Source organism: Acinetobacter sp. ANC 4910, assembly GCF_004331035.1.
Lineage (GTDB): Bacteria > Pseudomonadota > Gammaproteobacteria > Pseudomonadales > Moraxellaceae > Acinetobacter.
In genome coordinates this window covers 1-230,686 of the sequence record NZ_SJNT01000005.1, presented here as the reverse complement: position 1 = coordinate 230,686, position 230,686 = coordinate 1, and the positions used below count along the sequence as shown (strand labels likewise).

214 protein-coding genes, 7 tRNA genes, 1 pseudogene and 1 riboswitch (1 of these 223 cut by a window edge) are annotated in these 230,686 nt (G+C 41.7%); of the genes and pseudogenes, 114 read left to right on the top strand and 108 right to left on the bottom strand.

What is annotated here, in order from left to right:
- The 5 genes from E0H82_RS07535 to E0H82_RS07515 form a co-directional block, all read right to left on the bottom strand.
- Positions 1-39 carry the 5' portion of a DnaJ C-terminal domain-containing protein gene (locus E0H82_RS07535; protein WP_131264072.1) on the bottom strand. Its footprint begins 918 nt before the window's first position, so the window shows 39 of its 957 coding nt (coding positions 1-39); it begins with the start codon at positions 37-39; its stop codon lies beyond the left edge, outside the window.
- A gap of 153 nt (positions 40-192) precedes the next feature.
- The gene (locus E0H82_RS07530) at positions 193-657 is read right to left on the bottom strand and encodes a DUF2147 domain-containing protein (protein WP_131264071.1); all 465 of its coding nucleotides are present in this window, start codon (positions 655-657) and stop codon (positions 193-195) included.
- A gap of 302 nt (positions 658-959) precedes the next feature.
- The gene (hslO, locus tag E0H82_RS07525) at positions 960-1,835 is read right to left on the bottom strand and encodes an Hsp33 family molecular chaperone HslO (protein ID WP_131264070.1); all 876 of its coding nucleotides are present in this window, start codon (positions 1,833-1,835) and stop codon (positions 960-962) included.
- A gap of 50 nt (positions 1,836-1,885) precedes the next feature.
- Complete coding sequence (locus E0H82_RS07520) at positions 1,886-3,727, bottom strand: monovalent cation:proton antiporter-2 (CPA2) family protein (protein WP_131264069.1); 1,842 nt, start codon at positions 3,725-3,727, stop codon at positions 1,886-1,888.
- A gap of 55 nt (positions 3,728-3,782) precedes the next feature.
- Positions 3,783-6,005 (bottom strand): primosomal protein N', encoded by a 2,223-nt coding sequence (locus tag E0H82_RS07515; protein WP_131264068.1) that lies wholly within the window; start codon positions 6,003-6,005, stop codon positions 3,783-3,785.
- A gap of 152 nt (positions 6,006-6,157) precedes the next feature.
- Here E0H82_RS07515 and gspF point away from each other — a divergent pair, with 152 nt between their 5' ends.
- The 3 genes from gspF (at position 6,158) to E0H82_RS07500 (ending at position 8,454) form a co-directional block, all read left to right on the top strand.
- Positions 6,158-7,363, top strand: a complete 1,206-nt coding sequence (gene gspF, locus E0H82_RS07510; protein WP_131264067.1) for a type II secretion system inner membrane protein GspF — start codon at positions 6,158-6,160, stop codon at positions 7,361-7,363.
- Positions 7,364-7,394: 31 nt separating this feature from the next.
- Entirely contained in the window at positions 7,395-7,832 is a 438-nt protein-coding gene (gene gspG / locus E0H82_RS07505) for a type II secretion system major pseudopilin GspG (protein ID WP_116758739.1), read from the top strand.
- A 277-nt stretch (positions 7,833-8,109) separates the two neighbouring features.
- The gene (locus E0H82_RS07500; RefSeq protein ID WP_131264066.1) at positions 8,110-8,454 is read left to right on the top strand and encodes a hypothetical protein; all 345 of its coding nucleotides are present in this window, start codon (positions 8,110-8,112) and stop codon (positions 8,452-8,454) included.
- A 72-nt stretch (positions 8,455-8,526) separates the two neighbouring features.
- Here E0H82_RS07500 and lnt read toward each other — a convergent pair whose 3' ends face one another.
- Entirely contained in the window at positions 8,527-10,086 is a 1,560-nt protein-coding gene (lnt, locus tag E0H82_RS07495; RefSeq protein ID WP_131264065.1) for an apolipoprotein N-acyltransferase, read from the bottom strand.
- Entirely contained in the window at positions 10,083-10,922 is an 840-nt protein-coding gene (locus E0H82_RS07490) for an HlyC/CorC family transporter (RefSeq protein WP_131264064.1), read from the bottom strand. Before E0H82_RS07490 ends, lnt begins: the two co-directional genes overlap by 4 nt.
- Before the next feature lie 245 nt (positions 10,923-11,167).
- Here E0H82_RS07490 and tusA point away from each other — a divergent pair, with 245 nt between their 5' ends.
- A complete protein-coding gene (tusA, locus tag E0H82_RS07485) occupies positions 11,168-11,425 on the top strand; it encodes a sulfurtransferase TusA (protein ID WP_016168359.1) in 258 nt (85 codons plus the stop codon).
- An 81-nt stretch (positions 11,426-11,506) separates the two neighbouring features.
- Positions 11,507-12,034: a hypothetical protein gene (locus E0H82_RS07480; RefSeq protein WP_131264063.1), complete on the top strand. Its 528-nt coding sequence runs from the start codon at positions 11,507-11,509 to the stop codon at positions 12,032-12,034.
- A 45-nt stretch (positions 12,035-12,079) separates the two neighbouring features.
- On the opposite strand, the gene E0H82_RS07475 is transcribed toward E0H82_RS07480, so the two are convergent.
- Positions 12,080-13,792 carry an electron transfer flavoprotein-ubiquinone oxidoreductase gene (locus E0H82_RS07475; protein WP_131264062.1) on the bottom strand — a complete coding sequence of 571 codons (1,713 nt, stop codon included), beginning with the start codon at positions 13,790-13,792 and terminating at the stop codon, positions 12,080-12,082.
- A gap of 188 nt (positions 13,793-13,980) precedes the next feature.
- Between E0H82_RS07475 and E0H82_RS07470 the strand changes: the two genes are divergently transcribed.
- From E0H82_RS07470 to E0H82_RS07450, 5 genes are all read left to right on the top strand, one after another.
- Positions 13,981-14,592 carry a DUF1285 domain-containing protein gene (locus E0H82_RS07470; RefSeq protein WP_131264061.1) on the top strand — a complete coding sequence of 204 codons (612 nt, stop codon included), beginning with the start codon at positions 13,981-13,983 and terminating at the stop codon, positions 14,590-14,592.
- Between the two features lie 46 nt (positions 14,593-14,638).
- Positions 14,639-15,514: a glutamate racemase gene (murI, locus tag E0H82_RS07465; RefSeq protein ID WP_131264060.1), complete on the top strand. Its 876-nt coding sequence runs from the start codon at positions 14,639-14,641 to the stop codon at positions 15,512-15,514.
- Positions 15,515-15,623: 109 nt separating this feature from the next.
- On the top strand, positions 15,624-16,637 hold the full coding sequence (locus tag E0H82_RS07460; protein WP_131264059.1) for a DUF4062 domain-containing protein: 1,014 nt from the start codon (positions 15,624-15,626) through the stop codon (positions 16,635-16,637).
- Positions 16,638-16,718: 81 nt separating this feature from the next.
- Positions 16,719-17,732 carry a ferrochelatase gene (gene hemH / locus E0H82_RS07455; RefSeq protein ID WP_131264058.1) on the top strand — a complete coding sequence of 338 codons (1,014 nt, stop codon included), beginning with the start codon at positions 16,719-16,721 and terminating at the stop codon, positions 17,730-17,732.
- 15 nt (positions 17,733-17,747) lie between these two features.
- Complete coding sequence (locus E0H82_RS07450; protein WP_131264140.1) at positions 17,748-18,392, top strand: MBL fold metallo-hydrolase; 645 nt, start codon at positions 17,748-17,750, stop codon at positions 18,390-18,392.
- Positions 18,393-18,540: 148 nt separating this feature from the next.
- On the opposite strand, the gene E0H82_RS07445 is transcribed toward E0H82_RS07450, so the two are convergent.
- From E0H82_RS07445 to E0H82_RS07435, 3 genes are all read right to left on the bottom strand, one after another.
- A complete protein-coding gene (locus E0H82_RS07445) occupies positions 18,541-18,723 on the bottom strand; it encodes a hypothetical protein (protein WP_131264057.1) in 183 nt (60 codons plus the stop codon).
- 352 nt (positions 18,724-19,075) lie between these two features.
- Positions 19,076-19,258 (bottom strand): hypothetical protein, encoded by a 183-nt coding sequence (locus tag E0H82_RS07440; RefSeq protein WP_131264056.1) that lies wholly within the window; start codon positions 19,256-19,258, stop codon positions 19,076-19,078.
- Between the two features lie 162 nt (positions 19,259-19,420).
- Complete coding sequence (locus E0H82_RS07435; RefSeq protein WP_131264055.1) at positions 19,421-19,594, bottom strand: DNA gyrase inhibitor YacG; 174 nt, start codon at positions 19,592-19,594, stop codon at positions 19,421-19,423.
- An 83-nt stretch (positions 19,595-19,677) separates the two neighbouring features.
- On the opposite strand from E0H82_RS07435, the gene E0H82_RS07430 reads away from it, so the two are divergent.
- From E0H82_RS07430 to E0H82_RS07420, 3 genes are all read left to right on the top strand, one after another.
- Positions 19,678-20,346, top strand: a complete 669-nt coding sequence (locus E0H82_RS07430) for an SAM-dependent methyltransferase (RefSeq protein WP_171458271.1) — start codon at positions 19,678-19,680, stop codon at positions 20,344-20,346.
- A gap of 3 nt (positions 20,347-20,349) precedes the next feature.
- Complete coding sequence (locus tag E0H82_RS07425) at positions 20,350-21,537, top strand: TIGR03862 family flavoprotein (protein ID WP_131264053.1); 1,188 nt, start codon at positions 20,350-20,352, stop codon at positions 21,535-21,537.
- Positions 21,538-21,602: 65 nt separating this feature from the next.
- Entirely contained in the window at positions 21,603-22,010 is a 408-nt protein-coding gene (locus E0H82_RS07420) for a GFA family protein (RefSeq protein WP_131264052.1), read from the top strand.
- 94 nt (positions 22,011-22,104) lie between these two features.
- On the opposite strand, the gene E0H82_RS07415 is transcribed toward E0H82_RS07420, so the two are convergent.
- Entirely contained in the window at positions 22,105-22,656 is a 552-nt protein-coding gene (locus tag E0H82_RS07415) for a hypothetical protein (RefSeq protein ID WP_131264051.1), read from the bottom strand.
- Positions 22,657-22,677: 21 nt separating this feature from the next.
- The gene (locus E0H82_RS07410) at positions 22,678-23,454 is read right to left on the bottom strand and encodes a class I SAM-dependent methyltransferase (RefSeq protein WP_131264050.1); all 777 of its coding nucleotides are present in this window, start codon (positions 23,452-23,454) and stop codon (positions 22,678-22,680) included.
- Positions 23,455-23,731: 277 nt separating this feature from the next.
- On the opposite strand from E0H82_RS07410, the gene E0H82_RS07405 reads away from it, so the two are divergent.
- The 3 genes from E0H82_RS07405 (at position 23,732) to E0H82_RS07395 (ending at position 26,389) form a co-directional block, all read left to right on the top strand.
- Complete coding sequence (locus tag E0H82_RS07405) at positions 23,732-25,021, top strand: hypothetical protein (RefSeq protein ID WP_131264049.1); 1,290 nt, start codon at positions 23,732-23,734, stop codon at positions 25,019-25,021.
- A gap of 118 nt (positions 25,022-25,139) precedes the next feature.
- Positions 25,140-25,337: a hypothetical protein gene (locus E0H82_RS07400; protein WP_131264048.1), complete on the top strand. Its 198-nt coding sequence runs from the start codon at positions 25,140-25,142 to the stop codon at positions 25,335-25,337.
- Between the two features lie 98 nt (positions 25,338-25,435).
- On the top strand, positions 25,436-26,389 hold the full coding sequence (locus E0H82_RS07395; RefSeq protein WP_131264047.1) for a 2-hydroxyacid dehydrogenase: 954 nt from the start codon (positions 25,436-25,438) through the stop codon (positions 26,387-26,389).
- Between the two features lie 63 nt (positions 26,390-26,452).
- Here E0H82_RS07395 and E0H82_RS07390 read toward each other — a convergent pair whose 3' ends face one another.
- The 7 genes from E0H82_RS07390 to glyQ form a co-directional block, all read right to left on the bottom strand.
- Positions 26,453-26,881: a hypothetical protein gene (locus E0H82_RS07390; protein ID WP_131264046.1), complete on the bottom strand. Its 429-nt coding sequence runs from the start codon at positions 26,879-26,881 to the stop codon at positions 26,453-26,455.
- Between the two features lie 186 nt (positions 26,882-27,067).
- Positions 27,068-27,676, bottom strand: coding sequence for a hypothetical protein (locus E0H82_RS07385; RefSeq protein ID WP_131264045.1), 609 nt, complete (start codon positions 27,674-27,676; stop codon positions 27,068-27,070).
- 313 nt (positions 27,677-27,989) lie between these two features.
- The gene (locus E0H82_RS07380) at positions 27,990-28,379 is read right to left on the bottom strand and encodes a hypothetical protein (protein ID WP_131264044.1); all 390 of its coding nucleotides are present in this window, start codon (positions 28,377-28,379) and stop codon (positions 27,990-27,992) included.
- A gap of 155 nt (positions 28,380-28,534) precedes the next feature.
- Entirely contained in the window at positions 28,535-29,449 is a 915-nt protein-coding gene (locus E0H82_RS07375) for a hypothetical protein (RefSeq protein WP_131264043.1), read from the bottom strand.
- Positions 29,430-29,978, bottom strand: coding sequence for a DUF6932 family protein (locus E0H82_RS07370; protein ID WP_228258634.1), 549 nt, complete (start codon positions 29,976-29,978; stop codon positions 29,430-29,432). The genes E0H82_RS07375 and E0H82_RS07370 overlap by 20 nt, the downstream gene beginning before the upstream one ends.
- 91 nt (positions 29,979-30,069) lie before the next feature.
- A complete protein-coding gene (glyS, locus tag E0H82_RS07365) occupies positions 30,070-32,139 on the bottom strand; it encodes a glycine--tRNA ligase subunit beta (RefSeq protein WP_131264042.1) in 2,070 nt (689 codons plus the stop codon).
- The gene (gene glyQ / locus E0H82_RS07360) at positions 32,139-33,128 is read right to left on the bottom strand and encodes a glycine--tRNA ligase subunit alpha (RefSeq protein WP_116758712.1); all 990 of its coding nucleotides are present in this window, start codon (positions 33,126-33,128) and stop codon (positions 32,139-32,141) included. Before glyQ ends, glyS begins: the two co-directional genes overlap by 1 nt.
- A 263-nt stretch (positions 33,129-33,391) precedes the next feature.
- Between glyQ and E0H82_RS07355 the strand changes: the two genes are divergently transcribed.
- Both E0H82_RS07355 and E0H82_RS07350 read left to right on the top strand, forming a co-directional pair.
- Positions 33,392-33,802 carry a lysozyme inhibitor LprI family protein gene (locus E0H82_RS07355; RefSeq protein ID WP_131264041.1) on the top strand — a complete coding sequence of 137 codons (411 nt, stop codon included), beginning with the start codon at positions 33,392-33,394 and terminating at the stop codon, positions 33,800-33,802.
- Positions 33,803-33,924: 122 nt separating this feature from the next.
- Positions 33,925-35,025, top strand: coding sequence for an HPP family protein (locus tag E0H82_RS07350; protein ID WP_416224492.1), 1,101 nt, complete (start codon positions 33,925-33,927; stop codon positions 35,023-35,025).
- Positions 35,026-35,110: 85 nt separating this feature from the next.
- Here E0H82_RS07350 and E0H82_RS07345 read toward each other — a convergent pair whose 3' ends face one another.
- Complete coding sequence (locus E0H82_RS07345) at positions 35,111-35,377, bottom strand: PspC domain-containing protein (RefSeq protein ID WP_131264039.1); 267 nt, start codon at positions 35,375-35,377, stop codon at positions 35,111-35,113.
- A gap of 295 nt (positions 35,378-35,672) precedes the next feature.
- On the opposite strand from E0H82_RS07345, the gene E0H82_RS07340 reads away from it, so the two are divergent.
- Positions 35,673-36,326 (top strand): hypothetical protein, encoded by a 654-nt coding sequence (locus E0H82_RS07340; RefSeq protein ID WP_165492932.1) that lies wholly within the window; start codon positions 35,673-35,675, stop codon positions 36,324-36,326.
- 98 nt (positions 36,327-36,424) lie between these two features.
- On the opposite strand, the gene E0H82_RS07335 is transcribed toward E0H82_RS07340, so the two are convergent.
- The 5 genes from E0H82_RS07335 to E0H82_RS07315 all read right to left on the bottom strand — a co-directional run bounded on the left by E0H82_RS07335 (position 36,425) and on the right by E0H82_RS07315 (position 42,223).
- A tRNA-Lys gene (locus tag E0H82_RS07335) sits at positions 36,425-36,500 on the bottom strand.
- Between the two features lie 48 nt (positions 36,501-36,548).
- Positions 36,549-36,624: transfer RNA gene (locus tag E0H82_RS07330), tRNA-Lys, on the bottom strand.
- A gap of 18 nt (positions 36,625-36,642) precedes the next feature.
- Positions 36,643-36,718 (bottom strand) — tRNA-Lys (locus tag E0H82_RS07325).
- A 133-nt stretch (positions 36,719-36,851) separates the two neighbouring features.
- Positions 36,852-38,693: a long-chain-acyl-CoA synthetase gene (locus E0H82_RS07320; protein WP_131264037.1), complete on the bottom strand. Its 1,842-nt coding sequence runs from the start codon at positions 38,691-38,693 to the stop codon at positions 36,852-36,854.
- 188 nt (positions 38,694-38,881) lie between these two features.
- On the bottom strand, positions 38,882-42,223 hold the full coding sequence (locus E0H82_RS07315; protein ID WP_131264036.1) for an Rne/Rng family ribonuclease: 3,342 nt from the start codon (positions 42,221-42,223) through the stop codon (positions 38,882-38,884).
- Between the two features lie 755 nt (positions 42,224-42,978).
- Here E0H82_RS07315 and E0H82_RS07305 point away from each other — a divergent pair.
- The 9 genes from E0H82_RS07305 (at position 42,979) to E0H82_RS07265 (ending at position 52,697) form a co-directional block, all read left to right on the top strand.
- Positions 42,979-43,917 carry an RluA family pseudouridine synthase gene (locus E0H82_RS07305; protein ID WP_131264035.1) on the top strand — a complete coding sequence of 313 codons (939 nt, stop codon included), beginning with the start codon at positions 42,979-42,981 and terminating at the stop codon, positions 43,915-43,917.
- Positions 43,918-44,228: 311 nt separating this feature from the next.
- A complete protein-coding gene (locus tag E0H82_RS07300) occupies positions 44,229-44,897 on the top strand; it encodes an HAD-IA family hydrolase (protein WP_131264034.1) in 669 nt (222 codons plus the stop codon).
- A gap of 74 nt (positions 44,898-44,971) precedes the next feature.
- On the top strand, positions 44,972-45,655 hold the full coding sequence (locus tag E0H82_RS07295) for a helix-turn-helix transcriptional regulator (protein WP_131264033.1): 684 nt from the start codon (positions 44,972-44,974) through the stop codon (positions 45,653-45,655).
- Positions 45,656-45,734: 79 nt separating this feature from the next.
- Positions 45,735-46,340 carry a glutathione S-transferase family protein gene (locus E0H82_RS07290; RefSeq protein WP_131264032.1) on the top strand — a complete coding sequence of 202 codons (606 nt, stop codon included), beginning with the start codon at positions 45,735-45,737 and terminating at the stop codon, positions 46,338-46,340.
- Positions 46,341-46,895: 555 nt separating this feature from the next.
- Entirely contained in the window at positions 46,896-47,693 is a 798-nt protein-coding gene (locus E0H82_RS07285) for a 2-keto-4-pentenoate hydratase (RefSeq protein ID WP_131264031.1), read from the top strand.
- Positions 47,694-47,718: 25 nt separating this feature from the next.
- Complete coding sequence (locus E0H82_RS07280; RefSeq protein ID WP_131264030.1) at positions 47,719-48,615, top strand: acetaldehyde dehydrogenase (acetylating); 897 nt, start codon at positions 47,719-47,721, stop codon at positions 48,613-48,615.
- A gap of 10 nt (positions 48,616-48,625) precedes the next feature.
- Positions 48,626-49,645 carry a 4-hydroxy-2-oxovalerate aldolase gene (gene dmpG, locus E0H82_RS07275; RefSeq protein ID WP_068909697.1) on the top strand — a complete coding sequence of 340 codons (1,020 nt, stop codon included), beginning with the start codon at positions 48,626-48,628 and terminating at the stop codon, positions 49,643-49,645.
- Positions 49,646-50,316: 671 nt separating this feature from the next.
- Positions 50,317-51,555 (top strand): OprD family outer membrane porin, encoded by a 1,239-nt coding sequence (locus tag E0H82_RS07270; protein WP_131264029.1) that lies wholly within the window; start codon positions 50,317-50,319, stop codon positions 51,553-51,555.
- 281 nt (positions 51,556-51,836) lie between these two features.
- Positions 51,837-52,697 carry an alpha/beta fold hydrolase gene (locus E0H82_RS07265; RefSeq protein WP_131264028.1) on the top strand — a complete coding sequence of 287 codons (861 nt, stop codon included), beginning with the start codon at positions 51,837-51,839 and terminating at the stop codon, positions 52,695-52,697.
- A gap of 73 nt (positions 52,698-52,770) precedes the next feature.
- Here the strand turns inward: E0H82_RS07265 and E0H82_RS07260 are convergent, their stop codons facing one another.
- A complete protein-coding gene (locus E0H82_RS07260) occupies positions 52,771-53,448 on the bottom strand; it encodes a DUF1345 domain-containing protein (RefSeq protein ID WP_131264027.1) in 678 nt (225 codons plus the stop codon).
- Positions 53,449-53,754: 306 nt separating this feature from the next.
- Positions 53,755-54,654, bottom strand: a complete 900-nt coding sequence (hcaR, locus tag E0H82_RS07255) for a DNA-binding transcriptional regulator HcaR (protein WP_131264026.1) — start codon at positions 54,652-54,654, stop codon at positions 53,755-53,757.
- A 282-nt stretch (positions 54,655-54,936) separates the two neighbouring features.
- Here hcaR and hcaE point away from each other — a divergent pair, with 282 nt between their 5' ends.
- The 7 genes from hcaE (at position 54,937) to E0H82_RS07220 (ending at position 61,774) form a co-directional block, all read left to right on the top strand.
- Positions 54,937-56,304 (top strand): 3-phenylpropionate/cinnamic acid dioxygenase subunit alpha, encoded by a 1,368-nt coding sequence (gene hcaE, locus E0H82_RS07250; RefSeq protein ID WP_131264025.1) that lies wholly within the window; start codon positions 54,937-54,939, stop codon positions 56,302-56,304.
- Complete coding sequence (hcaF, locus tag E0H82_RS07245; protein ID WP_131264024.1) at positions 56,301-56,819, top strand: 3-phenylpropionate/cinnamic acid dioxygenase subunit beta; 519 nt, start codon at positions 56,301-56,303, stop codon at positions 56,817-56,819. The genes hcaE and hcaF overlap by 4 nt, the downstream gene beginning before the upstream one ends.
- Positions 56,819-57,145 carry a 3-phenylpropionate/cinnamic acid dioxygenase ferredoxin subunit gene (hcaC, locus tag E0H82_RS07240; protein ID WP_131264023.1) on the top strand — a complete coding sequence of 109 codons (327 nt, stop codon included), beginning with the start codon at positions 56,819-56,821 and terminating at the stop codon, positions 57,143-57,145. The genes hcaF and hcaC overlap by 1 nt, the downstream gene beginning before the upstream one ends.
- Before the next feature lie 2 nt (positions 57,146-57,147).
- Entirely contained in the window at positions 57,148-57,963 is an 816-nt protein-coding gene (gene hcaB, locus E0H82_RS07235) for a 3-phenylpropionate-dihydrodiol/cinnamic acid-dihydrodiol dehydrogenase (protein ID WP_131264022.1), read from the top strand.
- A gap of 324 nt (positions 57,964-58,287) precedes the next feature.
- On the top strand, positions 58,288-59,253 hold the full coding sequence (locus tag E0H82_RS07230; protein WP_131264021.1) for a 3-carboxyethylcatechol 2,3-dioxygenase: 966 nt from the start codon (positions 58,288-58,290) through the stop codon (positions 59,251-59,253).
- A 4-nt stretch (positions 59,254-59,257) separates the two neighbouring features.
- Complete coding sequence (gene hcaD, locus E0H82_RS07225) at positions 59,258-60,484, top strand: 3-phenylpropionate/cinnamic acid dioxygenase ferredoxin--NAD(+) reductase subunit (protein WP_131264020.1); 1,227 nt, start codon at positions 59,258-59,260, stop codon at positions 60,482-60,484.
- A 240-nt stretch (positions 60,485-60,724) separates the two neighbouring features.
- Positions 60,725-61,774 (top strand): MBL fold metallo-hydrolase, encoded by a 1,050-nt coding sequence (locus E0H82_RS07220; protein ID WP_131264019.1) that lies wholly within the window; start codon positions 60,725-60,727, stop codon positions 61,772-61,774.
- Between the two features lie 22 nt (positions 61,775-61,796).
- Here the strand turns inward: E0H82_RS07220 and E0H82_RS07215 are convergent, their stop codons facing one another.
- Together E0H82_RS07215 and E0H82_RS07210 are read right to left on the bottom strand one after the other, a co-directional pair.
- Positions 61,797-62,198, bottom strand: a complete 402-nt coding sequence (locus tag E0H82_RS07215) for a DoxX-like family protein (RefSeq protein WP_228258633.1) — start codon at positions 62,196-62,198, stop codon at positions 61,797-61,799.
- The gene (locus E0H82_RS07210) at positions 62,176-62,631 is read right to left on the bottom strand and encodes a thiol-disulfide oxidoreductase DCC family protein (protein ID WP_131264018.1); all 456 of its coding nucleotides are present in this window, start codon (positions 62,629-62,631) and stop codon (positions 62,176-62,178) included. The genes E0H82_RS07215 and E0H82_RS07210 overlap by 23 nt, the downstream gene beginning before the upstream one ends.
- A gap of 313 nt (positions 62,632-62,944) precedes the next feature.
- Here E0H82_RS07210 and katG point away from each other — a divergent pair, with 313 nt between their 5' ends.
- Together katG and E0H82_RS07200 are read left to right on the top strand one after the other, a co-directional pair.
- Positions 62,945-65,134: a catalase/peroxidase HPI gene (gene katG, locus E0H82_RS07205; protein ID WP_131264017.1), complete on the top strand. Its 2,190-nt coding sequence runs from the start codon at positions 62,945-62,947 to the stop codon at positions 65,132-65,134.
- 111 nt (positions 65,135-65,245) lie between these two features.
- Positions 65,246-66,049, top strand: a complete 804-nt coding sequence (locus E0H82_RS07200) for a DUF5677 domain-containing protein (RefSeq protein ID WP_131264016.1) — start codon at positions 65,246-65,248, stop codon at positions 66,047-66,049.
- On the opposite strand, the gene E0H82_RS07195 is transcribed toward E0H82_RS07200, so the two are convergent.
- Complete coding sequence (locus E0H82_RS07195; RefSeq protein ID WP_131264015.1) at positions 66,050-66,655, bottom strand: TetR/AcrR family transcriptional regulator; 606 nt, start codon at positions 66,653-66,655, stop codon at positions 66,050-66,052.
- A gap of 79 nt (positions 66,656-66,734) precedes the next feature.
- Here E0H82_RS07195 and E0H82_RS07190 point away from each other — a divergent pair, with 79 nt between their 5' ends.
- Positions 66,735-68,387, top strand: coding sequence for an acyl-CoA dehydrogenase family protein (locus E0H82_RS07190; RefSeq protein ID WP_131264014.1), 1,653 nt, complete (start codon positions 66,735-66,737; stop codon positions 68,385-68,387).
- 327 nt (positions 68,388-68,714) lie between these two features.
- On the opposite strand, the gene E0H82_RS07185 is transcribed toward E0H82_RS07190, so the two are convergent.
- Positions 68,715-69,701, bottom strand: coding sequence for an MDR family NADP-dependent oxidoreductase (locus E0H82_RS07185; RefSeq protein WP_131264013.1), 987 nt, complete (start codon positions 69,699-69,701; stop codon positions 68,715-68,717).
- A gap of 369 nt (positions 69,702-70,070) precedes the next feature.
- The gene (locus E0H82_RS07180; RefSeq protein WP_131264012.1) at positions 70,071-70,511 is read right to left on the bottom strand and encodes a MarR family winged helix-turn-helix transcriptional regulator; all 441 of its coding nucleotides are present in this window, start codon (positions 70,509-70,511) and stop codon (positions 70,071-70,073) included.
- Positions 70,512-70,761: 250 nt separating this feature from the next.
- On the opposite strand from E0H82_RS07180, the gene E0H82_RS07175 reads away from it, so the two are divergent.
- Positions 70,762-70,950, top strand: a complete 189-nt coding sequence (locus E0H82_RS07175; protein WP_131264011.1) for a hypothetical protein — start codon at positions 70,762-70,764, stop codon at positions 70,948-70,950.
- 8 nt (positions 70,951-70,958) lie between these two features.
- On the opposite strand, the gene ptsP is transcribed toward E0H82_RS07175, so the two are convergent.
- Together ptsP and E0H82_RS07165 are read right to left on the bottom strand one after the other, a co-directional pair.
- Positions 70,959-73,256 carry a phosphoenolpyruvate--protein phosphotransferase gene (gene ptsP / locus E0H82_RS07170; RefSeq protein ID WP_131264010.1) on the bottom strand — a complete coding sequence of 766 codons (2,298 nt, stop codon included), beginning with the start codon at positions 73,254-73,256 and terminating at the stop codon, positions 70,959-70,961.
- An 81-nt stretch (positions 73,257-73,337) separates the two neighbouring features.
- The gene (locus E0H82_RS07165; protein WP_116758677.1) at positions 73,338-73,820 is read right to left on the bottom strand and encodes an RNA pyrophosphohydrolase; all 483 of its coding nucleotides are present in this window, start codon (positions 73,818-73,820) and stop codon (positions 73,338-73,340) included.
- 182 nt (positions 73,821-74,002) lie between these two features.
- On the opposite strand from E0H82_RS07165, the gene E0H82_RS07160 reads away from it, so the two are divergent.
- The 3 genes from E0H82_RS07160 (at position 74,003) to E0H82_RS07150 (ending at position 75,632) form a co-directional block, all read left to right on the top strand.
- Entirely contained in the window at positions 74,003-74,656 is a 654-nt protein-coding gene (locus tag E0H82_RS07160) for an HAD family hydrolase (RefSeq protein WP_131264009.1), read from the top strand.
- A 150-nt stretch (positions 74,657-74,806) separates the two neighbouring features.
- The gene (locus E0H82_RS07155; RefSeq protein WP_131264008.1) at positions 74,807-75,055 is read left to right on the top strand and encodes a DUF2789 family protein; all 249 of its coding nucleotides are present in this window, start codon (positions 74,807-74,809) and stop codon (positions 75,053-75,055) included.
- 70 nt (positions 75,056-75,125) lie between these two features.
- Entirely contained in the window at positions 75,126-75,632 is a 507-nt protein-coding gene (locus E0H82_RS07150; RefSeq protein WP_131264007.1) for a DUF2628 domain-containing protein, read from the top strand.
- 56 nt (positions 75,633-75,688) lie between these two features.
- Here the strand turns inward: E0H82_RS07150 and E0H82_RS07145 are convergent, their stop codons facing one another.
- Positions 75,689-76,546 (bottom strand): LysR family transcriptional regulator, encoded by an 858-nt coding sequence (locus E0H82_RS07145; protein WP_116758674.1) that lies wholly within the window; start codon positions 76,544-76,546, stop codon positions 75,689-75,691.
- A gap of 122 nt (positions 76,547-76,668) precedes the next feature.
- Positions 76,669-76,907 (bottom strand): annotated as a pseudogene (locus E0H82_RS07140) (DUF2061 domain-containing protein).
- A 226-nt stretch (positions 76,908-77,133) separates the two neighbouring features.
- Between E0H82_RS07140 and leuC the strand changes: the two are divergent.
- The 5 genes from leuC to E0H82_RS07115 all read left to right on the top strand — a co-directional run bounded on the left by leuC (position 77,134) and on the right by E0H82_RS07115 (position 81,692).
- Positions 77,134-78,552: a 3-isopropylmalate dehydratase large subunit gene (gene leuC / locus E0H82_RS07135; RefSeq protein WP_131264006.1), complete on the top strand. Its 1,419-nt coding sequence runs from the start codon at positions 77,134-77,136 to the stop codon at positions 78,550-78,552.
- A 21-nt stretch (positions 78,553-78,573) separates the two neighbouring features.
- Complete coding sequence (leuD, locus tag E0H82_RS07130) at positions 78,574-79,224, top strand: 3-isopropylmalate dehydratase small subunit (protein WP_116758671.1); 651 nt, start codon at positions 78,574-78,576, stop codon at positions 79,222-79,224.
- Positions 79,225-79,325: 101 nt separating this feature from the next.
- Positions 79,326-79,889 carry a hypothetical protein gene (locus E0H82_RS07125; RefSeq protein ID WP_131264005.1) on the top strand — a complete coding sequence of 188 codons (564 nt, stop codon included), beginning with the start codon at positions 79,326-79,328 and terminating at the stop codon, positions 79,887-79,889.
- A gap of 42 nt (positions 79,890-79,931) precedes the next feature.
- The gene (gene leuB / locus E0H82_RS07120) at positions 79,932-81,011 is read left to right on the top strand and encodes a 3-isopropylmalate dehydrogenase (protein ID WP_131264004.1); all 1,080 of its coding nucleotides are present in this window, start codon (positions 79,932-79,934) and stop codon (positions 81,009-81,011) included.
- A gap of 309 nt (positions 81,012-81,320) precedes the next feature.
- Positions 81,321-81,692: a lysozyme inhibitor LprI family protein gene (locus tag E0H82_RS07115; RefSeq protein WP_131264003.1), complete on the top strand. Its 372-nt coding sequence runs from the start codon at positions 81,321-81,323 to the stop codon at positions 81,690-81,692.
- A gap of 66 nt (positions 81,693-81,758) precedes the next feature.
- Here the strand turns inward: E0H82_RS07115 and infA are convergent, their stop codons facing one another.
- On the bottom strand, positions 81,759-81,980 hold the full coding sequence (gene infA / locus E0H82_RS07110; RefSeq protein ID WP_001284370.1) for a translation initiation factor IF-1: 222 nt from the start codon (positions 81,978-81,980) through the stop codon (positions 81,759-81,761).
- Between the two features lie 229 nt (positions 81,981-82,209).
- On the opposite strand from infA, the gene E0H82_RS07105 reads away from it, so the two are divergent.
- The gene (locus E0H82_RS07105) at positions 82,210-83,217 is read left to right on the top strand and encodes an AraC family transcriptional regulator (RefSeq protein WP_131264002.1); all 1,008 of its coding nucleotides are present in this window, start codon (positions 82,210-82,212) and stop codon (positions 83,215-83,217) included.
- A 52-nt stretch (positions 83,218-83,269) separates the two neighbouring features.
- On the opposite strand, the gene truA is transcribed toward E0H82_RS07105, so the two are convergent.
- The 5 genes from truA to asd all read right to left on the bottom strand — a co-directional run bounded on the left by truA (position 83,270) and on the right by asd (position 89,193).
- A complete protein-coding gene (truA, locus tag E0H82_RS07100) occupies positions 83,270-84,067 on the bottom strand; it encodes a tRNA pseudouridine(38-40) synthase TruA (protein ID WP_131264001.1) in 798 nt (265 codons plus the stop codon).
- A gap of 18 nt (positions 84,068-84,085) precedes the next feature.
- On the bottom strand, positions 84,086-85,057 hold the full coding sequence (locus E0H82_RS07095) for an asparaginase (protein ID WP_131264137.1): 972 nt from the start codon (positions 85,055-85,057) through the stop codon (positions 84,086-84,088).
- 46 nt (positions 85,058-85,103) lie between these two features.
- A complete protein-coding gene (locus E0H82_RS07090) occupies positions 85,104-86,411 on the bottom strand; it encodes a hypothetical protein (RefSeq protein WP_131264000.1) in 1,308 nt (435 codons plus the stop codon).
- A gap of 67 nt (positions 86,412-86,478) precedes the next feature.
- A complete protein-coding gene (locus tag E0H82_RS07085; RefSeq protein ID WP_131263999.1) occupies positions 86,479-87,933 on the bottom strand; it encodes a hypothetical protein in 1,455 nt (484 codons plus the stop codon).
- Between the two features lie 141 nt (positions 87,934-88,074).
- Positions 88,075-89,193 (bottom strand): aspartate-semialdehyde dehydrogenase, encoded by a 1,119-nt coding sequence (gene asd, locus E0H82_RS07080; protein WP_131263998.1) that lies wholly within the window; start codon positions 89,191-89,193, stop codon positions 88,075-88,077.
- Between the two features lie 189 nt (positions 89,194-89,382).
- Here asd and E0H82_RS07075 point away from each other — a divergent pair, with 189 nt between their 5' ends.
- On the top strand, positions 89,383-90,504 hold the full coding sequence (locus E0H82_RS07075; protein WP_131263997.1) for an endonuclease/exonuclease/phosphatase family protein: 1,122 nt from the start codon (positions 89,383-89,385) through the stop codon (positions 90,502-90,504).
- Between the two features lie 295 nt (positions 90,505-90,799).
- Here the strand turns inward: E0H82_RS07075 and E0H82_RS07065 are convergent, their stop codons facing one another.
- The 3 genes from E0H82_RS07065 to E0H82_RS07055 all read right to left on the bottom strand — a co-directional run bounded on the left by E0H82_RS07065 (position 90,800) and on the right by E0H82_RS07055 (position 93,702).
- Positions 90,800-91,906 (bottom strand): glycosyltransferase family 4 protein, encoded by a 1,107-nt coding sequence (locus E0H82_RS07065; protein WP_131263996.1) that lies wholly within the window; start codon positions 91,904-91,906, stop codon positions 90,800-90,802.
- A 93-nt stretch (positions 91,907-91,999) separates the two neighbouring features.
- Positions 92,000-92,935, bottom strand: coding sequence for an LpxL/LpxP family Kdo(2)-lipid IV(A) lauroyl/palmitoleoyl acyltransferase (gene lpxL / locus E0H82_RS07060; protein ID WP_131263995.1), 936 nt, complete (start codon positions 92,933-92,935; stop codon positions 92,000-92,002).
- Positions 92,936-93,069: 134 nt separating this feature from the next.
- Entirely contained in the window at positions 93,070-93,702 is a 633-nt protein-coding gene (locus tag E0H82_RS07055) for a LysE family translocator (RefSeq protein WP_131263994.1), read from the bottom strand.
- Positions 93,703-94,054: 352 nt separating this feature from the next.
- On the opposite strand from E0H82_RS07055, the gene E0H82_RS07050 reads away from it, so the two are divergent.
- Positions 94,055-95,026, top strand: a complete 972-nt coding sequence (locus E0H82_RS07050) for an acyltransferase family protein (protein ID WP_131263993.1) — start codon at positions 94,055-94,057, stop codon at positions 95,024-95,026.
- A gap of 112 nt (positions 95,027-95,138) precedes the next feature.
- On the opposite strand, the gene E0H82_RS07045 is transcribed toward E0H82_RS07050, so the two are convergent.
- Entirely contained in the window at positions 95,139-97,049 is a 1,911-nt protein-coding gene (locus E0H82_RS07045) for an ATP-binding cassette domain-containing protein (protein ID WP_131263992.1), read from the bottom strand.
- 33 nt (positions 97,050-97,082) lie between these two features.
- Between E0H82_RS07045 and E0H82_RS07040 the strand changes: the two genes are divergently transcribed.
- From E0H82_RS07040 to E0H82_RS06985, 12 genes are all read left to right on the top strand, one after another.
- Complete coding sequence (locus tag E0H82_RS07040) at positions 97,083-97,328, top strand: SlyX family protein (protein ID WP_131263991.1); 246 nt, start codon at positions 97,083-97,085, stop codon at positions 97,326-97,328.
- 134 nt (positions 97,329-97,462) lie between these two features.
- Positions 97,463-98,455, top strand: coding sequence for a hypothetical protein (locus E0H82_RS07035; protein WP_131263990.1), 993 nt, complete (start codon positions 97,463-97,465; stop codon positions 98,453-98,455).
- Positions 98,456-98,525: 70 nt separating this feature from the next.
- A complete protein-coding gene (locus E0H82_RS07030) occupies positions 98,526-98,975 on the top strand; it encodes an ammonium transporter (protein WP_131263989.1) in 450 nt (149 codons plus the stop codon).
- A gap of 36 nt (positions 98,976-99,011) precedes the next feature.
- Entirely contained in the window at positions 99,012-101,657 is a 2,646-nt protein-coding gene (topA, locus tag E0H82_RS07025; RefSeq protein WP_131263988.1) for a type I DNA topoisomerase, read from the top strand.
- Positions 101,658-101,747: 90 nt separating this feature from the next.
- Positions 101,748-102,194, top strand: a complete 447-nt coding sequence (locus tag E0H82_RS07020) for an NUDIX hydrolase (RefSeq protein ID WP_131263987.1) — start codon at positions 101,748-101,750, stop codon at positions 102,192-102,194.
- A gap of 50 nt (positions 102,195-102,244) precedes the next feature.
- The gene (locus tag E0H82_RS07015; RefSeq protein WP_131263986.1) at positions 102,245-103,003 is read left to right on the top strand and encodes a hypothetical protein; all 759 of its coding nucleotides are present in this window, start codon (positions 102,245-102,247) and stop codon (positions 103,001-103,003) included.
- A 134-nt stretch (positions 103,004-103,137) separates the two neighbouring features.
- Entirely contained in the window at positions 103,138-103,710 is a 573-nt protein-coding gene (locus E0H82_RS07010; protein ID WP_131263985.1) for an HdeD family acid-resistance protein, read from the top strand.
- Positions 103,711-103,801: 91 nt separating this feature from the next.
- Positions 103,802-104,944 (top strand): glycerate kinase, encoded by a 1,143-nt coding sequence (locus E0H82_RS07005; protein WP_131263984.1) that lies wholly within the window; start codon positions 103,802-103,804, stop codon positions 104,942-104,944.
- 411 nt (positions 104,945-105,355) lie between these two features.
- Positions 105,356-107,344, top strand: a complete 1,989-nt coding sequence (locus E0H82_RS07000) for an ATP-dependent helicase (protein WP_131263983.1) — start codon at positions 105,356-105,358, stop codon at positions 107,342-107,344.
- A gap of 98 nt (positions 107,345-107,442) precedes the next feature.
- The gene (locus E0H82_RS06995; RefSeq protein ID WP_131263982.1) at positions 107,443-107,703 is read left to right on the top strand and encodes an RNA recognition motif domain-containing protein; all 261 of its coding nucleotides are present in this window, start codon (positions 107,443-107,445) and stop codon (positions 107,701-107,703) included.
- Positions 107,704-107,858: 155 nt separating this feature from the next.
- Entirely contained in the window at positions 107,859-108,362 is a 504-nt protein-coding gene (locus E0H82_RS06990; protein WP_131263981.1) for a DUF6586 family protein, read from the top strand.
- A 109-nt stretch (positions 108,363-108,471) separates the two neighbouring features.
- Positions 108,472-108,750 (top strand): hypothetical protein, encoded by a 279-nt coding sequence (locus E0H82_RS06985; protein ID WP_016168262.1) that lies wholly within the window; start codon positions 108,472-108,474, stop codon positions 108,748-108,750.
- Positions 108,751-108,815: 65 nt separating this feature from the next.
- On the opposite strand, the gene E0H82_RS06980 is transcribed toward E0H82_RS06985, so the two are convergent.
- The 4 genes from E0H82_RS06980 to E0H82_RS06965 form a co-directional block, all read right to left on the bottom strand.
- On the bottom strand, positions 108,816-110,534 hold the full coding sequence (locus E0H82_RS06980) for a cation:proton antiporter (RefSeq protein WP_131263980.1): 1,719 nt from the start codon (positions 110,532-110,534) through the stop codon (positions 108,816-108,818).
- A 144-nt stretch (positions 110,535-110,678) separates the two neighbouring features.
- Positions 110,679-110,834 (bottom strand): 50S ribosomal protein L33, encoded by a 156-nt coding sequence (gene rpmG / locus E0H82_RS06975; protein ID WP_003654787.1) that lies wholly within the window; start codon positions 110,832-110,834, stop codon positions 110,679-110,681.
- A gap of 12 nt (positions 110,835-110,846) precedes the next feature.
- Complete coding sequence (rpmB, locus tag E0H82_RS06970) at positions 110,847-111,083, bottom strand: 50S ribosomal protein L28 (RefSeq protein WP_000048256.1); 237 nt, start codon at positions 111,081-111,083, stop codon at positions 110,847-110,849.
- A 161-nt stretch (positions 111,084-111,244) separates the two neighbouring features.
- Positions 111,245-112,693 (bottom strand): coniferyl aldehyde dehydrogenase, encoded by a 1,449-nt coding sequence (locus tag E0H82_RS06965; protein ID WP_131263979.1) that lies wholly within the window; start codon positions 112,691-112,693, stop codon positions 111,245-111,247.
- Between the two features lie 116 nt (positions 112,694-112,809).
- On the opposite strand from E0H82_RS06965, the gene E0H82_RS06960 reads away from it, so the two are divergent.
- The 5 genes from E0H82_RS06960 (at position 112,810) to E0H82_RS06940 (ending at position 116,486) form a co-directional block, all read left to right on the top strand.
- Positions 112,810-113,502, top strand: coding sequence for a TetR/AcrR family transcriptional regulator (locus tag E0H82_RS06960; protein WP_131263978.1), 693 nt, complete (start codon positions 112,810-112,812; stop codon positions 113,500-113,502).
- A gap of 80 nt (positions 113,503-113,582) precedes the next feature.
- Entirely contained in the window at positions 113,583-114,449 is an 867-nt protein-coding gene (gene purU / locus E0H82_RS06955; protein ID WP_026440903.1) for a formyltetrahydrofolate deformylase, read from the top strand.
- Between the two features lie 216 nt (positions 114,450-114,665).
- Positions 114,666-115,439 carry an energy transducer TonB family protein gene (locus tag E0H82_RS06950; RefSeq protein ID WP_131263977.1) on the top strand — a complete coding sequence of 258 codons (774 nt, stop codon included), beginning with the start codon at positions 114,666-114,668 and terminating at the stop codon, positions 115,437-115,439.
- A 19-nt stretch (positions 115,440-115,458) separates the two neighbouring features.
- Positions 115,459-116,082: a MotA/TolQ/ExbB proton channel family protein gene (locus E0H82_RS06945; RefSeq protein WP_131263976.1), complete on the top strand. Its 624-nt coding sequence runs from the start codon at positions 115,459-115,461 to the stop codon at positions 116,080-116,082.
- The gene (locus tag E0H82_RS06940; RefSeq protein WP_131263975.1) at positions 116,082-116,486 is read left to right on the top strand and encodes an ExbD/TolR family protein; all 405 of its coding nucleotides are present in this window, start codon (positions 116,082-116,084) and stop codon (positions 116,484-116,486) included. Before E0H82_RS06945 ends, E0H82_RS06940 begins: the two co-directional genes overlap by 1 nt.
- A 52-nt stretch (positions 116,487-116,538) precedes the next feature.
- Here the strand turns inward: E0H82_RS06940 and msrA are convergent, their stop codons facing one another.
- The 5 genes from msrA to thyA form a co-directional block, all read right to left on the bottom strand.
- Positions 116,539-117,063 carry a peptide-methionine (S)-S-oxide reductase MsrA gene (msrA, locus tag E0H82_RS06935; protein ID WP_131263974.1) on the bottom strand — a complete coding sequence of 175 codons (525 nt, stop codon included), beginning with the start codon at positions 117,061-117,063 and terminating at the stop codon, positions 116,539-116,541.
- 116 nt (positions 117,064-117,179) lie between these two features.
- A complete protein-coding gene (locus tag E0H82_RS06930; protein WP_131263973.1) occupies positions 117,180-117,635 on the bottom strand; it encodes an META domain-containing protein in 456 nt (151 codons plus the stop codon).
- A 110-nt stretch (positions 117,636-117,745) separates the two neighbouring features.
- On the bottom strand, positions 117,746-118,783 hold the full coding sequence (locus tag E0H82_RS06925; RefSeq protein WP_131263972.1) for a DUF4105 domain-containing protein: 1,038 nt from the start codon (positions 118,781-118,783) through the stop codon (positions 117,746-117,748).
- A 23-nt stretch (positions 118,784-118,806) separates the two neighbouring features.
- The gene (locus E0H82_RS06920) at positions 118,807-119,319 is read right to left on the bottom strand and encodes a dihydrofolate reductase (protein ID WP_131263971.1); all 513 of its coding nucleotides are present in this window, start codon (positions 119,317-119,319) and stop codon (positions 118,807-118,809) included.
- A gap of 72 nt (positions 119,320-119,391) precedes the next feature.
- Positions 119,392-120,234 carry a thymidylate synthase gene (gene thyA / locus E0H82_RS06915; RefSeq protein ID WP_131263970.1) on the bottom strand — a complete coding sequence of 281 codons (843 nt, stop codon included), beginning with the start codon at positions 120,232-120,234 and terminating at the stop codon, positions 119,392-119,394.
- A 339-nt stretch (positions 120,235-120,573) separates the two neighbouring features.
- Between thyA and E0H82_RS06910 the strand changes: the two genes are divergently transcribed.
- Positions 120,574-121,083, top strand: a complete 510-nt coding sequence (locus E0H82_RS06910; RefSeq protein WP_131263969.1) for a CHAP domain-containing protein — start codon at positions 120,574-120,576, stop codon at positions 121,081-121,083.
- 97 nt (positions 121,084-121,180) lie between these two features.
- Here the strand turns inward: E0H82_RS06910 and E0H82_RS06905 are convergent, their stop codons facing one another.
- The 3 genes from E0H82_RS06905 to lgt form a co-directional block, all read right to left on the bottom strand.
- Positions 121,181-121,552: a hypothetical protein gene (locus E0H82_RS06905; protein WP_131263968.1), complete on the bottom strand. Its 372-nt coding sequence runs from the start codon at positions 121,550-121,552 to the stop codon at positions 121,181-121,183.
- A gap of 8 nt (positions 121,553-121,560) precedes the next feature.
- A complete protein-coding gene (locus E0H82_RS06900; RefSeq protein WP_131263967.1) occupies positions 121,561-121,935 on the bottom strand; it encodes a hypothetical protein in 375 nt (124 codons plus the stop codon).
- Positions 121,936-122,028: 93 nt separating this feature from the next.
- The gene (gene lgt, locus E0H82_RS06895) at positions 122,029-122,841 is read right to left on the bottom strand and encodes a prolipoprotein diacylglyceryl transferase (RefSeq protein ID WP_131263966.1); all 813 of its coding nucleotides are present in this window, start codon (positions 122,839-122,841) and stop codon (positions 122,029-122,031) included.
- Positions 122,842-122,934: 93 nt separating this feature from the next.
- Here lgt and E0H82_RS06890 point away from each other — a divergent pair, with 93 nt between their 5' ends.
- Complete coding sequence (locus E0H82_RS06890; RefSeq protein ID WP_131263965.1) at positions 122,935-123,729, top strand: NRDE family protein; 795 nt, start codon at positions 122,935-122,937, stop codon at positions 123,727-123,729.
- 39 nt (positions 123,730-123,768) lie between these two features.
- On the opposite strand, the gene E0H82_RS06885 is transcribed toward E0H82_RS06890, so the two are convergent.
- The 4 genes from E0H82_RS06885 to tatA form a co-directional block, all read right to left on the bottom strand.
- Positions 123,769-125,943, bottom strand: coding sequence for a PhoX family protein (locus E0H82_RS06885; protein ID WP_131263964.1), 2,175 nt, complete (start codon positions 125,941-125,943; stop codon positions 123,769-123,771).
- Between the two features lie 157 nt (positions 125,944-126,100).
- A complete protein-coding gene (gene tatC, locus E0H82_RS06880; protein WP_131263963.1) occupies positions 126,101-126,877 on the bottom strand; it encodes a twin-arginine translocase subunit TatC in 777 nt (258 codons plus the stop codon).
- Positions 126,874-127,338 (bottom strand): Sec-independent protein translocase protein TatB, encoded by a 465-nt coding sequence (gene tatB / locus E0H82_RS06875; RefSeq protein ID WP_131263962.1) that lies wholly within the window; start codon positions 127,336-127,338, stop codon positions 126,874-126,876. Before tatB ends, tatC begins: the two co-directional genes overlap by 4 nt.
- Positions 127,339-127,356: 18 nt before the next feature.
- On the bottom strand, positions 127,357-127,575 hold the full coding sequence (gene tatA / locus E0H82_RS06870; protein WP_131263961.1) for a Sec-independent protein translocase subunit TatA: 219 nt from the start codon (positions 127,573-127,575) through the stop codon (positions 127,357-127,359).
- 150 nt (positions 127,576-127,725) lie between these two features.
- On the opposite strand from tatA, the gene E0H82_RS06865 reads away from it, so the two are divergent.
- A complete protein-coding gene (locus tag E0H82_RS06865) occupies positions 127,726-128,604 on the top strand; it encodes a permease (protein ID WP_131263960.1) in 879 nt (292 codons plus the stop codon).
- Between the two features lie 42 nt (positions 128,605-128,646).
- On the opposite strand, the gene rdgB is transcribed toward E0H82_RS06865, so the two are convergent.
- Positions 128,647-129,273: an RdgB/HAM1 family non-canonical purine NTP pyrophosphatase gene (gene rdgB / locus E0H82_RS06860; protein ID WP_131263959.1), complete on the bottom strand. Its 627-nt coding sequence runs from the start codon at positions 129,271-129,273 to the stop codon at positions 128,647-128,649.
- A gap of 122 nt (positions 129,274-129,395) precedes the next feature.
- Here rdgB and E0H82_RS06855 point away from each other — a divergent pair, with 122 nt between their 5' ends.
- The gene (locus E0H82_RS06855) at positions 129,396-129,836 is read left to right on the top strand and encodes a GNAT family N-acetyltransferase (protein ID WP_323052912.1); all 441 of its coding nucleotides are present in this window, start codon (positions 129,396-129,398) and stop codon (positions 129,834-129,836) included.
- Between the two features lie 43 nt (positions 129,837-129,879).
- On the opposite strand, the gene E0H82_RS06850 is transcribed toward E0H82_RS06855, so the two are convergent.
- From E0H82_RS06850 to E0H82_RS16535, 8 genes are all read right to left on the bottom strand, one after another.
- Complete coding sequence (locus E0H82_RS06850) at positions 129,880-130,467, bottom strand: tetratricopeptide repeat protein (protein WP_131263958.1); 588 nt, start codon at positions 130,465-130,467, stop codon at positions 129,880-129,882.
- A complete protein-coding gene (gene metW / locus E0H82_RS06845) occupies positions 130,464-131,057 on the bottom strand; it encodes a methionine biosynthesis protein MetW (RefSeq protein WP_116758625.1) in 594 nt (197 codons plus the stop codon). Before metW ends, E0H82_RS06850 begins: the two co-directional genes overlap by 4 nt.
- Positions 131,057-132,217 (bottom strand): homoserine O-succinyltransferase MetX, encoded by a 1,161-nt coding sequence (gene metX, locus E0H82_RS06840; RefSeq protein ID WP_131263957.1) that lies wholly within the window; start codon positions 132,215-132,217, stop codon positions 131,057-131,059. Before metX ends, metW begins: the two co-directional genes overlap by 1 nt.
- A 101-nt stretch (positions 132,218-132,318) precedes the next feature.
- Entirely contained in the window at positions 132,319-134,016 is a 1,698-nt protein-coding gene (gene leuA / locus E0H82_RS06835) for a 2-isopropylmalate synthase (RefSeq protein WP_131263956.1), read from the bottom strand.
- Positions 134,017-134,456: 440 nt separating this feature from the next.
- Positions 134,457-135,140: a Fe2+-dependent dioxygenase gene (locus E0H82_RS06830; RefSeq protein WP_131263955.1), complete on the bottom strand. Its 684-nt coding sequence runs from the start codon at positions 135,138-135,140 to the stop codon at positions 134,457-134,459.
- A 102-nt stretch (positions 135,141-135,242) separates the two neighbouring features.
- The gene (locus E0H82_RS06825) at positions 135,243-137,543 is read right to left on the bottom strand and encodes a TonB-dependent receptor (protein WP_131263954.1); all 2,301 of its coding nucleotides are present in this window, start codon (positions 137,541-137,543) and stop codon (positions 135,243-135,245) included.
- Positions 137,544-138,218: 675 nt separating this feature from the next.
- Positions 138,219-138,569, bottom strand: a complete 351-nt coding sequence (locus tag E0H82_RS06820) for a TonB-dependent receptor domain-containing protein (RefSeq protein ID WP_265937191.1) — start codon at positions 138,567-138,569, stop codon at positions 138,219-138,221.
- A gap of 287 nt (positions 138,570-138,856) precedes the next feature.
- Positions 138,857-139,015: a hypothetical protein gene (locus tag E0H82_RS16535; protein WP_165492931.1), complete on the bottom strand. Its 159-nt coding sequence runs from the start codon at positions 139,013-139,015 to the stop codon at positions 138,857-138,859.
- 255 nt (positions 139,016-139,270) lie between these two features.
- On the opposite strand from E0H82_RS16535, the gene tig reads away from it, so the two are divergent.
- The 4 genes from tig (at position 139,271) to E0H82_RS06800 (ending at position 143,618) form a co-directional block, all read left to right on the top strand.
- A complete protein-coding gene (tig, locus tag E0H82_RS06815; RefSeq protein WP_131263952.1) occupies positions 139,271-140,602 on the top strand; it encodes a trigger factor in 1,332 nt (443 codons plus the stop codon).
- Between the two features lie 190 nt (positions 140,603-140,792).
- Positions 140,793-141,398 (top strand): ATP-dependent Clp endopeptidase proteolytic subunit ClpP, encoded by a 606-nt coding sequence (gene clpP, locus E0H82_RS06810; protein WP_016168229.1) that lies wholly within the window; start codon positions 140,793-140,795, stop codon positions 141,396-141,398.
- A 28-nt stretch (positions 141,399-141,426) separates the two neighbouring features.
- Positions 141,427-142,737: an ATP-dependent protease ATP-binding subunit ClpX gene (gene clpX, locus E0H82_RS06805; protein ID WP_131263951.1), complete on the top strand. Its 1,311-nt coding sequence runs from the start codon at positions 141,427-141,429 to the stop codon at positions 142,735-142,737.
- Positions 142,738-142,904: 167 nt separating this feature from the next.
- Complete coding sequence (locus E0H82_RS06800) at positions 142,905-143,618, top strand: DUF2846 domain-containing protein (RefSeq protein WP_131263950.1); 714 nt, start codon at positions 142,905-142,907, stop codon at positions 143,616-143,618.
- Between the two features lie 5 nt (positions 143,619-143,623).
- Here E0H82_RS06800 and E0H82_RS06795 read toward each other — a convergent pair whose 3' ends face one another.
- From E0H82_RS06795 to E0H82_RS06785, 3 genes are all read right to left on the bottom strand, one after another.
- Positions 143,624-144,172: a DUF2059 domain-containing protein gene (locus tag E0H82_RS06795; RefSeq protein ID WP_131263949.1), complete on the bottom strand. Its 549-nt coding sequence runs from the start codon at positions 144,170-144,172 to the stop codon at positions 143,624-143,626.
- Between the two features lie 107 nt (positions 144,173-144,279).
- Positions 144,280-145,806, bottom strand: coding sequence for a fumarate hydratase (locus E0H82_RS06790; protein WP_131263948.1), 1,527 nt, complete (start codon positions 145,804-145,806; stop codon positions 144,280-144,282).
- Between the two features lie 621 nt (positions 145,807-146,427).
- Positions 146,428-147,318 (bottom strand): helix-turn-helix transcriptional regulator, encoded by an 891-nt coding sequence (locus tag E0H82_RS06785; protein ID WP_131263947.1) that lies wholly within the window; start codon positions 147,316-147,318, stop codon positions 146,428-146,430.
- Between the two features lie 180 nt (positions 147,319-147,498).
- Here E0H82_RS06785 and E0H82_RS06780 point away from each other — a divergent pair, with 180 nt between their 5' ends.
- Positions 147,499-148,404: a DMT family transporter gene (locus tag E0H82_RS06780; protein ID WP_131264135.1), complete on the top strand. Its 906-nt coding sequence runs from the start codon at positions 147,499-147,501 to the stop codon at positions 148,402-148,404.
- 57 nt (positions 148,405-148,461) lie between these two features.
- Entirely contained in the window at positions 148,462-149,079 is a 618-nt protein-coding gene (locus tag E0H82_RS06775; RefSeq protein WP_131263946.1) for a class I SAM-dependent methyltransferase, read from the top strand.
- 89 nt (positions 149,080-149,168) lie between these two features.
- On the opposite strand, the gene pta is transcribed toward E0H82_RS06775, so the two are convergent.
- From pta to E0H82_RS06755, 4 genes are all read right to left on the bottom strand, one after another.
- A complete protein-coding gene (gene pta, locus E0H82_RS06770; RefSeq protein WP_131263945.1) occupies positions 149,169-151,328 on the bottom strand; it encodes a phosphate acetyltransferase in 2,160 nt (719 codons plus the stop codon).
- A gap of 50 nt (positions 151,329-151,378) precedes the next feature.
- A complete protein-coding gene (locus tag E0H82_RS06765; RefSeq protein WP_131263944.1) occupies positions 151,379-152,602 on the bottom strand; it encodes an acetate/propionate family kinase in 1,224 nt (407 codons plus the stop codon).
- A 303-nt stretch (positions 152,603-152,905) separates the two neighbouring features.
- Positions 152,906-153,307 (bottom strand): hypothetical protein, encoded by a 402-nt coding sequence (locus tag E0H82_RS06760; protein WP_131263943.1) that lies wholly within the window; start codon positions 153,305-153,307, stop codon positions 152,906-152,908.
- 128 nt (positions 153,308-153,435) lie between these two features.
- Positions 153,436-154,701 carry a glutamate-5-semialdehyde dehydrogenase gene (locus E0H82_RS06755; RefSeq protein ID WP_131264134.1) on the bottom strand — a complete coding sequence of 422 codons (1,266 nt, stop codon included), beginning with the start codon at positions 154,699-154,701 and terminating at the stop codon, positions 153,436-153,438.
- Between the two features lie 307 nt (positions 154,702-155,008).
- Between E0H82_RS06755 and E0H82_RS06750 the strand changes: the two genes are divergently transcribed.
- Positions 155,009-156,334, top strand: coding sequence for an alpha/beta fold hydrolase (locus E0H82_RS06750; RefSeq protein WP_131263942.1), 1,326 nt, complete (start codon positions 155,009-155,011; stop codon positions 156,332-156,334).
- 74 nt (positions 156,335-156,408) lie between these two features.
- On the opposite strand, the gene E0H82_RS06745 is transcribed toward E0H82_RS06750, so the two are convergent.
- A complete protein-coding gene (locus E0H82_RS06745; RefSeq protein WP_131263941.1) occupies positions 156,409-157,281 on the bottom strand; it encodes a class I SAM-dependent methyltransferase in 873 nt (290 codons plus the stop codon).
- A gap of 108 nt (positions 157,282-157,389) precedes the next feature.
- Positions 157,390-158,409 carry a beta-N-acetylhexosaminidase gene (gene nagZ, locus E0H82_RS06740; RefSeq protein ID WP_131263940.1) on the bottom strand — a complete coding sequence of 340 codons (1,020 nt, stop codon included), beginning with the start codon at positions 158,407-158,409 and terminating at the stop codon, positions 157,390-157,392.
- 225 nt (positions 158,410-158,634) lie between these two features.
- Between nagZ and E0H82_RS06735 the strand changes: the two genes are divergently transcribed.
- Entirely contained in the window at positions 158,635-160,824 is a 2,190-nt protein-coding gene (locus tag E0H82_RS06735) for a carboxy terminal-processing peptidase (protein WP_131263939.1), read from the top strand.
- 275 nt (positions 160,825-161,099) lie between these two features.
- On the top strand, positions 161,100-163,148 hold the full coding sequence (locus E0H82_RS06730) for an EAL domain-containing protein (RefSeq protein WP_131263938.1): 2,049 nt from the start codon (positions 161,100-161,102) through the stop codon (positions 163,146-163,148).
- Positions 163,149-163,247: 99 nt separating this feature from the next.
- On the opposite strand, the gene E0H82_RS06725 is transcribed toward E0H82_RS06730, so the two are convergent.
- Positions 163,248-164,822, bottom strand: coding sequence for a sensor domain-containing diguanylate cyclase (locus E0H82_RS06725; RefSeq protein WP_131263937.1), 1,575 nt, complete (start codon positions 164,820-164,822; stop codon positions 163,248-163,250).
- Between the two features lie 323 nt (positions 164,823-165,145).
- Between E0H82_RS06725 and E0H82_RS06720 the strand changes: the two genes are divergently transcribed.
- The 11 genes from E0H82_RS06720 (at position 165,146) to rfbC (ending at position 177,762) form a co-directional block, all read left to right on the top strand.
- On the top strand, positions 165,146-166,408 hold the full coding sequence (locus E0H82_RS06720) for a sensor histidine kinase (RefSeq protein ID WP_131263936.1): 1,263 nt from the start codon (positions 165,146-165,148) through the stop codon (positions 166,406-166,408).
- A gap of 316 nt (positions 166,409-166,724) precedes the next feature.
- Positions 166,725-169,475, top strand: coding sequence for a bifunctional [glutamate--ammonia ligase]-adenylyl-L-tyrosine phosphorylase/[glutamate--ammonia-ligase] adenylyltransferase (gene glnE / locus E0H82_RS06715; protein ID WP_131263935.1), 2,751 nt, complete (start codon positions 166,725-166,727; stop codon positions 169,473-169,475).
- Between the two features lie 28 nt (positions 169,476-169,503).
- Positions 169,504-170,430 carry a branched-chain amino acid transaminase gene (locus tag E0H82_RS06710; RefSeq protein ID WP_131263934.1) on the top strand — a complete coding sequence of 309 codons (927 nt, stop codon included), beginning with the start codon at positions 169,504-169,506 and terminating at the stop codon, positions 170,428-170,430.
- Between the two features lie 74 nt (positions 170,431-170,504).
- A complete protein-coding gene (locus tag E0H82_RS06705; protein WP_131263933.1) occupies positions 170,505-171,395 on the top strand; it encodes an ELM1/GtrOC1 family putative glycosyltransferase in 891 nt (296 codons plus the stop codon).
- Between the two features lie 43 nt (positions 171,396-171,438).
- Complete coding sequence (locus E0H82_RS06700) at positions 171,439-172,218, top strand: polysaccharide deacetylase family protein (RefSeq protein ID WP_416224491.1); 780 nt, start codon at positions 171,439-171,441, stop codon at positions 172,216-172,218.
- Between the two features lie 2 nt (positions 172,219-172,220).
- Positions 172,221-173,213: a glycosyltransferase gene (locus E0H82_RS06695; RefSeq protein ID WP_131263931.1), complete on the top strand. Its 993-nt coding sequence runs from the start codon at positions 172,221-172,223 to the stop codon at positions 173,211-173,213.
- Positions 173,203-174,243, top strand: a complete 1,041-nt coding sequence (locus E0H82_RS06690) for an ELM1/GtrOC1 family putative glycosyltransferase (RefSeq protein WP_131263930.1) — start codon at positions 173,203-173,205, stop codon at positions 174,241-174,243. Before E0H82_RS06695 ends, E0H82_RS06690 begins: the two co-directional genes overlap by 11 nt.
- 133 nt (positions 174,244-174,376) lie before the next feature.
- Positions 174,377-175,444, top strand: coding sequence for a dTDP-glucose 4,6-dehydratase (rfbB, locus tag E0H82_RS06685; protein ID WP_131263929.1), 1,068 nt, complete (start codon positions 174,377-174,379; stop codon positions 175,442-175,444).
- Positions 175,445-175,446: 2 nt separating this feature from the next.
- On the top strand, positions 175,447-176,340 hold the full coding sequence (rfbD, locus tag E0H82_RS06680; protein WP_265937190.1) for a dTDP-4-dehydrorhamnose reductase: 894 nt from the start codon (positions 175,447-175,449) through the stop codon (positions 176,338-176,340).
- A complete protein-coding gene (gene rfbA, locus E0H82_RS06675; protein WP_131263927.1) occupies positions 176,337-177,227 on the top strand; it encodes a glucose-1-phosphate thymidylyltransferase RfbA in 891 nt (296 codons plus the stop codon). The genes rfbD and rfbA overlap by 4 nt, the downstream gene beginning before the upstream one ends.
- Positions 177,217-177,762, top strand: coding sequence for a dTDP-4-dehydrorhamnose 3,5-epimerase (gene rfbC / locus E0H82_RS06670; protein WP_131263926.1), 546 nt, complete (start codon positions 177,217-177,219; stop codon positions 177,760-177,762). The genes rfbA and rfbC overlap by 11 nt, the downstream gene beginning before the upstream one ends.
- Positions 177,763-177,791: 29 nt before the next feature.
- On the opposite strand, the gene E0H82_RS06665 is transcribed toward rfbC, so the two are convergent.
- The 6 genes from E0H82_RS06665 to E0H82_RS06640 all read right to left on the bottom strand — a co-directional run bounded on the left by E0H82_RS06665 (position 177,792) and on the right by E0H82_RS06640 (position 184,050).
- Positions 177,792-178,811: a glycosyltransferase gene (locus E0H82_RS06665; RefSeq protein ID WP_131263925.1), complete on the bottom strand. Its 1,020-nt coding sequence runs from the start codon at positions 178,809-178,811 to the stop codon at positions 177,792-177,794.
- Positions 178,812-178,850: 39 nt separating this feature from the next.
- Positions 178,851-179,786 carry a CgeB family protein gene (locus tag E0H82_RS06660; RefSeq protein WP_131263924.1) on the bottom strand — a complete coding sequence of 312 codons (936 nt, stop codon included), beginning with the start codon at positions 179,784-179,786 and terminating at the stop codon, positions 178,851-178,853.
- On the bottom strand, positions 179,786-180,004 hold the full coding sequence (locus E0H82_RS06655) for a hypothetical protein (protein WP_044738714.1): 219 nt from the start codon (positions 180,002-180,004) through the stop codon (positions 179,786-179,788). Before E0H82_RS06655 ends, E0H82_RS06660 begins: the two co-directional genes overlap by 1 nt.
- Positions 180,005-180,144: 140 nt before the next feature.
- On the bottom strand, positions 180,145-181,029 hold the full coding sequence (locus E0H82_RS06650; RefSeq protein ID WP_131263923.1) for a lysophospholipid acyltransferase family protein: 885 nt from the start codon (positions 181,027-181,029) through the stop codon (positions 180,145-180,147).
- A 307-nt stretch (positions 181,030-181,336) separates the two neighbouring features.
- On the bottom strand, positions 181,337-183,124 hold the full coding sequence (aspS, locus tag E0H82_RS06645; RefSeq protein WP_131263922.1) for an aspartate--tRNA ligase: 1,788 nt from the start codon (positions 183,122-183,124) through the stop codon (positions 181,337-181,339).
- Positions 183,125-183,285: 161 nt separating this feature from the next.
- Positions 183,286-184,050, bottom strand: coding sequence for a DUF4184 family protein (locus E0H82_RS06640; RefSeq protein WP_131263921.1), 765 nt, complete (start codon positions 184,048-184,050; stop codon positions 183,286-183,288).
- A 159-nt stretch (positions 184,051-184,209) separates the two neighbouring features.
- Here E0H82_RS06640 and znuD point away from each other — a divergent pair, with 159 nt between their 5' ends.
- Both znuD and E0H82_RS06630 read left to right on the top strand, forming a co-directional pair.
- Positions 184,210-186,273 (top strand): zinc piracy TonB-dependent receptor ZnuD, encoded by a 2,064-nt coding sequence (gene znuD / locus E0H82_RS06635; RefSeq protein WP_131263920.1) that lies wholly within the window; start codon positions 184,210-184,212, stop codon positions 186,271-186,273.
- 105 nt (positions 186,274-186,378) lie between these two features.
- Positions 186,379-187,842, top strand: coding sequence for a phospholipase D family protein (locus tag E0H82_RS06630; protein ID WP_131263919.1), 1,464 nt, complete (start codon positions 186,379-186,381; stop codon positions 187,840-187,842).
- Between the two features lie 80 nt (positions 187,843-187,922).
- Here the strand turns inward: E0H82_RS06630 and E0H82_RS06625 are convergent, their stop codons facing one another.
- Positions 187,923-188,375 carry a hypothetical protein gene (locus E0H82_RS06625; RefSeq protein WP_131263918.1) on the bottom strand — a complete coding sequence of 151 codons (453 nt, stop codon included), beginning with the start codon at positions 188,373-188,375 and terminating at the stop codon, positions 187,923-187,925.
- A 174-nt stretch (positions 188,376-188,549) separates the two neighbouring features.
- On the opposite strand from E0H82_RS06625, the gene E0H82_RS06620 reads away from it, so the two are divergent.
- A complete protein-coding gene (locus E0H82_RS06620; RefSeq protein ID WP_131263917.1) occupies positions 188,550-188,954 on the top strand; it encodes an RcnB family protein in 405 nt (134 codons plus the stop codon).
- Positions 188,955-189,036: 82 nt separating this feature from the next.
- On the opposite strand, the gene E0H82_RS06615 is transcribed toward E0H82_RS06620, so the two are convergent.
- From E0H82_RS06615 to E0H82_RS06600, 4 genes are all read right to left on the bottom strand, one after another.
- Entirely contained in the window at positions 189,037-189,534 is a 498-nt protein-coding gene (locus E0H82_RS06615; protein ID WP_116761587.1) for a phosphate-starvation-inducible protein PsiE, read from the bottom strand.
- 116 nt (positions 189,535-189,650) lie between these two features.
- Positions 189,651-191,432, bottom strand: a complete 1,782-nt coding sequence (locus E0H82_RS06610; RefSeq protein ID WP_131263916.1) for an acyl-CoA dehydrogenase C-terminal domain-containing protein — start codon at positions 191,430-191,432, stop codon at positions 189,651-189,653.
- A 168-nt stretch (positions 191,433-191,600) separates the two neighbouring features.
- On the bottom strand, positions 191,601-193,403 hold the full coding sequence (locus tag E0H82_RS06605) for an acyl-CoA dehydrogenase C-terminal domain-containing protein (protein WP_131263915.1): 1,803 nt from the start codon (positions 193,401-193,403) through the stop codon (positions 191,601-191,603).
- Positions 193,404-193,715: 312 nt separating this feature from the next.
- Entirely contained in the window at positions 193,716-194,336 is a 621-nt protein-coding gene (locus E0H82_RS06600; RefSeq protein WP_131263914.1) for a hypothetical protein, read from the bottom strand.
- Positions 194,337-194,468: 132 nt separating this feature from the next.
- On the opposite strand from E0H82_RS06600, the gene baeS reads away from it, so the two are divergent.
- The 3 genes from baeS to E0H82_RS06585 all read left to right on the top strand — a co-directional run bounded on the left by baeS (position 194,469) and on the right by E0H82_RS06585 (position 198,396).
- Positions 194,469-196,118 (top strand): sensor histidine kinase efflux regulator BaeS, encoded by a 1,650-nt coding sequence (baeS, locus tag E0H82_RS06595; RefSeq protein WP_131263913.1) that lies wholly within the window; start codon positions 194,469-194,471, stop codon positions 196,116-196,118.
- Between the two features lie 23 nt (positions 196,119-196,141).
- Complete coding sequence (locus tag E0H82_RS06590) at positions 196,142-196,828, top strand: response regulator (protein WP_116761579.1); 687 nt, start codon at positions 196,142-196,144, stop codon at positions 196,826-196,828.
- A gap of 212 nt (positions 196,829-197,040) precedes the next feature.
- Entirely contained in the window at positions 197,041-198,396 is a 1,356-nt protein-coding gene (locus tag E0H82_RS06585; RefSeq protein WP_131263912.1) for an amino acid permease, read from the top strand.
- 976 nt (positions 198,397-199,372) lie between these two features.
- On the opposite strand, the gene E0H82_RS06580 is transcribed toward E0H82_RS06585, so the two are convergent.
- The 7 genes from E0H82_RS06580 to E0H82_RS06550 all read right to left on the bottom strand — a co-directional run bounded on the left by E0H82_RS06580 (position 199,373) and on the right by E0H82_RS06550 (position 206,675).
- Positions 199,373-199,744 carry an MmcQ/YjbR family DNA-binding protein gene (locus tag E0H82_RS06580; protein ID WP_131263911.1) on the bottom strand — a complete coding sequence of 124 codons (372 nt, stop codon included), beginning with the start codon at positions 199,742-199,744 and terminating at the stop codon, positions 199,373-199,375.
- 70 nt (positions 199,745-199,814) lie between these two features.
- The gene (locus tag E0H82_RS06575) at positions 199,815-201,260 is read right to left on the bottom strand and encodes a protein adenylyltransferase SelO (RefSeq protein WP_131263910.1); all 1,446 of its coding nucleotides are present in this window, start codon (positions 201,258-201,260) and stop codon (positions 199,815-199,817) included.
- A gap of 78 nt (positions 201,261-201,338) precedes the next feature.
- Entirely contained in the window at positions 201,339-201,668 is a 330-nt protein-coding gene (locus E0H82_RS06570; protein WP_131263909.1) for a DHCW motif cupin fold protein, read from the bottom strand.
- Positions 201,669-201,753: 85 nt separating this feature from the next.
- The gene (locus E0H82_RS06565) at positions 201,754-202,920 is read right to left on the bottom strand and encodes an acyl-CoA desaturase (RefSeq protein WP_131263908.1); all 1,167 of its coding nucleotides are present in this window, start codon (positions 202,918-202,920) and stop codon (positions 201,754-201,756) included.
- 292 nt (positions 202,921-203,212) lie between these two features.
- Positions 203,213-203,932 carry a glycerophosphodiester phosphodiesterase gene (locus tag E0H82_RS06560; RefSeq protein WP_131263907.1) on the bottom strand — a complete coding sequence of 240 codons (720 nt, stop codon included), beginning with the start codon at positions 203,930-203,932 and terminating at the stop codon, positions 203,213-203,215.
- Between the two features lie 221 nt (positions 203,933-204,153).
- Entirely contained in the window at positions 204,154-204,732 is a 579-nt protein-coding gene (locus E0H82_RS06555) for a cob(I)yrinic acid a,c-diamide adenosyltransferase (RefSeq protein ID WP_131263906.1), read from the bottom strand.
- A 98-nt stretch (positions 204,733-204,830) separates the two neighbouring features.
- The gene (locus tag E0H82_RS06550; protein ID WP_131263905.1) at positions 204,831-206,675 is read right to left on the bottom strand and encodes a TonB-dependent receptor plug domain-containing protein; all 1,845 of its coding nucleotides are present in this window, start codon (positions 206,673-206,675) and stop codon (positions 204,831-204,833) included.
- Positions 206,676-206,709: 34 nt separating this feature from the next.
- A riboswitch (cobalamin riboswitch) is annotated at positions 206,710-206,915 on the bottom strand.
- A gap of 143 nt (positions 206,916-207,058) precedes the next feature.
- On the opposite strand from E0H82_RS06550, the gene E0H82_RS06545 reads away from it, so the two are divergent.
- From E0H82_RS06545 to E0H82_RS06530, 4 genes are all read left to right on the top strand, one after another.
- A complete protein-coding gene (locus E0H82_RS06545) occupies positions 207,059-207,700 on the top strand; it encodes a phosphoribosylanthranilate isomerase (protein WP_131263904.1) in 642 nt (213 codons plus the stop codon).
- Positions 207,684-208,913 (top strand): tryptophan synthase subunit beta, encoded by a 1,230-nt coding sequence (trpB, locus tag E0H82_RS06540; RefSeq protein ID WP_131263903.1) that lies wholly within the window; start codon positions 207,684-207,686, stop codon positions 208,911-208,913. The genes E0H82_RS06545 and trpB overlap by 17 nt, the downstream gene beginning before the upstream one ends.
- Before the next feature lie 482 nt (positions 208,914-209,395).
- Entirely contained in the window at positions 209,396-209,911 is a 516-nt protein-coding gene (locus E0H82_RS06535; RefSeq protein ID WP_131263902.1) for a DUF1543 domain-containing protein, read from the top strand.
- 166 nt (positions 209,912-210,077) lie between these two features.
- Positions 210,078-211,070: a DUF2804 domain-containing protein gene (locus E0H82_RS06530; protein ID WP_131263901.1), complete on the top strand. Its 993-nt coding sequence runs from the start codon at positions 210,078-210,080 to the stop codon at positions 211,068-211,070.
- 68 nt (positions 211,071-211,138) lie between these two features.
- Here the strand turns inward: E0H82_RS06530 and E0H82_RS06525 are convergent, their stop codons facing one another.
- Entirely contained in the window at positions 211,139-212,023 is an 885-nt protein-coding gene (locus tag E0H82_RS06525) for a metal-dependent hydrolase (RefSeq protein ID WP_131263900.1), read from the bottom strand.
- 134 nt (positions 212,024-212,157) lie between these two features.
- Here E0H82_RS06525 and E0H82_RS06520 point away from each other — a divergent pair, with 134 nt between their 5' ends.
- Positions 212,158-213,192: an AraC family transcriptional regulator gene (locus tag E0H82_RS06520; protein WP_131263899.1), complete on the top strand. Its 1,035-nt coding sequence runs from the start codon at positions 212,158-212,160 to the stop codon at positions 213,190-213,192.
- Positions 213,193-213,240: 48 nt separating this feature from the next.
- Here E0H82_RS06520 and E0H82_RS06515 read toward each other — a convergent pair whose 3' ends face one another.
- Positions 213,241-214,578: a Na+/H+ antiporter NhaC family protein gene (locus tag E0H82_RS06515; RefSeq protein WP_131263898.1), complete on the bottom strand. Its 1,338-nt coding sequence runs from the start codon at positions 214,576-214,578 to the stop codon at positions 213,241-213,243.
- Between the two features lie 362 nt (positions 214,579-214,940).
- Between E0H82_RS06515 and trpA the strand changes: the two genes are divergently transcribed.
- From trpA to E0H82_RS06495, 4 genes are read left to right on the top strand one after another with little or no spacing between them, the layout of a single operon-like run.
- Positions 214,941-215,744, top strand: a complete 804-nt coding sequence (gene trpA, locus E0H82_RS06510) for a tryptophan synthase subunit alpha (protein WP_131263897.1) — start codon at positions 214,941-214,943, stop codon at positions 215,742-215,744.
- Positions 215,741-216,637: an acetyl-CoA carboxylase, carboxyltransferase subunit beta gene (gene accD, locus E0H82_RS06505; RefSeq protein ID WP_116761552.1), complete on the top strand. Its 897-nt coding sequence runs from the start codon at positions 215,741-215,743 to the stop codon at positions 216,635-216,637. Before trpA ends, accD begins: the two co-directional genes overlap by 4 nt.
- Positions 216,634-217,920: a bifunctional tetrahydrofolate synthase/dihydrofolate synthase gene (gene folC / locus E0H82_RS06500; protein WP_131263896.1), complete on the top strand. Its 1,287-nt coding sequence runs from the start codon at positions 216,634-216,636 to the stop codon at positions 217,918-217,920. Before accD ends, folC begins: the two co-directional genes overlap by 4 nt.
- Positions 217,911-218,939, top strand: coding sequence for an SPOR domain-containing protein (locus tag E0H82_RS06495; protein WP_171458266.1), 1,029 nt, complete (start codon positions 217,911-217,913; stop codon positions 218,937-218,939). Before folC ends, E0H82_RS06495 begins: the two co-directional genes overlap by 10 nt.
- A 17-nt stretch (positions 218,940-218,956) precedes the next feature.
- Here the strand turns inward: E0H82_RS06495 and E0H82_RS06490 are convergent, their stop codons facing one another.
- From E0H82_RS06490 to E0H82_RS06480, 3 genes are all read right to left on the bottom strand, one after another.
- Complete coding sequence (locus E0H82_RS06490) at positions 218,957-219,547, bottom strand: dual specificity protein phosphatase family protein (RefSeq protein ID WP_131263894.1); 591 nt, start codon at positions 219,545-219,547, stop codon at positions 218,957-218,959.
- The gene (locus tag E0H82_RS06485) at positions 219,544-220,356 is read right to left on the bottom strand and encodes an MBL fold metallo-hydrolase (RefSeq protein WP_131263893.1); all 813 of its coding nucleotides are present in this window, start codon (positions 220,354-220,356) and stop codon (positions 219,544-219,546) included. The genes E0H82_RS06490 and E0H82_RS06485 overlap by 4 nt, the downstream gene beginning before the upstream one ends.
- Positions 220,357-220,494: 138 nt before the next feature.
- Positions 220,495-221,136, bottom strand: coding sequence for a peroxiredoxin (locus tag E0H82_RS06480; protein ID WP_131263892.1), 642 nt, complete (start codon positions 221,134-221,136; stop codon positions 220,495-220,497).
- 335 nt (positions 221,137-221,471) lie between these two features.
- Between E0H82_RS06480 and secA the strand changes: the two genes are divergently transcribed.
- From secA to E0H82_RS06440, 8 genes are all read left to right on the top strand, one after another.
- Positions 221,472-224,204: a preprotein translocase subunit SecA gene (gene secA / locus E0H82_RS06475; protein ID WP_131263891.1), complete on the top strand. Its 2,733-nt coding sequence runs from the start codon at positions 221,472-221,474 to the stop codon at positions 224,202-224,204.
- Positions 224,205-224,380: 176 nt separating this feature from the next.
- Complete coding sequence (locus E0H82_RS06470) at positions 224,381-224,737, top strand: hypothetical protein (protein ID WP_131263890.1); 357 nt, start codon at positions 224,381-224,383, stop codon at positions 224,735-224,737.
- A gap of 219 nt (positions 224,738-224,956) precedes the next feature.
- The gene (gene argJ / locus E0H82_RS06465) at positions 224,957-226,177 is read left to right on the top strand and encodes a bifunctional glutamate N-acetyltransferase/amino-acid acetyltransferase ArgJ (protein ID WP_131263889.1); all 1,221 of its coding nucleotides are present in this window, start codon (positions 224,957-224,959) and stop codon (positions 226,175-226,177) included.
- A gap of 148 nt (positions 226,178-226,325) precedes the next feature.
- The gene (gene nadA / locus E0H82_RS06460) at positions 226,326-227,393 is read left to right on the top strand and encodes a quinolinate synthase NadA (RefSeq protein WP_131263888.1); all 1,068 of its coding nucleotides are present in this window, start codon (positions 226,326-226,328) and stop codon (positions 227,391-227,393) included.
- A 154-nt stretch (positions 227,394-227,547) separates the two neighbouring features.
- Positions 227,548-227,624, top strand: a tRNA-Pro gene (locus E0H82_RS06455).
- A 45-nt stretch (positions 227,625-227,669) separates the two neighbouring features.
- Positions 227,670-227,746: transfer RNA gene (locus E0H82_RS06450), tRNA-Arg, on the top strand.
- Positions 227,747-227,779: 33 nt separating this feature from the next.
- Positions 227,780-227,855, top strand: a tRNA-His gene (locus E0H82_RS06445).
- A gap of 4 nt (positions 227,856-227,859) precedes the next feature.
- A tRNA-Pro gene (locus tag E0H82_RS06440) sits at positions 227,860-227,936 on the top strand.
- Positions 227,937-228,186: 250 nt separating this feature from the next.
- Here E0H82_RS06440 and E0H82_RS06435 read toward each other — a convergent pair.
- From E0H82_RS06435 to E0H82_RS06425, 3 genes are read right to left on the bottom strand one after another with little or no spacing between them, the layout of a single operon-like run.
- Positions 228,187-228,672 (bottom strand): OmpA family protein, encoded by a 486-nt coding sequence (locus E0H82_RS06435; protein ID WP_131263887.1) that lies wholly within the window; start codon positions 228,670-228,672, stop codon positions 228,187-228,189.
- A 10-nt stretch (positions 228,673-228,682) separates the two neighbouring features.
- Complete coding sequence (locus tag E0H82_RS06430; RefSeq protein ID WP_131263886.1) at positions 228,683-229,894, bottom strand: sensor domain-containing diguanylate cyclase; 1,212 nt, start codon at positions 229,892-229,894, stop codon at positions 228,683-228,685.
- 2 nt (positions 229,895-229,896) lie between these two features.
- Positions 229,897-230,349 (bottom strand): YfiR family protein, encoded by a 453-nt coding sequence (locus E0H82_RS06425; protein WP_228258632.1) that lies wholly within the window; start codon positions 230,347-230,349, stop codon positions 229,897-229,899.
- Positions 230,350-230,686: the final 337 nt, after the last annotated feature.

Below are 230,686 nucleotides of genomic sequence, written 5' to 3'. Positions count from 1 at the left end.
GCGTGGTACTCCCAGAATTTCATAATAATTTTTAGACATACGTGTTTAATAAAATCGATGATAATTTAATCAATATTATTATGTCTTTCTGAAAGTGGGAAGTAGTGTAGAACTGTTCGTATTTGTTTCAAATCATGACAATCAAAAAAAGCCCATAGAGGGCTTTTTTGTTGGAATAACAGGGTTGGAATTTTACTGGACTTTAACCCATGTCATCTGGCGGACATTCGAGGAACCTGCCTCTTGAGCGCGAACTTGTAGATACTTGGCTTCCTGAACTAAATGTGCTTCCGAAACATAGTGCTGTCCTGAAAGTGGATCAAGAAATTTGCCTTCAATATATTCGTTGTGTTTTTCAGGATTTTTCTTTAACCCCGATAAAATAGTTAAGCCGATCATCGGTTGATTTTTTAAATGGCCTGTACATTTTTGACAAGTGGTCAGTTTCTCTTTGCCAGATAATGGTCGTATTTCAACCACTTGTGCACTGTAGACATTATGCTGGTTTTTACTGATGATGACATCTGCCAGTGAGTGACCTGTACGATCATCCATGGTTTTCCATTTGCCAATCAGGGGATCAGTGGCTGCCAAGCTGTAGGTGCTGCACAGCAAAGTTGTAATGAAAACCGTACGGGAAAGAAAGCGAGTTCCCATGAAATATTACCTCAGTGTATATCCGTTAAATTAGAATGAATCACATATTAAAATGATGATTTTTTTATCATGAAGAGATGTAGTTCAACAAAAAATTTGTTATCTTCGCCACGCGATTTTATCGTTTTTTTGATACTTTGAATATATATAACCCTGCTCCAAACCCACAGAAATCCGTGCTGTGGTGTAGCAAGTGGACATAGAATGTTCTGAGAGGCTATTTAATATTTAGCAGAGGATAAACTGCCTGTTGACTGGCAATGAAATGCATAACAACAGGCAGATAGACGGTTGATGAGTGCTTAACTTAAATGTTCGCCAAATAAACCCAAAGCTTCTTCTGCCGTGAACTGATACTGGGTATTACAGAATTGGCAATCCATAGCAATCGGATTTTGATGTTCTAGTGTTTCACGTACAGCTTCTACGCCAATTTGTTGTAAAGCATTGGCACAACGTTCTTTAGAACAAGTACAGCCAAACTTTAAGTGTTCAATTTCAGGTAGGCGAACGTCTTCTTCATTGTATAAACGATACAGAATTTCATTGGCATCTAATTCTGTCAGCTCATCGATTTTTAGTGTTTCAGTCAGCATGGTTAGACGTGGCCATAAATCTTCATCGATACGTTGCTGTTCTTCTTCACTGATGCGCGGTAACAACTGAATGAGTAAACCACCCGAACGTTGCGCTGTACTGGCCAATACAATACGGGTAGGAATTTGCGCTGAAAGATCATAATACTGCATTAAGCAGCCTGCTAAGGTAGGTTGATCTAAAGGCACAATCCCTTGATAACGCTCACCAAATTCAGGTTCAATGTTAATAAAAAGAATTGGATTACTGAGCGCTTTCAGCACCGTACTGCTGTCAGTCGCGGCGTGGAAACGCAAATCTTCTTCATAGTCGGCTAAGGCACGAACTTCACCTAAATGGTTGCATTCCGCCATGGCCCATTTAAATGTTCCAGAGGCTTGAATTTGTAAGCTGATACGCCCTTTAATTTTCAGCGTGCTGGCAAGCAAGGCGGTCGCACTGAGCATTTCACCCAGTAAAATTTGTACAGCTTGTGCATAGTCACGTTGGGCAAGAATCGTTTGTAAGGTTTCTTCCAAATGAACGACTTCACCACGAACAGGGCAATCTTCAATATAAAAGCGTTGACGTATATCAGACATAATTTTCTCCAAAACCCTGCTTTAATGGTGGCGATATTGTAAAACACAAGTCAATTTGCTTCATCTCGTGTCACATCTATTCGGGTAGAATCTAAACTACGTTGTAAATTTACGCCTGTTTCGACCGTTCGAATTTCTGTATCACGTTCAAACAAATGTTCCAGCTCAGCAAGGGCGTTGCGGTGCGATTCATATACCTTTTGTTCGTCGGTATAAACGCGTTGTTGCTGTGCCAAGAGCTGTTCATCATAATCGCGAAATAACTCAATACTTTTTTTGGCATCGGTTTCGCTAATGCCTAATTCACACAAGGCTTTATACGCCATGCCGAGTGAAGATAAATAGGTTTCTCGCCAAATGTGCTGGACACCCAAGTCACGTAATAAGTGTACATGATGTCGATCACGGGCTCTGACTAATAACTGTAACGCTGGGTAATTCAGGCGGATATGCCGTGCCACATTCATTGAATCTTCAATATCATCAATCGCCAGAATAAATATTTTGGCCTGTTCAATACCTGCGGCTCTTAAAATATCAGGATGGGTGGCATCGCCATAATATAAGTGTCCACCGTAGTTGCGAACAAAATCGACCTTTTCTAAATTACTGTCGATGGCGGTAAACTTCTGATGCTGTAAATGTGCAACACGGGCAATGATTTGCCCAAACCGACCAAAGCCCGCAATAATCATGCTCGGCTGCTGTTCAGGAATGTCATCATATTCAGGGACTGTGACAGGTGTAAGGCGCGGCACAATGCCTTTACGAACAATCCAATATACAATTGGCGTCAGCATCATGGAGATAATCACGATGAGGGTGATGGGTGCAATAATGGCTTCAGCGATCAGCCCTTCGTTTTGCGCCACGCTGAACACCACAAAGGCAAATTCTCCGCCCTGTGCCAAACAACTGGCAAGCAGCAAGCTGTTGGGCCAAGAGACCTGATAATAACGGGCAATCGCCGTGAGCGTCGTAAACTTAACCAGCAAGAGCAGTACTGCACCCGCCAGAATAAATACAGGTTGTTGCCATAAAATATGAATGGGGGTCAGCATGCCCACAGTCATAAAGAACAGCCCCAGTAACAGTCCTTTAAACGGTGCAATACTGGCTTCCAGTTCATGTCGGAACTCAGAATCTGCCAATAATACTCCCGTTAAGAATGCACCCAGCGTAGTGCTGATATTGAGTAGATCCATCAGCATCACTACAGCTAAAACAATAAATAGCCCAACCGCAGTAATTAGTTCATGTGCGCCCGTTTTGGCTACAAAGCGGAAAAAAGGACGAATCAGATAGCGACTGAATAAAAACAGTCCCGTAAATGCCGCCACAATGGCAGCAAAATAAGCAATGCCATAATGCGTTGATTCTACGCCTGCAAGCAGCGGAATCACGGCAATCAAAGGAATCGCTGCGATGTCTTGAAACAGTAAAATCGAGAAAGATTGCTGCCCATAACTGGTATTCAGTTGCTGCTTTTCTGTGAGCAGTTGTAATACGAAGGCGGTGGATGACAGCGCGAGTGCACTGCCAATCACCAAACTGGCAGCAATGCCTTGCTGTAATACCAATAAAAGTATGCATCCAATGACTAGCGCCGTGATGCCGACTTGGGCGCTGCCCATGACAAAGATGGATTGGCGTAAATTCCAGAGTCGTTGTGGTCTTAGTTCTAAACCAATTAAAAACATCAAAAGAATGACGCCAAATTCAGCGAGTTGTTGAATAGCTTCGGGATCATTGGCAATATTCAGGACGTGAGGCCCCAAGAGAATCCCAGTGATTAAATACCCCAAGACTGTAGCAATGCCGAATCGTTTTAGTAGTGGCACCACCATCAGCGCTGCACCTAAAAAAAGCGTGATTTGCAACAATAACGACATGCCTCTGTCCTGAAATTAAAAAGTTGTGATGAATTGCTAAAGTGCTGGCTTAGACTCAACTCAATTCCTGTGGGTCTATATCCAGACTGAGTTTCATGTTGGCCGGTTTGTGCTGCAACATGTTTTGCCACCATGCTCTCAAATAATAATGTAAACGTGCCCGATCTTGAGACAATAGCACCATATGCGCTTGATAACGACCCGCTTTACGTTCCATTGGTGCAGGAATAGGTCCCCAAATATCGATGTTGAGTTCGGAAATCTGACGGAGTTGTTGTGCGTGTTCGGTAAGATACTGCTGATTTTGTTCCTGACTTTTCGACTCACAGCGAATCAGCGCAGCATAACGATACGGTGGAAACAATGCTTGTTGTCGTTCTTTCAACGTTTGGCGAGCAAACTGTCGATAATCACCATCCACTAAAGTGTGCAATAACGGGTGTTCTGGGCGCAAGGTCTGTAAATAGACATCGCCTTTTTTCTCACCACGACCTGCACGCCCCGCTACCTGTACAATGAGTTGGGCGGTTCGTTCTGGCGCACGAAAGTCGACACTGAGTAAGCCTGAATCAATGTCTAAAATTGCCACCAAAGACACGTAGGGAAAATGATGTCCTTTGGCGAGCATTTGCGTGCCAAGTAAAATAATCGGCTCACTTTTTTGAATGCGATCATAAATTTTTTGCCAGCTACCGACACGGCTGGTGGAATCTCGATCAACCCGAATGACCTCAAACTCTGGAAATAGTTCTTTTAAACTTTCTTCAACTTTGGCAGTCCCCATACCAATCGGTTTGAGTTCAGTATGATGACATTGCGGGCAATGATCTGGCATGCGATGAATGGTGCCACAATGATGACAATGCAAATGCTGATAAGGTTGAGTATGTAAGGTAAAATTGGCGTCACAATGCGGACATTTCGCTTGCCAAGCACAACTTTCACAAATCAATACAGGGGCATAGCCTCGTCGATTGAGAAAAATCAGTACTTGTTCTTTGCGCGCCAGACGCTTATGCATTTCATCCAACAGAAACTGACTAAAACCATGCTGTTTGCGCCCGACTTTTAAATCCAAGATGTGCAACTTAGGCAACAGTGCCGTGCCTGCACGTTCATTTAATTCCAGTCGGGTCAGTTTGCCTTGATCGGCCAGTGCATAGCTTTCCATGCTCGGCGTTGCTGAACCCAAAATAATTGGACAGTTTTCCAAATGCGCCCGATACAGAGCTACATCACGGGCATGATAGCGAAAACCTTCTTGCTGTTTAAAAGACAGATCATGCTCTTCATCTAAAATGATCAAACCTAAATTGTGCAATGGGGTATAAATGGCAGAGCGTGTGCCTAAAATAATCGAGGCTTTGCCCATTTGTGCACTTTGCCATGCTTGCAAGCGTTTAGCATCCGTCAGTCCCGAATGCAGCAGGGCAATATGACAGTGGAAGCGCGATTGAAAGCGACTAATCGTTTGGGGGGTCAAACCAATTTCAGGTACCAACACCAACACTTGTTTGCCTTGCTTCAGGACTTCGTACATGATTTGCAAGTAAACTTCAGTTTTACCGCTACCCGTTAAGCCATCTAGTAAATAGGCATGATAAGACGAGAGCGATTTCAGTACCTGCTGAATGGCATGCTTTTGATCGGGATTGGCGGTCAGTGGCATTTGCGCCAAACTCAGGGCTTGTGGGCTAAAATCTTTTTGTTCTAAATAAGCTTCACAAATTCCCTTTTTTTCTAGTGCTTTTAAAGTTGCGGTTTCAATGCCCGCCAAATTCAGAATATTTTCTGCCGTGCCTGCGGGATGGAGTTTTAAAATTTTATAAGCATGTTGTTGTTTTTCAGAGCGTTTAACTTTTTCATCTGCATGTTGGTCAAGCAGCCGCCACATGTGCGCCAACAGATCATATGGTTTGCCTTGACGTAATAAGCTTGGCAAGGCGCTTTGCACCACTTCACCAATTGGAAATTGATAATATTGCGCTGCCCATGTCAATAAAGTTAAAACTTTACTGTCTAGAATGGCATCGTCATCTAGCAAAGCTTGAATGGGTTTTAACTTAAACTTGGGATTCTCTGGAGTGTCTGCTGTGAGTTTTTGCATAATCACCCCAATTAAATTGCGTGATCCAAACGGAACAGCAACACGCGCTCCAACCTTCGCCTGCTCATAATCCTCTGCGGAAATTTGATAGTCGAAACAGTCATAGACATGGGCTGGAACGGCTACGCGAATCCGATAAGGCGCTAAAGTGGGCGATACTGTATTTGGCATAAAAAGGTCAAAGGTTCCAGCTGAATGATCGTCGTGTGAAGTCTTGAGTTATGTTAGAGTGTGCAAATAAAATTTATATTGAAGAATATGAATGATTTTAGGGGTCAGACGCAACAGCGCTGAAGGAAATTTCGGAAAATTAGAGCATTACAATGCCTGCATATCAATTTACCGCCATTGATGCTTTAGGGAAGCAGCAGAAAGGCGTGCTAGAAGGTGATTCGGCACGACAAATCCGCCAGCAATTACGTGAGAAATCGCTCATCCCGATTAGTGTAGATCCTGTAGAACATAAAGCCAAACAGCAAGGATCACGCTGGTTTCAAAAAAATATTACTGCCTATGATTTAGCCCTTTTAACCCGCCAATTGTCGGTGTTGGTGGCTGCGGCGATTCCGCTGGAAGAAGCTTTACGAGCGGTTGCCAAACAAAGTGAAAAAGTCCATGTGCAACAACTGATTCTGTCCGTTCGCTCCAAAGTTTTGGAGGGGCACTCCTTAGCCAATGCCTTACAGCAATCTGGACGCTTTCCTGAACTGTACCGTGCGACGATTGCAGCAGGCGAGCGTTCAGGTCATCTGGATTTGATTTTGGAACAATTGGCAGATTACACCGAGAATCGCTTTGCTATGCAAAAGAAAATTCAAGGTGCCATGATCTACCCAATCATTTTAATGCTGATGTCTTTTGCGATTGTGATGGGGCTGATGACCTACGTGGTTCCCGATATTGTCAAAACTTTCGATCAAAATAAAGATGCCTTGCCTTGGATTACAGTTGCGCTGATGAAAGCCAGTGCTTTTATTCGCGTGGCTTGGCCATTTTTAATCATTGTAACGGTATTGGGGATCGTGTTCCTTTTACGGTTCTTAAAGAGCACCGCAGGGCATTATGCTTTTGATCGTTTAACGCTCAAATTGCCATTATTTGGTAAATTATCACGTGGTATTAATGCAGCACGGTTTGCCAGTACCTTGTCTATTCTAACCAAGTCAGGTGTGCCTCTGGTGGATGCATTACGCATTGGTGCTGCGGTCAGCAATAACTGGGTGATTCGGGATTCGGTCGATTTGGCGGCTGAAAAAGTCACAGAAGGGGGCAACTTGGCCACCCAACTGGAGCGCAGTGGTTATTTCCCCCCGATGATGGTACAAATGATCAAAAGTGGCGAAGCCTCAGGTGAATTAGATCGCATGTTGGAGCGTGCTGCGACCATGCAAGATCGAGAAGTCACGACCCTAATTTCGACTTTATTGGCATTACTTGAACCGCTAATGTTGGTGCTCATGGCCAGTATTGTATTGGTGATTGTGATTGCAGTGATGCTGCCGATCGTTAATATGAACAATATGATTTAAAGAATATAAAGATTGAAGAGTGAGTGGTTGAATGCAAGTGAATAAATATCAAACCAAACAATCGGGTTTTACTTTAATTGAAGTGATGGTGGTGATTGTTATTTTAGGGGTATTGGCTGCGCTGATTGTACCGAATGTCATGGGACGTGGTGAAAAAGCCAAAGTCGATACCACGGTGATCACCTTAAAGGGTGTTGCAGGTGCGCTGGATCAATATAAATTAGATAACGGTAAATACCCATCAATGCAAGATGGCGGTCTGGATGCCTTAGTGAACCAACCCGCATCGGCAAAAAATTGGATGCAGGGTGGTTATGTTAAAGGTGGCTATCCAAAAGACAGTTGGGAAAATGATATTCAATACATTAACCCGGGTGCTGAAGGTCGTGCTTTCGATTTATATTCGTTTGGTGCCGACGGTAAAGAAGGTGGCGAAGGGACTGATGCCGATATTTATTATCAACCTTAATCCATAGAGCTGGAATTAATCGATGTAAATTATCACTTTATTTTATTGAGTGATTCAATTATAAATAAAGTGATAATCTTTCTTATTTATCAATATTAATATAAGTATTTGAATTTAAATAAATAAAAATAATAAATAGTTTTTGAGAGTTATAATAAGAATTATTCCTAGCCGTAATGTTTACAAAAATTGTCAAGTATATGGATAAATAGACTTTTTATTTAAAAAAAACCTAGCATAATAAATTTAAGAACAAAAATGTGATGGGGAGAATAGAATGAAAGCATTCGTTTTATCAGATGAAATCACCCAATTTCATTGGGCGATGCTGAAATCTGTTCTATTGATTTTAACGGTATTGCCGATGATGAATGGGGCCGTGACTTTATGGCAACATACCGAAGGCAGTAGTCAGATTATGATTGGCTTTTTGACCTTGAGTGTCATAAGTGCATGGGTCATGGTGTGTTTTATGAGTGCGCTCAAAGCAACTGTCTGGCAGTCGCAAAGTCTGAATTCTGTCATTGAGCAAAAAATCTTTGCTGCCTATCGTTATGTACCGATGCTGTTTTTATCTGGTTTAGTCGCTTATTTTGCGAGTCAGTTTGCTTCAATGTTTTAATTGATTCTAGATTTCTCAAGTTTGATGAAACATCAGAATAAAAAAGGGAGATTTCAAAATCTCCCTTTTTTATTAGCGTCTGCTTTTAAATGAAATATCAACTTTTCGTGGGCGGAAGAACCAACCCATAATCAAAAGTAGCGCTGAAAATCCGAGGATTGGCCAGTCACTTAGACGATTGTAGAGTGTTTGACCTTGCATTGCAGGTAAGTCCCCGCGCAGTACCACACGTTGATCAATAGGTGCTTGACGCACAATATGTCCTTGATGATCAATAAAAGCCGTGATGCCTGTATTGGTGGCACGAATAAACCAACGCCCATTTTCTTTGGCGCGCATTTGCACCATTTGTAAATGTTGCCAAGGACCTGCGGTACCCGTAAACCACGCATCATTTGAAACGGTCACGAGGAAGTCGCTGTTGCTGGCATTCCGTCGTGTTAGATTCGGATAAGCCACTTCATAGCAAATTGCAGCAGCTAAATTATGCTGTTTGATATGTAAGGGTTGTTGATCGGATGCCCCACGTGAAAAACCACTCATAGCAGGGTCATTCTGTAAGGCGGGTAATACCCAACTGAGCATACCTGACAGGGGAATATATTCGCCAAATGGCACCAAGCGTTGCTTTTTATACAGTCCGTCAGACTGACTACCCAATGCCATGATGCTGTTGTAGAACATCGGGCTACCTTGTTGCTGAGATGCTTTTAAATCCCAATAAGGAATCCCTGTGACCCATCCAGTACCTGTTTTTTGGGCTTGAACTTTCATGGCATCCAAAAATGGTTGAATGTCAGTTTGGAACATTGGAATGGATGATTCTGGCCAAACGATTAAATCACGTCCCCATTCACTACGACTGAGTCCTGCATAGATCATTAAGGTTTGGGTCTGGTATTCGGTCAGCCATTTTAGGTCTTGTGGAATATTGCCCTGAATTAGAGAAACCGAAAGAGGTTTTTCATTTTTGGGTTGAACAAACTGAAGTTGTGCAGCCCCCCAAGCCCCGAGCAGTAAAATCAGAGAAGGAACTAACCAGAATAAGCGTCTATTTAAGATCTCGACTAGCGCGCAGGCCAAAATGATAACGACGAAAGAGACCCCGAATACCCCAAACAGCGGGGCATAGCCATCGAGGAAGCGTTCGGTAAACGCATAGCCGACAAACAGCCAAGGAAAACCAGTGAAGACCCATGTTTTCGCCCACTCAAAGAACACCCAAAGCGGAGCAAAGGTAAGTGGTGTTTCAGGGAAAAATCTGCGATATATCCAAGTTTGTAGTGCAGTGAAGAGACCCATGACCAGTGCCATGATGGCAATCATGAGTACACTGAGCACGGCACTGGTATCGCCGTAGACATGAATGGAGGTGTAGAGCCAAAAAGCACCAATAAACCACAGCCCAAAGCCATAACTCCAGCCAATGAAGAATGCGTGTTTGGCTGAACGCTGGCGCAAGCAGGCATAGAGTAAGGCAGGGGAAAGTAGGGCAATCCACCAGTAATAGTAAGGTGCCAATGCAAAACTCAACATGGCACCCGAACAAAGGGAAATAATCAAAGGGAAAATCATGGGGAGCTGTTTTTGTTGTTGTGAAGACGTTAACAGCGCATGAAAGTATGTTCTCATTTAAGGACAGCTCGAATCAGATGAATAGTACGTGCATCTGCTTCTACAATGGTAAATTCCCAATCGCCAATTTCAATCACTTGACCTTGTAAATCGCTCACTAAACCAATTTCTTGAAGCAACAAACCGCCCATAGTTTCTACTTCATCATCAGGAAAATCAGCATCTAAAAGATTGTTAAAGTGTTCGATTGGTGTAAGTGCCTGCACCAACCAAGTATTGGCCGTTTTAGGATCATCATCAGGCACAATATAGGAAGCTTCTTCATCGACCATGTCGTGTTCATCTTCAATTTCACCGACAATCTCTTCCAGAATATCTTCAAGCGTGACCAAACCCGATGTGGTGCCATATTCATCAATCACCACAGCAATATGCGTCTGAGTGTTTTTTAGCATACGTAACACTTGGTCAGAGCGTGCACTTTCAGGGACAAACAATGGCTGACGCATGAGCACCCGAATATCGACTTTGCTGGCTTTTTCGGTCAAGAAAGGCAATAAATCTTTCGCCAGCAAAATGCCGACCACATTATCGGGTTGATCGGACGAAAACACGGGAAAACGTGAGTGCGCTGATTCAATCAAGACATGCAAAATATCGAGTAATTCATCATCTTCTTGTAGGCTGATCATGGCTGTGCGCGGCGTCATGACTTCGCGGATTTTAGTCGCAGGAAGATCGAATACACCTTCAAGCATCGCAACCGTATCAGGCTCTAAAAAACGACGTGAATCTTGTACGAGTTTGAGCAATTCGTCGCGAGTTTCTGGTGCAGTTCCTAACCACTTTCTTAAGCCACGCATGCCCCACGACGGGCTGGATTCATCGTGCATGATCTTTCCTAAAGACTCTAGATATGAAAAAAATTATTTTCATCATACCTTAGAAAATGCAGATGTCTATGCAAAAAGTACTGCAAAATATGAATGTTATCGTCATCTTTCAATGAACTAAATGGGTTTAAACTTTAAACTTCGAGTTTATGGTTTGCTTGCTAAACAGATAAGCGGGGGAGGTGTTGCTGTGTCATTTCGAGTTTATGTTAGAATAGCGCTGAAAATTTATGAAGCGTGTCTAGATGTCTGAATCCTCTGTTACCCCGACCTTGCAATTAAATACCCGTGGATTACGTTGCCCTGAACCTGTGATGATGTTGCATCAAGCCATTCGTAAATCTAAATCTGGGGATGTGGTTGAGGTCTTCGCAACAGACAATTCGACCTCGTGGGATATTCCTAAATTTTGTATGCATTTGGGACATGAGCTGTTGTTGCAAGAAGAACGCTTAGATGAAAATGGCAATAAAGAATTTCATTATTTGGTGAAAAAAGGCTAAGGCTTAAGCGTTAAAATCTTGGGATTGAGCCCAATAATATGAGTTTAAAACAATAAATACAGCTCATTTTAGGACATAAAAATGGAAAGTATATTTCGATGCTTAGGGTTTGCTATTTTTGCCTTATCGGGCTCAATCGTGTGGGCAAAACCCTGTGAAATTCCTGTACAAAGCATGAATGTTGCAGGTTTAAAAGTTGGGCAAAGTATCCGAGAGTTTCAAAAGCTTCATCCTACCGTGAAACCTGTGGTTTTAGGGGGGAATAATTACCAATTAGCGTTTGCCGATGGGACTGACGCTCAGATTAAAAAAACTGGCGTGAGTTCGGTTCAACATATTCGTTATGATCCAGATACTGAAGTGATCACTTCATTCAGTTTAAGTTTTCTGGATGGTCCTATGGCCAGTTATGAGACGGATTTGGATCTTTTTAAAAGTAGAATTCTCAAAAAATTTAAAGTTGCCCAAAAAGGCTGGGTGCAAAAAAAGAATACATATATCTATCAATGTGATGATTATCGAATTGAGATTCATCAGGACTATGGTGCTGAACATACAGCCATTGGACCAACCGTCATGGTATTGAGTCAAAAAACGGATATGTTTTAATAAAAAATCCCCTCACAGGAAGGGGATTTTTTTATGGATTAGAGATTACATGTTAGGATAATTTGGACCACCACCGCCTTCTGGCGTTACCCAAGTGATGTTCTGTGATGGATCTTTAATGTCACAGGTCTTACAGTGTACACAGTTCGCTGCGTTAATTTGGAAACGTTTTGAACCATCATCATTTTCCATAATTTCATACACACCCGCAGGGCAGTAGCGCTGAGCAGGCTCATCCCATTTGGGTAAGTTCACGTTCACAGGAATTGAAGCATCAGTCAGTTTCAAATGTGCAGGTTGGTTTTCTTCATGCACGGTGTTCGAAACGAAGACTGAAGACAAACGGTCAAAGGTTAATTTGCCATCTGGTTTTGGATAATTCGGCTTAAAGGTTGCTGCATCTACCGTTTTTAGTGCACTGAAATCAGGCGCTAAGTCATGTAGTGTAAACGGTACTTTAAATACATTTTGGTCGACGAAGTTGAATGCACCACCCATCCATTGACCAAATTTGTGCATCGCAGGACCAAAGTTACGCGCGTTGTATAGCTCTTCTTTTAACCAGCTGTTGTTGAATTTTTCAGTATAGGCTGTGAGTTCTTTTGCAAAGAAGTCTTCACCTTCGGTTACACGGGCAATCGCCAGATCACCACCTTTTTCTACACCGGCAGCAATCGCTTCAAATACAGCTTCACCACATAACATGCCAGATTTCATGGCAGTATGAGAGCCTTTGATTTTAGCAAAGTTCAAGAAGCCTGCATCATCACCAATTAAAGAGCCACCCGGGAAGGTAAACTTCGGCAATGAGTTGAAACCGCCTTTCACTACAGCACGTGCGCCATAAGAAATGCGTTTGCCACCTTCCAAATACTGTTTAATTAGTGGGTGGGTTTTCCAGCGTTGCATTTCTGCAAACGGGTACATGTGTGGATTTTCGTAAGATAAATCCACGATCATCCCCAAAGTAACTTGGTTGTTTTCTGCATGGTATAACCACCAACCGCCAGAAGAACCTGTTTCAGCAAGAGGCCAACCAGCACCGTGCATCACCAAACCTGGTTTGTGTTTTGCAGGATCGATTTCCCACAGTTCTTTAATGCCGATACCGTAGTGCTGAGGATCAGCATCTTTATCGAGGTTGTATTTTGCAATCAGGCGCTTACCTAAATGACCACGACAGCCTTCAGCAAAAATCGTGTATTTGGCATGCAATTCATAGCCTGGGGTAAAGTTATGCGTCGGTTCGCCATCTTTACCAATTCCCATATCACCAGTTTGAATACCTTTAACTGTACCATCTGCATGGTAAAGAATTTCAGACGCAGCAAAACCAGGGAAAATCGAAACTTCTAATTCTTCGGCTTTTTGACCTAACCAGCGGACTACGTTACCTAAAGAGATTACGTAGTTGCCGTCATTGTGCATGGTTTTAGGCACCATCCAATGCGGCGCTTCTTGTGCTTTTTCAGGCGACATTAAGAAATAGGTTTTATCTTCCGTTACAGGAACATTTAAAGGCGCACCTTCTTCTTTCCAGTTTGGGAATAATTCGTTAATCGCACGTGGTTCTAGTACAGCACCCGAAAGAATATGCGCACCGACTTCGGAGCCCTTTTCTACCACACAAACGGATAAATCAGATAAGTTGTTTTCAATCGCAAGTTGACGAATTTTGATCGCAGCAGAAAGACCTGCGGGGCCTGCGCCTACGATAACGACGTCAAACTCCATCGATTCACGTTCGATGTGTTCCATGTAGGACTCCTCATATTACTTAAAGGTGGCAACTGTATGACTCTTTACAGTGCTGCCATGAGTGTTCTTAAATAGTCGGCACAACTGGATTATCGTGCCTTTATATATTGTGGGCTAGTATAGTTTTAAACCGTGGTCTAGCCAATTGGCTGAATCATAATATTTTTACGTCATGTAGGCATTAATTCATGGTAAATCAAACTAATTCCAACAATCCGACGAATAATACAGCGAAAAATGATGATAAAAACTTAATGAGTATTGCACAATACTTAAAAAGTGCACAGGGCGGTCACAAAAGGTCAATCCCTCCTTTAGCGCAATGGCAGCCAAAGCATTGTGGCCAAATGGATTTGAAGGTTTTGGCCAACGGAGAATGGTGGCACGAAGGTCAATTGATTAAGCGCCAGTCCTTATTAGACCTGTTTTCAAGTGTGCTTTGGAAAGAACAGGGTCGGTTTTATTTGAAGACACCTGTAGAGCAAATTGAAATCGAGGTCGAAGATGAACCTTTGTTCGTCAATCAAGTTGACTCTACGGTCATTGCAGGCAAAACATATATTCAATTCACTACAACCAATGCCGATCTGATTATTGTGGATGCCGAACATCCTATTTTTATGCGTGAATTTTCGGGCGAGTTGCGTCCATATGTGCATGTGCGCTTTGGGATAAATGCCTTAATTCAGCGTTCAGCCTTTTTTCATCTTATTGAAATGGGGGCGCTGCTTGAAAATGAGCAAGGCGATACCATTTTAAGCCTACAAAGTGGCGATTTTCACTTGCAATTGGGCACCTGAGGTTTAAGCTTTGTTTATTCTGGTCTTTCTTTGTAAATAGTGTGTTATGACAGCCATTCATCCGATTTACCCCTTAGTTGATCCTATGCCAAAAGCGCAATCGGATGCACCCATTGGAATTTTTGATTCAGGTATTGGCGGGTTATCGGTAGCGCAGGAAATTGCACGCTATTTGCCGAATGAACGCATCGTTTATTTTGCGGATACAGCGAACGTACCTTATGGTCCACGTGAGGATCAGGAAATTCGTGAACTGACGGCCCGCGCCATTGAGTGGTTATATCGACAAGGCTGTAAAGTTGCTGTAGTCGCGTGTAATACCGCTTCGGCTTTTAGCCTGGATTATTTACGTGAACATTACGGAGAAAATTTCCCGATTATTGGCTTAGTGCCTGCGTTAAAGCCAGCCGTACTGCAAAGTCAAAGCAAAACCGTTGCTGTGTTGGCAACACCAGCGACATTCCGCGGCAAATTGATTAATGAAGTGGTACAACGTTTTGCTATTCCTTCTCAGGTGAATGTTTTAGCAGTGACCTGCTTGGAATTGGTGCCTTTTGTTGAAAGTGGTCAGCAAATGAGTACGACCTGCCTAGATACCTTAAAACGTATTTTACAGCCCGTTGTCGATCAGGGAGCGGACTATTTAGTACTGGGATGCACCCATTATCCGTTCTTGAAACCTGCAATTGAGTCAATTTTTGGGCAAAAAATGACATTAATTGACTCTGGTTATGCCGTTGCACGTCAAACTTCCCGTATTTTGTTAAAAAATGAGTTATTATTTGAGCAGAGACGGAAGGATGGTTTACCGCGCATAGCATGTTATGTCAGTGGAAATAACGCCAAGCATTTAGAATCGATTGTGCAACATCTCATTTCACCTGATTTGAGTTGGAGTATTGCCAATATTGTCATGAAATAAATGCAGAACAATAATCCATCTTAAAACTTGAGTATCAATATTAGAAATTGGGGTTGTCATACTGTAAGGCTTTGATTGCGGTATGCAGAAGAAAAGGTGAGGATAACCAATGATCGATAAGCGTTATCAGGTATTTATTTCGACTTCTGGGGCAGATATGCAGCCAGAGCGCATGATTTTGTCACAAACCTTAGTGGGCATGGGTTTTTTTTCTTGGGGACTGGAACAAAGAACACCATTAAGCACCGCTTTTGCACGCCGTCAAATTGATGATTGTGATTATGTGATTATGCTTTTGGGCAGCCAATATGGTGAACAGTCGGTTTCTGGTGTGGGCTATATGCATCTGGAATACATCTATGCCATGTCCAAGCAGAAGCCAGTTATTGTGTTTATGCACGAAGAACCTGCTTCGCGTGATCCTGCCTTACACGACCAGAAACCAGAGCTGAAAGAAAAATTTAGAGAGTTTCGTAAACTGTTACAGCAAGAAGTTGATCAGGTGTTTACCTACCGAACCTTGCGCGATTTAGAAATGGCAGTGCGGTTGAATATGACGCAAATGTTGGAGCGTTATCCAACTACAGGGTGGGTGCGACCACAAAATGCACAAAAGTTACATGATGAAATTGATCGCCTGAAAGCCAAAATTAGTCAGTTAGAACGAGATTTAGGTACACGTGAAGTCGACCCATTTTTAACCTTGCCGAAAGTGGCAATGAATGAAGCCTTTAGTTTTGAATATCGTGTGCATGCTTATCAGGATGGTAATTTTAAAGAACTTAAGATTCAGAAAACCTTAACATGGGCGGAACTTTTAGCGGTATTGGGCAGTACTTTTTTAAATCCAACACCTGAAGAATATTTTTCTAAACGTATGAATGAATATTTAAATGAAATTGGATTGACCGATGCACGAATTGAAATGCCTCGTGCACATGCGGTTGCCCGCTCACAGATCAACATTCGTGCATTACATAATATTAAAACACAGATGCGTCAAAACGAATGGATTAGTCCAGCTGGGCGAGATGACCGACAACGCATGTTATGGAAATTAACTCAGAAAGGGCATCATTTACTCGAAAGTCATTTACTTTCGGATAATCGTGTTTCTCTATAGAAATAATTGTATTTATTCGTATTTCATTTCATGGAAAAGTTGTTAAAGTGGGTGGGTTGAATTGGAAATGAAGGTCAACTCATGCTTGCGGAAAAAGCAAAAATCACCGTTATTTTAGCCAATTTGGGTACTCCTGATGCACCCACTGCACCTGCGGTCAGAAAGTTTTTAAAACAGTTTCTTTCTGATCAACGTGTGATTGAAATTCCAAAGCCGTTATGGCAAATCATTTTACGGTTATTTATTTTACCGTTTCGTCCGAAACGTGTTGCACATGCCTATGCCAGTATTTGGTCTGTAGACTCACCCATGCGTGAAATTTTATTGGCGCAGGTGGCGCAAGTGCGAGCAATTTTAACTGAAAAATATCCAGAATTTGAGTTAAACGTGGTTCCAGCCATGAGCTATGGTCAACCTGGAATGACAACGGTGCTTGAGCAAATAACCCAAAATCCGCAAGACCATATTATTTTATTGCCACTTTTCCCACAATATTCAGCGACTTCAACTGCGCCTTTATATGATTTATTGGCTCAGTGGATGCAAAAGCAGCGTAATTTGCCTGGACTTTCGATTGTCCGTGATTATTATCAGCACCCTTTATATATCCAGTCTTTAGCCCAAAGTGTTAAAGACTACTGGGCAGAACATGGTCGCGCGGAAAAACTGCTGATGTCTTTCCATGGCATCCCACAGCCTTATGCCGACAAGGGAGATCCTTATGCCGACCGTTGCCGTAAAACAGCTCAATTGCTGGCTCAGGCTCTGGATTTAAGCGATGCACAATGGGCCATTAGCTTCCAGTCACGTTTTGGTAAGCAAGAGTGGGTTAAGCCTTATACGGATCAGTTATTGCAAGATTGGGCAGCTCAAGGAGTCAAGTCGGTGCAGATTATGAGCCCTGCATTTTCTGCCGATTGTCTAGAAACTTTAGAAGAACTCGCCATTCAGAATGCTGAATTATTTTTATCATTGGGTGGTGAGCACTATGCGTATATTCCTGCCTTGAATGCACGTGAAGACCATCTGCAATTGCTCTTGCGCTTATTGCAAGCTAATCTTGATGGTTTAAAACAAACATTAGCATCTGCCTAAGAGAGACCTGTGACTATGCTTCAAGTGAAAATTGTACCTGTAACTGCATTTCAGCAGAACTGTTCTATTCTTTGGGATTCTGAAAGCAAAGAAGCAGTACTAATTGATGCAGGGGGGGAACCTGAGAAATTACAGGCAGAAGTTGAAGCATTGGGTTTGACAGTAAAAGCCCTCTGGTTGACGCATGGGCATTTAGACCATGCAGGTGCAGTGGGTACTTTAAGCCGTATTTGGAATATCCCTGTGATTGGGCCACACAAGGAAGATCAATTTTGGTTGGATATGCTGCAAGAAGTCTCCGAACGGTATGGTTTTCCCATTCCAGAAAAAGTTCAAGTGACCCAGTGGCTTGAAGGTGGGGAAACGTTGCACTTGGGTGAACAAAACTTTGAAGTCCGTTTCGCACCAGGTCATACGCCTGGGCATGTCATGTTCTATAACGCAGAATATGGTTTGTTGTGGACAGGGGATGTGTTGTTTAAGGGTTCGATTGGGCGTACTGATTTCCCGCGTGGGAATCATCAACAGTTAATCGACTCGATTCAGCGTGAATGTTTTAGTCTACCCGATGAAACACAGTTTATTTCTGGGCATGGACCACTTAGCACAATTGGGTTTGAAAAACAGCATAATCCTTTTGTGGCAGGTAAAGCGGGGTAGTTCCTTTATAGGGAATGAGCGGCTCACCACAGAGAGAACAAGCGTAAAATGCAATATTATTGAAGAGGGATAGATTCAATGGTATTGATAAAAAAAATGGGAGGTGTTCACTCCCATTTTTTTTATGTGGCAATCAACTTGAAGAGCATTAGCTTCTAAAAGGATCGGTTTTGTGTTGTTTTTTCTCGAGACCAAGTAGAAGAGTCGCAATTGCCAATAGAATACCTACGCCCATAATCATCATGTCATGCGTGAATAGGCTCAACGTCACTGCACATAAAGTTAAAACGATAAGGAGATAGAAAAAAAACTTTAAAGCTAATTCTTTCATGGGGGAGATTCCACAATTTTCTAAAAATGCAACAAACTTAACAAATTGTTACTTTAAGCGTAAAATTTTATGAATTATAGGGGGATTTTTGGGAAAATCTAGACAAATCTTAAAAATATGATAACTGTTTTGCATTTGTGTGGATAATTTTGAGATGGTAGGATAAATTCTTCAACTTAGCATGGTCTTTGCTGAATTAAGTGACTCAATCAATCAAATGGAAGAATTATCCTGTTGAGATGAAAAAGATTTAGTTAAATCTATAAAATGAGATATACAGCCTAAATTTTTGATTGGACACTAGGCTGTAATCGTGAATAAAACCATCAGTGAGTCATTAACTGGGCAGTGGCTATTTACGGAAAGGGTTGGCAGAAAATTGCTTGCTCTCTAAACCCAACAAAACGGCTGCAATTGCCAGTAAAAAACCAATCCCCACAAACATAAGATCTTGTGCATAAATTGCGAGAATAAAGCTACACAATGTAAAGACAACAGAAAGATAGAAGAATATTTTTAAAGCCAATTCTTTCATGGGAAATTCTCAAAATAAAACACAGCACAATACAAAAGCAAAGAATAGAATGATTCTCATTCTTTATATTATGGTGCCAAAAAGGCACCTGTGCAAATAATAATCATGTATAAAATAATTAATGATTTGTATGTCGTTATGATGAATTGTAAAAATAAAAGGCTATTCTTCTGAGTTTTCTGCCTGAGGTGCATCTTCGGTGGGTAATTTATAGTCATCATTTGCCCAAGCACCTAAATCAATCAGCTTGCAACGCTCAGAGCAAAATGGTCGATAAGGATTGTCTTGCCAAGTTGAAAGTTTACCACAACGCGGGCAAGCAAAGGTCTTCGGCATAATAGACTCCAGTGAAATAGATGGGAAGATTTGGTCAAAACTTTGTGCAGTGTTAGACTGGCGCAGATTTTCTTTAGTTTGATCTGATTATGCCGATTCGTCAATTTCAAGCACAGTATATGCATGCTCCGCGTGATTTTATTATGATTGATTCAGCGCCGATTTGTGTGGAAATTGGTGCGGGTAAAGGTAAGCATGCTTTGTTGTTTACTCGTGAGCATCCAGACAGCAAGCTGATTGCAATAGAACGAACCCGCGAGAAGTTCGTGGCGATGCAAAAACAGCATCAAGCAGAAGGGCAGACAAATTTACAGACGGTGCATGCCGATGCCTTACCTTGGGTTGTGCATGCCTTAGCTCCACAACAAGTTCAGCAATTCTTTATTTTATACCCGAATCCAGAGCCGCATAACCCCGCGCAGCGCTGGCTGAATATGCCATTTTTCGAATTTATATTGTCTCGACTACAAGTGGACGGTCAGATTACTTTGGCCAGTAATATTCCAGAATATATTGCAGAAGCGGAGCAGCAGCTACAAGAGGTTTGGAAGCTACCTTATGTAAAAGAGGTGATTGCTTCAGATTCAGCACGGACCCATTTTGAGATTAAGTATCTGGAACGTGGAGAATTATGTCAGCAATTACTGATTCAAAAGCCCGAGCATTACAGCACGCGTTTTGATGATTTTCAGGCTTTGGCGGGTGTAAATATGCCAAAGCCAACTTCTGCCGATACGCAAAGTGATGCCTAAGTGATGAAGCAGCGGATTGCGATTATCGGAGCGGGTCCTGCGGGTTTAATGGCCGCAGAAGTCTTAAGCCAATGGAACTATGATGTGCATGTGTATGAACAGAAACCATCTGCGGCACGTAAGTTTTTGATGGCAGGAAAAACGGGACTGAACATTTCACATGCGGAGCCGCTTGAGCAATTTATTCAGCGTTATGATCAGGTCGAATGGCTTGAAAACTGGATCCGCCGTTGGGATGCAAGTTGGATTCAAAACTGGATGCAGGATTTAGGAGTCGCATCCTATATCGGATCTTCAGGGCGTATTTTCCCGACGGAAATGAAAGCCGCGCCCTTACTCCGAGCTTGGCTCAAACGTTTAACCGAGCAGGGTGTGCAATTTCATTACCGACATTCGTGCTTAGGGATTCAGTCCAATACGTTAAAAATTAAAGATTTAGTTCAGCAACGCGAATTTAGTGAAGACTTTGATGCCATTGTACTGGCGTGTGGCGCAGTCTCCTGGCCGCAATTGGGCAGTGATGGTCAGTGGCAACAATGGCTCGTGCCAGAACAATTAAATCCATTTCAAGCCAGTAATGCTGGGGTTGAACGAGAATGGTCTGCCTTTATGCAAACGCTGTTTGGGCAGCCATTAAAGCGAGTTGTGGCTTGGGTTGATGCAAAGCAAAAGAGTCAGGGTGATATTGTCATCACTCATTATGGCTTGGAAAGTGGCTTGATTTATAAACAGGGCAGAGCTTTAAGACAGCAATCAGAAATGCAGTTAATGCTCGATTTGTTGCCTGAGCTGAGCCATGTGCAATTGGTACAAAAATTACAACCGAGCAAGAAACAGTCTTTAAGCAATGTCTGGCGTAAAGCTGGTTTAGATACAGCAAAAGCCAGTTTAGTTCGTGAGTTAGTGCCAAAAGCAGATTGGCATGACCCTGAAAAATTGGCACAGCAGATTAAGCAGTTGCCGATTCCTTTAACAGGTTTTCGTCCACTTGAAGAAGCCATTAGCTGTGCAGGTGGCGTGAAACGCGAAGCTTTAACGGCGCATTTGCAGTTGCAGCAACAGCCACAGATTTTTTGTTGTGGTGAAATGCTGGATTGGGATGCACCCACAGGGGGCTATCTCTTAACCGCCTGTTTTGCAACAGGACGTGCCGCAGGTGAAGGAGTGCATGAATATTTGACTTCACATTAAAAAGCGATGTAAAGCCAGAGATAGACATGCTAGTTTAAAACTCTTTCATTTGTAGGGCTGAACTGATGTCACAACATTGTTATGCTGGAAGCTGTTTATGCGGTGCAATTCGTTATGAAGTACGTGGTGCAATTGGCGATATTGTGCAGTGTCACTGCCAACGCTGCCGTAAAGCCAATGGGACAGCCTTTGCCACCAATGCACCGATTAAGAAAACAGATTTTAAAATTGTGCAAGGTGAACAATTCCTGAAAGCTTACCAGTCCACTGAAACCACGCAGCGTTGCTTTTGCAGTGAGTGTGGTTCCCCAATTATGAGCATTAAAACTGATACACCAGAGTATTACCGGTTACGCCTTGGGACTTTAGATACTGCATTAACGCAAAAACCGACCATGCATATTTTTGTCGATTCTAAGGCAGAGTGGGACAGCATTCAGGATGAATTGCCACAATACAGCGAACGTCCTTAAATTTATTGCATTGCAATAAAAAAACCAGATGACAACATCGTTGCATCTGTTTTTTTTATTAGAATTGGTGAACTTACTGCACAGTAAATCTTAATTATGATTTACTTTTCTCCGCAGGTTCATATTGTACTTCCCAATGATCTAGCTGTTCTTGTGCATGTAAGAACTCACCCAAGCCTTTAATATTATCTGGTGTTGAGTTGGGAATATCTTGTGGAGCCTTACTGTTTTGATTTAATAACTTGGCTTGGTTTTCCCAATATTGTGCCATTAACCCTTGAATATATCGCCCTTGTTCGGTTTTTAAATCCAGATCTTTGAGCATGGTCAAAGCAGATTGAATATTGTCGTGTTTACGACTACGGGCAAATTCATCGGTGAGGCTGCCGTTGTCGCGCATTTTAATGAGCTCATCTTCCATTTCATCACTCATTTCACTAAAACGACGGTCATAGTCGACCAGAAGTTTAATGTCATGTTGATCATTCGCAGTTTTAGGAAACTCCTTAATGGGCGAAGATTCCAGTTCCTGCATCATCCGATCTTCTGAAGGATCAGGTACATCATTTTCATTGTTTTTGCTGCATGCGGTGAATAGCAGGGTGCTACAGAGCAGTGGGAGCAAATAAGCTTTAAAGTGCTTCATTTCAGTTATCCTAAAGAATATTTATGTTGTTTTCTTAAAATTATACGCGTAGGTCACATAAGGGAATACAATTTCATCCTGTGCTGCTTTGCCTGTGTAGTCGGCAACAATCTGTTCAAACTGCATTTTTAACTGCTGTTGTTGCTTAGTTGGCATTGCGGCAATAAAACTGGTCGAGAGCAAGCGCTTGGACACCACTTCATCGACACGCCCGATATGCACATGTGTAAAGGTTTTGATCTGATCCAGTTCAAATAAAAATTGCTGTTCAAAGGCTTGTTGCCATTGTCCGCTATGAAATCGTGGGGTATCACCTTCGAGTGGTTCGAGCACATCTGCCAATGCTTTGACCCAATCCACCTGAATATCGCGTTGATTCCAGACCAAACCCAGTTGCCCATTCGGTTTTAAGATTTGATGGATTTCATTCAGGCTATCCATATTGGCGAACCAGTGGAAAGATTGGGCACAAATGACGGCATCGATACTTCCCGATGCAATAGATAACTGATCACTGCTGGCTTGTAGGGTAGAAATCTGTGGATAGGCTTGCTGTAATTGTGCCAGCATTTCCGCAATGGGTTCAACCGCAATAATATGGGATGTTACTTGTTGCAGATAAGGGAGGAATTTTCCTGTACCCGAACCCAAGTCGACCACCTCTGACTGCGCTGTCAAGTGGAGTTGTTGTTTTAACCACGTCACAATTTCTTGTGGATAATTTGGACGGACTTGTTGATAAAGTTCAGCGGCAGAACTGAAACCTTGCTGTGCGGCAGGATGAAGTGATTGTGTCATATTTTGCGCTTTTTTATCTGCTGTGCATCTATAAAATAACATAGTCCTCTCCGAATGATCTTAGCAAGCGTTGGCGGGACTTGTTTTTCTAATACATACATCTGTTGCAGCATACGTTAAAATGTTGCCACGGATTTGTGACGCCGTAGATTTATTTTGTTGTTGATTGTGATGCAGATGAGATCGACACATTCTCCTACATAGACAGTGTAATAAGTAGCTGGTCTATGAATTTTATTGATACAAAAAATTAGGGCCGATTTGTTTCGGTGTGGACATGGATAAACACATTATTTTTGAAGACGAACAAATTCGCGCTATTTTTTTAAAAGGTTCGTCTGACGAGTTAGTTTTTTCTTTTGGTGACTTAATTACTCGCGCCAAAGGACTTGCAATCAATGCGGAAAAATCATTAGCCAAATTTGAGTTTAATGTGATTGGCATTATGCCCAAAGAAAAATCATGGTTTCCTGCGGAGTCCATGCACAACTTGTTCAAAGCCATTGAAGACGTGATTGCACCCTTTCAAAAACGCATTGGTTATGGCGGTTCAATGGGCGGCTATGCCGCGATTAAATATTCAAAGCTGTTGGGTTTAACTCGTGTGGTGTCTTTGGTTCCACAGTTTTCGATTGACCCAGAAGTGGTTGAAGATAACCGCTATAACATGTTTTACCATGCAGAACTCAATGCGAATATGCAGGTGCAAACGCAGGATATTGCTGCGGACTGTGAATATATTGTGGTCTATGACCCTTACTGTGCCGAAGACCGCGTGCATTTTGTTGAATTGGAACAGGTTATTCCAGAAATCAAAGTCCTGAACCTACCCTTTACAGGACATGATGCCATTGCAGTCTTAGCCAGTTCTGAGCTGCTTAAAGACTTTTTAACGCGCGAATTTGACAGTGTTTATTTCTATCAAAAAATTCGTCAGGTGAAAAAAGGCAGTAAGTTTTATTATCGTAAAGTGATTGAAACCTTATTGCCGCATCATCGTCGTTCACTGGGTAAAATTCTCAGAAACAATGACATGCAGTTGGATAGCCAGTTTTTTGATGCCAAACTGAAACAAAGCATTATCCGTCAGTTACTCAGTAACCGTCAGGTCAGTGAGCAGGATTTGTTGAAACTAGGCATTCAAGTCAATTTGCCACAGGAAAGTAATAGTCAGTTGCTCGACAGTTTTGGGCATGGTCTGGTGTTTAATATGATTAGCCAGAAAATTGAAAGTTATGTGCAAAATGCGATTAACCTGAACCATAAGTTCCTGATTCCAATTTTTGCCAAAGGCACAGATTTGGTTCAGATTAGCCTGAATGATGAACGCTATGTGATTGCCATGAATGACCGCCATGTAATGAAACTGTTCAAAGAGCAGGACGAATTGTCTGCTGGTATGCATCCGTTGGTGTTAAAAAAATATAGCGATTATTATTTGTTGAGCTACAAGCAGTTTAACCTCAGCAGTGATGAATATGGCGGCAATGATTTTGTGGAAGATACGCCTGAAACCGCCAAGTTCATGACACAACCCGAAGAATCGGAAGAAGTAGAACAAGCCTAAAAATTAGATGAATCTTATTCGATTTGGATGGCTTGATTTTTAACTGAATTGGTTTAAGATCGAAAGAGTGGATAAAAAATATCCACTCTTTTTTATTTTTCACTTAAGGTCAGGTTGTATGAATAGGATATTTATACCTGCTGTACTTTTGTCTATCACACTGATTTTCAGTTTGATTTATCTAATTCATCAAGGCTTTGATTTGGCAGCCATCATTTTTGCGAGTGGCGTACTGGTGGTGTTGATGCTCGCGAGTTATGTTTATCAGCAAATTCGATTTTCTGTACGTGAGTGTATAAAAGATTCCAAAAAATAGTGGATTTTTCTTTTTACGGTGTATGTCTTGAACCGAAACCTGCTTTGGCTTTTAATAAGCTCTACATGAGTCATGGAAAATAACAGCAGGAGCAGGAGATGAGGGCAGTATTTTTAGATGTGGAATCTTTAGATCAGCATGATTTGGATCTGAGACCCTTAACTGCCGCTTTTGATGAGCTGATTTTATATCCTGCAACATCAACCGATCAGGTATTACAACGCGTGCAAGATGCACAGGTCATTATCACCAATAAAGTACAGATTTCTGCACAAGTGATGCAGCAATGCCCGCAGTTAAAACTGATTTTAATCTCCGCCACCGGCACCAATAATGTCGACTTAGCTCAGGCCAAAGCACAAGGCATTGTGGTGTGTAACTGTCAGGGGTATGGCACTTCGGCGGTGGCACAACACACTTTGGCTCTGATGTTGGCATTGGCAACTTCACTGCTGAAATATGACCACGCGGTGAAGCAAGGTATATGGAATAGCTCAAAACAGTTTTGTTTACTGGACTTTCCGATTGTGGAACTTGCGGGTAAAACCTTGGGCATTGTGGGGTATGGTGAGCTAGGGCAGGCAGTGGCAAAACTGGCACAAGCCTTTGATATGCGCGTCTTGATTGCTACTTTACCTGATCGCCCGCAACGTGAAGGTCGCTTACCTTTGTCTGAATTATTACCACAGGTGGATTTTCTCACGCTGCATTGCCCGCTGACCGAGTCTACCCGTAACTTAATCAGTACGGATGAATTTGAATTGATGAAAGCCAGCGCCTTTCTGATTAATTGCGCGCGCGGGGGTATTGTCGATGAAGCCGCTTTGGCACAAGCTTTGCGTGAAGGCCGTATTGCAGGTGCTGCGACCGATGTATTAACGGTCGAACCACCGAAAGATGGCAATGTGCTATTGGCAGCAGATATTCCAAATTTAATTATAACACCGCACAGTGCGTGGGGCAGTGTTGATGCACGACAGCGTATTGTGCAGCAGATGGTGGAAAATGTGACTGCCTTTCAGCAAGGACAACCAATTCGGCAAGTTGCCTAACTAAAAATGAAAAAAGCGCAGTCTGTCGGCTGTGCTTTTTTATTGTTTTAAAAATGGCGTGATTTAGTTAAGTTGTCCATTCTGAGCAGGAGTCGAGCTAGATTGACTCAATGGGTGCGATTCAATAGGTGCTGGCGGGCTATTTGGATCACCTAAAACACTGGCTTTGGCTTCATGCCATTTTCTATTGACCGTGGCTGCGGCTTTTTGTGAGTTTTCTTTGGCGATTTCAGTCTGTTCTTCGCTATAGATTTTGGTTTCTTGCCAAGTTCCAGCGACTTTAGGTTTGACTTTGGCAATCCCTTTTTGTGCTGTCCGATCCACAGCATTGGCAGCATCTTGGGCGGTATCTAAGGTTTTTTGCCCCAGAACTTCAAAAATATTAGGGTTGTCCCCATAGGATTTTTTCTTGCTACTTTCTGTGGCATGGGCAGGGAGCGCCATGACCACGAACACCGTACTGGAAATTAAGGCGGCTTTTATCAACTGCATGCACTTTGTCCTCTATTGCTCTGCACTATGTTGTAAAACATGCTGTAGGCTGGCATGTTTTACATAGTGTCATGACCGAATGGATACCCCATATTCTGCTGTATCCCATCGGACGTCAAGAATTTTCATTGCGTGCTAAAGCACAGCCCAGTTTAAAAATGTGTCCATTCAAACGAATTGGTCGCATTATTTTGCTGAGTTGACTGTCGTTTGCGATGTAACCCCAACTTGCGTTTTAGCAATAGGAGTGTGCACGCCGACTTGAGCGTTTACATTTGCTTGCGTAGGTGTGGTTAATGCAGTTTTGGTTTTATTCCAAGTGCGTTCAGTTGAGGCTTTGCCTTGCTTCATTTTTTGTCCCAAATAATTTTGGGTTCTTTCAGTCTTTTCAGCACTGTAGTCTTTAGCTTTGGTTGCAGTTTGATTTACATTTTGCGCCTGTTCTGTGCTGAACTGTTTAGTGTTGTTCCATACTGCTTTACTTGTAGATTGGGTGTGTTCAGCACCTTTTTCAATGCCTTGACCGACGTGCTCGGATGCTGTGCTAAGTCCCTTTCCAACTTGGGTAGAAGTATGTTGAATGCCATGCCCGACATTTTCTGCGGCAGTGCTTAAACCATTGCCGACTTTTTGGGCAGAAGTCGTCACGCCTTCATGAATATTGTGTAATACGCCGTGAGTATTGCCTTGTGCTTCGGCAGAGGCATTGACCTGTCCATTGACTGCGACATTGGCAAAGACTGAAGCAGAGGCAAAAAATGCGGTACTCATTAGCGCTGTTTTTATCATGTTCATATTAGATATTCCTTTGTGACTACACCCTGTGTAATAAGGGATGAATGTGAGCCATCATAAACAGATTCAAAATGAGTTTTCGCTTTTGAGATGAAACTTACACAGTTCCGCACAGCAGTTTAACAATATGCACAAGATTGTAGAGAGACAAGCCGACTTGAGGGTATTGATGTATCTATGTGCTGTCCTTTGTTCACATCAGCAAAGTTATGTAGGTGTAAGCAAGTCGTGAAGTATGAAATGAGTCGATTATTCTGAATTTTAAGTATTTTTATAGGCTTTACACCATTTAGATGTAAAGCCTGCATAGCACTTAGTTACATTGTGCAACGGCATCTTTGGCGAAGTTTTTACGTAATTTAATGAAATTTTGTTGTACTTGGGCATTGTTTAGATCGAAATTGCTGGCTTGACTGGTGCCATCTTTCGCGAATGTTGCTGTACTACCCGTAATGAGGGTATTTCCTCTAAATGACCATTGTTCGACAACTTTGTTGCCGTCTAAGTTGCCTGTAAATTCGATGATGCATTTGTCTACAAATTTGGTCAGTTTGGCTTTATTATCTGTTGTGTTTGGATATACATCTAAGTTCTGAACTTCTTGCAGTACACCTGTTTCCAGTTGCGGAATTTTAGGAGATGAAGTACATGCTGTGAGTGCTACGCAAGTTAAGCCCGTAAGTAAAAGTGTTTTTAATTTCATATTAACGTTCTTTCTTGTTGAGTGTTGTTAGTTTGAGTATAGGGAATTGTGAAAAGGAAGACCATAGTATTCTGCTTTTGGAATTTTGGGCTTAGCTTTCTATACTCTAATATTGATATTAAAGCTATTTCTAAGAGCAGATTGGAAGTTTGATTTTAGATAATATTAATGAAATCATAGTTTTCTATAACTTTATCAAATGTTGGGTGAGTGCTAATATTTTTAATTACTTTTAATGTTACAAACTGGTTGATACGTAACTTTTCTATTTCAGATAAAACTGATTTTTCTAATCTTATTCGATAGATTTTTTTATCCTCATTTACAAGAGTAATTTTTCCTGATCTATCAAGATTTTGTATTATCCCAGAAATCTCGCATTCAACTGGTTCTTGAATTACTAGCTCATTTAAAAAGTTTAAAGCTTTATCAATTTTATTAGTGTTGCCCATCCAATAATGTTTTTGATTTTGATGTGAATCCCAATTAATTTCAAAGTCTAAATTATTGCTTTTCAAAGCTGAAAGCATAGATTTAATGCTAGCAATACCTTTGTTACCCATAATTGAGAAGATTTCTTGATTTATCTCAGGATTATCTAAGGATTGAAAAAATGAGAACCAATGGGAAAGGGTATTTTGCGACAAACTCCATCCAAATAAGTCTGGCTGAATTTCTAAACTGATGATGAATTTTGTTGAACCTGAAACAATATTTGCTAAACGTAGATCTAAGTCAGATTGGTTAACAAAGTCAGCATGTTTTTTAGGAGTTCTTACTTTTGTAGAAAGTGTAATTAGGCTCTCAGCTAAACCTTTTGACAAAGTTGCATGTAGCATCAAAGGTAGAGAGCCATTGTGAGCTTTGTCACCTATGAAGCGAACTTCTAGAATTTCTTTTTCTCTACGGAGTTGTAGATCGCGGAGCTGCTTTCTGAGGTTATTTAGATGTTCCTTAAAGGAGTTAAACGAAGCTATTTTGAAGCGATCATTTTTATCTAAGGTCTGACTATCCTTATTCAAAATCTCTTCAGCTAAATGTATTTGTTCTTCAAGAGTAGAGATGTTCATGAGAGTTTACTCGAAGTTGAATGAAACCTTTAGCTTCAGATAGTTGATTGTAACTGAAAAGACTACGCCAATAGTGATAGCGATCTACTTCGCTCATAGTGTTAAAAAACAAGTCACACCCATATCGGGCGCGAATTGTATTACGATTTTCTAGAAATGAAAGTAACTCATTATATTTTTCGGATAAAAGTTTATTCAGGTCTCCTTCATTGAGAAATAAAACTATATCAATATCACTAGGATGAGGTTTCTTTGAACAAAATGATCCGTCTAACCAGATTATCATCTCAACTTGATAAGCCTCTAATTCCTGAATTAAGGCTCTTAGGCGATTGCATAAATTAGCCCGTGTTCTTTTATCTTGAAATGGATTGAGAACTGTTTTTTCCAAATTTTCCAAAGATATCTTATGAATACCAGGATCTAGTAAACACGGATAAATTACCTTACCTTCAGATAATCGTTGGGGGTCTTTCTCTATGTTTTCTGTAAAATTATTGTCTATCATATGGATATTTTTTGTTATCATTTTGATTTTATATCATAAATATTAAATTCTAAGAATAAAAAACCCCACTAATTTATAGCGGGGTTCTCATTAATTTACAACTAATTAAGGCTTAATGCTGCAACACTGAAATATCCGCAACACTGGTAAACAAGTTACGCAACTGCGCCAGTAAACGTAAACGGTTGGCTTTTAAGTCAGCATCATCAGCCATGACCATCACGCCATCAAAGAACGCATCCACTGGCGCACGAAGTGCAGCAAGTGCAGACAATGCAGCAGTGTAATCTTTGGCAGCAAACAATGGCTCAACTACAGGCGTGATTTTCGCAAGTTCAGCGAATAATGCTTTTTCAGCATCTTCAACCAGGTTCGCTTCAACAACGCTTCCTTCAGGAGTTGCTTCTTTCGCAAGAATGTTAGCAACACGTTTGTTCGCCGCAGCCAAAGCAGCAGCTTCAGGCAAGTTACGGAAGTGGTTGACTGCATTCACACGCTTGTCAAAATCAAGAGGAGATTTTGGCGACAACGCTTGAACGGCTTGAATCACATCAACAGCAACACCTTGGTCTTCATATTTCGCACGGTAACGACCTTCTAGGAATGCAACTGCATCCGCCAAAGTCTTGTCGTGATCTTTCAATACATCGCCATAAGCCGCCAAAGCCAACTTGATCAATTCTTCAATCGAAACATCAAGGTTGTTTTCAGTCACTAAACGCAAAATACCAATCGCAGAACGACGTAATGCAAACGGGTCTTTAGAACCTGTCGGTGCTTGACCAATACCAAAAATACCTGTCAAAGTGTCCAAACGGTCAGCAAGCGCAATCGTTGTACCTGTCTTTGTTTTCGGTAAAACATCACCCGCAAATTTCGGAAGATATTGCTCACCTAAAGCTTCCGCTACTTCGTCATTTTCGCCTTCAAGACGTGCGTAGTAAGTCCCCGCAATCCCTTGAAGTTCAGGGAATTCACCCACAAGCTCAGAGGTTAAGTCACATTTTGCAAGAAGTGCTGCTTTTTCAGCATCGGCAACTGTTGCACCAGTGATTGGCGCAAGGGCTACCGCCAATTTGGCAATACGTTCAGATTTGTTCCAAAGCGTACCCAATTGCGCTTGGAATACCATGTTCGCCAGTTTTTCTTTACGCGATGCAAGCGGTTGCTTTTGATCTTGTAAGAAGAAGAATTCAGCATCAGACAAACGCGGACGAACAACTTTTTCATTACCTTCAATAATTTGTGTTGGGTCTTTCGACTCAATGTTTGAAACGGTAATGAAGTAAGGCTGTAACTTATTGTCAGCATTGACCAAACAGAAATACTTCTGATTGTCCTGCATCGTGGTAATTAACGCTTCTTGAGGTACAGCAAGGAAGCGTTCTTCAAAGCTGGCACGAAGTGCAACTGGCCATTCAACCAATGCCGTCACTTCATCACGAAGGTCGCTTGGTACAATCGCAATCGCATTGACTTCATCCGCAAGTGCTTTCACTTGTTGGTCAATGATTGCTTGGCGTTCTTCAAAATTCGCCACAACTTTCGCTGCACGAAGTGCGTCTAAATAGGCATCTGCATTGGTTAACGTAATCGCTTCAGGCGCATGGAAACGATGACCATAAGTCACATTGCCGGCTTGGTGATCCTGAATGGTTGCATCAACCACATCGTTGTCTTTAAGCAACACAACCCATTTTACAGGACGGACAAATTCAGTACGGCTTGCCGCAGAACGCATACGTTTTGCAATTGGTAAGTTGTCCAAAGCCGTTTGTAAAATTTGTGGCAGTAATGCTTCAAGGCTTTGACCTTTAACATCTTTCAAGAAGCAGACTTTTTCAACTTTACCTGCTTGGAAAGTTGAAACTTGATCCGCGGTAATGCCTTGACCACGCATAAAGCCTTCAAGTGCTTTGGTCGGCTTGCCTTCAGCATCATAAGCAGCTTGAACCGCAGGGCCATCAAAACGTTTTTGCGTATCTGCTTGCGCTGCATCTACATTGATAATTTTCAATGCCAAACGACGTGGCGCAGCATAGGCTTCAATTGCATCGAATGCTAAGCCAGCATCTTTTAAGCCTTTAATCGTTTCAGCTTGTAAGGCATCACGTAAAGTTTTTAAGCTTTTTGGAGGGAGTTCTTCACAGCCAAGTTCAAATAAAACGGTATGTTTAGACATTATTTGTTCTCCGCTGATTTTTCTGCTTGAGCCGCTTCCGCTTCAACCTGAGCTTTGAGTTGAGCTAAAACTTCATCACGTAAATGTGGTTCTGCCATTGGGAAACCAAGTTTGGCACGAGCAGCCACATAACTTTGTGCAATTGAGCGTGCCAAAGTACGTACACGTAAAATATAACGTTGACGCTCAGTCACAGAAATCGCGCCACGTGCATCGAGCAAGTTAAAGCTGTGTGATGCTTTAATCACTTGTTCGTAGGCAGGAAGTGGAAGTTCAGCTTCCATTAAGCGCGTTGCTTCCGCTTCATAGAAATCGAACAATTCAAACATTTTTTCAACGTTGGCATATTCAAAGTTATACGTCGATTGTTCCACTTCATTTTGATGGAATACATCGCCATAGGTGACTGTACCAAACTGACCTTTGGTCCAAACAAGATCGTAAACAGAATCTACACCTTGTAGGTACATGGCCAAACGTTCAAGACCATAAGTGATTTCACCTGTCACTGGGTAGCATTCAACTCCACCGACTTGTTGGAAGTAAGTAAACTGAGTTACTTCCATACCGTTGAGCCAAACTTCCCAACCTAAGCCCCAAGCACCCAGTGTTGGAGATTCCCAGTTGTCTTCGACAAAACGAATATCGTGAACCAGTGGGTCAATTCCGATGGCTTTAAGCGAGTCAAGGTAAAGCTGTTGGATGTTGTCTGGGTTTGGTTTTAACACCACTTGGAATTGGTAGTAGTGCTGTAAACGGTTTGGGTTTTCGCCATAACGCCCATCTTTTGGACGACGTGAAGGTTGTACATAAGCCGCGTTCCAAGTTTCTGGCCCTAAAGCGCGAAGGAAGGTTGCTGTGTGGAAAGTCCCAGCACCCATTTCCATGTCGTAAGGTTGTAAGATCACACAACCTTGTTCAGCCCAGTAGTTTTGTAAGGCAAGAATTAAGCCTTGGAAAGTATCAATATGCGATATGGCGCGACTCATGGTGCATCCATTAAAAATTAGAGAAAAATTGGCTCTAAGTATAAGGATTTTGCAGGGGAGTGGCAAAGGGTTCAGCTTGAATCATCAATTTAAAATTTGTGTATTCATTTGCCGCTATTTGAACGTTGTAAGATAAGCTGAGTTGCTGAAACTCGTATCTTCAAATTCGAGTTTTAAAGCTTGAAGATCAATTGCGTAGATTGGGTGATCATCAAGCATTTTGGTATAGTGATGACAATTCATAACAACAAAAGTGACAAGTCATGCTGAAATTTATTTTATCCACCAGTGTATTGGTTCTTGGCTCTATTGGATTGGTATGTGCCCAACAACCGACGACTGAATCGGATCCGTATAGCGAATGTGTTGAGCAAACTATTCAAGAGCAGCAACTGGCAGGGATTAACAATAGCGTGGTACAAATTTGCGCGGATCAAGCCAAACAAGGCTACGAAAAGCAAATTGTGGCATTACTCGATCAAATTCGTACACAAAGCGAAGAATACAAACAGCCAGAACGTTACCAAGATATTTTAAAATCACAGCGTTTGTGGAAAGCCTATGTCGATCAAGAGTGTGATAATGCTGGACAGTATATTGGTTCGCCCATGTATGCATATTGTCCAATGCAGCAGTATGCTGAACGGGTTGCACAGTTGCAGCAATATATTTAACAGGTTGTTCAACAGAATTACTCATAAAAATAAGATGTAAAATAGATGCATCTTATTGCTAAGACCACGTATAATTTTGCACCAGTTAAGTGCGAAAAATTAGAAGGGCGGCTGTGTTTCATATGCAACTTGAATGGTTAAATACCTTAAAACCTAATTTTAAAGTGTTACCGCTAAAGGAAAGAATGCTCTGTGGTTTAGGTGCATTATTGGGCTTAGCACTTTCCTCGCTCATTAGCTGGTGGGTGTTGGGTGATATTAATGCATGGTACATTGCCCCAATGGGCGCCTCTTCGGTATTGCTGTTTGCTGTACCTGCCAGTCCTTTGGCGCAGCCATGGAATATGATTATTGGTAATACTTTGGCGGGCTTTATCGGCGTTACGTGCGCGCTATATATGCCGAATTTAACCGAAGCATTCAGTATTGCGGTGGCGCTGTCGATCTTTTTGATGATGACCACCGATTCTTTACATCCGCCCAGTGGTGCAGTCGCCATTACTGCGGTGTTGGGTGGTAAAAGTGTGCATGAGCTAGGTTATGCCTTTATTGCCTATCCTGTGTTATTGAACTCATTGTTGCTCTTGGTCATCGCCATTATTTTTAACCGAATGTTGGGACGCAAATATCCGCAAACAGCACAGCTAAACTCACGTTCCACCGATCCGACACCCACTCAAAAAGTCACCATTCAGCCGCAAGATATCCACAATGTGTTGGAACATCAGCCACAGTTGCTCGACATCAGTGAATATGATTTACAAAAGATTATTCTCAAGGCGCAGGAAATTGCCAACGCACGTACAGTGAATGAACTGACTTGCCAAGACTTAATGTCTAAAGATGTACTGATGCTGAATGAGCAAGATGATATTCATCTGGCTTTAGATAAATTCAAACAGATTAATTTAATGAGCTTGCCTGTGGTCAATAATGCACGGCAGTTGGTGGGAACTTTAGCACTGTATGAAGTCGTGGAATGGTTTAAACGTGCTGCCGACCCTAAAGCCAGTTGGGAACATCAGGTGAAACAGATTATGAATCGACAAGTGGTGACGGTACAGCCGAGCCAGCCAATTCAGGATTTAGTGCCGTATTTTGTAGAGCGTTCGTTTAACTACATTCCTGTGGTTGAGCAACAACAATTGGTGGGAATGATTAGTCGTGCAGATATGATTGCGGCATTGAATCAGCAACTGATTCAATTGAAAAATCAGAAATAAGCGAAGCTGAAATAAAAAAGCTACGACTCTTTGGGGAAAAAGTCATAGCGACCAAAACGGTAGGTCAAATGATGTTGTTTAAAACCTATAATGGCGTCTTGTTGTTATTCACTGTACGCATTGGGCGCTGGTAATTCGAAGAATCTGAATAACTGGCGTCCTGACGTTTAGGAATCACTAACCATAAAACCAAATACACGAGAATGCCTGGAAAAGCGGCGCTCATGATGGAAACTAAAAAGAAAATAATTCTTAATAAATTTGCGTTCCAACCAAAACGTTCAGCAATACCGCCCATAACACCTGCAATTATATTTTGGCGATTCGAACGATATAAACCAACATTGGCCATTCAGGTCTCCTTAAAAATTGAATGAGGGATATCTTGCAAACCCATAATTAATAAATGGTGATGCAATTCAATTTTTAAAGCAAAGCCAGCACGAAAATAGTTAAGTTATGTAAATAAACATAGGCGCTCAGCCGTGCGCTACATAAAATGTGATCAAATTTACAGATGCCTTTATTTTTGATAAGTAAATACAGGCGCTTGCAATGCTGTTGCCGAATTTAAGGATAAATGACGCGATAACATTTTTTACCCTTTGGGTGCTCGGTCAAATGAATGTGGGTTGTGTATTAACGTGATGAAATGGAAAAGTGTAAGACTTCATCCGAAGTTAGGTGGGGCATTACTGGGATGTTTGTATCTCAGTCTAATTTTGGCAGCATGTAGTCCAACACCGCCTAATGCTGATCAAACAACGCTATCTGCAGATGAAGGACAGCCTGCATCTGCTGCTCGTCAGCCACAGTCTGGCAAAAAATTAACGGAACTGGCGGGTCAGGCGAGTATGCCCAACGAAGCGGCGTCAACAGTGCAACAAGATTTAGCCGATGAGCAAGCCCTTTATGTCGGGCGCTATCATGTCAAGATTTCCTGTAAAGATGACTTTGTACAATGTTCCGAAGGTTCGGCAGAATATATTTTGACTTTGGCTGCCGATGGTTCTGCCTATCGGAGTATTGTTTACACAGGAAAGTTGTTTAGTGAAAAATTGGCTGAAGACAGCAATATTCGAACCTATCGACGTGATACATGGTCCGTGAACCCAGAAGATTCTGAATTGGTGGTGCATTTAGAAGAGGGGGCAGAATTTTATTATCGGGTCGATAAACAACAGAATCTTATTCTGGATTTGGATCGAACTTTAGATCTAGATAATCAAATTAATCAGCATTTATTTGCAGCGGGTTATCCGATGCCGACACAAACGTATCGTTTAATTAAAGATCAATAATGTGCAATGAAATTAGAAGCGATAAAGATGCTATGAAAATATAGTAGCGATGCGGAGAGCGGTGCTCTAGGAAATGTTTTAAGATGTTTTGCAATAAATGGTGGGTCGTCCGCGACTCGAACGCGGGACCAACGGATTAAAAGTCCGCTGCTCTACCAACTGAGCTAACGACCCATTTAGAATGCTTTCACATTATGACAGCTTTTTGGTAAAGCTTAAAGATGGTGGGTCGTCCGCGACTCGAACGCGGGACCAACGGATTAAAAGTCCGCTGCTCTACCAACTGAGCTAACGACCCATCAGGAATCAAAATAAGTGGTGGGTCGTCCGCGACTCGAACGCGGGACCAACGGATTAAAAGTCCGCTGCTCTACCAACTGAGCTAACGACCCATCTCGTTTTGATGGAGCGTATTGTAGCAAGATCTCGAACGAGCGCAAGAGAAAAATCGCAAAGTTGTTGATGTTTGATTATAAATACAACAACTTTGCCTGATTTTATGCAAAAAATTACCAAAATTTCAGTTTAGAAGCGATATTGGTACTGTTGGATATTGCTGTAAATTTCAGTACTCATATCACAATAGGCATTGCTGTTTGGCAGCAAGACTAAAATTTGTTCATTGGTTTTTTCTGGATTGAAGGCTTGCTCTTTCAGCTTGTTTTTCTGATATTTAAAGGTCCCTGTGGTTTCCACCTGTTTTTGCACACGTAAGAACACAGGGATGGCGTAGGTAGGTAAGCTTTTTTTGAAGCAACTGAGCATAGCTTGCAGGTCTTGTTCATTCAGTTGAGCTTGTTCTGCTAGGGTAATGGCAGCCATACCTGCACGTCCGTTGGTGTGTGGAATTTCCACACCGTACACTACCGCTTCGACAATCTTTGGATATTCACACAACATATTCTCAACTTCGGTGGTTGAGACATTTTCACCTTTCCAGCGGAAGGTATCGCCAAGGCGATCGACAAACTGTGCATGGCGGAAGCCAATATCGCGCACCAAATCACCTGTGTTAAAGTAGGCATCGCCTTGTTTAAACACGTTGGGCATAATCACAGACTTGTTTTTTTCAGGGTCGGTATAGCCATCAAAAGGGGAGCGACGGGTAATTTTACCGATCAACAGACCGACTTCACCTTTACTTACTTTTTGACACCAGCCGTGTGCATCGCGGATAGGTTCATTCTTTTCTTTGTCGAATTGAACAATGGCATAAGGCGTAGGTGAAAATCCGACAGTATTGTCGAAATTAAACACATTGCTAAAGCCAACATTTCCTTCGCTCGATGCATAGAGTTCGAGGACTTCTTCGATGCCAAAACGTTGTTTAAATTTATCCCAAATATTTGGACGCATGCCATTGCCAATCATTTTTTTGACACGATGGGCGTGGTCTAATTCTGATGCTGGTGCATCCATTAAATAACGGCACAACTCTCCCACATAGCCAATTGCCGACGCATTAAATTTTTGCACATCTTTCCAGAACGCAGAGGTCGAATATTTACGTCGCAATGCCAAAGTCGCACTACTTGCAATCACCCCACACCAGCACACCACAATGCCTGTCGCGTGGTAGAGCGGTAGAGTAACGTACATGACATCGTCACTGTTTAAATCCAGTACGTGTCCATAAGTGCCATAGGCAAGCGTCCAGCGGCTATGGGTGAAAATCACCGCTTTCGGTAAGCCTGTGGTGCCTGAAGTATAGATGTAAAACAAGCCATCTTTGCCTTTCACACTGTGCGTGGTTGGCGTGTTAAAGGTCGGAAAGGTGATGATTTCATTAGCTAAATTTAGATAGTGTGCAGGTGCTGTTCCTGCATCTTGACGTGTTTCTTGGTCGGCAAACCAATGAAAACGCTGCTCGATCAAGTGAAGCTCTTGGCGAATTTCATCTACAGCGGCACGGCATTCTTCTCCAACAATAAGTGCGATAGGATTGACTAAATTAATACTATGCGCCAAAACTTTGCCGACTTGTGAAGTGTTCACTAAAGCTGCTGTGACCCCGATTTTTGCCAAAGCTAAAACACTGGCAACCAGTTCTGGGCGGTTTTCAATCATTACCGCAATGACATCACCTTTTTGTGCACCAATCGATAAATAATAATGCCCAATTTGGTTTGCCCAATCATTGAGTTGTTGGTAGGTATATTTCTGCTCTTCAAATAATAACGCATAGCCATGTGGATTGCGTTTTACGGCTTTTTCAAAGGCAATACCTAAGCCCGCTGGTGAGTTTGGGGTGCGTAAGTATGCTTGTTTTAATCCTGTAATTAGATGCGGAAGTTTTCCAATAAATTGTGGGATTTTTGCAGCGACGTCTGTAATTCCAATAAGATCGCTCTGTGTGGTTTGGCTCATAAGAATCCTATTTATTTTTCGTGTCCAATACGATGTCTTTGTCTACAGGTTGAACGTAGTAATCTGTACAGTTGTCCTTTTAATCGTTTCTTTCTAGTGCAATCAACCTAATCTATTCAAAATAACAAAAAAAACCTAGCCATCGAAATGACTAGGTTTTAATTATTTCACAGCAATTGGGTAAATACTTACTCTGCTGTAGGTGTTACTTTTTTCGGTGGACGGCCGCGTGGACGACGAGGACGAGCTTTTTCTTTCTCTTCCTTTTCGCTCAACGTTTCAGTTGTTTCTTCTGCGGCAACATCAACGCTCAGTTCAGTTTGTACTGGCTCTGCTTTGGCTTTGGTTTTCGCAGGCGCTTTAGTTTCAGCCACTGCTTCTACAACAGGGGTTTCAGCCACCACTGCTTCAGTGACTGCAACTTCGGCAGCAGCAGCCTCTACAGGCTCCACTACAACTGCAATCTTTTCAACCACTGGAGCAACAACTGGCTCAGCAACAATAGGTGCTTCTTCCACATGTGCTTGTTTAACTTGCGCTAGGGCTTGCTCAGCAGCCTGTTTTGCTAAACGACGACGCTCACGTGGGTCATTGGCAACACGCTTTTCTGACTCAGGCTTTGGAGGTGTTAAGTCCAACACAGGTGCAGGTTCAGCTTCAGGAGTAGCTTTCGCAACTTCGACATCACGTGTGACAGGTTTTTTCTCCGCTTCAACAACCACAGTGCTTGTGTTGAGGCTTGCTGCATATTCTGCAGTAAACTTCTGTAAGGCACGGTTGAAGGTTGGGATTAAGCCAAATTGCTCAATCAGCACAGCACAGTCTTCACCATAAACATGGCGAATTAAGCTACCTACTGTGTATTGCGCTAAAGTCGGTACTTGTGACGGGTTAAGCTTTGGCGCTTGCACTCGTTTAGCTTGAGCATCACGTTGTTGGCGACGACGCATACGCGGGTCATTGCTTGCACGTTTGCCGTCAGAACGAGGCTTTTGCGCTTCCACTTCAACTTGTGGCGCTGGTGCTTCAGCCTGAACTTCAACTTTTGCTTCAGTCACAACCGTGGTAGGAACAGCTTCAACCACTTCTGGAGTTTCAGTCACAGCAGGAACAGCCACAGCTTCCACAGCCTTTACGGTTGCAGGCTTGTTGATGGCGATGATTTCACTTTGCGCTTGATCTACATTGACCACGAGAGCTGTTGGCATGATGTCTTGACGCGGAGCATCAATGACTTCTACCTTGACTTGTTGCTCATCGACTACGACTGGAGCAGGTGCGGCTACAGCAGCTTGTTGCTCATTGAATACGCTTTGGTCGCGGTGGCGATTTGGGCGATTCGGGCGCTGTTGGTTGTTACGGTCACGACGTGGAACAGCTTGTTCAACATGCGGTTCGCTTTGTTGCTCTTGCTGTGGTTGACGTTGTTGCTGACGTTGACGCTTTTGCTCACGCTGTTCTTGGCGTTGCTCTTGGCGCGACATTTGTACAACTTCTTCAACCACTTGATTTTGTTCTTGTGGTTGCTCACGTTGTTCGCGTTGCTTGTTGTTATTGTTGCGCTTTTTGTTGTGACGTTGCGATTTTTCTTCTTTCTCAGAATTTTTTTCTGCAAAGTCACGTTGCTCTGATTTTTGTGGAGCAGGTGTAGCCGACAAGTACACATTGTTGTTTGCAACAGGTGTTGCGGCAACAGCAGGAGGTGTTGCTGTTACTTGACCAAATTGACCGCGGCTGACTGCGCCACCATTGACCATTTGCTCAATTGCCGCAGCTGCATTATTTGCTGTACGCGCTTGATCTACAGTTGCCGCTTGCTTTTGAACAAATAGATTTTCTAACCATGCACATGGACTGCTTGACGCAGTTGCTACAGCAGCAGGGCTAGGGGCTTGCGTACTTTGTTGAGCAGCTTGCTGTGGCTTTTTCTTGCCATGTTTGTCAGCAATAGGTGCAGCACTTGGTTGTTGATCCGCATCTTCTAAATGCCAATCTGAAGCTTCATAACCCAATTCTTTTTCGCTAGAACGTGTTGCTTCGGTACGTTCATAGCTAGTTGGCGCGAAGCCTTCAGGGTTATAAGAAATTTCGTAATGTGGTGTTTCTAAGTGAGGGTGTGGTAATACCGTCACACGAACACCCGAGGTTTGCTCTAAGTAAACGAGGCTGTGACGCTTTTCATTCAATAAGAATGCAGCAATTTCTACAGGCACTTCAACTTGAACTTCACCATGACGTTCACGTAGAGCAATTTCTTCCACTTTACGCATAATTGAAAGTGAAAGTGAGCGTAAGTCACGCACCATACCTGTACCATGACAGCGGGGGCAAACATAACCAGTGGCTTCTTCTAAAGATGGACGTAAGCGTTGACGGCTCATTTCCATTAAACCAAAGCGCGACAATTGACCAAATTGAATACGTGCACGGTCGCTTTGCGTTGCTTCACGTAATTTTGCTTCTACCATGCGTTGGTTGCGGTCTTTGGTCATATCGATGAAGTCGATGACTACCAAACCACCAATGTCACGTAAGCGCAATTGACGTGCAATTTCTTCTGCGGCTTCTAGGTTGGTATTGAGTGCAGTTTCTTCTACATCATGACCACGAGTCGATTTTGCAGAGTTAATATCAATCGAAACCAAAGCTTCTGTTTGGTCAATCACGATTGAACCACCAGAAGGTAATTTTACTTCACGCTCATAAGCGGTTTGAATTTGGCTTTCGATACCAAAATGAGCAAATAATGGCTCGTTTAAGGTGTAGGTTTTTAACTTGTCAATTTGACGAGGCATGACTGCTTTTACGAAATTATAAGCTTCGTTATAGGCTTGCTCAGAGTCAATTAAAATTTCTGCCACATCATCACGTAAGTAATCACGGATGGCACGTGTCACTACACCTGCTTCTTGGTGTACCAACATTGGTGATGGACCAGAACTCGCTGTATTTTGGATTTGTGCCCAAAGATCGAGAAGGTGTTGTAGATCGAGTTGTAATTCTTCTTGAGAACGACCAATACCCGCAGTACGTACAATCACGCTCATGCCACGAGGGACATTGAGTGATGCCAACATTTCTTTTAATTCTTCACGAACTGAACCCGAAATTTGACGGCTGATGCCACCACCTTTGGGATTATTTGGCATGAGGACTAAATAGCGACCTGCCAAAGAAATAAAGGTAGAAAGTGCAGCGCCTTTGTTGCCACGTTCTTCTTTTTCCACTTGGACTAAAAGCTCAGTGCCTTCAGTAATCAGTTCACGGATATTCGAAGTCTGGCGAGGGTCAGCTTTGTAGTATGAATTTGCGATTTCGCGCATAGACAGGAAGCCTTGACGACCTGCACCATATTCTACAAATACAGCTTCTAGAGAAGGCTCGACGCGAGTCACATGACCTTTATAGATATTCGATTTTTTTTGTTCACGAGTACGATTTTCTAAATCAAAATCGTAAAGACGCTGACCAGTAACAAGTGCAACGCGGACTTCCTCAGCATGTGTTGCATTAATCAACATACGTTTCATGGGTGTAACACCTTATAGTGATACACAGCAAAAAATCGCTATTCACGTAGCGAGCATCAAACATCATGGATCAAACTCAGATCTCAAATAAACCAATTGTGGTCTGAGGGTTTTCACTGGCCTTTTTTAAGGTGGGCTCCAGTTTTGATTCACGTATTGATGATGGCAATACGGCTTCAATCTTTCAACGATTAAAGACACCTGTACACTTCACTGGCGAACGAGCGGTGCATTGGATGTGAGTAACTTTCACTGTCACATTGCTCGAAGAGCATCCCTACATAAGAGTGTCTTGATACGGAATTATCGTCGTATCTTTACAAATTGTGCAGATCCAATGCATCAGACGCTGTAGCCTGAATGTGGTTTCAGGGTGCGACTAATCTGATGTGTATCAGTTTACGTTTAAAAACCAACTTGAGGTTGGCGACATATTTTTTCAGGCAAACTGATTTATGTACCTGAGGTACAATTAAACGCAACAGTTTGCAGTTTTGCCGATATAATAAGCCTTCGGCGTCGGCATAATTCTTTTGGGACCTTTTCGAGTTTATAATCAAAATGTCAGTCACATTTCAACTTAACTTCAATTGAAATGCGTTGATGATGATTCACTTACGATGGTTTCCGTGCGCTGACTATAGCAAACCTTGCATCATCTGCCTATGGGCTAAGCTAACGTTTCTAGTGAAAAGTATAGCCTAAATGATCAGTTTTTAATCAATTTTAGTATTTTTTTAGGTCACAGTATCTGTATGAATTCTACGCAAGAATGGCAAAGTGTCACTTGGTTTGAAGTGGATGAGCATCAAGCGGGTCAACGCATCGATAATTTTTTATTTAGCCGACTCAAAGGTGTGCCGAAAAGTCGCATTTATCGTTTAATTCGTGAAGGTCAGGTGCGCGTGAATAAAAAGCGCATTAAAGCGGAAACCAAATTGGCAATTGGTGATCAGATTCGTGTGGCGCCAATTCGTTATGAACAAAAAGATGAAACGGCTGCCCCTGTTTCAGACAAAGTCGCACAAAGTTTACTCAGTCGTGTAGTCTATGAAGATGAAGGCTTAATGGTGGTGAATAAACCATCGGGAATTGCGGTGCATGGCGGCAGTGGCGTGGCTTATGGTTTGATTGAGGGCTTAAGGGCTGCGACGGGCAAAAAATATTTAGAACTGATTCATCGAATTGACCGTGATACATCCGGTTTGGTGATGATTTCTAAGAAACGTAGCGTGTTAAAAACTTTGCAAGATATGCTGCGTGAACACAAAATTAAGAAGACTTATGCTGCTGTGGTCAAAGGTGTCGTCAGCCTCGATAAGCAGTTGATTGATGCGCCTTTACACCGTTACGAATTGTCGAATGGCGAACGTCGTGTACGCGTATCTAAAGAAGGGAAAGATTCGAAAACTCAGTGGAATGTCGCTGAGCGTTTTATGCATGCGACTTTGGTGTATGCTTCGCCACTTTCGGGTCGTACCCATCAAATTCGTGTGCATGGTTTGAGTATTGGTCATCCACTGGTTGGCGATGATAAATATGGTCATGAAACGGAATATAAGGGGCCAAAACCACGCCGTTTATGTTTACACGCCATGCGTTTGGATATTCCTGGTTATCCACCAATAGAAGCACCTTTACCTGAAGATATGCAGAGTATTGTGGCGCAGTTAAGAGCACAGAAGAAGGATTAAGTCTGAATTCAAAAAAGTATTCTGAGCGAACTGAGAAATTTGTTCATTAGGGTATACATGTTTGGATTTAACCTTCGGTTTTACCTACTTTTGTTTTGGCAAAATGAGAAGCGAAGCTTCGCAAGAAAACCAACTTGCGGCGCAACGCGCCTCACTGCAAAACTCGTTCAGTAGCAACTTTTGATTGATGGATTGCAAAAACTTTATTTATTCAAAATTGTTTTGCCTCGAACCATTGCGGATGACATTTTCGCGTATCAAACTTTCATTTTGAATTAAATATTTAGACTAGATTAAACAAAGAGAAAAATATGCAAGAACCTGTAGAACTGATTGTCTTTGATTGGGATGGCACATTATTTGATTCAGTGGGGCAAATTGTGGACAGTCTTTTGTTTGCAGCGCAGCAATTTGAACAACCCTTAACGCCTGAAGCGGCAAAAAGTATTATTGGTTTGGGTTTGCCTGAAGTGGCTCAAGTTTTATTTCCGACAGTGCCTGAATTACATACTGATCTTTTGAAGTGTTATGGCGATCATTATGTTGCCCATTCAACCGATGATGCTTGGTTTGCGGGGATTGCTGAAATGTTGTATGGACTCAAAAATCAGGGGGTTCAGCTTGCGGTGGCGACAGGTAAAAGCCGTAAAGGTTTGGATCGTGTGCTCGCTCAAACCAATAGTCATGATTTGTTTGAGATTACGCGTGCGGCAAGCGAAACCAAGTCTAAACCTGATCCGTTGATGTTGCGGGAAATTTTACAGTTCACAGGGTTGCGCCCAGAGCAAGCGATTATGGTCGGCGATACTTCTTATGACTTGGAAATGGCGCAAAATATTGCCATGCCAAGAGTCGGCGTCACCTATGGTGTACATACTAAAAATATTTTGCAGCAGTTTAATCCGTTGACCATTGCCGATGATGTCGCAAGTTTAGATCAGTTTTTAAATCTGCAAGTAAATGCTTCTGATGTGGCTTAAGCCAAGTTGATTATTTTTCAAGGCGTGTAAGGATATACGCCTAAAATTACTTTTGAATAACAAGAAAATCCGCTATGAGTCGTTCTATTCGATTACTTCATTTATTACAGCATCTTCGTGAACAGCGTTATCCTGTTACTGCACTACGTTTGGCTGAACATTTGCAAATCAGTGTGCGAAGTGTTTATCGAGATATTGAAAGTTTACGTGATCAAGGGGTTAATATTGAGGGAAGTGTCGGTGTAGGATTTCAATTGAAAGAAAACTTTCTCCTTCCCCCCATGAGTTTGGATGAATCAGAAATTGAAGCCATGTATCTGGCATTACAATGGGCTAAATCTATTCCTGATCAAGCATTACAGCTGGCTTCACATTCGGTATTAAGCAAATTAAAAGCCGTATTACCGCAAAGAAAACAAGAATTTTTAAATGATACCTATCTAAAATCCATTCATTCATGGATTGAGGTTGATCAAACCATTGTGGAACAAGTTCGTATCGCCATTCGTTTACAAACTAAAATTCAGATTGATTATATTGATGAACAAAAACAGATTTCACACAGGCAATTATGGCCGTTTGCATTGGGATATTTTAACGACAAAATGTTGTTGGCTGCGTGGTGTGAATTACGGGAAGATTTTAGAAATTTCCGTTTAGATCGAATACAAACGCTCATATGCACTGAACAAGTCTATCCTCAATTTAAACGTCATTTGTTTCAGCAATGGTGTCAAAAGGAATTTTCAAATTCATAAAAATGACCCAACACTACTGACAAAAACTGACACAGCTCCGTTCTATTCTAAACAAACAATAAACACAGAGGATAGAACAATGGCTTTAACTTTATATACAAATAAGCAATCTCGAGGCGTTGTGGTGGATTGGCTCATTCTTGATTTGGGGATTGAAGTTGAGCGCGTAGAAATCGCCTATGGCGCAGAAATGAAATCAGCCGAATTTTTAAAACTCAACCCTTTCGGTAAAGTGCCAGTTTTGGTTGATGGTGATGTGGTGATTTATGAGTTAGATGCCATTTGTGCGTATTTGGCAGATAAATTCTCTGAAAAAGGGTTAGCTCCTGCACTGAATGATCCGAAAAGAGGTTTATATTATCGTTGGTTGTTCTTTGGTGCAGGCCCGTTTGCAGCCGCTTCGGACAATGAGCATTTAAAAGTTCAGGTTGCACCAGAGCAAAAAATGTTTATGGGCTATGGCGATTATCAAGATACCTATCAAGCCTTGATTCAAGGTTTAGAACAAGCAAGCCCTTATTTATGCGGTTCACAGTTTACGGCAGCCGATATCAGTTTAGGGGCAATGATCATTTGGCAATTAAAAATGAATTTATTAAAACCACATCCTGCAATTGATCGCTATGTATTGGCCATACAGCAACGTGAAAGTTTAAAGAATAATCCTGCTTTATTTGCAGCATAAAACCATTTTACTCCGATAAGCCTCTTATGCAGGTAATGCCAGTCAGTGAATAAATTGACTGGCATTTTTATTTTAAATTCATGATGTTATTCAGTATGAGGGAACGTGATCCGCAACTGTTCGAGGCATGAGCTGTACCGGACTGGTATGACTTATGAAAAAAGGCTTATTTTTGAGGTAGATCTGATACAGATAGACTTCTCGCTTATTATTTTTTAGTCGTAGATGCAAAGTTTAATCAAAATAGACCCCACTAAATTCTGAATGATTTGGTCATTTTTCTCTTGGATTTTTTTCTATGCTGTTTATTTTGATGGATAAAACAAAAAAGATTTATAGGTTCTAACTATTGTAAAAAATAAAATAAGTATTGGCGCAAAACCCGCAATTTTCCGATGCTTAAGCGGTCTAAAACATACTCGTTTTTAGTGGTGCTTAGGGATAAGCCCTTGGTTTCACCTTCGGTTATTTGCAAGGTCTATTTTGACTATTTCTTGATTTCCCTTGCTCGCTAAAACGGTATTTGTCTCTATTTTGCAGTTTAAGGAACCCTAGATGTCGAATTCTGCTGTTGTTGAATCCGTTGCACAGGCTTTACGTAACGCTGAGCTTACACAGACTGCGATTGCACCGATTCGCCCACAATTGGGCGCGGAACAAGCAGACGTCGATATTGCGTATGCGGTTCAGGAAGTGAATACCCAACGTGCCTTGAAAGAAGGACGTCGCTTAGTGGGGCGTAAAATTGGTCTCACCTCTAAAGTGGTTCAAGCTCAATTGGGCGTGGATCAACCTGATTTTGGCATGTTGTTCGCCGACATGGCTTATGGCGATGGTGAAGCCATCCCCGCAGGTTTATTGATTCAGCCGAAAGTTGAAGCTGAAATTGCATTGGTGATTAACCAAGATTTAACCCAAGAAAAACATAGCTATGCGGACATTATTAGCGCTACAGCTTATGCCTTGCCTGCGATTGAAGTTGTAGATAGCCGTATTGAAAAATGGAAAATTTCACTGATTGATACCGTGGCAGACAATGCGTCTTCTGCGGCTTTTGTGTTGGGTTCACGCCCAGTGAAATTAGATCAGCTTGATTTGGCTCATTGCAAAATGACCATGACTCGCGGCGATGAAGTGGTTTCACAAGGCATTGGCAAAGCCTGCTTAGCCAATCCTTTAAATGCCGCAGTTTGGCTTGCCGATGAAATGGTACGCCGTGGTCGCCCATTGCTTGCGGGAGATATTATTTTAACTGGTGCGCTTGGCCCAATGGTTGTTGCAAACCCAGGTGATGAATTTAAAGTTGAAATTGAAGGCTTTGGTTCAGTGGTCGCTGCGTTTGCTGCGGAATAAATTGAAATTTTGAGAGAGTAGATGCATGAAAAAGATTAAATGTGCATTAATCGGTCCGGGAAATATTGGGACTGATTTGCTATATAAGCTACAGCGCAGCGAGTTTTTGGAACCTGTCTGGATGGTGGGGATTGACCCAAGTTCAGAAGGTCTGACCCGCGCAGCGAATATGGGTTTAAAAACTACAGCCGAGGGTGTAGATGGTCTACTACCACATGTGCTTGCCGATGAAATTCAAATTGCCTTTGATGCAACTTCGGCTTATGTGCATGCGGAAAACAGCCGTAAGTTGAACGAATTAGGTGTGCAGATGATTGATCTGACGCCTGCTGCGATTGGTCCTTTCTGCGTACCGCCTGTAAATCTTCAAGAACTCTTGGATGCAGGTGAGCTACCGAATGTGAATATGGTGACCTGTGGTGGACAAGCGACCATTCCAATGGTTGCAGCGATTTCCCGCGTACAACCTGTGAGTTATGGTGAAATTATTGCAACCGTTTCAACCAAGTCGGTTGGTCCTGGTACACGTAAAAACATTGATGAATTTACGCGTACTACTGCGGGTGCAATTGAAAAAGTGGGCGGTGCAAAACAAGGTAAAGCCATCATCATTATTAACCCTGCCGAGCCACCACTCATGATGCGTGATACGGTGCATTGCTTGGTCGAAGGTGAACCTGACCAAGCAGCAATTACGGCCTCTGTTCAAGCCATGATTGTCGAAGTTCAAAAATATGTACCCGGCTATAAACTGGTGAATGGCCCAGTATTTGATGGTAACCGCGTGTCGATCTACCTTGAAGTAGAAGGCTTGGGTGATTTCTTGCCAAAGTATGCAGGGAATTTGGACATTATGACTGCGGCAGCTGCGCGCACTGCGGAAATGTTTGCGGAACGTTTATTGGCTACGGCTGAAGTATAAGGAGCAACCCATGTCTAAGATTATTGTGCATGATATGACTTTGCGTGATGGTATGCATCCACAGCGCCATCAAACCACTGTTGAGCAAATGATTGCCATTTCTACTGCATTGGATGATGCAGGTGTACCGCTAATTGAAGTGACGCATGGCGATGGCTTGGGCGGTTCATCCGTCAATTATGGTTTTGCCGCAGCAACTGATGAGGAATATTTGTCAGCGGTTGTGCCACGCATGAAAAATGCCAAAGTTTCGGCATTGCTGTTGCCAGGAATTGGTACGGTCGATCATTTGAAAATGGCACACGAAATTGGCGTTTCGACCATCCGTGTGGCAACCCACTGTACCGAAGCGGATTGCTCAGAACAGCATATTACTGCGGCACGTCAACTGGGTATGGATACCGTTGGTTTCTTGATGTTGGCACACATGGCATCGCCTGCTCAATTGCTTGAAGAAGCGAAAAAGATGGTGTCTTATGGCGCGAACTGTATTTATGTGACTGATTCGGCAGGTTATATGTTGCCGCAAGATGTCACAGACCGCGTTGGTTTGCTCCGTCAAGAGTTGGACAGCAGTATTGAACTGGGTTTCCACGGGCATCATAACTTGGGTATGGGCGTGGCAAATACAGTAGCCGCAGTTGATGCAGGTGCAATTCGTGTGGACTTGGCATCTGCGGGTTTAGGTGCAGGTGCAGGGAATACACCACTGGAATTGTTCATTGCCGTGGCAAACCGTATGGGCTTAGAAACAGGCGTGGATCTGTTTAAAGTACAGGATGTGGCAGAAGATTTGGTCATTCCAATGATGCTGAACCCAATTCGTGCTGACCGTGATGCTGCAACTTTAGGTTATGCAGGTGTCTATTCATCGTTCTTATTATTCGCAAAACGTGCAGAAGCCAAATATGGTGTGTCAGCACGTGAGATTTTATTGGAATTAGGTCGTCGTGGGACGGTCGGTGGTCAGGAAGATATGATTGAAGATTTGGCTTTGACCATGTCGAAAGCGAAGGCTGCTTTGGTTTAAACAGCATGGATGTGTAAAATCATCTAAATAAAAATAAGTCTTAACTCGTCATTTTATAATCCTCCCCAACCCTCCTTTTTCAAAGGAGGGGGTATTTTGAAATCCATTAACATAGTGAATTCAAGAATTTCCTCTCTTTTATAAAGAGGGGTTAGGGGAGATTGATTTATATATCATATTGAAATCATATTTAATCTAAAGCTATTCTCCCAAACGGGCGTTTCTTTATTGTGGGCGATTTAAACTGCAAGCTATTCCTTTTTCTTCCTCGATTTAATTGCATATTCATCAGGTTTTTAGGCTATTCACTTACACACTTTAAATATAGAAAATATCTGTGATATGAGCGCTTTTTCTTATAAATCTACGTTGCTATGAAAAAGTGGCATCGGAATACTTAAACAAAAAAACGCTTAATGATCAAAACCATTTAAAAAAGAAAGAGGTTGCAAACGAGCAAGGCTAGAGAGGCTCAATCTTTCAGCACGATCTGCAAAATGGTGTTTAACATGAGTTATTGTAATTTTATCTAAATGAAAAAAAAGCGGTGCCTGCCTTTGCATTTATAGTGGGTGAAGTCACATTTTCTTAAGACTGTGGTCGGATTTTTTCTGCTCGACGAGTTCCGCATGATGGCGTTGTCGCTTTACATGATCATTGGAATATATCTTATGCGTCGTCAAACTTTATGGACAGCCATCTGTGTCGCAACTGCGGCATTAGGTACAACTGCAACGAATGCAGACTTTATCGACGATAGCCAAGTCCAGTTAAAATTTAGAAATTTCTATTTAGACCGCCAGTACGAAACTGTACCGCAAAATAATTGGGGCAGTTGGTCACAAGGCATCACCTTAGATGCCAAATCAGGATATGCCGAATTAGGTGGCTTGCAATTGGGCGCCGATCTTTTGGTGCAACATGCATTTCGTCTAAATGGCCGTGATAAAAATGCCGATTGGGTGCTTCCACATAATGGACAGGAACAAGCCAGCAATTTTGGCAAAGTGGGTGCAACCTTAAAAGCCAAAGTGTCGCAAACGGAATTGAAAGTGGGCGAGTTATTGCCTGTTTCTCCAGTCTTAGTGTTTGATCCATCGCGTCAGTTGCTGACCACGTATAGCGGGGCATGGTTGGAGTCGAAAGAGCTGAAAGATACCAAACTGAGTTTGGCGTATATCGATGGCATTAATGCACGTTATGACAATCAGTTTCAGGACTTAAGTTTATTCCCGAACAATAATCCGAATACGGCCAAAGCTGCGGATGGCATGTATATCGCGGGGATTGATCATCAGTTTAATCCTACGATTGGAGCCAGTTATTGGTATGCCGATGTCAAAGACATTTATCAGCAGCATTATGCAGGCATCAATTACAACACCACGCTGGGTACGAAGACTAAGCTGACCAGCCATGTACGTTATTTTGATAACTCAGCGTCTGGCAATAAGTTGTATGGTGAAATTGACAACCAAGCCTTGTCGATGGGTGCGAAATTCAATCATGGTGCACATACCTTTGGTCTGGGCTATCAACAAATGTTTGGGGAAAATAATTTCCCAACATTGGCAGGTTGGGTGCCACAGCCTTATTTAGTGAATTGGTCAGTCGCGACCTTTACCAATGCCAAAGAGAAATCTTGGAATGTCTCTTATGGGTATGACTTTGCTGAATTGGGGCTGAAAGGTTTGAATGCTAATGCCATTTATTTTGCAGGTTTTGATGCCAAAGCGGGCGGTAAAACGAATCAGGACGAACAAGAGCTGAACTTGATTGTGAATTACACCGTACCTGAAGGCAAATTCAAAGGTTTGGGCGTTCAGGCCATGTACATCGATACCGATTACGACTGGAAAAGTGATTTAAAAGAATATCGTGTCGCGACCACGTACAGTTATAAATTCTAATCTTCAGTAAGCAAAGCAGGGTGATTCAAAAAAGAATCGCCCTGTTGATGCTAGATACGTTGCTATTGGATGGATCTTCGGATAGCACGGCTATTTTAAAATATAGTCTTTATAAACATGAACTTAAATAATCGTTTTTTTGTAGTGTGTGATCGAAAACAAGTATCAGTTGAGTCGCTTTGAACAGGTAAGATGGAGCAGTGAAACTGTCGAAATGAACGAATTCATCTGTCTTTGGAAGTATCAAACCAGATAGATTTAAGGCTGTACGAGGAGTAAGTATGAGCACGGTCCAAATCCCCAATTACACCACCGACCCATTCTTTGGCTTGGAAGATAAATGGATTGAAACAGCGGAAGGTGAGTTAACCCATTACCATGAATTGGGTGAAGGCACCCCCATTTTATTTTTACACGGTTCAGGTACAGGTGTATCGGCAGCGGCAAACTGGTGGTTGAACTTACCGCAAATTGCTGAACAAGCCCGTTGTATCGCGATTGACTCGATTGGCTATGGTCAGACCGTTGTGGCAGACGGTACGGCTTATGGTATTCGTGCATGGGTCGATCATGCGGTGCGTACACTGGATGCTTTAGGCATTGAAAAAACTTGGTTAGTGGGCAACTCATTGGGTGGCTGGTTAGCCTTCCAAATGGTGCTCGATTACCCTGAACGTGTCTTGGGTATTGTGTCGATGGGGACGGGTGGCGCGAAACAAACTGCGGCACTGAAAGCCCATGCTAACCCTGTCTTGACAGAAGAAGGCATTAAAAATACGTTGTCGATGTTTGTGGTGGATAAAAGCTTAATTACCGATGAATTGGTAAAAGTGCGTTTTGAAGCGGCAAAAAATGATTATGCCTCAGACCGTTTAATAGATGTGGTCGGTGCACGTGACCGTGATCGCTTCGAGTTCCCGCTCGATTTTGACAAGATGAAAGACATTCAAGTGCCTGTATTGTTGATTCATGGGGTACAAGATGTCGTCATTCCCGTGTCGCGTTCATGGGATATTTTGAATACCGTTCCTTTTGCCGATGCACATATTTTTAGTCAGTGTGGGCATTGGTCACAAGTGGAAAAAGCCGAAGAATTTAATACAGTGATTAAAGACTATTTGACTGCACGTGGTGTCAAATAATCTAGTGAGCAAGATCAGGGATGGTTAAGCCATCCCTTTTTTATGCCAAAAATTTCATCTTACTAAAGCAAATTTACAGTGTGATAAAACCTGCGGCAACATTAATGCTGATGGCTAAAATCGAGGTGTTAAAACCATAAGCCAGAATAATATGCACAATATTTAAAATCCGCATGGAGCGGGAAGTAATCGAAACATCTGCCGTTTGTGCCGAGGTGCCAATCACATAACTAAAGTATAAAAAGTCAGGATAAGTGGGCTGTGCAGTTCTCGGAAAATCTAGACCCGCATCTTGTTGGTCTGCGAGGGCAAGATAATAGTCATGCGCATAATGAATAGCAAAGACGGTATGCATAAAGAACCATGCACTAATAATGGTCAGCAAAGACAGAGCCAAGTGCCCATATTTAATGATGGGATCGTTGGGGAGATGGGTCAGTTCCAACACTATCGCAATCAAACACATCATCAATGTCATGATCACTAACAAGAGAATGATCCATTTACTGGCATCTTGTTGCTGCGCATGTTGCAGAATGTGTTGATGGTCAACAGGCCACAGGGTGGTCATGGTTTTAAGTAAATAACTCGATACGGCAATATTCCAACTGATCAATAGATTGGTCGACCAAGACCAGTCGGTAAACATATTCAGCAGAGCATAAAAAACCGCCGTCATTAAAAAACTAATAAAAAAGAAGGGACGAAATTGCATGGCCGTTTTTAAACGCTGCGAAGTGGGCATCTGCATAATCTTCTCCTTCTCTGTTATATTTTTTCGTGTGGCTAAAAAGTACCAAGATCTGTTGCAATATAAGCCTAAGTTTAGACTTAAGTTGTAGGTAAAACCTGACAAAAAAACAGCTTTTGATCACCCTATCTTAAGGTAAAAAAGAATACAAAATGAAACGTGCCAGCGGATGAACGGTGGATCAATGAGAAATGCTGCAAATAGGCTTACGCTGTAGTGCATTTCTCCATGAAAAAAGCACATCGCTATTTATTCAGAAAATAGTGGTGTGCCGAATTGGATGATTGATGTAGACCAGATGTGAATTTATTCGCGATTAATATCCAAATAAAACACCCGAGTCAGCAATTCTAGAAATTTATTCACGGCCAGTGAGCTGTTGTTTTTACGATAGCTCACATATAAATCTAAATAGGGGAGCTCGACTTCCAGTGGACGAATCACCGTGTTGTTCATGGTCAAGGGTGCAACGTAACCGGGTAAAATGGTGCAACCGAGTCCCATACCAATCGAGTTGATATTGAACAGAATATTGTCGGCTTTTTGCACAATGTTGAATTCAATACTGTTGGCTTTGGCAAACTCCAAAATGGTCTGGTGCAAGGTCTGTGACTGTTCGACTGCGGGAATAATGAAATCAATACCATTTAAAGCTTTAATCGGAATTCGCTCGTATTTGGCCAAAGGATGGTCTTTCGGCAACAAAAAAATCAGCGGTTCACGTAAGACAAACTGGCTTTCAATTTCATCACTATGAAAATTATGCCGAGTAAAGGTAATGTCCAGTTCACCTTTTTTCAGTAAGCGCATTTGTTCAGTATTGTTCATACTGAGCAATTCAATTTTTAAGTCTGGGTTTTGTACCCGTAAATTGGGCAGCACATAAGGAAAGATTTTCATTTCTGCGACGGGGACAAAACCAATGCGTAGCATCTGCTGTTTGGCTTGTACCACTTGACGTGCCATAGCGATCGCTTTATCTGCTTGAGCCAGAGTCAGACGGGCCTGTTCCAGAAAAACCGCACCTTCTTCAGTGAGTTCCACTTTTCGCTTGGTTCGATATAGCAACTGCACACCGACATCTTCTTCAAGGTCTTTGATTTGCTGACTTAAAGAGGGTTGGGCAGTGTAAAGTTTGAGTGCAGCCTTACTGAAGTTCAGTTCTTCAGCAACAGTAATGAAATAGCGAAGGTGTCTAAGTTCCATATAAATAACCCACTGAGTAATCCAAAAAATGTCTTACCACGACTACGGCAAAGTATAATCTATAAACAACTATGCCGTGAAGATGATTCAAGTATTTAGAAAATAAATGGTCTTGAGTCTAGTGCGGAGATTTTAATATAAGAAATAACTTTTCTAATAATTGCTAAAACGTATTAATTAAAACAAAAAAAATATTTCCCTAAAAGCGTCTAAAAAATCATGATGCCTCAAAAGTTGAGTCTATTTACGTTGTGCCGTGTATTGGTCGCAGGAGAGCTTTTCATGAGTGGAAAAATTGATGTGCGTGAAATCGACGCTTTGGTCGATGCACAAAATGGACGTATCTCGCCATCCATCTATACAGACCCAGATTTATACGAATTAGAACTGGAACGCGTGTTTGGACGTACATGGTTATTTCTATGTCATGAAAGCCAAATTCCAAAGGCAGGCGACTTTTTCAATACTTACATGGGTGAAGACCCGATTATTGTGGTACGTCAAAAAGATGGCTCAATCAAAGCGCTTTTAAACCAGTGCCGTCACCGTTCTATGCGGGTCAGCTTTGCTGACTGTGGAAACACCCGTGCCTTTACCTGTCCATATCATGGCTGGTCTTATGGGGTCGATGGTTCACTCAAGGATATTCCTTTAGAAGATCGTGCTTTTCCGCAGGGAGCATGCAAAGAAAAATGGGGCTTGATTGAAGTTAACCGTGTCGAAAGCTACAAAGGCTTAATTTTCGGTTGTTGGGATGAATCAACCCCAGACCTGATTGAATACATGGGCGACATTGCTTGGTATTTAGATGGCGTGGTCGATCGCCGTCCGGGTGGCACTGAAATCATTGGTGGAGTACATAAGTGGGAAATCGAGTGTAACTGGAAATTTGCTGCGGAACAGTTTGCCTCTGACCAGTATCATGCCTTGTTCTCACATGCTTCAGCTATTCAGGTGTTGGGCGCAAAACCCGACGATGACTCATCTAAAAAACTTGGTGCTGCACAAACCGCACGTCCAGTTTGGGAAACCGCCAAAGATGCCATTCAGTACGGTTCACGCGGGCATGGTTCAGGCTTCTTCTTTACTGAAAAGCCGGATGCAAACGTCTGGGTGGATGGTGAAGTAGCGAACTACTTCCGTGAAACCTTTGAGGAAGTTAAAGAGCGTTTAGGTGAAGTGCGCGCACTACGTCTTGCGGGGCACAACACTATGTTCCCGACCATGTCATGGTTAAACGGAACGGCAACGCTTCGCGTATGGCATCCGCGTGGTCCAAATAAAACTGAAGTCTGGGCATTCTGTATTGCCGATGCGGAAGCTTCTCAAGAAGTGAAAGAAGCCTTTGAACGTTCTGCAACACGTGCCTTTGGACCTGCGGGTTTCCTTGAGCAAGATGACTCGGAAAACTGGATTGAAATCCAAAAAGTACTCCGTGGTTATAAAGCACGCAACAATCCATTGATCATGGAAATGGGCTTAGGCAATGAAAAAGTCCGTGAAGATGGCATTCCAGGCATCACCAACTACATTTTCTCTGAAACAGCAGCCCGTGGAATGTACCGTCGTTGGGCAGATTTATTGATTCATGAAACATGGGAAGAAGTCGAAAAAGCCGCTGAGCAATATGAGAAGGAGCTAATGAAATGAGTCAGATCAGTTTAGAACTTCATCATCAAATTAGTCAGTTTCTCTATCGTGAAGGCAAAGCGCTAGACGATTGGAAATTCCGTGATTGGCTAGATATGTTGGCGGACGATATTTCTTATACGCTGCGGACTACACCGAATGCACAAACCCGTGACCGTCGTCGTTCGGTTGAGCCACCGACGACGTGGGTATTTAACGATACTAAAGACTTGTTAGAACGTCGTGTCGCGCGTTTGGAAACAGGGATGGCATGGGCGGAAGAACCCCCATCACGCACCACACATATGGTGTCGAACGTGATTGTCGAGCCGACTGAAGTCGAGGGTGAGTATGATGTTTACGTCACTTACTTACTCTACCGTACCCAGAAAGAAAAAGATGTCACCATCTACTGCGGTAAGCGTCACGACAAGATTCGTAAAGTGGATACCGAGCAAGGTTTCCAGATTTTTAACCGTAAAATCACTTTAGACCAAGTGACTTACAACTCCCATAACCTGAGTGTGTTCTTCTAATGAATAAGATTTTTGTGTGCCAAATCGATGAATTAGATGAAGGCGAAGCATTAAAAGTGGACTGCGGTGTGAACGGGATTGAAGCGTTGGCTGTCTTCAACAATGGTGGTGAGTTCTTTGCCATGAATGACCGTTGTTCACATGGCAATGCCTCCATGTCAGAAGGCTATTTGGAAGAGGATGGTACAGTGGAATGCCCATTACATTCTGCCCGTTTCTGTCTAAAAACAGGTCAGGCTTTATGCCTACCTGCGACTGATCCTATTCAGACCTTTCCCGTGATTGTTGAGGATGGTCAATTGTTTGTCGAGATGGCGGGAGCATAAGCATGGGTTGGCTACAAGGTGAAGTTGCCCTGATTACGGGGGGCGGTTCTGGTTTGGGTTGGGCTTTGGTTGAGCGTTTCTTGGAAGAAGGTGCACAGGTGGCTGTGCTGCAACGTTCAAAAGCAAAAGTGGATGCCTTGAACAAACACTTCGGTGGTAAAGTTCTTGCGATTGAAGGTGATGTAGCCTGCTATGCAGACAATGTCCGTGCGGTGAATGCCACGCTTGAGCGTTTTGGCAAACTGGACTGTTTTGTCGGTAATGCCGGTATTTGGGATCATTATGCCGATATCGTCAATACCTCTGGCGAGCAGTTAGAAAAAGCCTTTGATGAAATTATGGGCATTAATACCAAATCACTCATCTTAGGTGCGAAGGCGGCACTGGAGGCATTGATAGCTTCTGAAGGGTCTATCATATTTACTTTGTCTAATTCAGCCTTGTACTCGGCAGGCGGAGGCCCCGTATATACAGCCTCTAAGCATGCAGGTGTGGGCGTGATGAAAGAATTGGCCTATGAACTTGCGCCTAAAGTACGAGTGAATGCCGTCGCGCCGTCAGGTATGAATGTCAATATCAAAGGGGCAGCATCTTTAGGTCAAGAAAATTTGGGTCTATTGGATGCACGCGACCCTGAAAAGATTGCTCGTGGTATGCCACTGAATTTCTTGCCTGAACCTGAAGAGATGACGGGTTCATACGTTTTATTGGCATCGCGTCAAAACAACCGTCCACTGACGGGTGTTCTGATCAATGCTGAATGTGGTTTAGGCATCCGTGGTTTACGCCAACCTCGTGCAGGGTTCTTTGATGAGTGATTTGGGTGTGCTGCTTTGTTTTTGATTAGCTCAGATTTAAATTAAATGAAGCACAGCCTCAAATAAATGCGAAAGTTTAGATGGTTTTTCGGAGGCATTTCCTTACTTTTGACGGATCAAAAGTAACAAAAATCCATTGTTGGGTGAGAGGTTCATCCCTGAAACCTCCACCCAACGGCGACATCCATGTCGCCAACCGTGATAGTGAATAGCATCGTGAATTCTATATTTCATTTGAAACCACTCACAATGATTTAAGCCATTTGCTAAAGACTTTACTGGGCAGCTGTCTTTTTAGTAGATATTTTTATTTTGGAGTCACACATGGCCGTTAAACTCATTTGTGCATCGCACAGTCCTTTAATGGAATTTGCTTCACCGCAAGAACAGCGTAAAGAACAGATTGTACGTGAGACTTTTGCCCAACTTTCGGCAGAAGTCAAAGCTTACGATCCGACTTTAATCATTACCTTTGGTCCAGACCATTTTAATGGCTTTTTCTATGATTTGATGCCAAGTTTTTGTGTGGGTATTCGTGCAACTGCGGCAGGCGATTGGGACTACGGTAAAGACAACGACAAAATTAATGTTCCTGAAGACACAGCGATTGCTTTGGTGCGTCGTGTACTTGATGAAGGTGTCGATGTTGCTTATTCCTACCGAATGCAAGCCGACCATGGCGTGACGCAACCACTACATTTCCTGTGTGATGGTCAGCTAGATCGTTATCCAACCATTCCGATTTTTATTAATGGCGCAGCGGCACCGATGCCCACCACCAAGCGAACGATTGCTTTGGGACGTGCGGTTGGACAGTTTATTCAGTCATTAAATCTTGAAAATGAACGGGTGTTAATTTTAGGGACAGGTGGGCTTTCGCATGATCCTCCGACACCACAAATGGGCGCTGTACCGCCAGAAGTGGAAGAGTTTTTGATTTGTGGACGTAACCCATCTGTAGAGTCACGGAATAATCGTCAAGCCAAAATTATTGCTGTGGGGCAGAAATTGGCTGCGGGGGATCAATCTGTTGCTGTGCCACTCAATCCAGAATGGGATCGTGCATTGCTTGAAACATTTGCCAAAGCTGACTTCGCCACAATTGAAGCCATGACTGAAGCAGATATTCGCCGTGATGGTGGACGTGGTGGTCAGGAAGTCCGTACATGGATGGCGGCATTTGCAGCCTTACATGAACTTGGCGAATACGAGATGACAACGCATTGTTATGAAGACATCAGCGAGTGGATTGCGGGCTTTGGCATTGTATCGGCAGAGTTAAAAGGTTAATTACATGAGCAATATCGAAACCATCGTCATCGTCGGTGCAGGCCAAGCGGGGGCAAGCGCGATTTTAGAACTCCGTAGCAATAAATTTGCAGGTAACATTATTCTGATTGGGGATGAAGTGCATTTGCCTTATGAACGTCCACCTTTGTCTAAAGATGTGATTTTAAAGCCTGAAGAAACCAAGGTTGAGATTTTATCTGAAGAGAAATTGGTGACCTTGGGCGTAGCTCATATTCGTGGCAATGGTGTAGTCAAAATTAACCCAGAGGCAAAAACCGTTGAATTGCAAAAGGGTGATGTGATTGCTTATGACAAACTGCTCCTTGCGACTGGCGGTGCAGCACGTCGCCTGCCGAATTTCGATGTTTTAGGTAAACACGTTTATACCTTACGTAATTTGGAAGATTCAAAAGCACTGGTGCCTGTGCTACAAGCTGGACAACGTATTGTACTGATTGGTGGTGGGGTCATTGGTCTTGAGTTAGCTTCCTCTGCACGTTTTAAAAATTGCCAAGTGACCGTGATTGAAATGGGATCAATGGTAATGGGGCGGTCATCCCCGCAGATTTTGAGTGAGTTTTTATTGGCACAGCAACGTCTTGCGGGTGTCGATGTACGCTTGAATAGCACCATTAATCACTGTCATTTAGATGGTGAAACTGTGGTAATTACCCTTGCAACAGGGGAAGAGTTACATGCAGATGCTGTGATTTATGGCATTGGCATTGTCCCGAATGCACAACTTGCAATAGATGCAGGCTTAGCAGTTGATGTTGCGATTCAGATCAATGAAAACTGTCAGACTTCACATCCCGATATTTATGCCGCGGGTGATGTTGCGACTCAGTTACGTGCGGATGGGCAGTATCGTCGTGTGGAAACATGGGAAAATGCCAATCTGCAAGCAGGAATTTTTGCACGTCACGTGATGGGTATGGAGCATCCGACCCCGAATCCTGCATGGTTTTGGACGGATCAGCTTGATATTAACTATCAGTTTGTCGGTGATATGGCGGCAGCAGAATGGATTGTTCGTGGTGAAATTCGGCCTGAACTTCGTGCCGCCTCTTCGTTTGTTCTGTTCGGTGTAACCGATGGCATCATTGTGGGAGGGATCACCGTGAATGCAGCCAAAGAGATGCGACACTTGAAAAAGTTAATTGCTAAAAAAGCAGTATTTGAAGCCGAAAAGTATTTAGATCTTGGTTTAGATTTACGTAAGATTGCTTAAGATTTTGGTTTACAACCTCGGCAGACTGAGTTTAATACGGGTCTGCCGCTTTTTTATTCCCATCAAATTTTAGTATGACCACTCGCGTTGCTATGCCGTCTGATTTCATAGAAGTCTAAGGTGTATATTTTACAGTTTGGCTTGAATTACCAAACAGAGTATCTACAATAAGAAACACGCCTAGCTCGACATTCATGTTATTGCAGTGAATGTGACATTTCTTATAGATAATGACAGTACATGAAGCAGAATTTAGAACAACAGCATTTCCAAATTAAAACCCAAGAATGTTGGTCACATACTTGGCGTAAACCCTCTTTTCAGTATCTTGAATCTGCACACTTTAATGGCACGCGATTTTTGAATCCACTGCATGCGCCAGAGGGGCGTAGCCGTTTTGATTTGGTTAAATGGTTGTTAAAACGCAAGTCATCGACTTGGGACAAAGAAACCCTATCCGATACTGCTTCTGCGACTCAACGGGTATTGCCACAAAACCGTCCCAATGCGGCATTGAATGATTGGCAAGTCTGGTTTGTCGGGCATGCCACCGTGTTATTACAGATTGGTCCTTATAATTTTTTAACGGATCCTGTTTGGGCGGAATTTGTCAGTCCGAAACAGGGGCGTGGCCCTAAGCGTTTTCGTCCAGCAGGCATTGCCTTAGAGGAATTACCGACCATTCATGCTGTTTTGCTCAGCCATAATCATTATGATCATATGGATTTGGCAAGCCTGAACTGGTTGCATGAAAAATTTGCCATGCCAATTTATACGGGTTTGGGTAATGGTTGGTACTTACCTAAAAGTATGCATGTAATTGAACTGGACTGGTGGCAATCGAGTCAGTTTCATGAACTGGAATTGATTTATACCCCTGCACAACATGGTTCAGGTCGTGGTGTACGTGATCAGAACATGGCGCTTTGGGGTGGTTTTGCGGTTAAACAGGGGCGTGAATATAGTTTCTTTGCGGGCGATACAGGCTATTCGCCGCATTTTAAGGAAATTCATACCCGTTTGGGGGCTCCGCGAATTGCCTTATTACCGATTGGTGCTTATGAGCCACGTGAGCTGATGCGTTATATGCATATGAATCCTGAAGATGCCTTTCAGGCACATAAAGATTTACATGCCAAATGTTCATTGGCCATTCATTATCGAACCTATCAGTTGACCGATGAAGCCCATGAGCAACCTGAGCATGATCTGCATGTGGCAATGCGCGGTTCGTCAAAATTAATGAATCCGTTTTATTGCATTCGTGAAGGTAAGCGTTTAATTGTTTAATATTGACGTTGAATGTTGTTGATTATGCGTTTCTTTCTGAATATTTTAAAAGACGAATGGCGGTTAAAGACAAAGCCAGCATCGCGATATTCATCACAAAGGGATTAAAGGCTTGGGTAAAATAGTGTGGGTCGACAATCAAAATTAAAAAGCTTAATCCGAGCATGCCGACAATATTGAGGTAATGGAGCGCTAAGGTTTTATAACCCGTTAAAAATAATGCTCCGAAGATGATTTCGATTGCGCCAGAACATTGCATGAGGCTAATTGCAGCTTGTTCATTGAATCCCTGTAACATCCAAATACGGCGTTCATCATCGGCTTTAAATAGAATCTTGGGAATTAGACCTTGATAAATCCAAAGTATTGCTAGGCTCATATGAATGGTTTGAAGCGTTTTTTTATTGAGTTGTTGAGTATCCACGGATGACCTGTTCTAGAAAATGATGTTGATTTTCTGGGGATGGAATGAGGCAATCATCAGTTTTACCAAAAAGTGTATAGCGATTGAGTGCAACCCGACGATACAGAAAATCCCGAAATGGTCGGGGAATAAGATCACCCATCTTCATTAGAGAGAAAGGTAGACCGAGCCGAGCCAATACTTTTAATAAGGCGGTAGATTCTGTAAATAATTGCCCATCTATAATTACAATCATGGTGGTGTAATGCGTGGTCGACAGACCATAATATTCAAGAATTTTTTCTCCCAAAGGCGATTGGGCTGAAGCGAGTTTGAATTGAGCCTGCGGATCATGTTGGATGAGAAAACGTGCCCAACCATTACAGATAACACAAATCGCATCAAATAAGATGATGTCATACTGTTGAATGATGCGATCGAGATCATTCTGCATTTTTTATATTCTAAAGTTCTCATCTGTTCAAAATAGCAGAATTTATCTATCACATGTAGTCTATATTTTATCCAGAATTGTGTTGTTTGAAATGCTAAACAGTGCGAGTGTTGCGAAGCCCGCAGACATCAAATGTGTGTCCATAACCCTTTAAAATCTTTTTTTTCTTCAATGCTTATATAGAAGAATTCGATTGTTTTGATTAGTAAATACCGCTTTAGCTTGTCTAGAAAAAAGGCTATGTTGATAGTCGAACACTACTTTTAGACGGTTCAATAATAAACATTGAAAGACTTGAGTTTGGAGACATAACATGGACAATAATTCGCAAGCCTCGTCAGGTAAGTGCCCATTTTCACATGGTGCCAATACCTCTGCTGCCAGCTCAAATACCGATTGGTGGCCAAATTCACTTAATTTAGACATCCTTTCACAACACGATACCAAAACCAATCCGCTCGATCCCGACTTTAATTATGCAGAAGCCTTCAAATCTCTCGATTTAGACGCCGTAAAACAAGATATCCGCGACTTAATTAACAGCAGCCAAGATTGGTGGCCATCAGATTACGGCAGCTACATCGGGATGTTTGTGCGTACGGCATGGCATTTGGCGGGTTCATACCGTAAGCAAGATGGTCGCGGTGGCGCCAACACGGGTAACCAGCGTTTTGCTCCACTCAACAGTTGGCCAGATAATGTCAACACCGATAAAGGCCGTCGTTTACTTTGGCCGATTAAGAAAAAATACGGCAACAAACTGTCATGGGGGGATTTAATTGTCCTTGCAGGGACTGTGGCGTATGACGTTGCAGGTTTAAAGACTTTTGGTTTCGGCGGTGGTCGAGTTGATATTTGGCATCCAGAAAAAGACATTTACTGGGGCGAAGAGCATCAATGGCTGGCACCAACCGCCAACCGTTATGGTAGCGACCAAGACCGCCAATCACTGGAAAATCCTTTGGCTGCAGTGCAAATGGGCTTGATCTATGTAAACCCTGAAGGGGTTGATGGTGTGCAAGATCCACTGCGTACCGCACAAGACATGCGCGTAACCTTTGACCGTATGGGAATGGACGATGAAGAAACCGTTGCGCTCACAGTCGGTGGTCATACTGTAGGGAAAGCGCATGGTAATGGTAAAGCTGAATTACTCGGTAAAGATGTGGAGGGGGCTGATGTCGAATTCCAAGGCTTAGGTTGGCATAATCCAGAAGGCACAGGTAACGGCCCTAATACCATGGTGAGTGGTTTAGAAGGAGCATGGACCACACATCCAACCAAATGGGATAATGAATTCCTTTATCTACTATTCACTTATGAGTGGCAAAAAACCACCAGTCCTGCGGGTGCGAAGCAATGGGAACCAATTAATATCAAAGAGGAAGACAAACCTGTCGATGCACATAACCCGAATGTACGCCGTAATCCAATGATGACCGATGCCGACATGGCCCTCAAAATGGACCCTGAATACCGCAAAATTGCAGAAGGTTTTTATAAAGACCCTGCGCGTTTGGCAGAAGTTTTTGCTCGTGCTTGGTACAAGCTCACTCACCGTGATATGGGACCAAAATCGCGTTACTTGGGTGCAGATGTACCTGCGGAAGATTTAATTTGGCAAGACCCAATCCCGAGCGTGGATTACAGCTTAACCGAAGCAGAAATTGATGAGCTGAAAGCAAAATTGCTGAATAGCGGTTTATCCAGTAGTGATCTCATTACTACTGCTTGGGACAGCGCAAGAACTTATCGTGGTTCGGACTTCCGTGGCGGTGCCAATGGTGCGCGTATTCGTTTATCACCACAAAAAAATTGGGTGGGTAATGAGCCAGAGCGTTTAGCTAAAGTGCTTGCGAAACTGGAAGAAATTCAAGCAGGACTTGCGAAAAAAGTCAGCATTGCCGACTTGGTTGTATTGGGCGGCACAGCGGCAGTGGAAAAAGCAGCGCAAGCCGCAGGTGTGAATGTGAAAGTGCCATTTACGCCTGGGCGTGGTGATGCCTTACAGGAACAAACCGACGAATATTCTTTTGCCGATTTGGAACCAACCCATGATGGTTATCGGAATTGGTTAAAGCAAGATTATGCGGTGCAACCTGAAGAAATGTTGTTAGATCGAACCCAATTAATGGGTCTAACCGCACCTGAAATGACGGTATTGATTGGTGGTATGCGTGTGCTCGACACCAACTACGGCGGTGCGAAAGAAGGCGTATTTACCGATCGTGTGGGTGTTTTAACCAATGATTTCTTTGTCAATTTGACTGACATGAACAATACATGGAAACCTGTAGGTAAAAACCGTTATGAAATTGCTGACCGTGCTACGGGTACAGTGAAATGGACGGCAACTCGCGTGGATTTAGTGTTCGGTTCAAACTCAATTTTACGTTCTTATGCCGAGGTGTATGCACAGGATGACAACAAAGAGAAATTTGTACATGACTTTATTGCTGCTTGGAATAAAGTCATGAATGCAGACCGTTTTGATGTGAAGTAGTTTGATTGAAATAAAAAACCGCTCGAAAGAGCGGTTTTTATTCTTTTAAATCTATGTAAAAACTACATAGGTATTAAGTGTGATTTTAGAATTATTGTTGGAGTATTAGAATTGGGAATTGGTGACAAAAAATTTAAAACCGCTTATAAGGATTATAGCCGAGTATTAAATTTAGCAGTTAAGATTTCACGTTTAGGGGCTGGTAGACATGGGCAAGAGGATAAGGTTGTTTGGGCTTGTATCTTATTTACAAAGCTATGTGTAACAGGTCGTAGTTTAAAGAAGTTATTAGATCATGATGTATCAAAAGAATATAAATTAGATTGGGACTATTCATCAGCTTTTAGTTTAACTCGTAATATTATGGAGTGTTATCAAACGCTTTTTTATTTATGTTTTGATGATGTTCCAGAGGAGGAGTTGAAAGCACGGAAGTATCTGTTCAATGTTTATGATTATTATTCTAGGACGACATTCTTTTCATTTTTTTCTGAATTATTTGATAAAAAAAGCGAAAATATTGAAATAGAAGAGTTTGTCTTAAATCAGCTTAAAGAGAATAGTTTTTTTAAGACTTTAACTGAACAGCAACAGAAAAGTTATTTAAAAGGAAAGAATGCTTTCTTTATTAGTAGGGAAGAGATTGAAGAAAAAGAAGGCATGAGAAAAGATGATTTTAGATATTGGTATAAATTTCTATCATCTAACATTCACTCTTATCCGATGGGTTTTTTTAGGATGATTGATGGAGATCGAGGAACAGGAGTTTATTCTGAAGTTGAAGAAAGATATAACGCAATGGCATTAGAATTATCTACAGGATATTTAATTCGTGGGTGCTTGAATATGTTAAATTTTTTTCCAGATATTAATGAGAAAATGAGCCCACAAGAAAAACAATTGTTAGTCATATAGTTAAGTAATATAGGAGAAAATATCTACTTTTAGCAGATCCCACTCCACAAACTCTGGCTCGACCAACAAGCTCTGCGACACAAAGCCATAACACACCCGTTGCACATTTAAACTCATTCGCTTGAGTTGTGCCGTATCTTCAAAAAAGGGAATAAGGATGCTATGCCACATTTCCAGCATCATTGCATAACTCTTACGGTAACTTTCAATGTTTGATACCTGTCGTTCCAGTAAAAAAGTTTGCGCCCAGACGAACTGCCGCGCCTGAATCTGTTCAAGCTGAAAGTGGATAATCTGCTGTAAATAGTCCTCAAAACTTAATTTTGTGGATAACTCCATCAGACTTTGTGCATAACTTTTAAGTAGTTCAGCATTGCTTTTTACATGTTGATGAATGGTTAATGCAATCAAATCTTCTTTCTTGGAAAAGTACTCATAAAAAGTCCCTAAACCGACACCTGCTACATCCGTGATTTCCCGAATGGTAATTTTATCGGCTGATCGCTCATGCAAAAGCCGAACAAAACTTTCTTGTAAGGCTTCTTGGGTGAGCTTGGCTCTGGATTGGCGCGGTCTACGACGCACTTGGACTTCAGGATTTTTCATGGCATAAAGCTGAACATATCAAGGTCATTTTTTCTCTATACTGAAACGAAAATCGAATTAGAACAAGAGCAAAATAAAGATGATAAATACATGGACAACTCATCAAATCAGTAATCAATTTGATGAAAAGCAGGACTATAACCTATTTAGCAGTGATCAGGTTTTACAAGAAATTTTGACTCGATATGGCAGTCAAGATCAGGCCGCTTTGGCGGAGTTAGGGCAAGTCGCAGGCTCGGCAGAATATTATCGATATGCAGATCAAGCCAATCGGCATACCCCCATCTTACATGCCTTCGATGCACGTGGACGCCGCAAAGATTGTATTGAGTTTCATCCCGCATGGCATCAATGGATGCAATTGAATCGAAACCATGCTGTACATGCCCATCCTTTTATTGCACCGCAATCCCAAACTGTGTGGGTAGATTGGGCGGCACGCTTTTATTTGAGTGGTCAAGTCGAATGCGGCAGTTTGTGTCCAACAGCGATGACGCTCGGCAGTATTCCATTGTTGCAACATGAGCCTGAACTGTGGGAAAAAATTGGTAGTAAGCTTCTATCGACTGAATACGATGCGCGTGATGTGCCAATCAGTCAGAAAAAATCAATTTGGTTGGGTATGGGCATGACCGAAAAGCAGGGTGGTTCAGATGTACGAGCCAATGAAACCATTGCGATTCCAGTTACAGAGTCGGGGCGTGGTCAAGCCTATTTGCTGACAGGTCACAAATGGTTTTTCTCTGCCCCCATGTGTGATGCACATTTGGTGGTGGCACAAACCGAGCAGGATGGTTTAGCCTGTTTTTTTGTACCGCGCTGGCTAGAAGATGGCAGTAAAAATGCCATACAGATACAACGCCTAAAAGAAAAAGTAGGGAACCGCAGTAATTCCAGTTCCGAAGTCGAATTTAAAGAGGCTTGGGGCATTATGATTGGTGAGGTGGGGCGTGGTATTCCCACGATTATTGAAATGGCAAATTACACCCGACTCACCTGTTCTGTAGGCAGTAGTGCCATGTTAAGACAGGCTTTAGTGCAGTGCCTTGCTTATACCCGACAGCGTAAGGCTTTTGGAAAACATTTGTCTGAACAACCGTTGATGCAAGCCGTTTTGGTGGATTTGGCTTTGGAAACTGAAGCCGCAGTACAACTCAGTTTCCATTTGGCACATTGCTATGAGCAAGAAGATGCTTTATCGGTGGCATGGAAACGCATTATGACCCCAGCATCGAAGTTCTGGATTTGCAAACGTGCGGTGGAGCTTTCTGGTGAAATGATGGAAGTCTTTGGGGGTAACGGTTATGTTGATGCAGGGATTATGGCGAGAATTTTTAAAGAAGCGCCTGTGAATACCATTTGGGAAGGTTCAGGCAATGTGATGTGTTTAGATGTGCTTCGTGCGATTCAACGAGAGCCAGAATCCATGCAGGTGTTGTTGCAGTCTTTTGCCGATGTAGCCCAGCAACAGCCATTATTACAAGCAGAACTGCAACAATTGCTACAGTTATTTCAGCAAACGCCTGAGCAACTGCAATTTATGGCACGTAGTTTGGTCAGTCGGTTGGTGATTTTGGCTCAAGCCAGTTTATTGCAACAATATGCTCCAGCATTCATTGCAGATGCATTTATTCAATCCCGTTATCAGGCGTTCCATGGACGTGTTGTAGGGATGCTTGAAGTACAACAGCAAAATGTCGAGAAAATATTGGCTCGAGTCTTAGTCGTATAAAATATTGTTTTTTGAGTAAAATAACAGAGGATAGATTGTTTTTTAGTCGATCGTGTAAGCTAAAGCGTACAATGAATGATGGACTTTGCGTATAGGCAATTTTTTTGAAATCACCTATCATGCATTTCATTCAGGAACAGGATGTTCCAGAACATTCAAGGATTGAAATGTTCTAAAGCAAGGATCGTTTTGGTGCAACAGGAAGTTATACCGAGCAACGAATATGGAAAAGGCCCGACAGGATGTTGGGCTTTTTTTATGTGTGATGTTGCATAATTTTGAGCAAACAAATTTCTACATTTGAAGCATAAAAACTGAGTCGTAGAGCTAAAACTTCACAATCAAAGTTCCCATGGTCTCTTCATTGAAGTAATGAATTAAAGCCTCAGGCAAATGGTCAAAACCCTCAATCAGATGTGCTTGATAACTCATTTTCCCTTGAGCTAAATATTCAGCAATTACTTGATTTGATTCATGCATGAATTCGAGATAGGGGCTGAGCATTGTCCCGCGAATACTTAAGTACCTGTGCTGAATGCCCGCTAAATTTGATGAATGGTAAGACGTGGAATGCTGTGCGGATGGCTTGTCTAATTCAATGACACGTCCAGATGGCTTCATTTGTGCATAAATTAGTCTTTGTAATGGTTCATCTTTATTATCAAAGAAGATGTCTATACCATCTGGTGCTGCAAGGCTTAATTGGGTGGCAGAATGTGAATGGCTCATATGAATGGCTGCATCAAAACCCAATTCATTCACTAAGTATTGGCATTTTTTACTGGAGTCCGAACAGCCGATGACCCTTAGACCTTTGGCTTTTGCGAGTTGACCCAGTAAAGAACCCAGAGTGCTTGCTGCATTGGCAATCAGGAGCGTTTCCCCAGCTTTCGGTTGGGCAAGTTTGATTAACCCGATATATGCGGTAAGGCCTGTAAAATAAAATAAAGAAAGTACGGCTTCCGCAGGTAGGCTCGAATCAATAATATACATCTCAGAATGTCCTAAAACATATTCATTCCAACCTGTAATCCCCACCACTTGAACCCCTACGGGAAATTGAGGATTTAGAGACTCAATGACTTTGCCAACACCATAAGATTGTATAATTTCACTCTTCTGCGTAGGCGTAAATGTATCGTGATGTCTTTGTTGTAACCAATGAGGCATGACAGGGTCTAAGCAGATATGTGTCTGTCTAACCAAAAATTCACCCACAGTTAAATTTGGCAAAGGCAAGGGAACCCTATCAAATATATCCATACTCAATTTTCCTTGTGGATATCGGGACAACCTAAATGCTTGATTCCTCATGATTGTCATCCTTTTACAGTTGCTTTTTTATCATTGATATTGCACTGATCAAGCTCAAGCATTGTATGAAGAAATACTGTTCTATCGTTATTGTTTACACTTGTGTAGATGATTTTACTGTTCTTAATCTCATTCTTGTTATGTACGGGGTGATGTGTTTATTCTGTCTGTCTTCTCCTGAAGAGGTCGGCTCATTGAGGCGCTATCAAGTACAGATACTGAACTGCATTGTTCATAGATGGATGAATAAATTTTCAGTACGGGTAATGCCGAAAAGTCTGTTTGGCGTTGTAGCGAAATGAATGCGATACATTGATTTTAAAATGTACAGCTATGGCATTTCAATCTGATTTTGATCCCTTTTCTGTATCATTGCTCTTTTAATTGAGCACGTAAGCGATTGAGTTCTTCACGTAACTGACTGACTTGGTCTGGTGCACATTGAAGGGCTGTCAGAATTTGTTCCGGAATTGGCATTACGGCTTGTTTTAGAGCCTGTCCTTTGGTGGTCAAGGAAATCAGCACCCGTCGTTCATCTTCAACTGAGCGTTTGCGCTCAATAAAACCTAAACTTTCCAGCCGTTTCAATAAGGGGGTGAGGGTGGAAGATTCTAAAAAAATTCGTTGCCCAATCTCAGAGACAGTGAGCTGATCTTGTTCCCATAAAATCAGCATGACCAAGTATTGTGGATAGGTAATTCCATGCGGCTGTAATAATTTTCGATAGTATTGATTCAGCGCAAGATGAGTCGAATATAAAGCAAAACAAAGTTGATTATCGAGCTTTAATAACTCCTCTTGGTTTGACATAAGGGTGTACCAATGTGTGAAATAACTTCTATTATAACTTTAAGCCAGCATGGCTGACATACCCATCTTCAAATTCAGGCATTTAGACAAAATTTGCCTGCCATAATCTGTATTTTTTGCAGTGAACTTGGGCGGGGATGATGATCAATATGGGTATAAATCTGCTTGTAAAATAGCCAAAAAGGCGTATGCTTATTTTCCTGCTGTAAATGTAGAACAATTCAAATCTGTATTCAAAAGGTGGAACAAAATGGCCAAGAAAAAAACTGAGCCAAAAGTCGTGATTCACAACTTTGTGGCAAAACACATGCATGAAGTCAACCAAAGCCAAGTTTTTGTTGATCGAAAGAAAAATGCAAAACGAGGTTATAGCAAACATAAGCAAGGGCGATATTCCGAAGATTATCGCCCTTTTTTATTGCCGTGTTGTGCAGCATGATGAATGTGTTAAGCACCCACAATACGAGTACTTGATTTCACCATATCGGCTAAGCCATGCGTTTTGAAATAATATTCCATCCAACTTTTTATCATGAGTGGATTACTCATTTTTAACACACGATCCAGTTGTTCTTGGGCATCAGACATTGGAACATGACAAATCGCTTTACGTACACGCAAGATGTTACTTGAACTCATGGAAAGCGTATTAAAGCCCATTGCCATAAGCAGGATGGCAGAGAGCGGATCGCCCGCCATTTCACCACAAATACTGATGGGTTTATTGAACTTATGACACTCTTGAACCAAACGCGTGAGTGCTCTTAAAATTGACGGGTGATAGTGCGAGTAAACATTCGCAACGCGAGGATTATTGCGATCAACCGCCAATAAATATTGGGTTAAGTCATTCGAACCCACCGAGAAGAAATCCACCAACTCAGCAAACTCTTCAATTTGTAGCAGCACACTCGGGACTTCAACCATTATGCCAATTTTCGGCTTATTGATTTTAACCTGTTCTTCTTCTTGCACTGCGTGCCAGTCACGATCGAGTAAATACAAGGCTTCTTCGACTTCACTGACACTGGTGACCATAGGCAATAAAATATGCAGATTATTTAGCCCAATACTGGCTTTGAGCATGGCTCGAATTTGTGAAGAAAAAATTTCAGGATGATCCAAGGTAAAACGAATACCTCGCCAGCCCAAGGCAGAGTTTTCTTCTTCAATCGAGAAATAAGGTAAATCTTTATCTGCACCAATATCGAGGGTACGCATCACCACAGGCTTGTTGGCAAAATGGCTGAGCTGTTGACGATAAATGGCACGTTGTTCTTCTTCCCCAGGGAAGCGGTCACGTAGCATAAATGGAATTTCAGAGCGATATAGACCAACACCTTTGGCACCACGTTGTACACCACGCACCACATCAATCATGAGACCCGTATTTACATACAGATGCACAGCGACACCATCTGGGGTAATGGAATCTTTGGTCTCATATTGTTTGAGATCTTTGGCAATTTGCTCTTCTTCTTTTTGAATTTCTTTATAGCGTGTTCGCATACGACGAGGAGGATTAATAAAAATCCGCCCTTGATGTGCATCGACAATCATTTCGACATCATCAAGCGTATTGATCGGGAGTTCAGTGACACCAACTACGGTTGGGATACCAAGAGCACGCGCTACAATCACCATATGCGAGTTCATGGCGCCTTCAGTGGTGACAATGGCAGCAATTTTATCGACAGGCAGTTCTACCAAAGCAGCAGTCGAAATTTCTTCACCAATTAAGATGCTTTCATCCGTCAGTTCACGGTGGCTAGAGTCAGCTTCCTGTAAAAATGCCAAAATACGTCGACCTAAATCTTTTAGGTCAGCCACCCGTTCACGTAAGTAGTCATCTTCCATTTGAGCAAACAGCGCAATATGGTTCTCAATGACAATACGAACAGCACCCTGTGCCCAGTTGCCATCACGAATTTCTGATTTAATCTCAGCGGGCAGGGCATTTTCATCCAACATGCGTAAGAACACGCTAAACAGTGCACGTTCTTCTGCCATCAAGGCATCTTGCATTTTATCATCGAGGGATTGAATTTCTTCTCGTACGGCATTTAATGCACGATCAAGTAGTGCCAATTCTTCACTAATATCATCGGCTTCACGGTCAGGAACCGCAGACAGATCGGCTGGAGGATATAAAATGACTGCACGACCTAAGGCAATCCCACCTGAGCCAGACACCCCTTGGAAGGTTTTATAAGCAGGCAGATTGCTTGGTTTACGGAAGACATCAATATTGCCCACGGCATGGGCATGTGCAATCACTCCAGAAAGTTGTGCACAGAGTGTCACGAGGAAGGATTCAGCCGCTTCACTAAAATCTTGTTTGTCTTTATTTTGAACCACCAACACACCCATGACCTTGCGGCGGTACATGACAGGTACCCCGAGGAAAGAGTTATAAATTTCTTCCCCTGTTTCTGGTAGGTACATAAAGCGTTCATGCTTAGGTGCATCGTCTAGGTTGACAATTTCTTCACGTTGTCCCACCAGCCCCACCAAACCTTCGCCTGTGTGTAAGGACACATGTCCGACAGATTCAGGGTTTAGCCCTTTAGAAGCCATCAGTAGGTAACGTTGGTTACGTTCATCTAAAAGGTAGATTGAGCAGACATCGACGTGCATCGCTTCAGCGACCTGATTGACCATAATGTCGAGTGATTCATGCATACTGGTGGACGCATTGATTTCTTGAACAATACGTCTAAGGGTATCCAGTTGCATGTTCGACATAGAGTCTGCTCCCAAAAAAAATTAAATTAGTTTTATTTATAGCAATAGTGTCTTAAAAAATCTGCATATTTATACATTTTTTTAAGGTTTTTTTATGGGTAATTGATTGCACAATTCCACCATAGCTTTACGGTAGACATCTCGCTTGAAATTCACCACCTGCCCTAGCGGATACCAATAGCTCACCCATTGCCATTGGTCGAACTCGGGTGGATCAGACAAATTCAATTGAATATGCTGTACCGAAGCGGTTAACTTGAGTAAAAACCACTTTTGTTTTTGACCTATACATACGGGGTCTGAATCCGTACGTATATACCGATGTGGCAAACGGTAGCGCAACCACCCTTTAGTTTGCGCTACAATTTCGACGTGTTCGGGCAGTAAGCCAACTTCTTCTCTCAGCTCACGATAAAGTGCCTGTTCGGGGGTTTCTCCATATTGGATACCTCCTTGTGGAAATTGCCAAGCATTGTGTCCAATGCGTTTTGCCCATAAAACCTGTCCAAAGTCGTTTGCCAAAATGATCCCGACATTGGGTCGGAAACCTTCAGAGTCGATCATTTGGCTACCTAAATTTTGTGTAATATTGTGGCTTCGCGTTCGGGGATTGTTATTTCTTTATCCAACACGAACCAAAACAAAGCTAAAATGTTAAAATTGTTATGATCTTAACGAATTTCTATCGACTAGCGGAGATAGATTTACAAATTTTTTCTTAAATTTCAGTTTTTACGAGTATTTTCATGAAATTGGCGCTATTTGATCTCGATCACACCTTACTGAATACAGATTCAGATCATTCTTGGGGAGAGTTTTTAGTCAATGAGGGGTTAGTCGATCCTATCCGCCATCGTCAAATGAATGACAAATTTTATGAGGACTACAAAGCAGGTCAACTTGACCCGATTGCTTATAATGAATTTGTTTTTGAATTTTTGACTCAACATGACAATCAGTATTTAACCGAATTACATGAACTGTTTATGCAGAAAGTCATTCGCCCGCAAATGCGTCCAGACGGATTTGCGGCAATAGAAAAGCACCGCGAAGCAGGACATGCTTTGGTGGGAATTACCGCGACGTCAGATTTTATTACTGCACCGATTTTTCGTGAATTTGGTATTACTGAAATTATTGCCACCAATGCCGAAGTGGTGGATGGGAAATACACGGGTAAAGTGATTAATATTCCATGCTATCAAAAAGGCAAATTGGCGCGTTTAGATTTATGGTTGGCGGGCCGCGAAGTTAAAGAGTCTTGGGCTTATTCAGATTCAATTAATGATCGTTTTCTGTTGGAATATGCCGACCATGCAATTGCGGTGAATCCAGATGATCGTCTAGAAGTTTTGGCCAAAGAACAAGGTTGGGCTATTCAAGACTGGTCGATTGCCTAAATCATTATCATCAGACAGTGATTCTAAACAGCAGGGGGGAGTGAAATCTACCCCCTGCTTTTTTGTATCAATGTTAAAGATATTTAACAGTTTTTAGCTATTCGAATTGCTATGCTGATCTAGAAAATAAGAAAACTAAAGGACATGAGCATGAATCAAGTTCGACCAAGAATGACACATTTATTTGAACAGCTCGGTTTAGACGCGAGTGAAGATGCCATTGCGTTATTTATTGTGACCCATCAACTGAATGCACAGACGCATATTGTACAGGCCGATTTTTGGACAGCGGCACAACAGCAATTTTTAGAAGAAAAAATTCAGTCCGATGGGGAATGGGCGATTGTCGTGGATCAGTTGAATGAATCGTTGCATGAAGAGTCGGTGATTAAAAAATAAGATATAATTTAGGTGTGGCGATGAAAGTTATTTGCGTCACGCAATAAATGAATAAATTAAGAAGAAATATATGTCTTTAGATCAACAATTTGTTTTACCCTCGGCATCCTTAGAGAATTCGAACTCAATCCATCAACTCGAGCAAGATCGAGCCATATTTGTTGGTGCAAAATATCAAGCTTATTATCAGAAACAATTTGAAAAAATTACCCCAAAGAAACAGTATGCTGGCTTTAATATTGCGGCCTTTTTCTTAGGGGTGATTTGGTTATTTTATCGAAAAATGTATAGCTATGGCTTTATGGCAATCGCTTTGATTTTTGTGATTGGGGTGATAGAAACACTTTTGGGGATTGAAGGCTCTGGTTCAACAATTGGCTTAAGTGTAGCATTCGGTATGTTTGGAAATACGTTGTATAAGTACCATGTGGATAAGCAGATTGGCAAGATACGACTGTTGGGCACTGGTGACTTGAGGGCTGAACTAGAAAATCGTGGTGGAACCAATTTCGTTGCTGGTTTCATCCTTCTTTTGATTGTGCTTGGGTTGATTGCGCTTGCGATTCTCGCGTCCTAAGACACGGTTAAGATAAAAAGCCATCCTTGAAGATGGTTTTTTATCATTTTAAAAAATTATTTCATCATTTCAATCAGCTCTAACACTGCTTTCGACTGGGTACGTCCAGGGTGCCAAACCATGCCCAATTGACGATTCATTTCAAAACGAATGTCGAGTTGCTGCAAATCTTGATTGAGCAAGGTTTGTGGTAAGACTGACCAGCCCAGACCAATTGAAACCAACATCCGAATAGATTCCAGTGGGTTATTGCTCATGGTGATTTTCGGCTTTAATCCCTGTTTTTCAAATTCAGCCAAGGTAATTTGACTGGTATAGGTTTGGGCAGAGGGCAATAAACTTGGATAGGCAATCAAATCTTCCAGTTTTAGGTTTTTCTTTTGAGCCAAAGGATGAAATGGGGCTGCAACAAACACCAGAGGATCATTCCAAATGGTGACATAATTCAGTCGATGATCGCCCTGCGGAGGTAAAGTAAGAAAGGCCAGTTCTAAATCACCTGCAAGGACTTGTTCGTGTGCTTGTTCAGAGTCGACAAAATGTACATCTAAGGTGACTTGTGGAAATTGTTGTACATAATGGCGTAAATGATGCGGCAGGTGGTGTAGACCAATGTGATGACTGGTGCCAATCTTGAGTTTGCCTTGTACCTGTCCTTGTTCATGGCTCAGGGTATGGTGAATATCGCCGAGTTCATTTAACCAGTTTTTAACTTTCGGTAATAAAGAATGTGCAGCATGGGTTGCTTGAACGCCACGTCCTGCCGATTCAAATAATTTCACTCCAAAATAATCTTCTAAGCTATGAATACGTTTGGTTACCGCAGGTTGGGTAATAAACAATTGGTCCGCCGCTAAAGAAATTGAACCTGTTTCCATGACTTTTACAAATGCTTCAAAGGCAGCCAAATTCATTGTGGAGATCCATAAAGTTTTTTTATATATATTCTATTATTTAGAAACTTTAAGGATTAATCAAATAAAAAAGCACCCGAGGGAGGGTGCAAAGAGGAATTCAAGCTCAAGGACATACTGGATTACACGCTGGATTCTTGAGGCTGCATGGTGGTTATTGCTTGCTTATCCCAGACTTTTTCGTGAAAGAAGAAGGCAATTGCTTGCACTGTAGGTTCAAGTAAACTTAAAGTGATTGCCATAATCAGACTACCTGTCACACAGTATCCGACTAACATCGCGACACTCATATGCATAATGTAATAACTCAAGGTTTTCAAGTCCTTTGGTTGTGTTGAACAAAGTGATAAAGATGAGCCATACGTCATGCCTTGAGCTGCTGAGAATAATTAGATAATAATGATTGGCATTTTATTTGTAAAAACAAATATATTTTTTAAATTGATTGGATAATTAGATGATAAGTGGGGGTTTAATTATTCCAAAAAGTTTTTAAATTTATAAAAATGATAAATTAGATTTATATTATTTCAGCGCTATAATCACATAAAGTAAAGCAATTACCCAGTTCTATGGAGCGCGTCGACATGGCAGGCAAAACCTTATATGACAAATTGTGGGATGACCACTTAGTAAAACAACGTGATGATGGTTCGTGCTTACTTTATATCGACCGTCATTTATTACATGAAGTGACTTCACCGCAAGCCTTTGAAGGTTTGCAGCTTGCAGGACGTCAACCTTGGCGTTTAAGTGCCAATGTCGCGACTCCAGATCATAACGTACCGACTTCAAAGAAAGAGCGTGAGCAAGGTATTGCAGGGATTGAAGATGATACTTCACGTATTCAAGTGCAAACTTTGGATGATAACTGTGAAGCCTTCAATATTGTTGAATTTAAAATTAATGATATCCGTCAAGGGATTGCACATGTCGTTGGGCCAGAACAAGGTTTAACTTTGCCGGGTATGACGGTCGTGTGTGGTGATTCGCATACGGCAACTCATGGTGCTTTTGGTTGTTTGGCGCACGGGATTGGCACTTCAGAAGTTGAACATGTATTAGCAACCCAATGCTTAGTTCAAAAGAAAATGAAGAACATGTTGGTTCGTGTCGACGGTACTTTAGGGCAGGGCGTAACCTCAAAAGATGTGGTGTTAGCGATCATTGGTAAAATTGGCACAGCGGGTGGTACGGGTCACGCGATTGAATTTGGTGGTCAAGTGTTCCGTGATATGTCCATTGAAGGCCGTATGACCGTGTGTAACATGGCGATTGAAGCGGGTGCTCGCGTGGGTATGGTTGCTGTTGACGACAAAACCATTGCCTATGTAAAAGACCGTCCTTATGCACCAAAAGCAGAACAGTGGGATGCTGCGGTTGAGTATTGGAATACTTTACATTCCGATGCAGATGCTGAGTTTGATACCGTCGTGGTATTACAAGGCGAAGAGATTGAACCACAGGTGTCTTGGGGCACTTCTCCAGAAATGGTGATTCCAGTTTCGCAAGCGGTACCGACTTTGGCACAAGCGAAAGATGATGTGCAGCGCAATGACTGGACACGTGCTTATAACTACATGGGCTTAGAAGCGGGTCAAGCCTTGTCGGATATTCAATTGGATCGTGTATTTATTGGTTCATGTACCAATTCACGGATTGAAGATATTCGTGCAGCGGCTGAAGTAGTGAAAGGTCGTAAGGTAGCTACAAGCATTAAGCAAGCGATGGTGGTTCCGGGTTCTGGTTTGGTGAAGAAACAGGCAGAAGAAGAAGGTTTGGATCAAGTTTTCCTTGATGCAGGTTTTGAATGGCGTGAACCAGGTTGCTCAATGTGCTTGGCAATGAATGCCGATAAATTACAGCCAGGTGAACATTGTGCTTCGACTTCAAACCGTAACTTTGAAGGTCGTCAGGGCAATGGCGGTCGCACGCATTTGGTGAGTCCAGCAATGGCAGCCGCAGCGGCAATTGCAGGTCATTTTGTTGATGTTCGTACATTCTAATTGGACTAAGGGGAGCAAAACATGAAAGCTTATACCGTTGAACAAGGTATTGTTGCACCATTAGACCGTGCCAATGTCGATACCGACTTAATTATTCCAAAGCAGTTTTTAAAATCAATTAAACGCACAGGATTTGGCGATAACTTATTTGATGAATTGCGTTATTTAGATGAAGGCTATCCAGGACAGGACAATTCTAAACGCCCTAAAAATCCAGATTTCATCTTAAATCAGCCACGTTATCAAGGTGCATCGGTTCTTATTTCGCGTGCCAATTTCGGTTGTGGTTCAAGCCGTGAACATGCGCCGTGGGCATTGGAAGAATACGGTTTCCGTACGGTGATTGCGCCAAGTTATGCCGACATTTTCTTTAATAACAGTTTTAAAAACGGCATGTTGCCAGTTATTTTGGCTGAAGAAATTGTCGATCAACTTTTCAAAGAATGTGCTGCGACAGAAGGTTATCAACTCACGATTGATCTTGCTGCACAAGAAGTACGTACACCCAATGGTGAAGCATTCAAATTCGAAGTTGATCCATTTCGTAAGCACTGCTTATTGAACGGTTTAGATGACATCGGTTTAACTTTACAAGTGCAAGATGATATCCGTGCTTATGAAGCGAAAACCAAACAATCACGACCTTGGGTTTTCCAAGAAATTCAAGGCTAAAGGTTGCATATTTAGTCATGACAACACCGCCCAACTCTTGCTAACATCGGGGGCATCATCAACATGATAAATGCTTTATTACGCAAGGTTGGGCTAGCAAAATGACGAAAGTTTTCGGTCAATGTGTTATTGCGGGATTGTTGTTCAGCACACTGAGCGCATGCCAGTGGGTAGATAGTGCTCGCATTAAGCAAGTGGAATATGCCGAAAGCCCATCATCAAATGCTTTAATTTATTGTTCTGGAACACATAATTGTGAGTTTGAACGTTTAGGTGATATTTTTATTGTCGATGCGCGAACTCATCGAGTCAATTCTGAAGCAATTAATAAAGGTTTGGTTCGTTTACAAGCAAAAACCTTGAATCAACCAAATGCATTGTATTTATCTGCACCAGCGAAACAACAAGAATTGGTGATTCGGTTTTATCCAATTTCACCAGATCGCGCAGAAACTTTGCACGTAATTCATGCGTTTAAAGCCAAACAAATTTATACCTTTAAAATGTATCGAGATCGAACTCGACAACATGTCAGTTTATTGAATGCATCTGCTCCAGACCCACTGTGTGTAGATTTGCAGCAAGAACAAAAAACAATTCGTCGCTTTTGCAGACCCTATGACCCGCAAACAGGGTTAGGTGAGTTTGTAGAGCAAAAAATTTAATCTCTAAACAGTCTAAGTACTGATGAAATAATGGAAGTTCTCATGTCTAAACAAATTTTGATTTTGGCGGGTGATGGTATTGGTCCTGAAATTGTCAAGGCCGCAGAGCATGTACTCGATCGAGTCAATGAAAAATTTAATTTAGGTCTCACATGGGAACATGGCCTATTGGGTGGCGCAGCGATTGATGCACATGGCGAACCGTACCCAGCAGTGACAGCGGAACAGGCAAAAAAAGCCGCTGCAATTTTGTTAGGTGCAGTGGGCGGTCCTAAATGGGATACGATTGAGCGCTCAATTCGTCCAGAACGCGGTTTATTAAAAATCCGTAGTGAATTGAATTTATTTGCAAATTTACGTCCTGCGATTCTTTACCCACAATTGGCCGATGCATCGAGCTTAAAACCTGAAATCGTTGCGGGTTTGGACATTCTGATTGTACGCGAGTTAACAGGCGGGATTTACTTTGGTCAGCCACGTGGTATTCGTGAATTGGAAAATGGTGAGAAGCAAGGCTTTAACACCGATGTCTATTCAGAGTCAGAAATTAAGCGTATTGCGAAAGTGGCTTTTGAAATGGCCGGTTTGCGTGGTGGCAAAGTTTGTTCAGTGGATAAAGCCAATGTACTTGAAGTGACGGAGCTTTGGAAGCAAACCGTTACCGCATTAAAAGAAGAGCAATATCCTGAAATTAATTTGTCACATATGTATGTTGACAATGCAGCCATGCAATTGGTGCGTGCACCTAAGCAGTTTGACGTGATTGTAACGGGCAACTTGTTTGGCGATATTTTGTCAGATGAAGCAGCCATGTTGACGGGTTCAATTGGGATGTTGCCATCGGCATCTTTAGATGAAAATGGTAAGGGCATGTATGAGCCGTGTCACGGTTCGGCGCCAGATATCGCAGGTCAGAACGTGGCGAACCCATTGGCGACCATTTTGTCGGTTGCCATGATGTTGCGTTATACCTTCCGTGAAGAGGCTGCTGCACAGGCTATTGAAGACGCGGTAGGACAAGTTTTGGATCAGGGCCTACGTACTGCCGATATCATGTCGGAAGGAATGAATAAAGTAGGTACAGTGGAGATGGGGCAGGCTGTAGTTGCTGCACTCGCATAATCTCTTTGTCGTGTAAAACGCAGCCATCGCTGCGTTTTTTTATGGGGGGAAGATTTCCCCATAACACGCGGTAAATGAGCTTGTGCAGGCTCGAGCGACTCAGGCTTATTCGTTCAGCAGAATGTCTGAATCATAGAGAGAAATGATGGGATGTAGTGATTTTTTGATACAAGGTCAAAAGCAAATTACTGTCTAGAGCGGCACAATGAGTGGGTAAAAAACATACAAACTTGTCTGTCTATGGGCAATGTTCAAGTTCAGTAAAATATGCTTATATAGGTCACATAATAAAGCGATTTGGATAATTTCATGCGCAAGATCATATTGGCTCTATTCTGTGGGGCGATGGCAACCTTCAGCTATGCAGATAACTGCGACAATGCTCGTAACACCTATGATGATATTTACTGCACCAATAAAATTTATGCCAGTGCAGATGCTGATTTGAATAAGAATTATCAACAATTACGTAAACAACTGAATGCAGCACAACAAAAAACGTTGAAAAAGTCACAATTGGCATGGATTCGTCAGCGCGATGCAGAGTGTACCGATGACGTACAAAGTACGGTCAATGTGCAGTGTCGTTTAACCACCACACAAGATCGTAATCAATGGTTACAGGAACGTTTACGTGAATGTCAAACGGTAGGCTGTAAAACCTCACGTTTAAGTGAATAAGTGCAGAAGATCTCAATATAAAAAAAGCCACATGATGTGGCTTTTTTTGCTTTCACTAATCAGAGCTTAGCGTGCACGATAAGTGATACGACCTTTCGTGAGGTCATAAGGGGTCATTTCTACCTTCACACTGTCGCCAGTTAAAATGCGGATATAGTGTTTACGCATTTTACCAGAAATGTGGGCAATCACTTCGTGACCGTTTTCTAAACGTACACGGAACATCGTATTAGGAAGCGTTTCGGTGACAACGCCTTCGAACTCAATGAGTTCCTCTTTATTGGCCATAGCCTACCTGATGATCAAATTGGAAAGGGGCAAATTATAGTCAATTTTTTAGAAAAAATCAAGAATCAAACCCTTGAGAGCGTATTAGCTGGCAGTAAATTAAGCGAACTGGCGGTTTCAAAAAAATCCAGAAAAATTTGACTATACAGGTTGTCAGTTTGGTCAATCGCAGTTAATCTAAATTTATTGTTTTAGGTATAAATGAATCACATACAAGGAAGGTCATTGCGTGGGTCAGCTAACGGATGCATCGGTTGTACTACGATTGGGCTATCAGGCGATTCGTCGTTCAGGATTACCAACCGAAGAAATTTTAACAAAAGCAGGGGTCGCCTTAAATCAAGTTCAGGCCAATGATCGTACCCCATTAAATGCACAGTTTGCTTTTTGGACAGCAGCCGAAGATGTCAGTAAGGACCCTGATATCGGTTTGCATTTGGGTGAACATTTGCCTTTATATCGTGGGCAGGTGATTGAACACTTATTTATTAGTAGTGAAAATTTTGGTGAAGGTCTTAAGCGTGCTTTGGCTTATCAGCGTTTAATTAGTGATGCCTTTCATGCTCGTTTAGTAATTGAAGATGATCGGTGTTATTTGACCAATGGAGAGCAACCTTGGGCAGAAAATTTAATTAATCGTCATTTTTCTGAATGTGCAATGTCGGGAATTTTGCGCTTCTTTAAGTTTATTACGGAAGGGCGTTTTCAGCCGCTGTATATCGACTTTAATTTTTCTCAAGGTGCGCCAGATGACGAATATTTCCGTGTCTTTGAGTGTCCAGTGAGCTTGGGTCAAAAAGAAACACGGCTGTATTTTGATCCTGTGATTTTGGCTTATCCGTTGTGGCAGGCCGAACCTGAGTTATTGCAATTGCATGAACAACTGGCAATTGAAAAGCTACAAGAACTGGCACGCTATGATTTGGTAGGTGAGGTGCGCCGTGCGATTGGTTCAACCTTAGAAAGTGGTGAAACCACTTTAGAAACGGTTGCTGCACATTTAAATATTACGCCGCGTCGTTTACGTACCCAATTGAGCGAAGCCAACACCAGTTTTCAGCAGATTCTTTCGGATTATCGTTGTCGCTTAGCGAAAAGGCTGCTTGCGAATACCAATGAAAGTGTAGAGCGGATTGTTTATTTGACCGGATTTTCAGAGCCGAGTACGTTTTATCGTGCATTTAAGCGTTGGACCAATGAAACCCCAGTTGAATATCGAAAACGTAAACAGCGTTAGTTTAAAATTTAAAAAACCTCCCGTGTGGAGGTTTTTTATTATGTGTAGAACATTAATCTGGCATGTTTAACCAATGAGGGCCTAAAGGTACTTTGGGTAAATCGAACTGCGCTGGATAGTCGGCATGAATAAAATATAAGCCATCGGGTGGGGCAGTTACGCCTGCCGCTTGACGGTCTTGTGCCGCGAAAATTTGGTCAATATGGTCAATCTCATACATGCCTTGTCCAATTTCTAGCAAACAACCCATAATATTACGCACCATATGGTGTAAGAAGCCATCGGCTTGAATATCCAACACCAAATAGGCACCATGTCGAATTAAGCGACAATGGCTCACGTGGCGCACAGGTTGATTGGACTGACAAGCCGCAGCACGAAAGCTCTCAAAATTATGTGTACCTTCAAACTTTTTTGCAGCAGCAATCATTTTTTCTACATCTAATGTGTAGTGAGCATGGGTTACTTGTTTATGCAGTAAAGCTGGGCGTTGTGGATGATTATAGACCACATAGCGATAACGACGTGCTTGCGCCTTGAAACGGGCATGAAATTCATGATCCATCTCTTTAATCCACTGAATGGCAATATCTTTAGGCAGTTGGCTATTGGCGCCCATTAACCAACCACGTAGAGGTCTGATTGCATGTGTATCGAAATGAGCCACCATATTGGTTGCATGTACACCTGCATCAGTACGACCTGCACCATGTAGTGCAATGGGTTCTGCTGCAACTTTACTCAGGATGGTTTCAAGTGTTTCTTGCACACTGATTACACCGGCTTGTTGGGTTTGCCAACCACGATATCCTGCGCCTGAAAATTCGATGCCAATGGCAAAACGTTGCATAGATCTATTTACCTTTCATTAAACCGAGTCATGCCAATGGGTGAAACATTGATCAATGGAATCATGCTTGAGATACATCAACAGCGCTTTGGCATATAAGTCTGCATGGCTGATGCAATCACTCATCACTACACCTGCATCCTGAATCCAACTGCTAATCGCATAGCGTTGGTCAGTTTTGCCAAAGCTGACTTGAGTGGTGAGTAAAACCATACAACCTTGTTGACGTAGCTGTTTAAAGCATTTGATACAGTCTGCATTGACCGAGATATTGCCTGTACCAAAGCCTTGCAAAATGAGAAAACTAGGCGGATGTTGTGCAATAGTCTTGATGTTTTGTAATTGCTGATCTAATGCAATCGGTTGCATCATAAGATTCAGACAATTGAATTGATTGGCTTTAACTAAATCTTCAGCTTTCACCAGATAGGCTGACTCAGGTTGACGCAGTTCTTGCTGGCTGCTTAGCCCTGAGAAAGCATCAAGTTCAGTCGTATGCTGTTTTAAAACACTGCGTCCATGAAATAACTGCTGATGAAAGGCCAGATATACGCCAACGGGTTGAGTTTGAACGGCTTGTAATGCAAAGCTTAGGTTGTCGATGGCATCGGTAAATTCACGCGTGTCGGTACCTTGAATATTGAGTAGAGGATATTGGCTACCCGTAAGTACAACATGCGCGGATTGTCCTAGGAATCGAGAGAGGATGGCACAGGCATAGCTCATGGTATCTGTACCATGGATAAGCACAAAATGCTGGAAATGTTGTAATTGGAGCTGTTGTACAAATTGTATTAACTGTAACCAATCGGCAGGTGTGCAGGCGCTACTGTCTTTAATTACAGGTGCAATCATGCATTCAACGGTCAAATCCAGAGGTAAGACTTTCTTAAGTTGAGGTAAAAACTTATCAGCAGGCATAGGGCTTAGGGGTTCACCCACGCAGCCAAAGGTCCCACCCATATAAATCAAAGCAATTTTTTTCATCATAAAAAAAGCAGTCATGTATGACTGCTTTATAGTAGAGGGAAATGCCTTAAGATGCTATTTGATTCAGTAAATGTTCCGCGCGTTGCTGCTGTTCCGTTGAAAAATTATTCGAACTCTCAGCGAACAGTTGACGAGCGGCGTCATAAGAGCCCAGTTGAATATACTGTTGTACTAAATCTAAATTCAATGTGCTTTCATTGATTTGTCCAAGTTCTGGAAAAGACTGTACCAGTGGGTCTTCTAGATGAACATCTGTTTGTACAGCAGACGTGGCAAAGTCTGTTGTTTCCGTCATATCTTGAGGAATCGAGTGCGCTGTTGCAAGATCTGTCTTTGGTGATTCTAAGTCAAAAGACATAGTAGGTGCTTCAGATTGTACCTCGACTTGCGTCGTTGCTTTTTCAGCACTTGGTTGTTCAAGATCAAATGAAAACTTGAATTCAGGTTGATCTTCAGATTTTTCTGCTATCGGTGCAGTAACAGTTTCAACGACTGCTTCAGTTGTTGGTGCAGGATCTAAATTAAACGAAAATTCTAGGTCTTTAAGCTCAGTAACAGCTAACTCACTTTCCTTTTGTACCTGAACCGGTTCTTCTGCTTGGGGTTTAAGTTCAACTAAATCATTAAATTGAAGTGACGGTACACTTGACTCTGGCGTTGGTTCTGCCGCAGGTTCAATGGTTGTAGGGCTTATACTAAAAGACTTAAATTCTAATAGCGGTTCTTCAGTTGGAGCTGTGTTGCTTGTTTCAGCCTGTAACAAATCAAAATTTGAGGGTGCAGCTTTATGACCAATCAGCGCATCAAAATCTTGTGTGCTTTGTACTGGATTCGATTCAACATAGGATGATGTAGTTTGTGGTTGAAACTCAATAGTCTCTACTGATGAAAGATGCTCTTTTTCATATTCAGCTTTTTTTTGTTCCGCTTGCGCTAATGTTTCTTCAAGTTCAAGTGAACGTAAATGATTGAATAATTGGCTAACCGCAAATTCATCTTTTTGTTCTAGATGGATATCCAATAACAATAAATAAAGTTCATGTTGGGAATTATCTTTATTTAGTGCCTGATTAATTTGTGCTTCTGCTGCAAAGTAATTGCGATCACGAATTTGCCCTTGAATCTGGCTGCGTAACTCGTCACTAAGTGGTGTTTCCTGTTTTTTTTCAATAACAGAATCTTCCACCACTTGAGTTTTTTGTGGGGTTTTCCGTTTATTTATAGGAGTTTTGGCTTTATTACGAGCCGCAGTCGTTTTTTTTGGTGCCGTATCGGCTTCTTTACTAGCTTCTCGTTTTTTTAAAACAATTGCCACGACTAACAAAAGTATAAACGGAATCACATAAATCAGCATGTTTTACCCCTTATGAATCAAATTTATGTTTAATTCATTGATTCTAATATCAAAATTATATAACAATTTAGCTGTTTGGCTTTTTCTGTGCTTGTTGTGCTTTCAACTGTTGTTGCAATTGTGCAAGACGAGCATTTAATAATTGAATTCTTTGGTCCTTTTGACGTAGTGCCAATTCCAGCTGAGTTACGTTTCTCTGTAATTTAACGGTTTTTTCCCGAGATGTCATAACTTTTAATGACAATTCATTTGATATTTGCTCATTCTCAGCTTTTTGCTTTGCCGTTCCATTGGTGGTTTCTGGGTTCTTTTCTGCCACTAAGCTCATTTCGGCTTGATTCAGGCGATATTTTGCTTTTCCAGATTGTTTTACCATTGTGTTGGGTGGCGCCACAATTTTTTGTTGAGATTTGTTGGTAGTATTGGTTTGTAAGTTTAAAGTTACCCCACGACGTAATCGATTGATATCACCCCGAATAAATGCATGCGAGTTTTGGGTTTTAATTTGCTGCATTACTTCGCCAATTGGGCGATTTTGCTCAGTGGCAACCCGTTGAGCAATTGCCCAAAGCGATTCATTGTTTTGTACGGTATGCTGATTAGGCTGAACTTTTTTCACGTCAGCTGCTGCCGCAGGAGCAGGCTTGATGGTTGCTGGCTTTGGTTTAGCTGGTAATTTAGGTGTTGAAGCTGCTGTTTGAGTCGATGCAGCAGAAACTTTCTCTGTTTCCGCACGTTTCTGATACTGCTGTACTTGTGGGACAGATGACTGTTTAGTGGTTAGATTTTCTGTATTTGTTGAGGTATTTTTTGCAACACTTGTCGTTGGCTTTGCTGAGTCAGTTTTAGTTTCGGCAAGCACTTTGGCTTGTGGTGTGACAGGTGTACTCGCGGTATTTAAACTAGAAATGACGATAGGCGCTTCATTTGAGTCAGTCACTGTTGCCAACTTTGGCGGTTGTATTGTTTTTAGTTTTAGTGAATCAACCGAATTGGACATTGGATTCAGTTGTGCTGCTTCAGGAGGCTGAAATTGAGCACTGGTCGGTAAGTTAAGCGCAATATCCTTTTCACTCACAATCATGATTGGACTGAGAACCTTTTCATTCGCCTTGGCACTAAACATCGGTTTAGGTGCAGCGGTGCGTTGGATCGGTGTGCGAATATGGCGTAAATGTACTGCATTGCCTTCCTGAATACGCACCACGATATTCAGCTCAGATTCCGTCAATGGACGAGATGATGTGATGGTAATGACACCCTCACCTGAACTGTTTTGACGAGAAAAGAAATTCAAATGACCTGGGGGTTGATGAACAACACCTAAGGTATTGATATCTTCTGGCGTCGCCAAGCTGACTTGGACAGGCTCATCGGTTTTTGCATGATGAAATGGAATTTCTGCGTAGAGTAATTCTCCAGGCGCAGACTGGATCTGTAATGGATCAATACTAATCGCGTGAAGATTTTGCGATGCAATAATGGCGAGAATAGCAATTTTTAATTTGTTATATACAGTCATCTTAGTTTTGACTCTGGTCATATATCGCAACGAGAGAATTATACATTACCGAGATGTTGAGGAATTGTAAATGGATAACATTCTAGTTACATAAAAAGCCGATCATAATTGATCGGCTTTTGTTTGAAAATTTAAAAATACTTATGCATTTTTAAAATCAATCAGAATACGTAGCATACGGCGGAGTGGTTCAGCAGCACCCCACAACAATTGATCACCCACAGTGAATGCACCAAGGTACTCTTTACCCATATTCAATTTACGTAAACGGCCCACAGGAACGCTGAGCGTGCCTGTCACTGCAACAGGGGTAAGATCAGTCATTGATGCTTCACGCGTATTTGGAACGACTTTCGCCCATTGGTTTGCGTTACGCAACATGTCTTCAATCTCATCTAGCGGCACGTCTTTTTTCAATTTCAACGTGAGTGCCTGTGAGTGACAACGCATGGCACCAATACGGACACAGTGACCATCAATCGGAACAATTTGCTGATTGCCTAAGATTTTGTTGGTCTCAACTTGACCTTTCCATTCTTCTTTCGATTGACCGCTTTCAAGCTGTTTATCGATGTACGGAATGAGCGAGCCCGCTAAAGGTACGCCAAAGTTTGCAGATGGGAAGCCTTCGCCACGTTGTAATTCCGCAATTTTAGAGTCGATGTCTAAAATTGGAGAACGTGGGTCATCTAATAAATCTTTGGTGTTGTTGTACAAATAGCCCATACCAGAGATCAGCTCACGCATATTTTGCGCGCCTGCACCCGATGCTGCTTGATAAGTCATTGAGGTTGCCCATTCCACTAAATTGTTTTGGAATAAACCACCTAAGCCCATCAGCATCAGTGAAACAGTACAGTTACCGCCCACAAATGTTTTAGTGCCATTCACTAAACCATCTTTAATGACGTTCATGTTGACAGGGTCAAGCACGATGATAGCTTCATCTTCCATACGCAGGGTAGAAGCTGCATCAATCCAATAGCCTTTCCAGCCTTCAGCCTTTAACTTTGGAAAGACTTCAGAGGTATAGTCGCCACCTTGGCAGGTAATAATGACATCCATTTGCTTCAGACTGTTAATGTCTGTCGCATCCATAAGTGCTGGGGCAGTCTTACCGCCAAATACAGGGGCTTCACCACCTGCATTACTGGTAGAAAAATAGAATGGCTCAAAGTGAGCAAAGTCATTCTCTTCAACCATACGTTGCATAAGGACAGAACCAACCATCCCGCGCCAACCGACCAGACCTACTTTCATGTCATTTTGCCTCGGTGCGTTAAAAATTTAAAAGGGGTTTGAGTGTATCAAAAGCGACCACAACTGCAAGCACTACATAAGTAAAACATCACTATAATTGAACGAAATAACTTGTTTATGATACATACAAAATTGATAAAGTTAGTCCAGATTTAGTTTTACCAAACGGAATAGATTGAGAAAAACAATATGATTTGGGTGGAAATCTTGGCGGCTGTTGTGGTGATTCTGACATTTTGGTCATTGATTCCACGTGATGAGTGGTGGATTCGAGGTGCTGATTTTCCACGACTACAAATTTTAGCACTGGGACTTTTGGCATTTATTTTACTGATCTTTTGGCCAGATCCTTGGGATTTGCAACGTGAGTTGATGCTAGTCGCTTTAATCGCAGCCTTGGCGTATCAGTTAAAAATGGTTTTGCCTTATACCTTCGTGTGGAAAAAACAAGTTCAAACGGTTTCGCCTGAGCAATTGCAGCCCGAGCGGCAGCTTTCATTGCTGGTTTCGAATGTGCTCACGCCCAATACCCAATATCACTTATTAATTGCACAAATTAATCAATTAAATCCCGATCTGGTTTTGACCTTAGAAACAGATCAGTGTTGGCAACAGGCATTACAGGTGCTTGAGACCGATTATCCTTATTGCGTGCCTATTCCATTGGATAATTTGTATGGGATGCATTTGTATAGCCGATTGAAACTCATTGATACAGAAGTAAAATTTATTTTAAGTGATGAAATTCCTTCCATTCATACCACGGTACTGCTGCCTTCGGGACAACCAGTACAGTTGTATTGTTTACACCCTAAACCGCCTAGTCCGACTGAAGCCAAAGATTCGACCTTAAGAGATGCTGAATTGTTGATTGTGGGTGATCAAATTAAAGAACTGGATCAAAGCTGTATTGTCATGGGTGATTTGAACGATGTGGCTTGGTCACGAACCACGCGTCTATTTCAGCGCATCAGTGGTTTACTCGACCCTCGAGTTGGGCGGCATTATGTGAATACTTTTCATGCCGACTATCCTTTTTTACGCTGGTCGCTCGATCATGTATTTCATAGTACAGACTTTGCCCTGATTCAAATGCAGCGTTTACCGCATATCGGTTCAGATCACTTTCCTATCTATGTCAAATTACAGACGGGACGTCTATTTGAACAACAGCAAGAGGAATTGGAGCAAACGGATGCAGATGAGCAAGAAGCTCAGATTGCCATACAAGAAGGGATTGAAAAAGCGGAGCGAGAAGAAAAAATAGTAACGGATGAAATTGCACAGGATTATAAAAACGAGAAGCAGTAAACGAATTGCATGAGAAATTGTGTACGAAATTGCTTACAAAGGTTTCGGTCTATGACGAATGGTAGAACCTCAAGAATTCTTTTATTCTTACTTCATCAGCACACGGAACAGGGAACGGAACATCCCACTAAGGAAGACGACGCTGAAGGAAAATCATCACGGAAATGATGGCTGGTTAGGACGACCAAACTCAAAAACAAAAATTATGATTGAAAGCACAACCTCATATGCCCGAGTTTTGCAGGAAGCAGAACTCGGGTTATGTGCTTTAAGATACCCGAAATTTATTTAAAATTTATGACAACTTTAAGATGCGTCGATAAAGGCTTAAAGTCTGTTCACACATGTCTTGTAAGCTAAATTGCGTCACAGGAGCCACGTGTTGTGGTTGTTCAATATGTTGTTGGACGACGCGAATAAGTTCGGCTTGATCATCAACAGGGATAAGACCTTGTGGATAAACCGAAGATAAAATTTCAGCAACTCCACCTCTTTTCCAGCCAATTACAGGTGTCCCCACGGATAAAGCTTCTAAGGCGGTACGTCCAAAGGTTTCTGCTTGATTTGATAAAGACAAGACCACATCGCTGTAAGCAAGCCATTCACGAATATCGGAGCGATGACCAACAAAGCTAATTTGATGTTCTAAGCCCCGACTTTGTATATTACGTTGCAACTCATCTAAATATGCAGCCTTTTTCGGATCGGCGCCCCCGACCACAATGGCATGCAGGTAGGGAAACTGAGTATGTAATTGTTGTATTAATTCAATTAATGTTTCATGTCCTTTCAGACGCGTAATACGACCAGGTAAACATAAAAGAAATTTATGCTCGAGTTGAGGAAAGTCTTTTAAGGTTTGTTGAATCCACTGTACTGATGGTTGGTAGCCATGGGGGAATGCTTTGGGATCTATACCACGGTAAATACGCACGATATCTTGCGGAGGGCAATTTTTATAATGTTCAGTGATGTATTGCACCACACTGTCCGAAACTGCAATGACTTTCTCTGCTTGCGTCATAATTGCACTATAACGATTAATCGAATAGAAACCGTGTACAGTGCTAATTAAATGTGGGCGATGGGCTGCGGGAATCCCTTTTAAGGCAAAATGCGTCAACCATGCAGGAACGCGTGAGCGGACATGCACAATGTCTGGACGATGCTGCTGAATGAGTTGACGTAATGGACGAATTTGCCACAGACTCGAGAGTGATTTTTTGTGAATCGTTAGGGGTAAATGGGTAGAGCCCTCAGCTTCAAGCTGTGCCACCATTCGCCCACCATTGGAAACCACCAATGACTCATGCCCCTGACTAATCAGCGCTTTAGCAATTTCGAGTGTGCCACGTTCAACACCACCGCTATTCAGTTCAGGAAGAAGCTGCATCACTTTCATTAAGTTTATCCTTTTTATCCTGTTGTGCCGTTCAAGCCATGTATCAATCAAAATATTGAGGAAGAAATCGTGCTTTCTCCCCAATCAAGTTAATCAATAAATCTTTTCATAGCCTTCTGGGCGGGTTTTAAAGCGACGGTGAAACCACATGTATTGAGTAGGTGCAATTCGAAGCTGTCGTTCAATAATTTGATTGACACGTGTTGCATCATCTATTTCATCTTCACTGGGTAGGTTGTCTACCACTGGTTCAATTAACAGATGATATTTGGGATTGGCCACATCACCATGACGATAAAAATACAGCGGAACAGCAACAGCTTTAGAGATTTTTAATAGACGCCGATGTGCCGTAACAGTTGCGGCAGGCACTCCAAAAAAGGGAGCCATCACCCCTTGTTTTAAACCAAAATCTTGGTCTGGACTATACCAAATGGCATGTCCATTTTTTAAGTTGCGAATCAGACCGCGCATATCATCATGGTCAATTTGATTGGCATAAATCGTGGCGCGACAACGATAAATCAGCATGTCTAACAACGGGTTATTCTGTGGACGATACACTACGTCGGGTTCAAAATATTGTGCACATAAATAACCACCTGCATCTAATAAGGTGGAATGAGTACCGAGCAGTAAGACGCCTTTACCCGCCGCTTGCGCGGTTTGAATGTGCTCTAAACCCTCAATAGTGACTCGATTTTTAAACCATTGTGGGCAGTACCAAGCATTTAGGGTTTCAAATACGCCGAGCATTTGATCAACAAAGACCTGACGAGCATGGGTTTGGACTTGTTCTGGCCTCCATTCTGGGAAGCAGACCTCTAAATTACGTAAGGTAGTTTTACGGCGGGATTTCAGTTTATTAAACGCTAAATTTCCCAGAAAAGTGGCTAAACGATATTGAATTGCCCACGGTAAAATTGCCAGTATCATTAAGAAAACGATGCCAAGCCAGATTCCCCAATATTTAGGATGGAGGAATGACCATTGAAATTCACCAGGTGTATAGGTCTGTGCTTGGCTCATAACGATATAATTAGTTTGAAAAAGTTAAAACTGTGCAAAGTGTAGCATGAACTGATTTGGTCAAGGTTATCCACGCTAAAAATGAGGACAAACGACGTCAGCAAATGCAAGTTAACCTTGAGGCGCAGAGAGAACTATCGGCGACTTTCCAAAAGGATACGTACCGCGAGTCCTGCGAGAACTGTGCCCATAAGCCAACGCTGTAAATTTGCCCAAAGTGGTTTTCGCTGTAGAAAAAGTGCAATGCTACCGGCAGAAAAAACAATAACGGCATTTACTGAAACGCTGACAAAAATTTGTATCGTACCGAGTTGAATAGACTGCGCTAAAATACTGCTTTGTTGTGGGTGAATAAATTGTGGCAATAAAGACAAATACATAATCGCAATTTTAGGATTAAGTAAACTGGTCAAAAAGCCCATTAAAAATAATTTTAACGGTGAATCGATCGATAAATCTTTGACACTAAAAACAGGAGCTGCATTGGGTCGTAAAGCTTTCCATGCCAACCAGAGTAAATAGATAGCCCCTACAATACGAATCGTGTCATAAGCATATGGAACTGCCACAACGAGCGCTGTGATCCCGAAAGAAGCACAGAGCATATACAAGACAAAGCCCAGTGCGATACCGCCTAAAGAAATGAAACCGGCTGGTTTTCCTTGAGAAATTGAACGTGAAATCAGGTAAATCATATTCGGGCCAGGGGTGAGGACCATTGCGAGGCTCACCAAAGCAAATGCGAAAATTTGTGACAAATCTAACATGATAAAAGGCTCAGTTATTCTTATGTTGATAGGTATAGCATATCGATGTTGATAAATCTGATTTGAGCAGTGAAAGGTTTGCTTTAACAGGTTCAGTTTTCATGAAGACCGTAAAGATTATAAATTTAATATTCTCTAGTTTAGGATTTTCGATTTTTACTGAATGAAGTGAATCCAATGGGGCACGTGTACTTTTTACTGAAGTATTCTCTAAAAATTCTGCTTTGTCATCACGGGGAGCGACTGAACAAAAGGGGGCATTTTATCCTAATGATTCAGCATGATGGATATGAAGTAATTTGAAATACAGGTGTTAGACTAGCACTATATTTCAAATTGATTGCATGTATAGATGAGAAATGAAGCGATTGATACTGCCAAAGCCGGTCTAATTTTTCTGGTGGTATTGGGACATTTTCTGGAGCGCATGATCGGTTGGTCACAAGCGAGCAATCAGTTACTGCTCGAAACCATCTATGCCATGCATATGCCTGCTTTTATTTTTATTTCTGGCATGTTGTATAAAGATAAAAACTGGCTCAAAAATCTCATCTTTTTTATGGCGCTTTATGTGCCTTTTCAATTGTTGTACTTGGCATCAAATGCAGCCATGTCTGGGCAATGGCATTTGAGTCTGTTTGAACGACCCTATTGGCTGCTGTGGTATCTCATGGGAATGATGGCTTGGACGCTATTTATGCATGTATTCCATGCAAACCGTTTTGCCCTTGTGCTCGCATTGCTGATTGCTTTAGGCATTGGTTTTTCCCCATGGAATAACTATGCCTATTCCATTGGCAGAATTTGTGTCTTCTTGCCTTTTTTTGTGTTGGGGTATCGTTATGGTCAGCCCATTATGGCAAGGTTGCAACAGCAGAATCACGCGGTACTCTGGGCAAGCCTGAGTCTTTGTTTCATCCTGCTGGTTCTGTATTGGACGAATTTAAGTCAATTCTGGTGGTATGGTAGTTTGAGTTATGCTCAGCTCAAAGTGGATATCTGGCAAGGAAGTTTGATTCGTCTGATGTGCTTCATGTTATCCAGTTTGGGGGTACTCACGCTGTTGGCATTATTTCAGGGTTTGGGAACCCGCTTTATACGATTGGGGCAAAATACCTTGCCTGTGTATTTGTTACATGGTTTTGTGGTGATTTGGCTAGCACGAATGATTCAGCTCAATTTGCCTGTGGCTGTGGAAGTAGTGGTCTGTGTGGTGCTGTCTATTTTGACTTGTGTGTTGCTACAGCAACGGATATTTGATCAAAGTATTCGTCAGTTATCACAATGGTTGCTTCGACCTACATGTAAATTGTGGCAGAAATAAGCGACTCATCGGTGTGTTTATAATATGACTTTGGCTATTTGTATGATTTGAATTAAACAATAAAAACCTGATTGGCTGAATGACTCAGCCAATCAGGTTATTGAGCATTAAATTAGTTGCCTTTGCTGAGGTTTTCTAATCTATCCCAACGTTCCAATTTTTCAAGTAACTGTTCTTCAATTTCAGCCAGACGCTGTGACGCTTGAGTCGCGGCATCGGCATTTGAAACAAACCAAGAACCATCTGCTAATTTTTCAGAAAGTTGAGTTTGCTCCGCTTCCAAAGCTTCAATTTCCGCAGGTAAGCTATCGAGTTCTCGTTGATCTTTATAGCTCAGCTTCACCTTTTTCGGCGCAGACGTTGCTGCTGCGGCAGCCGCTTCAGCTTTGGCTTGTGCCTTTTTCACATCACTTTTTTGATCAACCACTTTCTGATCTGGACGTTGTTCTAGGTAATCCTGATAACCACCAATGTACTCATCAATGTTGCCTTTGCCATCAAACACCCAAGTTGACGTGACCACGTTGTCCATAAAGGCACGGTCATGCGAAATGAGCAGCAAGGTGCCTTTATAATCAGACAGCATCTCTTCCAGCAATTCTAGCGTAACCATATCCAAATCATTGGTTGGCTCATCCATCACGATTAAATTGGATGGTTTAAGTAACAATTTGGCTAACAGAATGCGGTTTCTTTCACCACCTGAAAGTGCTTTTACTGGCGTACGCGCACGCTCAGGCGAAAATAAAAAGTCTTGTAAATAACTGTAGATATGACGACGGTTACCATTCACATCGACAAAGTCAGAACCTTCTGACACGTTGGCCATCACGGTTTTTTCAAGGTCAAGCGCATTGCGTAATTGATCAAAATAGGCAATCTCAAGCTGTGTGCCTGTTTTGACTGAACCGCCATGTTCAATTTGACCTAAAATGGCTTTAATTAAGGTGGTTTTTCCAACACCGTTATCCCCAACTAAACCAATGCGGTCGCCACGCATCACCAACGCAGAGAAATCCTTGATCAGTAGGTTATCACCGTAAGAAACACTGAGGTGTTCAATGTCAAATACCAATTTCCCAGAACGATTGGCATCTTGGGTGGCCATGCTGACTTTGCCTTGCTGGAAACGACGTGCTTTGGATTCTTCACGCAGCGCTTTTAAGGCGCGGACACGACCTTCATTACGGGTACGACGGGCTTTAATCCCTTGGCGAATCCATACTTCTTCTTCAGCTAATCGTTTATCGAACAACGCATTTTGTTTTTCTTCGGCTTCCATTTGTTGTGCTTTGAGGTCTAAGTAGCGCGAATAGTTACCTTCGTAGCTACGTAACGTACCACGATCTAGTTCCACAATACGGGTAGCAATACTGTCCACAAATGAGCGGTCATGCGAGATAAATAATAGGGTTAAGTTGTTTTGATCGAGTAAAAATTTTTCTAACCATTCAATGCTTTCTACATCCAGATGGTTGGTTGGTTCGTCCAGTAACAGGACATCGGGTTGAGTCAGTAAGGCACGTGCCAATAGTACACGGCGTTTACGTCCACCCGATAAATCAGCCAAATCGGCATTTGGGTCAAGTCCCATCTTACTTAAAATGGAATTGACTTTATTTTCTAAAGCCCAGCCATCGAGTTGATCCAATTTATGTTGTAAATTGCCCATGCGATCGCATGCTTCCATATCACCTAAGATGCAGGCATCACATGCTTCGTGGTATGCTTTAAGTACAGTGGCAGCTTCACCTGCACCGTCTGCTACGATGTCTGCAACTTTGCCAGAATCCATAGGGACGTCTTGTGCCAACATAGACACCGTTAAGCCATTTTGAATAGCAACTTCGCCAGAATCTGGCAATAAAGTACCTTCAATTAGTTTAAGTAGTGTCGACTTACCTTCACCATTACGGCCAATCAAACATACTCGTTCGCCGCGTTCTAGGTTAAAATTCGCGCCATCGAGTAGGGCAGGTCCACCGAATGCAAGCTGGACATCCCTTAAAGTAATATAGGCCATAATGTTTCCTGAAATCTCAAATGAGGACTTTGAATGACTAAGCAACAAAATCTAGATAATCAGGCGTCATTGTCCGCACCCATTGAAGATTTGCAAGTCCGAATTGCATTTTTAGATGATTTAGTTGAACAGTTAAATGAACAAGTGATTCGTCAACATGCCGAAATTGCTGATTTAAAAAAACAAATGCAGTTTCTTTATCAACGTGTGGAATCTGCGGATTTATCTGAAGGCATCGAAGCTTTTGATCCTTTAAGCAATATACCGCCGCACTATTGATCGAGTTTGAAGCTTTGAGTGGCATGCTTTAATCCTATACATTTCAAACAAGGGAACGATGGGCAAGGCTTGACCTTTTGCCCGCTTCCCGTTCTAATGCACGCTCTTTGCTTATCTCTCATGATTCTGTATTTATGTCTGCTAAAGCGGTTTTGTTCGATCTAGAAAATAATATGCCAACGGCAAAGATGCTGCGCGATCTGGTACAGCATTATCCGACCTTGTATTTGTTTAATTGCAACGGGCAGTTTGCATATACGTTGGAAGATCTGACTGAATTTGCGATGTGGGTCAATACAGGGCAAGTGGTGATTTTGGAAACCGCTCAAGCCAAAGAGAAAGAATTTGAATATGCCGTTGTAGTGGGGCAGTTAATGGCTTTACTCGAACCCGATACGCATGTCGAAGTGATATCGGCAGCAAAAACCAGTGCTGTTTTAATCGAGTTGATGCGTGGTTCGGCACTGACTTGTAGCTTGATTCAAATTCAAGATGCGGCTGAAATCAGCAAACCCAAATACAAAATCCCGAGTTTGTCCGTTATTCAAAGCAAACCTTATTTGCAGTTGGTCAAGCAATACTGCGATGCTTTGGCAAATATGTCAGGTAAACCGAATACCATTGATTCATTAAAAAACTCGGTGATGAATATCTTGCAAGTGGTGCCAGAGAAAGCGCAGCACTTAGTGGGCATGTTGATTAATCTCAAAATTGTGAAACGTTATGATGAACAGATTAATTTTCGTAAGAAAGTATTAAAGCAGTGGGCGCAGCTACATCTTGAACAAGACCAAGCTGAGTTGCTGACCCCAACCAATCTAGCGCAAGCAGTAGAGCAGTTACAGAGTTCGGCCGAATTACCCTCTGCGGAACCAGACGTGCAACAAGCACAAGATGCTTTGTTTAAAGATTTTGGAAAAATTGATCCTGTCCAGCTTGAAGTGGCGAAAAAACTACGCGAATTGAAAAATGATAAGCCGAAAGACATCTACGCCTTACGTGATTTATTAGAGCAAATGTTTCCTAAAGCGGATGTGCGTTTGTTACTCAAAGAGTTGATTGAAAAAGGTTATATTTACTGGAACGGACATGAAGTCTTATATAGTCATGAAATGTTCCTAAATTAATTTCATCGTTCCAACTTGCGTTTTATATTGTGCTTATGCAACTCTAATAAAAGACAAAAAAGGTTTTGCTATGGAAAATACAGGAATTTGGGTTGCTGTTGTCATTATTGTATTTGTGCTCGGGTCAATTTTGGGACTCCGTGTTAGCCCTCGAGAAAAAGCATTGGGCTTAATGCGCGAAAAAGCACGAAAAATGGGGTTACACCCGCGCTTAGTGGCAGCACCAGATTGGACTAAAATTCCGTTGGCATCTTCAAATCGTGCCAGTATGGTTGCTTATTATAGTGTCCTGATTCCAGATGCACGTTTGCCGCTGATGCGCGCCCGTGTTGAAGATCAACAGCTCAAGGTCGTGCATGGTGATGAAAAATTTAATAATTTTCCAATTGCATTAAAGGGCATTTATGCTATTGATATGCAGGCAAACTGTGTAGGACTCTATTGGGATGAAGAAGCTGATTTAAAAGCAACCCAATTAGAAGATATCAAAGCATATTTACATGCTTTGGCTGAACTTTAATTTTAAGATTTACTGAAATAGGAAAAACGGTTAACTATGGCGAATGCTCCTCGATCCACATCCAAAAGCACAACAGCAAAAGCTTCTGATGCTGGGAATAAACGTGCCTTAGTGATTGTGGAGTCGCCTGCAAAAGCGAAAACAATCAACAAATATTTAGGCCCAAATTACATTGTAAAATCCTCTGTAGGTCATGTGCGTGACTTGCCGACGGGTGGTTCAGGTAAAACTGCGGATAAAAAAACCACAGCAACTCGAACCAAACTGACCGAAGTACAAAAGGCTGAAAAAGCACAACAAGCCTTGGTCAACCGTATGGGGGTTGATCCTGAACATGACTGGAAGGCACACTATGAAGTGCTTCCAGGCAAAGAAAATGTAGTGGCTGAATTAAAAAAACTGGCATCTCAAGTCGATGAAGTTTATCTCGCAACGGACTTGGACCGTGAAGGGGAAGCGATTGCTTGGCATTTAAAAGAAGTGATTGGCGGTGACGATTCACGTTATCAACGTGTCGTGTTTAACGAAATTACCAAAAATGCCATTCAAGAAGCCTTTAAGCATCCAGCACGTTTAGACACCAATAAAGTCAATGCCCAACAGGCACGCCGTTTTCTAGACCGCGTGGTTGGCTTTATGATTTCTCCTTTATTGTGGGAAAAAATTGCGCGTGGTCTATCCGCAGGACGAGTACAGTCTGTAGCAGTCAAACTGGTGGTAGAACGTGAGCGTGAAATTCGTGCCTTCATTCCTGAAGAATATTGGCAAGTGTTTGCAGATACTAAATCTTCGAGCGATGAGATTCGTTTAGAGGCGGTAAAGCAAGCAGGTAAGGCGCTCAAATTACGCAATAAAGCAGAAACTGATGCTTTATTGAAAATTTTGAAAGATGCAGATTACAAAGTTTCAGCACGTGAAGATAAACCGACCAAGGTAAATCCGAGTGCGCCGTATATCACCTCGACTTTACAACAAGCTGCGAGCACACGTTTAGGTTTTTCAGTGAAGAAAACCATGATGTTGGCGCAACGTTTGTACGAAGCAGGTTTCATTACCTATATGCGTACCGACTCGACCTTTTTAAGTGACGATGCGGTCAATATGGTGCGTCACCATATTGAGACTGAGTTTGGTCAAAAATATATACCTGCGAAGCCAAATCGTTATGGCAATAAAGCGGGTGCACAAGAAGCGCATGAAGCGATTCGTCCATCCAATGTCGGCTTAAAAGGCGATAGTTTGGTGGGGGTAGAACGTGATGCACAACGTTTATATGATTTGATTTGGCGCCAATTTGTGGCGTGTCAGATGACACCAGCCGAATATCTATCTTCCACAATTTTGGTCGATGCCAATGGTGTTGAACTGAAAGCCAAAGGTCGTACTTTGGTATTTGACGGCTTTACCAAAGTCCGTGGTCAAAACAAATCCGATGATGATGTGCTCTTGCCTGCGGTGAAAGTGGGTGAGGTATTGAATCTGGAAAAACTCGATCCATCACAGCACTTTACTAAGCCACCTGCACGTTTTACTGAAGCGTCATTGGTGAAAGAGCTTGAGAAAAAGGGCATTGGGCGACCATCAACTTACGCTGCGATTATTTCGACCATTCAAGACCGTGGTTATGTGAAACTGGAAAACCGTCGTCTATATGCAGAAAAAATGGGCGAGATTGTCACTGATCGCTTGGATGAAAGTTTCAATAACCTGATGAACTATGACTTTACCGCGGACTTAGAAGGTCAGCTGGATAAAGTGGCCGATGGTGAACGTAACTGGAAAGAGTTGCTTGACAGCTTCTATGGCGATTTCAAAACGCGTCTGACCAATGCACAAGGTGAAGGTGGTATGCGCCGCAATCAACCTGTAGAAGTGGATGCGGTACATTGTCCAGAATGTTCTCGACCAATGCAGATTCGTACCGGGACTACCGGTGTCTTCTTAGGGTGTTCAGGCTATAACTTGCCGCCGAAAGAGCGCTGTAAAGGTACTTTGAACTTAACGCCGGTTGAATCATTAGCAGCATTGTCTGATGATGATGCAGCAGAAACAGCAGACTTGATGTCGAAAAAGCGTTGCCCGATCTGTGCAACAGCAATGGACAGCTACGTGATTGATGGTGGTCGCAAACTGCATGTTTGTGGTAACAATCCTGATTGCGCTGGCTTTGAGCTGGAAGAAGGCGAGTTTAAGATTAAGGGCTATGATGGCCCAACCATTCCATGTGACAAATGTGATGGTGAAATGCAACTGAAGACGGGACGTTTTGGACCGTACTTTGCTTGCATGAGCTGTGACAACACCCGCAAAGTCTTGAAAAGCGGTCAGCCTGCACCTCCACGTGTAGACCCCATTAAGATGGAACACTTACGCTCGACCAAGCATGATGACTTTTTTGTTCTGCGTGATGGAGCGGCAGGTCTATTCTTGGCAGCAAGTAAGTTCCCTAAAGTACGTGAAACACGTGCACCTAAAGTTTCGGAACTTCGGAGTGTTGCTGATCAACTTGATCCGAAGTATCAGTTTATTTTGCAGGCACCCGATGTAGACCCAGAAGGCAATCCAACCTTGGTGAAATTTAGCCGTAAAAACCAAGCACAATATATTGGTTCGGAAACGCCAGAAGGGAAACAAACCAAATGGTCTTTGGTTTTCCAAGATGGAAAATGGGTTGAGGCTTAATCGCTTAAGGTATTGAATATAAATGCTCACTTCGGTGGGCATTTTTTATATGATGCATTTTAATAAAGACAACTAAATTGAGGTAAATGCATGATTCCAATTCGTTCTATTGTTGTGTCGGCAGTTTTACTGTCAGAAATTGAGGGTGAGCTTAAAATCTTGTTGATGAAGCGGGTAAAAGGCAATTTTTGGTGCCACATCGCAGGCAAAGTGGAAGAAGGTGAAACTGCAAGCCAAGCGATTTTACGTGAAATTCAAGAAGAAACAGAAATTCAGGTGCAGCGCTTGTTTAGTGCGGATTATTTAGAGCAATTTTATGAACCGAGTTTGAATGTGATTGAAATGATTCCTGCATTTGTTGGCTTTTGTACTGAAAACCAAGCTGTTTTATTGAATCATGAACATACTGAATATCGATGGTGCAGCTTATCTGAAGCTAAAACTTTGGCCGTATTTTCCAATCAGAGAAGACTTTATGATTTTGTGTGGGATAACTTTGCAGTACAGTCACCGTTAGAACTATTAAGAATCATCTAATCAGCAAGTTGTTATTCATATAAAATTAAAGAAAAAAGTTTGAGATGAAAATGTGGAAAAAAATTAGAATTTTATGTCTATTACTGATTTTGTTGATCGTGGCAGTCAACGCTTGGCGTGATCAAAATCAGAATTGGGATAAACCCATCATCGTACTATTGCATCCAATCAATGCCGATGGCCAAGCCAGCACGCAACAATATATTCGACAATTATCTTTGAGCGATTTTTCGGCTGTGCAGCCTTACTTACAGCAAATGTCGGCACATTATCGTGGCCAGCCGATACAGCTCTATTTAAACTTAGGGCGTGAATTAACGAAAAAACCACCGAAAGTGCCTGAGCAGGCGAACATCTTAGATATCATGCTCTGGAGTCTCAAATTCCGCTTTTATGATTGGCAACAGCATGAGCGTAGTGATGGTGCTTCTGCGGTCACGCTGTATTTAAATTATTACGATCCCGCTCGTACAAATGCATTAAAACATTCAACTGCTTTGGAAAAAGGTCGTATTGGTGCCGTGAATTTGTATGCCAGTAAAAAGCAAAACGAGCAAAATCAAATTGTTTTGGTGCATGAACTATTACATGCTTTTGGTGCAACCGATAAATACGATGTCGCGACAGGCCAGCCGCTCTATCCACAAGGCTATGCTTATCCGAAACAACAGCCTTTATTTCCTCAGGCCAAAGCCGAGTTAATGGCTGGACATATTCCTGTTTCGTTAGAGCAAAGCAAAATGCCAGATCATTTAGACGATACGATACTCAATGAAATTACAGCACTGGAAATTGGTTGGATGAAATAAAGCTGTGTATAAAATTGCTTTTATCCACAATAAGAGATCTTGTTGTGGATAAAAATGATGCAGATTGATAACAGACATTTGATGAAAAAAAGACCATAATAATTATATTCCATTGTAAATACTTGAGAAAAACTATGAAAACAGTTGGAAATGATCTTATTCGTCATCAATTACATGAAAATCGGAAATGGTATTTGGCTTTAGGTGTACTCCTGACTGTATTTGGTCTGGTGTTGCTGGCCTCGTTACCATTTGCCACGCTGTCCGCAGTTTATTTGTTTGGCATATTCATGATGATGGGTGGGGTACTCCACTTTATTGCAGCTTTTAAAATTTTTGAAGGGGGCTATCGTTGGCTTTGGGCTGCATTTGCTATTTTGTATCTGATCGCTGGCTATTATGCCTTTACCACCCCTGTAAAAACCGCCATTGTATTGACCAGTTTCTTGGCCATCTTTTTGGTGATTGCGGGAATTGTCCGAAGTATTAATGCCTTTATACTCAAGCCTTTGGCGGGTTGGGGCTGGACGCTGTTTTCAGGAGTTCTCACCTTTATTACAGGGGTGATTATCTTGATGTCACCAACAGCACCATTTTGGGTGTTGGGTATGTTTCTGGCGATCGATATTCTATTTCAGGGCATCAATTACTTAACTTTGGCCTCTTATATTAAGCATGAAGTGCCAAAGAGTTCAGCAGATGTGTAATTGAGGTGGGTTCAAATGATTAAGAGCGCTATATGCGCTCTTTTTTATTGCGTATGATCGAGTGTAATCCTTCTTGAAAAATAGAACAGTTATGCCTAAAACATTTGTGCTTGCCCCTGACTCGTTTAAAGAAAGTATGACCGCACCACAGGCTTGCCAAGCCATGCAACGTGGCTTACAGCGAGTTTTTCCAGATGCTGAATATATTCATGTCCCGATGGCGGATGGGGGTGAGGGAACGGTGGATGCTTTGGTTGCTGCTGCACACGGTGAGATAGTGAACTGTAGCGTGTCGGGTCCTTTCACCGAACAGAAAGTCGAGACGTATTTTGGCTTAATTGATGAAGGTCGAACGGCTGTGATTGAGATGGCGAAAGCCAATGGCATTCATTTACTGGAGCCTTCAGAGCGAAATCCAGCTTTAACATCAACCTTTGGGACAGGAGAAATGATCAAACTAGCACTTGATCAGGGTGTGACAAAAATTATTGTTGGACTTGGTGGGAGTGTCACCAATGATGCAGGCATGGGTATGGCTCAAGCACTTAGTGTCCGATTTTTAGATGTTGCTGGAAAAGAGGTGGTTCAGGGTGGCGGGCAATTACATCAGATTAGCCAGATGGATTTATCGAATTTAGATACTCGATTGGCACAAGTGGAGATGCTGATTGCCAGTGATGTGAATAATCCGCTCTATGGTGAACACGGTGCGGCTTACGTATTTGCTCCACAGAAAGGGGCAAATCCAACTATGGTGGAGCAATTAGATCAGAACCTAAAGTATTTTGCTGGTTTGGTTACGTCGCAACTTCAGGTGGACTATGCTCATGTTGCTGGCGCGGGTGCAGCAGGTGGCTTGGGTTTTGGCTTAATGGCATTTGCTGGGGCAAAAATCCGTTCAGGCGTAGACATTGTGATAGAAGAAACACGATTGATTGAAAAAATTGAACGGGCAGATTACGTCTTTACAGGTGAAGGCGGCATAGATTTTCAAACCAAATTTGGCAAAACACCCTATGGTGTCGCACAAGTTGCCAAAAGATTGAATAAACCTGTGATTGCTTGTGCAGGCTATGTGGGTCAGGGCGTAGAAGAACTTCATGCAGCAGGTTTTACTGCGATTTTCGGTATTATGGATGGTGCTTGTGATTTGCAAGCAGCTTTAGAAAATGGAGAGAAAAATTTGGAAAGAACCTGTCAGAATGTTGCTAGGATCTTAGCCCTAACGCCCTAACAATCACATTATTCTCAATGAATTTAAATACTTTTTGTATAGGGAATACCTTACTTTTCAAGGATAAAAACTAACAAAAATCCTTTGTTGGATTGAGGATATGTCCCTATACCCCAATCCAACGAATGGCATCCATGCTGTTTTGTCTCGTATCAAATTTTTTCTGAAATTAAAAATCGGCGTATCCGTCGGGATAGATTTTATAAATTAAATCCAGACATTTTGGTTGATTTAAATTGCTTTGATTTAAAAAATGCTCATTCTATTGTCATGGTCATTATTGATCTGTAATGATTTATTTTGATCGGCTCATTTTTTATAGATCAAACGATGCCATGATCATCCGGCTAAAATTCATAATTCATCTATAGCTCTGTTAAACTAGCCATCTCCCCAGTACGATGAGACATTATGAGTTTAGCCAGCCTAATTGATGAATTAAACCCGCAACAAAAACAAGCTGCCACGACTGCGTCGCAACACAGTCTGGTGCTCGCAGGGGCTGGCTGTGGCAAAACCAAAACCATTGTGGCACGTGCTGCGTACCTGATTGATCAAGGCATCCCCGCCAACCAAATTCAGATTTTAACTTTTACTCGTCGTTCAGCCAGTGAAATCGTAGCCCGAGTAGAGTTGGCTTTGGGGGAGCAAGCTCAAGGACTACGTGCATCGACTTTTCATACGTTTTGTATGTACCTGCTGCGCCGTGTACCGAAAGCCTTTGGTCTAGAGCAATTCTCGATTATCGATCGGGATGATCAACTGATGATGTTCCGCCTGATTCGCGGAAAAGATGATAAGAAAAATCCCAATCAGTTGCCTAAACCACAAGAGCTGTGTGATTTGTATTCTTTTGCACGCAATACTCGCCAGAAATTGAGTGATGCTTTAGAAAAGCAACATCCTGAATATTTGGCATTTAAGGATCAAATTGCCAAGATCATGCAAGAGTATGAGACACGCAAGCGTGCGCGTAGCTTTCTGGACTATGATGATATTTTGGCGATTGTAGCATCAGCACTCGATCAATCTGAAGGCTTGGTTGATTATGTCGCATCCATCTGCAAGCACATGCTGGTGGATGAGATGCAGGACACCAATCCCTTACAGTGGGCATTGCTTGAACCCCTGAAAGATCAAGTCAGTCTGTTCTGTGTTGGCGATGATGCACAATCCATCTACGGCTTCCGTGGGGCAGATTTTGAAAATATTCATCATTTTAAAGAGCGTGTGCCGAATGCCCAAGTGTTTAAACTTGAGCAAAACTATCGTTCCACCCAAGAAATTTTAGACCTCTCCAATTGGTTGCTCGATCAATCTGAAATTCAATATGACAAGCGTCTTGATGCCTATCGGGGCGAGGGTGTAAAACCCCGTATGCATATTTTCCCGAATGAGTTTGATGAAGCCAAATGGATCGCCATTGATATTAAAGAGCGCCATTATTTGCAGGGGCAGAAATGGTCGGATCATATGGTCTTGGTCCGCTCAAGCTTTGCTGCACGGCATATTGAAGCAGCATGTATTGCTGCTAATGTCCCTTATCGCTTTATTGGGGGGATGAAACTGCTTGAAACAGCACATGTCAAAGATTTACTCAGTTTATTGCGTGTGATTGCTAATCCTTTGGATGATATTGCGTGGATGCGCTTTCTTACCCTGTGGAATGGGGTGGGGGATGTGGGGGCAAGTCGTTTGGCGCAACAATTGTTACTTCAACCTGAATTCGAAGTGATTTTTAATCAATTAGAACAATTTGGACGTATTCCTGTTGAAACCTTATTGATGATGAAACAGATGACGGTGCTGAAGCAAGACGTGCAAGCGTGCGTTAGTTTGGGTATTCAGGCCATTGAAGTGCAATTGGCTGAGAACTACAAAAAAGACTGGAACCGTCGCCAAGGTGACTTTGATTTGGTCAAACAATTGGCATCCAAACATGGGCAATTAAGTGAATTTCTTGAGGAATATGTGCTTGACCCTGTCTCCATTTCTGAAATTGAACGCCAGTCCGATACAGATGTGGTCACATTAATTACCATTCATTCTGCCAAAGGTACGGAGCAGAAAGTATGTTATGTCGCAAATGTAACGGCTGGACAGTACCCACATGCACGTGCTCAGGGTGATTTTGATGCAGTCGAGGAAGAACGTCGGGTACTCTATGTGGCACTCACCCGTGCACAGAACGAACTTATTCTCACCAAGCAAAATCTGAATCTGTGGGCGCGAGATATGGTAGATGAACAAGGGCGTAAAGTTGAAAGTTATTTCTTAAATGATCTGACCCGAAATTTATGTACGCTGGAAACCCATCATAAACCCCGCCAGCAAACAGTTAAAAGTGCCTTAATTGAGCGCCAGTCGATTAATTTAGATTTTGGGATTAATCTCGATTAAACTAAGTGGATTCCAATGTTGTATTTGATGTGCAATGTTCAGAAAGTAGCGTAGGCGATTGCTTTTTGATGATTTTGCCTATTTTTGAAGGTTGTAAAATGAAAATTTTAGTTCGTAATTTAGAACGTACTGTCACAGAAGCTGAGTTACTGAAACTGTTCCAACAATATGGCACCGTAGAAACCTGCAAATTGGTTTTAGATGCCGAAACAGGTAAATCTAAAGGCTTTGCTTTTGTAGATATGCCACATGGTCGTGAAGCGGTGAAAGCCATTAAAGCTTTAAATACTTTGCGTTTACATGGCACTGGGATTCGTGTGAAGCAGGCGGAAAATAAACCTGAGAAGCCAGAAGCATAAGTAAAAAGGAGCAATTGATGCTCCTTTTTTATGGAAGAATAATGAGAAAAACTTATTGAGTGGAATGGGATGCGGTGTAATTTTTTATTGTGCATTGAATTCAATTAAGTTTAATCTTAGACCTGAAACAAATGCCCAAAAATTAGGAAAATTGTATGTCTCGTGTAGCTCGCTTTCATGCCGACCGAACCAACCAGAAATTATATTTTGCACGTTTGTCGTGCCAGCAAGCAGAGCAAATCGATCATATTCAACAAGCTCAGGCTTACCGTGAAGCTGCGGTTTTTCATTTGCATGGCGCAGTGCTGGCATTTTTGCAGGAATTGGTGCGTTATTACCGTCTCAATGATTTTCAGCCGACCTTGAAGTCGATTGAAGAGTTGATGGCGGCTAAGGGTCAGGTTTCTCCTGAAGTAGTGGTGATGCAGCAGCTTTCTAAAGATGGTTTTATTGCGGAACTGAAACGTGCTTATCGGATGTGTCAGTATGCACCAGAACCAAGTGCACCAGAACCAGAAGATGAAACCTCTTCCAACTTAATTATTAAGGTGACGCAAACCCCTCAGGCATGGTTGCCAGATACCAAGATTTTACGTGAGTGGCATCGTGATCTGACTCAATTAATTGATGGCTTTCGTAACGAAATGGTCGAATTTTAAGGAAAAGAGGGTGAGTGCTTGAAGTTTGGATTTTTGACCCGATATTAATTAGTCTAAGCGATGCAAAGTGCAACAGGCCTTTGCCACCATGTTGAACATGGAGGAACATATGTCTATAGAGCAATTGAAAGAATTATTTGGGAATCAGGAAGCGGTTCTCGAGTTGGTTCAACTTGAAGGTGGTGAGTTGGCGTTGCGAAATGCGGGCTCGGAAAAAGAACCTTTGGTCAAAATTCAGTTTAACGACGAAGTTAAAGCGTTACTGGGTGACCAAACAGCCGTGATTGCACAGCACATGATTCAGGCGGCTTTATTTGGCTTGCTTGAAAAACAAGTGAATGAATGGCAAGCCGAGGTTGTGGACGAAAAACCACAGTTTATGAGCTAATCCATATTGGCTAAAAAAGCGCACATGAAGTGCGCTTTTTTTATGTTCAAGATGAAGTGCAAAGCCTAATGGCTAGGTGCTTGATGATGTGCAATTTCAATTTGATTAAGAATATGATTGCTCATATTTTTGGCCATTTCTTCTTTGGCAAAATACACATCGCCAATGTTTTCCTTACGGATTACTTCGGCTTCTTGTTTGCTTTCCGCGCAAATCAGCACCTGAATTTGCGGATTTAGGGTTTTGGCAATATCAACAATTTTATGGATATCAATAATATCCATAGGTGATAGCACCAATAATCGCGCATGTTGAATATGGGCTTGAATCAGTACGCCAGGCTCGGTCGCCACACCAGAGACAGCAGCGATGCCTTTTTCACGGAGGTTTTCTACGATTTCGCGGTTTTCTTCTGCAATCACCACTTTAATGTCTTCTGCCATCAGGGTTTTGGTGATGCGTCGTCCCACTTCACCATGTCCGACAATCACCACTTGATCACGCAGATAATCTTGTGAAACTTCATCGGGTAACATTGCCAGAGGGTCACCACTACGTTCTAGCAAGCGTGCTAATGATGAGCGCTCGCGAATCCAGTTTTGAAGCGGTTCTATCGCAGAGAAAATAAAGGAGTTTAAGGTAATGGAAATGAGTGCCCCTGCCAAAATCAAGTTTTGTCCTTCAAGCGAAAGCAGTTTTAACGAGAGCCCTAGCGTGGCAAGAATAAAGGAGAATTCCCCAATTTGTGCCAAACTCGCACCCACGGTTAGGGCAGTATTGATCGGATAGCGGAAAAACAGCACCAGTGCCATCGCTGCAATGGTTTTACCAATCATGATAATTGCAACGACCGCCAAGACATGTTCAGGCTGTTCCCATAAAATGCGTGGATCAAACAGCATGCCGACTGAAACAAAAAACAGGATGGAAAAGATTTCACGTAAAGGGAGTGTTTCTTCTTCGGCCCGATGGCTAAAGTCGGATTCTTTGACGACCATACCCGCAAAGAATGCGCCAAGTGCCATAGAAACGCCAAAGACTTTATAGGCACCAAAAGCAATCGAAACAGCGGCAGCAACTACAGTGAGGGTAAACAGCTCACGAGAACCCAAACGCGCAACCACCTGCATAATCATGGGTACTAAACGTTTACCTACAATCAGCATAAAGGCAATGAAGCCAGCAACTTTTAATAACGTCAGTCCCAAGGTGAGCCAAATATTATCATTGCCACCGTGAGTAGTTATGGATTCACCACCCAGCAATACCGCTGTTGCAGGGAGTAAGACCAACACCAAGACCATGACCAGATCTTCAACCAAGAGCCAGCCCACCGCAATTTTACCATTGACTGAATTGAGTAGACCTCGATCCCCTAGGGCTTTGAGTAATACCACAGTACTGGCACACGATAAACTTAGACCGAATACCAGTGCTGAACCAAAGCTCCATCCCCAAAGCATGGAAACTCCAAGTCCTAATAGCGTTGCCACGGCAATTTGTAAAATGGCACCAGGCAGTGCAATGCGTCGGACTTGTAAGAGATCATTCAGCGAAAAGTGCATGCCGACCCCAAACATCAGGAACATAACACCCAGTTCGGCAAGTTGGTTGGCGAGTTGAATGTCTGCAACAATTCCTGGGGTATTTGGGCTAAGAATAATGCCAGCAACTAAATACCCAATCAGTGGAGGGAGGCGTAAACGGGCAGCAAGGTAACCAAAAATAAGTGCGAGCCCAAACCCAAAAGCCAGTAGTATGATGAGATCTACATTATGTGGCACTAAAAACTCCTTAAACACAGGTTAAGGGTGAAAAGAAAATAAGCACAAAGAATGCCAAAAATTGTTTTAAGTTTATCAAGATGCATAAAAAAAATGCAAAAAAAACGACCTAAGATTAGGTCGTTTTTTTTTAAGAAGCTAAAATTATTTAATTTTAGCTTCTTTGAAGATTACGTGTTGACGGATTTTTGGATCAAATTTTTTGATTTCCATTTTTTCCGGCATAGTACGTTTGTTCTTAGTCGTGGTATAGAAATAACCTGTACCAGCAGTAGAAACTAAGCGAATTTTATCACGCATGGTTCAGACTCCTTAGATCTTTTGACCTTGAGCACGAAGGTCAGCAACAACCTTTTCAATGCCCAATTTGTCGATAATACGCATACCCTTAGTGGTTAAACGAAGACGTACGAAACGTTTTTCGCTTTCTAACCAGAAACGGTGGTGATGCAGGTTCGGCTCGAACCGGCGTTTGGTTTTGTTATTGGCGTGCGAGACGTTGTTGCCAACGACTGGACGCTTGCCGGTAACTTGGCAAACCTTAGACATGGTGAACTCCATTGCTAGACAGCACCGATTGTGCGCTAGTCATTAAAAGTAAACGGATGAAATCATTCAAGGGGCGTTTTATAACAAAAATGCGCTTAAAAGACAAGCGATTTTTAATAAAACGGGACATGATCCAACGCGATAGATCATGCCTTGATCACTTAGCGAAGAAGAGTTTTCAAAATCAATTTGTGAATCGGCTTATTAAACGGTGGGAGGATGTATTTAAAGCTGTATAGCTTTGGATTCGACATCATAGACCGTTCATGCGACAAACTGAAGAAACCTTCTGGACCATGATACTTACCCATTCCTGATGCACCAACGCCACCAAATGGTAAATCGTCTTGTGCAACATGGGTTAATACCGTGTTTTGTCCAAAATGCCCTGAATGGGTACGCTGTGCGACATAATCCGCACGCGCCTGATCAAAGTCGAAGTAGTATAAAGCAAGTGGACGAGGACGGCTATTAATAAAGTCGATTACATCATCTATTTGATCATATTCCATGATCGGTAAAAGCGGGCCAAAGATTTCATTCTGCATAATCTGCATGTCTGGTGTGACGCCTGCGACGATTGTTGGGGCAATTTTACGCACCTCGTGTAGGTCTTCGTGCAGTGGGTTAATGGCAATAATTTGTGCACCATGCGCTTGAGCATCTTCCAGATAGCCTTGAATACGTCGGTATTGCTTGTCATTAATAATAGAGGTGTAATCCTGATTATCTTTGAAATGTGGGTACATCTCTAAAACGCAAGCTTGAAACTTTTCAATAAATTCCTGAGTTTTACCTTTGGGCAGGAACATAAAATCTGGCGCCACACAGGTTTGACCTGCATTCCATAGTTTTCCGACAGCAATTCGCTGTGCGACATCTTCTAAATCAATTGATGGATGAACCAAGACAGGGGATTTACCGCCTAGTTCCAGAATCACAGGGACTAAATTTTCTGAAGCGGCTGCCATCACGGTTTTGCCAACGTTGGTTGAGCCTGTAAATATAATTTTATCAAAAGCCAGATGGCTAAAGGCATCTGAAATGCTGCCACCACCATTAATCACGGCTACCAACTCTTGTGGGAAAATTTCAGATAAAGCCAGTTCCAATACACGACCAAAATTACTGGATGAACTTGAAACTTTAATCATGGCATGGTTGCCAGCAGCCAAAGCACAAATGAGAGGGCCAACCGAAAGCAATAAAGGATAGTTCCAAGGTGCAATAATACCGATGATGCCTAAAGGTTGATATTGCACCCAAGCTTTAGCAGGTTGATGGATGATTCCGACGTGTCGCTTGGAGGGCTTCATCCATTTTGCTAAATGCTTGCTATAATATTTAATCTGCTCTAGGCAAGTGAGTAATTCACCGATTTTGGTTTCGGCGATAGAACGGTTACCATAATCGAGGTTGATTGCTTCAGCGAATTGATCTTGGTACTTAACCAAGATACGCTTAAGCCGTGCTAAACGATCAATACGTTCCTTTGCTGTTGGTAAAGGATAACGTTGGTAAGCATGCTTTTGTTGTTCAAGTACGTCGTGTAAGTATTGAAGCTCAAAAGCATGCGGTGTCATTGCTGTTGTTTTTGTTTGACTGTTCATGACGCGTTACCAGTTACATTAAAGCGGATAATTAATTTTTTAGAGCAAATGCTCTAAATAGTCAAGTCACTTACTGTGTTAGTTTTCTAACCCATTGAATATATGGTTACTTTAGGATGTCTCACTCCAAAACGGTGAAAACCAAAGAACGCATTTTGCAATTGAGTTTGCAGTTGTTTAATGAACGTGGTGAACGCTCGGTCACGACCAATCATATTGCTGCTGAATTGGGGATGAGCCCAGGCAATTTGTATTACCACTTTCGCAATAAAAACGAAATTATTAAAGAGTTGATGGAGCAGTACCAGAAAGAAACACTGGAAATGCTCGCATTACCTGATGATCGTGCTTTGGACGTAAATGACAAAATTAGTTATTTCCAAGTCTTAAGTAACCAGTTGTGGGCTTATCGCTTTTTGCATCGAGATGTTTACCATTTGGTTGAAAATAATGAAGATTTTCGCAAAATGTACCCACGTTTTGCGGGGCAGGTCATGCAACAAGGCCAGAAAATTTATCAAGCCTTTGTAGATGCAGGTTTAATGCAAATGACGTCTTCAGAAATTGAGGCCTTGGTCATTAATTTGTGGATTGTACTGACCAACTGGACCAACTTCTTATATATGTCGGGGCACATCAGTGACTCTAACCATCTGGAAGAAAAGTGGGTTTGGCAAGCCTTACGTCAAATGGTGTTCCTTGAGGGGGCTTATTTGCGTGGCGAAAGCCGTGAAACCTATGAGCGATTACTGGAAAGTTTTGGCCCTTCAGAGCTATTTGCCAGTCTCTCACTTGCGAAAAACAATTGAAGCTGAAACCAGCTATTTAGTCAGCGTGTAAAACGCGCTAGAATACTCGGCTATTTAAATTAGGTGTAACAAGAACCAACATGAACATGACAACTGCTAACACAGCGCGCTTACTGATTACTTGTGAAGATAAGCCGGGGATCGTGCAGGCTGTATCGAGCTTTTTGTATCATCAGGGAGCAAATATTACCGCACTTGATCAATACGCAACGGAAGCTTCGGGCGGGCGTTATTTCATGCGTGTTGAGTTTGAATTAGACCATTTGCAAACACGCAAAGAAAGCTTGATCCAAACTTTTGCGGTAAACGTTGCAGAGCGCTACGCCATGCAATGGCGTTTGACCTTGGTTAGCGATGTGAAAAAAGTGGGTATTTTAGTCTCTAAAGTCGACCACGCTTTACTTGAATTGTTATGGCGTCATGCGCGTGGCGGCTTACCATGTGAAATCACTAAGGTTGTTTCGAATCATCCTGATTTACGTGAAGCTGTGGAAAACTTCGGCATTCCGTTTGAAGTGGTTCCAGTGACTAAAGAAAACAAACGCGAAGCCTACGCCAAAATTGATGAATTGATGCAAGGCAATGATTTACTTGTTTTAGCGCGTTATATGCAAATTCTGGATGAAGAGTTTGTGAAGCACTGGGAAATGAAAATCATCAATATTCACCATTCGTTCTTACCTGCTTTTGTCGGGGCAAATCCATACAAACAAGCACATGAGAAAGGCGTGAAGCTGATTGGCGCTACGGCTCATTATGTGACTGCTGATTTAGACCAAGGTCCAATTATTGAGCAGGATGTTGAGCGTGTGAACCATGACTTTACCGTTGAGCAATTGCGTGAATTGGGTCAAGACGTTGAACGTAATGTTTTGGCACGTGCAGTAAAATGGCATTTAGAAGACCGCATTATTGTCGATGGCAATAAAACAGTTGTTTTCCAATAACTATTTTCAGCCTATGCGAAAAAGGACCAGTTTTTTAACGGTCCTTTTTTTATTTTGATTCAAAAAACTCATTAAAACAGTGAAATTAATAGTTGCAAATGAAAACACTTCTCATTTATTATTGCGATACTTTAATTGTACTAACCGATGAGCTTGATTGTTAAATCCACGATTAAACTGTCGTGAGCAGTCGCTTCTTTTAGGTCACAGATTCTAATGAGTCAAATTTCTACCCCCGCTATGCAAGCTCCTAATCCGATGAAAAAGAAAATCATCTCAGCCTTAATTGCAGTTGCCATTGGGCATGTTGGGGTATTGTGGGCGGTCAGCCAAATGAAAGCGCCTGAACTCCCTAAAGTGGAAAAAGAGCCATTAAAAGTACGATTTGTCAAAATTCAAGAACAACCAAAGCCTTTACCGCCAAAGCCGAAAGCTGAACCGAAAAAAGAACAGCCAAAGCCAAAAGAAGTAAAGGAAGTAAAAGTGGTGGAAAAACCTCAGCCACAACCTCCGAAGAAGGTGGAAAAAGTTCAACAAGTTAAAAAAGCAGAAACTGTCAAACCTGTTACACAGCCTACCGTACAGCCGCAGAAACCAGCCGTGGTGAGTACTCCAGTGGTCGAAACCAAAGTAGTGAGTAGACCTGCACCTGTGGCTCAGCCTGTGGTGGAGAAAGCTGCACCAACACCAACAACCAAAAGTGTTTCAATTGGTGGTTCAGGGGTGCAATGGAGTCGTTCGCCAAAGCCAAGTTATAGCAATAGTGACTTAAAGGGTGAGACCCGTAGCATCATCATCCTCATTGAGGCCGATGAGAAGGGCAAAATTACTAATGCGCGTGTGACCAAGTCGACAGGTGTTTCCGCTTTAGATGAAAAGATTTTACGCTCTGTGCGTAATGCAAAATTCAAACCGTACAAGGAAAATGGAGTTGCTTACCCTATTCGAGCACAACAACCATTTGAATTGACATTGAATCCTAACGGCTAACTATTTTAGGAGTTCGAGTATGAACTTTTCAGTTTATTGGCAACATGCGGATGCGGTGAGTAAAACCCTGTATTTCGTATTATTGGCAATGTCTATCGCAACATGGACGATTTTTATTTTACGTCTGATGGGCACACGCCAACTTAAACAACAAGCACATGCTCAACTTGCAGCAGCACTCACTAAGCTGAAAGCGAAATTGGCACCTCTAAGTTTTGAACAGCGTAAAGCAGTTGCAGAACAAGCGCTATTGCGTCAAATTTCTGTAGAAAAAGCCAATGCAGAAAAAGGAATCTCTGTTTTAGGTACAATTGCTTCGATTGGTCCTTTCGTTGGTTTATTTGGTACGGTTTGGGGAATTTTCCACGCTCTGGTTGCTGTTGGTAAAAGTGGTCAAGCAGGTTTAGCTCAAGTGGCAACCCCTGTAGGTGAAGCCCTGATCATGACGGGTTTAGGTTTAGCCGTTGCGATTCCTGCGGTATTGGCGTACAACATTTGTGTACGTGCCAACCGTACTTTGTCAAATGAACTGCAAGATCAAGCACACAGCTTATTGATTGATACCATGTTGCAGCAAGAAACAACAACGCAAAAAGTTGAAGTGAAAGCGACACAACAAGGTTTAGTTGGAGGTCAAGCTTAATGGCTTTTCAATTGGGTGAAGACAACGATTCGGGCATGAATGAGATGAATCTCATTCCGCTCATCGATATTATGTTGGTATTGATGATCATCTTTTTGGTGACTGCGACCGTTGCCAACCCATCAATTCCATTAACCTTGCCAAAAACCACTGCGGATATTGTTAATCCACCGCCTGAAGCAATTACAGTCAGTATTAATGCCAATGGTGAAGTGGCGTGGAATGACCAAATTATTAGTCTAGATGAGTTGCAGACTCGTTTTAATGAGGCAGGTCAAGCCGCACAGAAGCCAACCGTACAGTTACGTGCAGATAAAGAATCACGTTATGATACTGTTGCACAAGTGATGTCACGTGCGAGTGAAGCCGGACTCAGTGATATTGCTTTTGTCAGTGAAAATTAAGCATTGATGATGCGATAAAAGCGACCATATTGGTCGCTTTTTTATTGCTGACTTATTCAGTTTTCAGCAGTGCTTGGAACTTGCTGTGCAGTTTTAAAAGTTTCGGCGGAATGGCAAAATTACAGTAACCTTGAGTCGGATTCCGAGCAAAGTAATTTTGATGATACTCTTCGGCAGGGTAAAACTGTGGTGCAGGGGGCACTTCAGTGACAATATTGATGCCTTGGGCTTTTAATTCCTGAATGATTCGTTCTGCTGCTTGTTGCTGCTCTGGGTTGAAGTAATAAATCACTGAGCGATATTGCGTACCAATATCATTGCCTTGGCGGTTTAACGTGGTTGGGTCATGCGTAGCAAAAAATACTTCAAGCAATTGCGAGTATTGAATTTGGCTTTCATCGAAGTCGATTAGAATCACTTCGGCATGTCCTGTATCTCCTCGACAGATGTCTTCATAGCTCGGATTTTCAGTGATGCCACCTGCATACCCACTGACCACTCGAGTCACGCCTTTTAATTGAAGAAATACTGCTTCGACACACCAAAAGCAGCCTCCACCCAATAATGCTTGTTGCATGAATTTTTCCTCTTTTGAATATGAATGACCACGATAAGCGAATTTTGTGGCACACAGATGTAATGTTGGTTGTAAAAATGAAAAAGGTCTGTAATACAGACCCCGATCAAGAAAAACTAACGCGGTTGTTTTGCTCTGGTAAATTCAATTAATAGATTGCCATGACGATCCAGTAACTTGAGCGTGTTGTTATACACTTGATAATTGGTCACGTTCGCTAGTGCGGTGCTGAATTGATTCGGAATGGTGTTATCAATACACGCCATTTTGGTCGAAGCCATTTGTGAAAATACCAGCGTGTCACCTGTCGCTTGATAGCTTCCCATCAGACGGTTACAACCATCTGCACCAGAAACACGTTGAGTTGCTTCATCGAACTGTAGTGCTGGAATATTACGGGCACTTGGATTGGTTTTAATGCTTTGAGCTCCAATTTGAGTCGCAATCCAGGTGCGGTTTTGAAGCATTTTTAAACTATTGACCTCAGCAGCAGAGGAGCTTGGAGTGGATTGACAGCCTGCAAAAAGCAATGCAGACCCGAGTAGGGCAACACTTAAAGTTTTTTTTAACATGTTGTATTTCCAGTTTTTTTAACTTTATTTTTAATTTATAAACAAACTATGTTTAAATTTCCAGTTGAATATCGTATTTATTCTGGCGTATTTGAGTGTGTGGTGAAAAATTAATGATTCGGTAATCCTTGCCGAATGGCATGAGAATAATTTTGGATTGAATTTAAAGATTTTACCTTTGGGTTTACATGCGCTTGACGATACCATTCCCGCATACTGTAACTGTGTGAAATTGCATTTAAATCGTAGAGATAATTGGGTAAATAACCTGAAGCCAATAGGCGATAATCTACAGGCAGCGGTTTTTGCGTAACTTCTTGAATCATGTCAAACACCAGCGTGGTGCAGTTACTGCTGAGTGTATTATACCATTTGGGTTGTTGCGCCAATTCACTGGCTTTGTTCAGATATTCAAGAAACAGGGCTTGGCTTTGTGCTTTTGACATCTTAGTGGGGAAAAAATAGACTTGCTCATGGCGAATATTGCTACGGGTGTAAATGATGTCGGTTTCATTGGACGCCACTAAATTCAGTTCATATTTTCGAAAAAATCCCCCGATTGCTGAAAACTCTTCGCCTTTTTCTTTACGAATTTCGATGGAAAATGTAAGTGGGTCCGCATCGGAAAAATCAAAACTGACCAAAGTATGGGCAATCTGTGGGCCCGTCCAATAAGAGGCAATAATATTAACCCCTGTAATTTGATTTAAATCTAAAACTCGCGTTTGCCATGCAGCGCTATAACTGCCATCGGCATGCCAGTGAAAGTCTCGAACATTGTGTAAAGTGACTTGATGCCCGTTAATTTGATAACTCAGCAGACGCGAGACTTCAGGGTTCCAATCACGGTCTTGTCGAGCTTCTAAGCCAAAGTACCAACCCAGTGCCAAAACAAAGCCGAACATATACAGCAAAATATCTTTATTACGACTGATGAGATGCTGGCTAAAATAAATGTCTAAGATACTCAGAGAAAAGCAAGCCCACGCTAAAATTAGGGCATAGGTCACAATAGGGTGAATAGGCTGCTGAATCCAGAGCGCGAGGCACAGCCAAATTGAAGATAACAGTACAAACAGGCTGAAAATACAGTGGATCAGCCATTGCAGCGTTTTGAACAACAATGTACCTGATCCTTTTTGCTGCATGCTCAGCCACTCATTGTGAAGGGTTATTTGGTATAGGTTGCAAACTCAAATACAATCCCAGTATTTTCATCTTGTTGTTTTTCTGAGCTTACTTTTTTAAATTCAGCTGGAATTTCAGGATAATATGCATCGCCTTGTACATCAAGTTCAACATGGGTCAATTCCAGACGGTCTGCAATAGTCATGGTTTGCTTAAAGATTTCGCCACCGCCAATAATAAAAATGCTCTCAGGTTTTTCTGAGGCTTGTACATCTGAAACCGCTTGGCTTAGTGCATCTTCAATACTATAAGCCACTTTGGTGCCTTCAAATGACCAATCTGGATCACGGGTAATCACCCAATTCACACGCTTGGGTAAGGTGCGTCCCATCGACTCTAGGGTTTTACGTCCCATCACCACCACACCACCTTGCGTGATGGCTTTAAAATGCTTGAGATCGGCTGGAATATGCCAAGGCAAATCATTCCCTTTACCAATACAACGTTGCTGATCCATTGCTACAACATGTACAACTTCTAAATTTTGGAATGCCATGAATTACTTACCTGACGAATGATGCTTTGAAAAAAGATGCTTCCAAATTGAAGGAAGCATTGACCTTAAGACTTATACCGCTACAGGAGCTTTAATGCCTGGATGTGACTCATAGCCGACAATTTCAATGTCTTCAAATTTGAAATCGAAGATATCTTGAATTTCAGGATTTAGTTTTAATTGGCACAGGCCTAAAGGTTCACGGCTCAGTTGTAGTCTGGCTTGTTCAAAATGGTTGGTATAGAGATGCGTATCGCCCCCTGTCCAAACAAAATCGCCAACGCCTAAACCACACACTTGCGCCACCATATGCGTCAGTAAGGCATAGCTGGCAATGTTAAATGGCACGCCTAAGAACACATCGGCACTACGTTGATATAACTGGCAAGATAATTTGCCATCTTGGACAAAGAACTGGAACAGGGTATGGCATGGTGGTAATGCGACTTGTCCTGCTTCTTGTGGATTCCAACCCGACACAATTAAGCGGCGTGAATTGGGATTGGTTTTAATTTCATTGATCAACCATGAAATTTGGTCAAAACCATCTCGCGCATACAGTCCATTTTCGAGTTTGGTTGCACCAAAGTTTCGCCATTGATGGCCATAGACAGGACCGAGTTCCCCTTCAGGGCGACCGAAACGAGCCGTTTGTTCTGCGGTTGCCCATTCATCCCAAATGCTGACTTTGTTGTCTTGTAGATACTTTACGTTGGTATCCCCTTTGAGGAACCACAACAATTCAATCACAATTGAGCGAAAATGAACTTTTTTGGTGGTCAGTAAAGGAAAGCCTTGATTCAGGTCAAAACGCATTTGATGACCAAATACCGAGCGCGTACCTGTACCAGTACGGTCGCCTTTATCACCACCGTGATCGAGGATGTGTTGTAGTAGGTCTAAATACGTTTTCATAAAATTCTCAAACAAAAAATGGCGGATAAGTTGCTACAGATTTGTAGTTATCCATCCAGAGTCAAATCTAATTTCTGCGGTCGATTATACCCAAAATAAGATAGAAACGATAAAAATGTAGCGCAGATGATGAATCATACAGGTTTGGGTGTTGGTTAAAATTTAATCAATAAGATGATAAGAATCTATTGCATAAACGCCGTAAAAATAAGCAATTAGCAACGCTTTGTTTACATATTTATATTTTTTTACATTTTACGCCTGAAAAATTAAATTTCACGGGCTACTATCAGCGCTCGAAGATTTGTGTGTCTGATGTAAGAAGTTAGAGGTTTAAAGATGATTTATGATGTTAATACGGGTATGAGTGATGTTCATGCTCCTGCCGAAACACAAATCATTATTCGTTCCAATGCACAACAAAAACCTGATAATAAACGCATGAACACCGAACGTAGTCGTAATTATACTTCGAGCAATGCACAGCGTATTGATATTGATAAATTTACGCAGAAACTCAGTGGCATTACGCGTCGTACCAGTACCCAGAAATGTGCCAAAAGTATTCGTCTTGCGTTGCAGTCTGCTGGTGCAAATGTACAAAGCCACCCAGTTGCTGCCGCAGATTGGGGTAATACACTAGAACGACTCGGTTACCGTCGTATTAGTCCATCCTTTGACCAACCGAAAAAAGGTGATATCTATATTATTGACCGTACTCAAGGTCATACTTATGGGCATATTGCAGGTTATTCAGGTTCTGGTTGGGTATCTGATTTTAAACAGACAGGTTATGCCGTTTATAAAAATGCCAATGTGCAATACAGCTATTACCGCTTAGATCACTAAACCAAACTGTAATGAGCAGATAAAAAGACCGTTTATTTACTACAGATAAACGGTCTTTTTATTTAAGGGATATTCGATCCACTCTTTGATGGTGACGCTAAGCATGACGTTTGGCGCGGTTGCTATAAATTGAAACCAAAAACAATCCAAGAGCATGAAAGCCAATGCATTGTAACCACAGCACCCATTTATGCTGTTCTGGTAATATGTACGCCAAGCTTAAAAGCGCAAACAATTGGAATATATAAATTCCATTGCGAAGCGTGATTCGATAAGGATGTGAAGTTGCCAATTTCAGATATTGTGTAAACAGGACATGAATCAAAACGCCCAATATCAGACTTAATCCCACCCAGAGCGGTGCAAGTTGAGCAATGCTGGAGCAGAAATAAATAGCGCTACACACCACAATGCTGCTGAGCAATTTGATTTCACGGCTACAGCGTTCGGAATACCAAAATTCGAGCATCAATGGGTTTAATCCTGCTTATGTTGATTGAGCAGTGATAGCGGCGAAAACAGGCAGATAGACAATGCCATGAAGCCAATACCTTGCGCGCCAGGAATGAGAATGTCCCCTGATTTAAGATGCATAAAAATCAGTGCTAAAAGTAGTGCTAATGGAATCCAGGTAAATAAACGATATAGGAGCCCAGTAGGATGAGCGCTAGCAAAGTGGATTTTGCAATAACGACAGATCAGAAACACAATCCCTGTTCCCATGAACATTAAAATTGCGTCGAGTGTTAAGGGTTGCATCCAATACAGCCCCGCGGTCACTAAGCCAATCAGAACAAACAGTGCCAGTTTTTTGAATACAGCGATTTTGGGATCAAACCAGAATTCGAGCATAGATTTTAAGAGGGAGGTAGCAAGAGAATTTAAACTTTAGCACATGCTAGAGCACGACGCACGGATCGTACTCTAGGGTAAAGAAGTACAGAATTAATTATTTTTAAGGGGGCCCCAATCGTAGACTTTCTTCTGGTAGGCATACCAGAGCATCCAGATACCAATCAGAATCATCGGAATAGTTAAGAATTGACCTTTACTCATCCATGCAATAAACAATTGACCATTGTCAGGTTCGCGGAAGAACTCGACCACAAAGCGTGCAATACCATAGCCAATTAAGAATAGTGCAGATACCGCCATACGGGGACGTGGTTTAGAGCTGAACCACCATAGGACAATAAACAGAATCAGCCCTTCACATAGCGCTTGGTAAAGCTGAGAAGGGTGGCGAACCAGTTGCAAAGGGTCAGTTGGAAAAATCATTCCCAGTGCAAAGTTAGGGTCAGAGACAGGGCGACCATACAGTTCACCGCCAATAAAGTTACCAATACGACCAAACATCAAGCCTGTTGGGACACACGGCGCAATAAAGTCTAAGGTCTGGAACCATGTCATTTGATACTTTTTGCACCAGAGTAACATGGCAATCATTACCCCAAGAAAACCACCGTGGAAACTCATTCCCCCAGTCCAGACTTGGAATAACCACAATGGATTAGCAAGAAATTGTTCAAAGCCATAAAAGAATACATAACCGACACGACCACCAATCACGACCCCAAGCGCGCCGTAAAAAATCAGATCAGAGACCATATCTGAGGTCCAGCCTGTTCTGAGTTTGGCACGATACGTGGCGAGTCCCCATGCAAAAAGGAAAGCCAATAAGTACATCAGTCCATACCAATGGACTTGTAAGGGACCCAATGAGATCGCAATCGGGTCAATATTTGGATAGGTGAGCATTCCTGTTCCTAGTCATTATGTTTTATAGAGATTTTAGCGGAATACAATGAAAAATGTTGTACATTCAATGTGTAAAGATATAGAGCAAAATTTATGTGTATTGTGGTACTCGCATGGCATATTTTAGAGCAAACGCCGTTATGCCTAATTTCAAACCGAGATGAGTTCTATCATCGTCCAACGCAGGCCTTATCGATATGGTCAAACAGCCCCGTCATCGCAGGCAAAGATCTGCAATCGGGCGGGACTTGGATGGGCGTAACACCAACAGGTCGTTGGGCCATTGTGACCAATTTTCGTGATGGACGAGATCAGCAGAGCTATCCAACTTCACGTGGGCATTTGGTCCAAGCATTTTTAGAATCAGATTTGGCACCGATTCGCTTTGCAAAACAGCTAGAACAGCAACAACGCGAATATGCAGGTTTTAATTTGTTTTTGGGAGATCGGGAACAGGCGATTTATATGAGTAATCGTGGTGAAGCACCGCAAGTACTCGCAAAAGGCGTGTATGTGGTGTCGAATGGCTTGATGACAGAGCATTGGGAAAAAACTCGGCATTTGCGTAAACGCTTTACCCAAGAATTATTGCCGATGTTACAACGTAGAGAAAGTTCAGAAGCGGAACTGCAATATGCGGTATGGGATATTCTGGAAGATGAACGGAAAATTATTCCTGAGCTTTTACCAGATACGGGCATTAGCCCTGAGATGGAGGCACTCTTGTCTTCCACCTTTATTCAGAGTCCTGCCTATGGGACCCGTTGCTCTAATTTCTTGAGAATGAGTAACAGCGGTTGGAACTGGATGGAAAAATCACAACAAGGCGAAGTGCAAGGACAGATCGTGCAAATACACTCGCCTTTCATGGGCTGTGAAGACGCATAAAAAATGCCGACATCACGTCGGCATTTTTTTAGTTTTGGATTATGCACCCGCGATGACACCGCCATCTTTACGGGTAATGACAACTGTTGCAGAGCGTGGACGTGCCGTGCTGTTGCCTGGATTAGTTTGCGTTGCTGGCCAATGGCTGGTTGCTGCATCATAGCTGGCCGAATCTTCACCCGGATGCTGTACATTAATGAAGATGGCTTTGTAATCAGGTGTCATGGCAATCCCTGTAATCTCACACTCTTTTGGTCCCACCAAGAAACGACGTAAGGTCTTATCCGTGACTTGAGCACCCGCAATGGTGGCCTGACCATTGATGGCTGTGGTTGCTGCACCATCGCCAATTTGTCCCGGCAACGCTGCTAACATCATGCAGTTGGTGACGTCTGTGTAGGCACCATCATCAGTTTGAATCCACAATACACCACGTGGGTCAAACCACATGCCATCTGGTGAAGATAAATCATTATTATCCGTCAAGCCTGACAAGTTGATGTTGGCAGCCATAGCAGCTTCCGAACCAAACAGGTAGATGTCCCAAGTGAAGGCTGTCGCTGTGGTTTTACTGTCGGTTTCTTTAAAGCGAATAATGTGACCATTGACGTTCCCTTTACCACCTTCTGGGTCGCTATAGTTACGTGGGTTGGCAGCATCTGTTGGATAGTCAAGTCCACGCTTCGAGTTGTTGGTTAGGGTAACGTAAACTTCACCATTTACAGGGTTCACGGTTGCCCACTCAGGACGGTCCATTTTTGTTGCACCCACTGCATCGGCTGCAAGACGCGCAAAAGTCACAACATCAGCTTGTGAGCTAAATGGATAGATGCTGTTTGAGGTATCTAAACCATTCTTACCATAACTAAGTTCTAACCACTGACCTGAACCATCACTGTTGAATTTGGCGACATATAAAGTGCCGTTATTCATGTATTTGTCACCAGCGGTATAACCACCATTGACATCTTTATTGTCCCAGTTGGCAGTGGAAACAAATTTATAGATGTATTCGCCGCGTGAATCATCGCCCATATAGAAGGCTAAAGGTTCACCTTGTACTGCACGGCAAGCACTGTCTTCATGGGCAAAACGACCTAGAGACGTACGCTTTACAGGGTTTTGACCACGGTCAAAGGGATCAATTTCGACCATCCAACCAAAAGTGTTCGGTCCATTACGATAGTCTGCTGTCGCCTGATCTGCCACGACACTGGCATTCCAACGGTCATACAGATCTTGCGATTCAACTTGTCCGAGTGCAGTTTCCCAGCCATAACGTGAGCTTGAACCTGCTTTTAGACCATAGCGTTTCAGTGCGACAATTTCGGCTGCAGTACGGTTGGCATCATCTGTTGCACTACGCGCAAAATAACCAATAAAGTTTTCTTCCGTGGTGAGGTAGGTGCCCCAAGGAGTATAGCCATTACCACAGTTGTTGTGCGTACCGCGGGTTTGCTTGCCCACAGGAGAGAACTTGGTTTTGACCCAATCTGAATTTGCTGCGGCACCCGCAAAATCCATGACTGTTGATGCAGTAATACGACGGTTAAAGAGTGAGTTTTTTACAATCTCTACTTTTTGTGTAGCACTGTCTTTTTTAATATGCACAACGGATACGCCATGTGCATTGGTTTCACGAATGACTTCGTCTTCTGGGCGGCGACCATCCACTTTAGTGGCACCTGTAGGATGCAGGAACGTTTGGTTGATATATTCGTGGTTCATCACCAGCAAACCTTCCGTCGACACTGTGTCATCAAATTTGCTGCTACTGCTTAAACCAAAATAGTGCATACCGTCATGGCAGTCTCCAGAACGGAACTGGAAGCTTGGACCTGAAGGAATATTGTTGTCATCCCAATCGGCATAGCTTGGATTGATCGAATCGCCAACTGCATAGAGGACAGTCGCTTGATAGCCTTCTGGTACAGTTACAATATCATCTAAGTTTTTATTCACCACAGAGAAGGTGAGTTCTGTTGGTTTTTTATTCGGATCTACAGGTGTGGTTGGCGGTGTTGCATTATCGTTATCATCGTCACTACACGCGGTTAATGAGGATGCCAATGCGAGTGCGACAGCACCACTTGCAGTTTTACCAATAAGGCTGCGGCGTGTCATACGCTGTTCTAAGATGTCACGGAAGTGAGCATTATCAGAGGTATTATTATCTAGTTCTTGATCTTCGTGATATGGCATCAAATCGGTCATGATTTTTCCTAATTCATCAATAAGTTATAAAGTTGTCATTAACTTAGGGAATTAATGTGACAAGACTTTTACCAAATAGTGAAAATCTGGTGAAAAAATGAAGTCATTTTGATGAAAAAAAAGCAGACCGAAGTCTGCTGAGTTAAAGCGATTGCCTTTATGCAATACTTCTTTTCTTTTCAATGAGTTTTCCAAAAAATAAGCCCAACTCGAACAGGATCCACATGGGAACTGCCAGCATAATCATAGATAAGGCATCGGGTGGTGTGACGAACATGGAAACGAAGAAACATCCAACCACAATAAAACGCCGTTTTTCCACCAACTGCTGTGTGGAGACCAAGCCAATCAAAATCAGCAATAAAGTAATCACTGGAATTTCAAAAGTCAGACCGAAGACCAGAAACAGTTTTAAACAGAAAGTGAGATAGCTGTTGATGTCGGTCATAGGTGCAACCGTTTCAGGCGTTACACTCATAAAGAAATGCAAGATTGAGGGCAAAGCCAAGTAGTAGGCAAAGGCAATTCCTGCGTAGAATAAACCAATGCTACCGACCAATAAGGGCAGTGCGAGCGTTTTTTCTTTTTCATACAGTGCGGGTTTAATGAATGCCCAGATTTGATAAAAAATAAACGGCATGGCTAGCATCAGCGCCACAAAAAAGTTCAGCTTAAAAGGTGCCATAAAGGTTGCGGTGACATCTGTCGCAATCATGGACGATGAAATGGGTAACTGCGCGCGCAATGGCTCGGACATGAGCTGATAGGTATGATTGGCAAAAGGCAATAAGCAGAAGAATAGCACAATCAATAAACCGACAACTTTGAACAAATGCTGTCTTAATGCGACCAGATGTTTAGTGATTGGCATTTCTTCTAGTGCTGCTTGGTCTTGCTGTAATGAACTTGGCAAGCGACTGGATTCTATATTCATACCGCCACCTTTAATTCAGGCAATTGCTCGATAGAACTCACTACAGAAGCCCCCATTTTATTTGTGCAGGGCACTACCGAAAGTAATCGGTGCCGATACAGCATTGAATATTTTTGCTGTGTGAGTGGAATATAAGTCAAAAATAGATTCTTATTTTCGGTAACGCTGTTTTGCTGTTGTTGTTCGATCGCGCTATGGTTTTGTTGTTGTAATTCCTGCATCTGAGCCTGCATTTTTAGCTCAAGTTCTTGAATACGTTTCATCTCATTTTGCATTTGTTCACGCAGTTCAGACATGCGTAATTCACGGTCTATATCATTCTGTACATTGCTGATCATGCGTTTGAATTTACCGTACCATTTACCTGCAAAACGTGCCGCTTCGGGCAGTTTGTCTGGCCCCAGCACCAATAATGCAATGATGCCGAAGGTCAACAGTTCAGTCATTCCAATATTGAGCATAGGGTAAATACCTGTGGCTTATGATCGTGTTGATGATTTAACTTCCGCCGTACTGGGATGTTCTAAAGTACGTGGTTGATTGAGTGTGGAGGTTGTCTCATCTTCTTTAACCGACTTTTTAAAGTCTTTGATAGCACCGCCGACATCTTTGCCTAAGTTTTTCAGTTTAGACGTACCAAACAGTAAGATCACAACAATTGCAAAAATCAATACATGCCAAATCGATAAACCCGCCATATTTATTTCCTCTTTTTTATTTATGTCATATCTCAACAGTTCAACATGACAGGCGTGTGACGATAGGATTGCAATTTAAAGACACGGGATTTCTGGAAAAAAGTCCGATGGGTGCTATGATATTTTGGTGAAATTTCAAGGAATATCGATGTGGCTTTGCTGTTGCCGTTATTGGCATTTTTAACAGGTTTAATGCTTGCAACCACACCTCTTGCTTCGAAGTTAAAAACTGGATTGTCCAGTCTTATGGCCCGTTGTTTTATCCCTATCGTGATTATTTACAACATGGTGTTTTATCAGCCAGGTAGCCTTAGTCTGATGTTGTTTAGCTTTGGCGTCGCTGTTCTATTGTTTTATTTTTTCCTCTATTTTTCACAGAATAAGTTGAGTGCTTTGTGCTTTAGTTATGTCAATATGGCGTGGCTAGGCTTTCCTTTCGCGATTGCGTTATTCGGCACGGAAATCAGTCCTGCCATGGTGGCGTTGTATGTCGGTGGTTCGATTTTTGGCAACCTCTGGGCAGTCACTGCCGTGAGTGATACACCTCAGCCACTCAGTATTATTCTGAAAAAAGTCGTGTATTCACCCCCAATCGTTGCTTTAAGTTTGGCTGTATTGTTTTGGTTGTTGGGTATACAGCACTGGCTACAACAGCACGGCATTGACTGGATATATTCTGCTGCAAAGTTGGGCATGACCTTTTCAGGCATGTGTGTGTTGGGCATGTGGCTCAGGCACACCAAAGTTCATAGAGCAGATTTATGGCAAAGTACGCAAACCGCAGGCTTGAAATTACTTTGTGGTTTAGTCTTATGTGGGTTGGCGTATCGCTTTTTGCCTATACCCCATATTGAACAATCGATTGGGGTCATGTTCTTATTATTTTGTTTGCCACCTGCGGCAAATATTGTGGCTTTAGAAACGCATTATCAGGGAACAGGAACGTCAGCAAAATATATCGCTTCGGGGACAATTGTCAGTTGTGTTGTAGTCAGCCTGTATGGCGTGTTATTGCATTTGTTTATGTAAAAAGGTTCTTGCTCTCCCTAAAGAGAGAGCAAAAAGTCTCAGTTACTTTTCTAAACTGTGTTTAAAAAGTTGCATGGCTTGGCCACGATGGCTGATTTTATTTTTTTCTTCTTTGCTCATTTCTGCACTTGAAAGCCCTAACTCGGGTAACCAAAACAGTGGGTCATAGCCAAAACCATTTTCACCTCGTTCAGCTTCGAGCACTTCACCTTTCCAAATGCCTTGGAAAATTTGTGGGAGTGGATCTTCGGCGTGTTGTACCAGCGCTAATACGCAAACGAACATGCCTTCAACAGTTTCACCCTCTTTACGCAGTGGTTTTAATTTTTCTAACAGCTTTTGGTTGTTGGCAGCATCATCGCCATGTTCACCTGCAAAACGGGCTGAATAAATGCCTGGTGCGCCATCTAAAACTGGGACACAAATACCCGAGTCATCAGCAATCGCGGGTTTACCTGAAATACGGCTGGCATGGCGGGCTTTAATAATGGCATTTTCAATAAAACTGAGCCCGTCTTCCACAGCATCTTCAATATTCAGTTGACCTTGCGGTACAACGTTGACTGGGAGTTGAAGTTCGGCAAAAAGTTTCTCAAATTCAGCAATTTTACCTTTGTTGTTACTGGCAAGCACTAATGTGCCTTGAGATAACCACGCATTTGCAGACATTGTATTGGTGCTCATGAATTGAAAATAAAGGTCTATATTTTAACTGAATTAGATTGTATAAAAGCAGCATAATCCATGAAGATTAAAACCAACAGCTGATTTTGAATAAGAACAAGAGATAAATGAATATGATTCGCCCAGCCACCCATGCAGATTTAGAACAAATTGAGAGATTAATTCAACCTTATATTGCCGACTTTGCCATAAGTCATGAAGGTGAAGAAAAATTTTCTTCAGCCACCATTTTAAAATTATTAGACACGCAACAGGTTCATTATTATGTCTATGAACAGAATGAAAAAATTTTAGGCATCATTGCTTATAAAGAACCCGCCCATCTCGTACATTTTTTTGTAGATACCTCGGTACAAAAGCAGGGCATTGGTCGAAAACTGTGGAATTCTGTTGTGGCTGAACTACAGGAAAATATCACTGTAATAAGTGTAAATTCAAGTTGTTATGCACAACCTATTTATCAAAAATTTGGCTTTAAGGCTGTGTCAGAGGTGATTGAAGCACATGGTTTAAGGTTTGTGATGATGCAAAAAAATACAACTGCCTAAAATAAAAAAGCACCCGAAGGTGCTATCTAGAGTCAGTGCAATATTATTGCGCCTGAATCCATTTGTCTGCACGGTCACGTGCCAAACGAATCTGGTCTTGAGTCAAGTTGGCTGCCAAAGCCGTTTTTTTGCCTTCTGACATGGTAATGACTTTATTGTCGAGCATGCCATCACGCGTTGAAAGTTCATACCATTGGTAAGCACCAATGTAGTTTTTCTTTTGCTCTTCCATCATGGCAAGGTTAAAGCTGGCACGGTTGTCACCATGGCTGGCTGCCTTTTCAAAGTATTGGCGAGCCAAAGTTTCACTTTTGGCAACCCCAACGCCATCGGCATACATACGACCTACATTTAACTGTGCAGGGGATAAGCCCTGATCAGCAGCAGCTTTAAACCAAGCAAAAGCTTGACGGTCATCTTGCTTGACGTCTTTACCCGTTTGGTATTTGGTGCCTAAGTAGAACTGTGCAGCAGGTTGACCTGCTTTTGCAGCTTTAATTAAGTTATCAATATCCATGGTTGAATATTGGGCAGCTTGACTAGAAATGGAAGTAGATGGCGAAACGTACTCAGCATGAGACTGAATGCTAAAAAGTCCAAAAACTAGTGTGCTTAATAATAATTTTTTCATAGCGCGCTCACTCGATAAATTGCGACTTCACCAAACAGATTTGGGATATGTTTACTAAGTAAACTACCTTGCTGATCCCCATTCACGGCGAGTCGATTAATTATTCGGATGTTGTTTTCTGCACAAAGTGCTTCAAAATCTCGAAAAGTACATAAGTGGATGTTTGGAGTATTATACCACATATAAGGTAATGCTTCTGAAACTGGCATCATTCCTTTCAAAGCCAAGAAAGAACGGGTCTTCCAATGTGCAAAGTTTGGAAAAGTAATAATCGCCTGTTTCCCCACACGCACCATATCACGTAATAATACGTCAGGCGCATCTACAGCTTGCAAAGCTTGTGCCATGACCACATAGTCAAAAGACTGGTCGGCAAAGCGACTTAAACCTAAATTTAAGTCCTGCTGAATAATATTTAACCCTCGGCTGATCGCAATTGCAATCTTTTCCTGATCAATTTCTAAGCCATATGCACGAATATTGTGCTGTTTGCTCATGTGAGCTAACAATTCACCATCACCACAGCCCAAATCGAGGACTTTGGAGTTGGGGTTAATCCATGCTTCAGCGAGTTGGTGATCGATACGCATTACACAGCCTCCTTAGCGGTAGATTTAAGCTGTTCTTCACCACCTAAAAATGCACGTAATGATTTTACATAAAGCGGAATCGGGAACAAGAATGAATCATGGCCTTGTTCAGCATCAATATCCAAGTAGCTCACAGGCTTGTGATTACTAATGAGTGCATCCACAATTTCTTGTGAGCGTTCAGGAGTAAAGCGCCAGTCCGTGGTAAACGACACCACTAAGAATTGACATTGGGTCTGAGACATCGCTTGGGTCAATGAATGTTCATATTCACGCGACGGATCAAAATAGTCCAGTGCCTTGGTCATAATAAGATACGTATTGGCATCAAAGTTACGACTGAACTGTTCACCTTGATAACGCAAATAACTTTCGACTTGGAATTCGACATCAAAGCCGTACATAAATTTGCCCGACTTTAAGTCACGACCAAATTTTTGTTTCATCGCTTCTTCAGATAGGTAGGTAATATGACCGACCATACGAGCCAAAATTAAACCGCGTTTTGGATAGCTGTCATGTTCCAAATAACGACCTTGATGGAAATCAGGATCAGACAAAATCGACTGACGTGCCACTTCGTTAAAGGCAATATTCTGTGCGGATAGTTTGGGAGCACTGGCAATAATCACGCATTTTTGTAAACGCTCAGGATAATCAACCGACCATTGTAAAGCCTGCATGCCACCCAAAGAACCACCAATAACGGCATACCAAGTCTGAATACCTAAACGATCAGAGAGCATGGCTTGGGTTTTAACCCAGTCACGCACGGTCACTAAAGGAAAATCTGGCCCATAAGGACGATTGTCATTTTCAGGATTTGGCGAAGTTGGACCTGTCGAACCGTTACAGCCCCCAATGTTATTTAAGGAGATAATAAAGAATTTAGACGTATCAATTGCTTTTCCAGGGCCAATACAGGCATCCCACCAACCTGCTTTCTTATCATCTTCATGATGATAGCCAGCCGCATGATGATGTCCCGATAAGGCGTGACAAATCAGAATGGCATTCGAGTGATCTGCGTTGAGTGTGCCGTAGGTTTCAACCATCATTTCGAAACGTGGTAAAACACGACCACATTCTAGTTCTAACGGCTCTTCGAATTGGAACTTTTGTGGGGTTACGAGACCCACTGAGTCAGCTGGAAAAGACACAGAAATACTTCGCCTTAAATTTTTTAGAACAATAAACAAAAGGATACCACTTGAGGGTATCCTTCTAAAGTCATTTTAGTGCTAATGAATATTGTTAATCCTTATACCGCAGCAGCAATCACTTGTTCAGTGCTGAGTACACCTTGTTCAATTAAACGGTTGGTACATGCAAGGATTGCTTCAATAGAGGCGGTCACAATGTTGTCATGAACACCCGCACCAAAGGCAGATTTACCTGTACCTTTCACTTGAATTTCAATTAATGCTAAGGCTTTGGCATGTGCGCCTGAGCTAATGCTGCGCTCTTCATAGTTCAAGACATCAATAGGTAATTGAAGCGCATTTAACATCGCTGAAATTGGACCGTTGCCCTCACCACGTAAATGCTGGACTTCACCATCAAGTTCGATATCTAACTCAATCACTTGGTTGCCATTATCGTCGGACAAGCGGTAATTTTTCGCTGAATAATGAGCATCTTTGGTGCTGACATACTTATCTTTAAACAAGCCCCAGATTTGTTGAGCTGAAACTTCAACACCTTCCTCATCTGCAACTTGTTGTACCACTTGCGAGAATTCAATTTGTAAACGACGCGGCAATACCACGTTGTAGTTTGCTTCTAACAAGTATGCAATACCACCTTTACCAGATTGTGAATTGACACGAATCACAGCATCGTAGTCACGACCTAAATCTTTCGGATCGATTGGTAAGTAAGGCATGTCCCAGACTTCTTGATTTTTCTGGTATTCAAAGCCTTTTTTAATTGCATCTTGGTGTGAGCCAGAGAATGCAGTGAAGACCAAGTCACCTGCATAAGGATGACGAGGATGTACAGGTAATCCTGTGCACTCTTCTACAGTTGCAATCACTTCATTAATGTTGGAAAAGTCTAAGTTTGGTGCAACACCTTGGGTGTACATGTTCAAGGCAATTGCAGCCACATCAACATTACCTGTACGTTCACCATTACCAAACACACAGCCTTCTACACGGTCAGCACCCGCCATAATAGCTAATTCAGAAGCAGCGATACCACAGCCACGGTCATTGTGACAGTGAACTGAAATGATTACACCATCACGACGTTGAATATTACGATGCATCCATTCGATTTGGTCTGCATAGACATTTGGAGTCGATACTTCTACTGTTGCAGGTAAGTTCAAAATGACTTTATGGTCTGGGCGTGCATCCCAGATTTCAGTCACAGCATCACAGACATCTTTCGCAACTTCTAATTCCGTTGCAGAGAAACATTCTGGGCTATATTGGAAGACCCATTCAGTTTCAGGTTGCTTGGCTGCATATTCTTTGACTTTTTCAGCTGCATTGATGGCTAATTGTTTTGCACCTGCAACATCCACATTTAATACTTTTTGACGGAATGTTGGAGAGTTTGAATTGTAGATATGCACAATTGCACGTTTTGCCCCTTGTAATGATTCAAAGGTACGTTGGATCAAGTGATCACGCGCTTGGACCAAAACTTCAATATAGACATCATCAGGAATATGACCTTCTTCAATCAATTTACGCGTGAAGTCAAAGTCGATTTGAGATGCAGAAGGGAAGCCAATTTCAATATGTTTAAAGCCAATTTTGACCAACATTTGGAACATTTTAAACTTTTGTTCCATGTCCATCGGTTCAAAAATTGCTTGGTTACCGTCACGAAGGTCGGTACTCATCCAAATTGGGGCTTGGGTAATTTCTTTGTTTGGCCATTGACGGTCAGGCAAGTCTACACGCTGGTACATGCGACGATATTTTTTACTTGGATCAGCCAACATCATGAGGAACTCCTTGTGCAGCATGGGTTGCTTGGTCTTGTGAAATCTGCAACTTGCTACAATATATATGGTGTTTATTTAAAAATATTTAAAGGGAAAAAGTAGGAATAATTGCCAAACAGGCAAAATTTTTATACGCGCGCGTGGCGCAGCATCAGGAGATTCATTTGAGGTTGAGCGTGAGTCGGAAAAGCAAAAATATCATTCGTTTTCATCATGTAACCATCAAAATCAATAGGGAAGTTTCACTTACGCAAGCATTCGCATAGCGTTAAATGCAGTCTAGGCGAAAATTGCACTTGGTGCAAAAGGTTCATAATTTATTCTAATAGGATTGCTAGGGAAATGTTTTTCTAATTTTGCAGTATTATTTTAATATTAGAAAAAATTTCCCAAGATAAATTTATTTTATGAAAAATATAATAACAAAGTGTGCAGAATACTTATAATTCCGACCACATTCGAATCAAGTTGTGATAAATGTTGGTCAGTTTCATTACCTCAGGATAAGCATCATCATGATCCTTACGTAATTGACGAATACTTTCATCAAGATTGAACAGCAGATGTCGTTTCTGGTCATCACGAATTAAACTTTGTACCCAGAAAAATGAAGCAAAACGTGTACCGCGAGTAATGCTACTAACTTCATGTAAGCTAGTTGCTGGGTAGAGTACGACATCACCTGCGGGTAACTTCACTTCATGATAACCATAGGTGTCTTCAATCACCAAATCGCCGCCATCGTATTCTTCAGGTTCACTTAAAAATAGGGTACAGGATAAATCTGTACGCATTTGCTGTGAAGTTCCACGAATCAGGCGGATTGAGTTATCAACATGAAAACCAAAACTTTCATGTTCATCATAACGGTTAAACAGTGGGGGAATAATTTGATGCGGCAATGCAGCGGCTTGAAAAACTGGATTTTTCCAAATTGCTTGAATCACCAACTCACTCAGATGATGGGTGAGGGAATCATTTTCCGAAAGTTGTTGATTTTGTTTGACTGAGGCAGAAAGGGTACCTGCTGTTACTTTCCCACCTACCCAATTTGCTGTTGCCATCAATTGGCGAAATTCAGCGACTTGTTCTTTGGATAAAACATTTGGAATGTGATGAATCACAGCCTATATCCTTCTAAATAAATGGTGATAAAATAGCCTCTGGGCAGAGGCTATTTTATCTTAACTTAAACAAATCCCATAATTAATTTATGGGATTTGGTCTTAGTATTTAAAGTTAATTGCCAATACGGCATTGCGACCATTGCCTTCAAATGCGTAGTGAGCCGCGTGTGCGCTCGTGAAATAATGTTTATCAGAAATATTATTCACGTTAAGCTGAACATTCACATTACGGTTGACATCATATTTAGCCATCGCATTGTAAATGGTATAGGTCGGTAAGTATTTTGGTGCAGTTGTGTTTACATAAACTTGATCACGATATTCTGCACCCGCGCCTAAAGTTAACTTTGGCATAACACGATAAGTTGACCATAAAGTTGCGCTGTTTTTCGCAACGAATGGCAGTGGTTTACCTTCTTGTGCAATTGAATTGTATGCTGCTTTTGTAATTTCACTGTCTAAGTAGCTATAACCTGTTGAAACTTCCCATTTGTTGGTGATTTTACCGTTTAAGCTAACTTCGAAACCATCAACACGGCTTTCACCTGCATTAGCAGAAGTAGTTGAATCAATTTGAATGCGAGTATTTTGCTTTTCAGTACGGAAAATTGCAGCAGTTAAGTTTGCACGATTATTAAATAAGTCCCATTTGGTACCAATTTCAAAAGTACGAGCTTCTTCTGGCTTGAGGGCATTGATGATATCCGTTGTACCTAAAGCGTTGTCACTGCTATCGCCTTCTGCAAGAACACCTACAGGGTTTGCAGAGGTTGCAAAACTGGTATAAATGCTACCATTTTCAGTTGGTTTATAAACTAAACCAGCTTGATAAGTGAAAAAGTCTGAATCACTTTCATATTTTGTCCCTTTAGGAATAGAGACTTCAGAAGTATAGGCACCATCTTTGGTTTTATAGACATCTTGATTATATTTTTTCTCGGTTTCAAATTTATCCCAACGGATGCCTAGGTTAAGCAACCATTGTGGGTTAAATTCGATGCTATCTAAAGCATACACAGACATTGTTTGACTACGCGTTGTAGACTGACCTTTAATACTGCCAATTGTATCGGTAAACGAACCGTTACTTGGGTTGTTTAAGCCAGTACACCAACCATTCAGTGCAGCAGCGCTTGCATCACATGAATTGATATTAGATGTTAAGATTGTAGACGTAGTTTGACCTGCTGCATTGGTAAATGTGTGCATGCCTTGATCCGTTTCTTGTAGGCTCCATTCGGTTCCGACGTTAAACGAGTGATTTAATGCACCAGTATTGAATTTACCGCGTAATGACAATTGGTCACTATACGCATCGGTCTCTAAAATACGACTTAACGCACGTCGTGCAACAGTACCACGGTAGATGTTTCCTTTAGAGTCATCGGCATTGGTATAGATATAATCAGATTTAGATTTGTTATATGTAGCAATATTCGCTAAGGTCAGATTTTCATTGAAATCGTGTTCAAGCTTAAACGTACCAATTTGGTTTTCACGTTTGTCAAAGTCACGTGCTTTCCAGCCATAGTAAGTTCCAGCTTTGACGCTTACAGGTTTACCATCGCCAGGATTAACAGTTACACCAGGAGGAGGTGTTGTTGGCTTTGCATTATTGAATGGAATACCCGCATCTGGTTCATCATTGCTACGTAAATAATAATAACCAACAGAGCCACGTGTGTCAGAGCCTAGACCAAATGCGAGACTGGTTGCGATACCAGCACGTGCAAATTCAGCACCGTCACTTTGTCCAGCTTTTTCATTTTCGTGCCCCATCACAATGACACGGCCAGCCATACCATTACCAAAGTCTTTGTTGGCATCTAATTGAATGTGTTTATAGTTGTCGGTTCCGCCTTGAACGCTGCCTTGATAAGTATCACCTTCATGAGCAACTTTAGGAATCAGGTTAATGCTTCCGCCAACGCTACCACCACCGCCTAGAGCGGAAGATGAGCCTTTAATAACTTCAACCTGCTCAATCGCAAACATATCACGGCTTTGTGAAGTAGTATTACGAACACCATCAACATAGATTGAAGATTGACCGCTATAACCACGGATATAAGGCATATCTGTAAATGGTGTACCGCCTTCACCAGCACCCAAAGTGATCCCTGGTTCATAACGTAATGCTTCTAACAGTGTATTAGAATTGGTTTCTTTGAGTAATTTTTGCGAAAGAACAGAAACAGATTTAGGCGTATCTTTTAGTGGCGCGACAAATTTAGTATTTGCAGATTGATCAACTTTTAAAGATTCTTCTTGAGTTGCTTCCGTGCGAATGGTTGGCAATTGAGCAGTTTCTTCTTGTGCAATAGCCGTGGTCGCAACAACGGATAAAGACGAGGCAATTGCTGCCGACACTAATTTTTTACGCGTTTTAATAAATGACATTTCTGAACTCACAAAGAGTAGTAAAAATTCTTATGCGAATAATAATAATTCTTATTTATTTTACCAATTGTAAATGATTGGAATTGTCGATAAAGGCCTGTAAGGAAAATGTAAAAATTAATGAGATTGTGTAACATATTGTATATAAGTACATGATTTTATATAAATATAGTCAAAATCTGTAAAAATATGATTTTTTATTGGGATTTTGAATATTAAAAATCGTAATAGATCGACGGTCTGTAGTTATGCCCAGAAACATACGTTCCAGACATAGCAGAACCGATAGAAAGGTACTTATATGCCTGTTGTACATCACCATTTAGGTCGTAAAGTCCATGTATTCAGTAAAATCTTGGTCTAATAAATGGTTTACAGCCGCATTAATCCGAACCCGATCATTAAGCTGATAACTGCTCCCTAAATTAAATAAGTTATAGCTAGAGAATGCATTATCGGTTTGCTTTTGAATCTTCAGTGCATCGTTAGTTTGGCTGACTACGTAACGCGGATGACCAGACTGATATTCATGTTGTTACCATAGATCAAAGGCATGATTGCTATGCCATGTCGAAGTGAGATTGAATAAATGTTTAGCTGTAGGCTCAATTGCATAACCTTTATTTTCACCTTTGGTAATTTCAGATTCGGTAAGGGTATAGCTGCTTTAATATCTTATTCAGGAATGATTTGATATTTGAATGAGCTTTCGAGACCATAAATTTCTGCCTCGTCGGCATTAAAACTCTTGGAATAAGACGTCACACCGCTGCCTAATCCAGAGCAGTCACTGATACTGCAATTAAATTCTTTAGATACAGTTTTATCTTTAACAAGATTAAAGAATGCAGTGATATTAAAATCGAGTCGATCTGAAGCTGGATAATTTAAGCCCAGTTCATAATTGACAAAGGTTTCAGGTTTTAAATCAGGATTGCCAAGTACAGGGATTGTAGCGTGACCACTAAAGTTAATCATGCCGTTGTGCAAGGCTTTAGCCGAAGGAGCTTTGTAAGGCATACTCACGCCACTTTTCAGGGTTAAAGTATCGGTAGTATTCCAGACTAAATAGGTGCAGGGGGCAAATGGCCACCAAAACCTGAATGATCTTCATAAGGACTATCAAAGCTAAAGTGCAGATGATCCATCAGGTGCCGCTCATCTTCGGCATAGAATGAGTAAGAGTCTTGCTTAAACTCCGTTCTTAAACCTGCAATATCATCAATACTTTTAGCGTTTTGTATTCGGCACCCAAAGTGAGCTTATGATTTTGAAGTGTAGAAATAAGATGAATATCGGCAACTAAATAGAAGTTAGCGCATTTTTATATCTTGCTTAAAGCCTGCAGCAGGCACCACAATGGTGGAGCGTTGAGGCATCGAGAAGTTTTCCAAACTGCTTTCTGCAAAAGTGGCATTACTAAACCAACCTAGAGTTACAAGGTTAAGTGGACGAAGGTTGAACATACTCATAAATAGAATTTCAAAATTTTATGAGATAAATAGCTGAAAATAATGAGAATATGGTAATAATGATAGGATTTGTCATTTGTAATAGAAGCCATTTGAAAATAAAGAAATGATCGGAAATTTAGAGAATTAACCAAAAGACAAAAAGAAATTAGATAAAATCTTGTAGTTTAAACATCCAGTTTTGTATATCTTTGAATGTTGTCATATAATGTGGCACTTTTTTATAAACTGTAATTACTAAATTTCGAGGAAGCCATGCAAGTAACTTCTGAAGCGGTTTCGGGCGTTGCCCGTCGTTTAAATGTATCTGTACCGACGAGCCGTGTGAACGAGCAATTTGAAGCACGTTTAAAACGCACTGCTAAAACTGTAAAGATTAACGGCTTCCGTCAAGGTAAAGTGCCATTAAACGTAGTTCGCCGTGAATATGGCGCGGGTATTTACCAAGAAGTGGTAAATGACGTTATCCGTGACACAGTATTCGAAGCAATTCAACAAGAAAAAATCAATGCTGTTGGCATGCCAAACATTGATAAAGTGGAAAACAAAGACGACGCGCTTGTATACGAAGCGACTGTTGAAGTTTATCCAGAAGTTGACGTTAAATTTGAAGGTTTAGAAGTTGAGCGTAAAGCGTCTACAGTTGAAGACAAAGACGTTGATCAAATGATCGAAAACCTTCAGAAGCAACGTGCTTCTTGGGCTGAAACCAAAGGCATGGCTAAAAAAGACATGCAAGTCACTTTCGATTTTGAAGGTACTGTTGATGGTGAGAAGTTTGAAGGCGGTGCTGCTGAAGACTTTAAACTAGTATTAGGTTCTGGTCGTATGATCCCTGGCTTCGAAGACGGTATCGTTGGTATGAAGAAAGGCGAAGAGAAAGTAATTGATGTAACTTTCCCTGAAGATTACCAAGCTGAAAACCTTGCTGGTAAAGCAGCACAATTCAAAATCACAGTGAAGCTTGTTGAAAAACAAAAACTTCCAGAAGTTGATGCTGAATTCCTTAAAATCTTCGGTTTAACTGAAGAAGAAGGCGTTGAAAAATTAAAAGCTGACGTGCGTAAAAACATGGAACGCGAAGTGAAAAATGGTTTGCGTAACCAAGTGAAAGGTGCAGCTTTTGATGCGCTTGTAGCTGCAAACGAAGTTGAACTTCCTGCTGCAATGGTTGCTCAAGAAGTTGACCGTCAACGTCAACAAATGATCCAACAATTCACGCAACAGTTTGGTGCTCAAGGTGCAAAAGCATTTGACAGCAGCATGCTTCCAGACGAATTGTTCAAAGAACAAGCTGAGAAATCTGTAAAACTTGGCGTATTGGTAAGCAAAGTATTGGCTGATGCTAAACTTGAAGTTGACCAAGCTCGCGTTGAAGCTTACATCGAAGACATGGCTTCTTCTTACGAAGATCCAACTGAAGTGATTGAATACTTCAAAAATGACAAACAACAACGTTCACAAATTGAAGCTGTTGTATTAGAAGATCAAGTTGTTGATCACATTTTAGCAGCTGCGAAAGTAACTGATAAAGCGGTGAGCTATGAAGAATTGTTGAAAGAGCAACAAGCTCGTCAACAAGGCTAATTTAGCTTGAATTAAAAAAGGCGCTTTGAGCGCCTTTTTTTATCTCAACAGATATCGGCTTGTCCCATATTCACAAAGCTTATGCAAAAAATATCTGTTATTTAATGGGGAATATTTTGCAATTTCGGTCATTATCCCTCATATTGTGGATATGGGTTAAGTCACAAAAAATCTAGGAATAAATAAACGTATGTATGTTCCAACTATTGAAAACGCGTTAGTCCCAGTTGTAGTTGAGCAATCGTCTCGTGGTGAACGTTCATTTGATATTTTTTCGCGCCTTTTGCGTGAACGCGTTATTTTTTTAACGGGTGAAGTAGAAGACAACATGGCCAATTTAATTGTGGCCCAGATGTTGTTTTTAGAAGCAGAGAACCCAGATAAAGATATTCACTTATACATTAATTCACCGGGTGGTTCAGTCACTGCGGGTATGGCAATTTACGATACCATGCAGTTTATTAAACCTGATGTGGTGACTTATTGTATGGGTCAAGCAGCATCAATGGGTGCATTCTTGTTGAATGCAGGTGCTAAAGGGAAACGTTACTGTTTAGAAAATGCACGTGTTATGATTCACCAGCCACTCGGTGGTTTTCGTGGACAGGCATCGGATATTGAAATCCATGCACGTGAGATTCTTTTCATTAAAGAGCGTTTAAACCGTTTGATGGCAGAGCATAGTGGTCAAGACTATGAAACTGTGGCAAGAGATACAGACCGTGACAACTTTATGACTGCACAGGCAGCAAAAGAATACGGTCTTGTGGATGAAGTGCTTAGCAAACGTCCATAAGTTTTAAGATTTTAGTATTGGAGTAAATATGTCCGAACATCCTCAAGGACAAAAGCATTGTTCATTTTGCGGTAAAACGCAGTCTGAAGTCGGGAAACTGATTGCAGGTGAGGACGCATACATCTGTAATGAATGTGTGGACGTATGCTTAGACTTAGTGCAAACCAGTCAACAGGTCGAATCTGGTGACTGGGCTGCGAAGCCTTTGCCGAAACCTCAAGAAATTCGTGCTGCATTAGACCAATATGTCATTGGTCAAGATATTGCAAAGAAAACACTTTCTGTTGCAGTTTATAACCACTATAAACGTCTTAAAGCGACACATAGTGGGCATAAGCACGATGATGCAGTTGAGATTGCGAAAAGTAATATCTTGTTGGTTGGACCAACAGGTTCAGGTAAAACCTTGCTTGCTCAAACCTTAGCGCGTTTGCTTGATGTCCCATTTGCCATGGCAGATGCAACGACTTTGACCGAAGCGGGTTATGTCGGTGAAGATGTTGAAAACATCGTGCAAAAGTTATTGCAAAAAGCAGATTACGATGTAGAAAAGGCACAAAAAGGCATTATCTATATTGATGAGATTGATAAAATCACACGTAAGTCTGAAAACCCATCGATTACTCGTGATGTGTCGGGTGAGGGTGTGCAACAAGCTTTGCTGAAAATGATTGAAGGTACGGTTGCTTCGATTCCACCGCAAGGCGGGCGTAAACATCCACAGCAAGAATTCATTCAAATTGATACTTCGAATATCTTATTTATCTGTGGTGGTGCATTCTCTGGTCTAGAGAAAATTGTGCAGCAACGTCAGGAAAAAGGTGGTATTGGTTTTACCGCAGATGTGAAGAAAAAAGATGAAAGCAAACAGCTTTCAGATTTGTTCCGTCAAGTTGAAGCAACGGATTTAGTGAAGTTCGGTTTAATCCCTGAATTTATTGGTCGTTTACCTGTTATTGCAACATTGGATGAGCTAGATGAAGAAGCATTAATGCAAATTCTGACAGAACCAAAGAATGCATTAACGCGTCAGTATCAGCATTTGTTCGATATGGAACATGTTGACCTTGTGTTTGAAGATTCGGCATTACGTGCAGTCGCGAAAAAAGCGCTTGAACGTAATACGGGTGCACGCGGTCTGCGTTCAATTTTGGAAAATGCTTTACTTGAAGTGATGTATGACTTACCAAGCCGTACAGACGTAGGTACTGTAGTGGTGAATGAAGCCGTGATTAATGGTACGGCGAAACCTGAATTACAGCCTGAACGTCAACCTAAAGTGACGACTGAAGATGCAAATAAAGTTGATTTAAAAGTGATTAACTCCAAATCTGCTTAATTTGTTATTCGTCTGAAACGTGCGGAAATTTATGATTTCCGCACGTTTTTTTATTTGCAAGCCAAAAACTGAATGTTAATCTTGGGCAAAGGCGAGGATGCCTAAAAAATGGAAGATATCCAAGATCCACCCTAATAAATAAAAGAAATACGCGGTGAGGGAAAATCATGCGTTCGTTTTATCTTATATTATGCAGCAGTTTCTTTTTATTCGGATGCCACAAGCAGGTAGTTTTAGAACAACCTGAATTAAGCTCGACACTGCATCCTGTAGATACCAGTCAGGCTCCAGGAATGGTTGAGCAGTACCGATTGGGAATGACTTCGGTGGGTGGTTGGGTCAATCAAAAACTAGGTCAACGTTACCATCCTGTGCAGGCACAGCATGATCAGGCTGCTGTGGTCTATCTCTATCGCCCAGACAGTCGATGGAATCGTCAAGAAATTGTGGCTTCCAGTCTTTTTATCAATAAACAGCGAATTCCGAGTTTACTGAATAATCATTATTATTGGTTGGAGCTTCCAGCAGGAACTTATCGTTTATCGAGCAGTCGACCTTTGGGCATTCAGCATTTTCAAAAACCAAAATATTTGGATTTCACGGTTGAAGCCGGTAAGAGCTATTATGTGAAATATGATGAAGAAAATCTGAATACACGTAAGGAAGTTTCAGGACCGTTAATTTTGGTGCCTAACTCGATTGGGCAAAATGAAATTGCATTTACCCAACTGAAATCTGCAAGTTATAACTTTGTGGCACAAAACCAGCAAACAGGCGAGTTACGTCATAAAGCACAAAAAATTAAAGCAGCAAAATATGATGCTCAATCTGATGTGCAACTCACACAACCCTTTAAAATTTGGGATATTCGTACGTGGTAAGCAGATTATTTGCTCTTTTTCGCCTGTTTGAATAATGGCTCAAGTGTTTTTGCTACTTGCTGATTGATTTCATCTTGAGTTGCAGGGTCTTGCATCATTTGTGCAGACATCTCGATACTATTGTGCATGATTTCGCTCATCATTTTGCTACTTTTCTTATTAATGGACTGTCCTACAGGGGTTTCAAGAAATTGAATATTGGCAAGCACTTCTTCTTCAGTGAACGTTTGCATATAGACATTTTTTAGCATTTGCATGAACTTTGGATCAGAAATTAATTTACTGCTGAAAGATGCAGTGATATCTGCAATTTGATGGGCTGCTTTTTGTTGCTCGGTATTCAGTGTGGTTGTTTTAAACATATTTTTGAGCATTTCTTCTGCTTGTTGTTCATAAACGGGACGCATTTCTTGTTGGGATTGGGCTAAAGTGCCTTTAATGTCACCAAGTAGTAAGGCTTTTTCGACAGAAGCTTCAGTTGCTGGCTTTGCAAAAGTGCTGAAGCTGAGTATACAAAGTGTGAATGTGGTCAGGATATGGCTTAATTTTTTCATAATATTTAGAATGAATGATAGTTATAGGAAGATAAATTTTGAGTAAAAAAATACCCTTAACAAGACCTTAGCATGTTAAGGGTATTGAAAAAAGCAAAACCTAGGGTTTAGCCCGCTGCAGCATCCACTACAGGAATTTTACCAATTTTCGCTTGCCAGATTTTCGGTGCTGTTGCGTGAATAGAGGTACCGTTTACATCAACCGCAACTGATACAGGCATGTCTTTCACCACAAACTTGTAGATTGCTTCCATACCTAAGTCAGCAAAGGCAACGACCTCAGCTTCACGAATTGCTTTAGATACAAGGTAAGCCGCGCCACCCACAGCCATAAGGTAAGTTGCTTTGTTGTCTTTGATGGCTTCAACTGCCGCTGGACCACGGTCTGCTTTACCAATCATACCGAACATGCCAGTTGCTTCTAAAACTTGGCGTGTAAATTTATCCATACGTGTTGCAGTTGTAGGACCTGCAGGACCTACCACTTCATCACCCACAGGATCGACAGGGCCAACGTAGTAAATGAATTTACCTTTAAGGTCAACTGGAAGCTCTTCACCATTGTTCAACATGTCAACCATACGTTTGTGCGCAGCGTCACGACCTGTATAGATTGTACCGTTAAGCAATAATGTGTCGCCTGGTTGCCATGCATTCATTTCTTCTTGAGTAATAGTATCAAGGTCAACACGTTTAGAACTTGAAGAATCCCAAGTAACAGAAGGGTAGTCTTCAAGTTTCGGTGCTTGAATGTGTGCAACGCCTGTACCATCAAGTTGGAAGTGTGCATGACGAGTTGCCGCACAGTTTGGAATCATGCCGACTGGTTTGCCCGCAGCGTGACATGGGTAATCTTTAATTTTAATGTCTAGAACTGTGGTTAAGCCGCCTAGACCTTGTGCACCAATACCGAGTGCATTTACTTTCTCGAAGATTTCCATACGAAGTTCTTCGATTTTATTTTCAGGCCCACGACGAAGCAATTCGTCCATGTTGATTTCTTCCATGAGCGATTCTTTTGCAAGCATCATGGCTTTTTCGGCAGTACCACCAATACCAATACCCAACATACCAGGAGGACACCAACCTGCACCCATGGTTGGAACTGTTTTAAGTACCCAATCCACAATTGAATCAGATGGGTTCAACATAGCCAGTTTAGATTTATTTTCTGAACCTCCACCTTTTGCAGCAACCGTAATATCCACTTTGTTGCCTGGAACAAGCTTGTGGTAAATCACAGCAGGGGTGTTGTCTTTGGTATTTTTACGACCAAATGCAGGATCAGCCAAAACTGATGCACGAAGTACATTCGAGTTTTCTAAGTAACCTTGGCGTACACCTTCGTTAATTGCATCATCGAGGCTCATGGTTAAATCAAATTTAACATCCATGCCCACTTCAACAAATACGTTAACAATACCAGTATCTTGGCAGATTGGACGATGACCTTCTGCACACATACGAGAGTTAATCAAGATTTGTGCAATGGCGTCTTTCGCAGCTTTGTTTTCTTCACGGTCATACGCACGGCTCATCGCTTGGATGAAGTCTTGCGGGTGATAGTACGAAATGAATTGAAGCGCGTCCTTGACCGAAGTGATCAAGTCATCTTGCTTGATAATAGTTGTCATATCCAATATCTCTTGAGCGGGCTGTTAGCTAGCGGGCTAAATTATAAGGTATAACGTCACGGTTGTGGGTGTTTTGCTGCATTTTTGGGCTAAAGTTTAATGGATAAAATCGGTTATCAAGAACACCATCTTTCACACGGGATATCTAAATAAACGGCTTCATTTATTGAAAAAGTCCAAAGATGATTGAAATTTAATGTCTTGAATGAATAGTCTTTAGTCTGTTAATGATTTGAGTGAATTCAAAAATGACAGGGTTGTCATAAATTTGTCATAAAACTTTCACATAATAATCGCATTCCAAACAGAGCATTTTGTTATGACATCTGCAATTTTGATGGTTGTTGGTTTTAGTTGTTTTATTGCAGCAACATGGTTTTACGGTCAAAAAGAAGATCAGGCTTAAACTTTATCTTCTTTTTTGTTTTAAGCTTTCTTCAAATCTTCAAATCTTCAAATCTTCAAATCTTCAAATCTTCAAATCTTCAAATCTTCAAATCTTCAAATCTTCAAATCTTCAAATCTTCAAATCTTCAAATCTTCAAATCTTCAAATCTTCAAATCTTCAAATCTTCAAATCTTCAAATCTTCAAATCTTCAAATCTTCAAATCTTCAAATCTTCAAATGTCTCTTTTTAAGGTCGGGGTTTTCCCATTTTTCAGCATTTGCGAAGGCGAATAGCCAAAGTGGTTTTTAAAACGATGACTAAAATGGCTGCTGGAACTAAATCCATATTGCGTGGAAACTTCTGTGATTGTGGCAGTGGTGGTTTGTAATGTCTGATGCGCTAATTCTAGACGACGTTGCATCACATATTGATGTGGTGGCATATGCATGGACTGTTTAAACATATGTGCAAAGTGATACTCACTGAGCTGGGTTTGTTGTGCTAAATCGGACAGGGTTAAACTCAAATGTAGATGCTGATCAATCCATTCCAAAAGTTTTTTTAGGATATAAGGTGATAGACCTCCTTTGACTTCAGGAGCTTGCCACTCGGTATGACTATAATTTTTAATCAAATGGTTGAGTAGCAGGGTAGTGGCCGTACTCATCTGCAAATGGTTTTCACGGTTTTGCCAAGTACCATTCAGTAAAAAGTGTCGATAAATCATTGCAATTTGTGGATCGGCGACAAAACTTTGTGGATTTAACTGTATTTGGCTCGGTTCACGGTCCCAGACTTGTTCTGCAACACGTTTTAGGTGTTGTTCAGTGTAGTACAAATGCACGAAGGTCAGCGGATCACGTAAATCCCAAGTGGATTCAAAATCTTGTGGCATCAGGCACATATGGTCGGGACCACCACCATTCTGCCAACCGCGCGCAGTCTTTTGATAACTGTGATAGCCACCTTGAATGTACATACTTAAGGTATGGTGATTGCTACAGACCTGTACGCAGTCTTGGTTATTTTGCCACATGGCGAGCTGCATGCCTGAACCCAATTCGACCGAGTCGAGCAGTTGAGCTTTATGTTGTTGTAATTGAGCTAGAATCTGATATTTCATCTTCTACACGCAGTGCCAAATTGAGTAACTAGTGTAGGACTTCTATTCGGTCTTGTCATCCATCGGCAAAATTCGGTAAAAAATCACAAGTTGGTGATAGTGACCGCAAGAAGCTGCAAGCATTGAGTGACTTTGCTCCGAGATAATGTGTTCAAGGTGATGGGCTTGGGTTTAAATCGAATGAATGCGCTGTTATATGCTTTGGTTGTGGTGATTTGGGGCACAACATGGATCGCGATTAGCCTACAACAACAAAGTGGTATATCTGCCAATGTTGCTGTCTTTTGGCGGTTTTTTATTTCAGCAATTGTCTTGTTTGCTTTTATTGTGCTATGCCGAAAACTACAAAAACTGGCAGTGAAAGATCATCTGTTTTGTATGTTACAGGCCTGCTGTATTTTTGGTTTTAACTTTGTCTGTTTTTACTATGCGGTGCACTATGTGAGCAGTGGCTTAGAAGCCGTTATTTTCTCCATGGCAGTCATTTTCAATACCTTGAATGCCAAACTATTCTTTGCACAGCAAATTTCATCTCGGTTTTATCCTGCGGCTTTGCTTGGAGTGCTCGGGATTATTGCTTTGTTCTGGCAGGATGTGATTGGCACCACATTAAACAGTCAAACCTTGCTTGGAATATTACTCTGCATGGTCGGAACTTATGGGTTTTCTCTAGGCAATATGATTAGTACCCGTCATCAGAAAAACGGTTTGGATATTTTTACCACCAATGCTTATGGTATGTTGTACGGTGCTCTTTTGATGGCATTTATTTCATTGGTTCAACAGGATGACTTTTTTCCAACCCTGCCTTTAAGTGCAATTTCGGCTTTAATTTATTTGGCAATTTTTGGTTCGGTGATTGGTTTTACTGCTTATTTCTATTTGGTCGGGCGTATTGGTTCGGGCAAGGCGGCCTATAGTACTTTGTTATTTCCGTTGGTGGCTTTAGCGATTTCAACGGTGTGGGAAGGCTATCAATGGCATTGGAATGCAGTCATTGGTGTGGTTCTAATTTTATGTGGTAACGCGATTTTCTTTGTAAAAATGCCACGGTCAAAGGGTATACAACTTTCGAAACAAAGCTGAGTTTTGTAAAAATTATAAAGAATATCATTCATGTCTTTAACATAAATAAGAAACGTGATGCCAAACAATCATTTATCAAAAAATATTATTCAGCTTTATCAGAAGTATGCACGTGAATGGGTGGCATTGCGTGGAGAATTGTTATTTGAAAAAGTGTGGTTGGATCGCATGTTAGTTATGCTGCCAGATCAAGCAAATGTTTTGGATTTAGGCTGTGGGTCGGGGAAACCGATTGCTACTTATTTAATTGAACGGGGTTGTGCAATTACTGGGGTGGATAGTTCCGAGCTAATGTTACAAATGGCACGACACAACTTTCCCGAGCAAACTTGGCTTCAGGCGGATATACGCCAATTGAGCTTGGATCAGAAATTTGATGCAATCTTGGCATGGGACAGTTTTTTTCATTTGACTCAAGACGATCAACGGCAAATGTTTGCTCAATTTGCACGACATGCCAAACTGGGAACAATGCTTATGTTTACCAGTGGTCCTGCACATGGTGAAGTGATTGGTGAGCTGTTTGGTCAAGCGTTGTATCATGCCAGTCTAGCTTCAGAAGAATACCGCCATTTATTGGCTCAATATGGCTTTCAAGTGCTAAAGATGGTTGCAGAAGATACTGAATGTACGGGGCATACCGTGTGGTTGGCAAAAAAGGTTGAACCACTCTAGATATTCTGGGGTAATGACGCAATTGGATTGATTGATCAAAGCAAAAAAAACCACTCTCGAAAGAGTGGTCTGGAAAACCGAAAAATTATTTAAGACGCTTTGCTCGCTTTGGCTTCAACTTGTTGTTCTGCTTGAATCGCAGTGAGCGCAATTGTGAACACAATATCATCCACCAAGGCACCACGAGACAAGTCATTTACAGGTTTGTTTAAACCTTGCAGCATTGGTCCAACACTCACCACATTGGCAGAACGTTGTACCGCTTTATAAGTGGTGTTGCCTGTATTTAAATCTGGGAAAATAAAGACATTGGCGCGACCCGCAACTGGAGAATCTGGCGCTTTAGAACGGCCAACACTTTCCACAGAGGCCGCATCGTACTGTAATGGACCATCAATCAAGAGGTCAGGGCGACGCTGTTTTGCAATAGCTGTCGCTTGGGCCACTTTTTCGACTTCTACACCTGCACCTGATGTACCTGTAGAGTAGGAAATCATGGCAATACGAGGGTCAATGCCAAATGCTTTGGCTGAGTCTGCCGATTGAATGGCAATTTCCGCCAGTTGTTCCGCATCTGGATCTGGATTAATCGCACAGTCACCGTAAACATAGACTTCATCAGGCAACAGCATAAAAAATACTGAAGAAACCAATGAATATTCAGGGGCCGTTTTAATTAACTGGAATGCAGGGCGAACCGTGTTGGCTGTGGTATGGACTGCACCAGAAACCAAACCGTCAACTTGATCGAGCGCCAACATCATGGTGCCTAAAACTACGGTGTCTTGTAGTTGTTCACGTGCTTGTAATTCATTGATTTTACCTTTACGTAACTCGACCATTTGCCCGACATAGTTTTCACGGATGAGGTCTGGGTCAATAATTTCAAGGTCAAATGGCAACTCAATATTGCGGGCTTTTGCCACTTCAACCACAGCTTCTGGTTTAGCCAAAAGAATACATTGGGCAATACCACGAGATTGACAGATTGCAGCGGCTTGAATGGTGCGAGGCTCGTCACCTTCAGGTAATACAATGCGCTTTTTGGCATGGATGGATTTTTGCACCAGTTCATGACGGAAAGCAGAAGGGGACAAGCGTGGACAATAAGCACCCTTCAACAGTAGAGCGAGCCATTCTTCATTAATATGGCTAGAGACAAAGCGAGTGACTTGCTCGGCGCGCTCAGTATCATCCACTGGAATTTCATTGCTTAAGTTCATTAAGCTTTGTGCCGTTTCAAACGTACTCAGTGGGGTATGTAAGATTGGTAAGCCTTGCTTAATCGCAGTCTGGCAGAAATCTAGAATTTGGCTATTCGGTGCATGATGTTCAGTCAATAATAGACCTGCGAGTGGTGTTCCATTACTGCTGGCTAAGCTACTTGCCAATAAAACATCAATACGGTCTGAAGCACTAATGATTAACTCGCCTGCAACAAACTTATCCAGTTCGTGTTCAATATTGGCTGCAATCAGGCTGCTGTGCAGAACACGGCGTTGTAAAGCTTCACCTTGGCTAATCCATTCAGCTTGTAGATTGGCTGCCAAATCTGACATGCGCGGCACACTCAGCGTATTACTAAATGGCACCAGACCAATCACGGGCAACTGTGCTGTACCAATATGGGCATGAGTTTTTTGAATATCTGCCACAAATTTATTGGTATCACTTACTAAGCGTAGGCTTGGATCAAAGGTCAATGGAATTTGAGCAGAACCTTCAGGCAAGCCTTTGGTACGCATGAATAGCACGCCAGCAGTACGATCACTCGATGCACCCCCAAAATGACGCAGTTGAGCTTCGACTTTCTCAGCTGATGCAGAGGCTTTATGAATATCTGCATTGCTCACAATAATGACTTTAGCATCTAATGCTTTTGCTAAAGCGGCATTCAGTTCAGAGGCAAAAGCATCACGTGCGTTGGGTAATAAACCTTCAACAATAATAATGTCATGCTTTTTTGCAATTTGACGATGTAAGCGAACAGCTTCTTCCAGCAGTTCATCACTTTCACCACAGTTTAATTGCTGAGTGACGGTTGCATAAGGAATAGGTTCAACAGTTTCACTTTTGGTGAGATGCTGAAAAAGTGCACTGGTACGATCAGCTTCAATTTTACTTTCTTGAGAAAAAGGTTTAAGAAAGCCCGCTTTAACACCTTGGCATTCTAAAGCATAGCTTAAACCTAAACATGCCGATGTAAGGCCAACGCCTTCACCAGTTGGGACTAAAAGAATTGTTTTCATAGTCGTTATGTATTCATTAAAAATAGAAAATGCAGTCAAGGCGCGATTGCTTAAGCAATCGCGGCAGTTGATTCAGGCTTTTTTGCAGTTGTCTGATTAACCTCATGCTCGACAACGCTTGCTGTCTCTTTGGCAATGCGACCTTCTTCATCGGTTGGAATGACCCAAATTTGTGGACCAGTCCCTGCATCAATACGCCCTTCGGTACCACGTTTGAGGCTGTTATTTTGCTCTTTATTCAGGTTAAAGCCGAAGTGTGGTAAATATGACATGGTTTTTTCACGGATATAGGCAGAATTTTCACCAATACCACCTGTGAAGAACAAACCATCTAAGCGTGGTAAGCCACAACTAAGTCCAGCTAAAGATTTTGCAAGGCGATAGCAGAAGACTTCAATGGCAAGCGTTGCATCTTCATTGCCTTGTTCAGATGCTTCAATCAAAGTACGCATGTCATTCGAAAGGTTGTCGGATAAACCGAGTAAACCACTTTCTTTGTTGAGCATTTTGTCAATTTTGTAGACATCCCAACCTAAGTTAGAGGCTAAGAAACTATGTAAGCTCGGGTCTACATCGCCACTGCGAGTTCCCATTACAATGCCTTCGAGTGGCGTTAAGCCCATAGAAGTGTCAACACTTTGACCATTCCAGATAGCACAAGTCGAGCTACCGTTACCTAAGTGAGCTGTTAACCAGCCGCCTTGTTTTAAGCTGCCAGCCAACTCTGAACCACGTTCAGACACATAAGCGTGGCTGGTGCCATGGAAGCCATAGCGACGGACATTGTGTTCAGTGTAAAGGAATTTAGGCACCGCATAGCGATAAGCATGTGCAGGCATGGTTTGGTGGAATGCAGTATCAAATACAGCAACTTGTGGCAATTCAGGGAATAAACGCATGGTCGCGTCAATACCAACAAGGTGTGCAGGGTTGTGAAGCGGTGCAAGCGGCGTAGCTTCACGAATACGTTCAATAATTTCTGGTGTCAATAATTCAGCTTTGGTCAATGTACCACCATGTACAACGCGATGACCAATGGCTTGAGGGTTATAGTGAGAAAGACGCTCTAAAATGGTTTCTAATGCTTTTTCATGATCCGCATGAGGAATAGACAGTTCTAGTGGTGCGCCACCAACAGTGACACCTTTAATGCGGGCTTCAGCAGAGCCTAAGTTTTCTGCCAAACCAAAAATACGATCTTCACGGCGTTCTGAAACAAGTGCATATTTAATTGAAGATGAACCGCAGTTAATTACTAATACTGATGTAGACACGTTTATATACCCGAATTTTAATTGAAATAAGTCGTCCCTAAAGTGATCTTTATGCAGTACTTTTCAATGCAATCCAGATCAGTAATGATGTTTTATCATGTGTTGATTTTCTGTCCTAGATAGACTTTAGGAGATTAGACTTAAGCACTATCGACCAGTGAAACAATAATAAATAGAATTTATTGGTTGATGGTTTTCATTTATTCATGAAATAGTACTCAAGCATAAATTCTCCTGCCTGTACGTCTTTAACCCTAGCATGAGAAATGAATTTTGAGCAGGTGCTAAGTGTTGTTTTTATGCTTAGTTTTGATACTTGATTTCTGACCAGCGTACAATCACATAAGCAATTAATGCCACCATAAAAAAGACCAGCATCATCCAAGCCAGACCTTGTAAGGTTTCGATGATCGTCCTGTAAATTTCCAGTACCCAGCGCTCTTGAGTCAGTTCAATCACAATTTTCTTGTCATTATCGGTATAAGTCAGCGGCGTGATGTATTTTTCCATATCGTAAATACGAATGCCTGAAGATGTTCCGACTACCATGCCAGCAAATTTGGTGTATTTTGCCCAAGCTTCATGAATCGGGTCGTGAATAATGCGTGCCAGAATAGTATTAATCGAATTGGAAAAAATTTTCATTACTGTAAAAGAAACCAGTAATGCCAGTAAAAAGGTACAAATGATCAAATAGTAGAACATGCGATTTCCCTTTTATCTTTTTCAATTTTTTTATCATGTTACAAGATTTAGGATAGGGATAGTGTAGTCGCTGTGTTCAGCTTCATGGTTGAAACTGAACACTTAAAGATACTTGAGTTAGAGAGGAATTATTGGCGAATTTGTCCGTCGCCTAACACAATCCATTTTTGCGAAGTCAGACCTTCTAGACCGACTGGGCCACGCGCATGAATTTTGTCGGTAGAGATGCCAATTTCAGCGCCTAGACCATATTCAAAACCATCTGCGAAACGGGTAGAGGCATTCACCATGACTGAGCTTGAGTCGACTCGCGCAAGGAATTGACGCGCTAAACTGAAGTTTTCAGTAATAATCGAATCGGTATGATGTGAACCATATTTATTAATATGTTCAATCGCTTCATCCATTCCCGATACGACTTTAACTGCCAAAATTGGACCTAAATATTCAGTGTACCAATCTTCTTCACTTGCAGGTTTAACGGCACTGCCTAGAATCCGTTGTGTTTCAAGGCAACCACGGAGTTCAACATTTTTCTCTGCATACAATTCTGCGATGCGTGGTAAAAACTCTTCGGCAACTTTTTCATCGACCAAGAGTGTTTCCATGGCATTACACACACCATAACGATGGGTTTTGGCATTCAGTGCAATCGGTAGCGCCTTGTGTAAATCTGCCTGTGCTTCCACAAATACATGGCAGTTACCATCTAAATGTTTAATCACAGGAATACGGGCTTCATTGCTAATACGCTCAATTAAACCTTTGCCTCCACGTGGAACAATCACATCCACATATTCCGACATGGTAATAAGCTGACCTACTGCTGCACGATCCACTGTATTAATCACTTGAACTGAAGTTTCAGGTAAACCTGATGCTTTGAGTCCATGCTGAATCGCTGCGGCAATGGCTTTATTCGATTCCAATGCTTCAGAACCACCACGCAAAATAATGGCATTACCAGACTTCAATGCCAGAGAAGCGGCTTCTAAGGTTACATTTGGGCGTGATTCATAAATCATACCGACTACACCCAGTGGCACGCGCATTTTTCCAATTTGGATGCCAGAAGGACGGTAGGCTAAATCCGTGATTTCACCAATCGGATCGACCAGACTGATGACATCTTTAAGACCTTGCAGCATAGCTTTAAAGCGTGTGGGGTTGAGTTCTAAGCGATCAAGCAAGGCACTGTCTAATTGATTGTTACGGCCTTTATCCATGTCTATTTGGTTGGCCGCTAAAATCGTAGACTCACTGTTTTGTAATGCTGTGTAAATTGCTGACAAAGCATTGTTTTTCATCTGGGTAGAAGCGCTGGCTAACACGCGCGAAGCTAGGCGTGCTTGTTGTCCTACCGTTTGCATATATTGTTCAATCGACTCTTGCATGGCGGTTTGATCACTTAGAAATTTCAGTTCCGATAGTAACAGCCTGTGTACTGACAATGAAGTATCTTGGTAAAAATAGATAAAACTTTAGCGTACAGGATGCATCCTATCGCTTTTAGGGCAAAAAAAGATAAGCGGTCATGGAATGAGTTGCAGCCAAAATCATCCTTTGTATATGATGACAAGCGATAATGACATTGACGTCTTACACAAAAAATAGAATGAGTTTGTGCTTAAAAATAGGCACATACGTTGCATAAGTAGTGTCTTGCAAAATAAAAATAAGACAAGGATGGAGGTAAGGAATATGAATTCCATTATCCAATTGGACGCGGAATTACAGTCATCAATAAACCGTCATGGTTTTTTTGATTTATATAATAAGCACAGCTTTAAACAGCCAGCTCGAACCACTTGGATAGATGGGTGGAAAATCGAGTACATGGCAATTGCTGAACCTGAAACGCTTCACCGTACGCCCATTGTGATTATTGGTGGGGCATTCCAAAATTTTAACTCTTATAAATATTGTGTAGAGCAGCTGTTTGCCGCAGGGCCCGTCATTTTAATTGATTTGCCTTCGATGGGTGCAAATCAGCAAATTACCAATGTCGATACCGGGCTTTCTGCAGGGACATTAGAGTTAAGCGATCTTGCCGTCATGTTAGGGCAGTGGTTGGATATTGTCGGGCTGAAGCGAGTTTCAGTCATGGGAATGTCTTTAGGTTCCGTGTTGGCATCGGGTTTGGCTGACTTACATCCTGAATTAATTGACCGTATGATTCTGATGGGGGTGATGCAAAAAACGCGTAAAAGCTGGCGTATGTTACTCGAAGAATCCTTATTTCTTATGCAAGAACAGCGTATGGAGGAATTTGGGCAGGCGGTCATTTTGTATTTGGTGAATCATGCCAAACTCGATGTGACTCGAATGTCACCAACGGCAAAACGGTTGTTCTTTCGGCAGATGGCAGAATTTACAGAGACCGAGCAAGAACGCTATGAAATTAACTGTAATCGCTTGCTCCGTTTAACTGATGTGCCTATTCCGAGTTGTAAGGTTTTGGTTGCATGTGGTCAATATGACAGTTTCACATTGCCTTATGAAAATGCCAATTTTGCCTTGCAATGTCCTGAGATGGAATTTGCCATGATTGCCAATGCGGATCATGTTCCACAATTACAACGCCGTAAAGAAACCATGCATTTATTCGCAACTTATTTACGTGGCGAGTCTATTCAGCAGTTAGATGGCATTCTGAATATGACGCGGGCGCAGCTATTAACCATGGAGCGGCGTGGCGAAGCAAGAATTCAGGTGAGTCAACCATTTACGCATTTAACTCATCGCCATTCAGATTTACAGCTAGCAACTGAAATTGAAGATATGAATTTCTTTGGTTTAAAACTCAATTTTACCCAAGGTGACAGTCGAATTACTGCACAATATCCACGTGATTTAGCTTTACATCTGCACGATGAGGAAGGTTCTTTTGCGATTGAATGTTTGATCTTCGAAATAGGCGAAACGCATGTTCGTGCCCTCTTTAAACACGGCAGTTTTGACGTGGCGGAACGGTTACTTCGTTATATTCAACGCCAGCAAGCCTTGATGATGTCGGCAAGTGCCTAACATCTAGTGACAAGAAATTTGTAATGAAGTGTCAATCAAAGGGAGCGATCGATCGCTCCCTTTTGAGTTTTATTTTAGTACTTTAAACTGGGCTGTGAGGCGGGTTTACTTGAGGCGTATAGCATCCAGACCAAATCGCCAAGATGTTCTTCAGAAGTGGTTTCATCTGTTTGCGCTTGGAAATAGAGTTTGGGTTGAATGATAGATGATGTTTGAAAACCTGCATCTTGCAAGAAATTCTGTACCTCATTGGGTTGCGTAAAGTGAAAACTAAAGGCACTACGTGACATCATTTTTAACAGTTTGCTGCTACTCCAAATAATATGTGCCAATTTATTTTTGACGGGTTCAGGGTAAATATCACTGAGATAATGAATTTCAGGGAAATGCTGCCCATTGTGATTAATTGCTTGGAATAATTGTGCCAATAGGGTTTTATCAAAGTAGTTAATTAGTCCTTCACTAATCACCACCAGTGGAAATCGCGTGTCAAATTTTTGAAAAACCTGAGTAAATTCATCGCTAAAAATATCAGCGCTGAATACCTGAGGGCTATTGGATTCAAGTAGTTGCAGTGCTTGAGTTTTGACGTGTGCCATTTCAGGCAAGTCTAATTCTCGATAGACCAAATTGGGAAACTTGCGACGGAAACTCCAACCGCGCGGTGAAAGCCCACACGCAATTTCTAAGATTTGTAGTTGAGGGTGCTGGGCAATCAATTGATAAAGATGTTCATCAATCATGCGGTGGCGTTGCTTTAAGGTGCTACGCATACTGCCCCCTACATAGTGTTCTGCCCAAGATTCTAAGGGATGTACCAGTTTTGCTAAAAATTTACCTTTGGCAGTGGCAAAAACGGGATTTGAAATCCCCATTTGATACCAAATATAGCCTGTGTAATGGGCTGTAAAAGAGATATGGCGATGTTGTGAAAGTCCTTCTGTCATGTCGTCCTGACCTACTTTTTTGTTTTGATTTTAGTACAGCATAGTTGCTGAAAGTATTCACATCATAAAGAAAAAGGAGCACTTTGTGGTGCTCCTTCCGTCGAATAATTAGTTGGCGTTTTTAAAAGCCATCACATTATCTCGAATACGCTGCCATTCAGCACCGAGCGCTAAAGTTTCACCAATTTGAATATTCGGGATTTTCCCGCGCATACGTTCTAAACGTTGCTGATTTGGCAGCGGTAATTCTGTCATACCTGCTAAAGCGATACATTGTGCAGTACGATCATTACATACCAGCCCCATATCACAGCCGGCTTTCAGAGCTGCTTGAATACGGGCATCAGCACCACCAGCGACACAGGCCGCTTGCATGCTTAAATCATCAGAGAACAACACGCCATCAAATTTCAATTCTTGGCGAAGAATGTTTTGAATCCAGAACTCAGAGAAGCCTGCTGGATTCGGATCGACCTGATCATAAATCACATGGGCAGGCATGAGGGCATCAAGTTGCGGCATCAGTTGGATAAAACTTTGCATATCTTTGGCAAAGATTTCTGCATAAGGACGTGAATCAATGGCAGCCGCGACATGTGAGTCTGCCTTTACTGAGCCATGACCTGGGAAGTGTTTGCCTGTTGAAGCCATACCTGCACGTTGCATACCTTTCAGGAACGCACTGGCAAGTGGCACAATGTCTTGCATGTTTTTGGCAAAACCACGGTCACCAATCACATCACTAATGTCGTTTAAATCGAGCACAGGCGCAAAGCTAAAATCAATCCCAACAGCCAAAACTTCTGTTGCCATGAGCCAACCACATTGTTCAGCAAGGTCTAATGCCTGCTCAGCATCTGTTTGGTATAACTCACCAAAGCGACCCATGGCAGGAAGTAGGGTAAAGCCTTGTTTTAAACGTTGTACACGTCCGCCTTCCTGATCGACCGCAATTAAAATTTCAGGACGAATTTGACGCATATGATCGGTCAGTGCACGGACTTGTTGTGGGGACTGAATATTTCGTGCAAATAAAATCACGCCACCGGCTTGCGGAGCTTGCAATAGTTCAATATCTTCTTGAGTAAGTTCTGTGCCAGCGATGTCTAGCATCAATGCGCCAATCATATCGGTGTCCGTGTTTGAATGATTTAAATAAAGAGGCTGAAGGGATCAGCTTCCGCGAAACAATACCCGAATTCTGCAATGATTTGCTACATTTTGTCAGCACAGATTATGATAAAACTACACGACATAAACATATTTAGTTGTTTAAGATGTTGAATCTGCACCATTCATTTTGAATAACGACGCAGTAATTTTGGTCAAAAACCAAGGAAGTACAAATTATTTATGAAACTTCAAACAATAGCTTGTGCAGTTGCCATTGCGACTGGTGGTTTGTTTTTCACACACGCAATCAATCAAGCAATTGCAGCCAATGAAACCGCTGTAGTCTCTCAATCTGTCGTGCCAACAAAAGAACAAGCACTGGTTTCACGACAATTGGCCACTTTAGTTGACCGCCAACATTATTTAAACATGCGTTTGGATGCAGACACCTCGAACCGCATTCTTGATTTTTATCTGGACAGTTTAGATCCAGACCATACAATTTTTCTGAACTCAGAAGTTGAGCAATACAAAAAACAATATGGCTCAACTTTTGGCGCAGCATTAAAAGCAGGGGATTTAACCGGTCCTTATGCCATTCATGCCCAATATCGTGAGCGTTTGTCACAGTTTTATGAGTTTATGTTGGCAGAGCTGAAAAAACCGCAAAACTTGAATCAGTCAAATGTTTATATTGATGTTGATCGTGAAAAAGCAGCTTATTTTAAAAATACTCAAGAGCAGCGTGCCTATTGGCAAAAGATGCTGGTGTCACAACTCATCAATTTGAACATTAGCAAACAAGAAGAGCAAGCCAAGCAAAAAGTTCTGAAAGATAACCCCGAACTCGCCAATGGGCAGGATCTAACCAGTCCAGAAGACCTCACCCCAGTACAAACCTTGACTAAACGTTACACGCGTCAATTAGAACGTATTAGCCGTACCAAAAGTGATGATGTTCTAGATAAAACCTTAAATGCGATGATGCTGACCTATGATCCGCACAGTAACTATTTCCCACCTGTTGATGCGATGGAATTGAACCGTCAAACGACTTTACAGTTAGAAGGAATAGGGGTATCCATTCGTCCAGAACGTGGCAATGAAGACTACACCAAGATTGAAACCATTGTAGATGGTGGGCCTGCAAGCAAAACAGGACAAGTGAAGTCAGGTGACCGCATTATTGGTGTGGCACAAGACGGCGAGAAAATGATTGATGTGGTGGGTTGGCCAAGCAATGAAATTGTTGGGTTGATTCGTGGTAAACGTGGCACCAAAGTGACGGTACGGCTATTGGCTGCGGGTGCTTCAATGAGCCAAGCACGAAATGTCATTATCGTACGTGATGTGATTCAGGAAGAAGATGCAGGCGTACGTTCACGTGTGGTTGAAGTGAAACGCGATGGCAAAGTGCATCGGATGGGTGTCATTGAAATTCCGTCTTTTTACTTGAACTATCGTGCTCGACGTGCGGGCAATGAATATCGTTCGGTGTCAGAAGATACCAACAATGCCTTGAAAGATCTGCAAACGAAAAATGTAGAAGGCATCATTATTGATTTACGGAATAACCCTGGTGGTTCTTTAGAAGAAGTGGCGCGTATGTTGGGGCAGGTGATTAAGTCTGGTCCAGTGGTACAAATTCGAGATGGCAATGGCAATGTCAGCGTGTTTGAAGATGATGACGGTGGCGCGCAGACCTATGCGGGTCCATTGGCAATTTTAATTAATTTGGCTTCAGCTTCGGCCAGCGAAATTTATTCTGCTGCCATTCAAGATTATGAGCGTGGCATTGTCATTGGGAGCACTACTACAGGTAAGGGGACTGCACAAGTTCAACTGGACAGTTTAGCTTACGGACAGGCGACCTTAACTCAGCGTAAGTTCTATCGAGTAACAGGAGGAAGTACGCAAAATAAAGGGGTCATTCCAGATGTTACTTTGGTGGATATTTACAACGAAGAGTTCGGTGAGCGTAAAGCGAAGAATGCTTTAAAATGGGATACCATCCCGACAGCACCATTTAAGCGAGAAGGCTCAGTGAAGCCTTATGTACAGCAACTGGATCAAGCTTCTGAACAGCGTGTAGGTGTTGAGCCACAGTTCAAATATTTGGAACAGCGTAAAGCAATTGCCAAAAAATCGGATGAACAAAAACGAATAGTTCTCGATATGAATCAACGTAAAGCGGAGTTGACAGCACTGGAGCAAGAAACTTTACAGGCAGAAAACCAACGTCGTCAGGCGACAGGACAAAAGCCATATGCAAATTGGGAAAGCTACCAAGCATCTCTAGATGCATTGGCGGAGTCTCGTGCTAAAATGAAAGCAACGCAACGACCTGCATTACCTGAAGAAGAAGCGTTTGTGACTGAAGCGGCGAATGTATTGCTGGATTATGCGAAAATACAGAAAGTGAAGTCCTAATTCTTTAGTAGGATAGACCCGATTTAAAGCCAGTCCCATCGGACTGGCTTTACTGTATTTTGAGTATGAAAAAGGCATAAAAAATAAATGGATAACAGACAGTTATGGCATCATTTTTTTCAAAATAATCAAGAATAAACACTTGACCAAAACGATAGAGTATTAGATTCTAAACAAGATTATAAAATTTGAAAAAAACTTAACGTTTTTTATCGCTTGAGAGCTCGACTTTGAATGTATTGATAAAAAAAAGATGACCTAAACGGAAGCTTTATATGGTTCATATACATTATGATTTAAGCCTAGTTATAGGTTCTATTTTATTTGCTTTGTTGGCATGTTTAATGGTCGTGTCACTCGAACAATTATTATTTCGTGGGCCACAGCAGAAGCTTCACAACGTAATTTTGGTGACCAGTGGATTGGTGCTTGGGGTTGCCATTTGGTGTATGCATTTTATTGCTATTTTCGCCGGCCATTTTCCAGAATCATTTACGGTAGATTTTGGGCTGACTTTAACCTCTTATTTAATTGCATTTATTGCTTCGACGTTTGCCATATGGTTGATTACCCGTCCAACTTTATCATTTGCACGTCTCATTATGGGGGCGGTATTAATGGGATTGGGTATCTCTGGCATGCACTATACAGGAATGCTTGCATTAGAATTACCGTCTTATCATATTCAATACGATGCCATGTTAGTGGTGTTCTCGATTATTTTTGCAATCTGTGGTTCAGGCTTAACCTTCTGGTTAACATTCAAATATAAAGCGGCAATCAAATATAAACTCTGGTTGAAACTGGCTATTGCGTTAATGATGTCGATCACCATTGTTGGTATGCATTTTAGTGGTATGGCTGCTACCAAATTTGTGAAATATGCCACCGATTTGATTATCTTAAACCAATCGGGTTATAGCTTAATTTTATTCACCGTATTATTGGTGACTTCTCTGATTTTTATTGCCGCTTTTTTTGTTGCGGTGTTAGAGCAACGTTTAGAAGAGCGCAACTTACAATTATATACGGCAAACCAAGAGTTGGCGAAACAAGCGGTTAGGGATAATCTGACCAAATTACCTAACCGGTTGTATTTAGCTGAATATGCCCACTTTCTATTTACCAATCACCGGTACAATGATCAAAAAATTGCTTTTCTTTTTATTGATTTAGATCGTTTTAAGGGGGTGAACGATGTCTTTGGTCATCATGTTGGCGACCAATTGTTGGTTCAGCTCTCAAGCCGTATTCATGCCCAATTGAATGAGCATCAAAAATTGCTCCGTATTGGTGGTGATGAATTCTTGATGGTGATTGAAGATGCAAGCTTAGAACAAGCCGAGCATATGGCAAATGTTGCACTTGAACAAATTCAAAATAGCTTTTTGATTGCAGGGAAGGAAATTAATATCTCGGCAAGCGTTGGCATCGCGATGTTTCCTGAACATGGCAATAATTTGCAAGATTTATTAATCAATGCAGACGCGGCAATGCTTTCCTCGAAATATCAGGGTCGTAATACCTATTCGGTGTTTAACTATACGGTAGATCAGCAGGAAACTAAAAGTTTAACCAAATTAATCAATGATTTATATAAAGCTGTAGAAGAGCAGCAATTTATCTTGTTTTACCAACCTAAATTTACTACTCGCGATCATCAAATTTGTGGTGTGGAAGCATTAATTCGTTGGCAGCATCCAACTTTGGGGCTATTAACCCCCAATATGTTTATTCGGGGTGCTGAAAAGACCGGACTCATTATTGAATTGGGCTATTGGGTACTGGAACAAGCGTGCCGCCAGATTCAAATTTGGGAAAAAAATAACGCACCGTTTTTCCCTGTTGCTGTAAACCTTTCTGCTGTGCAATTTGAACACAAGCATTTATTCACCAACCTAGAACAGTTATTTGAAAAATATCAAATTGATCCAAGTCATTTGATGATTGAAATTACAGAAACGACTGCGATGCATCATATTGAATCCAGTATTTTGAGTTTTGAGCGTTTGCGTCAAATGGGCATCAAGTTGGCAATTGATGATTTTGGTACAGGACATTCGAGCTTTCTGTATTTAAAAAATCTTCCAGTGGATGAGCTGAAAATAGATCGTGAGTTTATTTATGATTTAGAAGTTGATTCTAAAGAAGAAATGATCCTAGAAAGTATTATTCAACTGGCGATTAAACTCGGTTTGGTGGTGACAGCTGAAGGGGTGGAATGTGCCTCACAAGCAGAAATTTTATCGCGTTTAGGCTGTCAACAATTACAAGGCTATTTACTCGCTATGCCCATGGAAGTCGAGAAACTCGAACGTTTTTAACCATCAAATGGTGAAACGTGGGTTGATGGGGCAATTTGATTTTGAGTGCTCAAGATGAGGTTGATTGCCCGCGCTTAAATTCTCAAGCACCAATTTAGGTTACATACAGATGCGATTGCGTCCATTTGCTTTGGCTTGATATAGGTTTTCATCAGCCAGTTTCATGACGGCTTTAATATGAATTGAAGCATTTGGCCAATGTGCAAGACCAATGGAAATGGTGATTGGTCCAATCCCTGCAATTAAAGTCGATTCTAATTTTAGTCTTAGGCGTTCTGCGAGTTTATAACCAATATTCAAATCGGTACTTGGTGTTAAAACAATAAATTCTTCACCACCGAAACGGCAGCACACATCATTATCGCGGAAGTTGGCCTGAATCAATTCAGCTATTTTTTGTAAAACCAAATCGCCTTTGTCATGTCCATAAGTATCGTTGACTTGTTTAAAGTGATCAATATCAATGGCGATCACACAAAATTGGGTTTTGGCATTGATCAATTCTTGAGTAAATACATCCATACCACGACGGTTATAAAAGCCTGTCAGTGGGTCGGTATTGACATGGTAATTTAGCTCATTGATCCGCTTTTTAAAGTTTTGAGCACTCAGCAGCAAAGAGAGGCGGAATTTTAAAACTTCAAAATACCAAGGTTCAATGCTTTTAATTTTTTGATCGATATCTGGGGTATTCAATACACTGGCCATTTTTGCAAGCTGTTCCAGTGGATTGGAAATGAGATAGGCAATACGCCACACGATAAAGAAAATAACTAAATAAAAGATCGACATACCGAACAAAATTTTATAAACAATATTGGTGGCTTGTTCTAATAGTACCGCAGTGGGTTGTTGGGAAACGATGATCCATTTGGTTGACGGCACATAGGCAAAACCAGCGAGATTTTCATGCCCTTGGCTGTTCACCAATTCCATTTTTCCATACTTGGTGGCTTGAATGTGGGCAAGCCCCGAGTTGTGCGTTACCGTTTCACCAATTCGTTTAGGATCGGGGTGAAAAATAATACGATTATATTGATCAAGCACATACATATAACTATTTTGATAATTATATTTGATACTGAGCAATTCGCGGATTAGATTATTCTTCTTTAAATACAATGCTCCGCCAATAAAACCGAGATATTGGTGGTTTTGGTCAAAAATGGGTTGTGAGATAAAGACAATTAAATTATGTCGGACTGAATAGTAAGGCGGTGTAATAATAGGGGCTTTTTTTTCTAATGACAGTTGAATGCCATAGGTTTTATTGACTAATTTTTTATCAAATGCCAAATGTTCTGGTGCATAACTAACAAAGCGTCCATGTTTATTGATGATGACGACACTGTCAAAAAAATTGGATTGATAACGTAAGCGATTTACTTCATTTTGCAGTGTGTCGGCATCATCAAAAGAATGTCCCAGAATATCTGCACTATATGCCAGTTGCTTGACTAAACTTTTAAATTGTAAGTCCGTTCCTTGGGCAATTTTTGAAGCATAATCAAAATTGACAGACAATGAATTTTCAATCAGTTGTTGGCGCTGAATGTAATAGCTGACGGCCAGTGAAATCACAAATAGGCTAAACACACTAAACATCGCAAGAAAAAGAATTAACTTTCTCAAATCTAGATTGAGTTTTGAAAGTAGCCTTTGCAGAATGGTCATCACAATATGGGTCGGGTGCTGTTGAAAATGTCGTGTATGCTAAGTGCTGTCGAGTGACGATATTGGATTGAAAGTCAGTCTGAATGAAACTTGTTTTACATTGGACAATGTATAGAGAAATGGGATAAAAATCTAGTTTTGATGAAATTTATCTAGGTGTTTAACACATGCATGACTGGTCAACTCAGAGATTAAGTATTATATTGTTTTTGTAAATATATTTTAATTTTTTGTATCATAATTCCAAAATCTATTCTTAATTAAAGATTTAACTGAATCTGCACAATCTACTGTCGCAATGTTTGATTTTCCCCGAGGCAATTATGAACATACAACTCTTAGAGATTGGCTCAGAAACCGAGCAGTTAAGCGCTTGTAGACTTTCATTGCTGTTAGGGATTACGTCATCACAGAATCAAATTTCGAGTTTTCTCAAATTGGCGCGGCAACTGCTTGCCGTGGATTATGCTGTTTTACAATTTTATAATGAGCCCTATGCATGGGTGTCCATGCAGTCGGGTTTAAAAGCCTATGCCAGTTCCTCATTGTTTCCCAGTTTGATCAGACAAGCGTATATCGATGAACGACATCCTGATTATTCAATTTTCTTAACAGCAATTTCGACTTTAGGCTTGGTATCACAGCCCCGTTTAGTGGTTTTGAATTTACAAAATAGCGAAGGTGATTCGGTCGGTCACGTGGCTTTGTTTGACCATCAAACACAAGCATTTACGCAAGATCAAATTCAAATGCTGCAAGAGTTATTTGCCAGTTTAATGAAGTATATTGAACTTAAAATTGATCATGCAGAACTGAAAGAAATGTATGAGCAGCAGTCTGCATTAAATTTTAGTAAAACTAAATTCTTCCAAATTATTGCACATGATTTACGTGCTCCATTTCATGGCTTGCTCGGATTTTCAGAGGTTTTAGCTCAAGAGCGTGGCAGTTTGGATGAAGATAGTATTCAGAATATTGCAGACTATTTGCATGACACGACGCAATCGACATATAGCTTATTGGAAAGTTTACTCAATTGGGCAATGGCAGAAGGTGGTCGTTTTGTCTTCCATCCGATTAATTTCCAGTTGAAACAGGCTTCAAAAATTGTTTTTGATGTGTTGAATGGCTTAGCCATTAAAAAGAATATCCAATTAATTGATGCTGTACCCGAAGAGATCAAAGTTTTTGCTGATATTAATATGGTCACTTCGGTGATTCAGAATTTAGTTTCTAATGCGTTGAAGTTTACCCATATGGACGGTTCTGGTGTAGTTCAAATTTCTGCTGAAGTCACAAGCAAAGGGGTCGAAATTGCCATTCAAGACACGGGCTTGGGTATGACTGCACAACAAATCGAACAGTTATTTCAACCGCGGTTAACCGTCAGTTTTAAAGGTACGGATGGCGAAAAAGGCATGGGGCTTGGCTTAGTACTGTGTAAACGCTTTGTAGAAATTAATCAAGGAAAAATTCAGGTGCAATCTAAAGAAGGGGAAGGAACCTTATTTAAAGTGACTTTACCGCAAGCAGAATCTTATTTGGCTCTGGGTCAAAACCAAAAGAAAAAAGAAGTTTCGCCTTAACAGCATGCCTTTTCCAGATGATTTACATTGTTCGAAAAAATCCTTCAAAACCGAAAGCATTCGGTAGTATCCCCGCATCTGATTGAGTACACTCGAGCTAGAGTCGACGTCATACTTATGCCCAATATCCGCTCAGATTATTTCGAAATATGCTTGCTGTTCAAGCAGAACTTGACGGATTAAAAGAGCCATTGATGGTCGAATCAGGATTAAAACAGCAATGACGAGTCCAGATATTAAAATTAAGATGTCATGAGGCTCGAAGGCTTAAAAAAAGTTGAATCAGGCATGTGCCAAAGAAGGAGAGTAGCTCTTGATGAACGCTGAACAATTGCAAAAAACGTTGTGTGCGAGCCAGTATGCAGAACAGGTTTTGGCAATCCATACAACCTTATTAGAACAAGATTATGGCGTTGATCAGTTTCAGACTTCATTAACCACCCCACAAATTTTTGCTCAAGTTCAACAGGTATTACACAGCGTAGATGATGAAACAACATGGCTACGTTTAAGTCGTATTTTGCGGGCACGCCTTATGTTTCGCTGGATTTGGCAAGATGCGAACCAATTGACCGATGTTGTGACCTTAACGCGAGAGTTATCTGATTTTGCGGATGCGATGGTTTGCGCGGCGAAAGATTTTGCACGTAAACCGCTGGTTGCTAAGCATGGTGAGCCAATAGGCTATAGCGGTAAAGTGCAAGATTTGATTGTGATTGCTATGGGAAAACATGGCGCACAAGAGTTAAACCTATCGAGTGACATTGATCTGATTTTTGCCTTTGATGAACAAGGCGAAACCAATGGGCGCAAATGTATTGATGTCCAGCAGTTTTGTATTCTTTGGGGACAAAAGCTGATTTATTTACTGGATCACATGACTGCCGATGGTTTTGTGTTCCGTGTGGATATGCGTCTGCGTCCATGGGGAGATGGATCTGCGCTCGCAATCAGTCACGTGGCTTTGGAAAAATATTTGAGTCAGCATGGACGTGAATGGGAGCGTTATGCTTGGATCAAAGCACGTATTGTGACGGGCGGCAAAGAAGGCGATGAATTGCTCGCCATGACGCGCCCATTTGTATTCCGACGTTACGTCGATTACACCGCATTTGAAGCCATGCGCGAAATGAAAGCCATGATTGAAAGAGAAGTGGCACGTCGTAATATTGAAGATGATATAAAACTGGGTGCAGGCGGGATTCGCGAAGTTGAATTTATCGTACAAGTTTTCCAACTAATTTATGGCGGTTCAAAACTCGAGTTGCAAGATCGCCAATGTTTGGTGAGTTTGCATCATTTGGGTGAAGTCGGATTACTTGACCCACAAGTGGTGATTGAACTGGAAGATGCCTATTTATTTCTGCGTCGAGTAGAACATGCCATTCAGGCCTTAAATGATCAACAGACGCAATCTTTACCAAATGAGCCTGAACTGCGCCAACGTATGGTAGATACGCTGGGCTATACCGACTGGCAAGCATTTTTGGATGTGCTTAATCAAAAGCGCGCTAAAGTCATTTATCAATTCGAGCATTTGATTAAAGAAAAAGAACCTGATCCATTAATCGAGAGTTTTGGTCAGTTAGAACAACGTTTACAAGCCGTACTGGATGATGATGCCAAAAATTTAGTGCATGAGTTTTGGTATGGTAATGCCTTGAAAAAACTGCCTGCAAAAGCAGTACAACGTTTGAAAATGTTCTGGCCGCATTTGATTGAGGCAATTTTAGAGTCGGATAAACCGCAGACGGCTTTATTGCGTTTAATGCCTTTGGTCGAATCGGTAATGCGCCGTACTGTGTATTTGGTGATGTTGATTGAGAGCAAGGGTGCACTACAGCGTTTAGTCAAAATGGCCACGGTTAGTCCGTGGATTTGTGAAGAATTGACGCATTATCCCGTGTTGCTGGATGAATTTTTGTCGATGGATTTTGAATTGCCTCGCCGTCAGGATTTACAAGATTCATTACGTCAGCAATTACTTCGTATTGAACTGGATGAAGTCGAAGATCTGATGCGAGTGTTGCGTCTATTTAAAAAATCTAATGTTTTGGCGGTAGCAGCCAGCGATGTTCTAGCTGAAAGTCCACTCATGAAAGTCTCTGATGCCTTAACCGATATTGCTGAAGTGTCTGTGAATGCGACTTTGAACATGGCATATCAAATGGTTGCGAAAAGACATGGTTTTCCACTCGATAATGAAGGGCAGCGCTGTGCCATTGACCATATGGCGTTTGCCGTTGTGGGCTATGGTAAGCTTGGTGGCATTGAGTTGGGCTATGGTTCAGACTTGGATCTGGTGTTTATTCACTATATGGATGAACAGTCAGATACCGATGGACCAAAATCTATCAGTGGTTTTGAATTTGCCATGCGTGTGGCGCAAAAGTTTATCTCATTGATGACGACACAAACTTTAGATGGTCGGGTCTATGAAATTGATACCCGCTTGCGTCCTTCGGGGGAAGCAGGTGTGCTTGTCACCAGCTTAAAAGCATTTGAACAATACCAACTTAAAAATGCGTGGTTGTGGGAACATCAGGCATTGGTACGCGCACGCTCGATTGCGGGTGAAGAAACGTTGCGAGATAAGTTCGAGCAACTGCGCTGTCGTATCTTAACGCGACCAAGAGATGAGGCAAATGTCCGCGAAGAAGTACTCAAAATGCGCCAAAAAATGAAAGACCATTTAGGCTCTTCTAAAGAACAGCAAAAAGATGGAATTTTTCATTTAAAACAGGATGCAGGTGGTATCGTTGATATTGAATTTATGGCACAGTATGCTGTGTTAGCCTGGAGTGGGTCGAATTCCGATCTCGCCCACTACTCCGACAATGTACGAATCCTTGAAGACGCTGCAAAAGCAGGTTGCTTATCCAGTAACGATGCAACAGCATTGATTCAAGCTTATCTCAGTGAACGAGCCGAGAGCCACCGTTTAGCGCTTGCGAATCAATCCATGCAAGTCAATGCTGCGGACTGGCACGATACCCGCGTGATCGTTTGCAAGTTATGGCAAAGATTAATAGATCCAACCGCTACGGCTATGTTGGATAAAAAATGACAGTATATAAAAATTTGGAGTGTGTGCCATGAATTTGGCTGATCGTGATGGTTTTATTTGGCAAGATGGACAATTGGTTGACTGGCGTGAAGCGAAAGTTCACGTTTTAACGCATACTTTGCACTACAGTATGGGTGTCTTTGAAGGTGTGCGTGCTTACGAGACACCAAAAGGTACAGCGATTTTCCGTTTAAAAGACCACACTAAGCGTTTGCTTAATTCTGCAAAAATTTATCAAATGAAAGTTCCATTTGATCAAGCGACGCTAGAACAAGCTCAAATTGATGTGGTTCGTGAAAATAAATTAGCATCTTGCTATTTACGTCCGTTAATCTGGATTGGGTCTGAAAAACTGGGTATTGCCGCGACAAACAACACCATTCATGCCGCAGTTGCAGCATGGGGTTGGGGTGCATATTTGGGTGAAGAAGCAATGGCGAAAGGGATTCGTGTAAAAACTTCTTCGTTTACGCATCACCATCCAAACGTAACCATGTGTAAAGCAAAAGCTTCGGGCAACTATACTTTGTCTATTTTGGCTCACCAAGAAGTTGCACATTCAGGTTACGATGAAGCAATGTTAATGGATCCTCAAGGCTATGTATGCCAAGGTTCCGGTGAAAACGTATTCTTGATTAAAGATGGCGTGTTACATACCCCAGATATCTCTGGTGGTGCGCTTGACGGTATTACGCGTCAAACCGTGATTACCATTGCCAAAGACTTAGGTTATGAGGTAGTAGAACGCCGTATTACGCGTGATGAGTTCTACATTGCCGATGAAGCATTCTTTACGGGTACAGCTGCGGAAGTGACACCAATTCGTGAATACGATGACCGTCAAATTGGTTGTGGTGCACGTGGCCCAATTACGACTGAAATTCAAAAGACTTACTTTGATGCAGTTCAAGGTCGTAACGACAAATATGCACATTGGTTGACTTACGTAAACTAAGTTGATCGGTTAAGATCAAAAGGCGAGACTTCGGTTTCGCCTTTTTTATTGAAATTTTATCATGGTTTAAGTTTATGCATATTGTCTATGTCAGTGATGGAAAAGCAGGACATCGTTCACAAGCACTTGGCTTGTTTAAAGCCATGCAAAGACAATCTGTAGAAACCGTGAGTTTTGAAGAGATTTTGATAGAAGATTTAGCTTTATTTCCACTTTTGCTCGGACTATTCCGTAGATCTATTCCACAGCTCCAAACTACACCTGATTTTATTTTTGGTGTAGGCAGTCATACCCAATTACGTGTGTTGTTGCTTGGAAAAATTTATACTCAAGCCAAAACTGTGATTTTGATGAAACCGAATTATCCATTCGCTTGGTTTGATTATAGTGTGATTCCAGCACATGATAATGTTCAAGCATTTGATCATGTGATTGTGACCCAAGGGGCATTGAATCCGATTGTGAATGAACAGCGCCACCAATCGGGGCGGATTTTAATTGCTTTGGGTGGTTCATCCAAACGACATCAATGGCATGATGAAAAAGTATTTACATCCATTCAAACGATTGTTGAGCAACATTCGGATAGCGAAATTGTGCTGACCACCTCACGCCGAACACCAGCCTCTTTTGTAGCGCGTTTGAATGCACATCCATTTTTGCCGCAGGTGCATTTCTTTCCTGTAGAACAGACGCCGCAAGGCTGGATTTTTGAAGAAATGCAAAAGGCGGAGGCGGTTTGGGTGACGGAAGATAGTGTTTCGATGATTTATGAGGCATTGACCGCGGGTTGTAGAGTTGGCGTGATTGCCATGGATCGAGTGAAACAAGACCGAATTACCACATCGGTAGATGGATTATTGACGAAAGGAATTGTCTCGGAATCGCTCTTATTCGCTCAGTTGCCCGAACCAAATGCTTTTAAAGAAGCAGAGCGTGTGGCAACATATCTTTTAGCTCAATAAGCAGAAGTTGCCTGTGATTTACTTATTTCTTGTTCTGTTCATAATGGTGGTGCTGTTTAGTTATAAGTACGCTTGGTGGAAGCCTGCTATAGACTGGAAACGACCACGTGTACTGATGTATCACATGGTACGAGAGCATATTGATGGGGCGAAATTTAATAAGCTGCGCGTTACACCTGAACAATTTGAGCAGCAAGTTGCATGGATGAGCGCGCAAGGTTTCCATTTTGTTACGATGCAAGAATTACAACAGAATTGGGGACAACACCCTGAAAAAACCGTTGCGATTACTTTTGATGATGGTTATTTGGATAACTTGGAAAATGCGTATCCGATTTTAGAAAAATATCAAGCCAAAGCAACCATTTATGTGGTGGTTGATCGGCATGATCGTGACTGGTCGACTTATAAAAAGGCACATCATAATAGCGGTGAACTGGCACGTGAAGCGAAACTCAATGATGAGCAAGTGAAATTTTTGGCCCACAGTGGTTGGGTTGAAATTGGTTCACACACCATGACGCATGCCAATCTCGCTAAACTGGATGATGCTGAATGCCTTCACGAGTTAGCTGAGTCTAAACAACAACTTGAACAATTAATTCAACAGCCCGTGACCAGTTTTGCCTATCCTTTTGGGATTTATTCTGCACGTGATGTGGCGTTGGCAAAACAGGCTGGCTATCACAATGCGGTAACAACCGTTGAAGGGATCGATGGCGAGCAACCTGATTTTATGCAATTGCAACGTATTAAAATAAGTGGGAAAGATTCACTTTTTGCAGTGAAGTTAAGACTTAAATTGGGCAAGCGTGAGGGCTAAATATGAACATTACGCTTGTAATGGCAGGTGATGAGGAAGGCGGTTTAGAAAAGCATGTGGTTGAGTTAGCACATGGTTTACAACAACGTGGACATAATGTGACTGTCATTGCACATGAAAAATATCGTGATCGTTTGCAGGTACATTTTGTAGCTGTGGATTTGAGTAAAAGTCGGCGTAATATTTTGGTGCTTTATCAGTTATATAAAGCATTAAAAAATGAAAATGCTGATATTGTCCATGTGCATGGAAATAAAGCAGCGGCAATGGTGAGTTTGCTTTTACCGTATTTAAAGCTGAAGAGTGTTGCAACCCTGCATAGCCGTAAAAAAAATACCAAAATGTTTAAAGCTTTTAATGCTGTGATTGCCGTGAGTCCAAATGCAGCAGAGGTTTTACAACATTCAAATAAGCATGTTGTGCTAAATGGAATAGAGCCTCCAGTTTTAAATGCCAATATTATTAAACATACACCACCAGTGGTTCTTGCTGTGGGAAGGCTCGTGCCAGTTAAGGGTTTTGATGTGCTCATTCAAGCATGGAAAGGCATCCAAAATGCTGAGCTCTGGATTGTTGGTGATGGTTTTGAAAAAGAAAAATTACAGCATTTGATTACAGAGTTGGATTTAGAACACTCGGTGAAACTTTTAGGCTTTAGGTCCGATATTGCAGAGTTAATGCAACAAGCATCTTTGTATGTAATGTCATCTCATTATGAAGGTTGCCCATATACAATGATCGAAGCTTTACTGTGTAAAACACCAATGGTTTCGACAGCAGTAGGTGCAATGACTATGGTCTTGCCAGAGCAATATTTATGTCCTGTGAATGATTCTCGAGCTTTAAATGTATTGATCGCTCAATCTTTGAATCATTTAGAACGTGTACAGAAAGATTTTCAATCTGTATTTGAGTTTGCTGCAAAAGAGTTGGTACTCGATGGTATGCTGAGAAACGTAGAATCCCTTTATCAGGAGGTTTTAAATGCCGAATGATCAGCCACTTATTCTTGCTCTCACCGATGGTAAAGCAGGGCATGAAACTCAAACACAAGGTATTGTACAACTGTTAAATCAACAGCAAACTTATCAAGTTGAGTGGATCAAACTCAAATTGCCCAGCAAATGGCAGTATCGAATACTGAAATGGTTGATGAAATTCAGTCCGAATACAGCATGGTTGACTGCATTTTTGTCCCGTGAGCAACTGGTCAATATCAAGCAGAAAAATGTTGTTTATATTATATCTGCTGGTGGAAATACGCTGTTGCCCAATGCATTACTTAAGCTTGAACTCTCTAAAACACAAGCTGTAAAAAATATCGTGGCCAGTTCTTTGCGTGGCATCAAGTCCCATTATTTTGATGTGGTTTTTACCATACACGCGGAACAGGAAAATTTAGAACATTATCTGTATTACCCGATTGCCCCCAATAAAATGTGCGCTTTGGCTTTAACTCAAATTCAAGCCAGAACAAAATTAGGTATCCAATCTTCTGCTCAAGTCATAACGGTTTTGATTGGTGCGGATACCAAGACCGTCAGTATCGGATCTGTAGAAGAATGGGGCGTAGTTCTTCAAAAAATACGTTTGGAATATCCAGCTGCCCACATCTTGCTGACGACATCACGACGGACATCACTCGAGTTTGAACACAGCTTGGTGGAGTTTTGTCATGCACATGATATTTTTCAAGATAAAGATCAAATGACTTGGGTGGCGCAAGGTCAAAAGTGTGATATTAAGGATTATATTTTGGCGGCAGATTGGGTTTTATCTAGTGCGGACTCTACGTCAATGGTGGCTGAAGTCGTGATGTCAGGTCAGCCTTTAGTTATATTTTCTGATGCCAATAGAATGCATGACGCTACGATTCAGCAGCAATTACAATTTCTGGAAAAACAAAAGTGGATCACTTGTTATGATCTATCAAATTCTTTTCAGTTTAAACAAGCCCTCCAGTTTCTTGACCCTAAAAACCATTCAAAGGCAATTGCGAATGAATTGGAAAAAAGATTGAACTAGCGCAAGGTCAAACTTGCTTTCATTTTTGCAATATCACTACGATATTGCTGCATATTTGCAAATGAATCAGTAAATATAAGTTTAAATCAATGATAAAATTTCCCACTAAGAAGGTGGAGTCAAAAAATTCATTATGAAATTCTTAGTTACTGGCGGTGCTGGTTTTATTGGGTCGGCAGTTATTCGTCATATTATTCAAAATACTGAACATCAAGTATTAAATGTAGATAAATTAACTTATGCGGGAAATTTAGAATCTTTAATTTCTGTTGTTGATCATCCACGCTATCATTTTTCTCAAACCGATATTTGTGATCGAGCTGCATTAGATCAATTGTTTTCTGATTTTCAGCCCGATGTCGTAATGCATTTAGCCGCAGAATCTCATGTGGATCGCTCCATTTCAGGTCCTTCTGCCTTTATTGAAACCAATATTATTGGAACCTATCAATTATTAGAAGCAAGTCGTTCTTATTGGGTCGGCTTAGCGGAAAAGGACAAATTGGCGTTTCGTTTCCACCATATTTCTACAGATGAAGTTTATGGTGATTTAGAAGGTACGACAGATTTATTTACCGAAACGACGTCATATTCCCCAAGTTCACCTTATTCTGCCAGTAAGGCAAGTTCCGACCATTTAGTGCGCGCATGGAATCGTACCTATGGTTTGCCTGTGGTGGTGACCAATTGTTCTAATAATTATGGTCCATATCATTTTCCTGAAAAATTAATTCCATTAATGATTTTGAATGCGCTCCAAGGTAAAGCATTACCTGTTTATGGGAATGGTCAGCAAATTCGGGATTGGCTATTTGTGGAAGACCATGCTCGTGCATTGTATGTTGTTGCGACGCAGGGCTCAGTCGGAGAGACTTATAATATTGGCGGACATAATGAAAAAGCCAACCTTGATGTTGTCCATGCTATTTGCCAATTGTTAGAAGAATTGGCACCGAATAAACCTGAAGGAATTCAGCATTATCAAGACTTGATCACGTATGTGAAAGATCGTCCAGGACATGATGTTCGTTATGCAATTGATGCCTCAAAAATAAAAGCTGAACTGGGCTGGGTACCTGAAGAGTCATTTGAAACAGGCCTCAGAAAAACGGTTGAATGGTACTTAAGCAATACCGAATGGGTACATCACGTGCAAAGTGGTGAATACCAATCATGGTTAAGCACACAGTATCAAGGCTAGTTATGAAAATATTATTACTCGGGAAAAATGGGCAAGTGGGTTGGGAACTGCAGCGTGCACTTGCTCCATTGGCAGAGGTGATTGCATTTGATCGTCATGGACTCAATGGTTCTTCGGGGGATATGTCTCAGCCACAAGCAATTCGTGAGACGATCCTAGCAATAAAACCAGATGTAGTTGTCAATGCTTCGGCCTACACCGCGGTCGATTTAGCAGAGTCTGAATCAGAATTGGCAGATTTGATTAATCATCAAACTGTGCAAGTGATTGCCGATGTTTGTCAGGCTGAGCAGATGCTTTTTGTCCATTATTCGACGGATTATGTTTTTTCAGGACAAGGCGATCAGCCTTTTGATGAGGCTGATTCTGTTGCTCCGTTAAATGTTTATGGCAAAACTAAAGCCTTAGGTGAGCAAGCGATTATCGAGAGTGGTTGTGCCTATCTGATTTTTAGAACCTCTTGGGTCTATGCGACAAAAGGCAAGAATTTCTTGAAGACGATGCTCAATTTGGCTCAACAAAGAGAAGAACTTTCTATTATTGATGATCAGATTGGTGCACCGACTTCAGCCGAGTTAATTGCAGACATCACGGCACAAATTATTCCTCAAGTCTTGGTTGATAGAAAAAAGTCAGGAATTTATCACTTGGTTGCAAGTGGTGAAACGTCTTGGTTTGGATATGCCAATTATATTTTTCAACAAGCACGTACTTTGGGACAGGTGTTGAAGGTCGAAAAAGTGAATCCGATTCCGACATCGGCATATCCAACGCCTGCAATGCGCCCTCATAATTCTCGAATGCATAATGCAAAATTACAAAACACGTTTGGGCTAGTCCTGCCTCAATGGCAAGAAGCTGTGAAACGAACTTTAGCGGAGTTACTAAGTCAATGAGCTTGAAACGTAAAGGTATTATTTTAGCGGGTGGATCTGGTACTCGTTTACATCCAATTACTAAAGGTGTATCGAAGCAGCTTTTACCGATTTATGATAAACCGATGGTTTACTATCCGCTTTCAGTATTAATGCTGGCAGGTATCCGTGAAATTTTATTAATATCTACACCAGAAGATCTGCCTCAATATCAGAAATTATTAGGTGATGGTTCTCAGTTTGGTATTGAGCTGAGCTATAAAGTTCAACCATCTCCAGACGGGCTTGCTCAGGCATTTATCATTGGTGAAGAATTTATTGGGCAAGATAATGTTTGCTTAATCTTGGGCGACAATATTTATTATGGTCAGAGCTTTGGTAAGCAATTAGAAGCTGCGAGTTCAAGAGAACAGGGTGCAACAGTTTTTGGTTATCATGTCACAGACCCAGAAAGATTCGGTGTGGTTGAGTTTGACCCAACAGGTAAAGTATTAAGTATTGAGGAAAAACCGCTTAAGCCAAAATCACCTTATGCGGTAACAGGGCTTTATTTCTATGATAACCGTGTTATTGAATTTGCTAAGCAAGTGAAACCTTCTGCGCGTGGTGAACTTGAAATTACGGATATTAATAATGCTTATCTGAACGATTGTTCACTGAATGTAGAGTTGTTGGGGCGCGGTTTTGCATGGTTAGATACGGGGACGCATGAGTCTTTACTTGAGGCAGGTCACTTTATTTATACCATTGAAAAACGCCAATCTTTGAAGGTTGCTTGCTTAGAGGAAATTGGTTTTCACCAAGGCTGGATCAATTCTGAACAACTTTTAGAGAGTGCGACAGCATTACAAAAAACCGAATATGGTCAGTATTTGAAAAAGATTTGGGAAGAAGCAAATGCAGGTTGAAACCACGAAAATTGAAGGTTTATTGATTCTTCAGCCGAATGTGTTTGGAGATGATCGTGGTTGGTTTATGGAAAGCTTTAATCAACAACGATTTGCTCAAGCACTAAAACAATTGAATCAACCAATCCCCACTTTTGTGCAAGACAATCATTCGTTATCACAAAAAGGGGTGTTACGCGGCTTACACTATCAAAATTCACCTTATGGGCAGGGTAAATTAGTCCGTGTAGTACAAGGGCGAGCTTGGGATGTTGCTGTAGATATTCGCCCTGAATCAGCCACCTATGGACAATGGGTTGGAGTGGAGTTGAGTGCGGAAAATAAAACCATGTTTTGGATTCCAGAAGGCTTTGCACATGGCTTTTTGGCGTTGGAAGACAATACGCAGTTCTTGTACAAAACCACAAACTACTACAATAAAGAAAGTGAAGGCGCGATTATTTGGAATGATCCTACCCTTGTAATTGAATGGCCTTTACATGAAATTGAAGAAGTTTTGGTGAGTGATAAAGATAATCAAGCCAATCCATTTTAGTAAAAAAAGAGGAGCAGTTGCTCCTCTTTTTATTTTGGCTTATTAAACATAATTTTATAAGGTGCGACTAGGACAACAGAAAGAATAAATTGTATGCACAATTTTAGAATATAAAACGGAACAACATAAAAAGGCATAGTCCGTAAAGCAATCATGCTGGTTGGAATGATCCGATCATAATAGCGACGGCGTATGGCTAAAGAGGCATTTTTGCGTAGTTCTTTAGATAAAGCCTTTTTATTTTTATAATAGATTGTATTTGCTCGCGGTTGTTTCTTTCTATAATTATTAAGAAAAGTATTCATGCTTTCTCGAAATAGAATAACCTGCCGACGTACCTCAAAATGATCTTTCTTTTTCTTGGCTTGAGCAATGACGCTGGTATCGTGATACCGAAAATAATTTAAACATTCTGCAGTATAGAAAATATCACCTTGAGAGATGATTTTAGCCCAGATTTCCCAATCACCAATAAACCTTAAGCTTGGGTTGGCACCACCAACATCAAGATAGGTTTGTTTTTTGAATAGTACTCCACTGGCATTAGGGACTGTATTTTGTGTGTTTAAGAAATAATCAATATATTCCAGTCCAGACATTTCAAAATCGTGTGTGAATAAGATTGGATCAACAGCATCTGTAAAATCTTTCCACGATCCTGTGACTTCACCTTGTGCATTCATTCGATGTGACTGGCTATAAGCCAAGACCAACTTAGGGTTTTGGATAAAATGAGTAACTAGTTTTTCTAGAAAAGTGAGGTCAGCAACATCATCCGATTCAGCAATCCAAATTAATTCGCCTTTGGCAAGGCTCATTCCTTTATTCCATTGATAAAAGGTAGAGCCAGAATTTTTTTCATTAATGATACAGTGGGATACCTTTGGGTGGTTCTTGTATTTATTCAGGATTTTTGCACTATTATCAGGTGATAAATCATCTAAAAGTATAAGTTCAAACGCTGTATAGGTTTGTTTCAGAATACTCTCGATTCTGTCTTCTAAATATTGTGCATGATTATAACTAGGGACAATGACGCTCACAAACACGGAGAGAAAAACCTTTTAATTGAATTTGAGAATGAATTGCTAGAATAATAATTCAATAATCGCTTCTAACCTATTTTTATAAGTGTGGCTCTGTTGAACTTTATTCATCGCATCTAAAGGATTAATAACAGTATCATTAAGTTTGTTTTGCAATTGAGAGGGTTCTGTAAAAAAAATAATTTCTTTTTGGACATCGAATACATATTCAAGGTCTTTCACATATTCACTGACCAGAATACAGCCACAAGCAGGTGCTTCAAAACAGCGCATATTCATCCCTTGACGGATGTTGGTTTTATTGATGACGTTTAAGACATAGCGGTGTTGTTGATATAAATCGGCAACGGCTAACAAACTAATATTCTGAGGATGGATGGTGCTGTTTGCTTTGTTTAGCTTGTCCCAGCCTTTACCATAAATCGACATAGGTAAAGGAATTTGCTCCAACAGCTGTTGACGATCTGGAGACCAAGCACCTACAAATAATAATCGATCATTTTTTTCAGTTGTTGAATGAAAGAAAATGTCTGGATTGTAAGCCAAAGGTAAATATGTGGTTTGAGTCAGTCCTAGTTTCGTTGCATCATCCAGAAAGCTGGAATCGGTGAAACAGTAAAGATCGATAATATCTTTAGATCGCAGCAGTCTGTGATCGAAGAAATCCCCAATCCAGTGTGCAATTTTGCCTGAATACTCAGAGAAAACCTGTAATAAATCATCATTAAAATAAAATAAATCAGCAACCAGAATCAAGTCTGGCTGAAATTGCTGAATTTTTTTGTGCAGTAAATTTGCGGTGTAACGGTCTTTATTCGGGAGAATTTTCTTTAAAAAACGTTCAGTCGTATTGTTATGATTGAGTGCAAATCCTTGGATTTGAAAAGGGGAGTCTGGCTTTTGAATGGCTAACAGGTTTTCATACCATTGTAGAATTCCGCCACGTTTTCCAATAACAAGGATTTTATACTCAGACATCATTCTCGATCCGGATTGCCTTTAAGCACCATGTAAATCAAGCCGACAAAAATGGCAAAGGCACCGCCTAAACTACTCACACAGAAATATAGAATACGGTCAGAGGTGTCTAAGTTAAATAAACCATTGGCAAGAATATAGCGCATGAATAGCCACTGGACGACTGCAAAAACAATTACTACAAGACCACGACGGCGGACTTCAGGACGCATAGCCATAAGCTTGCTCATCTATCTATATAAAACTGGCGGCTATTATGCCACTGCTCAGAATTGATCTCAAATGAATAAAAGCAATCAGCTCAATACGATACAAATTTATATAAATTTGAGCTTTCATTTTTATAATCTATAAAAAGTCAGATCGTGAGTTGTTTACAGTAAACATTCACATTGCCATAACAATTTCTGAAGCGTTTGTATGACCAGATATACTGCTCGGGCGCGAGATGAATCATTTCTTGCATTGCCAGATTTAAGCTGTCCACAGACTGCTGTAAGTCACTCGATTGAATGCTTGTTGGTAAATCGATGCAATGTACATCAAAACTCGATAATTCAGGATTACGGATACAGCTTAAGCCAATGACATTGCATTGGGTCTTGGCTGCCATTTTCGAAACCAATGTTGCCGATAGTGTATTTTGTTGGAAAAAATGTGAATAAATTCCGCCAGAAGCTTTAGGTAAATGATCAGGCAAAACGACAGTCAGACCACCTTGCTTTAAATGTTTAAAAATTTGACGTATGCCTGTTTCATCTGTTGGTACCAAGGTGGCATTAAATTTCTGCCGAGCATTTAAAATATACCGATTCACACCTTTTATTTTATCGGGTTTATACATGATCATGGGTTGGGTATAGATGTTTAGCCATGCATTGAGTAACTCCCAACAGCCCAAATGGGGGATCACCACAATTACCCCTTTTTTATTCGCTAACGCTTCTTCTAGCCGCTCTGCACCATGAATATTTTTGAGTAAATCTAGGCTGTATTGAGGGGACATCCTCCAACATTTTACAAACTCAATATAGGTCATACATTGGCTTTGAATACTAAGGCGAATTCGATGTTGTAGCTCTATTTCATTTAATTCTGGATAGGCCAATTTAAGATTGATGGATGTGATTCGCTTAATATTTGAATGAGTATGAAACAGAAAAAAAGCAGCCCAACGGGCAATTTTTTGTAAAAAGGATAAAGGTAAAATCGCAATACATTTAAGCAGGAAATAGATAGCCATATTTTGACTCAAGGATCTTTTTTACAAGAAAGGGTAAGATAAAATTTTGCAAAGAAACTTAAAAATCGATGATAGATAGAATCAAAAAAAGATGAGCATCTTAAGAACAAAAGCAATTTTTGAATAGCGTAATTAGGGCAAGCACCATCGCAGCAGAATATCGACTATTGGGGATTACTCTAAGCGTGATTAAGAAAAAGTTCAAAAGGAAAATAGCAATGTTCTGTAAAAATATGATGTCCAAAAAAGTTGTTCATTACAAAATAAAAAACCCTGCACAAGGCAGGGTTTTGAGCGAAGTTAAAGCTTATGCTTCTTTTGCTTCAGCTTTTTGTTTTTCGCGTAAACGAATACCTAAGTCACGCAATTGGTTGGCTTCAACTGGTGCAGGCGCTTGAGTCAATGGACATTCAGCAGTCTTAGTTTTCGGGAATGCAATTACATCACGAATAGAAGAAGCACCTGTCATGAGCATGATCAAGCGGTCAAGACCAAATGCTAAACCACCGTGCGGAGGTGCGCCATAACGTAATGCATTGAGTAAGAAGCTGAATTTTTCTTCTGCTTCTTCTTCACCAATACCTAATGCTTCAAAAATTGCTTTTTGCATTTCTAAAGTATAGATACGCAGTGAACCACCACCAACTTCAGTGCCGTTCAATACCATGTCGTAAGCAACAGAAAGCGCAGCACCTGGGTTGTTCTTCACTTCTTCAACACTTGATTTTGGCAGTGTGAATGGGTGATGCACAGAGGTCCATTTGCCATCGTCAGTTTCTTCAAACATTGGGAAGTCAACCACCCAAAGCGGCGCCCACTCACAAGTTGCAAGGTTCATGTCATGGCCAATCTTCACACGAAGTGCGCCCATTGCATCATTAACAACTTTAGCTTTGTCTGCACCGAAGAACACGATGTCGCCATTTTCAGCACCAACACGTTTTAACAAATCAAGCACGATTGGCTCGATGAATTTAACGATTGGAGATTGAAGACCTTCGATGCCTTTTTCAAGTTCGTTAACTTTGATGTAAGCCAAACCTTTCGCACCGTAAATGCCAACGAATTTAGTATATTCGTCAATCGCACTACGTGGTAGTGAGCCTGCGCCTGGAACGCGTAAAGCGACGATACGACCTTTAGGATCTTTAGCAGGGCCTGCAAAAACCTTGAATTCAACGTCTTGCATCAAGTCTGCAACGTCAACCAGTTTCAACGGAATACGCATATCTGGTTTGTCAGAGGCATAGTCACGCATTGCGTCTGCATAAGTCATACGTTCAAATTTATCGAATTTTACATTCAATAATTCATTGAACATTTTAACCGTTAAGCCTTCCATTAAATCCATGATGTCATCGTCACTCATGAACGATGTTTCAACGTCGATTTGGGTAAATTCAGGCTGACGATCTGCACGCAAATCTTCGTCACGGAAACATTTAGCGATTTGGTAGTAACGATCGATACCACCCACCATCAACAACTGTTTGAACAATTGTGGTGATTGTGGAAGCGCGTAGAAGCTACCATTAGAAACACGACTTGGCACTAAATAGTCACGTGCGCCTTCAGGCGTTGCACGGGTCAAAATTGGTGTTTCAACGTCTAAGAAGCCATGATCTTCGAAGTAATTACGAATTAAGTTAGTCACTTTAGAACGGAAACGTAAACGCTCTAACATTTCTGGACGACGGATGTCCAAGAAACGATATTTCAAACGAATTTCTTCTGAAATATTGGTATTTTCGTCATTCAAAGGGAATGGCGGAGTTTCAGATTGAGCAAGAACTTCAATGTCTTTACCCAAAACTTCGATTTGACCGCTCACCATATTGGCATTTTCTGTGCCTTCATAACGGCGACGTACACGGCCTGTAATTTTTAATACGAATTCTGAACGTGCTTTGTCCGCAGTTGCGAATGCTTCAGGAGTATCTGGATCAATAACGACTTGAACTAAACCATCACGGTCACGCATGTCGAGGAATATAACACCACCGTGGTCACGGCGACGATGTACCCAACCGCAAAGGGTTACTGTTTCATCAATTTGAGCTTCGGTTAAAGAACCGCAGTAATGAGTTCGCATCATAGCGTATAAAATCCAACTATATGGGTTAAGGAAGCGCATACGTAAACAGCGTACCGCCTGTAAAGGAAGGATTATGCCTCGTTGATGATTTTGTCACAAGGACTAGATCCAAATTCCACATTATTTCAGGACTTTTCAGTGCAAAATTCGAGAACAAAAGGTTATTTGAAATACAGTTTTTGATCGAAGAACATAAAAACAAGACAGCCTGCGCTGAAGATGACTAAAGCGGCTTGACTAAATTCATTGATGCTTCGCCCTGTAAAATAGTAAAGATCTGCGACCCAGATTTCATGAGAAAAATAACGAGCATAATCCCAAACTGAATAAATGCCGCTCAGCAGTGTTAAGCCAAATAAACTCCAAGCATAGAGCTTAATCTTGAGCGAAACTTTTTCTCGTTGTCGAAATTGTTGAAAATAATGAATACACATCCAAACAAGGATAGGTAATGCCACGATGGATGTGCCAATTTGAAGCACACGATGCACAGGAAAACGCTGTCCTAAGAGGGAAATACTTTGACTCAGAAAATCCCGAAAGGCAAAGGTTCTGAAGTCGACATGGGTCAGCCCGTCCCAAATGAGATGGGTACTTATACCAACCAAAATGCCAATGACAACGCCTACAACAAAACCCATGCTTGTTTTGAGTTGTGTGAGCTGTAATGGATCTTGTAATCCCAAAAAACGATATAACACAGGGCGATAGAGTAAATACCAGAACAGACAAAAAATCAGTCCAATTGCTAAATTCGGATAAATCAAAGCATTCCATAGATGGGTTTTTCCGCCATCTTGTTGGGTAAAAAGCCGAATTAGATCGGGCGTCATACAGCCAATGGCTAGGGCAGCAGTGGGTAAATATCCTTTGCTGAGTTTGGCAAGGGGCGGTGCAAGAACAGCATGAGACAGGGTAAAGGGCATGAAATCTGGTTAATCCCGTAATTCGAAATAAGTCGATAAAATGGATAGTGCGCTAAAACAGGATAAAGAACTCAGCATGTAGATTCTGTTTTTTATTGCAAAATAATTGCAATGTTATATTATAACAATTAATGACTTTCACCAGACCAAACTTGACTCATGTTATTTCATAAGAATTTACTTTCCGTTGCGATTCTTGCGGTAATCGCACCTTCTGTATATGCACAAGACGATGAATCTACGCAAAAACTAGACACCATTCAAGTGACAGCACACCCGTTGGTACAGACCGCCGTGGATTATTCGGCGGCCGATAATGTCATTAAAAGTGATCAGTTGGCACAAGGCAGTACCACCATCGGTGAAGCGTTAAGTAATCAGGTCGGGGTATATTCCAATCAGTTTGGTCCAGGTGCCAGCCGCCCCGTGATTCGAGGGCAAGATGCAGCACGTGTAAAAGTCTTGGCAAATGCTTCTGAAACTATGGATGTATCTACTTTATCGCCAGATCATGCGGTTACCGTAGATCCTACTTTAGCCAAGCAAATTGAAATTGTACGTGGCCCATCAACCTTATTGTATGGTGCTGGAAATGTGGGTGGTTTAGTTAATGTCACGGACAATAAGATTCCCACCCAGATGCCAGAGAGCGGCTATGAAGGAAAACTGGGTGTGCGTTACAACACGGGCAACGATGAAAAGTTAGCTACAGCAGGGGTAACAGTTGGTCTGGGTGATCAAGTTGCGTTACGCGTTGAAGGCCTGAAACGCGATGCAAATAATTATATTGCCCCAGATTATGTCCATGAGGGGGAAAAAGAACGTCGCGTAGATAACACTTTTGCGGAGTCTCAAAATGTGACTTTAGGACTGTCGTGGATTTATGATCGTGGTTTTACGGGAATTTCTTATACCAATCGTCAAGATCAATATGGATTGCCAGGTCATAATCATGAATATGAAAGCTGTGAAGCGCATTTAACAGGACAACCACATTTAGATTGTGGTGAGCACGATCATGACCATGAAGAAGATACACATGAGGCACATGACCATAGTCATGCGGGTCCTTGGGTCGATCTAAAATCCGAGCGTTATGATTTTAGAAGTGAGTTGGCAGACCCATTTGCAGGCTTCCAAAAACTACGTGTACAAGCAAGTTATACCGATTATCAACATGATGAAATTGAAGAAGGTCAAGCTGCCACAACCTTTAAAAGCGAAGGTTATGACACGCGTTTAGAATTAGTTCATAACCCGATTGGGGCTTGGGAAGGGGTAATAGGTACTCAGTTTGGTCGACAAAAACTCGATATTACGGGTGAAGAAGCGTTATTTGCGGGACCAAGTACCACAGATAAATGGAGTGTGTTTGCTTTAGAGCATCGCCAATGGAACGATGTGCATTTTGAACTGGCAGCACGTTTAGATCAGCAAAGTATCGATATTGATTCGCCACAAAAAGATTATGACGATCACGCATTTTCCTATTCAGGTGCGGCGAATTGGGCATTTGCACCGAACTATAAATTGTCTTTGGTGGCCTCTCATCAAGAACGCTTACCGATGGCACAGGAGCTGTATTCACAAGGTAAGCATCTGGCAACCAATACCTATGAGTTGGGCAATGAAAATTTAGCTGTTGAGAAATCGAATAACCTTGAATTGGGTTTCCATTACGATACCGATCGACTGAACTATCATGTTCATGTGTTCCATAACTGGTTTGATGATTATATTTATGCACAGACTTTAGATCGTTATGAAGATTTTCGTTTAATTCAATATACGCAAGATAAAGCACGCTTTTATGGGGCTGAAGGGGAAATCTCATATCAACTGTCGCCAATTTATACCGCCACATTATTTGGTGACTATGTGCGTGGAAAAATTGATGCTGAAGGGGATGCGCCACGTGTTCCTGGTGGCCGTGTAGGAACACGTTTTGACGCCGATTTTGGTGATGGTTTCTCAGGAACTGCGGAATATTACCGTGCCTTCAAGCAAGACAAAATTGCAGTCTATGAAACAGAAACTGATGGCTACAATATGGTAAATCTGGGTTTAGCTTATGCCGCCCGCCTTTCGGATAAAACAGATTATCGCATTTACGCCAAAGCCAATAACCTGTTAGATGAAACCGTATATAACCACGCATCATTCTTATCGACACTTCCACAAATGGGGCGGAACTTCACTGTGGGGTTGGAGTTCGGTTTCTAAGAAGCCATCAGCTTTTTGAATGGATTCAAGGTGATGTCACACAAAGCCACTTGAAAAATGTGTCAAGAAAACCTAGCCTGAACCTATTGGGTTAGGTTTTTTCTTATGCGTATTTTCCGAAAAATTCATCATAAATTAAATTGGACACCGCGGCGTTATGTTGCGGTTATTGTCAGTTTCTTGGCGCTGGGCTATTTGGCTTCAGGGATTTATCACACACTAAAGCCGTTACCTGAAGGCCTAAATTACACAGGAAAATTACGGCATGCCCAAGTGAAGTTTTTAGCGGATCAAACGTATTTAACCCGTGATGGCAAACAGCAGCAACAGCATGTCATTTTTAAAGAAATGCTAAAAATGATTGATGAGGCCAAAACCACGATTGTATTGGATATGTTTTTATTCAATAAAGAGGTGGGTGAGTCGAAACTGCAACAGCAAGCTCTAACCCAACAATTAACTGATGCCTTAATTTCGAAACGTCGCCAGTATCCGCAGATTGAAATTAAATTTATTACCGATCCGATTAATTCAGTCTATGGTGGCGTAGCGCCTGAACATTATCGTCAACTGCGTCAGGCAGGCATTGATGTGATTGAAACCGATTTGCGTCCACTCCGGGCATCAAATCCAACTTGGTCAGGTTTCTGGTATTTGTGCTGTCAAAATGCAGGCAATAATCCTGAAAAAGGTTGGTTGCCAAATCCATTTGGTAAAGAGCCAATTACCTTACGCAGTTATTTTAATTTGTTTAATTTTAAAGCCAATCATCGTAAAACTTTGGTGGTAGATACTGCACAGGGTTGGAAGGCTTTAGTTACTTCGATGAACCCACATGATGGCAGTTCACGACACTCTAATGTCGCTTTAGTGGTGACGGGCAATACCGCTATCGATATTTTAAAGACCGAGCAAGCGGTAGGTCGAATGTCTGGTGGTGACATTCCTGTGATTATTCTGGGTGAGTTTGAAGCTGCCAAAACAGAACCCCAAGTACAGGTTTTGACGGAACAAGCAATTTTAGAAGCGACGTTAAACTTAATTACGACTGCAAAAAAACACGATCAGATTGATTTGGCGATGTTCTATTTATCTGAACGACAAACTATTCAAGCCCTCATTGCTGCACAAGAGCGTGGTGTGCAACTGCGGGTTTTACTTGACCCGAATAAGGATGCTTTTGGACGTCAAAAAAATGGCATTCCAAACCGTCAGGTGGCATCGGAGTTACATGCGGCAGGCATACCCGTGCGTTGGTGTAATACTCAAGGTGAACAATGCCACAGTAAGATGATTGTGAAGCATAGTGGCAACAGCAGTGAAATGATTTTAGGTTCAGCCAATTTTACCGCGCGAAATATTAAAAATTATAATTTAGAGACAGACTTACGTGTATTGGGTTCGACTCAGGATCAAGTGTTTCAAGATGCGAATCAGTACTTTAATACAGCATGGTCAAACCTCGAAGGGAAACAAATGAGTGTGGACTATGCCAAGTATGCGGATGAATCGAAGTTGAAATATGCGTTATATCGTTTTATGGAGTGGAGTGGTTTATCGACGTTTTAATTTTTAATCCCTCCTAACCTCCCTTTAAATAAAAGGGAGGAAATTCCTGATTTTGATCAAGAATTGAGAAGAAGTATTGTTTATACCTGAGGAGTTGGTGGAATGATTTGATCCAGCTCTTTGTCGGTCATATTGTCTAATTCATGTAAATCAGTTTTAATTTTCCACTGTGCTTCATCTTCGACAGGTTGTGGTAAACGGGCTTCAAGCCAGTCACAAACCACATCGGGTGGAAAATCTGGGTGATTACATTGAATGACCCACGCCAGAAATTCCTTGGCTTCACCATTCATATAAGGTGGAGGCGAAACAGGAAGAAATTGCGTTGGTAAACGCTCATTGGTCGAAATGTAATTCAGTACATGTCCTAGTTCTTGAACGGTTTGCCATGCAAGAGGATGATCGACATTAATTTGGAATTTAAACCACCACGCATGTTGACCGTCTGTTCCATAAGAGTCGATTAATCTTTTTTGTACGCTTGGTACTTTTGAGAAAAATTGATGCAGTCGTTCAAAGTTTAATTCCGCCACAATGTTCCACCTAATCCATGAAAAAAATTATTTTAACATAAAGCATAGCAATCAAAATTCACATTCAAAGTGGGAATAACATCCTGTACAAATCTTTGTCCAACTTGCTATTTTTATGCATGCTTGGGTAGAAACTTAGGTTAAAATATCATCAAATATGATTGGGAGCAGCAGATGAAAGTGAAGTCCTGTTTTGCATGTGGGATAGCCATCTTAATGCTGAGTTCTAACTCTGCCTTCGCAGATACCAATGGTTGGTCGAATTATCAGGGAACCAGTACCAAACGCCCTAATTATCCACCGCAACCCCCATATCCGAATCGACCTTATCCTCCGCATGATCATCGGCCGCCAAATTGGGATCGACCACAAGCCAACGTCAGTATTAACTTACAGGCACCTACCTATACCCAATACAATCATCAAAGTACCAGTTATGTTTTTGGTGATGCCAATTCACGCATAGAAAGTTCAAATTATAGAATTATCAACGACTGGCAGCGCCTAGGACTGCCTGAGCCTCCGCAAAACATGTATTGGATCTTTGAAAATGGTCGTTATGTTTTAGTCCCTAGATAAAATTAGGCTTCCCAGCTTTCGATTTGAACGCAGCCACAGAGGTCATGCTCAAAAGTGGGCAAGCTAGATTTACATGATGACATTAAGCCAGTTCATCATCTTCAGGGCGCGGGGTTTTGCCTTGAGGTAAGGGTTGATCTTGATGTTTATCACGCATGACGGAAGGAAACGTCCATGACGCATAACGCACAATTAAAATGGCTAGCGCAAGAATCAAGATTGAACCAGTAATAATCACCAAGTCCATATCGGCTTTATGATCGTGTTGAATATCTGAAATTAAAAGACGGGTGAGGGCTGTAATTGCCACATAAATCAGAAAGCGGACAGGCATGTGATTGGTTTTAAAATAAATGCCAACCATGGCACCCAATTCTAAATAGATAAATAACAACAGAATATCGTCAATGGTGGCGTATTGTTTGACGGTGAGGATTTCGATTACGGTATGCACGGCGGACCATGCCACCATACAGCCAATAATGAATAGAGCAATGTAGTGAAAGCTTTCAACTGCTAAATTGCCTAATCGGTCGAGGAGGGTTTCAATTTTAACCACTTTAGTATCTCGTTCAGACATCTTTACCTCCTATTATTTGAAATAACAACTTATTCAATCATAAGCAAATTTCATGCACATGAATATTGTGGCATAAAAAAACGCCTGACAGAGCAGGCGTTTTTTACACTTAAGGATTATGCTTGGCTAGTGAAGTAATTTTCACTGAAGTTCATGATCAAGTCAGAACCTGCTTTCACTTTAGCAATACGCATGTCTAGTTCAGGAAGAATACGTTGTGCGAAGTATTGGGCAAGTGCCAATTTGTTTTGGAAGAACTCGCCATCTTTGTCTTTTGCTGCATTGGCAATGCGAGCAAACATATAAGCGAAGCTGAGTAAGCCCACAGCATGCAAGTAGTCTACTGCTGCTGCATTTGGGAATTCTACGCTTTCAGACGCTTGAGCAAGTACGAATTGAGTCAGGTCGGCAATTTCTGTCGCTGCATCCAAAGTGGCATCTTTAATAAAGTTTAAATCTGCATCTAAACTATTAGCGAAATCACGAATTTCTTCGATGTATTCTGCAACGTATGCACCGTTACACTTAATGGTTTTACGACCAATCAAGTCTTGTGATTGAACGCCATTGGTTCCTTCGTAAATCTGTGCGATACGTAAGTCACGGACACATTGCTCCATACCCCATTCACGAATATAACCATGACCACCGAAGCACATTTGTGCATCAAGCGTTGCTTGGAATGCAGTATCGGTTAAGTAAGCTTTCGCAATTGGTGTAAGTAGCGCAACGCGGTCATTGGCTTTTTTCACTGCTGCCGCATCAGTCGAGAATTTGGTGATGTCTAACTGCTGACCCACATACACAGCAAATGCACGAGAAGCTTCGTTGTTGGCACGTACGTTTAACAACATACGACGGACATCACCGTGTACTAAAATGCTGTCTGCTGGTTTGTTTGGTGATTTAACGCCAGAAGCACTACGACCTTGTAAACGATCAGTCGCATATTGTGCCGCATTTTGGTAAGCAAATTCAGATGCGCCAAGACCTTGAATACCCATCGACAAACGTTCGTAGTTCATCATAACGAACATTGCTGCAAGACCTTCGTTTTCTTTGCCCACGAGGTAACCTTTTGCACCATCGAAGTTCATGACGCAAGTTGCAGAGGCTTTGATCCCCATTTTGTGTTCGATTGAACCAGGACCTGCGGCATTACGTTCACCCACTGAACCATCTTCGTTCACAAGGAATTTGGGTACGATGAATAATGAAATACCACGTGAACCCGCAGGTGCATCTGGAGTCTTCGCCAATACCAAGTGAATGATGTTTTCAGCTAAATCGTGGTCACCGCCAGTAATGAAAATTTTAGTCCCTGTGATGTTATAAGTACCATCTTCGTTAGGTTCAGCTTTAGTTTTGATAATGCCTAAATCTGTACCTGAGTGTGGCTCTGTTAAGCACATGGTACCTGACCATTCACCAGAGTAAATTTTAGGTAAATAGGTTTCTTTTTGCTCTTGAGATGCATAGCTGTTTAACGCCATACCTGCACCCACAGAAAGTAATGGGTAAAGCATGAAAGACGGGTTGGTTGCGAATAGCATTTCGTCAGAAAGTACAGTCAGCATTTTTGGCATGCCTTGACCGCCCCATTCTTCTTCTGCACCTAAACCAATCCAGCCACCTTGGGCATATTGCTTAAATGCTTCTTTGAAACCAGCAGGTGTAGTTACTGCGCCATTATTATAAGTTGCACCTTCCTCATCACCTGTACGGTTCAGCGGAAGCGTTACATTTTGCGCAAATTTTGCCATTTCTTCCAAAATAGCTTCTGCAGTCGCGGCATCTAAATGCGCTAGATTTTCGTTCGACTGCCAGAATTGTTCTGCGTTAAAAACATCATTTAAGATGAATTTCATATCTGCAAGCGGTGCATTATAAATTGGCATAGTTAGTTCACCTTTGTTGTATATATCATGTGCTGAATGTGGAATAACACGCATTCACACGTATTATTGATGGAATTAAATTTAGCATTGATTACATAAAAAAAGGACCGTCAAAACCGACCAGTCCTTTTTTCTTAAATTAACATTGCAAGCAACATTAAAGTATGGTTAGAACGCGAAGTGTTCTGCATCTAATGACATTAATGGCTCTACACCACCAGCAATCACGTCAACGTGTGAACGAACACGTGGCAAGATTTTCTTGAAGTAGAAGTGTGCAGTGGTCACTTTTGCATTGTAGAAGTCAACATCAGAGGTGCCCGTAGCAAGCGTTTGCTGTGCAACCAACGCCATTTGAGCCCAGAGGTAAGCAAGCGTGACGTAGCCAGAGAAATACAAGTAATCTACAGCAGCAGCACCAACTTCATCTGGATTTTGCATAGCGCGCATACCAATTTGCATGGTGAGGTCGCCCCATTCTTTGTTGAGTGCAGCCAGTGGCTCAACAAATTCTTTCATTGCAGCGTTGTCTTTGTTGGCTTCGCAGAATTTGTGAATAATCTTGGTGAAGTCTTTCAACATTGCACCTTGCGTACCCAAAACTTTACGACCTAACAAGTCCAAAGCTTGAATTTCGGTTGTGCCTTCATATAAGCAAGCGATACGGGTATCACGAACAATTTGTTCCATACCATGTTCAGAAATAAAACCGTGACCACCAAACACTTGTACGCCGTGTTTTGCAGATTCAGAACCTGTTTCAGTTAAGAATGCTTTTGCAATTGGAGTAAGGAGTGAAAGGATGTTGTCAGAGTATTTACGCTCTTCTTCAGTTGCACCTTTCTCTACGATGTCAGCATGGAAAGACAACAAGTAAACCAATGCACGACCTGCTTCAGCAAAAGATTTTTGCGTTAACAACATGTTGCGTACAGCTGGGTGAACAATAATTGGATCAGCTTCTTTTTCAGGTGCTTTAGGGCCAGAAAGTGAACGCATTGCTAAACGATCTTTCGCGTATGCAAGCGCACCTTGGAAAGAACCTTCAGATGCAGCAAGACCTTGAACCGCTGTACCGATACGTGCTGTGTTCATGAAGGTAAACATACAGTTTAGACCACGGTTTTCAGGTCCAATCAAGTAACCTTTTGCGTTGTCAAAGTTGATGACGCAGGTTGCGTTACCATGAATACCCATTTTGTGTTCGATAGAACCACAACGTACCGCATTACGCTCACCTACAGTACCATCAGCATTTAAGTTGAATTTTGGCACGATGAAGAGTGAAATGCCTTTGGTACCTTTTGGTGCGCCAGGAAGACGAGCAAGTACAATGTGTACAATGTTTTCTGCCATGTCATGCTCACCAGCAGAGATAAAGATTTTCTCGCCTGTAATTGCATAACTACCGTCAGCATTTGGTTCAGCTTTAGTGCGGATAATACCTAAGTCAGAACCTGCATGAGATTCAGTTAAGCACATGGTTCCTGTCCAAACACCTGAAACAAGGTTTGGTAAGTAAGCATCTTTTTGTTCTTTAGAACCATGGTGTTCTAAAGTACGGACTGCACCATGAGAAAGCCCAGGATACATCCCCCAAGCCCAGTTTGCAGTACCAACCATTTCTGAAATCACGTTACCTAAAGAAACTGGTAAACCTTGACCGCCGTATTGTTCTTCTGCTGAAAGTGAAGGGAAGCCTAGTTCGATATATTTTTGGTACGCTTCTTTAAAACCAGTTGGTGTCGTCACCACACCATCATTCCAAGTACAACCTTCGCGGTCACCGCTTTGGTTGATTGGAGACAATTCATTTTCACAGAAATCTGCCGCAGCTTCTAAATATTGGTCAACCAATTCACGGCTTACGGTTTCTTGGAAAGCAGGAAGTTTTGCATAATGTTGTTCAGCATTTAGTAATTCATGCAAAACGAACTGCATATCACGTAAGGGCGCTTTGTATTGTGGCATGTCGGTTTTCCTCAATACTGGTTTTAACCAGCGTTATAATCCTAATAAACATGGTGACGTGCCTTCAATGACACGTTTTTAAGTACCAGTTAATCGTGCAACATCTTGTTATAAGGTACAAGCACTTGCCCCTCATTTCTTAGTGACTGCAAAGTCAAGAAAAGGTGGCTTGAATTTTCTAAGTACATTGAGTGTAAACGTTTTTATGTTTTTTAGGGTGATACAAATAGTCAAAAAACGTAAAAAGTTATGTTGCTCATTTAGGCACAAAAAAAAGACGCTTGAAGCGTCTTTTTTTTGTGATCAATCTGCTTATGCAGCTGGAGGTGGTGCAATATTTGCGGTTGGAGCAGTATTGGGTTGAGGTTGGTTTGGGAAGAAACGTACTGAACATTTGCCCGAAAGGGTTTGTTCACCTGCTTTAATTTGCACTGCTTTACCCTCAGTTTGACCTTTACATGCCGTTTCTAGCGCTTGTTGGAAGGCTTGTTTTTCTTTTAAACGTTGGTCGAATTGTTGCACCATTTGTTGGCGTTGTGCATCGGTGAGTTTTTCACCGCGCTGAGGGCGCATCATGCCTTCATCACCTTGCATTGGAGCTTGACCCATACGCATTTCATGTCCACGTTTGTGGTCGGGTTGAAATACCATATGACATTGACCGTCAATAGTTTGCGTACCTGCTTTCACCTGAACAGTTTGTCCCACAGTTTTGCCATCACAGGCTTGTCGCATTTGCTTAAACATTGCTTTATGTTCAGCACGCATTTGATCGCGTTCAGCACGTTGTTCAGGTGTTAAATGATCGGTATGTCGACCATCCATAACGTGGTGTTGGTGCTCTTGCGGTGCTGACGTCGATTGGCAAGCCGTTAATGCTGTTACACTTAAAACACTACAGGTCGCGAATACCATTTTTTTCATTAAGCTCATTATCAATACCCCAGCACGCTATTTTTCATTTGTGCTTAAAGATTAAATAATAAAGATGAAGAAACAATGGAGGGTTTTTTGAAAATAGGTTGGTTACAATAGTGCTAACAAAATAACAACCGAGCACCGCTGTTGAATATTCGACGTGTCCCGATTGCGCTACGCCTATTCCTAACTGTATTGCTAACCACCTTGGTGATTATCACTCTGAGTTTAGGGGTGTTGCACTGGACCATGCAAAAAAACTTCACCAAGTATGTGGCCGATGTCGAAATGCAAAAGCTCGATCATCTGATTTCCAATTTGGCAGGGGTGTACGCGGTTTATCACGACTGGGGCAATGCCATTCAGGCCCAGATTTTACAAATTGAGGGTCAGGCAGACCCTGATGATTATGACCGACTGTCGCATTGGTGGTTGCGCCGACAATACGATATTGCCTTACAGCAGCGTTACTTTGAAGAACATACTTTTGTGAATTTACCACCAACGCTGGCTCGAGCAGATCAAGGGAAACCGTTGCTCGACCAAGAGGAATTACGTTGGTTAGAGTTAAATTTACCCTCTGAATACCAACCCTTTGAAGGTTTAAAATTTCCTTTAAAATCGAATGAAAACGCTTTCCGACCGCCCGATCGTAAAGAAGGACAAGCGCAGAATAAGTTAAAAAATAGCAATCAGAAGAAGCAATTTATTTCAATGCCAGACCGTTTGGGCTTGAGTTCACGTTTATCTTTATATGATGCCAAACGACAATTTGTGGTGGGGGAGCCTTCTTCAGATCAAATTTCCTATCGTCCGATTATTGTAGATGACAAAGTGGTGGGCTATTTAGGGTTAAAGCCAGTCTTAGATCAGGATGATGCCTTAAGTATTAATTTTTTCAGTAATCAAAAACGTTACTTATTTTTGGTCTATGCTTTAACGATTTTAGCCAGTCTAATTGCCGCATTATTGTTGGCGACTTATTTTAAAAAACCAATTCAACGTTTACTCAATGCGACGCGTGAGTTGACGCAAGGTAATTACCAACATCAAGTCAAAATTAACCGTAATGATGAATTAGGTGATTTATCCAATGAGTTGAATCAATTGGCAGAAATTCTAAATCAACATGAAACGTCACGTCGTCAATGGGTGGCTGATACTTCACACGAATTAAAAACGCCATTGGCTGTGTTACAGGCGCAAATCGAAGCGATGCAAGATGGTATCCGTAAGGCGACCCCTGAGCATCTGGATGCCATGATGCGTCAAGTGAGCAGTTTGAAAAAATTGACCCAAGATTTGGCCGATTTAGCTCAAGCCGATGCTCAGCAATTGACGTGTTACTTTTCGACGGTAAATCCGTGGGATGTGGTGGTGCAAGAAGTGGAAAACTTTAAGCCAAAGTTTGAACAGGCGAATCTCAGTGTGAGTGTGCAGGGTGATGCGCCAGTCTTACAATTAGATACAGACCGATTCAAACAAATTGTGGTCAACTTACTCAGCAACAGCATTCGTTATACTGAACAGGGTGGAGAAATCAAGATTCACACTGAACAAACAGAAACAGCGTGGAGCCTGTATGTCGATGATAGCCCGTATGGCTTGACCGATGAACAATTGCAGCACTTGGGCGAGCGATTCTATCGTGTGGATGATTCACGAACCCGGAGCACAGGTGGAACAGGGCTAGGTTTGGCACTTTCATGTAAGATTGCTCAGGCACTTGGTGGAAGTTTACGTTTTGAACATTCACCCTTGGGTGGTTTGCGTTGCAAACTCACTTTTCCCAAATAAATGAAACCATAAAGGAAATATTCATGAAGCATATTATGCTGGTTGAAGATGAAGTTGAACTGGCTCAATTGGTCCGTGATTATCTAGAAGCAGCAGGTCTTGAAGTGAGCCTGTTCCATGATGGGCAGGAAGCCTATGATAGTTTTATGCAACGTAAACCAAGCCTGATGATTTTAGACTTGATGGTGCCACGTATGGATGGGCTCACCATTTGTCGTAAGGTCAGAGAACAATCTGACTTACCGATTATTATGGTGACTGCACGAACAGAAGAAATTGATCGTGTGTTGGGCTTAAATATGGGAGCAGATGATTATGTCTGTAAGCCTTTTAGCCCAAAAGAATTGGTGGCGCGTGTACAAGCGGTTTTACGCCGTTTAGAGCGTAAAGCCGAGCCTGAAGAAAATAGCTTATTTCGGGTAGATAAAGCACAACAACGCATTTGGTATCAACAAAAGACCCTGAACTTAACCCCAACCGAATTTCGCCTTTTGGAATTGTTCCTTGAGCATGTTGGGCAAGTTTATTCGCGCGTACAATTATTAGACCATATTAATCCAGATAGTTTTGATGTGGCAGACCGTGTTATTGATAGCCATATTAAAAACTTACGTCGAAAAATTTCGGATGCAGCCGAAACAGGCAACCGTCATGAATGGATTCAAGCCGTGTATGGTGTCGGTTATCGTTTTGAATATCCAGAAGATTAATTCAGGTTTCTGAGCGATAGAAGAAGCGGATAAGCCTTGGGCTATCCGCTTTTTTTATGGGATTAAAGCAAAGGTGGTAATGAAAATCAGCCGTTCTTTTAAATCTCCAGTGGGTGAAAATGAGACAGAGCAATCGGCGATTTTAAAGGACAAGACTGGTTGATCGCTTGTGCAAGCGATACAATTCATTTTTTGTCAGATGAGCATGTGTTTTGAGCAGCGAGATGCCTAAACTTCAGCGCCGTTTAAAGAACCGCCATATCCAATTGATCGCCATGGGCGGTGCAATTGGTACGGGATTGTTCTTAGGTTCAGCACATATTATTGAGTCTGCTGGCCCATCGATTATTTTGGGTTATATGATAGGCGGTTTGATTGCATTTTTAATTATGCGTCAGCTCGGAGAAATGATTGTGCATGAACCCGTGACGGGTTCATTCAGCTACTTTGCCTTTAAATATTGGGGACGGTTTTCAGGCTTTTTAACGGGCTGGAACTACTGGGTACTGTATATCTTGGTGGTGATGACTGAGCTGACCGCGATTGGTAAGTATGTGAATTATTGGTGGCCGCATATTCCTGCGTGGGTCTCGGTGCTGGTGTTCTTTGTGGTGATCACACTGGCCAATCTCGCCAATGTCAAACTGTATGCAGAGTCTGAGTTTTGGCTGTCGATGATTAAAGTTGTGGCGATTATCGCGATGATCATCTTCGGGGTTTATCTCTTGTTGACGGCTGATGTCGGTTCAACCGCATCCGTCACGAACTTATGGGCACATGGTGGGTTTTTCCCACATGGCTTTGAAGGCTTGTTTTATATGCTGGCCTTTATGATGTTTGCTTTTGGCGGTATTGAGCTGATTAGTATGGCGGCTGCGGAAACCGAAGATCCTGAAAAGAATATTCCCAAAGCAGTCAATCAAACCGTGATTCGGGTTTTCCTGTTCTATATTTGCTCGTTGGCGATTCTTTTGTCTTTGGTACCTTGGAATCAACTGGATTTGGGTGGGCTAGATAAAAGTCCATTCGTGCTTATTTTTAAGCAAATGGGCATTGATTGGGCAGCCCATTTGCTGAATTTTATTATTTTGACCGCATCGGTTTCTGTTTGTAATAGTGGGATGTATGCCAATAGTCGCATGCTATTAGGTCTGGCAGAACAGGGCAATGCCCCGCAAGTTTTTAAGCAGGTTAATCGACAAGGGACACCGATAGCGGCTGTATTATTTTCAGCATTACTGATTTTTGGTTGTGTGCTGTTGAATTACTTTTTACCTGAAAAAGCGCTCAGTTATCTGATTTATATTGTGGTCAGTGCTGCGGTGTTGAATTGGATGATGATCAGTTTGATCCATCTTAAATTTAGACAGAGTATGAAAAAACAGGGCATTCAAACCAAGTTTCCAGCGTTGTTTGCACCGTTTAGCAATTATTTTGTTTTAGCCTTTATGCTGATGATTTTGTATATCATGTGGAACCAAGGCTTTATGCTTTCAGTATTGATGCTTCCTGTCTGGATCCTCGTGCTATTTGTTTTGTTTAAAACATTAAAGCCGAAGAAAAGCTAAAGCGCAGGTGATGATGTTGAAAAGGACTCAATCTGAGTCCTTTTTTATTGGGCTTTTGATCGTTTATGGTTCTGATTGATTGCTCAATTATAAGTACTTAAATAATGTTCTAGGTTGTCTTTTTTACTTTTACTTTGGACAAGGTGGATCAGTCTGTATTCAAGTCAGTGAAGCGTTCCGTTAGCGATGAGCATGTCACTTAGGGCTGAATTGTAGAAGTAGCGACTAAACTTTTCGACAATGCATTCGAATAAGGAGTCGAGCAGGAAAATGACTTAGGTTTCATCAGTTTCAGCCCGTCTTTGTTTGAGGTTCAGCATGGCTTTCTGATTAATTTGAGTGGAGAGTGAGCGACACTCATGCTTAATCTTTTCGGATTGATATGTATAGCTAATTAAATAGACAAAATTGCGAAGAGAGCGGTTGTATTTCCAACAGATTAAAGCAGTAAGCTATCAAGTTGCTCTTAAAGTACTCAAAAATTAACTTTAAAGAAGTACGGCTTGGCTGCAACCATCCTGAAAACTATCCACAATTTCTGCGGATAATTTTGGGGGTAAGTCTGATTAAGCTAGTTTTTCCATGTACGTTTTGGCTTACACCAACTCAAGCGGATTGCGTCTAGGTCAGCCCTAAAATTTTTTATAAGATGCAGTTATGGAGAACAGGATGTTCCAAAACATAAAACAAAAATGATAAGTTCAACACGAGGATGTGAGGTACGACAGGGGTTATACCTAGCAAATCAATACGAAAAAGCCCGACAGGATGTCGGGCTTTTTTATGATCTCTCAATTGCTCACTTCGCTTTTAGTTTCGAATTTTTTGTTCCAAGTGGGCAATATTGGAAAATGTTGAAAAGCTGTGCAGCAGAGAAGAGACAAGATATATTCAAACTTATGATCAGCTTGATGACGTGATAATGCTCAGCTTAAAAAAATCAAAAGAAATAATTAAAATCTTCTTCATTTAATATTTAGCGGATGGCTTTAAGTGCAGCGATTCGCTGTCTTTGTAGTTTATTCAGCTTGGATATCACAAGCTCATAAGAATTTTGCACTAGATCAATAACTAAATCAGGCTCTAAGTTTTCATCTTCATAGATTGAAATCCAATGCTTTTTATTCATATGCCAACCGGCATGAATATACGGATAAATATCACGTAGCATCGCGCCGTGGTCAGGAGTAACTTTTAAGTTACTTAAAGTTGCACCACTTAAAGATGAATTGAGCAAAAACATTTTATCCATGACTTTATAGACATCACAGCCCTCACCAAAGGGTTGACTACACGTGACTTCTGGTAGGGCAAGTGCAGCTTTTGCGGCAATAAGGTGTAAGGACATGGTGATCACTACTCTAGTAGGGGGAGCCCTGTGGATATTGTTGAATTTATCCACAGTTTAGGCCAAACTTTTAAGACGAACAACTCACCATCACTTCAGGCACATCATTTGCTAATGGGGCTAAATCTTCAGCATTTTCTAAATCAGGCTGTTGTGTAAAAGGCTGACTGAGCAAGTTAAACAGTCGGTCGACTTCTGAAAAATCATTGCGCTCAGCCAGTTCAATCGCTTTTTGTGCCATGTGATTGCGTAGGATATAAACTGGATTGGCTTGTTGCATGGCTGCATCCAATTCTGCTGTGTCTTGATTGGCACGAATCTGTTGGTATTGTGCAAGGAAACTTTCAAACTGACGGCGGTCAAGGCAGTCATCTTTAATGATTTCATATTGCTTATCTTGCAAACGAGTAAAGCTTTGTGTGTAGTCAAGCTGTTCGGTTTGTAGAATCCGTAAGAAGCTCATGGCACAGTCAAAACTGTCAGCATGGAAATGAGGCAAGCCCATTTTCTGACTTAAACCTAGTTTATAGTGTTCCAAGAACGTGGGTTCGTAGTGCTCTAGGCAAGTGGCAAGGTTTTGCTTCCATTGTTCTTTGTCATAGTCTTGAGGGCAAAGCGGAATGAGGTTATTTAGCCATGTCCATAAATTCCAGTGACCAATGCTCGGTTGCTGCTGATAGGTATAGCGGCCTTGGTAGTCGGAGTGGTTATTGATCCAATTGGGGCGGAAGCGTTCCATAAAGCCATAAGGACCAAAATCGAGGGTTGAACCCGTAATATTCAAATTATCGGTATTCATGACGCCATGTGCAAAACCAATCAGTTGCCATTTGGCAATCATCACCGCAGTCCGTTGAATCACTTGGGTGGCAAAAGCCAAGATTGGTTGTTCGGCTTGCAAGCATTCAGGATAATGCCATTCCATACATTTTTGGGTGAAGTCTGCCAATAGGTCGGATTGATACTGATTAATCCACTCAAAATGCCCCAAACGAATATGACAGTCTGATGTGCGTAGCATCATTGCGCCTAGCTCTAGCTTCTCCCGCTGTACACCTTGAGTAGACGAAGTAAAACCGATTGCATTACTAGAGGGAATACCCAGTGCATTGAGTGCATGACCTGCCAGATATTCACGAATAACCGAGCGTAATACCGCACGACCATCGCCCATACGTGAGTAGGGGGTCGAGCCTGCACCTTTTAAATGTAAGTCGATGGTTTGTTGTTTTTGATCGAGAATTTGTGCAATCAGTAAACCACGACCATCACCAAGTTGACCCGCCCATTGTCCAAATTGATGCCCAGCATAAACCATCGCAAGCGGTGTGAACTCAGCAAAGGTTTTTTGCCCACTACAAATGTCCACCCATGACTGTTTGTCGGCTTCAGACCATTGCAACTGTTCTGCCAAAGCGGTATTGAAATGACCTGCTTTTGCCCCTTTCAGAGGCAAGGGTTGTTGATGGTGATAAAGCTTTGAAGGAAGGAGGGAGTAGCGTGAATTGAACTGCATAGTGAAGGATCACAAGGGATAAGCCATGATCCCATCAATATAGCAAAGTTTTAGTGTTAAGAGATATATCCAACTATTTTAGTCAACTATAAACAGCTTGGCGCCCTTCGAGGTAGATGAGCGATGGGCTTCGGCCTGATCCGCAACTTGGTAACTCATGCCAGCCGTGAGGGTAAAGCTACGACCATCATCTAGTTCGGTGTGTAGTTCGCCTTCTAAGCACAACAGGATATGCCCTTTAGAACACCAATGGTCGGCCAAATAGTTCTCCGAATACTCCACCATACGCACGCGAATCGCGTCAAATTGCTGGGTACGCCATAGGGCATAACCTTGATCACCTGTATGGCGGGTGGTTGGTATCTTTGCCCAGTTGGTGATGCCGAAGGGGATGTTTATTATATCCATATGGTTTTCCTTTATGTTTTATGTATTGCTAAAAAAAGCCCCTTGCGGAGCTTTCTTTCGAAACGATCAATTCGTTAGACAGTAATTACTGTGAAACAGGCGCTTTTTTAATGCTACGCATCAGCTTGGTTAAAGTCTCACGATGATGTCCTAAACGCTTTTCGACCAACTGAAATTCAACTTTGAGTTTCTCATCCATTAGATGGATTTTTTCAGCCACAGCAGTTTTCTTAGCTTGAATTTCTTGTTCTTTTAACTTTGCCCAGTCATTCAAGGTTTGAGTAAATGCATCGTACTCTTGAGCAATACGAGCTTTAGCCGAATTGATATCGTCACTAACGTTTAGACCATGAACTTCTAAGTCTTGTTCAGCGTATTTGAACTTCATTGCAAGTTCGGCTTTCTTGATATTAAAGCTTGGAATACGACGCAAGTTTTTCGCTAAACCGAGTTTTGAACATGACCAGATTAACCATTTGGTTGGATCATACTGCCACCATTTCACACCATTACGATAATCGTATTGGAAAATATGATGATAGTTGTGATAACCCTCGCCCCAAGTGGCAATCGCAAGCAAGAAGTTATCGCGCGCAGTATTTTCATCCGTATATGGGCGTTTACCCCACATATGGCAAAGTGAGTTAATGAAGAAGGTTACATGATGGCTCAGGATTAAACGTACCAATCCACCCAAAAGTAACACGCCCCACATATCGCCAACCGCCCAACCAATCGGTAATAAAATACCGGTATGCACCAAAATAACCAAAGGCACATAATATTTATGTTGGAACATGACCAACTTGTCATTTAGCAGGTCAGGTGCATTTTTAAAATTAGGCTCTGCTGCTGGATAGTCATGTAACATCCACCCCATATGGGCAAACCAAAAGCCTTTATTGATTGAGTATGGATCTTTTTCCACATCATCGACATGACGGTGATGGGTACGGTGACCAGAAGACCAGAATAAAATACTGTTCTGAACTGCAAAAGTACCCATAATCATCAAAATGATTTTTAAAGGTAGTGTCGCTTCATAAGCACGATGTGCCCATAAGCGATGATAGCCCGCAGTAATACCCAAACTACTCACACCCAATAGCACAATCATGCTGACCCAAGCACTTAAGCTAAAATCATGATTGATGGCATAGAGTGGAACAGCGATAACCGCAACAATAGGTAAAAAAACCAGTGCAAAAATTGCAATCCAGTTAATTGGGGCTTGAGGTAGGGGAGGATTCATCTCCAACAGCACTCCTAGAAACCTGATACAGGTTAAAATTGAGAACTTAAATCATTACAAGCTGTAAGGATTAAGATTCTGGCATATTAGCATGAGCAACATTTGTACTCTAGCATTATTGTACAGTTGTATTGTACTAAACAGTAACAGAATAAGACTATGCTAAGATTGAATTTATCGTAACCAATCCGCTATTTTTATTGGTTGCTTGATATATTTCTATTGTACTTTAGGTCAACTGCCGTACTCATCTTAACTGCGGGTCAATTTTACTTGTTATCCGAACCAATTTTTAGCCTAAATTTAGCTGTTGCAGCATCATTTTGGGAAAATCGGTAATCAAGCCATCAATACCACAAGTTTGCAGATGCTTGGCACGATCAACATTATTGACGGTCCAGACACTGACCTTTAATCCTGCAGCGTGGGTGGCTTCAATTAAGGCATCACTTGCCAATTGATTCATCCAGCCAATACGGCTACAGCCTAATGCCAGTGCCTGTTCAATGGCACGTTCTTGGATGTCTTCTTCAATCAGAAGTCCGCGTCTAAATCGCGAGTGAGCTTGTTGTAAAGCTTGGTGAATTTTTAAGTCAAAACTGGTGATAACCGCATTGTGCTCAAATCCTGTCAAAGCTTGTTCTAAACTTTGAATCAGTTTCTCTGCAGCTGCAAAATCATTCACGGCTTTTACTTCCACTTCTAGATGAGAAAATTCACGCAGAATATTCAGGCTTTGTTCTAGGGTTGGCGTATTTTCATGTTGCCAATCCATCCAGATAGAGGCTTGATTGAAGCGGTGTAAGTCATGAGCTGTACAGGCGTAAAGATTTTGTTCAATTGAAGTGGTGCGTAAAAAATTATCATCATGCATCACCACTAAAGTGTCATCTTTGAGTTGACGCACATCAAACTCGACTGCACGGATACCTAAGTCATGTAAATATTGGAATCCACCTAAAGTATTTTCAGGTGCTTCACCCCGGGCGCCACGATGTCCGATAATTTGCATGTTTAAATCTGCTTAGTGATTACTCTATTTTGATTATTACGGAGTTACGTGAAATTTCACAGTCCATTGACTTGTATTTGAATCCTTATTTTTAGAAATTTAAATGCTAAAGAATAGTTTGAATAGTGATAAAAATCAAAGTTCGATTCAATGAACTTGAACAGAGCAAAAGTGATGATTGAGACTGAAGATTGATGACCTAGCCTCAATCAGGTTACTTTTTAAATCGTGTCGTTAATATTTTTTTGCCAAAGCACTTCTGAGCCACCTTCAGCTCGTTGCAAGGCGCGCGAGGCGACAAAAAGCCAGTCGGATAAACGGTTGAGCAGCTTTAATGCAGTGGCTTGAATGTTCTGATCACGGGTGTGTACCGACATTAGGCTACGTTCTGCTCGGCGGCATACCGCTCGTGCTTGGTGTGCATAGCTACATGCCAAAGAACCAGAAGGGAGAATAAATTCTTTCAGCATCGGCAAGTTTTCATTCATACGGTCAATTTCTTGTTCAAGAAACTCAATGCAAACAGGCTGTAGCAAATGATAGTTGGGAATGCATACTTCACCACCTAAGTCGAACAGCCAATGCTGAATGAGACTTAAGCTTTTATCCCAGATTGCTTTGTCAGTGATTGGGCTTGCGCTAATTTGAGCACGCAGGACACCAATCGTTGAATTGAGTTCATCCACATCACCAAGTGCGGTAATTCGTAGATCATCTTTAGTTACACGAGAACCATCGCCAAGTCCTGTGGTTCCTGTATCACCTGTGCGGGTATAAATTTTACTTAAACGGTGGCCCATAATGTTTCCTAGGTTTAAATGAAAAAAAGGATAATGCCGGTCAAAACATTATCCATAAACTGCGCTGTTTTAAAATTTTTTTGAGTCTTTAAGTTAAATTAATAACGGAAAGTGACTCCTGCGGTAGCTAGGCGGCCGCTTGCAAGGTAGTACGAGCTAACTTCGTTATTCCATGCCGCTTTATAAGTTGTATCCCCAAGGTTGTGAATGTTTGAGAACACTTTTACATGTGGGTTAATTTGCCAATAAGCATTCATATCGATCGTGGCATATCCAGGAATCTGTTGAATATCTTTAGATGAACCTTTAGCAACCAAAGAAGTTGTGAAACCATAGACTCCATTATCCCAACCCGCAGATAATGTGAAGTTTTGACGTGGACGGTTTGGAGCATCTTCGTCAGTATCATCATTTTTGGGTTGTACATAAGCATATTCTGCATTTGCGAATAAGTTATCCTGTTTCCACTTCAAACCAAGTTCGGATCCAGTGAACGTTGCTTTCTTCAGATTGTAAAACTTAAATCCTGTAGAGGCATCAGATACCATAAGATTGTCGACTTTGGTTTGATAAACAGAACCATACAGTTGAATACCGTAATTAAGGGAATGATCAAAACCTAGTTCATAAGAAATACTTTCTTCTGGTTTTAAGTCTGGGTTACCGCCCCACCATGATGGTTCAGAAATAATTTGGCCTACAACAGGTGCTCTAAACGCTGTACCTACGTTGGTGTAAAAACTTGTTTTTGGTGTGGCAAAGTAACGAGCAGCGAGTTGACCAACAGTATGTGTACCAAACTGCTGATTATCTTCTACGCGAACGCCAGCTTGCGTTGAGAACAGATCATTTTTAAACTGATGTTGGACGTAATAACCAATGGTCTCATTGTCGGATTTAAAGCCTGTGTCACCGATATAAGCAGCGACTTTCTCGGCTTCTGTTTCATTGTATTCAACACCAAAGAGTATGTTCTGATGTTGAGCGAATTGCCATTTTAGGTTGGAGTCAATTTCTTGCTGTTCTGTATTTACAATTGAAGGATAAGATGACTTGACTACATTGTATTGATCATCAAACTGAGAAAGACGCGTATTCCAAGTTAAATTATTGCTTAAGTTTAAGCGTCCTTGAACGTTATAGAGACGGTTAATGAAGTCATAAGCTTCTGGTGCACCATAAGAAAAATAATCACCAGTCCCTTTATTTTCTTTAACTTCAGCAGAAAGACCATAAGCTTCTTTTTCTACGCCTACTTTCGCGCTATAGCCTTTTTGGTCAAAGCCTGCTTTACGGTCATCATTGGCAATAATTTGATCACCATCAGTTTCAAAACGTTGACCGCGGAGCTGAGCATAAAAACCGTCTTCTGCAACATCAACACCTAAAATGGTTTTATAGGTATTACGTTCACCAGCTTCAATCGTTGTAAATATTGAGTTTTCTGTTGGTATTTTGGAAATGAGCTGAATTACACCACCAATTGCATCTGTACCATATTGAACTGAGGCAGGACCTTTTAGAATTTCAATTTGTTTCACATCTGAAAGGTCAAAAAGAGGAATGTTGGTACCAGCTACAGTTGCAATGTTGGAACGCATACCATCTTGTAGAAATAAAGTATGTGCTGCATTGGTACCACGTAAGAATACCGATGCTGTTTGTCCATAACCGCCGACTTGCTTTACGGTTAAGCCTGCTTCTTTAGTGAGTAAGGTCGGAAGGTCTGTAACTGGAGACTGTTCAATGGTTTTTTCATTAATCACAGAAATACGCGCAGGTACATTTTCAATCTTTTCTTCAGAACGAGAGGCAGTCACAACTAGCGTATCTAGAGAAGTATTCACAACATTCGTGTTGTCTTGTGCAGATACAGACGTAGAGAAACCCATCGCAATAGCGATTGCGCCCACTAAAGCAGTAGGCTGAAATAAATTTGGCATGCTGGCTCCATACATTCACCCCCCGTGAATGATTGAGTTAAACGGCGCGATAAGCAGGTCTCCGGACTTAAATATAAATATTGCGAACAATATTGGTATACCCATCTTCCCACACAAGTGCAGTGATGTAAGCGCAAACTTATAAAGGCATACGTTTCGTTTTACCGTTGCGGGGGCAGTGTTGGATTTGCACCAACTTCCCTAAAGCATATTGCTATGACTTATTGCATTTGAGCGCAGTATAAGGTTTGTATGCGAATTAAACAATCTATGTAAAGATTTTTCAGGATGAACTTTACGCAAGGCGAAAAAATTGCATTACAATGATTCGCCCTGTTATTTATAGATCAGCTATAAATAGGGTTGAGCCAGAGTTATAACCTATGCGAACCCGTGCCAAAATTTGTGGAATTACCCGTAGCCAAGATATTCACGCTGTGGTCAATGCAGGGGCAGATGCAATTGGTTTTGTATTTTTCCCGCCTAGTCCACGCCATGTCAATGCAGCTCAAGCCAAAGAACTGATTCAACATGTGCCTGCTTATGTGCAAACAGTTGGCCTGTTTGTGAATGCGTCTGGGGATGAGATTGCAGATGTGGTAAAACAGGTGGCGTTGGATATCATCCAGTTTCATGGTGATGAAACACCAGAAGACTGTCAGGCGATTGCGACACAAGTAGGACGGCGTTGGTATAAAGCTATTCAGGTGAAACCTGAACTGGATGTGGTCGCAGAAGTGAAACGCTACCAACAGACAGGGGCAAGCGCAGTGCTTTTAGATGCTTGGCATCCAGAATTAAAAGGGGGAACAGGACACAGTTTTGACTGGTCACAATTCCCTAAGCTTGATATTCCTTTAATTTTAGCGGGTGGTTTAACCCCCGCTAATGTTGAAGACGCTATAAAGACGACTGGGGCTTATGCTGTAGATGTCAGCGGAGGCGTAGAATCCGCAAAAGGTATAAAAGACCAACAACTTATAGATAACTTCATGCAAGGAGTCCATCGTGGATCAGCAAAGTAAAGTGATTGACTATACCCAATACCCAGATGAACATGGGCATTTCGGTATCCATGGCGGACGTTTTGTGTCAGAAACTCTAATGGCAGCATTAGAAGACTTAGAAAAGCTCTATTTCCGTATGAAAGATGATGAGCAGTTTCTGGCAGAATTCGACCGTGACCTCGCCTACTATGTAGGTCGTCCTAGTCCTTTATATTATGCTGAGCGATGGTCGAAAGAGTTGGGTGGTGCACAAATTTACTTAAAACGTGAAGACCTGAATCATACAGGTTCACATAAAGTGAACAACACCATCGGGCAGGCTTTACTGGCAAAATTATCGGGTAAAAAACGCATTATTGCTGAAACTGGCGCAGGTCAGCACGGTGTCGCAACGGCAACCATCGCAGCGCGTTTAGGTCTTGAGTGTGTGGTGTTCATGGGTGCAGATGACGTGAAACGTCAAGCTATGAACGTATACCGTATGCGTTTACTCGGTGCGACCGTTGTACCTGTGGAAAGTGGCTCTAAAACATTGAAAGATGCCATGAACGAAGCCATGCGTGACTGGGTGACCAACGTCGATTCAACTTATTATGTGATTGGTACAGTTGCAGGCCCGCACCCATATCCACAGTTAGTTCGTGATTTCCAATCGATTATTGGTCGTGAAGCTCGCAAACAAATTCAAGAGCAAGCAGGGCGTTTACCTGATGCCTTGGTGGCATGTGTTGGCGGTGGTTCAAATGCGATGGGCTTGTTCTACCCATTCTTAAATGATCCAGATGTCAAAATGTATGGGGTTGAAGCGGCAGGTTATGGTATTGAAACAGGTAAGCACTCTGCACCTTTAAATGCAGGTCATGTCGGTGTTTTACACGGTAACCGTACTTATTTAATGTCGGATGAACAAGGTCAGATCATTGAAACGCATTCAATTTCTGCAGGTCTAGATTATCCAGGCGTAGGCCCTGAACATAGCTTCTTAAAAGATATGCACCGCGTAGATTATGTGGCGATCAATGACAATGAAGCTTTACAAGGTTTCCGCGATTTAACCCATATTGAAGGCATTATTCCAGCACTTGAAAGTTCACATGCCATGGCCTATGTGACTAAACTTGCACCGACCATGTCTAAAGACCAAATTATTATTGCGACGGTTTCTGGCCGTGGTGATAAGGACTTGATGACTGTGGCACGTATTGATGGCGTGGAAATGGTTGAGATGTAATTATTTCTTTGAAGCCTCCCTATTTGGGAGAGCTTTGAAGACTAGATTTAAAGAATCGTGTTGGGTGAAAGCTCAGCACGATTTTTTTATTTACTTTAATGAAAATGGCTTAGGTCATTTAAAAGAGGGAAAATTTATACATGCACTGCCTCATTTTAAGTGATGAATTATGATTGGTTTACGTAGCAAATATCTTACTTTTGCATAGCATCATCATGTAATTAAGGGATAAATCATTATTTGTATTTTGACGGAGTCTTGCTGCTTACACCTCGAATGTAAGGAGTTCGTCATGTTACTTTGGATAAGCCCACAGTAACCAAAGGCATTGTCATTCGCAAAACTCGTCATATACTTTCATGTGATTAATGGAGTTGCAAAAACATTTCTCTTGAAGTGTGGTTTACCTCAAACAATTGCGAATGACGTTTCCGTGAAGCGCCTGTTAGCTATAAAAAATGTCTCAAAAGAAAGGAAAGAAAATGCCCAGCCTATTTATGGTCATGCTTGGTGGTCGTCACGCACGTGCCAATACAGAAGTCCATGATGTTGTATTTGCAGTCGCTGACAGTTTAGAAGATAGTTATTCGCAACTTAAAAATGCGTGGTTTGGTGAACAAAAAGGCTTACATATTGATGCTTGGATGCAAGTGAATGGTGTCGAAAGTCTAGGGAAAAAATACCAGATTCAGTTTAGTGATGCCCAACCTCAAGTCGCAGATGAAAAGTTGTGGCTAATTAATTTAGGTGGCTATGACACACGTGAATTTGGTGAGTTACATCGTTATGTGCTGGTCGTTGCTCCCCATGCCGCAGAAGCCAAACACCGTGGCAAACAACACTTTGATCAAAAGTGGCAAAAGCAACATACAGATCGTGTTTTAGAGGTGGATGACTGTATTGCCATTGATTGTATACATGGTCGTTATGTGAGCCTGGTAGAAGCCGAGTTTGATGCAAACACGTGGGAAAATACTTATCTTATGTTAAATGTTTAATTTTCAACATTTTAAGTGGGCTGTGCTGATGTGCTATTTTTTATGCTAACATGGCATGAGTAAGAAATGATCGATATTTGCTGCATAAAAAGAACGAAAAATTCTTAATATGACATGCTGTATAGATCAAAGCAGATCTAGCGATATCTGAAATGGAATTGGATAAATGGATTTAATTCAGTCGAATGGGCAGCCACATTATGGTCGCTTTAATGCGTTACCTCAAAATATTGACGTTCAAAAATACCAATATAAAACTCCTTATGGAGAGGTGCTGAACGGTTGGCGTAAACGGCTAAAATATAAGAAGTTTAAATTTTGTTCCATTCAACACGAGCATTACACCATTGGGGTAGCGATTGCCGATATTGCATGGGCAGGGCATGGTTTTTTTTACGTTTATAACCATCTTACTCAGGATGTTATGGAATGGAATGCCATTAATTTCTTGGCCCGTAACACACTGTTAGATGAGCAGCCTTTATATAACCAAAGTTTTTTTCATAAATCGCCGTTTCAAATTGAAATGCAACATGCCAATGGGGTGCGTTATATCCGTGTGACTAAATACGGCGAAATTAAACTGAATGCCCGTATTTTCTGTGCAGGAACACAAGCCTTAAGCATGTGCAGTCCAACAGGAATTAATGGATGGACTTATACCCAAAAACTGACCACTTTGGGCTGTGAAGGCTATTTTGTTAATAAGCAGAATGAAGTCGTACAATTTCACGATAAGACTTTTGCTTCTTTAGATGATACATGTGGATTTCTTCGACCAGAAACCGCCTGGTTTTGGTTGTCTTGTAATTTCTGGGATACCAATCATCAACGAATTGGGCTGAATTTAGCCTCTGGTGTCAATGAAAGTTTTGGTAATGAGAATTGCCTGTGGGTAAATGGTCAGTTGTTTCAATTGACCGATATTTTATTTGAGCATCTGGAGGAAGGACGTTGGAATATCCGTTCTTTAGATCAACGTCTGAATCTAATTGTCACGACCAGTTGGCGTCGTTATGAAAATTTGAACTTAAGATTGGTCGGCAGCCAGTTTAGTCAATGGCAGGCACGTATCAGTGGGACGATTCAGCAAGATGATCAAGAAATTGTACTGGTCGATGAGTATGGTCTTTTGGAACAACATTATGCGAAATGGTAGAGATATCTACTTTCAATTGCATCTAAATTTGGGCATTTAATTTAGATGCAGCATAATCTAGTTGTATCTTATTTTTTACTTTGTGCCGCCTGCCAAAAAGCTTCACCTGCTTGAATAGGGTCATCGGTTGCAGCAAGGGTATCGACCCATACATTGTATTGACGAATAATCGGTTGTTGGCTGGGATGAAATCCTTTTTTAAACCAATCAAAATATTGCTTACGAATGCTGGTTAGGGTGCCTTTACGACCAAAGAACCATGGCAATCCTTTCATAATCATATTGAAGCGTTGCCAACGGCTAAAGCCATCATGTCTTAACATAACATTGGCACGATAGAGCGTAAATCCAATCATCATAAGCGTGGTGAGAATGAGTGCCCATCGACGCATTGACTCTGATACCTCACCTACTTGTTGCATCACATCAAATGCGACATCACGATGTTCCATTTCTTCAATTGCATGCCAAGCCAAGAGCGCACGGACATAAGGATGAGCGTTGGCTAAAGTTTCTTTTTTGCCATAAAAGGTTTCTGCCATTAAGGCGGTCAAATGTTCTGCCGCTGCTGTCATGGCAATATTGTATTGAGGAGAACGCTCTTCAAGTTCGAATTTGAATACTCGGTTAATTCGTTGAATAAATTGATCGACAGGCATGCCTTGTCCACGCATGACTTGGTTCATTTTTTCATGCGCGATACCATGTTGGGCTTCTTGGCGAATGAAGGCGGCAACACGTTGTTCTAACTCAGGATCCGTAATTTTATCGCGAAACAAGCGTACCGATTGAATAAAGTAACGCTCACCATCAGGAAAAGTGAGGCTTAACGCGTCAAATACACGGGTTAAAAATGGGTCATTGTTCATCCAGAAGCGGGGTACCTGATCTAATTTAAAATCGAATTCGGTACGAACAACGGGATGAACTTGATTTCGGACTATTGTATTCATCGTTTTTTACTAATAGAACCTTCGATAAGAGCAGTATGTCGGTGTTTATCGGAGAAGTTTTGACAGTACTTGCCATTTTTTATACATTTTATGCCATATCGAAAATAAAAAATGTCAAACAGACAGGTAGAGCCATGTATACATTACAAATCCCCAATGGCTTTTTTCATTTATGGCATAGCTATCTTAAATTACGTGATATTGATGGTTTTGCCTTTCCTTTCTCGGCAGTGCAAAAACAACAGTTGAGTTATATTTTATCACAACCGATTGATGCACAATCATCGTATGCTTTATTTATTGATTTAATACAACAAACAGAGCAGCAACTCAACTGCCCGCATCTTATTTTCGATATTGTGCAGCATATACAACCTGAACATTTTGGCGTGTTGGGCTATATCGCGTCGAAAAGTACCAGTGTGGCAGAAGCATTGCAGTTTGTTTTGCGTTTTAATCGTCTCGTGATTGATGGGCGAGAAACGGTGCCCATGCATATGTCACAAGTGGATCAGAGCATCCATATTCATTGGGGTTTTTCACAGCATGAACATGTGTTGATTAATGAAATGACCGTCGCGGCAATGGTGCAATTGGCGCGACAGATTTTTTCTTTTGATCAGTTCTCATTGAAAAAAATATATTTTGCACATCCGCCACGCTGTGCAGTTTATCATTATCAGCGTTTTTATGGCTGTGATGTATTTTTTCATCAAGTACGTTATGCCTTAGAGTTAAATCGTGAAAGTTTATTGCTGAAGTCTCAGCAGCCAGATCCTTCGCTTAATCATTTGCTTCTCAAACATGCTGAAGAGGTGATTGCAGCAAAATCAGCACATATCACGCTTATGACCCATTTACATGCGCTCGTTGCTGAATATCTGATTTTTCATCAAGATGTACCAAAGCTGGAGTGGGTGGCGCAAGAACTGCATTTATCGGTACGCACTTTACAGCGGCAGCTCAGTGAGTTTGACAGTTCATTTAAAAAAATTATTGAAGCAGAACGGATGAAACGTTGTGACATTTTGCTACAGCAAACAATGAGTTTAAGTGAAGTAGCTTTAGCACTGGGGTATTCAGATCAATCGGCTTTGGCACGTGCCTATAAGGCGGCGACAGGACAGACACTTTTAGGGCGTCGGCAGCAGTTCAAACTGCGTGAATGAAATAAAAAAGGCGGTTCAGTGAACCGCCAGAATGAAGCAAGCTTCTTACTAGATCGTCTTTCGATTCAATCGTGGATAGCGGAGTACGATGGCTAAAATGGCAAAAATCGCCAAGACCCAACAATAGTAAATATGACCAATTAGTTCGACAGGAGAGAGTTTGGCGATGGAACATGCCAAAAGCAGTTGAGCACCATAGGGGATCAAACCTTGTATCACGCAAGAGAAAATATCCATGAGGGCAGCTACACGTTTCGGATCTAACCCGTATTCTTGTGCCACTTCACGGGCCATATCACCCGATAAAATAATTGCGACAGTATTGTTGGCAACAAATAAATTCGAGAAGATCACCAGAAAGCTGACACCTAGCTCGCCAGCACGTTGTTGTCCAATTTTTAAAAGACGTGTCAGGCTATAAATCCGCTGAATGAGCCATTCTAAACCGCCTTCACGTTGCATGATGCTGGATAGCCCGCCCAATAGCATTGAGAGTAATGCCACTTCAAACATGCCGACAAAGCCATCATAAATTGAGCTATTCAGTTTAAGTAAGGTAAAGCCGCTGTGTTGTACTAAACCAACCACACCAGAAATTATAATGCCAATACTTAATACTGCTAAAACGTGCAAGCGACTAAATGCCAAGAAAAATACGGCAACATAAGGAAGAATCAGCCATAAATCATAGTCCTGATATTGAATGGCTTGAGAATCCTTGCTCATCAAAATAAACACCAGAATGGTAATGATAGACGCTGGTCCTGCAATCCAAATATTGACCCGAAACTTATCACGGAGTTGCACTTTTTGACTGCTGGTTGCGGCAATGGTGGTGTCTGAAATCATAGACAGATTGTCACCAAACATCGCACCACTCACCACAGCACCAATCGCCATCACGGTTTCAATATTGGTTACTTGGGCAAAGCCAAATGCAATCGGTGCACAGGCCGCAATGGTGCCCATGGAAGTCCCCATGGCTGTTGCAATAAAGGCTGAGATGACAAACAGCATGGGTAAAACAAAGGTAGGAGGAATAAGGGATAGTCCAAGTTGGACGGTCGCATCTACACTGCCAATCGCACTACTGGTGCTCGCAAAGGCACCTGCCAACATAAACACCATAAACATGAGAATCAGATTAGGGTGGCTGGCACCTTTTAGGAAAGTCTCAATGGCTTGGTTTAGGTGGCCTTTATAAATGAGTACAGCCAGTATTACAGCGGGGAGCGCAGCCACAGGTGCTTTAATTTGATAAAAGGCAAATTCAGTGCCAATCAGGGAATGATAAATTCCGCTACCCAAAAAGATAGCCAAAAAAACAATAAGGGGGAGCAGTGCAAGCGCTCGGGCTTGCACTTTACCCTGTCGGTCGGAGGTCATAAAAGTTAGAAAACAGCGAATAAGTGTGCGTAGTATAATGGAGCTTTGATCATTTCTAAAAATTTAAAATGTAAAACCTGAGCAGCTGAATTTCGTTGACTTTGCTAATGGAATTGCCATTTTCTAGAGTTGGTGCGGTCTACATAAAAGCGAAAATTAGGCATCTTTGATCATTGAGAAAACTCGCTAAATATTAGTAAATGTAGCTTTCGGGTTGTTCTGAATCAGGTGATGTCGTATGAAATTCAAAGGAAGCGCATGAACTCTATTCAAGGTGTAAAAAATAGCGTTACAATGCGTTGTCTTGTATTTCTACAAAACCAACTCCTCAGTTTTAAATAATTCAAGGAAAGTACAACCCTATGTCACGTTTAGCCACTCGTTTTGGACAACTTAAATCTCAACAGCGTAAAGCGCTAGTTTCCTATGTGATGGCTGGAGATCCTCATCCACAAGTAACAGTACCTTTGTTACATCAAATGGTTGAGGCGGGCGTAGATGTTATTGAACTTGGACTGCCATTTTCAGACCCTATGGCGGATGGTCCTGTCATTGCTTTAGCCGCTGAGCGTGCTTTGGCTGGTGGAACCAATACCCTAGATGCGTTGAATATGGTGAAAGAGTTCCGTCAAAAAGACCAAGAAACACCTGTTGTGTTAATGGGATATTTAAATCCTGTTGAAGTGATTGGCTATGAAAAATTTGTAGCCTATGCCAACGAATGTGGTGTGGATGGCATCTTGCTGGTCGATTTACCGCCAGAAGAAGCACAGGCTCTGAATGATGTCCTGAAAAAGTATCAAATGGATCAAATTTTCTTACTTGCGCCAACTTCTACGGATGAACGTATTCGTCATGTAGTAAAGCAGGCCAGTGGATTTATCTATTATGTATCTTTGAAAGGGGTAACAGGTGCAGCAACTTTAGATACGTCTGAAGCTGCAACACGGATCCAAAAAATTAAAGCAGAGACAGATATTCCTGTTGGTGTCGGTTTTGGTATTAGCGATGCTGCTTCTGCGAAAGCAATGGGTGGTGTGGCTGATGCTGTGATTGTCGGCAGTGCATTTGTAAAACAATTTGCAAGCTTGGCACCAGAACAAGCCGTTGTTGAAACGGTTAATAAAGTCAAGGAGCTTCGAGCAGCGCTCGATGAGTTAGTATGAATCAAGAAGTGAAATCAGGGAAAATTCTTAGCCCATCGACACCGTGGACTGAACGTGGCGTTCCAGGCATTGAAGTTCCCGATGAGCAACAAGCACTCAAAGCAACGTTTACAGAACCAACAGTTGAATGTCCTGAATGTCATGCATTGGTGACACGCACCGCAATGACATTCAATGCTTATGTCTGCCCACAATGTGACGAGCATTTACGCATGAAAGCGCGTGATCGTCTAACATGGTTCTTTGACCAAGTTAAAACTGAATTGGGTCAAGAATTTGTTGCCAAAGATCCACTTAAATTTGTTGACAGTAAGCCTTACCCAGAACGTATGGTTGAAGCACAAAAGAAAACAGGTGAGTCTGAAGCTTTAATCGTGATGCAAGGTACATTGAAAGATGTAGCAATGACTGCATGCGCTTTTGAATTCGACTTTATGGGCGGTTCAATGGGTACGGTTGTTGGCGATCGTTTTGTACAAGCAGCTGAACGCGCAATTGCACTTAAACAGCCATTCATTTGTTTTGCCGCATCGGGTGGCGCACGTATGCAAGAAGGCATGTTGTCTTTAATGCAAATGGCACGTACATCAGCAGCGATTCAACGTGTAAAAGAAGCAGGCTTACCGTACATCGTGGTATTAACACATCCAGTATATGGTGGTGTAACCGCTTCATTAGCTATGTTGGGTGATGTGCATATTGCAGAGCCGAAAGCAATGATTGGTTTTGCGGGTAAACGTGTGATTGAGCAAACAGTACGTGAGAAATTGGAAGAACCGTTCCAACGTGCTGAATACCTGCTTGATCATGGTGTAGTCGATCAAATCGTTCATCGTCATGCATTACGTGATACTGTATATCGCATTGTGACTAAATTGATGAATTTACCTTGAACCATACTGCACCACTTGTACAAGATAATTTAGACACATGGCTCTCGTATTGGGGCCATGTTCACGTTACGGGAATTGATTTAGGTTTAGAACGCGTCGTTCCCGTCGCTGAAATGCTTGGTGTAACCCAACCAAAAGCGAAAGTGATTACGGTTGCTGGCACCAATGGCAAAGGTTCAACCACAACCACCTTGGCAGCAATTTTAAATGCTCAAGGCTATAAGGTTGGACTCTATCAGTCACCGCATATTTATCGATTTAATGAACGTGTCAAACTTGCAGGTCAGGAAGTAGATGACCAAAGTCTGATTGAGGCTTTTGTACTGGTCGATCAAGCACGTCGTGCATGCAATTTGAGTTTATCTTTCTTTGAAGCGACCACTTTGGCCGCTTTCTTGATTTTTAAACAGCAAGCTTGTGATGTCTGGGTGCTTGAGGTGGGTTTGGGTGGACGTTTGGATGTGGTCAATGTAATTGATCCAGATGTCGCAGTCATTACCAATATTGGTCTAGATCATACCGATTGGCTCGGTGATACCATCGAAAAAATTGCCTATGAAAAGGCAGGCATTATTCGCCCCAATATTCCTGTAATTTTTGCTGGACTGCAAAGTTTGCCAGCAGCGATTGCGAAAAAAACACAAGAGTGTAATGCTCCTCTTTTTGTCGCTGAACGTGATTATTTTTATCAGCCGAGTGCAGATGGACAACATTGGTTATTTGCATCCTCTGGCACCACCTTAAAATTACCACTCGGGCGTTTGGCACTGGAAAATATTTCCACCGCTGTTGCTGCTGTTTTGTTGAGTGGTTTAGAGATTCGACAAGAAGCTATTGCACAGGGAATTCAGCAGGCGCAGCTGTCTGGACGTTTTGAAATTCGTCAAATTGCCGATAAAACCGTCATTTTTGATGCGGGACATAATCCACATGGCGTTGATTTTTTGTTAAAGCAATTGCGAAATTTCCTAAAATACAATAAACAATACACAGAAGTGGTTGCTGTTTTTTCAATGTTGGCCGATAAAGATATTAAATCTGTGGTTGAGTCATTGAAAAATAGTATTTTAATGTGGAAAATTGCACCATTAACGGTGCCGCGAGCTGCGGAAATTGCTCAACTCGATGACGCATTACAACAACAGACAGTACAGCATTTCACTAATGTTCAATTAGCTTTCCAATCAGCCCTCGATGAATCTAAAAATAATCAGCTGATTTTGGTATGTGGATCATTTCATACCTTGGAAGCGGTCTGGGAGTATTTGGAAGAATGTCAATGAATAACAAACAACGCTGGATGGGTGGCGTTGTTTTATTAGGTGGTGGTGTTTTATTGGCAGCCTTGCTTCTGAAAGGTAAAGAAGAAATACATCAAAATAACATCAAACACCCTGAATTGGTCGAGCAAGTTCAGCAACAGAATGTCAAACCAGACAGTGGCATGGTGCAACTGCAAGGTCTCACTGTTGATGTTGAAACGGAAAAGCGTTTGCTTGAAGAGCAACGCCGTGCCCGTGAAAAGGCCGTAGCAGAGCAGGAAGCCCGTGCAGCGGAGTTTCTCGCACAGCAACAGCAGGCAGAAGCCGATGCCGCACGTAAAGCAGCCGAAGAATATGCAGCATTAAATGCTGCACGAACGGGTGCACAACAAAGTTCAGATAACATTCCGCCCGAATTGGTTGAAGATGAAAAAGCCAAGCAAAAGCGCTTAGCGGAGGAAAAGCTTGCTGCACAAAAGAAGCTAGATCAGCAGAAGGCATCACAATCGTCTGAAGCTGATAAAAAACGTAATGAAGAGCGTTTAAAGGCAGAAGCTCAACGTAAGGCGGATGAAGAGCGTAAGGCGCTTGCGAAAGCTGCTGAGGATAAAAAATTACGTGAAGCGGAAGCTCAACGTAAATTAGAGGCGCAGCGTAAAGCAGATCAAGAGCGTCAAGTAGCAGCCAAAGCTGCTGAAGAAAAGAAATTGCGCGAAGCTGAAGCGAAACGCAAAGAAGATGCCAAGAAGAAAGCTGAAGCCGACAAGGCAAGAGACTTACTCGAAAATGGTGATAAGCAGTGGATGGTTCAAGTGGCACTGGCTGCCAATGCTGCCAATGCTGATAGCGTAATTTCCAAGTTAAAGGCGAAAGGCTACAAAGTGGTACAAAGTCCAACATCGAAAGGTATTCGAATTATGGTTGGGCCTGCCAAAAGTCGAGATGTTGCAGACGTAACCCGTAAAAAGATTACCACCGATGCGAGCTTAAATATGAAGTCCGCATGGGTCATTGATTGGGTACCCTTAGACCGTCGTTAGTTCATTTCAGCCATGCTTTAAGATGGATTCGAGAGTTGCTCTTGAATCCATTTTACGTTTTCAGGGGTAAATAAATTTTCGATGTTTTGCCAAATGGGATGGAAACCATAGCCCCCATATTTCATTTCTTGTAAAGCGTCCTCAATACGCCATTGTTCAAAGATAATTCGATACATGGCAATACTGGCACCTGTACGATCTGAACCGTGATAACAATGAATGAGTACTTTTTGTTGTTGTGCTTTGGCCAATTGAATTTGGCGCATTACAGCCAATAAATCTTCCCGATCAATAGCCCACGTATGAATAGGAATGTGCACCAACTTAAAAGTTTGTGCATTCAAATTTTGTGGGTCTTGATGGCGCGATCTTAAATTAATCACAACATCAATATCATGAGCTTTGAGTGCTGCGGCCATTTCTGTATTGGGTTGTTCACTACGGAAGACATCGTGACTGATTTGATAAAAATTATCAGCTTGATTGATCAGGGTTCCCCATTGCGTTGGTCGAGCTTCGGACGGTAGTGCTGTTGTGGTCATACAGCCAGTAAAGCTTAACGTGCTGAGACATAGGCAGCTATAAAGTATACGGGTTTGAATTTTCATTGGTATCGGGCCAATTCTACAGGGTCATGTGCACAGATGAGTTGAACTTCAGGGTGGGTTTGGGATAGGGTTTGCAAGCGGGTTAAATTTTCCACACGTGCTTGATTATCTTCGGCAAAGAATTGCTCCACTTGATTTAAGGTTCTGAGTTTATGCTGACCATCGAGTTGTAAATGTGAATAGTAAGCATCTCCACAGAACAGTAACCATTGATCTTGATTACGAACAGCAATACCACTATGACCTGCGGTATGTCCCAAGAGGGGAATCATCAACAGGTCATTTTCAAATAAATCAAAATTGCGAATCTGTTTGAGGTTGAACCAGTCGTCGTTGGCAATGGGTTCAATAAAGTTCCAGTAACGATGTTGTTGAAATTGTTTGACTTTATAGCGAGCTTTACGTTTGTAGTGGTTCAAATTTTGTGTAGCATTGTATTCGGAAGACAGCACATGTACTGTCGCTTGAGGGAAATCAGAGATACCACCAGCATGGTCAAAATCTAAATGTGAGACAAAAATATGTTGCACATCTTTAGGGTTAAAGCCTAATTTTTGTATTTGTGCGATGGCTGTCAGTTCTAAATTGTTTTCAATTTTTCCAAACCGCGCAATCATGTTGCCAAGACGGGCTTTGGTATGAAGGAGATCCTGCATACCTAAACCTGTATCAACCAAGACCAATCCACGGTCTGTTTCTAACAGTAAGCAATGACAGATCACATGAGCATGTAATCCTTTTTGCCCAAATAAGGGGCCGCAAACAGGGCACATGGTGCCGCAATGTAAATGATGAATGTTATGAATCACAGTCGTTATTCTTAAAATGGTTTGCTGTATTTATAACTGACTGTGGTCAAAATACCAAATAGAACTTGGTCGATCTTAGTGAAGCATAAGAAACCTGTCCGCAGACAGGTTTATCATAAAGGCTGGAAAGATTATGTTTTATTTTAGATTCGGTTGTGGAGTAAGACGCAAATAAGGTTTTACTGCGGTATAACCTTTCGGGAAGCGTTGTTTGAGTTCATCCTCATCTTGTAAAGAAGGTACAATCACCACATCATCGCCATGTGTCCAGTTGGCAGGGGTCGCAACTTTATGATGATCAGTCAGTTGCAATGAATCAATGACACGTAAAATCTCGTGGAAGTTACGCCCTGTTGATGCAGGATAAGTAATGATTAGGCGGACTTTCTTATTTGGATCGATAATCACCAAAGAACGTACTGTCAGGGTTTCACTGGCATTGGGATGAATAAAGTCGTACAGGGTGGAGACCTTACGATCTTTATCAGCAATAATCGGGAAATTGACTGTAGTATTCTGGGTTTCATTAATGTCCTGAATCCAGCCATGATGTGATTCGACATCATCGACAGACAGTGCAATTGCTTTGACTCCGCGCTGTGCAAATTCATCTTTTAGCTTCGCAGTGTAACCCAGTTCGGTCGTACATACAGGTGTGTAGTCTGCCGGATGGGAAAACAGAATGCCCCAACTATCACCTAAATAATTATAAAAATTAATCAGACCTTCACTCGAATCTTGTTCAAAATTGGGTGCGATATCGCCTAAACGTAGTGACATTTTTATTTACCTCAATTGTTTTGTGTATTTGATTTAAGTCAGACTATCGCGCAATTCTTTTACTCTGAAAAATAGCTTTTTTGCATTTGCTTATGCCAATAAAGAATAAGAGAGTGACAGCAAGGTTGGAAAATATCCTGCCATTCAAGAGGAACGCTCTATATCGCTTGGCTGAAATTTGTTACATTAATTCGCCTTAGATCTGTGGCTAGAACCTGTGATCAGAATTTTTTTATTGGTTTTGTGCAAAACCCTTGTACTTCAAATTTCTAGCACCATAATAACGTCTGAGAAAAAATTTATTCATTGACAAGCAAGATTTAGAGAGTCTATTCATGTTGGCAAGTCTGATCGGAGGAATCTTCGGTACCAAAAATGAGCGCGAACTCAAACGCATGCGTAAAATCGTAGACAAGATTAATGCGCTCGAGCCGACGATATCTGCCTTAAGCGATGCAGACTTATCTGCAAAAACCGAAGAATTCAAACAACGTTATAACAAAGGTGAAAGCCTCGATAAATTATTGCCTGAAGCATTTGCTGTCTGTCGTGAAGCGGCAAAACGTGTCATGGGTATGCGTCATTACGATGTACAGTTGATTGGTGGTATTACCCTGCATGAAGGTAAAATTGCTGAAATGCGTACGGGTGAGGGTAAAACTCTCATGGGCACACTGGCGTGTTATTTGAATGCGATCAGTGGTCAGGGCGTGCATGTCATCACAGTGAATGACTATTTGGCTCAGCGTGATGCCGAGTTAAACCGCCCACTGTTTGAATTCTTGGGTTTAAGCATTGGGATTATTTATTCCATGCAAAATCCAATGGAAAAAGCAGATGCCTACCGTGCAGATATCACTTACGGTACTAATAACGAATTTGGTTTTGACTACTTGCGCGACAATATGGTGTTTGCGCTTGCAGAGAAAAAACAACGTGGTTTGATTTATGCCATTATTGATGAAGTCGATTCGATTTTAATTGATGAAGCGCGTACGCCGTTGATTATCTCGGGTCAAAGTGATGACTCTTCTCAACTTTACGCAGCGATCAATGCCATTCCACCTAAACTACACGCGCAAAAAGAAGAAAAAGTCGCAGATGGTGGTCATTTCTGGATTGATGAAAAGCAACGCTCGGTAGAAATGACTGAAGTTGGTTTTGAAACTGTTGAAAATGAATTGATTGAGATGGGTTTATTGGCTGAAGGTGAGAGCCTATATTCAGCATCAAACCTTAACTTGGTACATCATGTGACTGCCGCGATTCGTGCACACGTCTTGTATCAACGCAATGTCCATTACATCATCCACGAAGGTGAAGTCATCATTGTGGATGAGAATACTGGTCGTACCATGCCTGGTCGCCGTTGGTCAGAAGGTTTGCATCAAGCCGTAGAAGCCAAAGAAGGCCTAGAAATTCAGCCAGAAAACCAAACTTTGGCAACCACGACTTTCCAGAACTATTTCCGTCTATACAAAAAATTGTCAGGCATGACTGGTACCGCAGATACGGAAGCTGCGGAAATGAAAGAAATCTATGGTTTGGATGTGGTCATTATTCCAACGCATCGACCAATGATTCGTCTGGATCAAAACGATTTAATCTATTTAAATCGTAATGGCAAATACAATGCAATTATTCAAGAAATTCAACGTGTGCATGAAGCAGGTGTTGCACCAATTCTGATTGGTACAGCAACCATTGAAGCATCTGAAATCTTGTCAGAAAAGCTGAAAGAAGCAGGCATTCAACATGAAGTTCTGAATGCGAAACAGCATGAACGTGAAGCCGATATTATTGCCCAAGCAGGTTCACCACGCGCGGTAACCATTGCGACCAACATGGCAGGTCGTGGTACCGACATTATTTTGGGTGGTAACTGGAAAGCAAAACTCGCGAAAATTGAAAATCATACACCTGAAGATGAAGCTCGCTTAAAAGAAGAGTGGGAACAAAACCATGAAATGGTCTTGGCTTCAGGTGGTTTACATATTATTGGTTCTGAACGCCATGAATCACGCCGTATTGATAACCAGTTGCGTGGTCGTGCGGGACGTCAAGGTGACCCAGGCGTGTCACGCTTCTACTTGTCACTTGAAGACGACTTGATGCGTATCTTTGCGGGTGACCGTGTGGTTGCCATGATGCGTGCGATGGGCTTGCAAGAAGACGAAGCGATTGAACACAAAATGGTGTCGCGCTCTATTGAAAATGCACAGCGTAAAGTGGAAGCACGTAACTTTGATATTCGTAAGAACCTATTGAAATACGATGATGTCAACAATGAACAGCGTAAGATTATTTATTCACAACGTGATGATGTTCTCGCAGAAAATACCCTGCAAGAATATGTTGAAGAAATGCATCATGAAGTGATGAAAGCGGTGATTGCCAACTATATTCCGCCAGAGTCGATTCATGACCAGTGGGATATTGATGGACTTGAGCGCGCTTTGCGTGAAGAGTTTGCCGTTGATTTACCCGTCAATCATTGGTTGGAAAACGAGCGTCGCTTAGATGAAGAAGCGCTGGTTGATCGTATTACTCATGAGATTGTTTCGCGCTACCGTTCACGTCGCGAACAAATGGGGCCAGAATCGGCAGCCATGCTTGAGCGTCATTTTGTTTTGAGTGCCTTAGATCGCCATTGGAAAGATCATTTGGCGGCAATGGATTATTTACGTCAAGGGATTCACTTACGTGGTTATGCACAAAAGAACCCTGAGCAAGAATACAAGAAAGAAGCATTCAACTTATTTGTGAATATGTTGGCTGTGATTAAAACGGATGTGGTGACTGATTTATCTCGTGTACATGTGCCAACGCCAGAAGAGTTAGCTGCGATGGAAGCACAGAAGCAAGCGCAAGCGGAAGCAATGCAATTGAATCTTTCGCATGATGAAGTGGATGGATTAACAGGTGAAGTAACTTCGCTAGTTACTTCGGAGCAACATTCAGGTTTCAGCCCTGTGGCAGATCATAATGTCGTTGCACCAGTAAGCCGTAACTCACCTTGTCCATGTGGTTCAGGTTTAAAATATAAACAGTGTCACGGTAAAATTTAATTTTATCAACTGACTAAAGTAAACCCTTGTATGGCTTCTATCTTTTTGAAGTACTGCAAGGGTTTTTTGTTTTTGTGTGAACTGTAGTTAAATATTTTCAAGATGTGAATAAGGTTTGCAGTGTCTATTATTAAGTGGTATTAAGTTGCACATTGGAACCTGAAAAGCGAAAGATAATGAAAAAATTATTACAACCTTTAGTCATTGCTGTTTTGGCAATTCCGACTTTGGCTCTGGCAAATACGCCTGAAACAACAACGGTTGCAAAAGTGCAAGCTGCTCAAGGTGCAACCACTGCGTCAGCCACGGTACAAGATACTAATGTGACTGTAATGAGCCCGCGCACAGGAATAAAATATGCTTTTCCAAATCCACAACAGCGCCCAATCATCTTAAAAACAGCAGCCGTGAGTGCTGCAACCACAACGACGGCAACTCGTATTGTCGCGACAAATCCAGCACTTTCGATGGAAAGCCAAGAACAAGCGAAACAGACCCTGGTAGGTAGTTCAACACAGTTGGCTGCAAACTAAGTCAATATATCAACAGGCAGCTTACGAGCTGCTTTTTTTATGTATAAGTTTTAGCTCAAGCCTAATTGAATTGAACGACATGCTATTTTTGATTGAGCTAAAAATAATTTTGCTTTGAGTAATCGGAATACGCAGGAAATTGCCTGAAACTCCTCGATTTTTAGCTGCATTTCTACTAAGCTGTGATACTTACTTGAACAACGAAATGGACATTTAAAAATGGCAGTGGGTGACGTTACTATGCCACAGATGCATGTGGTTAAAGGGGTAAAAATCGGTTCGGCCGAAGCATATATTCGCTATCAGAACCGACGTGATCTGGTCATTTTTGAATTTGCCGAAGGTTCAAATGTTGCGGGTGTTTTCACACAGAACGCATTCTGTGCAGCACCTGTACATGTGTCTAAGGCACATTTAGCCATGGGAAACCCGCGCTACTTAATTATTAATACAGGCAATGCCAATGCTGGTACTGGCACTTTGGGAATGCAAAATGCCCAAGAAACTTGTGTGCAATTGGCGAAATTGGCAGGTGTTAACCCAGAACAAATTTTACCTTTTTCCACGGGTGTAATTGGCGAGCAATTACCATTGCCACGTTTAGTTACAGGTTTACAGCCTGCGTTAGACAGTTTGCAGGAAGATGCTTGGACAAATGCTGCATTTGGCATTATGACTACGGATACAACACCTAAGGGGGCATCTGAGCAATTTGAACTAGATGGTGTTGTGTACACCATGACGGGTATCTCTAAAGGTGCTGGCATGATTCGTCCCAATATGGCAACCATGTTGGGCTATGTTGCGACGGATGCACCGATTTCACGTGCATTGGTTCAACAATTGTTACAGATTGCTGTGAATCAATCCTTTAATCGCATTACGATTGATGGAGATACCTCCACCAATGACTCTTGTATTTTTGTCGCAACGGGTCAAGCTGGTGGTGTTGAAATTACATCAACTGAAGATGCGCGTTATGCAACTGTGCTTGAAGTGCTCGTTCGTGTCATGAAACGCTTAGCACAACTGATCATACGTGATGGTGAGGGCGCAACAAAGTTTATGACAGTAGCTGTTGAAGGTGGTGCCGATACGCAAGAATGTTGTGATGTCGCCTACAGTATTGCACACTCTCCGTTAGTAAAAACGGCATTCTTTGCTTCAGATCCAAACTGGGGACGTATTTTGGCTGCCATTGGTTATGCTGGGGTAAAAAAATTAGAGGTTGAAAAAATTCAGGTTTGGTTAGATGATGTACAAATCTGTAAGGATGGTGGCGCTGCAGCGGATTATACGGAAGCCGAAGGCGCACGCGTAATGGCACAACCAGAGATTACGATTCGGGTGGACTTAGGTCGCGGTCAAGCGAAGGACACGGTCTATACCTGTGATTTATCTTATGACTATGTCAAAATTAATGCGGATTACCGTTCTTAATGGCATTTGAGTGAAGAAAAGCCTCCGTTGTGAGGCTTTTTTACCAAGTAAAGTTTTGAATGACTGGTCAATTCGGCACAATGCCAAATTGACCGTGTTATGGATGCACCGCTTGTGAACAAGCAGCTGGGATAGAGAAGACGTTTTTATGAATGATGCGACCAATTTAATTGCCAATGACGCAAAATCGATTGTGCAGGCGCATTTAGACCGTTTAGGCGAGCCAAAAGACAATCATTGGACTGAGCAAGCTAAACAGGAAAAATTTGAACAAATCAGAGCGGAATTAAAAAAACGTGATGCGGTTCTTGTCGCGCATTATTACTGCGATCCTGAAGTACAGGAATTGGCAGAATTAACCGGCGGTTGTGTATCAGATTCCTTGGAAATGGCTCGCTTTGGTCGTGATCATCCTGCCTCAACTTTAGTTGTGGCTGGTGTGAAATTCATGGGAGAAACAGCAAAAATTCTCTCGCCAGAAAAAACGGTACTCATGCCGACGCTAGAAGCAACTTGCTCACTCGATTTAGGTTGCCCTGTAGATGAATTTACAGCGTTCTGTGACCAGCATCCTGATCATACTGTCGTGGTCTATGCCAATACTTCTGCTGCTGTAAAAGCACGTGCAGATTGGGTCGTGACTTCTAGTTGTGCTGTTGAGATTATTGAGCACTTGGATAGCTTGGGTCAGAAGATCATTTGGGCACCAGATCAGCACTTGGGGCGCTATATTCAAAAGAAAACGGGTGCAGATATGCTACTTTGGGATGGCGCATGTATCGTACATGAAGAATTCCGTGCACGTGGTATTGCCAATATGAAAGCACTCTATCCAGATGCAGCAGTTTTGGTTCATCCTGAATCACCAGAGTCTGTGGTTGATATTGCAGACGCCGTTGGTAGTACTTCTCAACTGATTAAAGCTGCACAGACCTTACCGCATGAGCGTTTAATCGTGGCGACAGATCGCGGTATTTTCTACAAGATGCAACAAGCGGTACCCAATAAAATTTTAGTTGAAGCACCGACAGCAGGTGAGGGCGCGACATGTCGTTCTTGTGCACATTGTCCTTGGATGGCTATGAATGAATTGGATGGTATTTTGCAAGTATTACAGCGAGGCGATCAGGAAATTCATGTTGATCCAGCTTTGGCGGAACGCGCTAAATTACCTTTAGATCGTATGCTTAACTTCAGTGCGAGCTTAAAACGTTAAAATTTGTATAAAAAATATCAGAAATGCTTGATATTTATACGGTTGATGTGTTTTTTTAACTTTTTTTAAATATAGGTGTTGACGTTCTTGGGCGTCACGCCTAGAATGCACACCGTACCGCACGATGTGCGATACGGTAAAAGCTGAGATGAATCGGAGCATAGCACAGCCTGGTAGTGCACCTGGTTTGGGACCAGGGGGTCGTAGGTTCGAATCCTACTGCTCCGACCAATTCTTCAAGGCAAAGTATCATATGATATTAGTATCATCGGTCATGCGCCTGTAGCTCAGTTGGATAGAGCATCCGCCTTCTAAGCGGATGGTCACAGGTTCGAATCCTGTCAGGCGCGCCATTTGGTAGCTTGATATTGTAGAACTATATAGTGGTGGATGTAGCTCAGTTGGTAGAGCCCTGGATTGTGATTCCAGTTGTCGCGGGTTCGAATCCCGTCATTCACCCCAATTTCGGAGCATAGCACAGCCTGGTAGTGCACCTGGTTTGGGACCAGGGGGTCGTAGGTTCGAATCCTACTGCTCCGACCATTTATTAAAATGGTCGAGATAAAGATGCCGCGTTAAGCGGTTTTTTTATGTCTGAAATTTAGCTATCCAACATGATATCTTCTTAGATTCGTATAATCACGCTTGCTAGCGAAATTCCCTTGTTTTATCTTTAGTTTTTTAAATCAAAAAAAGGTTGTCTTCGTAAATTGCTAGACAACCTGAAATATTATAAGCGTTGATAAGTTTGTAAGTTATTTTATAACTCGAATACAGTTTAGCTATTCAAGTCTTAAGGGATAATAATAATATTTACGCGACGGTTGGTTGCACGATTTTCATCAGAGCTATTTTCTACAAGGGGCTGTGAAGAACCACGTCCAATAGTGTGAAGGTTGTTGGGTTGAAAACCTGTTTGAAGGAAAATTGTAGATACACTGGTCGCGCGTTTTTCTGACAAAATTTGATTGTAAGTGCTATCGCCAATATCATCGGTATGACCGACAATCTTAATTTTATTGAGCTTATATTTTTGTAATTGGGTTGAAAGGCGCGTGAGTTCGTGAGTTTGCTCAGTTTTAATTTCATAGCTGTCAAAACCAAACAATAGACGCTCTGGCAAGCGTAAACTCCAGCCTTCATCTGTTAATACGAAGCCCTCTTTTTTAAGCATGCGAGCTTGCTTATAGTTTAAATGTCCCCAACTGGCACATGCACTCAAAACGCTACTGAGCAATAGAATGAGTGCGAGTTTAATAGGGCGGGAAAAGGTTACCATTGTAAAGTTCCTAACGTAGAGAGAAGTACCAGCCTTGTTGCAATGTTTTTGCTTTATACATTGCGCTATCGGCGGCAGTGATGAGATCTTCAGGACTATGTGCTTGCTCGGTTGAAGCAATCCCGATAGAGAAGCTGAAATAAATCTGATGCTGGTCAAAATGAAGCGGTTGTTCACAGCATTTCAATAAATTTTCACTAATTTTGGTGAGGTGCTCGGTCTTGGAGATGTTGCGGATGAGAATGGCAAATTCATCTCCACCCAGTCGTGCAATAAAATCATCTTGTCTTAAGCTGTTTTGCAAACGCTTCGCCATTTCCTGTAATACTGCATCACCCGCCAAATGACCATATTTATCGTTGATTTCTTTAAAGTTATTATTGTCAATGAAAAATAATGCAGAGGTGGTTTTGGGTGATTGTTCAAAGCTAGCCAAGAGTGTTTGATAAAAATAATGACGGTTAGGCAGTTGTGTAAGCTGATCGTGTAATGCTTGATGAGCCAATACATCGTTTTCCGCACGTAGTTTTTGGGTAGATGCTTGAATCTTATCTAACAGTTCATTAAACACATCATTCAGTTGTTGTAGTTCTTTGATGTTGGAATGTGGCAGGCGTAGTTGATAAGCTTTAAATTCACTAATTTCACGAGCAGTAGAGACTAGTGGATGAATAGAGCGCATTAAATATTGGTATGTGGAGCGCACGGACCAAAGAAGCGCAAACAAAATTAAAATAATAGCCAGACATAAACCAATTAAAATTTTAAAGAAAAAATCTAACAGACTTTGTGAACTGCCATAGACCACGATCGAGCCGTAATACTGTTGATTATGCCGAATAGCCATTTCAATGGGTTGCTGAAAAAATAAATGATCTAAAATGCTTTGAGTGTTTTGGAACGATTGAACCGTTTGTTTACTGTTTGCAATTTCATGTTTTGATGCATCAATGACTTGAATGGAGCGAATAGAATATTGTGTAGTGTAGTTATTTAAAATTTGCTGGATGGTCATGCGGTCATTAAATACCATTGCGGGTTGTATGCGCTCACTCAATGACTCAGCAAGAATATTTAAGCTTTGTTTTGCATAAGTGTTCATGGTGTAGGTGGAAACGACAATAAAAATAAGCGTGCAAATCGAAAAAGTTAAAGCAAACATCGCCAGTTGTGAGCGTTTAAACAGAGATTGTAGGGAGGTCATGTGGGAAAATTTAGCCATTCTTATTGCTCCGTCGCTTTCGCAAGCAATAACACCCGTGGATCAACCCGTACTTTGGATTGACTTAAACTATCTAAATTCACTTTAAATGAGGTGTTGTTATTACGTGTGTAAAGGCAGAAGGCGCTACCAATTTCACAGGCTTGGTTGGTCGAACTAAAAGAGAGGGGAGGATCCTGTCTTTGACTGTGAATAATTTTCTGTTCTTCTTGTGGTGAAAATGTAGATAAAAAAATGGCATTACACGAAGACTTATCTAATTCATTTAAACGAATAGATGAAATTTTGTAATGATAACCTTGTAAGCGAATGGCTTGGTTAAATTGTAAGGCATAGTTTGGATTATCAATTACGCATAAAGCTGGAGTGGGGGTATTCCATTTTGCATAACTTAAAATAGACAGCGTGATAATAAACATATTATGTGTAGAAACGGCATATACAGGCTTTGACATCAATGCAGTGATGAAAATAAATACATAAACCCTTATTTTAGTGTTAACCATTTCAAGTAATTTAATTAATAGGTGAAATAAGTTGATGATTGTAGCTAAAAGTAGTGAATAAAAATAGTTCTCTTATTCGAGGTTTGGAAGCTAGAAACTACAAGATTTGATTAAAAAAAGAACGCTTGTTTAATTAATTCTAAAAAGGGTATTGCAAGGGATTAGAAATGCTGTAGAATGCACATCCATCGGCGGTGATGTTGATTAAAACTTGTTGAGAAACAAGGATTTAGCCCAAGCGGTAGAATCTAGAAGTCTTGAATAAGTTTAAAAATAATTAACAAAA

What these genes read in the sequence shown, in the direction of transcription:
- E0H82_RS07530 (WP_131264071.1), bottom strand. Translation starts at nt 657, where the DNA reads ATGGGAACTCGCTTTCTTTCCCGTACGGTTTTCATTACAACTTTGCTG.
- hslO (WP_131264070.1), bottom strand. Translation starts at nt 1,835, where the DNA reads ATGTCTGATATACGTCAACGCTTTTATATTGAAGATTGCCCTGTTCGT.
- E0H82_RS07520 (WP_131264069.1), bottom strand. Translation starts at nt 3,727, where the DNA reads ATGTCGTTATTGTTGCAAATCACGCTTTTTTTAGGTGCAGCGCTGATG.
- E0H82_RS07515 (WP_131264068.1), bottom strand. Translation starts at nt 6,005, where the DNA reads ATGCCAAATACAGTATCGCCCACTTTAGCGCCTTATCGGATTCGCGTA.
- gspF (WP_131264067.1), top strand. Translation starts at nt 6,158, where the DNA reads ATGCCTGCATATCAATTTACCGCCATTGATGCTTTAGGGAAGCAGCAG.
- gspG (WP_116758739.1), top strand. Translation starts at nt 7,395, where the DNA reads ATGCAAGTGAATAAATATCAAACCAAACAATCGGGTTTTACTTTAATT.
- E0H82_RS07500 (WP_131264066.1), top strand. Translation starts at nt 8,110, where the DNA reads ATGAAAGCATTCGTTTTATCAGATGAAATCACCCAATTTCATTGGGCG.
- lnt (WP_131264065.1), bottom strand. Translation starts at nt 10,086, where the DNA reads ATGAGAACATACTTTCATGCGCTGTTAACGTCTTCACAACAACAAAAA.
- E0H82_RS07490 (WP_131264064.1), bottom strand. Translation starts at nt 10,922, where the DNA reads ATGCACGATGAATCCAGCCCGTCGTGGGGCATGCGTGGCTTAAGAAAG.
- tusA (WP_016168359.1), top strand. Translation starts at nt 11,168, where the DNA reads ATGTCTGAATCCTCTGTTACCCCGACCTTGCAATTAAATACCCGTGGA.
- E0H82_RS07480 (WP_131264063.1), top strand. Translation starts at nt 11,507, where the DNA reads ATGGAAAGTATATTTCGATGCTTAGGGTTTGCTATTTTTGCCTTATCG.
- E0H82_RS07475 (WP_131264062.1), bottom strand. Translation starts at nt 13,792, where the DNA reads ATGGAACACATCGAACGTGAATCGATGGAGTTTGACGTCGTTATCGTA.
- E0H82_RS07470 (WP_131264061.1), top strand. Translation starts at nt 13,981, where the DNA reads ATGGTAAATCAAACTAATTCCAACAATCCGACGAATAATACAGCGAAA.
- murI (WP_131264060.1), top strand. Translation starts at nt 14,639, where the DNA reads ATGACAGCCATTCATCCGATTTACCCCTTAGTTGATCCTATGCCAAAA.
- E0H82_RS07460 (WP_131264059.1), top strand. Translation starts at nt 15,624, where the DNA reads ATGATCGATAAGCGTTATCAGGTATTTATTTCGACTTCTGGGGCAGAT.
- hemH (WP_131264058.1), top strand. Translation starts at nt 16,719, where the DNA reads ATGCTTGCGGAAAAAGCAAAAATCACCGTTATTTTAGCCAATTTGGGT.
- E0H82_RS07450 (WP_131264140.1), top strand. Translation starts at nt 17,748, where the DNA reads ATGCTTCAAGTGAAAATTGTACCTGTAACTGCATTTCAGCAGAACTGT.
- E0H82_RS07445 (WP_131264057.1), bottom strand. Translation starts at nt 18,723, where the DNA reads ATGAAAGAATTAGCTTTAAAGTTTTTTTTCTATCTCCTTATCGTTTTA.
- E0H82_RS07440 (WP_131264056.1), bottom strand. Translation starts at nt 19,258, where the DNA reads ATGAAAGAATTGGCTTTAAAAATATTCTTCTATCTTTCTGTTGTCTTT.
- E0H82_RS07435 (WP_131264055.1), bottom strand. Translation starts at nt 19,594, where the DNA reads ATGCCGAAGACCTTTGCTTGCCCGCGTTGTGGTAAACTTTCAACTTGG.
- E0H82_RS07425 (WP_131264053.1), top strand. Translation starts at nt 20,350, where the DNA reads ATGAAGCAGCGGATTGCGATTATCGGAGCGGGTCCTGCGGGTTTAATG.
- E0H82_RS07420 (WP_131264052.1), top strand. Translation starts at nt 21,603, where the DNA reads ATGTCACAACATTGTTATGCTGGAAGCTGTTTATGCGGTGCAATTCGT.
- E0H82_RS07415 (WP_131264051.1), bottom strand. Translation starts at nt 22,656, where the DNA reads ATGAAGCACTTTAAAGCTTATTTGCTCCCACTGCTCTGTAGCACCCTG.
- E0H82_RS07410 (WP_131264050.1), bottom strand. Translation starts at nt 23,454, where the DNA reads ATGACACAATCACTTCATCCTGCCGCACAGCAAGGTTTCAGTTCTGCC.
- E0H82_RS07405 (WP_131264049.1), top strand. Translation starts at nt 23,732, where the DNA reads ATGGATAAACACATTATTTTTGAAGACGAACAAATTCGCGCTATTTTT.
- E0H82_RS07400 (WP_131264048.1), top strand. Translation starts at nt 25,140, where the DNA reads ATGAATAGGATATTTATACCTGCTGTACTTTTGTCTATCACACTGATT.
- E0H82_RS07395 (WP_131264047.1), top strand. Translation starts at nt 25,436, where the DNA reads ATGAGGGCAGTATTTTTAGATGTGGAATCTTTAGATCAGCATGATTTG.
- E0H82_RS07390 (WP_131264046.1), bottom strand. Translation starts at nt 26,881, where the DNA reads ATGCAGTTGATAAAAGCCGCCTTAATTTCCAGTACGGTGTTCGTGGTC.
- E0H82_RS07385 (WP_131264045.1), bottom strand. Translation starts at nt 27,676, where the DNA reads ATGAACATGATAAAAACAGCGCTAATGAGTACCGCATTTTTTGCCTCT.
- E0H82_RS07380 (WP_131264044.1), bottom strand. Translation starts at nt 28,379, where the DNA reads ATGAAATTAAAAACACTTTTACTTACGGGCTTAACTTGCGTAGCACTC.
- E0H82_RS07375 (WP_131264043.1), bottom strand. Translation starts at nt 29,449, where the DNA reads ATGAACATCTCTACTCTTGAAGAACAAATACATTTAGCTGAAGAGATT.
- E0H82_RS07370 (WP_228258634.1), bottom strand. Translation starts at nt 29,978, where the DNA reads ATGATAACAAAAAATATCCATATGATAGACAATAATTTTACAGAAAAC.
- glyS (WP_131264042.1), bottom strand. Translation starts at nt 32,139, where the DNA reads ATGTCTAAACATACCGTTTTATTTGAACTTGGCTGTGAAGAACTCCCT.
- glyQ (WP_116758712.1), bottom strand. Translation starts at nt 33,128, where the DNA reads ATGAGTCGCGCCATATCGCATATTGATACTTTCCAAGGCTTAATTCTT.
- E0H82_RS07355 (WP_131264041.1), top strand. Translation starts at nt 33,392, where the DNA reads ATGCTGAAATTTATTTTATCCACCAGTGTATTGGTTCTTGGCTCTATT.
- E0H82_RS07350 (WP_416224492.1), top strand. Translation starts at nt 33,925, where the DNA reads ATGCAACTTGAATGGTTAAATACCTTAAAACCTAATTTTAAAGTGTTA.
- E0H82_RS07345 (WP_131264039.1), bottom strand. Translation starts at nt 35,377, where the DNA reads ATGGCCAATGTTGGTTTATATCGTTCGAATCGCCAAAATATAATTGCA.
- E0H82_RS07340 (WP_165492932.1), top strand. Translation starts at nt 35,673, where the DNA reads ATGAAATGGAAAAGTGTAAGACTTCATCCGAAGTTAGGTGGGGCATTA.
- E0H82_RS07320 (WP_131264037.1), bottom strand. Translation starts at nt 38,693, where the DNA reads ATGAGCCAAACCACACAGAGCGATCTTATTGGAATTACAGACGTCGCT.
- E0H82_RS07315 (WP_131264036.1), bottom strand. Translation starts at nt 42,223, where the DNA reads ATGAAACGTATGTTGATTAATGCAACACATGCTGAGGAAGTCCGCGTT.
- E0H82_RS07305 (WP_131264035.1), top strand. Translation starts at nt 42,979, where the DNA reads ATGAATTCTACGCAAGAATGGCAAAGTGTCACTTGGTTTGAAGTGGAT.
- E0H82_RS07300 (WP_131264034.1), top strand. Translation starts at nt 44,229, where the DNA reads ATGCAAGAACCTGTAGAACTGATTGTCTTTGATTGGGATGGCACATTA.
- E0H82_RS07295 (WP_131264033.1), top strand. Translation starts at nt 44,972, where the DNA reads ATGAGTCGTTCTATTCGATTACTTCATTTATTACAGCATCTTCGTGAA.
- E0H82_RS07290 (WP_131264032.1), top strand. Translation starts at nt 45,735, where the DNA reads ATGGCTTTAACTTTATATACAAATAAGCAATCTCGAGGCGTTGTGGTG.
- E0H82_RS07285 (WP_131264031.1), top strand. Translation starts at nt 46,896, where the DNA reads ATGTCGAATTCTGCTGTTGTTGAATCCGTTGCACAGGCTTTACGTAAC.
- E0H82_RS07280 (WP_131264030.1), top strand. Translation starts at nt 47,719, where the DNA reads ATGAAAAAGATTAAATGTGCATTAATCGGTCCGGGAAATATTGGGACT.
- dmpG (WP_068909697.1), top strand. Translation starts at nt 48,626, where the DNA reads ATGTCTAAGATTATTGTGCATGATATGACTTTGCGTGATGGTATGCAT.
- E0H82_RS07270 (WP_131264029.1), top strand. Translation starts at nt 50,317, where the DNA reads ATGCGTCGTCAAACTTTATGGACAGCCATCTGTGTCGCAACTGCGGCA.
- E0H82_RS07265 (WP_131264028.1), top strand. Translation starts at nt 51,837, where the DNA reads ATGAGCACGGTCCAAATCCCCAATTACACCACCGACCCATTCTTTGGC.
- E0H82_RS07260 (WP_131264027.1), bottom strand. Translation starts at nt 53,448, where the DNA reads ATGCAGATGCCCACTTCGCAGCGTTTAAAAACGGCCATGCAATTTCGT.
- hcaR (WP_131264026.1), bottom strand. Translation starts at nt 54,654, where the DNA reads ATGGAACTTAGACACCTTCGCTATTTCATTACTGTTGCTGAAGAACTG.
- hcaE (WP_131264025.1), top strand. Translation starts at nt 54,937, where the DNA reads ATGAGTGGAAAAATTGATGTGCGTGAAATCGACGCTTTGGTCGATGCA.
- hcaF (WP_131264024.1), top strand. Translation starts at nt 56,301, where the DNA reads ATGAGTCAGATCAGTTTAGAACTTCATCATCAAATTAGTCAGTTTCTC.
- hcaC (WP_131264023.1), top strand. Translation starts at nt 56,819, where the DNA reads ATGAATAAGATTTTTGTGTGCCAAATCGATGAATTAGATGAAGGCGAA.
- hcaB (WP_131264022.1), top strand. Translation starts at nt 57,148, where the DNA reads ATGGGTTGGCTACAAGGTGAAGTTGCCCTGATTACGGGGGGCGGTTCT.
- E0H82_RS07230 (WP_131264021.1), top strand. Translation starts at nt 58,288, where the DNA reads ATGGCCGTTAAACTCATTTGTGCATCGCACAGTCCTTTAATGGAATTT.
- hcaD (WP_131264020.1), top strand. Translation starts at nt 59,258, where the DNA reads ATGAGCAATATCGAAACCATCGTCATCGTCGGTGCAGGCCAAGCGGGG.
- E0H82_RS07220 (WP_131264019.1), top strand. Translation starts at nt 60,725, where the DNA reads ATGAAGCAGAATTTAGAACAACAGCATTTCCAAATTAAAACCCAAGAA.
- E0H82_RS07210 (WP_131264018.1), bottom strand. Translation starts at nt 62,631, where the DNA reads ATGCAGAATGATCTCGATCGCATCATTCAACAGTATGACATCATCTTA.
- katG (WP_131264017.1), top strand. Translation starts at nt 62,945, where the DNA reads ATGGACAATAATTCGCAAGCCTCGTCAGGTAAGTGCCCATTTTCACAT.
- E0H82_RS07195 (WP_131264015.1), bottom strand. Translation starts at nt 66,655, where the DNA reads ATGAAAAATCCTGAAGTCCAAGTGCGTCGTAGACCGCGCCAATCCAGA.
- E0H82_RS07190 (WP_131264014.1), top strand. Translation starts at nt 66,735, where the DNA reads ATGATAAATACATGGACAACTCATCAAATCAGTAATCAATTTGATGAA.
- E0H82_RS07185 (WP_131264013.1), bottom strand. Translation starts at nt 69,701, where the DNA reads ATGAGGAATCAAGCATTTAGGTTGTCCCGATATCCACAAGGAAAATTG.
- E0H82_RS07180 (WP_131264012.1), bottom strand. Translation starts at nt 70,511, where the DNA reads ATGTCAAACCAAGAGGAGTTATTAAAGCTCGATAATCAACTTTGTTTT.
- E0H82_RS07175 (WP_131264011.1), top strand. Translation starts at nt 70,762, where the DNA reads ATGGCCAAGAAAAAAACTGAGCCAAAAGTCGTGATTCACAACTTTGTG.
- ptsP (WP_131264010.1), bottom strand. Translation starts at nt 73,256, where the DNA reads ATGTCGAACATGCAACTGGATACCCTTAGACGTATTGTTCAAGAAATC.
- E0H82_RS07165 (WP_116758677.1), bottom strand. Translation starts at nt 73,820, where the DNA reads ATGATCGACTCTGAAGGTTTCCGACCCAATGTCGGGATCATTTTGGCA.
- E0H82_RS07160 (WP_131264009.1), top strand. Translation starts at nt 74,003, where the DNA reads ATGAAATTGGCGCTATTTGATCTCGATCACACCTTACTGAATACAGAT.
- E0H82_RS07155 (WP_131264008.1), top strand. Translation starts at nt 74,807, where the DNA reads ATGAATCAAGTTCGACCAAGAATGACACATTTATTTGAACAGCTCGGT.
- E0H82_RS07150 (WP_131264007.1), top strand. Translation starts at nt 75,126, where the DNA reads ATGTCTTTAGATCAACAATTTGTTTTACCCTCGGCATCCTTAGAGAAT.
- E0H82_RS07145 (WP_116758674.1), bottom strand. Translation starts at nt 76,546, where the DNA reads ATGAATTTGGCTGCCTTTGAAGCATTTGTAAAAGTCATGGAAACAGGT.
- leuC (WP_131264006.1), top strand. Translation starts at nt 77,134, where the DNA reads ATGGCAGGCAAAACCTTATATGACAAATTGTGGGATGACCACTTAGTA.
- leuD (WP_116758671.1), top strand. Translation starts at nt 78,574, where the DNA reads ATGAAAGCTTATACCGTTGAACAAGGTATTGTTGCACCATTAGACCGT.
- E0H82_RS07125 (WP_131264005.1), top strand. Translation starts at nt 79,326, where the DNA reads ATGACGAAAGTTTTCGGTCAATGTGTTATTGCGGGATTGTTGTTCAGC.
- leuB (WP_131264004.1), top strand. Translation starts at nt 79,932, where the DNA reads ATGTCTAAACAAATTTTGATTTTGGCGGGTGATGGTATTGGTCCTGAA.
- E0H82_RS07115 (WP_131264003.1), top strand. Translation starts at nt 81,321, where the DNA reads ATGCGCAAGATCATATTGGCTCTATTCTGTGGGGCGATGGCAACCTTC.
- infA (WP_001284370.1), bottom strand. Translation starts at nt 81,980, where the DNA reads ATGGCCAATAAAGAGGAACTCATTGAGTTCGAAGGCGTTGTCACCGAA.
- truA (WP_131264001.1), bottom strand. Translation starts at nt 84,067, where the DNA reads ATGCAACGTTTTGCCATTGGCATCGAATTTTCAGGCGCAGGATATCGT.
- E0H82_RS07095 (WP_131264137.1), bottom strand. Translation starts at nt 85,057, where the DNA reads ATGATGAAAAAAATTGCTTTGATTTATATGGGTGGGACCTTTGGCTGC.
- E0H82_RS07090 (WP_131264000.1), bottom strand. Translation starts at nt 86,411, where the DNA reads ATGCTGATTTATGTGATTCCGTTTATACTTTTGTTAGTCGTGGCAATT.
- E0H82_RS07085 (WP_131263999.1), bottom strand. Translation starts at nt 87,933, where the DNA reads ATGACTGTATATAACAAATTAAAAATTGCTATTCTCGCCATTATTGCA.
- asd (WP_131263998.1), bottom strand. Translation starts at nt 89,193, where the DNA reads ATGAAAGTAGGTCTGGTCGGTTGGCGCGGGATGGTTGGTTCTGTCCTT.
- E0H82_RS07075 (WP_131263997.1), top strand. Translation starts at nt 89,383, where the DNA reads ATGATTTGGGTGGAAATCTTGGCGGCTGTTGTGGTGATTCTGACATTT.
- E0H82_RS07065 (WP_131263996.1), bottom strand. Translation starts at nt 91,906, where the DNA reads ATGAAAGTGATGCAGCTTCTTCCTGAACTGAATAGCGGTGGTGTTGAA.
- lpxL (WP_131263995.1), bottom strand. Translation starts at nt 92,935, where the DNA reads ATGAGCCAAGCACAGACCTATACACCTGGTGAATTTCAATGGTCATTC.
- E0H82_RS07055 (WP_131263994.1), bottom strand. Translation starts at nt 93,702, where the DNA reads ATGTTAGATTTGTCACAAATTTTCGCATTTGCTTTGGTGAGCCTCGCA.
- E0H82_RS07050 (WP_131263993.1), top strand. Translation starts at nt 94,055, where the DNA reads ATGAGAAATGAAGCGATTGATACTGCCAAAGCCGGTCTAATTTTTCTG.
- E0H82_RS07045 (WP_131263992.1), bottom strand. Translation starts at nt 97,049, where the DNA reads ATGGCCTATATTACTTTAAGGGATGTCCAGCTTGCATTCGGTGGACCT.
- E0H82_RS07040 (WP_131263991.1), top strand. Translation starts at nt 97,083, where the DNA reads ATGACTAAGCAACAAAATCTAGATAATCAGGCGTCATTGTCCGCACCC.
- E0H82_RS07035 (WP_131263990.1), top strand. Translation starts at nt 97,463, where the DNA reads ATGTCTGCTAAAGCGGTTTTGTTCGATCTAGAAAATAATATGCCAACG.
- E0H82_RS07030 (WP_131263989.1), top strand. Translation starts at nt 98,526, where the DNA reads ATGGAAAATACAGGAATTTGGGTTGCTGTTGTCATTATTGTATTTGTG.
- topA (WP_131263988.1), top strand. Translation starts at nt 99,012, where the DNA reads ATGGCGAATGCTCCTCGATCCACATCCAAAAGCACAACAGCAAAAGCT.
- E0H82_RS07020 (WP_131263987.1), top strand. Translation starts at nt 101,748, where the DNA reads ATGATTCCAATTCGTTCTATTGTTGTGTCGGCAGTTTTACTGTCAGAA.
- E0H82_RS07015 (WP_131263986.1), top strand. Translation starts at nt 102,245, where the DNA reads ATGTGGAAAAAAATTAGAATTTTATGTCTATTACTGATTTTGTTGATC.
- E0H82_RS07010 (WP_131263985.1), top strand. Translation starts at nt 103,138, where the DNA reads ATGAAAACAGTTGGAAATGATCTTATTCGTCATCAATTACATGAAAAT.
- E0H82_RS07005 (WP_131263984.1), top strand. Translation starts at nt 103,802, where the DNA reads ATGCCTAAAACATTTGTGCTTGCCCCTGACTCGTTTAAAGAAAGTATG.
- E0H82_RS07000 (WP_131263983.1), top strand. Translation starts at nt 105,356, where the DNA reads ATGAGTTTAGCCAGCCTAATTGATGAATTAAACCCGCAACAAAAACAA.
- E0H82_RS06995 (WP_131263982.1), top strand. Translation starts at nt 107,443, where the DNA reads ATGAAAATTTTAGTTCGTAATTTAGAACGTACTGTCACAGAAGCTGAG.
- E0H82_RS06990 (WP_131263981.1), top strand. Translation starts at nt 107,859, where the DNA reads ATGTCTCGTGTAGCTCGCTTTCATGCCGACCGAACCAACCAGAAATTA.
- E0H82_RS06985 (WP_016168262.1), top strand. Translation starts at nt 108,472, where the DNA reads ATGTCTATAGAGCAATTGAAAGAATTATTTGGGAATCAGGAAGCGGTT.
- rpmG (WP_003654787.1), bottom strand. Translation starts at nt 110,834, where the DNA reads ATGCGTGATAAAATTCGCTTAGTTTCTACTGCTGGTACAGGTTATTTC.
- rpmB (WP_000048256.1), bottom strand. Translation starts at nt 111,083, where the DNA reads ATGTCTAAGGTTTGCCAAGTTACCGGCAAGCGTCCAGTCGTTGGCAAC.
- E0H82_RS06965 (WP_131263979.1), bottom strand. Translation starts at nt 112,693, where the DNA reads ATGAACAGTCAAACAAAAACAACAGCAATGACACCGCATGCTTTTGAG.
- E0H82_RS06960 (WP_131263978.1), top strand. Translation starts at nt 112,810, where the DNA reads ATGTCTCACTCCAAAACGGTGAAAACCAAAGAACGCATTTTGCAATTG.
- purU (WP_026440903.1), top strand. Translation starts at nt 113,583, where the DNA reads ATGAACATGACAACTGCTAACACAGCGCGCTTACTGATTACTTGTGAA.
- E0H82_RS06950 (WP_131263977.1), top strand. Translation starts at nt 114,666, where the DNA reads ATGAGTCAAATTTCTACCCCCGCTATGCAAGCTCCTAATCCGATGAAA.
- E0H82_RS06945 (WP_131263976.1), top strand. Translation starts at nt 115,459, where the DNA reads ATGAACTTTTCAGTTTATTGGCAACATGCGGATGCGGTGAGTAAAACC.
- E0H82_RS06940 (WP_131263975.1), top strand. Translation starts at nt 116,082, where the DNA reads ATGGCTTTTCAATTGGGTGAAGACAACGATTCGGGCATGAATGAGATG.
- msrA (WP_131263974.1), bottom strand. Translation starts at nt 117,063, where the DNA reads ATGCAACAAGCATTATTGGGTGGAGGCTGCTTTTGGTGTGTCGAAGCA.
- E0H82_RS06930 (WP_131263973.1), bottom strand. Translation starts at nt 117,635, where the DNA reads ATGTTAAAAAAAACTTTAAGTGTTGCCCTACTCGGGTCTGCATTGCTT.
- E0H82_RS06925 (WP_131263972.1), bottom strand. Translation starts at nt 118,783, where the DNA reads ATGCAGCAAAAAGGATCAGGTACATTGTTGTTCAAAACGCTGCAATGG.
- E0H82_RS06920 (WP_131263971.1), bottom strand. Translation starts at nt 119,319, where the DNA reads ATGGCATTCCAAAATTTAGAAGTTGTACATGTTGTAGCAATGGATCAG.
- thyA (WP_131263970.1), bottom strand. Translation starts at nt 120,234, where the DNA reads ATGAAAACGTATTTAGACCTACTACAACACATCCTCGATCACGGTGGT.
- E0H82_RS06910 (WP_131263969.1), top strand. Translation starts at nt 120,574, where the DNA reads ATGATTTATGATGTTAATACGGGTATGAGTGATGTTCATGCTCCTGCC.
- E0H82_RS06905 (WP_131263968.1), bottom strand. Translation starts at nt 121,552, where the DNA reads ATGCTCGAATTTTGGTATTCCGAACGCTGTAGCCGTGAAATCAAATTG.
- E0H82_RS06900 (WP_131263967.1), bottom strand. Translation starts at nt 121,935, where the DNA reads ATGCTCGAATTCTGGTTTGATCCCAAAATCGCTGTATTCAAAAAACTG.
- lgt (WP_131263966.1), bottom strand. Translation starts at nt 122,841, where the DNA reads ATGCTCACCTATCCAAATATTGACCCGATTGCGATCTCATTGGGTCCC.
- E0H82_RS06890 (WP_131263965.1), top strand. Translation starts at nt 122,935, where the DNA reads ATGTGTATTGTGGTACTCGCATGGCATATTTTAGAGCAAACGCCGTTA.
- E0H82_RS06885 (WP_131263964.1), bottom strand. Translation starts at nt 125,943, where the DNA reads ATGACCGATTTGATGCCATATCACGAAGATCAAGAACTAGATAATAAT.
- tatC (WP_131263963.1), bottom strand. Translation starts at nt 126,877, where the DNA reads ATGAATATAGAATCCAGTCGCTTGCCAAGTTCATTACAGCAAGACCAA.
- tatB (WP_131263962.1), bottom strand. Translation starts at nt 127,338, where the DNA reads ATGCTCAATATTGGAATGACTGAACTGTTGACCTTCGGCATCATTGCA.
- tatA (WP_131263961.1), bottom strand. Translation starts at nt 127,575, where the DNA reads ATGGCGGGTTTATCGATTTGGCATGTATTGATTTTTGCAATTGTTGTG.
- rdgB (WP_131263959.1), bottom strand. Translation starts at nt 129,273, where the DNA reads ATGTCTGCAAATGCGTGGTTATCTCAAGGCACATTAGTGCTTGCCAGT.
- E0H82_RS06855 (WP_323052912.1), top strand. Translation starts at nt 129,396, where the DNA reads ATGAATATGATTCGCCCAGCCACCCATGCAGATTTAGAACAAATTGAG.
- E0H82_RS06850 (WP_131263958.1), bottom strand. Translation starts at nt 130,467, where the DNA reads ATGAAAAAATTATTATTAAGCACACTAGTTTTTGGACTTTTTAGCATT.
- metW (WP_116758625.1), bottom strand. Translation starts at nt 131,057, where the DNA reads ATGCGTATCGATCACCAACTCGCTGAAGCATGGATTAACCCCAACTCC.
- leuA (WP_131263956.1), bottom strand. Translation starts at nt 134,016, where the DNA reads ATGATGTTGGCTGATCCAAGTAAAAAATATCGTCGCATGTACCAGCGT.
- E0H82_RS06825 (WP_131263954.1), bottom strand. Translation starts at nt 137,543, where the DNA reads ATGTCATTTATTAAAACGCGTAAAAAATTAGTGTCGGCAGCAATTGCC.
- E0H82_RS16535 (WP_165492931.1), bottom strand. Translation starts at nt 139,015, where the DNA reads ATGAGTATGTTCAACCTTCGTCCACTTAACCTTGTAACTCTAGGTTGG.
- tig (WP_131263952.1), top strand. Translation starts at nt 139,271, where the DNA reads ATGCAAGTAACTTCTGAAGCGGTTTCGGGCGTTGCCCGTCGTTTAAAT.
- clpP (WP_016168229.1), top strand. Translation starts at nt 140,793, where the DNA reads ATGTATGTTCCAACTATTGAAAACGCGTTAGTCCCAGTTGTAGTTGAG.
- clpX (WP_131263951.1), top strand. Translation starts at nt 141,427, where the DNA reads ATGTCCGAACATCCTCAAGGACAAAAGCATTGTTCATTTTGCGGTAAA.
- E0H82_RS06800 (WP_131263950.1), top strand. Translation starts at nt 142,905, where the DNA reads ATGCGTTCGTTTTATCTTATATTATGCAGCAGTTTCTTTTTATTCGGA.
- E0H82_RS06795 (WP_131263949.1), bottom strand. Translation starts at nt 144,172, where the DNA reads ATGAAAAAATTAAGCCATATCCTGACCACATTCACACTTTGTATACTC.
- E0H82_RS06790 (WP_131263948.1), bottom strand. Translation starts at nt 145,806, where the DNA reads ATGACAACTATTATCAAGCAAGATGACTTGATCACTTCGGTCAAGGAC.
- E0H82_RS06785 (WP_131263947.1), bottom strand. Translation starts at nt 147,318, where the DNA reads ATGAAATATCAGATTCTAGCTCAATTACAACAACATAAAGCTCAACTG.
- E0H82_RS06780 (WP_131264135.1), top strand. Translation starts at nt 147,499, where the DNA reads ATGAATGCGCTGTTATATGCTTTGGTTGTGGTGATTTGGGGCACAACA.
- E0H82_RS06775 (WP_131263946.1), top strand. Translation starts at nt 148,462, where the DNA reads ATGCCAAACAATCATTTATCAAAAAATATTATTCAGCTTTATCAGAAG.
- pta (WP_131263945.1), bottom strand. Translation starts at nt 151,328, where the DNA reads ATGAAAACAATTCTTTTAGTCCCAACTGGTGAAGGCGTTGGCCTTACA.
- E0H82_RS06760 (WP_131263943.1), bottom strand. Translation starts at nt 153,307, where the DNA reads ATGTTCTACTATTTGATCATTTGTACCTTTTTACTGGCATTACTGGTT.
- E0H82_RS06755 (WP_131264134.1), bottom strand. Translation starts at nt 154,701, where the DNA reads ATGCAAGAGTCGATTGAACAATATATGCAAACGGTAGGACAACAAGCA.
- E0H82_RS06750 (WP_131263942.1), top strand. Translation starts at nt 155,009, where the DNA reads ATGAATTCCATTATCCAATTGGACGCGGAATTACAGTCATCAATAAAC.
- E0H82_RS06745 (WP_131263941.1), bottom strand. Translation starts at nt 157,281, where the DNA reads ATGACAGAAGGACTTTCACAACATCGCCATATCTCTTTTACAGCCCAT.
- nagZ (WP_131263940.1), bottom strand. Translation starts at nt 158,409, where the DNA reads ATGATTGGCGCATTGATGCTAGACATCGCTGGCACAGAACTTACTCAA.
- E0H82_RS06735 (WP_131263939.1), top strand. Translation starts at nt 158,635, where the DNA reads ATGAAACTTCAAACAATAGCTTGTGCAGTTGCCATTGCGACTGGTGGT.
- E0H82_RS06730 (WP_131263938.1), top strand. Translation starts at nt 161,100, where the DNA reads ATGGTTCATATACATTATGATTTAAGCCTAGTTATAGGTTCTATTTTA.
- E0H82_RS06725 (WP_131263937.1), bottom strand. Translation starts at nt 164,822, where the DNA reads ATGACCATTCTGCAAAGGCTACTTTCAAAACTCAATCTAGATTTGAGA.
- E0H82_RS06720 (WP_131263936.1), top strand. Translation starts at nt 165,146, where the DNA reads ATGAACATACAACTCTTAGAGATTGGCTCAGAAACCGAGCAGTTAAGC.
- glnE (WP_131263935.1), top strand. Translation starts at nt 166,725, where the DNA reads ATGAACGCTGAACAATTGCAAAAAACGTTGTGTGCGAGCCAGTATGCA.
- E0H82_RS06710 (WP_131263934.1), top strand. Translation starts at nt 169,504, where the DNA reads ATGAATTTGGCTGATCGTGATGGTTTTATTTGGCAAGATGGACAATTG.
- E0H82_RS06705 (WP_131263933.1), top strand. Translation starts at nt 170,505, where the DNA reads ATGCATATTGTCTATGTCAGTGATGGAAAAGCAGGACATCGTTCACAA.
- E0H82_RS06700 (WP_416224491.1), top strand. Translation starts at nt 171,439, where the DNA reads ATGGTGGTGCTGTTTAGTTATAAGTACGCTTGGTGGAAGCCTGCTATA.
- E0H82_RS06695 (WP_131263931.1), top strand. Translation starts at nt 172,221, where the DNA reads ATGAACATTACGCTTGTAATGGCAGGTGATGAGGAAGGCGGTTTAGAA.
- E0H82_RS06690 (WP_131263930.1), top strand. Translation starts at nt 173,203, where the DNA reads ATGCCGAATGATCAGCCACTTATTCTTGCTCTCACCGATGGTAAAGCA.
- rfbB (WP_131263929.1), top strand. Translation starts at nt 174,377, where the DNA reads ATGAAATTCTTAGTTACTGGCGGTGCTGGTTTTATTGGGTCGGCAGTT.
- rfbD (WP_265937190.1), top strand. Translation starts at nt 175,447, where the DNA reads ATGAAAATATTATTACTCGGGAAAAATGGGCAAGTGGGTTGGGAACTG.
- rfbA (WP_131263927.1), top strand. Translation starts at nt 176,337, where the DNA reads ATGAGCTTGAAACGTAAAGGTATTATTTTAGCGGGTGGATCTGGTACT.
- rfbC (WP_131263926.1), top strand. Translation starts at nt 177,217, where the DNA reads ATGCAGGTTGAAACCACGAAAATTGAAGGTTTATTGATTCTTCAGCCG.
- E0H82_RS06660 (WP_131263924.1), bottom strand. Translation starts at nt 179,786, where the DNA reads ATGTCTGAGTATAAAATCCTTGTTATTGGAAAACGTGGCGGAATTCTA.
- E0H82_RS06655 (WP_044738714.1), bottom strand. Translation starts at nt 180,004, where the DNA reads ATGGCTATGCGTCCTGAAGTCCGCCGTCGTGGTCTTGTAGTAATTGTT.
- E0H82_RS06650 (WP_131263923.1), bottom strand. Translation starts at nt 181,029, where the DNA reads ATGGCTATCTATTTCCTGCTTAAATGTATTGCGATTTTACCTTTATCC.
- aspS (WP_131263922.1), bottom strand. Translation starts at nt 183,124, where the DNA reads ATGATGCGAACTCATTACTGCGGTTCTTTAACCGAAGCTCAAATTGAT.
- E0H82_RS06640 (WP_131263921.1), bottom strand. Translation starts at nt 184,050, where the DNA reads ATGCCCTTTACCCTGTCTCATGCTGTTCTTGCACCGCCCCTTGCCAAA.
- znuD (WP_131263920.1), top strand. Translation starts at nt 184,210, where the DNA reads ATGTTATTTCATAAGAATTTACTTTCCGTTGCGATTCTTGCGGTAATC.
- E0H82_RS06630 (WP_131263919.1), top strand. Translation starts at nt 186,379, where the DNA reads ATGCGTATTTTCCGAAAAATTCATCATAAATTAAATTGGACACCGCGG.
- E0H82_RS06620 (WP_131263917.1), top strand. Translation starts at nt 188,550, where the DNA reads ATGAAAGTGAAGTCCTGTTTTGCATGTGGGATAGCCATCTTAATGCTG.
- E0H82_RS06615 (WP_116761587.1), bottom strand. Translation starts at nt 189,534, where the DNA reads ATGTCTGAACGAGATACTAAAGTGGTTAAAATTGAAACCCTCCTCGAC.
- E0H82_RS06610 (WP_131263916.1), bottom strand. Translation starts at nt 191,432, where the DNA reads ATGCCAATTTATAATGCACCGCTTGCAGATATGAAATTCATCTTAAAT.
- E0H82_RS06605 (WP_131263915.1), bottom strand. Translation starts at nt 193,403, where the DNA reads ATGCCACAATACAAAGCGCCCTTACGTGATATGCAGTTCGTTTTGCAT.
- E0H82_RS06600 (WP_131263914.1), bottom strand. Translation starts at nt 194,336, where the DNA reads ATGAGCTTAATGAAAAAAATGGTATTCGCGACCTGTAGTGTTTTAAGT.
- E0H82_RS06590 (WP_116761579.1), top strand. Translation starts at nt 196,142, where the DNA reads ATGAAGCATATTATGCTGGTTGAAGATGAAGTTGAACTGGCTCAATTG.
- E0H82_RS06580 (WP_131263911.1), bottom strand. Translation starts at nt 199,744, where the DNA reads ATGTCCTTACACCTTATTGCCGCAAAAGCTGCACTTGCCCTACCAGAA.
- E0H82_RS06575 (WP_131263910.1), bottom strand. Translation starts at nt 201,260, where the DNA reads ATGCAGTTCAATTCACGCTACTCCCTCCTTCCTTCAAAGCTTTATCAC.
- E0H82_RS06570 (WP_131263909.1), bottom strand. Translation starts at nt 201,668, where the DNA reads ATGGATATAATAAACATCCCCTTCGGCATCACCAACTGGGCAAAGATA.
- E0H82_RS06565 (WP_131263908.1), bottom strand. Translation starts at nt 202,920, where the DNA reads ATGAATCCTCCCCTACCTCAAGCCCCAATTAACTGGATTGCAATTTTT.
- E0H82_RS06560 (WP_131263907.1), bottom strand. Translation starts at nt 203,932, where the DNA reads ATGCAAATTATCGGACATCGTGGCGCCCGGGGTGAAGCACCTGAAAAT.
- E0H82_RS06555 (WP_131263906.1), bottom strand. Translation starts at nt 204,732, where the DNA reads ATGGGCCACCGTTTAAGTAAAATTTATACCCGCACAGGTGATACAGGA.
- E0H82_RS06550 (WP_131263905.1), bottom strand. Translation starts at nt 206,675, where the DNA reads ATGCCAAATTTATTTCAGCCTACTGCTTTAGTGGGCGCAATCGCTATT.
- E0H82_RS06545 (WP_131263904.1), top strand. Translation starts at nt 207,059, where the DNA reads ATGCGAACCCGTGCCAAAATTTGTGGAATTACCCGTAGCCAAGATATT.
- E0H82_RS06535 (WP_131263902.1), top strand. Translation starts at nt 209,396, where the DNA reads ATGCCCAGCCTATTTATGGTCATGCTTGGTGGTCGTCACGCACGTGCC.
- E0H82_RS06530 (WP_131263901.1), top strand. Translation starts at nt 210,078, where the DNA reads ATGGATTTAATTCAGTCGAATGGGCAGCCACATTATGGTCGCTTTAAT.
- E0H82_RS06525 (WP_131263900.1), bottom strand. Translation starts at nt 212,023, where the DNA reads ATGAATACAATAGTCCGAAATCAAGTTCATCCCGTTGTTCGTACCGAA.
- E0H82_RS06520 (WP_131263899.1), top strand. Translation starts at nt 212,158, where the DNA reads ATGTATACATTACAAATCCCCAATGGCTTTTTTCATTTATGGCATAGC.
- E0H82_RS06515 (WP_131263898.1), bottom strand. Translation starts at nt 214,578, where the DNA reads ATGACCTCCGACCGACAGGGTAAAGTGCAAGCCCGAGCGCTTGCACTG.
- trpA (WP_131263897.1), top strand. Translation starts at nt 214,941, where the DNA reads ATGTCACGTTTAGCCACTCGTTTTGGACAACTTAAATCTCAACAGCGT.
- accD (WP_116761552.1), top strand. Translation starts at nt 215,741, where the DNA reads ATGAATCAAGAAGTGAAATCAGGGAAAATTCTTAGCCCATCGACACCG.
- E0H82_RS06495 (WP_171458266.1), top strand. Translation starts at nt 217,911, where the DNA reads ATGTCAATGAATAACAAACAACGCTGGATGGGTGGCGTTGTTTTATTA.
- E0H82_RS06490 (WP_131263894.1), bottom strand. Translation starts at nt 219,547, where the DNA reads ATGAAAATTCAAACCCGTATACTTTATAGCTGCCTATGTCTCAGCACG.
- E0H82_RS06480 (WP_131263892.1), bottom strand. Translation starts at nt 221,136, where the DNA reads ATGTCACTACGTTTAGGCGATATCGCACCCAATTTTGAACAAGATTCG.
- secA (WP_131263891.1), top strand. Translation starts at nt 221,472, where the DNA reads ATGTTGGCAAGTCTGATCGGAGGAATCTTCGGTACCAAAAATGAGCGC.
- E0H82_RS06470 (WP_131263890.1), top strand. Translation starts at nt 224,381, where the DNA reads ATGAAAAAATTATTACAACCTTTAGTCATTGCTGTTTTGGCAATTCCG.
- argJ (WP_131263889.1), top strand. Translation starts at nt 224,957, where the DNA reads ATGGCAGTGGGTGACGTTACTATGCCACAGATGCATGTGGTTAAAGGG.
- nadA (WP_131263888.1), top strand. Translation starts at nt 226,326, where the DNA reads ATGAATGATGCGACCAATTTAATTGCCAATGACGCAAAATCGATTGTG.
- E0H82_RS06435 (WP_131263887.1), bottom strand. Translation starts at nt 228,672, where the DNA reads ATGGTAACCTTTTCCCGCCCTATTAAACTCGCACTCATTCTATTGCTC.
- E0H82_RS06430 (WP_131263886.1), bottom strand. Translation starts at nt 229,894, where the DNA reads ATGGCTAAATTTTCCCACATGACCTCCCTACAATCTCTGTTTAAACGC.
- E0H82_RS06425 (WP_228258632.1), bottom strand. Translation starts at nt 230,349, where the DNA reads ATGTCAAAGCCTGTATATGCCGTTTCTACACATAATATGTTTATTATC.